At 65.3% G+C, this 227495-nt stretch carries 200 protein-coding genes and 6 pseudogenes (2 of these 206 cut by a window edge); 84 read left to right on the top strand and 122 right to left on the bottom strand.

Annotation, left to right across the window (positions count from 1 at the left end; genetic code table 11):
- From ACVINW_RS03195 to ACVINW_RS03170, 6 genes are all read left to right on the top strand, one after another.
- Positions 1 to 2340 carry the 3' portion of a M1 family metallopeptidase gene (locus ACVINW_RS03195; protein WP_456749966.1) on the top strand. The gene continues 327 nt to the left of window position 1, outside the view, so 2340 of the gene's 2667 nt are visible here — the last part of the coding sequence; its start codon lies beyond the left edge, outside the window; the stop codon is at positions 2338 to 2340.
- A gap of 78 nt (positions 2341 to 2418) precedes the next feature.
- Positions 2419 to 4071, top strand: a complete 1653-nt coding sequence (locus ACVINW_RS03190; protein ID WP_456749965.1) for an acetolactate synthase large subunit — start codon at positions 2419 to 2421, stop codon at positions 4069 to 4071.
- 124 nt (positions 4072 to 4195) lie between these two features.
- Positions 4196 to 5836 carry a phosphoglucomutase (alpha-D-glucose-1,6-bisphosphate-dependent) gene (pgm, locus tag ACVINW_RS03185; RefSeq protein ID WP_456749964.1) on the top strand — a complete coding sequence of 547 codons (1641 nt, stop codon included), beginning with the start codon at positions 4196 to 4198 and terminating at the stop codon, positions 5834 to 5836.
- A 23-nt stretch (positions 5837 to 5859) separates the two neighbouring features.
- On the top strand, positions 5860 to 6816 hold the full coding sequence (locus ACVINW_RS03180) for an NAD-dependent epimerase/dehydratase family protein (RefSeq protein ID WP_456749963.1): 957 nt from the start codon (positions 5860 to 5862) through the stop codon (positions 6814 to 6816).
- A complete protein-coding gene (locus ACVINW_RS03175) occupies positions 6809 to 7684 on the top strand; it encodes a dihydrodipicolinate synthase family protein (RefSeq protein WP_456749962.1) in 876 nt (291 codons plus the stop codon). The genes ACVINW_RS03180 and ACVINW_RS03175 overlap by 8 nt, the downstream gene beginning before the upstream one ends.
- Positions 7685 to 7914: 230 nt before the next feature.
- Positions 7915 to 10242 (top strand): xanthine dehydrogenase family protein molybdopterin-binding subunit, encoded by a 2328-nt coding sequence (locus tag ACVINW_RS03170; protein ID WP_456749961.1) that lies wholly within the window; start codon positions 7915 to 7917, stop codon positions 10240 to 10242.
- Positions 10243 to 10375: 133 nt separating this feature from the next.
- Here the strand turns inward: ACVINW_RS03170 and ACVINW_RS03165 are convergent, their stop codons facing one another.
- Genes ACVINW_RS03165 through ACVINW_RS03155 form a run of 3 tightly spaced genes read right to left on the bottom strand, consistent with a single transcriptional unit; the run spans position 10376 to position 13593 of the window.
- Positions 10376 to 11572, bottom strand: a complete 1197-nt coding sequence (locus ACVINW_RS03165) for an acyl-CoA dehydrogenase family protein (RefSeq protein WP_456749960.1) — start codon at positions 11570 to 11572, stop codon at positions 10376 to 10378.
- Positions 11573 to 11584: 12 nt separating this feature from the next.
- Positions 11585 to 12730, bottom strand: coding sequence for an acyl-CoA dehydrogenase family protein (locus tag ACVINW_RS03160; RefSeq protein ID WP_456749959.1), 1146 nt, complete (start codon positions 12728 to 12730; stop codon positions 11585 to 11587).
- 8 nt (positions 12731 to 12738) lie between these two features.
- A complete protein-coding gene (locus tag ACVINW_RS03155) occupies positions 12739 to 13593 on the bottom strand; it encodes an enoyl-CoA hydratase (RefSeq protein ID WP_456749958.1) in 855 nt (284 codons plus the stop codon).
- 159 nt (positions 13594 to 13752) lie between these two features.
- Between ACVINW_RS03155 and ACVINW_RS03150 the strand changes: the two genes are divergently transcribed.
- From ACVINW_RS03150 to ACVINW_RS03140, 3 genes are read left to right on the top strand one after another with little or no spacing between them, the layout of a single operon-like run.
- Positions 13753 to 14373: a LemA family protein gene (locus ACVINW_RS03150; protein WP_456749957.1), complete on the top strand. Its 621-nt coding sequence runs from the start codon at positions 13753 to 13755 to the stop codon at positions 14371 to 14373.
- Between the two features lie 20 nt (positions 14374 to 14393).
- Entirely contained in the window at positions 14394 to 15290 is an 897-nt protein-coding gene (locus tag ACVINW_RS03145) for a TPM domain-containing protein (RefSeq protein ID WP_456749956.1), read from the top strand.
- Between the two features lie 4 nt (positions 15291 to 15294).
- Positions 15295 to 15792, top strand: a complete 498-nt coding sequence (locus ACVINW_RS03140; RefSeq protein ID WP_456749955.1) for a TPM domain-containing protein — start codon at positions 15295 to 15297, stop codon at positions 15790 to 15792.
- A 224-nt stretch (positions 15793 to 16016) separates the two neighbouring features.
- Here ACVINW_RS03140 and ACVINW_RS03135 read toward each other — a convergent pair whose 3' ends face one another.
- The 3 genes from ACVINW_RS03135 to ACVINW_RS03125 all read right to left on the bottom strand — a co-directional run bounded on the left by ACVINW_RS03135 (position 16017) and on the right by ACVINW_RS03125 (position 17900).
- Entirely contained in the window at positions 16017 to 16631 is a 615-nt protein-coding gene (locus ACVINW_RS03135; protein ID WP_456749954.1) for a glutathione S-transferase family protein, read from the bottom strand.
- An 88-nt stretch (positions 16632 to 16719) separates the two neighbouring features.
- Positions 16720 to 17529 (bottom strand): MBL fold metallo-hydrolase, encoded by an 810-nt coding sequence (locus ACVINW_RS03130; RefSeq protein WP_456749953.1) that lies wholly within the window; start codon positions 17527 to 17529, stop codon positions 16720 to 16722.
- Entirely contained in the window at positions 17526 to 17900 is a 375-nt protein-coding gene (locus tag ACVINW_RS03125; RefSeq protein WP_456749952.1) for a Crp/Fnr family transcriptional regulator, read from the bottom strand. The genes ACVINW_RS03130 and ACVINW_RS03125 overlap by 4 nt, the downstream gene beginning before the upstream one ends.
- A gap of 204 nt (positions 17901 to 18104) precedes the next feature.
- On the opposite strand from ACVINW_RS03125, the gene ACVINW_RS03120 reads away from it, so the two are divergent.
- From ACVINW_RS03120 to ACVINW_RS03110, 3 genes are all read left to right on the top strand, one after another.
- Positions 18105 to 19160: a hypothetical protein gene (locus ACVINW_RS03120; RefSeq protein WP_456749951.1), complete on the top strand. Its 1056-nt coding sequence runs from the start codon at positions 18105 to 18107 to the stop codon at positions 19158 to 19160.
- Between the two features lie 91 nt (positions 19161 to 19251).
- Positions 19252 to 20799 carry a hypothetical protein gene (locus tag ACVINW_RS03115; protein ID WP_456749950.1) on the top strand — a complete coding sequence of 516 codons (1548 nt, stop codon included), beginning with the start codon at positions 19252 to 19254 and terminating at the stop codon, positions 20797 to 20799.
- A 90-nt stretch (positions 20800 to 20889) separates the two neighbouring features.
- Positions 20890 to 21054: a hypothetical protein gene (locus ACVINW_RS03110; protein WP_456749949.1), complete on the top strand. Its 165-nt coding sequence runs from the start codon at positions 20890 to 20892 to the stop codon at positions 21052 to 21054.
- Between the two features lie 144 nt (positions 21055 to 21198).
- On the opposite strand, the gene ACVINW_RS03105 is transcribed toward ACVINW_RS03110, so the two are convergent.
- Together ACVINW_RS03105 and putA are read right to left on the bottom strand one after the other, a co-directional pair.
- A complete protein-coding gene (locus ACVINW_RS03105; RefSeq protein ID WP_456749948.1) occupies positions 21199 to 22404 on the bottom strand; it encodes a CaiB/BaiF CoA transferase family protein in 1206 nt (401 codons plus the stop codon).
- 213 nt (positions 22405 to 22617) lie between these two features.
- Positions 22618 to 25629 (bottom strand): bifunctional proline dehydrogenase/L-glutamate gamma-semialdehyde dehydrogenase PutA, encoded by a 3012-nt coding sequence (putA, locus tag ACVINW_RS03100; protein WP_456749947.1) that lies wholly within the window; start codon positions 25627 to 25629, stop codon positions 22618 to 22620.
- A gap of 117 nt (positions 25630 to 25746) precedes the next feature.
- On the opposite strand from putA, the gene ACVINW_RS03095 reads away from it, so the two are divergent.
- From ACVINW_RS03095 to ACVINW_RS03080, 4 genes and pseudogenes are all read left to right on the top strand, one after another.
- The gene (locus ACVINW_RS03095; protein ID WP_024583796.1) at positions 25747 to 26211 is read left to right on the top strand and encodes an Lrp/AsnC ligand binding domain-containing protein; all 465 of its coding nucleotides are present in this window, start codon (positions 25747 to 25749) and stop codon (positions 26209 to 26211) included.
- Between the two features lie 94 nt (positions 26212 to 26305).
- Complete coding sequence (locus ACVINW_RS03090; RefSeq protein ID WP_456749946.1) at positions 26306 to 26956, top strand: hypothetical protein; 651 nt, start codon at positions 26306 to 26308, stop codon at positions 26954 to 26956.
- Between the two features lie 178 nt (positions 26957 to 27134).
- Positions 27135 to 27803 (top strand): annotated as a pseudogene (locus ACVINW_RS03085) (tetratricopeptide repeat protein); the annotation flags it as partial.
- A 359-nt stretch (positions 27804 to 28162) separates the two neighbouring features.
- A complete protein-coding gene (locus ACVINW_RS03080) occupies positions 28163 to 29203 on the top strand; it encodes a tetratricopeptide repeat protein (protein WP_456749945.1) in 1041 nt (346 codons plus the stop codon).
- A gap of 193 nt (positions 29204 to 29396) precedes the next feature.
- On the opposite strand, the gene ACVINW_RS03075 is transcribed toward ACVINW_RS03080, so the two are convergent.
- The 5 genes from ACVINW_RS03075 to ACVINW_RS03055 all read right to left on the bottom strand — a co-directional run bounded on the left by ACVINW_RS03075 (position 29397) and on the right by ACVINW_RS03055 (position 33762).
- Complete coding sequence (locus ACVINW_RS03075; RefSeq protein ID WP_163149424.1) at positions 29397 to 29597, bottom strand: cold-shock protein; 201 nt, start codon at positions 29595 to 29597, stop codon at positions 29397 to 29399.
- Positions 29598 to 29883: 286 nt separating this feature from the next.
- The gene (gene sorB, locus ACVINW_RS03070; RefSeq protein ID WP_456749944.1) at positions 29884 to 30195 is read right to left on the bottom strand and encodes a SorB family sulfite dehydrogenase c-type cytochrome subunit; all 312 of its coding nucleotides are present in this window, start codon (positions 30193 to 30195) and stop codon (positions 29884 to 29886) included.
- Positions 30196 to 30206: 11 nt separating this feature from the next.
- A complete protein-coding gene (gene sorA, locus ACVINW_RS03065) occupies positions 30207 to 31406 on the bottom strand; it encodes a SorA family sulfite dehydrogenase catalytic subunit (protein ID WP_456749943.1) in 1200 nt (399 codons plus the stop codon).
- A 221-nt stretch (positions 31407 to 31627) separates the two neighbouring features.
- Positions 31628 to 31855, bottom strand: a complete 228-nt coding sequence (locus tag ACVINW_RS03060) for a hypothetical protein (RefSeq protein WP_194459279.1) — start codon at positions 31853 to 31855, stop codon at positions 31628 to 31630.
- A 161-nt stretch (positions 31856 to 32016) separates the two neighbouring features.
- Positions 32017 to 33762, bottom strand: coding sequence for an adenylate/guanylate cyclase domain-containing protein (locus tag ACVINW_RS03055; protein WP_456749942.1), 1746 nt, complete (start codon positions 33760 to 33762; stop codon positions 32017 to 32019).
- A 216-nt stretch (positions 33763 to 33978) separates the two neighbouring features.
- Here ACVINW_RS03055 and ACVINW_RS03050 point away from each other — a divergent pair, with 216 nt between their 5' ends.
- Positions 33979 to 35529 carry a glycosyltransferase family 39 protein gene (locus ACVINW_RS03050; RefSeq protein ID WP_456756282.1) on the top strand — a complete coding sequence of 517 codons (1551 nt, stop codon included), beginning with the start codon at positions 33979 to 33981 and terminating at the stop codon, positions 35527 to 35529.
- A 219-nt stretch (positions 35530 to 35748) separates the two neighbouring features.
- On the opposite strand, the gene ACVINW_RS03045 is transcribed toward ACVINW_RS03050, so the two are convergent.
- Positions 35749 to 36780: a YcjF family protein gene (locus tag ACVINW_RS03045; protein ID WP_456749941.1), complete on the bottom strand. Its 1032-nt coding sequence runs from the start codon at positions 36778 to 36780 to the stop codon at positions 35749 to 35751.
- Entirely contained in the window at positions 36777 to 38240 is a 1464-nt protein-coding gene (locus ACVINW_RS03040) for a YcjX family protein (protein ID WP_456749940.1), read from the bottom strand. Before ACVINW_RS03040 ends, ACVINW_RS03045 begins: the two co-directional genes overlap by 4 nt.
- A gap of 183 nt (positions 38241 to 38423) precedes the next feature.
- Between ACVINW_RS03040 and trhA the strand changes: the two genes are divergently transcribed.
- Positions 38424 to 39119 carry a PAQR family membrane homeostasis protein TrhA gene (trhA, locus tag ACVINW_RS03035; protein ID WP_456749939.1) on the top strand — a complete coding sequence of 232 codons (696 nt, stop codon included), beginning with the start codon at positions 38424 to 38426 and terminating at the stop codon, positions 39117 to 39119.
- Positions 39120 to 39340: 221 nt separating this feature from the next.
- Positions 39341 to 40135 carry an SDR family oxidoreductase gene (locus ACVINW_RS03030; RefSeq protein ID WP_456749938.1) on the top strand — a complete coding sequence of 265 codons (795 nt, stop codon included), beginning with the start codon at positions 39341 to 39343 and terminating at the stop codon, positions 40133 to 40135.
- Between the two features lie 282 nt (positions 40136 to 40417).
- On the opposite strand, the gene ACVINW_RS03025 is transcribed toward ACVINW_RS03030, so the two are convergent.
- Positions 40418 to 41032, bottom strand: a complete 615-nt coding sequence (locus ACVINW_RS03025; RefSeq protein WP_456749937.1) for a TetR family transcriptional regulator — start codon at positions 41030 to 41032, stop codon at positions 40418 to 40420.
- 91 nt (positions 41033 to 41123) lie between these two features.
- Here ACVINW_RS03025 and ACVINW_RS03020 point away from each other — a divergent pair, with 91 nt between their 5' ends.
- On the top strand, positions 41124 to 42665 hold the full coding sequence (locus ACVINW_RS03020) for a 4-hydroxyphenylacetate 3-hydroxylase family protein (RefSeq protein WP_456749936.1): 1542 nt from the start codon (positions 41124 to 41126) through the stop codon (positions 42663 to 42665).
- A gap of 302 nt (positions 42666 to 42967) precedes the next feature.
- Here ACVINW_RS03020 and mdlC read toward each other — a convergent pair whose 3' ends face one another.
- From mdlC to ACVINW_RS02985, 7 genes are all read right to left on the bottom strand, one after another.
- Entirely contained in the window at positions 42968 to 44593 is a 1626-nt protein-coding gene (gene mdlC, locus ACVINW_RS03015; protein ID WP_456749935.1) for a benzoylformate decarboxylase, read from the bottom strand.
- Between the two features lie 286 nt (positions 44594 to 44879).
- A complete protein-coding gene (blaBJP, locus tag ACVINW_RS03010) occupies positions 44880 to 45767 on the bottom strand; it encodes a BJP family subclass B3 metallo-beta-lactamase (RefSeq protein WP_456749934.1) in 888 nt (295 codons plus the stop codon).
- Between the two features lie 376 nt (positions 45768 to 46143).
- A complete protein-coding gene (locus ACVINW_RS03005) occupies positions 46144 to 46335 on the bottom strand; it encodes a hypothetical protein (protein ID WP_456749933.1) in 192 nt (63 codons plus the stop codon).
- Between the two features lie 68 nt (positions 46336 to 46403).
- Positions 46404 to 47456: a histidinol-phosphate transaminase gene (hisC, locus tag ACVINW_RS03000; RefSeq protein WP_456749932.1), complete on the bottom strand. Its 1053-nt coding sequence runs from the start codon at positions 47454 to 47456 to the stop codon at positions 46404 to 46406.
- A 90-nt stretch (positions 47457 to 47546) separates the two neighbouring features.
- Complete coding sequence (locus ACVINW_RS02995) at positions 47547 to 48398, bottom strand: FAS1-like dehydratase domain-containing protein (RefSeq protein WP_456749931.1); 852 nt, start codon at positions 48396 to 48398, stop codon at positions 47547 to 47549.
- A gap of 27 nt (positions 48399 to 48425) precedes the next feature.
- Positions 48426 to 49526, bottom strand: a complete 1101-nt coding sequence (locus tag ACVINW_RS02990; protein WP_456749930.1) for a CaiB/BaiF CoA transferase family protein — start codon at positions 49524 to 49526, stop codon at positions 48426 to 48428.
- Between the two features lie 11 nt (positions 49527 to 49537).
- Positions 49538 to 50707 (bottom strand): acyl-CoA dehydrogenase family protein, encoded by a 1170-nt coding sequence (locus tag ACVINW_RS02985; RefSeq protein WP_456749929.1) that lies wholly within the window; start codon positions 50705 to 50707, stop codon positions 49538 to 49540.
- Between the two features lie 125 nt (positions 50708 to 50832).
- Between ACVINW_RS02985 and ACVINW_RS02980 the strand changes: the two genes are divergently transcribed.
- Positions 50833 to 51756, top strand: coding sequence for a LysR family transcriptional regulator (locus tag ACVINW_RS02980; RefSeq protein WP_456749928.1), 924 nt, complete (start codon positions 50833 to 50835; stop codon positions 51754 to 51756).
- A gap of 125 nt (positions 51757 to 51881) precedes the next feature.
- On the opposite strand, the gene ACVINW_RS02975 is transcribed toward ACVINW_RS02980, so the two are convergent.
- The 4 genes from ACVINW_RS02975 to ACVINW_RS02960 all read right to left on the bottom strand — a co-directional run bounded on the left by ACVINW_RS02975 (position 51882) and on the right by ACVINW_RS02960 (position 54943).
- On the bottom strand, positions 51882 to 52475 hold the full coding sequence (locus ACVINW_RS02975; RefSeq protein ID WP_456749927.1) for a thiamine pyrophosphate-dependent enzyme: 594 nt from the start codon (positions 52473 to 52475) through the stop codon (positions 51882 to 51884).
- Complete coding sequence (locus ACVINW_RS02970; protein WP_456749926.1) at positions 52475 to 53035, bottom strand: thiamine pyrophosphate-binding protein; 561 nt, start codon at positions 53033 to 53035, stop codon at positions 52475 to 52477. Before ACVINW_RS02970 ends, ACVINW_RS02975 begins: the two co-directional genes overlap by 1 nt.
- A gap of 138 nt (positions 53036 to 53173) precedes the next feature.
- The gene (locus tag ACVINW_RS02965; protein ID WP_456749925.1) at positions 53174 to 53977 is read right to left on the bottom strand and encodes an isocitrate lyase/PEP mutase family protein; all 804 of its coding nucleotides are present in this window, start codon (positions 53975 to 53977) and stop codon (positions 53174 to 53176) included.
- A gap of 69 nt (positions 53978 to 54046) precedes the next feature.
- Positions 54047 to 54943 carry an alpha/beta fold hydrolase gene (locus ACVINW_RS02960; RefSeq protein ID WP_456749924.1) on the bottom strand — a complete coding sequence of 299 codons (897 nt, stop codon included), beginning with the start codon at positions 54941 to 54943 and terminating at the stop codon, positions 54047 to 54049.
- Between the two features lie 80 nt (positions 54944 to 55023).
- On the opposite strand from ACVINW_RS02960, the gene ACVINW_RS02955 reads away from it, so the two are divergent.
- Positions 55024 to 55560: a MarR family winged helix-turn-helix transcriptional regulator gene (locus ACVINW_RS02955; RefSeq protein WP_456749923.1), complete on the top strand. Its 537-nt coding sequence runs from the start codon at positions 55024 to 55026 to the stop codon at positions 55558 to 55560.
- A 10-nt stretch (positions 55561 to 55570) separates the two neighbouring features.
- Here ACVINW_RS02955 and ACVINW_RS02950 read toward each other — a convergent pair whose 3' ends face one another.
- The 5 genes from ACVINW_RS02950 to ACVINW_RS02930 all read right to left on the bottom strand — a co-directional run bounded on the left by ACVINW_RS02950 (position 55571) and on the right by ACVINW_RS02930 (position 65106).
- Positions 55571 to 57406 (bottom strand): methyltransferase domain-containing protein, encoded by a 1836-nt coding sequence (locus tag ACVINW_RS02950; RefSeq protein WP_456749922.1) that lies wholly within the window; start codon positions 57404 to 57406, stop codon positions 55571 to 55573.
- A gap of 89 nt (positions 57407 to 57495) precedes the next feature.
- Complete coding sequence (locus tag ACVINW_RS02945; RefSeq protein WP_456749921.1) at positions 57496 to 61404, bottom strand: autotransporter domain-containing protein; 3909 nt, start codon at positions 61402 to 61404, stop codon at positions 57496 to 57498.
- A 363-nt stretch (positions 61405 to 61767) separates the two neighbouring features.
- The gene (locus tag ACVINW_RS02940) at positions 61768 to 63042 is read right to left on the bottom strand and encodes a cytochrome P450 (protein ID WP_456749920.1); all 1275 of its coding nucleotides are present in this window, start codon (positions 63040 to 63042) and stop codon (positions 61768 to 61770) included.
- Between the two features lie 185 nt (positions 63043 to 63227).
- Positions 63228 to 64499: a cytochrome P450 gene (locus tag ACVINW_RS02935; protein ID WP_456749919.1), complete on the bottom strand. Its 1272-nt coding sequence runs from the start codon at positions 64497 to 64499 to the stop codon at positions 63228 to 63230.
- Positions 64500 to 64719: 220 nt separating this feature from the next.
- A complete protein-coding gene (locus tag ACVINW_RS02930; RefSeq protein WP_456749918.1) occupies positions 64720 to 65106 on the bottom strand; it encodes a hypothetical protein in 387 nt (128 codons plus the stop codon).
- 304 nt (positions 65107 to 65410) lie between these two features.
- Here ACVINW_RS02930 and ACVINW_RS02925 point away from each other — a divergent pair, with 304 nt between their 5' ends.
- Positions 65411 to 66556, top strand: coding sequence for a DUF898 family protein (locus tag ACVINW_RS02925; RefSeq protein WP_456756281.1), 1146 nt, complete (start codon positions 65411 to 65413; stop codon positions 66554 to 66556).
- A gap of 4 nt (positions 66557 to 66560) precedes the next feature.
- Positions 66561 to 67685 (top strand): M48 family metallopeptidase, encoded by a 1125-nt coding sequence (locus ACVINW_RS02920; protein ID WP_456749917.1) that lies wholly within the window; start codon positions 66561 to 66563, stop codon positions 67683 to 67685.
- Between the two features lie 105 nt (positions 67686 to 67790).
- Here the strand turns inward: ACVINW_RS02920 and ACVINW_RS02915 are convergent, their stop codons facing one another.
- Positions 67791 to 68939, bottom strand: coding sequence for an ABC transporter substrate-binding protein (locus ACVINW_RS02915; RefSeq protein ID WP_456749916.1), 1149 nt, complete (start codon positions 68937 to 68939; stop codon positions 67791 to 67793).
- Between the two features lie 359 nt (positions 68940 to 69298).
- On the opposite strand from ACVINW_RS02915, the gene ACVINW_RS02910 reads away from it, so the two are divergent.
- On the top strand, positions 69299 to 69511 hold the full coding sequence (locus tag ACVINW_RS02910; protein ID WP_456749915.1) for a hypothetical protein: 213 nt from the start codon (positions 69299 to 69301) through the stop codon (positions 69509 to 69511).
- An 18-nt stretch (positions 69512 to 69529) separates the two neighbouring features.
- On the opposite strand, the gene ACVINW_RS02905 is transcribed toward ACVINW_RS02910, so the two are convergent.
- The 4 genes from ACVINW_RS02905 to ACVINW_RS02890 all read right to left on the bottom strand — a co-directional run bounded on the left by ACVINW_RS02905 (position 69530) and on the right by ACVINW_RS02890 (position 73693).
- Positions 69530 to 70525: a LysR family transcriptional regulator gene (locus ACVINW_RS02905; protein WP_456749914.1), complete on the bottom strand. Its 996-nt coding sequence runs from the start codon at positions 70523 to 70525 to the stop codon at positions 69530 to 69532.
- An 87-nt stretch (positions 70526 to 70612) separates the two neighbouring features.
- Positions 70613 to 71644: a MerR family transcriptional regulator gene (locus ACVINW_RS02900; protein WP_456749913.1), complete on the bottom strand. Its 1032-nt coding sequence runs from the start codon at positions 71642 to 71644 to the stop codon at positions 70613 to 70615.
- 559 nt (positions 71645 to 72203) lie between these two features.
- A complete protein-coding gene (locus tag ACVINW_RS02895) occupies positions 72204 to 73004 on the bottom strand; it encodes a DUF2927 domain-containing protein (RefSeq protein ID WP_456749912.1) in 801 nt (266 codons plus the stop codon).
- A gap of 107 nt (positions 73005 to 73111) precedes the next feature.
- Positions 73112 to 73693 (bottom strand): L,D-transpeptidase, encoded by a 582-nt coding sequence (locus ACVINW_RS02890; RefSeq protein WP_456749911.1) that lies wholly within the window; start codon positions 73691 to 73693, stop codon positions 73112 to 73114.
- 326 nt (positions 73694 to 74019) lie between these two features.
- Between ACVINW_RS02890 and ACVINW_RS02885 the strand changes: the two genes are divergently transcribed.
- Together ACVINW_RS02885 and ACVINW_RS02880 are read left to right on the top strand one after the other, a co-directional pair.
- A complete protein-coding gene (locus ACVINW_RS02885) occupies positions 74020 to 75567 on the top strand; it encodes an acetolactate synthase large subunit (protein WP_456749910.1) in 1548 nt (515 codons plus the stop codon).
- A 52-nt stretch (positions 75568 to 75619) separates the two neighbouring features.
- Complete coding sequence (locus ACVINW_RS02880; RefSeq protein ID WP_456749909.1) at positions 75620 to 76156, top strand: hypothetical protein; 537 nt, start codon at positions 75620 to 75622, stop codon at positions 76154 to 76156.
- Between the two features lie 386 nt (positions 76157 to 76542).
- Here ACVINW_RS02880 and ACVINW_RS02875 read toward each other — a convergent pair whose 3' ends face one another.
- Positions 76543 to 76770, bottom strand: a complete 228-nt coding sequence (locus tag ACVINW_RS02875) for a hypothetical protein (RefSeq protein WP_456749908.1) — start codon at positions 76768 to 76770, stop codon at positions 76543 to 76545.
- A gap of 182 nt (positions 76771 to 76952) precedes the next feature.
- On the opposite strand from ACVINW_RS02875, the gene ACVINW_RS02870 reads away from it, so the two are divergent.
- Positions 76953 to 77093, top strand: a complete 141-nt coding sequence (locus ACVINW_RS02870; protein WP_456749907.1) for a hypothetical protein — start codon at positions 76953 to 76955, stop codon at positions 77091 to 77093.
- 67 nt (positions 77094 to 77160) lie between these two features.
- Here the strand turns inward: ACVINW_RS02870 and ACVINW_RS02865 are convergent, their stop codons facing one another.
- Entirely contained in the window at positions 77161 to 77532 is a 372-nt protein-coding gene (locus ACVINW_RS02865; protein ID WP_456749906.1) for a DUF4118 domain-containing protein, read from the bottom strand.
- A 182-nt stretch (positions 77533 to 77714) separates the two neighbouring features.
- On the opposite strand from ACVINW_RS02865, the gene ACVINW_RS02860 reads away from it, so the two are divergent.
- Positions 77715 to 78014 (top strand): hypothetical protein, encoded by a 300-nt coding sequence (locus ACVINW_RS02860; RefSeq protein ID WP_456749905.1) that lies wholly within the window; start codon positions 77715 to 77717, stop codon positions 78012 to 78014.
- A 515-nt stretch (positions 78015 to 78529) separates the two neighbouring features.
- Positions 78530 to 79861, top strand: a complete 1332-nt coding sequence (locus ACVINW_RS02855; protein WP_456749904.1) for a tyrosine-type recombinase/integrase — start codon at positions 78530 to 78532, stop codon at positions 79859 to 79861.
- 691 nt (positions 79862 to 80552) lie between these two features.
- Here the strand turns inward: ACVINW_RS02855 and ACVINW_RS02850 are convergent.
- From ACVINW_RS02850 to ACVINW_RS02835, 4 genes and pseudogenes are all read right to left on the bottom strand, one after another.
- Positions 80553 to 80729 carry a hypothetical protein gene (locus tag ACVINW_RS02850; protein ID WP_456749903.1) on the bottom strand — a complete coding sequence of 59 codons (177 nt, stop codon included), beginning with the start codon at positions 80727 to 80729 and terminating at the stop codon, positions 80553 to 80555.
- A 382-nt stretch (positions 80730 to 81111) separates the two neighbouring features.
- On the bottom strand, positions 81112 to 82629 hold the full coding sequence (gene tnpC, locus ACVINW_RS02845; protein WP_456749902.1) for an IS66 family transposase: 1518 nt from the start codon (positions 82627 to 82629) through the stop codon (positions 81112 to 81114).
- Between the two features lie 35 nt (positions 82630 to 82664).
- A pseudogene (gene tnpB, locus ACVINW_RS02840) lies at positions 82665 to 82988 on the bottom strand (IS66 family insertion sequence element accessory protein TnpB).
- Between the two features lie 255 nt (positions 82989 to 83243).
- Entirely contained in the window at positions 83244 to 83498 is a 255-nt protein-coding gene (locus ACVINW_RS02835) for a transposase (protein ID WP_456749901.1), read from the bottom strand.
- 1106 nt (positions 83499 to 84604) lie between these two features.
- Between ACVINW_RS02835 and ACVINW_RS02830 the strand changes: the two genes are divergently transcribed.
- The 3 genes and pseudogenes from ACVINW_RS02830 to ACVINW_RS02820 all read left to right on the top strand — a co-directional run bounded on the left by ACVINW_RS02830 (position 84605) and on the right by ACVINW_RS02820 (position 87536).
- Positions 84605 to 84811 carry a hypothetical protein gene (locus tag ACVINW_RS02830; RefSeq protein WP_456749900.1) on the top strand — a complete coding sequence of 69 codons (207 nt, stop codon included), beginning with the start codon at positions 84605 to 84607 and terminating at the stop codon, positions 84809 to 84811.
- A 378-nt stretch (positions 84812 to 85189) separates the two neighbouring features.
- Positions 85190 to 86247, top strand: a pseudogene (locus ACVINW_RS02825) (IS3 family transposase).
- Between the two features lie 49 nt (positions 86248 to 86296).
- Positions 86297 to 87536: pseudogene (locus ACVINW_RS02820) on the top strand (IS701 family transposase).
- A gap of 173 nt (positions 87537 to 87709) precedes the next feature.
- Here ACVINW_RS02820 and ACVINW_RS02815 read toward each other — a convergent pair.
- Positions 87710 to 89419 (bottom strand): outer membrane beta-barrel protein, encoded by a 1710-nt coding sequence (locus tag ACVINW_RS02815; protein WP_456749899.1) that lies wholly within the window; start codon positions 89417 to 89419, stop codon positions 87710 to 87712.
- Positions 89420 to 89834: 415 nt separating this feature from the next.
- On the opposite strand from ACVINW_RS02815, the gene ACVINW_RS02810 reads away from it, so the two are divergent.
- Positions 89835 to 90341 (top strand): GNAT family N-acetyltransferase, encoded by a 507-nt coding sequence (locus ACVINW_RS02810; protein ID WP_456749898.1) that lies wholly within the window; start codon positions 89835 to 89837, stop codon positions 90339 to 90341.
- A gap of 61 nt (positions 90342 to 90402) precedes the next feature.
- Here the strand turns inward: ACVINW_RS02810 and ACVINW_RS02805 are convergent, their stop codons facing one another.
- Together ACVINW_RS02805 and ACVINW_RS02800 are read right to left on the bottom strand one after the other, a co-directional pair.
- The gene (locus ACVINW_RS02805; protein WP_456749897.1) at positions 90403 to 90732 is read right to left on the bottom strand and encodes a hypothetical protein; all 330 of its coding nucleotides are present in this window, start codon (positions 90730 to 90732) and stop codon (positions 90403 to 90405) included.
- A gap of 1632 nt (positions 90733 to 92364) precedes the next feature.
- Positions 92365 to 92739 (bottom strand): hypothetical protein, encoded by a 375-nt coding sequence (locus tag ACVINW_RS02800; RefSeq protein WP_456749896.1) that lies wholly within the window; start codon positions 92737 to 92739, stop codon positions 92365 to 92367.
- Between the two features lie 20 nt (positions 92740 to 92759).
- Here ACVINW_RS02800 and ACVINW_RS02795 point away from each other — a divergent pair, with 20 nt between their 5' ends.
- From ACVINW_RS02795 to eutC, 11 genes are all read left to right on the top strand, one after another.
- Positions 92760 to 94343 (top strand): ABC transporter substrate-binding protein, encoded by a 1584-nt coding sequence (locus ACVINW_RS02795; protein WP_456749895.1) that lies wholly within the window; start codon positions 92760 to 92762, stop codon positions 94341 to 94343.
- A gap of 69 nt (positions 94344 to 94412) precedes the next feature.
- Complete coding sequence (locus ACVINW_RS02790; RefSeq protein ID WP_456749894.1) at positions 94413 to 95393, top strand: ABC transporter permease; 981 nt, start codon at positions 94413 to 94415, stop codon at positions 95391 to 95393.
- A gap of 13 nt (positions 95394 to 95406) precedes the next feature.
- Positions 95407 to 96327: an ABC transporter permease gene (locus tag ACVINW_RS02785; RefSeq protein WP_456749893.1), complete on the top strand. Its 921-nt coding sequence runs from the start codon at positions 95407 to 95409 to the stop codon at positions 96325 to 96327.
- Positions 96324 to 98165, top strand: a complete 1842-nt coding sequence (locus tag ACVINW_RS02780) for an ABC transporter ATP-binding protein (RefSeq protein WP_456749892.1) — start codon at positions 96324 to 96326, stop codon at positions 98163 to 98165. The genes ACVINW_RS02785 and ACVINW_RS02780 overlap by 4 nt, the downstream gene beginning before the upstream one ends.
- Before the next feature lie 67 nt (positions 98166 to 98232).
- On the top strand, positions 98233 to 98994 hold the full coding sequence (locus ACVINW_RS02775; RefSeq protein ID WP_456749891.1) for a DeoR/GlpR family DNA-binding transcription regulator: 762 nt from the start codon (positions 98233 to 98235) through the stop codon (positions 98992 to 98994).
- Complete coding sequence (locus ACVINW_RS02770; protein WP_456749890.1) at positions 98987 to 100276, top strand: allantoate amidohydrolase; 1290 nt, start codon at positions 98987 to 98989, stop codon at positions 100274 to 100276. The genes ACVINW_RS02775 and ACVINW_RS02770 overlap by 8 nt, the downstream gene beginning before the upstream one ends.
- A complete protein-coding gene (locus ACVINW_RS02765) occupies positions 100273 to 101238 on the top strand; it encodes a phosphotransferase (RefSeq protein ID WP_456749889.1) in 966 nt (321 codons plus the stop codon). The genes ACVINW_RS02770 and ACVINW_RS02765 overlap by 4 nt, the downstream gene beginning before the upstream one ends.
- A gap of 18 nt (positions 101239 to 101256) precedes the next feature.
- Positions 101257 to 102192, top strand: coding sequence for a phosphotransferase (locus ACVINW_RS02760; RefSeq protein WP_456749888.1), 936 nt, complete (start codon positions 101257 to 101259; stop codon positions 102190 to 102192).
- Complete coding sequence (gene hisN / locus ACVINW_RS02755; protein WP_456749887.1) at positions 102192 to 102980, top strand: histidinol-phosphatase; 789 nt, start codon at positions 102192 to 102194, stop codon at positions 102978 to 102980. The genes ACVINW_RS02760 and hisN overlap by 1 nt, the downstream gene beginning before the upstream one ends.
- Before the next feature lie 5 nt (positions 102981 to 102985).
- Positions 102986 to 104377: an ethanolamine ammonia-lyase subunit EutB gene (locus ACVINW_RS02750; protein ID WP_456749886.1), complete on the top strand. Its 1392-nt coding sequence runs from the start codon at positions 102986 to 102988 to the stop codon at positions 104375 to 104377.
- Position 104378: 1 nt separating this feature from the next.
- Positions 104379 to 105170: an ethanolamine ammonia-lyase subunit EutC gene (gene eutC / locus ACVINW_RS02745; protein WP_456749885.1), complete on the top strand. Its 792-nt coding sequence runs from the start codon at positions 104379 to 104381 to the stop codon at positions 105168 to 105170.
- 93 nt (positions 105171 to 105263) lie between these two features.
- Here eutC and ACVINW_RS02740 read toward each other — a convergent pair.
- From ACVINW_RS02740 to ACVINW_RS02710, 7 genes and pseudogenes are all read right to left on the bottom strand, one after another.
- A pseudogene (locus ACVINW_RS02740) lies at positions 105264 to 106195 on the bottom strand (sugar-binding protein).
- 96 nt (positions 106196 to 106291) lie between these two features.
- Positions 106292 to 107374: an ABC transporter permease gene (locus tag ACVINW_RS02735; protein WP_456749884.1), complete on the bottom strand. Its 1083-nt coding sequence runs from the start codon at positions 107372 to 107374 to the stop codon at positions 106292 to 106294.
- Positions 107374 to 108138, bottom strand: a complete 765-nt coding sequence (locus ACVINW_RS02730; protein WP_456749883.1) for an ATP-binding cassette domain-containing protein — start codon at positions 108136 to 108138, stop codon at positions 107374 to 107376. Before ACVINW_RS02730 ends, ACVINW_RS02735 begins: the two co-directional genes overlap by 1 nt.
- A gap of 31 nt (positions 108139 to 108169) precedes the next feature.
- Complete coding sequence (locus ACVINW_RS02725) at positions 108170 to 109516, bottom strand: carbohydrate porin (protein ID WP_456749882.1); 1347 nt, start codon at positions 109514 to 109516, stop codon at positions 108170 to 108172.
- Between the two features lie 207 nt (positions 109517 to 109723).
- Positions 109724 to 110785, bottom strand: a complete 1062-nt coding sequence (locus ACVINW_RS02720; protein WP_456749881.1) for an ABC transporter permease — start codon at positions 110783 to 110785, stop codon at positions 109724 to 109726.
- Entirely contained in the window at positions 110782 to 112308 is a 1527-nt protein-coding gene (locus ACVINW_RS02715) for a sugar ABC transporter ATP-binding protein (RefSeq protein WP_456749880.1), read from the bottom strand. The genes ACVINW_RS02720 and ACVINW_RS02715 overlap by 4 nt, the downstream gene beginning before the upstream one ends.
- Before the next feature lie 63 nt (positions 112309 to 112371).
- Positions 112372 to 113337 (bottom strand): sugar-binding protein, encoded by a 966-nt coding sequence (locus tag ACVINW_RS02710; RefSeq protein ID WP_456749879.1) that lies wholly within the window; start codon positions 113335 to 113337, stop codon positions 112372 to 112374.
- 241 nt (positions 113338 to 113578) lie between these two features.
- Here ACVINW_RS02710 and ACVINW_RS02705 point away from each other — a divergent pair, with 241 nt between their 5' ends.
- A complete protein-coding gene (locus ACVINW_RS02705; RefSeq protein ID WP_456749878.1) occupies positions 113579 to 114850 on the top strand; it encodes an ROK family protein in 1272 nt (423 codons plus the stop codon).
- Positions 114851 to 114933: 83 nt separating this feature from the next.
- Complete coding sequence (locus ACVINW_RS02700; protein ID WP_456749877.1) at positions 114934 to 115692, top strand: SDR family NAD(P)-dependent oxidoreductase; 759 nt, start codon at positions 114934 to 114936, stop codon at positions 115690 to 115692.
- 5 nt (positions 115693 to 115697) lie between these two features.
- Here the strand turns inward: ACVINW_RS02700 and ACVINW_RS02695 are convergent, their stop codons facing one another.
- From ACVINW_RS02695 to ACVINW_RS02595, 21 genes are all read right to left on the bottom strand, one after another.
- The gene (locus ACVINW_RS02695) at positions 115698 to 118049 is read right to left on the bottom strand and encodes a xanthine dehydrogenase family protein molybdopterin-binding subunit (protein WP_456749876.1); all 2352 of its coding nucleotides are present in this window, start codon (positions 118047 to 118049) and stop codon (positions 115698 to 115700) included.
- A gap of 15 nt (positions 118050 to 118064) precedes the next feature.
- Complete coding sequence (locus tag ACVINW_RS02690; RefSeq protein ID WP_456749875.1) at positions 118065 to 118523, bottom strand: (2Fe-2S)-binding protein; 459 nt, start codon at positions 118521 to 118523, stop codon at positions 118065 to 118067.
- Between the two features lie 16 nt (positions 118524 to 118539).
- On the bottom strand, positions 118540 to 119433 hold the full coding sequence (locus tag ACVINW_RS02685; RefSeq protein ID WP_456749874.1) for an FAD binding domain-containing protein: 894 nt from the start codon (positions 119431 to 119433) through the stop codon (positions 118540 to 118542).
- Entirely contained in the window at positions 119430 to 120443 is a 1014-nt protein-coding gene (locus ACVINW_RS02680) for an ABC transporter permease (RefSeq protein WP_456749873.1), read from the bottom strand. Before ACVINW_RS02680 ends, ACVINW_RS02685 begins: the two co-directional genes overlap by 4 nt.
- A complete protein-coding gene (locus ACVINW_RS02675) occupies positions 120436 to 121452 on the bottom strand; it encodes an ABC transporter permease (RefSeq protein WP_456749872.1) in 1017 nt (338 codons plus the stop codon). The genes ACVINW_RS02680 and ACVINW_RS02675 overlap by 8 nt, the downstream gene beginning before the upstream one ends.
- Positions 121449 to 122987 carry a sugar ABC transporter ATP-binding protein gene (locus ACVINW_RS02670; protein WP_456749871.1) on the bottom strand — a complete coding sequence of 513 codons (1539 nt, stop codon included), beginning with the start codon at positions 122985 to 122987 and terminating at the stop codon, positions 121449 to 121451. Before ACVINW_RS02670 ends, ACVINW_RS02675 begins: the two co-directional genes overlap by 4 nt.
- A 72-nt stretch (positions 122988 to 123059) precedes the next feature.
- Positions 123060 to 124169: a TMAO reductase system periplasmic protein TorT gene (gene torT / locus ACVINW_RS02665; protein ID WP_456749870.1), complete on the bottom strand. Its 1110-nt coding sequence runs from the start codon at positions 124167 to 124169 to the stop codon at positions 123060 to 123062.
- Positions 124170 to 124274: 105 nt separating this feature from the next.
- Positions 124275 to 126236 (bottom strand): hydantoinase B/oxoprolinase family protein, encoded by a 1962-nt coding sequence (locus tag ACVINW_RS02660; RefSeq protein WP_456749869.1) that lies wholly within the window; start codon positions 126234 to 126236, stop codon positions 124275 to 124277.
- 3 nt (positions 126237 to 126239) lie between these two features.
- The gene (locus tag ACVINW_RS02655; protein WP_456749868.1) at positions 126240 to 128264 is read right to left on the bottom strand and encodes a hydantoinase/oxoprolinase family protein; all 2025 of its coding nucleotides are present in this window, start codon (positions 128262 to 128264) and stop codon (positions 126240 to 126242) included.
- A 172-nt stretch (positions 128265 to 128436) separates the two neighbouring features.
- Positions 128437 to 129396 (bottom strand): AraC-like ligand-binding domain-containing protein, encoded by a 960-nt coding sequence (locus ACVINW_RS02650; RefSeq protein ID WP_456749867.1) that lies wholly within the window; start codon positions 129394 to 129396, stop codon positions 128437 to 128439.
- Between the two features lie 107 nt (positions 129397 to 129503).
- Positions 129504 to 130469 carry a LysR family transcriptional regulator gene (locus ACVINW_RS02645; protein ID WP_456749866.1) on the bottom strand — a complete coding sequence of 322 codons (966 nt, stop codon included), beginning with the start codon at positions 130467 to 130469 and terminating at the stop codon, positions 129504 to 129506.
- A gap of 210 nt (positions 130470 to 130679) precedes the next feature.
- Positions 130680 to 131657 carry a 5-oxoprolinase subunit C family protein gene (locus tag ACVINW_RS02640; protein ID WP_456749865.1) on the bottom strand — a complete coding sequence of 326 codons (978 nt, stop codon included), beginning with the start codon at positions 131655 to 131657 and terminating at the stop codon, positions 130680 to 130682.
- Positions 131647 to 132522: a 5-oxoprolinase subunit B family protein gene (locus ACVINW_RS02635; RefSeq protein ID WP_456749864.1), complete on the bottom strand. Its 876-nt coding sequence runs from the start codon at positions 132520 to 132522 to the stop codon at positions 131647 to 131649. Before ACVINW_RS02635 ends, ACVINW_RS02640 begins: the two co-directional genes overlap by 11 nt.
- Positions 132523 to 132565: 43 nt before the next feature.
- Positions 132566 to 133966 carry an acetyl-CoA carboxylase biotin carboxylase subunit gene (locus ACVINW_RS02630; RefSeq protein ID WP_456749863.1) on the bottom strand — a complete coding sequence of 467 codons (1401 nt, stop codon included), beginning with the start codon at positions 133964 to 133966 and terminating at the stop codon, positions 132566 to 132568.
- A gap of 6 nt (positions 133967 to 133972) precedes the next feature.
- Entirely contained in the window at positions 133973 to 134215 is a 243-nt protein-coding gene (locus ACVINW_RS02625) for an acetyl-CoA carboxylase (protein ID WP_456749862.1), read from the bottom strand.
- 41 nt (positions 134216 to 134256) lie between these two features.
- Complete coding sequence (locus tag ACVINW_RS02620) at positions 134257 to 134985, bottom strand: LamB/YcsF family protein (protein WP_456749861.1); 729 nt, start codon at positions 134983 to 134985, stop codon at positions 134257 to 134259.
- Between the two features lie 93 nt (positions 134986 to 135078).
- A complete protein-coding gene (locus tag ACVINW_RS02615) occupies positions 135079 to 136266 on the bottom strand; it encodes an ABC transporter substrate-binding protein (protein WP_456749860.1) in 1188 nt (395 codons plus the stop codon).
- Between the two features lie 30 nt (positions 136267 to 136296).
- A complete protein-coding gene (locus ACVINW_RS02610; protein ID WP_456749859.1) occupies positions 136297 to 137370 on the bottom strand; it encodes a branched-chain amino acid ABC transporter permease in 1074 nt (357 codons plus the stop codon).
- A gap of 3 nt (positions 137371 to 137373) precedes the next feature.
- A complete protein-coding gene (locus ACVINW_RS02605) occupies positions 137374 to 138288 on the bottom strand; it encodes a branched-chain amino acid ABC transporter permease (protein WP_456749858.1) in 915 nt (304 codons plus the stop codon).
- Position 138289: 1 nt separating this feature from the next.
- Positions 138290 to 139012, bottom strand: a complete 723-nt coding sequence (locus ACVINW_RS02600) for an ABC transporter ATP-binding protein (RefSeq protein ID WP_456749857.1) — start codon at positions 139010 to 139012, stop codon at positions 138290 to 138292.
- Entirely contained in the window at positions 139009 to 139782 is a 774-nt protein-coding gene (locus tag ACVINW_RS02595; protein ID WP_456749856.1) for an ABC transporter ATP-binding protein, read from the bottom strand. The genes ACVINW_RS02600 and ACVINW_RS02595 overlap by 4 nt, the downstream gene beginning before the upstream one ends.
- A gap of 100 nt (positions 139783 to 139882) precedes the next feature.
- Between ACVINW_RS02595 and ACVINW_RS02590 the strand changes: the two genes are divergently transcribed.
- Complete coding sequence (locus ACVINW_RS02590) at positions 139883 to 140803, top strand: LysR substrate-binding domain-containing protein (protein ID WP_456749855.1); 921 nt, start codon at positions 139883 to 139885, stop codon at positions 140801 to 140803.
- Positions 140804 to 140860: 57 nt separating this feature from the next.
- Here ACVINW_RS02590 and ACVINW_RS02585 read toward each other — a convergent pair whose 3' ends face one another.
- From ACVINW_RS02585 to ACVINW_RS02570, 4 genes are all read right to left on the bottom strand, one after another.
- Positions 140861 to 141679, bottom strand: coding sequence for a MetQ/NlpA family ABC transporter substrate-binding protein (locus ACVINW_RS02585; protein WP_456749854.1), 819 nt, complete (start codon positions 141677 to 141679; stop codon positions 140861 to 140863).
- 54 nt (positions 141680 to 141733) lie between these two features.
- Entirely contained in the window at positions 141734 to 143074 is a 1341-nt protein-coding gene (locus ACVINW_RS02580) for an LLM class flavin-dependent oxidoreductase (protein ID WP_456749853.1), read from the bottom strand.
- A 27-nt stretch (positions 143075 to 143101) separates the two neighbouring features.
- Positions 143102 to 143974: a class I SAM-dependent methyltransferase gene (locus ACVINW_RS02575; protein WP_456749852.1), complete on the bottom strand. Its 873-nt coding sequence runs from the start codon at positions 143972 to 143974 to the stop codon at positions 143102 to 143104.
- Positions 143975 to 144097: 123 nt separating this feature from the next.
- On the bottom strand, positions 144098 to 144310 hold the full coding sequence (locus ACVINW_RS02570) for a hypothetical protein (protein WP_456749851.1): 213 nt from the start codon (positions 144308 to 144310) through the stop codon (positions 144098 to 144100).
- Between ACVINW_RS02570 and ACVINW_RS02565 the strand changes: the two genes are divergently transcribed.
- The 5 genes from ACVINW_RS02565 (at position 144309) to ACVINW_RS02545 (ending at position 149566) form a co-directional block, all read left to right on the top strand.
- Positions 144309 to 145745: an FAD-dependent oxidoreductase gene (locus tag ACVINW_RS02565; protein ID WP_456749850.1), complete on the top strand. Its 1437-nt coding sequence runs from the start codon at positions 144309 to 144311 to the stop codon at positions 145743 to 145745. The two genes, ACVINW_RS02570 and ACVINW_RS02565, sit on opposite strands and share 2 nt — an antisense overlap.
- 97 nt (positions 145746 to 145842) lie before the next feature.
- Positions 145843 to 146772, top strand: a complete 930-nt coding sequence (locus tag ACVINW_RS02560) for a TauD/TfdA dioxygenase family protein (RefSeq protein WP_456749849.1) — start codon at positions 145843 to 145845, stop codon at positions 146770 to 146772.
- Between the two features lie 16 nt (positions 146773 to 146788).
- Positions 146789 to 147844 carry an ABC transporter substrate-binding protein gene (locus ACVINW_RS02555; RefSeq protein ID WP_456749848.1) on the top strand — a complete coding sequence of 352 codons (1056 nt, stop codon included), beginning with the start codon at positions 146789 to 146791 and terminating at the stop codon, positions 147842 to 147844.
- Positions 147841 to 148707: an ABC transporter ATP-binding protein gene (locus ACVINW_RS02550; protein ID WP_456749847.1), complete on the top strand. Its 867-nt coding sequence runs from the start codon at positions 147841 to 147843 to the stop codon at positions 148705 to 148707. Before ACVINW_RS02555 ends, ACVINW_RS02550 begins: the two co-directional genes overlap by 4 nt.
- A complete protein-coding gene (locus ACVINW_RS02545) occupies positions 148694 to 149566 on the top strand; it encodes an ABC transporter permease (RefSeq protein ID WP_456749846.1) in 873 nt (290 codons plus the stop codon). Before ACVINW_RS02550 ends, ACVINW_RS02545 begins: the two co-directional genes overlap by 14 nt.
- On the opposite strand, the gene epsC is transcribed toward ACVINW_RS02545, so the two are convergent.
- Genes epsC through ACVINW_RS02515 form a run of 6 tightly spaced genes read right to left on the bottom strand, consistent with a single transcriptional unit; the run spans position 149502 to position 154940 of the window.
- On the bottom strand, positions 149502 to 150530 hold the full coding sequence (gene epsC, locus ACVINW_RS02540; RefSeq protein WP_456749845.1) for a serine O-acetyltransferase EpsC: 1029 nt from the start codon (positions 150528 to 150530) through the stop codon (positions 149502 to 149504). The two genes, ACVINW_RS02545 and epsC, sit on opposite strands and share 65 nt — an antisense overlap.
- 17 nt (positions 150531 to 150547) lie before the next feature.
- Complete coding sequence (locus tag ACVINW_RS02535) at positions 150548 to 151120, bottom strand: flavin reductase family protein (protein ID WP_456749844.1); 573 nt, start codon at positions 151118 to 151120, stop codon at positions 150548 to 150550.
- Between the two features lie 40 nt (positions 151121 to 151160).
- A complete protein-coding gene (locus ACVINW_RS02530) occupies positions 151161 to 152390 on the bottom strand; it encodes an acyl-CoA dehydrogenase family protein (protein WP_456749843.1) in 1230 nt (409 codons plus the stop codon).
- 42 nt (positions 152391 to 152432) lie between these two features.
- Positions 152433 to 153437, bottom strand: coding sequence for an NrtA/SsuA/CpmA family ABC transporter substrate-binding protein (locus tag ACVINW_RS02525; RefSeq protein ID WP_456749842.1), 1005 nt, complete (start codon positions 153435 to 153437; stop codon positions 152433 to 152435).
- Between the two features lie 10 nt (positions 153438 to 153447).
- Positions 153448 to 154173, bottom strand: coding sequence for an ABC transporter ATP-binding protein (locus ACVINW_RS02520; protein ID WP_456749841.1), 726 nt, complete (start codon positions 154171 to 154173; stop codon positions 153448 to 153450).
- Positions 154170 to 154940, bottom strand: coding sequence for an ABC transporter permease subunit (locus ACVINW_RS02515; protein ID WP_456756280.1), 771 nt, complete (start codon positions 154938 to 154940; stop codon positions 154170 to 154172). The genes ACVINW_RS02520 and ACVINW_RS02515 overlap by 4 nt, the downstream gene beginning before the upstream one ends.
- Positions 154941 to 155330: 390 nt before the next feature.
- Between ACVINW_RS02515 and ACVINW_RS02510 the strand changes: the two genes are divergently transcribed.
- Entirely contained in the window at positions 155331 to 156425 is a 1095-nt protein-coding gene (locus tag ACVINW_RS02510; RefSeq protein WP_456749840.1) for an LLM class flavin-dependent oxidoreductase, read from the top strand.
- 5 nt (positions 156426 to 156430) lie between these two features.
- Here the strand turns inward: ACVINW_RS02510 and ACVINW_RS02505 are convergent, their stop codons facing one another.
- On the bottom strand, positions 156431 to 157759 hold the full coding sequence (locus tag ACVINW_RS02505; RefSeq protein ID WP_456749839.1) for an LLM class flavin-dependent oxidoreductase: 1329 nt from the start codon (positions 157757 to 157759) through the stop codon (positions 156431 to 156433).
- Positions 157760 to 158074: 315 nt separating this feature from the next.
- Here ACVINW_RS02505 and ACVINW_RS02500 point away from each other — a divergent pair, with 315 nt between their 5' ends.
- The 6 genes from ACVINW_RS02500 to ACVINW_RS02475 are packed head-to-tail and all read left to right on the top strand — an operon-like array spanning position 158075 to position 163471.
- Complete coding sequence (locus ACVINW_RS02500; protein WP_456749838.1) at positions 158075 to 159703, top strand: FAD-dependent oxidoreductase; 1629 nt, start codon at positions 158075 to 158077, stop codon at positions 159701 to 159703.
- Positions 159700 to 160020 carry a 4Fe-4S binding protein gene (locus tag ACVINW_RS02495; RefSeq protein ID WP_456749837.1) on the top strand — a complete coding sequence of 107 codons (321 nt, stop codon included), beginning with the start codon at positions 159700 to 159702 and terminating at the stop codon, positions 160018 to 160020. Before ACVINW_RS02500 ends, ACVINW_RS02495 begins: the two co-directional genes overlap by 4 nt.
- Before the next feature lie 49 nt (positions 160021 to 160069).
- The gene (locus ACVINW_RS02490; RefSeq protein WP_456749836.1) at positions 160070 to 161194 is read left to right on the top strand and encodes a methionine ABC transporter ATP-binding protein; all 1125 of its coding nucleotides are present in this window, start codon (positions 160070 to 160072) and stop codon (positions 161192 to 161194) included.
- On the top strand, positions 161184 to 161849 hold the full coding sequence (locus ACVINW_RS02485) for a methionine ABC transporter permease (RefSeq protein ID WP_456749835.1): 666 nt from the start codon (positions 161184 to 161186) through the stop codon (positions 161847 to 161849). Before ACVINW_RS02490 ends, ACVINW_RS02485 begins: the two co-directional genes overlap by 11 nt.
- Positions 161850 to 161870: 21 nt before the next feature.
- Complete coding sequence (locus ACVINW_RS02480; RefSeq protein WP_456749834.1) at positions 161871 to 162665, top strand: MetQ/NlpA family ABC transporter substrate-binding protein; 795 nt, start codon at positions 161871 to 161873, stop codon at positions 162663 to 162665.
- Positions 162666 to 162694: 29 nt separating this feature from the next.
- Positions 162695 to 163471: a MetQ/NlpA family ABC transporter substrate-binding protein gene (locus tag ACVINW_RS02475; RefSeq protein ID WP_456749833.1), complete on the top strand. Its 777-nt coding sequence runs from the start codon at positions 162695 to 162697 to the stop codon at positions 163469 to 163471.
- 42 nt (positions 163472 to 163513) lie between these two features.
- On the opposite strand, the gene ACVINW_RS02470 is transcribed toward ACVINW_RS02475, so the two are convergent.
- Complete coding sequence (locus tag ACVINW_RS02470; protein WP_456749832.1) at positions 163514 to 164914, bottom strand: LLM class flavin-dependent oxidoreductase; 1401 nt, start codon at positions 164912 to 164914, stop codon at positions 163514 to 163516.
- A gap of 31 nt (positions 164915 to 164945) precedes the next feature.
- Between ACVINW_RS02470 and ACVINW_RS02465 the strand changes: the two genes are divergently transcribed.
- From ACVINW_RS02465 to ACVINW_RS02450, 4 genes are all read left to right on the top strand, one after another.
- Positions 164946 to 165098, top strand: a complete 153-nt coding sequence (locus ACVINW_RS02465; protein WP_456749831.1) for a hypothetical protein — start codon at positions 164946 to 164948, stop codon at positions 165096 to 165098.
- A 231-nt stretch (positions 165099 to 165329) separates the two neighbouring features.
- Entirely contained in the window at positions 165330 to 166655 is a 1326-nt protein-coding gene (locus tag ACVINW_RS02460; protein WP_456749830.1) for an O-acetylhomoserine aminocarboxypropyltransferase/cysteine synthase family protein, read from the top strand.
- 33 nt (positions 166656 to 166688) lie between these two features.
- The gene (locus ACVINW_RS02455) at positions 166689 to 167486 is read left to right on the top strand and encodes a MetQ/NlpA family ABC transporter substrate-binding protein (protein WP_456749829.1); all 798 of its coding nucleotides are present in this window, start codon (positions 166689 to 166691) and stop codon (positions 167484 to 167486) included.
- 273 nt (positions 167487 to 167759) lie between these two features.
- Positions 167760 to 168413, top strand: coding sequence for a TetR family transcriptional regulator (locus ACVINW_RS02450; protein WP_456756279.1), 654 nt, complete (start codon positions 167760 to 167762; stop codon positions 168411 to 168413).
- A gap of 4 nt (positions 168414 to 168417) precedes the next feature.
- On the opposite strand, the gene paaZ is transcribed toward ACVINW_RS02450, so the two are convergent.
- Entirely contained in the window at positions 168418 to 170445 is a 2028-nt protein-coding gene (gene paaZ, locus ACVINW_RS02445; RefSeq protein WP_456756278.1) for a phenylacetic acid degradation bifunctional protein PaaZ, read from the bottom strand.
- A 99-nt stretch (positions 170446 to 170544) separates the two neighbouring features.
- Complete coding sequence (locus ACVINW_RS02440; RefSeq protein ID WP_456749828.1) at positions 170545 to 170703, bottom strand: hypothetical protein; 159 nt, start codon at positions 170701 to 170703, stop codon at positions 170545 to 170547.
- A 387-nt stretch (positions 170704 to 171090) separates the two neighbouring features.
- Here ACVINW_RS02440 and ACVINW_RS02435 point away from each other — a divergent pair, with 387 nt between their 5' ends.
- A complete protein-coding gene (locus tag ACVINW_RS02435; RefSeq protein WP_456749827.1) occupies positions 171091 to 172071 on the top strand; it encodes an AraC family transcriptional regulator in 981 nt (326 codons plus the stop codon).
- Between the two features lie 42 nt (positions 172072 to 172113).
- Here the strand turns inward: ACVINW_RS02435 and ACVINW_RS02430 are convergent, their stop codons facing one another.
- Positions 172114 to 172401 carry a hypothetical protein gene (locus ACVINW_RS02430; RefSeq protein WP_456749826.1) on the bottom strand — a complete coding sequence of 96 codons (288 nt, stop codon included), beginning with the start codon at positions 172399 to 172401 and terminating at the stop codon, positions 172114 to 172116.
- A 240-nt stretch (positions 172402 to 172641) separates the two neighbouring features.
- On the opposite strand from ACVINW_RS02430, the gene ACVINW_RS02425 reads away from it, so the two are divergent.
- The 8 genes and pseudogenes from ACVINW_RS02425 to ACVINW_RS02390 all read left to right on the top strand — a co-directional run bounded on the left by ACVINW_RS02425 (position 172642) and on the right by ACVINW_RS02390 (position 179633).
- A complete protein-coding gene (locus tag ACVINW_RS02425; protein ID WP_456749825.1) occupies positions 172642 to 173655 on the top strand; it encodes a DUF4424 domain-containing protein in 1014 nt (337 codons plus the stop codon).
- A 130-nt stretch (positions 173656 to 173785) separates the two neighbouring features.
- A pseudogene (locus tag ACVINW_RS02420) lies at positions 173786 to 174040 on the top strand (acyl-CoA dehydrogenase family protein); the annotation flags it as partial.
- Between the two features lie 10 nt (positions 174041 to 174050).
- Positions 174051 to 175001 carry an acyl-CoA dehydrogenase family protein gene (locus tag ACVINW_RS02415; RefSeq protein ID WP_456749824.1) on the top strand — a complete coding sequence of 317 codons (951 nt, stop codon included), beginning with the start codon at positions 174051 to 174053 and terminating at the stop codon, positions 174999 to 175001.
- A gap of 62 nt (positions 175002 to 175063) precedes the next feature.
- The gene (locus tag ACVINW_RS02410) at positions 175064 to 175225 is read left to right on the top strand and encodes a hypothetical protein (protein ID WP_456749823.1); all 162 of its coding nucleotides are present in this window, start codon (positions 175064 to 175066) and stop codon (positions 175223 to 175225) included.
- 234 nt (positions 175226 to 175459) lie between these two features.
- A complete protein-coding gene (locus ACVINW_RS02405; protein ID WP_456749822.1) occupies positions 175460 to 176581 on the top strand; it encodes a branched-chain amino acid ABC transporter substrate-binding protein in 1122 nt (373 codons plus the stop codon).
- A gap of 192 nt (positions 176582 to 176773) precedes the next feature.
- On the top strand, positions 176774 to 177823 hold the full coding sequence (locus tag ACVINW_RS02400; protein WP_456749821.1) for a hypothetical protein: 1050 nt from the start codon (positions 176774 to 176776) through the stop codon (positions 177821 to 177823).
- Positions 177824 to 177884: 61 nt separating this feature from the next.
- Entirely contained in the window at positions 177885 to 178742 is an 858-nt protein-coding gene (locus tag ACVINW_RS02395) for an alpha/beta fold hydrolase (RefSeq protein ID WP_456749820.1), read from the top strand.
- A gap of 51 nt (positions 178743 to 178793) precedes the next feature.
- The gene (locus ACVINW_RS02390; protein ID WP_456749819.1) at positions 178794 to 179633 is read left to right on the top strand and encodes a class I SAM-dependent methyltransferase; all 840 of its coding nucleotides are present in this window, start codon (positions 178794 to 178796) and stop codon (positions 179631 to 179633) included.
- An 8-nt stretch (positions 179634 to 179641) separates the two neighbouring features.
- Here ACVINW_RS02390 and ACVINW_RS02385 read toward each other — a convergent pair whose 3' ends face one another.
- Complete coding sequence (locus tag ACVINW_RS02385; protein WP_456749818.1) at positions 179642 to 180220, bottom strand: TetR/AcrR family transcriptional regulator; 579 nt, start codon at positions 180218 to 180220, stop codon at positions 179642 to 179644.
- Between the two features lie 82 nt (positions 180221 to 180302).
- Between ACVINW_RS02385 and ACVINW_RS02380 the strand changes: the two genes are divergently transcribed.
- From ACVINW_RS02380 to ACVINW_RS02365, 4 genes are all read left to right on the top strand, one after another.
- Entirely contained in the window at positions 180303 to 180617 is a 315-nt protein-coding gene (locus ACVINW_RS02380) for a monooxygenase (protein WP_456749817.1), read from the top strand.
- A 155-nt stretch (positions 180618 to 180772) separates the two neighbouring features.
- Positions 180773 to 181819: an aldo/keto reductase gene (locus ACVINW_RS02375; protein WP_456749816.1), complete on the top strand. Its 1047-nt coding sequence runs from the start codon at positions 180773 to 180775 to the stop codon at positions 181817 to 181819.
- On the top strand, positions 181816 to 182670 hold the full coding sequence (locus tag ACVINW_RS02370; protein ID WP_456749815.1) for an amidohydrolase family protein: 855 nt from the start codon (positions 181816 to 181818) through the stop codon (positions 182668 to 182670). Before ACVINW_RS02375 ends, ACVINW_RS02370 begins: the two co-directional genes overlap by 4 nt.
- A 110-nt stretch (positions 182671 to 182780) precedes the next feature.
- Positions 182781 to 185120 carry a Tex family protein gene (locus tag ACVINW_RS02365; protein ID WP_456749814.1) on the top strand — a complete coding sequence of 780 codons (2340 nt, stop codon included), beginning with the start codon at positions 182781 to 182783 and terminating at the stop codon, positions 185118 to 185120.
- Positions 185121 to 185221: 101 nt separating this feature from the next.
- Here the strand turns inward: ACVINW_RS02365 and ACVINW_RS02360 are convergent, their stop codons facing one another.
- A complete protein-coding gene (locus ACVINW_RS02360; protein WP_456749813.1) occupies positions 185222 to 185626 on the bottom strand; it encodes a DUF1127 domain-containing protein in 405 nt (134 codons plus the stop codon).
- Between the two features lie 452 nt (positions 185627 to 186078).
- On the opposite strand from ACVINW_RS02360, the gene ACVINW_RS02355 reads away from it, so the two are divergent.
- The 3 genes from ACVINW_RS02355 to ACVINW_RS02345 all read left to right on the top strand — a co-directional run bounded on the left by ACVINW_RS02355 (position 186079) and on the right by ACVINW_RS02345 (position 188790).
- On the top strand, positions 186079 to 186567 hold the full coding sequence (locus tag ACVINW_RS02355) for a hypothetical protein (RefSeq protein ID WP_456749812.1): 489 nt from the start codon (positions 186079 to 186081) through the stop codon (positions 186565 to 186567).
- A 170-nt stretch (positions 186568 to 186737) separates the two neighbouring features.
- Positions 186738 to 187430 (top strand): response regulator transcription factor, encoded by a 693-nt coding sequence (locus ACVINW_RS02350; protein ID WP_456749811.1) that lies wholly within the window; start codon positions 186738 to 186740, stop codon positions 187428 to 187430.
- A gap of 340 nt (positions 187431 to 187770) precedes the next feature.
- The gene (locus tag ACVINW_RS02345) at positions 187771 to 188790 is read left to right on the top strand and encodes a sensor histidine kinase (RefSeq protein WP_456756277.1); all 1020 of its coding nucleotides are present in this window, start codon (positions 187771 to 187773) and stop codon (positions 188788 to 188790) included.
- Between the two features lie 42 nt (positions 188791 to 188832).
- On the opposite strand, the gene ACVINW_RS02340 is transcribed toward ACVINW_RS02345, so the two are convergent.
- Positions 188833 to 190053: an FAD-binding oxidoreductase gene (locus ACVINW_RS02340; RefSeq protein WP_456756276.1), complete on the bottom strand. Its 1221-nt coding sequence runs from the start codon at positions 190051 to 190053 to the stop codon at positions 188833 to 188835.
- Between ACVINW_RS02340 and ACVINW_RS02335 the strand changes: the two genes are divergently transcribed.
- Both ACVINW_RS02335 and ACVINW_RS02330 read left to right on the top strand, forming a co-directional pair.
- Complete coding sequence (locus ACVINW_RS02335) at positions 189934 to 190326, top strand: hypothetical protein (RefSeq protein ID WP_456756601.1); 393 nt, start codon at positions 189934 to 189936, stop codon at positions 190324 to 190326. The genes ACVINW_RS02340 and ACVINW_RS02335 overlap by 120 nt on opposite strands.
- Positions 190327 to 190345: 19 nt before the next feature.
- On the top strand, positions 190346 to 191254 hold the full coding sequence (locus ACVINW_RS02330) for a LysR substrate-binding domain-containing protein (RefSeq protein ID WP_456749810.1): 909 nt from the start codon (positions 190346 to 190348) through the stop codon (positions 191252 to 191254).
- Between the two features lie 229 nt (positions 191255 to 191483).
- Here ACVINW_RS02330 and ACVINW_RS02325 read toward each other — a convergent pair whose 3' ends face one another.
- From ACVINW_RS02325 to ACVINW_RS02210, 24 genes are all read right to left on the bottom strand, one after another.
- A complete protein-coding gene (locus ACVINW_RS02325) occupies positions 191484 to 192110 on the bottom strand; it encodes an FMN-dependent NADH-azoreductase (protein ID WP_456749809.1) in 627 nt (208 codons plus the stop codon).
- Between the two features lie 10 nt (positions 192111 to 192120).
- Complete coding sequence (locus ACVINW_RS02320) at positions 192121 to 193695, bottom strand: isochorismatase family protein (protein WP_456749808.1); 1575 nt, start codon at positions 193693 to 193695, stop codon at positions 192121 to 192123.
- Between the two features lie 12 nt (positions 193696 to 193707).
- On the bottom strand, positions 193708 to 194556 hold the full coding sequence (locus ACVINW_RS02315) for an MBL fold metallo-hydrolase (protein WP_456749807.1): 849 nt from the start codon (positions 194554 to 194556) through the stop codon (positions 193708 to 193710).
- Positions 194557 to 194607: 51 nt separating this feature from the next.
- Positions 194608 to 195498: an amidohydrolase family protein gene (locus ACVINW_RS02310; RefSeq protein ID WP_456749806.1), complete on the bottom strand. Its 891-nt coding sequence runs from the start codon at positions 195496 to 195498 to the stop codon at positions 194608 to 194610.
- Positions 195495 to 196613: a vWA domain-containing protein gene (locus ACVINW_RS02305; protein ID WP_456749805.1), complete on the bottom strand. Its 1119-nt coding sequence runs from the start codon at positions 196611 to 196613 to the stop codon at positions 195495 to 195497. Before ACVINW_RS02305 ends, ACVINW_RS02310 begins: the two co-directional genes overlap by 4 nt.
- Positions 196610 to 197491 (bottom strand): AAA family ATPase, encoded by an 882-nt coding sequence (locus ACVINW_RS02300; RefSeq protein ID WP_021075857.1) that lies wholly within the window; start codon positions 197489 to 197491, stop codon positions 196610 to 196612. Before ACVINW_RS02300 ends, ACVINW_RS02305 begins: the two co-directional genes overlap by 4 nt.
- Before the next feature lie 8 nt (positions 197492 to 197499).
- On the bottom strand, positions 197500 to 198522 hold the full coding sequence (locus ACVINW_RS02295) for a xanthine dehydrogenase family protein molybdopterin-binding subunit (RefSeq protein WP_021075858.1): 1023 nt from the start codon (positions 198520 to 198522) through the stop codon (positions 197500 to 197502).
- A gap of 2 nt (positions 198523 to 198524) precedes the next feature.
- Positions 198525 to 200102 carry a xanthine dehydrogenase family protein molybdopterin-binding subunit gene (locus tag ACVINW_RS02290; RefSeq protein WP_456749804.1) on the bottom strand — a complete coding sequence of 526 codons (1578 nt, stop codon included), beginning with the start codon at positions 200100 to 200102 and terminating at the stop codon, positions 198525 to 198527.
- A 12-nt stretch (positions 200103 to 200114) separates the two neighbouring features.
- Positions 200115 to 200594 (bottom strand): (2Fe-2S)-binding protein, encoded by a 480-nt coding sequence (locus tag ACVINW_RS02285; protein WP_456749803.1) that lies wholly within the window; start codon positions 200592 to 200594, stop codon positions 200115 to 200117.
- A 3-nt stretch (positions 200595 to 200597) separates the two neighbouring features.
- Positions 200598 to 201416, bottom strand: coding sequence for an FAD binding domain-containing protein (locus ACVINW_RS02280; RefSeq protein ID WP_456749802.1), 819 nt, complete (start codon positions 201414 to 201416; stop codon positions 200598 to 200600).
- Between the two features lie 15 nt (positions 201417 to 201431).
- Positions 201432 to 201875 (bottom strand): SRPBCC family protein, encoded by a 444-nt coding sequence (locus tag ACVINW_RS02275; RefSeq protein ID WP_456749801.1) that lies wholly within the window; start codon positions 201873 to 201875, stop codon positions 201432 to 201434.
- Between the two features lie 255 nt (positions 201876 to 202130).
- Positions 202131 to 202568: an SRPBCC family protein gene (locus ACVINW_RS02270; protein WP_456749800.1), complete on the bottom strand. Its 438-nt coding sequence runs from the start codon at positions 202566 to 202568 to the stop codon at positions 202131 to 202133.
- Between the two features lie 9 nt (positions 202569 to 202577).
- A complete protein-coding gene (locus tag ACVINW_RS02265; RefSeq protein ID WP_456749799.1) occupies positions 202578 to 205472 on the bottom strand; it encodes a flotillin domain-containing protein in 2895 nt (964 codons plus the stop codon).
- A gap of 26 nt (positions 205473 to 205498) precedes the next feature.
- Positions 205499 to 206332 carry a phosphoenolpyruvate hydrolase family protein gene (locus tag ACVINW_RS02260; protein ID WP_456749798.1) on the bottom strand — a complete coding sequence of 278 codons (834 nt, stop codon included), beginning with the start codon at positions 206330 to 206332 and terminating at the stop codon, positions 205499 to 205501.
- A 3-nt stretch (positions 206333 to 206335) separates the two neighbouring features.
- A complete protein-coding gene (locus tag ACVINW_RS02255) occupies positions 206336 to 208549 on the bottom strand; it encodes a Tm-1-like ATP-binding domain-containing protein (protein ID WP_456749797.1) in 2214 nt (737 codons plus the stop codon).
- Positions 208542 to 209324 (bottom strand): ABC transporter ATP-binding protein, encoded by a 783-nt coding sequence (locus ACVINW_RS02250; protein ID WP_021075866.1) that lies wholly within the window; start codon positions 209322 to 209324, stop codon positions 208542 to 208544. Before ACVINW_RS02250 ends, ACVINW_RS02255 begins: the two co-directional genes overlap by 8 nt.
- Complete coding sequence (locus ACVINW_RS02245) at positions 209317 to 210402, bottom strand: branched-chain amino acid ABC transporter permease (RefSeq protein ID WP_456749796.1); 1086 nt, start codon at positions 210400 to 210402, stop codon at positions 209317 to 209319. The genes ACVINW_RS02250 and ACVINW_RS02245 overlap by 8 nt, the downstream gene beginning before the upstream one ends.
- A gap of 1 nt (position 210403) precedes the next feature.
- Positions 210404 to 211414: a branched-chain amino acid ABC transporter permease gene (locus ACVINW_RS02240; RefSeq protein WP_456749795.1), complete on the bottom strand. Its 1011-nt coding sequence runs from the start codon at positions 211412 to 211414 to the stop codon at positions 210404 to 210406.
- A gap of 121 nt (positions 211415 to 211535) precedes the next feature.
- Complete coding sequence (locus ACVINW_RS02235) at positions 211536 to 212354, bottom strand: helix-turn-helix transcriptional regulator (protein ID WP_456749794.1); 819 nt, start codon at positions 212352 to 212354, stop codon at positions 211536 to 211538.
- A gap of 138 nt (positions 212355 to 212492) precedes the next feature.
- Complete coding sequence (locus tag ACVINW_RS02230) at positions 212493 to 213743, bottom strand: ABC transporter substrate-binding protein (RefSeq protein ID WP_456749793.1); 1251 nt, start codon at positions 213741 to 213743, stop codon at positions 212493 to 212495.
- Between the two features lie 1232 nt (positions 213744 to 214975).
- Positions 214976 to 215173, bottom strand: coding sequence for a hypothetical protein (locus tag ACVINW_RS02225; RefSeq protein ID WP_456749792.1), 198 nt, complete (start codon positions 215171 to 215173; stop codon positions 214976 to 214978).
- Between the two features lie 149 nt (positions 215174 to 215322).
- Positions 215323 to 215640 carry a DUF6894 family protein gene (locus ACVINW_RS02220; RefSeq protein ID WP_456749791.1) on the bottom strand — a complete coding sequence of 106 codons (318 nt, stop codon included), beginning with the start codon at positions 215638 to 215640 and terminating at the stop codon, positions 215323 to 215325.
- Positions 215641 to 215648: 8 nt separating this feature from the next.
- Positions 215649 to 216368: an SDR family NAD(P)-dependent oxidoreductase gene (locus ACVINW_RS02215; RefSeq protein ID WP_456749790.1), complete on the bottom strand. Its 720-nt coding sequence runs from the start codon at positions 216366 to 216368 to the stop codon at positions 215649 to 215651.
- Between the two features lie 25 nt (positions 216369 to 216393).
- Entirely contained in the window at positions 216394 to 217638 is a 1245-nt protein-coding gene (locus tag ACVINW_RS02210) for an acyl-CoA dehydrogenase family protein (protein ID WP_456749789.1), read from the bottom strand.
- Between the two features lie 333 nt (positions 217639 to 217971).
- Here ACVINW_RS02210 and ACVINW_RS02205 point away from each other — a divergent pair, with 333 nt between their 5' ends.
- The gene (locus tag ACVINW_RS02205; RefSeq protein ID WP_456749788.1) at positions 217972 to 218349 is read left to right on the top strand and encodes a carboxymuconolactone decarboxylase family protein; all 378 of its coding nucleotides are present in this window, start codon (positions 217972 to 217974) and stop codon (positions 218347 to 218349) included.
- A gap of 102 nt (positions 218350 to 218451) precedes the next feature.
- Here the strand turns inward: ACVINW_RS02205 and ACVINW_RS02200 are convergent, their stop codons facing one another.
- The 4 genes from ACVINW_RS02200 to ACVINW_RS02185 all read right to left on the bottom strand — a co-directional run bounded on the left by ACVINW_RS02200 (position 218452) and on the right by ACVINW_RS02185 (position 223550).
- Positions 218452 to 219387, bottom strand: a complete 936-nt coding sequence (locus tag ACVINW_RS02200; protein ID WP_456749787.1) for a helix-turn-helix domain-containing protein — start codon at positions 219385 to 219387, stop codon at positions 218452 to 218454.
- Between the two features lie 827 nt (positions 219388 to 220214).
- On the bottom strand, positions 220215 to 220352 hold the full coding sequence (locus tag ACVINW_RS02195; protein WP_456749786.1) for a hypothetical protein: 138 nt from the start codon (positions 220350 to 220352) through the stop codon (positions 220215 to 220217).
- A 405-nt stretch (positions 220353 to 220757) separates the two neighbouring features.
- The gene (locus tag ACVINW_RS02190) at positions 220758 to 222581 is read right to left on the bottom strand and encodes a TonB-dependent receptor (protein WP_456749785.1); all 1824 of its coding nucleotides are present in this window, start codon (positions 222579 to 222581) and stop codon (positions 220758 to 220760) included.
- A gap of 597 nt (positions 222582 to 223178) precedes the next feature.
- Positions 223179 to 223550 carry a DUF2946 family protein gene (locus ACVINW_RS02185; RefSeq protein ID WP_456749784.1) on the bottom strand — a complete coding sequence of 124 codons (372 nt, stop codon included), beginning with the start codon at positions 223548 to 223550 and terminating at the stop codon, positions 223179 to 223181.
- Positions 223551 to 223862: 312 nt separating this feature from the next.
- Between ACVINW_RS02185 and ACVINW_RS02180 the strand changes: the two genes are divergently transcribed.
- Positions 223863 to 224477 carry a hypothetical protein gene (locus tag ACVINW_RS02180; RefSeq protein WP_456749783.1) on the top strand — a complete coding sequence of 205 codons (615 nt, stop codon included), beginning with the start codon at positions 223863 to 223865 and terminating at the stop codon, positions 224475 to 224477.
- An 8-nt stretch (positions 224478 to 224485) separates the two neighbouring features.
- On the opposite strand, the gene ACVINW_RS02175 is transcribed toward ACVINW_RS02180, so the two are convergent.
- Together ACVINW_RS02175 and ACVINW_RS02170 are read right to left on the bottom strand one after the other, a co-directional pair.
- Positions 224486 to 226981, bottom strand: coding sequence for a TonB-dependent receptor (locus ACVINW_RS02175; protein ID WP_456749782.1), 2496 nt, complete (start codon positions 226979 to 226981; stop codon positions 224486 to 224488).
- Between the two features lie 250 nt (positions 226982 to 227231).
- Positions 227232 to 227495: the 3' portion of a TonB-dependent receptor domain-containing protein gene (locus ACVINW_RS02170; protein WP_456749781.1), read on the bottom strand. Its footprint extends 2283 nt past the window's final position; 264 of the gene's 2547 nt are visible here — the last part of the coding sequence; its start codon lies beyond the right edge, outside the window — the gene reads right to left on this strand; its stop codon occupies positions 227232 to 227234.

Raw genomic sequence — 227495 nt, 5'->3', positions numbered from 1 at the left:
GACGCTGCTGCGCAGACCGCGACGCTGACCTTCGCCAAGCCGCTTGCGGTCGGGCTGCACAGGCTGCGAGTTGGCTTTACGGCACAGATCAACAAATTCGGTACCGGCCTGTTCTCGGTGGACTATCCGACCCCGACTGGAATCAAGCGGCTGATCTCCAGCAAGCTGGAGCCGGCCGACGCGAGGCGGATCTTTCCGTGCTGGGACGAGCCGTCGTTCAAGGCGAGCTTCGCGCTGACGGTGGTAATCCCGCGCAATCTGCTCGCGGTCGGCAACATGCCGGTCACGAGCGAGCAGCCGATCGGTGGCGATCTCAAGAAGGTCGTGTTCGCCCCGACGCCGAAGATGTCGAGCTATCTGTTCGTGCTCACGGTCGGCGAGCTTGAGCGGATCACGGCGGATGCCGGCGGCGTCACGGTCGGCGTGGTGACGACTGAGGGCAAGAGCGGGCAGGGCCGCTTTGCGCTCGACAGCGCAGTGAAGCTGCTCGGCTATTACAACGACTATTTCGGCGTGACATATCCGCTGCCGAAGCTCGACCTGATCGCGGTTCCCGGCGGGTTCGGCGGGGCGATGGAGAACTGGGGCGGTATCACTTTCTTCGAGAGCCGGCTGCTGTTCGATCCCGCGACCAATGCGGAGACCGCGCGGCGCGGCATCTTCGCCATCATCGCGCACGAGATGGCGCATATGTGGTTCGGCGATCTCGTCACCATGGCGTGGTGGGACAATCTCTGGCTCAACGAGGGCTTTGCCAGCTGGATGGCGACCAAGGCCTCGGAGCAGTTCTACCCGCAATGGCAGAACTGGCTGAACGGCTACGGTGCCAAGCAGTTCGCCATGGCGCTCGATGCGCGCCGCACCTCGCATCCGGTGCAGCAGCCGATCGCCGATCACAGCGAGGCGGTGACGGCGTTCGACGCCATCACCTACAACAAGGGACAGGCGCTGATCCGGATGCTCGAGACCTATCTCGGCGAACGGCCGTTCCGCGACGGAATCCGCAAATACATGGCCGCGCATGCCTACAGCAATTCCACCACGGCCGATCTCTGGCAGGCGCTGGAAAGCGCCGGCGGCAAGCCGATCACCGGCATCGCCGCCTCCTTCACCGAGCAGAATGGCGTGCCGCTGATCCTGGCCGAGACGGCCTGCGATGGCGCGGCACAGCGCCTGATCTTGCAGCAGGATCGTTTCGTGATCGCCCCGGCCAACGATCCGCCGCTGCCGGCACACAGCTGGCAGATTCCGGTTGCGGTGGGCCCGGCCCACGGCAAGCCGTTCGACGAGATATTGCTGAAGGGCAGCGCCGAGATTCCGGCCGGTGCCTGTGGCGATGCGATCAAGGTCAACCTCGGCGACGTCGGCTATTTCAGGGTTGAATACGGCCCGAAGAACCGTGCGGCGTTGCTCAACGCCTTTCCGCAGATGCAGGTCGCCGACCGGCTCAATGTCGTCACCGACAGCTGGGCGCTGGTGCAGACCGGCCGCGCCGAGGCGCCGTCCTATCTCGCGCTGCTCGACGCGCTTGATGTCGGTGACCATCGCGCGGTGTGGGACCAGGTGATCTCGACATTCGCCACGCTCAACCGCCTGTCGCGCGACCGCGCCGAGCGGCCGGTGATCGAGGCCTATGCCCGCGCCAAGCTGCGCCCGGTGTTCGATCGGATCGGATGGGACGGGCGCGGTCCCGCTGACGACGACACCGCACTGTTGCGTGCAAGCCTGATTTCGACGCTTGGCGATCTCGGTGACGCGGATATTGTGGCCGAGGCGAAGCGGCGCTTTGCGGCGTTCCTCGACGATCCCGAATCGCTGCCGACCACGCTGCGCGATGCCGTCACCCACGTCGTCGGCATCACCGCCGATCGGAAAACCTATGATCGGCTGCTGGCGCTCGCGCGCAAGAGCGCGGCGACCAATGAGCGGCTGCGCTACTATTTCGCCGCGGCGAGCGCCCGTGATGCCGAGCTGGCCCGCGCGACGCTGGCCCTGACGCTGACCGGCGAACTGCCCGACACGATCGTCGCCGGGATGATCAACGCGGTGGCGGGCGCCGGCGAGCAGCCGCAGCTCGCCTGGGACTTCGTACGGACCAATTTCGATGCGTTGCTGGCAAGGCAGGGACCGAACTTCCGCGACCAGTTCGTTCCCAGTTTCATGACCAATTTTACCGATCAGGCCCACGCCGCGGAGCTCGCCGCGTTCGCTCCGTCGCAGTCCACCAGCGGCGGGCGGGTGATGGTGGCGCGCGCCTTGCAGGCCATCGCGATCTCGGCCGACCTCTCCGCGCGCGTGCTGCCCGCCGCCGACGCCTGGATCAGGGCGCACAAGCCGTGAGCTCGCGAAGGAGTTTCCGGCGGCGCGCGATGCGGCTATGCTCGGCGCGCGGCATGCAATCAACGAGGCGAGGCTGATATGGTCAAAGGTTCCGATTTGCTGGTCGCGGCCCTCGAGAATGAGGGCGTGGAACGGGTGTTCGGCGTTCCCGGCGAGGAGAATCTCGACGTCGTCGAGAGCCTGCGCAAATCCTCGATCAAGCTGATCGTGACCCGCCACGAGCAGGCCGCGGCCTTCATGGCGGCGACCTATGGCCGCCTGACCGGCAAGCCTGGCGTCTGCATCACGACGCTCGGCCCGGGCGCGCTCAATCTGACCACCGGTGCCGCTTATGCGCTGCTCGGCGCGATGCCGATGGTGATGCTGACGGGCCAGAAGGGCATCCTGAGCAGCCGGCAGGCCAAGTTCCAGATCGTCGACATCGTCAACACGTTCCGGCCGCTGACCAAGCTGTCGTTGCAGATCGTCAGCGGCGCGACCATCCCGACGCTGGTCCGCGACGCGTTCCGGATCGCAACCCAGGAACGGCCGGGCCCGGTGCTGCTCGAACTGCCGGAAGACATCGCGGGCGAGGAGACCGCACCGGTCGAGCTGGTGCATCCGCATCCGATCGAGATTCCGATCGCGCATGCCGCGGCCCTCGACCGCGCCGCCGACATGATCCTGAAGGCGCAGCGTCCGCTGATCATGCTGGGTGCTGCGGCGTCGCGCCCGCGTTCGACCGCCGGGATCGGCGACTTCGTGCGGCGCACGAAAATTCCGTTCTTCACCACGCAGATGGGCAAGGGCACGGTCTCCGGCGGCACCAACCAGTACATGGGGACCGCCGCGCTCAGCGAGCGCGACTATGTGCACGAGGCGATCGACCGCGCCGATCTGATCATCGCGATCGGCCACGACACGATCGAGAAGCCGCCCTTCATCATGGGCCCGAAGGGGCCGCAGGTGATCCATGTCAGCTACACGCCGGCCAATGTCGAGCAGGTCTACTTCCCGCAAGTCGAGGTGATCGGCGATGTCGGGCCGAGCCTCGAACTGCTCGCTGACCGGGTCGAGGGCAAGCTGCCGCATGCCAGCGCGCTGCTCAGCCTGCGCGCGGGCATTTTGGCCAGGATCACCGATCGCGCCACCGAAGGCCGCTGGCCGCCGACGCCGCAGCGCATCGTGCACGATGTGCGGCAGGTCATTCCCGAGGACGGCATCGTCGCGCTCGACAACGGCATGTACAAGATCTGGTTCGCGCGCAACTACCGCACGTTGCTGGCGAACTCGCTGCTGCTCGACAATGCGCTCGCCACCATGGGCGCCGGCCTGCCGTCGGCGATGATGGCGGCGATGCTGTATCCGAAGAGCCGCGTGCTCGCGGTGTGCGGCGACGGCGGCTTCATGATGAACTCGCAGGAGATGGAGACCGCGGTCCGGCTCAAGCTCAATCTGGTGATCCTGATTTTGGAAGACTCCGCCTACGGCATGATCCGCTGGAAGCAGGCAGTCGACAATTTCCCGGATTTCGGCCTGACCTTCGGCAATCCGGATTTCGTCAAATATGCCGAAAGCTATGGCGCCAAGGGCTCGCGGATCGAGAGCACGGAGGCGATCGTCCCAACGCTGGAGCGGGCGTTCTCCGGTGGCGGCGTGCATCTCGTCGTGGTGCCGATCGACTATACCGAGAACAAGCGCGTGCTGGTCGACGAACTGCGCGAGAGGGTGCAGCAGATCGACGTCGAATAGCGGATTGCCACCGGCCGCACGGAACGAAAAGCCCCCGGCTTGATTGAACGTAAGCCGCCATGGTAGCACGCCGCATCATCACCCGTTGTGCTGATGGTCGGCGATACCAGATCTGAGAGGTCACGTGACTGCACCAAATCCCGCCGCCGGCAAACCCGTCGATCCGTCCCAGCTCGCCAATGTGCCGCGGCTGGTCACGGCCTATTTCGCCGGCAAGCCCGACCCCGGCGATCCCGGCCAGCGAGTTGCGTTCGGCACCTCGGGCCATCGCGGCTCGTCGCTGAAGAATTCCTTCAACGAGGACCACATCCTCGCCACCACGCAGGCGATCTGCGATTACCGGCGCGAGAAGGACCTCACCGGTCCGCTGTTCATCGGCATCGATACCCATGCGCTGGCCGAGCCGGCGCTGGCCAGCGCGGTCGAGGTGTTCGCGGCCAACGGCGTCGAGATCATGATCGACGCGCAGGGCGGTTACACCCCGACGCCTGTGATCTCGCACGCGATCCTGAGCTACAACAAGGGCCGCAGCACCGGCCTTGCCGACGGCGTCGTCATCACGCCGTCACACAATCCGCCGGAGGACGGCGGCTACAAATACAATCCGCCGCATGGCGGCCCGGCCGACACCGACGTCACCGCCGTGGTCGAGAAGAACGCCAATCGCACTATCGAGGCCGGCCTCAAGGGCGTCGCGCGGATGCCGTATGACCGCGCGCGCAAGGCCGCGACCACGCATCTGCACGACTACGTCACGCCCTACGTCGCCGATCTCGGCAACACCGTCGATCTCGCGCTGATCAAATCGGCCGGCGTCAGGATTGGCATCGATCCGCTCGGCGGCGCGGCGGTGCATTACTGGCAGCCGATCATCGCGCGCTACGGCATCAACGCGTCAATCGTCAACACTGCGGTCGATCCGACCTTCCGCTTCATGACCGCGGATTGGGACGGCAAGATCCGGATGGACTGCTCGTCGCCCTACGCGATGGCAAGCCTGATCGGGATGCGCGACCGCTTCGACGTCGCCTTTGCCAACGATACCGACGCCGACCGCCACGGCATCGTGACGCGTTCGAAGGGCTTGATGAACCCGAACCATTTCCTCGCCACCGCGATCGCCTACCTGTTCACGCACCGGCCGCAATGGAGCGGGGATGCCGCGATCGGCAAGACCATCGTGTCGAGCTCGATCATCGATCGCGTGGCCAAGAAGCTTAACCGCAGACTGGTCGAGACGCCGGTCGGCTTCAAATGGTTCGTCGACGGGCTCGGCAGCGGCGGCTTCGGCTTTGCCGGCGAGGAAAGCGCCGGCGCGTCGTTCCTCAAGCGCGACGGCTCGGCCTGGACCACGGACAAGGACGGCATCATCCTCGGCCTGCTGGCGGCGGAGATCATCGCCAGGACCGGCCGCGATCCGAGTGAACTGTTCAACGAGTTGACTGCCGAGCTCGGCGTGCCCTCTTACGAGCGCATCGACGTCGCGGCGACGCCGAAGCAGAAGAGCGCTTTGAAAGCACTCGGGCCCGAGCAGCTCAACATGACCCAGCTCGCCGGCGACCCGGTGCGTGCGGTCCGGACCAAGGCACCGGGCAACGATCAGCCGTTCGGCGGCATCAAGGTCGAGAGCGAGGCGGGCTGGTTTGCCGCGCGTCCCTCCGGCACGGAAGACGTCTACAAGATCTACGCCGAAAGCTTCCGCGGACCGGATCATCTGAAAAGAATCCAGGGCGACGCGCAGGCCGCGATCGCCAAGGTGTTCTGAAGGCGCGGGGCGGGGCGGAATTCATGCGTGTCTTGTTGACCGGCTCCTCCGGCTGGCTCGGCCGGTTCCTCGCGCCACGGCTGCGCCAGGCCGGCCATGACGTGACGGGCCTCGACATCGTCCCGGGCGAGGCGACCGATGTGGTCGGCTCGGTGGCCGACCGGTCGGCGATCGATCGTGTGTTCGGCGATCACGGCATCGAGGCCGTGATCCATGGCGGCGCGCTGCACAAGCCCGATATCGCGCGGTTCGCGCCGCAGGCTTTTGTCGACGTCAATATCACGGGCACGCACAATCTGCTGCAGGCGGCTGTTGCCGCCGGGCACAAGCAGTTCGTCTTCACCTCGACCACGTCATTGATGATCTCGCAGGCGATCCGCGACGAGGAAGGCCATGCGGCGGTCTGGCTCGACGAGACGACGGGGCCGCTGGAGCCGCGCAACATCTACGGCGTGACAAAACTCGCCGCCGAAGGCCTGTGCCGGCTCTACAGCCGCGAGCATGGCCTGAATTGCGCGGTCCTGCGCACCAGCCGTTTCTTCCCCGAGGACGACGACACGATCGTCGACATCCACGGCGAGAACCTGAAGGCGACCGAGCTCCTGTATCGCCGGCTCACGGTCGAGGACGCCGCTGAGGCCCACGTCGTGGCGCTGGAGAGGATCCGAGGCTTCGAAGTCTTTGTGATCAGCGCGCCGACACCGTTTGCGCGCAGCGACGTCGCTGAGCTGAAGGCGGATGCGGCAGGCCTCATCGCACGAACTTTCCCCGATGCGCCGGCGCTGTTCGCCCGGCGCGGCTGGCACCTGCCGACATCGATCGGCCGAATCTACGATGCCGGTAAGGCCGAACGGCTGCTCGGTTTCCGCGCGGTAACCGACTTTGCCGCGGTGCTCGGGGCGCTCCGCCGCGGCGAACCGCTTCCCTTTGCGCACGATCCCGATTATGTCTCGCCGTCGACGAGGCTCGCAAATGGCTGATTTCCACGGCGTCTTCCCGTATCTGGTGTCCCCGGTCGATCCGGCCGGCCATGTCCGCACCGAGGTGCTGGGCCGGCTCTGTGACGATCTGGTCAAGGCCGGTGTGCATGGGCTGACGCCGCTCGGCTCGACCGGCGAGTTCGCCTATCTCAACAATGCGCAGCGCATGCAGGTGGTGGCGACCACGATCGAGGCCGCGCAGGGCCGTGTGCCCGTGGTGGCCGGCGTCGCCTCGACCTCGACGGCCGACGCGGTGGCCCAGGCCAAGGCCTGTCAGAAGCGCGGTGCCGCCGGCATTCTCGCGATCCTGGAGGCGTATTTTCCGCTCAGTGACGCCCAGGTGGAATCCTATTTCCGCGCGATCGCCGACGCCGTCGATATTCCGGTCGTGATCTACACCAACCCGAATTTCCAGCGCTCCGACCTGACGCTCGACGTCATCGCGCGGCTCGCCGAGCATCCGCGCATCGGCTACATCAAGGACGCCTCGACCAACACCGGGCGGCTGCTGTCGATCATGAACCGCTGCGGCGACAGCCTCAAAGTGTTTTCGGCATCAGCCCATATTCCAGCCGCGGTGATGCTGATCGGCGGCCATGGCTGGATGGCGGGGCCCGCCTGCATCATTCCACGGCAGAGCGTCGAGCTCTACGATCTCTGCCGCCGTGCCCGCTGGGACGAGGCGATGGTGCTGCAGCGCAAGCTCTGGCGCATCAACGAGGCGTTCGCCCGCTTCAATCTCGCCGCCTGCATCAAGGCCGGGCTTGCGAGCCAGGGCTATGATGTCGGCGACCCCGTGCCGCCGCAGGCGCCGCTGACGGCCGAGCAGCGCAAGGTGGTCGAGGCCGCGTTGCGCGATCTGGCCTGAACCTGGCTTGTGGGTTGCAGGCGTTTTCACCACCTCGTCATTCCGGGGCGAGGCGAAGCCTCGAGCCCGGAATCCATCTATGCGCATACTCCGTGGCGAAATGGATTCCGGGCTCGCGACTACGTCGCGCCCTCAGATGCGCAATTGCGCATCGGGGAATGACGGTCAGTTGTCTAAAATCCAAAATCCGCTAAAACCCGCCGAAATTTCTGAACTCAAGGACTCTTCTGATGAACATTCTTCCCGGCAATATGCGTTTTGGTGCGGGCCAGCCGGTCAAGCGTCTGGAAGACCAGCGGCTGGTCACCGGGAAGGGGCATTTCATCGACGACAAGCCGCAGGACGGTGCGCTCTGGCTGCACGTGCTGCGCTCGCCGCATGCCCACGCCAACATCAGGTCGATCGACGCCAAAGCGGCGCTGGCGATGGCGGGCGTCAAGGCGGTCTATACCGGCGCCGACCTCGTCAAGGACGATATCGGCACGCTGCCGACGCTTGCGATCTTCAAGCGGCCTGACGGCTCGCCGATGACGGTGCCGCCGCGGCGCCTGCTGGCGCATGAGGTGGTGCGCTACGCCGGCGAGGGTGTCGCGGCCGTGGTCGCGACCTCGCGCGAGCTGGCACAGACTGCTGCCGAAGCGATCGAGATCGATTACGAGGTGCTGCCCTCGGTGGTCGATCCGGTCGAGGCGGTCAAGCCCGGTGCACCCGCGGTCTGGCCGGAGGCGCCCGACAACATCGTCGCCGCGATGAGCTATGGCGATGCCGCCAAGGTCGAAGAAGCTTTCGCCAATGCTGCGCATAAAGTGTCGCTCGACCTCGTCAGCCAGCGCCTGGTGCCGTCGGCGATGGAGCCGCGCTCGACCATTGCCGAGATCGAGAAGAAGACCGGGCGGCTGATCCTCCACGTGCAGTCGCAAACCCCGGGCTCGACCCGCGACCTCTTGGCAGAATCGATCCTGAAGCGGCCGAAGGACAGCGTGCGCGTGCTGGTCGGCGACATCGGCGGCGGCTTCGGGCAGAAGACCAGCCTCTATCCGGAAGACGGCATCGTCGCCTATGCCGCGACCAAGCTGAACGAGAAAATCCGCTGGCGCGGCGACCGCACCGACGAGTTCGTCGGCGGCACCCACGGCCGCGACCTGACCTCGACCGGCGAGTTCGCGCTCGACGCCAAGGGCCGCGTGCTGGCCTATCGGGTGCGCTCGATCGGCGGCACCGGCGCCTATTCGTCGGGCACCGCCAACATCATCCCGCTGGTGCTCGGCCCGTTCGTGCAGACCGGCGTCTACGATCTGCCGCTGGTGCATTTCGAGGTGAAGTCGGTGATGACCCACACCGCGCCGGTCGGCGCCTATCGCGGCGCCGGCAGGCCCGAGGCGGTGTTCATCGTCGAGCGGCTGTTCGATGCCGCCGCGCGCCAGATCGGCATGGACCCGCGCAGCATTCGCAAGGTCAACTACATCAAGCCGGCGCAGCTGCCTTACACCAACGCGGTCGGGCAGGTGTACGATTCCGGCGCCTTCGCCCACATGCTGGAGCGCGCCTCCGATCTCGCCGACTGGAACGGCTTTGCCGCGCGCAAGAAGGCGGCGAAGAAGAAGGGCCTGCTCTACGGCCGCGGCCTCACCAGCTACATCGAATGGACCGGCGGCCGCGCCCACACCGAGAACGTCTCGCTGCATGCGACCGCTGAAGGCCGCGTCATCCTGCATTCCGGCACCATGGCGATGGGCCAGGGTCTCGCCACCACCTACACCCAGATGATATCGGATACGCTCGGCATTGCGATGGACAAGATCGACGTGATCCAGGGCGACACCGATCTCGCCACCGGCTTCGGCAGCGTCGGCTCGCGCTCGCTGTTCGTCGGCGGCACCGCGGTTGCGGTCTCCAGCAACGACATGATCAACAAGGCGCGCAACAAGGCCTCCAATCTGCTGGAAGCCTCGGTCGAAGACATCGAGTATCGCGACGGCTTCCTCACCGTGGTCGGCACCGACAAGCGCATCAGCCTGTTCGAGATCGCGGCCAAGGAAAAAGGCGCAAAGCTCTCGGTCGAAAGCGAGGGCAATGTCGACGGGCCGAGCTGGCCGAACGGCACCCATATCTGCGAGGTCGAGATCGATCCCGAGACCGGCGTCACCCGCGTGGTGCGCTACACCACGGTCGACGACGTCGGCGTCGCGGTCAATCCGATGCTGGTGACCGGGCAGGTGCATGGCGGCGTCGTCCAGGGTATCGGCCAGGCGCTGTACGAAGGCGTGGCCTACAGCGAGGAAGGCCAGCTCTTGACCGCGAGCTATCAGGATTATTGCATCCCGCGCGCCTCGGATATTCCGCCGATCACGGTGACGCTCGATCCCTCCGCGCCCTGCAAGACCAATCCGCTCGGCGCCAAGGGCTGCGGCGAGTCCGGTGCGATCGGCGGTCCACCCTGCATCACCAACGGCGTGATGGATGCGCTGAGCGAGATCGGCATCACCCAGCTCAACACGCCGCTGACGCCGGTGAAGATCTGGCAGGCGATCCGCGACGCGAAGGCTGGGGCTGCGTGAGGCCGCGCTCTCTCCACCGTCATTCCGGGGCATCGCGAAGCGATGGGCCCGGAATCCATTGGGCCTCAGAACATGCGGCCTGATGGATTCCGGGCTCGGGCTGCGCGCGCCCCGGAATGACGGGGAGAGAGCGTTACAACCCCAGCACCATCTTCGCGATGATATCCCGCTGGATCTCCGACGATCCGCCGAAGATCGTATACGCCCGCCCGTTGAGATATTCCGGCACCACCGGCAATAGCTGCTCCGGGATCGCCGGCTCGTGATTGAGCCGGTAGAACGGCCGCGCCGGCTCCACGGCCAGGCCGTCCTGGCCGATCACGTCGACGCCAAGCCGCGTCACCGCCTGGCGAATCTCGCTGACCCTGAGCTTGATCAGCGACGACACCGCGCCGGGATTTTGGCCGGTCTGCAACGCCGACAGCACGCGCAGTTCGGTCATCTCGAGCGCGTCGATATCGACCTCGGCTTCCGACATCCGGATCGCGATGTCGGGATCGTCGATGGCGCGGCCGGTGACATCGGACGCCGCGAGATCGGAGATCGTCTTCAGCGCCTCGCGCAGTTTTGCCGATGCGATGCCGGAGCCGCGCTCGAATTCAAGCAGATACTTGCCGTAGGTCCAGCCCTTGCCCTCCTCGCCGACGCGGTTGGCGACGGGCACGCGAACGTCGTCGAAGAACACCTGGTTGACCTCATGGTCGCCGCCGATGGTCAGGATTGGCCTCGTGGTGATGCCTGGCGTCTTCATGTCGATGAGAATAAAGCTGATGCCGTCCTGCTGCCGCTCGCCGTCGCTGGTGCGCACCAGCGCGAACATCCGGTTGGCGTGGTGCGCATGCGTGGTCCAGATCTTGGTGCCGTTGATGACGTAGTCGTCGCCGTCGCGCACCGCGCGGGTCTTCAGTGACGACAGATCGGAGCCCGAACCCGGCTCGGAATAACCCTGGCACCAATAGTCTTCACCCGAGAGGATTCGCGGCAGGTAAAAGTTCTGCTGCTCGGGCGAGCCGAAGCCGATGATGACCGGGCCGACCATCTTCACGCCCATCACATTGACATTGGGCACGCCGGCGCGGGCGCATTCGGCCTCGAAGATCCAGCGCTGCGCCGGTGTCCAGTCCGGCCCGCCATGCTCGACCGGCCAGCCCGGCGCACCCCAACCCTTCCGGTGCAGCGCGCGCTGCCAGGCCATGCCGATATCGGGGTCGGAGAACACCGACGGCGTCAGCGCGGTGGCGCGCTTCATCTCCGGCGTCAAATTCTCGGCGATGAAGTCGCGGACTTCCTGTTCGAAGGCGCGTTCCTCGGCATTGAAGGTGAGATCCATCTGCGCTCTCCGTCAGGCGTGGACGCGGCCGCTCAACGCGGCGTGGCGGCGATAATGATGGGCGCTGCCGCCGAACAGCGTGTCGAAGGCGAGCAGCCGCTTGAAATAGGCACCGATGTCGAGCTCCTCGGTGACGCCCATGGCGCCATGCAGCTGCACCGCCTGCTCGGCGACAAAGCGCGCGCATTTGCCGATTTTTGCCTTGGCGCCGGACGCCGCGCGGCCGCGGGCCACTGGCTCGGCATTCGCCATCAGCGCGGCGCGCAGCGCCATCGAGCGCGCCTCGTCGACCTGCATCGCGACATCGGCGAGGCGATGGCGGATCACCTGATTGGCCGACAGCGGCCGTCCGAACTGTTTTCGAATCTTGGTGTATGCGAGCGTGGTGTCGAGCAGCGTCTGCATGATGCCGACCGCCTCGGCGCCGAGCGCAGCCATCGCGCGGTCGACCACGGTCTCGATCGCCGGCAGGGCATCGCGGCCGTCGCCGAGCAAAGCGTCGGCGGGCACTTGTACATCCCTGAGATCGAGATTGCAGCCGCGCCCGCCGCCGAGCCGCGCGTAGTCGCGAAGCGTGAGGCCCGCCGTTGCAGCCGGCACCAGGAACAGCGCCACCCTGCCGGATGCACCATTGGCGTTGGCGATGCGGGCGGAGACGATGATCTGGTTGGCGGCGGCGCCGTCGAGCACCGCGATCTTGCTGCCGTTCAGCCGCCAGCCATCGGCAGTTTTGGTGGCGGTCGTGTCGACATGCGCGACGTCGAAGCGCGCGGCGCGCTCCGAATGCGCGAAGGCGAGCGTCAGCGCTCCCTCCGCCACCTTGGGCAGGATTGCCTGCCGCTGTGCCTCGGTGCCGCATTCGGCGACCAGCGCGGCGCCGATCACGACGGTGGAGAGGAATGGTTCCGACACGAGGCCACGGCCGAATGCCTCCATCAACAGCCCGATCTCGATCGCGCCGCCGCCGAGCCCGCCATGGGCTTCGGCGATCGGCAGCGCCAGCCAGCCGAGCTCGGCGAATTGTTTCCAGATCGCCGGCGAATAGCCCAGCGGATCGTTCGCCGCCTTCTTGCGATGCTCCGATGTGAAGGTCTCCGCCACGAAGCGGTCGGCACTTTCGCGCAGCAGGCGCTGCTCGTCGCTGAGGGTGAGGTCCATCTGGCTTTCTACACGTTGGCGGTTTTCTTGACGGAGGGATGCAGGCCCGCGGGGTCCACCACCATGCCGAATTCCTGCAGATTGTGGGCGTGGCAGAGCTGGTGCAGCGCGAAAGCCTGATCGATCGCAGCCGGCTGCCCCATGATGTCGATCGAGCGGTTCACCGCCTCCTTGCTGAGCTTCAGCGCAAAGGCGGGCTTGGCCGCGATCCGCCGCGCCAGCGCCAGCGCGAAGGAGGTGAGATCGCCGCGCGGCACCACGTGGTTGACCATGCCGAGGCGATGCGCCTCGTCGGCGCTCCAGACGTCGGCAGTGAACAGCATCTCCTTGGCCTTGCGCGCGCCGAGCTCCCAGGGATGCACGAACCACTCGACGCCGCAGACCCCCATCGTCACCACGGGATCGCAGAACTCGGCATCACTGCTCGCGACGATCAGGTCGCAGGCCCAGGCCAGCATCAACCCGCCGGCGATGCACTTGCCGTGCACCTCGGCGATCGTCGGCTTTGCCAGATTGCGCCAGCGCCGTGTGATCTGCAGGTAGATCTCTTGCTCGCGCGCGAAGCGGCCATGGGCATTGGGTTCGGCAAAGCCGCCCCAATTTCCGAGTGGCGGGAAATCGACGCCGGCCTGATTCTTGGCCCCTGGCCTGAGATCGTGACCGGCCGAGAAATGCGGGCCGTTGCCGGCGAGGATGATGACCTTGACCGCGTCGTCCTGCACCGCCTGGTCGAAGGCGCCGTTGAGGTCGTAGGTCATTTGCAGGTTCTGGGCGTTGCGAGCCTCCGGGCGGTTCATCACGATCCGCGCGATCGCGGGCTCGGGCCGCTCGACAACAATCGTCTCGAATTGTTCAGACGCCATGGATCCCTCCCAGGATCGATTTTTTCGCCATGATGAACGGCGCGGGGAGGGAGTGGCAAGGGCTATCGCCTGCAAAAGCGAGCGCGAAATCCGCCGTGCGGGATTATCGCGCCGAAATCTGTTAACCTGACGAGAGAATCCACCGGGAGGACCATCTTTATGCGCAAGCTTTGGACCGTGCTGGCAGCGCTGGCGACCTTGAGCCTGACCAACTGCGGCTACAACGCGATCCAGACCAATGACGAGCAGGTCAAGTCGAACTGGTCGGAGGTGGTGAACCAGTACCAGCGGCGCGCCGATCTGGTGCCGAACCTGGTCAACTCGGTGAAGGGTTTTGCGCAGCAGGAGAAGGACGTGCTGCTCGGCGTCACCAACGCGCGCGCCAAGGTCGGCAGCATCCAGGCAACGCCCGAGGTGCTCAACGATCCCGCCGCGTTCCAGAAGTTCACGCAGGCGCAGGGCGAATTGACCAGCGCGCTGTCGCGGCTCCTGGTCGTCACCGAAAATTATCCGCAGCTGAAATCCGATGCGCTGTTCCGTGATCTGATGGCCCAGCTCGAGGGCACCGAGAACCGCATCACGGTGGCGCGCAACCGCTACATCAAGTCGGTGCAGGACTATAACGTCGGCATCCGCACCTTCCCGAACAGTCTGACGGCGATGGTGTTCGGCTACAAGGAGAAGCCCAACTTCACGGTCGACAATGAGAAGGAGATCTCGACCGCGCCGAAGGTCGATTTCAATCCGGCGCCGTCGCCATCACCCGCGCCGTCGAAGTAACGCCGGCTGCGCCTGTCGCGATGACCGCCGCACGCGTCATCCTGCTCGCCTTCCTGCTGGGCTTCATGTGCCCGGCGTGGGCCGAGGTCGCAGTGCCTCCGCTCACCGGCCGCGTCGTCGACCAGACCGGGACGCTGTCGGCTGGCGACGTCGCATCGCTCTCCGACCGGCTGCAGGATCTTCAGACCCGCAAGGGCAGCCAGATCGCCGTCCTGATCGTGCCGACCACGGGCGAGGAGACCATCGAGCAATTCTCGATCCGCGTCGCCGAGGCCTGGAAGATCGGGCGTAAGAAAGTCGACGACGGCGCGCTGCTGGTGGTCGCCAAGAACGACCGGCATCTGCGCATCGAGGTCGGCTACGGCCTCGAAGGCGTGCTGAGCGATGTCGTCACCCACCGCATCATCGACGAGGACATCACGCCAAAATTCAAGGCCGGCGATTTCGCCGGCGGCATTTCGGCCGGCGTCGACCGGATGATCCGGCTGATCAATGGCGAGCAATTGCCGGCGCCGGAGCCCGAGCATTGGCAGGCGCCCAATCTCGTCGACTTCGCCAATCCGGTGGTGATCTTCGGCGTCATCATCGTGGCGGGATTCCTGCGCGGCCTGCTCGGACGGCTGTTGGGCTCTGCCGCGACCGGCGGCATCGTCGGCGTCTTCACCTGGATGCTGGCCGGCTCGCTCGCCACCGCGCTGGTGGTCGGGTTGTTCGCCGGTGTTGCGGCGTTGATCTTCGGCGGTTTGAATTTTGGCGGTCCGGCGGCTGGCTCCGGACCGTACCGGCGCGGCGGCGGTTATTCCGGGGGCTGGTCCGGCGGCGGGGGCTGGAGCAGCGGCTCGAGCTCGGGCGACAGCGGCGGCTTCAGCGGCGGAGGCGGCAGCTTCGGCGGCGGCGGCGCCTCGGGGAGCTGGTAGGCACATGAGCATCAAGCGCATCGGCAAGCATCTGCTCGAACACCGCTGGCGGGTGCGGCGTGAATTTCCGCCGCGCGTGCTCGACGCCATCGAGCAGGCGATCAAGGCCGGCGAGGCGACGCATTCGGGCCAGATCCGCTTCGTCGTCGAGGGCGCGCTCGACGGCGTGCCGCTGTTCCGCAACCAGCCGGCGCGGGAGCGGGCGCTCGACGTGTTCTCGCATCTGCGGATTTGGGACACCCATCACAACAATGGTGTTCTGATCTATCTGTTGCTCGCCGACCGCGACGTCGAGATCGTCGCCGACCGCGGCATCGACGCCAAAGTCGGCCACGAGGGCTGGGAGGCGATCTGCCGTGCGATGGAAACGGATTTCCGGGCAGGCCGGTTCGAGCAGGGCGTGATCAACGGCATCGCGGCGGTGTCGCGCGAGCTGGCGAAATATTTCCCGCGTGCCGACGGTGGCCCGAACGAGCTGCCGGACAAGCCGGTGGTGATGTAGCTTGAGGCTCTTCACCCCGTCCCGGAGCGACAGCGCAATTTCCGAATAATAGAATTATCCTGCTGATTTGCCCGACGTGTCAAGCTGCCGCGTCGAATGTGTCGCCCCGGTCGAAGGTCCCTAGCTACCGCCGGCTCCTTTGCATGGGGTTGTTTTCCATGTTTTGGCAGGGCGCCCCTGCGGAGGCAGGCGATAGCCCTGCCCCCAGGACGGTGAAACTTGACCTACGCCTTCACCGATGGCCGCTCGGCGACACGGTTGAACCAGGCGACGATGTTGGCGTTCGAGGGGTCCAGCGGCTGGCCGACCTGGTTGCCGAAATCGATCCAGCAATACAGCAGCATGTCGGCGAGGGTGAAGCGCTGGCCGCAGATGTAGTCGCGGCCGTCGGCCATCTGGTCGTTGAGCCATTTGATGCGATTGGCGGCGATCATCTTCAAGCCTGGCGAGGCCTCCGGCGCGACCGGAATGCGCTTCTCGAAGAACTTCAGCGCCTCGCCGAAGCGGTAGCCATTGGCGAGCGGCTCGGCGATGTTGAGGTCGACGCGGCGGGTCCACATCCGGCATTCCGCGCGTTCTTCCGGCGTGCTGCCGATCATCGCGGGCGAGGGGTGCTTCTCCTCGAGATATTCGCAGATCGCGGTGATTTCCGAGAGGTAGTTGCCGCAGTCGAGTTCGAGCGCCGGCATCTGGCCGTGCGGATTGCGCTTCAGATGGTCCGCCTCGCGGTTTTCGCCCTTGCGCAGGTCGACGGTCTGTTTGGGGATCTCGATGCCCTTCTCGGCCATGAACATCCGCACAATGCGCGGATTGGGGCCGATCGAGTCGTAAAGCTTCATGGTCCTCGCTCCCTGTTGTTTTAAGCGTTGTTTTGCCGCTGTTGAACAGGCCGCGTACGGATTTGTCAAATGCGACGGCGAGCGAAGCTCAATCGTCGAGCTTGTTGAGGTCGCGCACCGACTGCATGATCGGCTCGAAATTCGAGCGCGCGTCGAGCGCATCGAACAGCTGCGCGGTGTCCTCGAGCAGGCCATGCGAGCGTTGCAGCGCGATCCGCACATCGTCCTGCGGCGTGTCGGAAAGCCGGCCATGGCCGGACAGCAGGATCTTCGAATTGAGCCCCTTGATCCGCTCCAGCGACTGGATGTAGTCGGCAATCGAGCCGGAGCCGAACACGCCGCCCATCACGCCGCCGGGCATCAGCGTGTCGGCGGCGAACAACAGGCCCTTGTCCTGGTCGAACAGCGAGATGCAGGCCGAGGTATGGCCCGGCGTGTACATCACGTTGAGACGGAAATTGCCGAGGTCGATCAGGTTGCCCTCCTCGAGCCAGATGTCGATGTCGATCGGCACGTTCGGCTCGTTGAACATCTTGCGCAGCATCGAGAAGTCGTCGCGCAGCATGATCTTGTTGGCGGCGAGCCGGTGCGCGGCGATATAGGCCGAGCCGTGGAAATGATAGGCCGCGCCGATGTGATCGAGATGCTCGTGGCTCAACACCACCATGTCGATCATCTCGGGCGTTACGCCAAGATGATCGAGGCAGGCGACCAGCGACGGATAGTTGCTCGACAGCCCGACGTCGATCATGATCGTGCGCTTGCTGCCGCGCACCAGATAGGCGTTGGCGGCGCGGTTCTTGAAGCGGATCTGGTAGACGTCGTCGGCGGCCTGGATCAGCGTCGCGACGTCGGCGTCGAACAGCGTCTTGAACGGGCTCGGCTTGCGGTCGCTCATGGTGCGCCTGCGGTTCGGTAAGTGACGGCGTTGGAGGCGCGCAGGCGTTTCGAGAGCGCATCCATCACCATCAGCGCGAAGGCCGGCTGCTGGCTGACCAGATAGACGAAGCGGGCGTGGTTGATCCGCATCACCCGCGTCGCCGGCGCCGAGGCGATCGCAGTTGCCGAGCGCGCCGAGCCGTCGATCACGGCCATCTCGCCGAAGAACTCGCCCTTGCCGAGGCGGACGATGACGGTCTTGTTTCGGCCATCGATCTTGGCGATGTCGACCTTGCCGTCGAGCACGACGAACAGCTCACGGCCGGTCGAGCCTTCCTCAAAAATGACGTCATCGACACCAAATTCATTGATGCATTTCTCGATCGTCATAGCACTCCCCTGCCTTCTGGCTGGAAGATGGCGGTATGTTAATCGGGAAAGCGCCGCGCGCAAACGGAGCTGACGCAGATTGCCGCAGCGCCGCATCGCCCAAATCCGGCCCGGAAAACTCCCTAAAATTTAGGTAATGGCGGAGCGGGGTAACCATTTCGCAAGCAATAAAAGTTACCGAATTCTCAACCCAGTCTGGAGACTTTGAACGTGAGTGAGCAGCAGAGCGAGCCGGTCAGCGGTCAAACCGGCGCCGAAATGGCGGCGAAAGGCGAGCCCGCGATGGCCGCGGCCGGTGTCGAGGCTCCGCGGCTCGCGCCCGAGCAGGAAGAGACCTCGCCAAAGGCCGATGCGCCCAGGATCGACGCGCCGAAGGTTGATGCCCCGAAGGTCGAGCCGTCCCGCCTTGATCCCGCGATCGAGGCCAGGATTGATGCCAAGATCGACGGCAAGATCGACCCGACCAAGATGGACGTGCCTGAGGTCGAGACCGGCAAGCGCGAAGAGCCGCGTTTCCCGGGCAAGCTGATGATCATGGCGCCCGGTGAGCGGACCTGGGACCACGAGGCGACCGCATCCAAGCCCGGTGCCGAGCAGACCGCCAAACCGGCCGGCACGCGCCGGCTCGGGGCGATGGCCGCGGTGATCGCGCTGGCGACCGTGGCTGGCGCCATCGGCGGTGCGCTTGCGACCGCAGGCCTTGGCCATCTCGCCGCCCCCGCGGCTGCTTCCGTCAGGGACGTGGCTGCCAACGACGCTGCCGCCAAGGAAGCGGCCGATGCCGCGATCGCCCGGATCGACTCCGAGATCGCCGCCCTGAAGGCCAGTGTCGAGCAGACCGCAAAGGCCGGCCAGGCCCAGTTCAGCAAGGCGACCGACCGGATCGAGAAGGTCGAGAAGGCCCAGGCCGAGCCGATCGCCAAGCTCAACAAGCTCAGCGAGACCGTCGAGAAGCTGCGCGCCCCGCAGACGACCGTCGCCGCTGTGACGCCCGCCCGCGAGGTCACGGGTTCGGTCCCGCCGGCAACCACGGCGGCTGCACCGGTTGCCCCCAAGCCCGAAATCGGCCGCCTGCCGGTGATCGACGGCTGGGCGCTGCGCGACGTCGGCAATGGCGGCGCGCTGATCGAGGGCCGCGGCGGCATCTACGAGGTCTATGCCGGCGATCCCGTCCCCGGCCTCGGCCGCGTCGACGCCATCCGCAAGCAGGACGGCCGCTGGGTCGTCGTCACCAGCAAGGGCCTGATCGTCTCGCGCTGATCCACGAAACCTGACAACAGCAAGGCGCTTCACCGCGATGTGAAGCGCCATTTTTCTTGAATAGCGTTTGCCGCGCGGTGTTAGTGGGGGCATGGGCCGCGTACTGAAATGCCTCCTGCTGATGTCCGTCCTGCTTGGCGGTGCCGTGCCGGCACATGCCGCCGAGGATCGCGCGCTCGAGCGCGGCACGGCGGTGATCGATCCCGCGATCCTGCGCGAACTCGATCACAGCAGGTTCAGTCTCGGCCGGATGCTCGCGCCGGAACGCTCCGCCCATACGCCGCTGTCCAACCGCGACCTGTTCGCCTTGTCTGCATTGGTGCCGGTGCGCGAGGCGCTCGACCGTGAATTCGATCGCTATGTCGCAAGGCACAGAGCAAGCCTGCCGAACGAGAGCATCGGCGTCGGCGACGGCTTTGCGTTTCAGCTGTTCGATCGCGCGCTGTTCGAATCCCCTGACGTTCGCTTCGTACTGGCCGGCATCGTCAATCGCATGGACCGCGCCTATGTGGCGCCGAACGACTGCGGCGAGATCCGGCTGATCTATCGATTGACCCGCACCGACGTGGCGCTGATCGGCGAGAACGCGGTGTCGCAGCGGCTGCCGATGACGCTGAACCTGGTGTTGAAGGCGAAGGGCGACGGCAACGACGCATCACTGTCCTGTCGCGAGATCGCGCGGCGCTGGCTGGCGACCGGCGGCACTCAGCTTGCGCTGGAGAAATTGTTCGGCCAGGACGGCCCGCTCGAACTGATCGATGCCCGCAATATCGACCGGATCGAGACCAATCTGCAGATCGCCCACGCGCCGAAATCCGCGGCGCGCGATTTCCGTACCGACTATCTGCTGAAGGTGTTCGACTATGATGGCGCGGCGAAACGCTTTGCCGAAGCACCGCTGGAGAACCAGATCGATCGCGATCGCATCCTCGCCGACGAGGCGCTGAAGCGCGACTTCAAGGCGTGGCTGCTCGATCCCGAGCATTTCGCCGCGCTCGATCGCGGCACCTTGCTGATCCCCGATCGCTTCCTCGCGACCTCAGCGGTCGCGCCGACGCCGGCCGGCTTTGATGTCAGCGAGCTGGAGCCCGAATTCGGCATGGTGCAGGGCGAGGGGACGGCCGGCACTGCGGTGTTCTCGGATGACGATATCGTCGGAGCCTTGAAGAAGGCCGCCGCTGACGGGACCAAGCTGCAGAACATCCAGTCGCTGGCCGGCTTCGAGCGGCGGCTCAACGACGTCACCTGCGTCGGCTGCCACCAGACCCGCGGCATCGGCGGCTTCCATTTCCCCGGTGTCGACTGGATGGCGGCAAGGCCGTCGAACTCCACTGTCGTGCCGGCCTCGCCGCATTTCTTCGGCGACCAGCCGCGCCGCCGCGACATCCTGACAAGCTTCCGCGACGGCAAGGCGCCGGATTTCTCGCGCGGCTTCTCCAACCGGCCGCAGGCGCGCGGCAGCATCGAGCTTGCCGGCACCGAATACAGCGACGGCTGGGGCGCGCATTGCTATCTGCCCGGCACGAGGCCGGCCGCGACCGACCGCAGTTTCCGCGGCTGGACCTGCGCCGAGGGGCTCGCCTGCCAGGTTGCCGGGAAGACCTCCCGCATGGGCATGTGCTTCGTGAAGGGGCGGTGATCGGCCGGAACCGAAGCGTCTCCGCGTCATTAATTGATGCTACAGTCGAGCTTGCCCAGGATCTGACAGCTCTTGACCGGAGACGGCCCGATGAGTGCTTCCGAGGACAACAAGCAGCGTGACCGCGAGATCGCGGCCAACGAGGCCGAACGTCAGGCGGTGAGTGCCGTCCGCGTCTCTAGCTGGGCGATCGGGCTCGCGGTCATCATCGGCATCATCGTGGTGGCCATCGTCTGGGCCTGGATGAAACGTTGAGCTTCCTTTGTAGCCCGGATGGAGCGAAGCGAAATCCGGGAACGGAGGCATTCGCGGACGCAGCCGCCCCGGATTGCGCGGAGCCTGTCATCGGGCGCGCATTCGCGCGACCCGTTGGCTCCATCGGGGCTACGTGTAGCGTGACTACGCCACCGCGCCGGATGCGCGCAGCTTCCGGATCGTGGCCTCGTCATAGCCGGCCTGGCGCAGGATCTCGTCGGAGTGCTCGCCGACCTCGGGCGGCTTACGCGGCTGCACCTTCTTGGTGCCGTCGATGAAGATCGGGCTGTTGACCGTCAGCATGGTGTCGTTCTCGAAACGCACTAGCACCTCGTTCTCGATCATCTGCTTGTCGTTCGGAATGTCGTCGAGGATGCCGACGACGCCGAACACCAGGCCGTTGCCGTCGAGGATCTTGCGCCATTCGGCGAGATCCTTGCTGGCGAACACCTCGTCAAAAATCTTGATCAGCTCGACCGAGCGCGCATGGCGGTCCGCCTTGGTGGCGAAGCGGGCGTCGGCGACGAGGTCCTCACGGTCCATGCAGCGCGCCAAGGTCGGCCATTGCCGGTCTTCATTGAGCAGCGACAGGATCAGCCAGCGGCCGTCTCTGCACTTGTAGTGGTTGGTGACGGCGTTGAGCGCCTCTTCGCGCGGCTTGCGCTTCTTGAACTTGGCGCCGGCAAGCTTGGCCTGCGCCAGCACGCCATTGGCCCAGACGCCGTTGGCCATCAGATTGGTCGAGACGTGCGAGCCCTTGCCGGTCTTCTCGCGCTGGAACAGCGCGGTGACGATCGCGCCGTAGAATGCCATCGCGCAGGGATGGTCACCCATGCCGGCGACCGAACGGGCCGGCGTGGTGTCCTCGTCGGCACGCACCAGGTCCATCAGGCCGGAGCGGGCCCAATAGGCGTTGGAATCGAAGCCGGGCTTGTTGGCCTCCTCGCCCTTCTCGCCATAGCCGGTGAACGACGCGTAGATCAGCCGGTCGTTGAGATGGGCGAGATGATCATGGGTGATGCCGAGCTTTTCGCGCACCTGCGGCGGCATGTTGGTGATGAACACGTCGGCCTCGGCGACCAGCTTGTAGAGCACCTCGCGGGCCTCGGGCTTGGTGAGATCGAGCGCCAGGCTCTTCTTGTTGCGCGCCTCCAGCATCCACGCGAAATTGTGCTCGCTCGCGGGATAGCCGGGCAGATTGGGCAGGTTGCGGTAGGGGTCGCCGGCGCCGGGCGGCTCGATCTTGATGACGTCGGCGCCGAAGTCGGACAGCACGGTGGCGGCCGCGGGCGCTGCGATGAAGCTCGCGCAGTCCAGGACCTTGAGCCCGTCAAAAATGCCTTTTTCCATCGTGCCGTCGCTCCCGTGGCGCTTGTTGGTGTTTTTCCGGTAGCTGGAATTATCGCGTGCGATGATCCCGATCGGAGTGCCATTTGAACCATCTCGGGGGCACGATGCAACGGGTTGTTGGCCGTCATTGCGAGGAGCGTAGCGACGAAGCAATCCATGCCTCAACAAGTGGAGGTGTGGATTGCTTCGCTTCGCTCGCAATGACGGTGCCTGTTACTCCACCCCCGCCATCAGTGCCGCGTTGCCGCCCGCAGCCGCCGTGTTGATCGTGATCGTCTGCTCGGTGGCGAAGCGTGTGAGGTAATGCGGGCCGCCCGCCTTGGGGCCGGTGCCGGAGAGGCCGCTGCCGCCGAACGGCTGCACGCCGACCACGGCGCCGATCATGTTGCGGTTGACATAGATGTTGCCAACCTGGAGGCGGTCGATCACATGCTCGATGGTGTCGTCGATGCGGGAATGGATGCCGAGCGTCAGGCCGAAGCCGGTGGCCTCGATCGCGGCCAGCACGTCGCCGAGCCGCTCCGCACGGTAGCGCACGACATGCAGGATCGGGCCGAACACCTCCTCGGTGAGCTGGCTCGCCGCCGACAGTTCGAAGATATGCGGCGCGACGAAATTGCCTGATGGCGCCTCGCCGGCGAGATGCACCCGCCCTTGCTGTTTCATCCGCGCGATATGGGCATCCAGCCGCTGCTTCGCCTCGGCATCGATCACCGGACCGATATGCGTCGACGGCTCGGAGGGATCGCCGATCTTCAATTGGCGCGCGGCGCCGGCGATCATCTCGATCATGCGATCGGCGACATCATCCTGCACGAACAACAGCCGCAGCGCCGAGCAGCGCTGGCCGGCGGAGCGGAACGCCGAGGTCACGACATCGTCGGCGACCTGCTCGGGCAGCGCGGTGGCATCGACGATCATCGCATTGATGCCGCCGGTCTCGGCGATCAGCGGCACGATCGGGCCATCCTTGGCGGCAAGCGTGCGGTTGATCGACCGCGCCACTTCCGTCGAGCCGGTGAAGACGACACCGGCGATCGCAGGATGCGCCACCAACGCGGCGCCGACCGCTCCGTCGCCCTGGACCAGATGCAGCGCCGAGGTCGGCACGCCGGCCTGATGCAGCAGGGTGATCGCCTCGGCCGCGATGCGCGGGGTCTGCTCGGCCGGCTTTGCGATCACCGCATTGCCGGCCATCAGCGCCGCCGTCACCTGGCCGAGGAAGATCGCGAGCGGGAAATTCCATGGCGAGATCGCGACGAACGCGCCGCGACCGTGCAGCTCCAGCACGTTGCTCTCGCCGGTCGGCCCCGGCATCGTCTCGCCACTGCCGAACAGTTTTTGGCCGAGCGCGGCATAGTAGCGGCAGAAGTCGATCGCCTCGCGCACTTCGGAGAGCGCATCGTCGAGGGTCTTGCCGCCTTCGCTTTGCAGCAGGGCGAGGAAATGTGCGCGACGCTGCTCGAGCAGGTCGGCGGCCTTGTCGAGGATCGCTGCACGTTGTGTGGCCGGCGTGGCATTCCAGGCCTTGAAGCCACGGCGTGCCGTGGCGACCGCTGCATTCGCCTGCTCGGTCGTCGACGTCGCGACTGGGTTGGGCGCAGCCTTGCGCTCGGCTGCGATCGCCGAGGTCAGCGCGTCCAGCGCCTTTCGTTCCCCGAACTCGATGCCGTGCGAATTCGAACGCTGCGGCCGATAGAGATCGGCCGGCAACGGAATTCCGGAATGCGTGGCCTTGTTGTCAGCGCCGATGATGTCGGCAGGGCGGCGCAGCAGGTCGACGATCGACACGCGATTGTCCGCGGCCAGCGCCACAAAAGACGAGTTGGCGCCGTTCTCGAGCAAGCGCCGCACCAGATAGGCAAGCAGGTCGCGGTGGCTGCCGACCGGCGCATAGGTGCGGTGGGCGATCTCGGGTCTGTCTTCGCCGAGCTGCGCGTAGAGCGCCTCGCCCATGCCGTGCAGCCGCTGGAATTCGAAGCTGTTGGGATCGTCCGATAGTTCGAGGATAGTCGCGACCGTCAGCGCGTTGTGGGTGGCGAATTGCGGAAACAGCCGCGGCCGCAATGCCAGCAGCTTGCGCGCGCAGGCGACGTAGTTCAGGTCGGTCATCGCCTTGCGGGTGAACACCGGATAGCCGTCGAGCCCGCGCTCCTGCGCGCGCTTGATCTCAGTGTCCCAATAGGCGCCCTTGACCAGCCGCACCATCATCCGGCGGTCGAGCGCGCGTGTCAGTGCATCGATATAGTCGATCACGTCTGCGGCGCGCTTCTGATAGGCCTGGATGGCGAGGCCAAAGCCGCTCCATCCGGCGAGCGACGGGTCGGCGAAGGCCGCTGCGATGACGTCAAGCGACAGCTCCAGCCGATCGGCTTCCTCCGCATCGACGGTGAAGTTGAGGTCGAACGCTTTGGCGCGACGCGCCAGATCGATCAGCTGAGGCACCAGCTCGCTCATCACCCGCATATGGCTGACCGCCTCGAAGCGCGGATGCAGCGCGGAGAGTTTCACCGAGATGCCGGGCCGGTCGGGCAGGGGCTGATCGCCGGCCGCCTTGCCGATCGCGTCGATCGCGCGGGCGTAGGATTCGAAATAGCGGTGGGCGTCGTCGGCGGTGCGCGCGCCTTCGCCGAGCATGTCGAAGGAATAGCGCGAGCCGCGGGCGGTGTGCGATTGTGCCCGCGCCAGCGCCGCCTCGATGGTCTCGCCGAGCACGAAATGGCTGCCCATCAGCCGCATCGCCTGCCGCGTCGCGGCGCGCACCGCCGGTGCGCCGAGCCGCTTGGTCAGCCGGCCGATCGTTCCCTGCGGTGTCTCGCCGGGCTGGATCACGCGCGCCGACATGCCGAGGGCCCAGGCTGAGGCGTTGACCAGGAACGCGCTGGATTTGGTCTCGTGGTTGACGAAGTCGCCCTGGCCGAGCTTGTCCTCGATGAACTGGTCGGCGGTGCGCGCGTCAGGCACCCGCAGCAGCGCCTCCGCCAGCACCATCAGTGCCAGCCCCTCTTTGGTCGACAGCGCGAACTCCCGCAGCATGTCCTCGACCCCGCCGAGCGGATCGTCGTTCGCCCTGATCGCCTCGATCAGGCGGGTCGCGGTGCGGTCGATGCGGGCCTCTGCCTCCGCACCGAGCCTGGAGTCCCGGCGCAGGCGGCCGGCGATGGCGCCGTCGTCGGGGGCATAGGGCGGGCTGAACGGCGGCGGGAGCGGGGACGGGTCTGGCATGGTGGTGGTTCCCTGGGGTTGCACGGGAACACCTACGCGCCCGTGGACCGTAGTTCGATAGACAAATTAGCAGATTTACCTTAGAAAATCAGGACAGACTATCTTGTTGCCGTAGATATGACAGAGATTGACAAGACAGACCGCAAAATCCTCTCGATCCTGCAAGGGGATGGGAGGATTGCCAATGTGGAGCTGGCCGAACGGATCGGCCTGTCGCCGACCTCGGTCGGCGAACGGCTGAAGCGGTTGCAGCGCGACGGCTTTGTCGAGGGCTATGGCGCAAGGCTCAACCCGCACCGGCTCGGGCTCGGCCTGCTGGTGTTTGTCGAGGTGCTGCTCGACAAGACCACGCCGGATGTATTCGAGAAGTTTGCGAAGGCGGTCCAGACCGCGCCGGAGGTGCTGGAGTGTCACATGGTGGCCGGCGGCTTCGATTATCTGGTCAAGGCCCGCGTCGCCAACATGACCGCCTATCGCCGTTTCCTCGGCGAGACCCTGCTGGCGCTGCCGGGCGTGCGCGAGACGCGAACCTACGCGGTGATGGAGGAAGTCAAGCGCGATGCGCCGCTGCCGGTCGGTTGACGGCCGTTCGATGTGATCCACAGCCATGCGCCGGATGTATTGGCATCGTGACGCGCCCGCGATAATCCTGTCGTGCAGGGTAGGGCAGTGGTTCATGGAAGACGCCGATCAGCCGATACGGATCAAGCGAGCCGGGTTTGCCGGTGCGCTTGCCGCGCTCATGCTTGCGCTGCCCTCAGCGGCGCCGGTCCGCGCGGCCGAGCTCAGCTCCGGCATTATGCAACTCTATACCTCGGTCTCGATCTATCCGCCGTCGGCCTCGACGATGACCGTGTGCTACGGCTTCGTCTGCCGGCGCCGCGAGATGCTCGACTTCAACGCAGCCGACAGGGCGGCGCTGAGCAGAATCATGGCCACCGGCCGCGCCAACGCGGCCGCCGAACGCGCGGCCGTGCAAAAGGCGGTGATCTGGTTCGACCGCCGCATGGGGCCGATCCTCGGCACCGACAAGCGCGTGGCGAAGGCGGACTTCCGCGCCAACGACGACAAGCACAATTACGATTGCTGGGACACGACGCGCAACACGACCAGCCTGATGCTGGTGATGCAGTCATGGAATCTGTTCAAGTTCCACGACGTCGGCGATCCCCACTACCGCGGGTTCTCGCTGGGGCAGACGCCGCACAATACCGCCGTTCTGCTCGAACGCGCCACCAAGGTGGAATGGGCCGTCGATCTGTGGCCCCGCGGCTATCTGCAGCCGCCAGACGTCATGACCGTCGCCGAATGGGTGACGGAAGATTGAACGGCCGAGTGTTGCCGCCGCGTGTTCCGTGGTGTTCCACTCCCGTTGATTTTAGGAGTCTGCGTCATCGGTGCTGGAACCGAACCCCAAAGTTCGACACGACGTTCTGCGCCCATCACTTTTCGAGCCAAGTGACGCGGTAAGATTAGCAGCATTCGGTCAAACCCGAGGCTACGATATGCGTCTGCGTCCGACTAGCACCGATGCCGCGACCCGTGGTGTTCGTTTCCAATTGTTGCTGGGGCTTGTGCTGCTGTGGCCGGTGCTTGCCGGCCCGGCTCGCGCCGGCGACGTCGAGGACTGCAACGGGCCGCCGACCGACAAGGCCGAGGCGGCCTGCTCGGCCATCATCGACGATGCCGCGCGCTCCACGGAGGATCGCACCAAGGCTTTCGCGGGCCGCGCGCGGGTCTATATCGGCCGCAACAAGTTCGATCAGGCCTTGAGCGATACCGAGGCTGCGCTGCAGCTGAACCCGCAATTCGTTTCGGCGCTGATCGCGCATGGCTATGTGCAGCAGCGCAAAGGCAAGGCGGATCAGGCCCGCGCCGATTTCGATCGTGCGATCGAGCTCGAGCCGAAGAACCCGTTCGGCTTCCTCGCGCGTGGTAATCTGCGCGCCGATCAGCACGCCTGGAGCGATGCGATCTCGGACTACGACCAGGCGATCACGCTGCGACAGGATCTGCCCGCGGCCCATGTCGGACGGGCGCGGGCCTATGTCGAATCCGGGCTGCCCGATGCGGCGCTGGCCGACGCCAACACCGCGATTGCCGTCAATGCGAACACGCCGAACGCGTTCTACTGGCGCGGCCAGGCCTACCGGCGCAAGGGCGACATCGATCACGCGATCGAGGATTTCTCCCGCGCGATCGCGCAGGCACCGCAGACCGAGCGCAACGCCTATTTCGCCCGCGCCCAGCTCTACAGCGCCAAGGGCGACTACGTCCGCGCCATTGGCGACTTCGATTGGCTGTTGAAGGTTCTTCCCGACAACAAGGAGATCCAGCAGCAGCGCCAGCAGGCGCTCGCGATGCAGGCCGAGCTGGCGAAGGCCGGTGCGGCTCCGCAATCGCCGGCGGCGTCGGCTCCGGCGGCGCGCGGCCGTCCGCTCCAGCCGCGGCCGCGAGCAATCAGCAGATCGAGCAGGCAAAGCAGTTCATCGCGCAGGGCAATTTCGCCGGTGCCATCGGCAGTCTCAGCCAGGTGCTCAGCGGTGAACCGCGCAACGAGACGGCGCTGCGGCTGCGCGCAATGGCCTATTCACGGCTCAGCCGGCTGGCGGAGGCGCGCAACGACTTCAACGATCTGCTCAAGCTCAAGCCGAACGATCCCCAGTTGCTCGCCTTCCGCGCGCTCAATGCCGCAGGCTTGCGGCAGTTCGACGAAGCCACCGCCGACGCCAGCCGCGCCATCACGCTCGACCAGAACAACTCGCTGGCTTACCTGGCGCGGGGCCTCGTCAAGGCGAGCACCGGCAAGGTGCAGGATGCGCTCGCCGATTACGATCATTCGATCTCGCTCAATCCCAAGGAGACGCTCGCCTACACCGAACGCGGCCTCGCTTATTTCGGCCTCAACCAGCTCGACAAGGCGCTGTTGGATTTCGATCAGGCCCTGGCGCTGGTGCCGACCAATCTGGTCGCCAAATCGTGGCGCGGACTTGCGCTGATGCTCAAGGGCCGCGCCGACGAAGGACTGGTCGACATCAACGGGGTACTGGAGCGAAGTCCCAACAATCCGACGGCGCAGCTCGGCCGCGCGCTCGCGATGCTGACCTCGGCGCAATATGACCGCGCCGTCGCCGCCTTCGACCAGATCGTTGCCAGGGCGCCCAACGATCCCTTCGCGCATGTGCTGCGCGCGCGGGCCTATCTCGGGCTGAAGAAGCCGGATGATGCGATGAAGGATCTCAATCTGATCCTGAGCACGCGGCCCGATTATCTGGCCGCGCTGACGCTGCGCGGCATCACCTGGTCGGCGCTGCGCAACTACGACAAGGCGGTCGAGGATCTCGATCGGGCGATTGCGCAGAAGGAGACCGTTGAGGGCCTGTTCGCACGCGCCAAGGCGCACGAGGCGCTCAACCATGCCGACAAGGCGACCGAGGATTTCCGCAAGGCCACCCAGCTCGCGCCGTCGAGCGTGTTCGACGTGCTTGCGCAGGCCGAGTCGAAGCGGAAAATCCAGGAGCTGTCGAAGCGGGTGCCGTGCGGCAGCAGCGGCCAGGGTGGCACCTGCCTGTGACGCGGCGGCCCGGTAGCCGCGACGTCCGCAACGGGAAACAGCAAAGCGCGCGATCGATCGCGGCCGAAAAGTTCAACGTCGTGGCGCGCGGGCATCGTGCCCGCCCCGCCGAACGTCACGTTGTGTAATGTTGGATCGGCCCCCACTCCCGGATGGCGTCCGAGAGTGCGCCGCCGGATCTGGCGCTGACGCGCTAGACCTTCAGGTTTTCGGCGGACGTCTTGCCGCGATTTGCAATTTCTTCGTATTCAACCGACTGGCCTTCATTGAGGCTCTGAAGGCCGGCCTTCTGAACTGCTGAAATATGCACGAAAATGTCCTTGCCGCCCGATGCGGGCTGGATGAATCCGTAGCCTTTGGTCGGGTTGAACCACTTCACTGTACCTTTGGGCATTCCAGTCGTCTCCGCGGAATCAATCGAAAACAGACCAGCCGGTCCCCGCACAAACCGGCTTGTCCGTACCGCACAGGATAGCAGTTTGAAAAAAGCTGGGTAGATCAAACCACGGTGTGTTTTTGCCCGGAAACAACCCGCTTTGCGGGGGTTTGGTGCCGGATTGCCTGTTTCGTGGTCAATTGATGCGCTGCAAAATGGTCGGTTCCGCCGAACCCGAATTGACCAAGCGGCCCCGCGCGCGGGCCGTTCAGCTGCCGCGCGCGGGGGATCGATCGACCGCCTCTCAATAGGTCGCGGAGAGATACTCGACGATCTTGCCGACGTCCGCCTGATCGATCGGCGCACCGTAGACCTTGATCATCTTGGTCACCTCGGCCTGCCAGAAGTCCTTCTTGAACTTCTCGCCCTGCGGCTGGGTCTTGATGTAGTCGGCCGAGTGGCAGCCGGTGCAATTGCTCTGCACCACGTCGAGGTTGGGCCCTGGCTTGAGCGCCGCAGTCTCCTCGGGAAGCGTGTAGTTGACGGGCGCGGCCATCGCAGCTCCGATCGACAGCACGGCGATCGCGGCGAAGGTGAGAAGCAGCTTGCTGGTCATGATGCTTCTCCTCACGCCGCGGTGACGCGCACGGTTTCGACGACGTTGCGCAGATAGCCGGCCGGATTCCACAACGGATCCATCGGCTGGGTATCGCCGGCATTGTTGGTGGCGCGCACTTTCAGTTCCGAGGGTCCGGCCGCGAGTTTCGCCGGCAGCTTCCATTCACGGAACGCGTATTTGCCGAGGTCCTTGCCGAGCTTGGCCGGTGTCCAGCTGTTGCCGCCGTCGGTCGAGACCGTGACCTCCTTGATGCCCTTGCCGCCGTCGAAGGCGATGCCGCGCAGCATGGTGCGGCCTGCTTTGACCTTGGCGCCGTCGGCAACGCTGGTGATGAACGAGCGCACCGTGAAGCGGTTGATCGGAATTGTCGCCTTCGGCGCGGTGCCGGGCTCGACCGCGTTGTTCGGCGTGTCCGGTATCCGGTAGGCGGACTTCATCCAGAAGCCGTCGAACACGCTGTCGATCACGGTGATCTCGTTGAGGTGCTTGACCCAATAGGTGCCGTAATAGCCGGGCACCACGAGGCGGAGCGGGAAGCCGTTGAGGAACGGCAGGTCCTCGCCGTTCATGCCCCAGGCCAGCATCACCTCGCCGTCGCGCGCGTGGTCAATTTCGAGCGCCTTCACGAAGTCCGGCGTCGTCTCCATCACAGGTCCATCCATGCCGTTGAAGGTGACCTGCCTGGCGCCGGCCTGCACGCCGGCCATGTCGAGCACGGTCTTCAGCGGCACGCCGTGCCAGCGCGCGCAGCCCATCGCGCCGTTGCCGAGCTGGCCGCCGGCAACGCGCGGATTGAAGAAGCCGCGGCTGTTGCCCGAGCACTGGTTGACGGCGACGAGTTCAGTGGCCTTCAGCTTGCGGATATCCTTCAGCGACAGCTTCAGCGGCTTGTCGACCTTGCCCTTGATCTCGAGCGTGAACTTGTCCGGATCGAGGTCATAGGGGATGCCGGCGAGGTGATAGCGCACGAAGAACGCATTGTTCGGCGTCAGCGGGCCGTCATTGAAGATCGCAAACGGCGTTTCCAGCTGCGGCGGCCGGCTGGTCAGACCGATCATCGGGCGCTTCTGCGGGTAGCGCACCAGCGGCCGTTCGCCATTGCCGAACGGCAGCGTCACGGTGTCGAGGGCGAAGGCGCCCCTTGATCCCAGCCCCGCCGCCAGCGCGCCCAATCCGGCGCGCTTCATCAAGTCTCGTCGATCGAGCATTCCGCTTCCTCCGAAGCTGTTCTGTCCCGGGCTGGTCATCACCAGGCCCGGATTGCCTTGCGCGCCGTCGCATCATCGACTGCGCGCGGTCACAAATGTCGCACCTGACAACTGCAAGTCAATTGAGCTTTCGCAGCGCTTACCGGCGTTGCATTGCAGTAACGAAAAGCCCCGATCGCATCAGGCGACCGGGGCATTTCGATTCCAGGTAATTGGTTCGATCAGTAGCAGACGTTCACGGTGCGATAGCGATAACCGTAGGGCGTCAGCACCAGGCGGGTGACGTAGCAGCCGGAATCGACGAAGCCGACGGAGATGCCCGGGCCACCCCAGAAGTGATGATGGTACGGATGCCAGAAGAACGGCTTGGCGGAGGCTGCGGTCGGCGCCAACGCGGCGGCAGCAAGCGTTGCGGCAGTCGCGAGGGCAAGCGTGACTTTGCGAAGCATGGTCGTCTCCTTCAGATGCGCGTTGAACGCTGTCGCGGCGCGGTTGCAGTGTTACCCATCGTCCGTCAGTCGCATCCGGGATGGGACGCGTTCGAGCATCGCTGCCGAACGCGCGTTCGGATGTGCGGAAGATCACACTCGAGGTGGGGTGGGGATTCCGGTCAGGCGGCGACGGCGCGGCGGTCGTCGACCAGCGTCGACAGCAGGCGCGTGGTCTCGACCGTGCGCACGGCCATCGGCTCGTTGCGGCCGCGGATCGCAACCTCCTGCGCCGGCAGGGCATCGTCGGCGAGGCCCGCGGTGGCGCGCACCTCGTCGGAGATGACAGCCTCGCAGGCCAGCGCTTTCGTCATGTCCTGCAGCCTTGCCGCGACGTTGACGGCATCGCCGAGCGCGGTGAACACCATGTGGTCGCGATAGCCGATATCGCCGACGATCACCTCGCCGCCATGGATGCCGATGCCGAAGCGGATCGGCTCGCGCAGATCGTGGCTGAGGAACTGGTTCAGCTCGTCGATATTGGCCGAGATCAGCGCCGCTGCGCGCAGCGCCTGGCGGCAGGCATCATGCCGCTCGGTGGTGAGTCCGAACAGCGCCAGCATGCCGTCGCCGATGAACTGGTTCGGCCGCCCGCCGGCTTCCAGCACCGCCTGCGACACCGCGCCGAGGAAACGGTTGACGATGAACACGGTGTCGAACGGCAGCCGCTTCTCGGCAAGCTGGGTCGAGCCGCGCATGTCGACGAACATGCTGACCAGATAACGCTCCTGGCCGACCCGCGCCGGATTGGCGGCGTGCGCGTTCGCCGACATCGTGCTCGGCAGGAACAGCTGGAAGAAGGTCAGGTCGCCGGTCGGGCGCAGCTGGCAGGCGAGCCGGATCGACGGATCGTCGGTGCCGACCCGGTGCAGCACGAAGGCCTCGCGCGGCGACGGCTCGGGCAAGGCGGCGTGATCGCCGATGATGCGGATGCGGCAGGTCGAGCAGCGCGCCCGGCCGCCGCAGACGCTGGCATGCGGAACGTTGTAGCGCAGGCTCGCTTCCAGCACGCTCAGCCCTTTCGGCACCCGCAGCGTGCGGCCGTTGCCATAGGACAGCGCGATCATGCCGCCGCGGCGCTCCAGCAGCGCACGCGCGCCGCGTGCGAGCAGCACGAGGCCGAGCAGGCCGAGATAGCCGATCGACAGCCCGTCGGTGATCTTCTCGAGCATGGCGCCCTGTGCTGCCGTGCCGAGCTTCTGCACCGACAGCTCCTCGCGCCGCCAGTCGGGATCCTGATAGTCCGCCACCGTGGCGCGGCCGGCCTGATAGACGCCGAGCATGGCCAGGGTCGGGATCAGCACGGCCGTCGCGAGCAGGAACGGCGCGGCCCGCTGGAAGAACGCGCGCAGCCGCAGCCAGAAATACAGGCCGATGCAGCCATGCACCCAGGCGATCACCAGCACCGCCAGCATCACCCACAGCCGGTCGGGCGAGGCGATGAAGAAGGTGTACAGCTCCTGCGGGTAGAGCTTCTCGTGCCCGTACAGGGTCTGACCGAGCCGCACGCCGACGACGTGCGCGACGATCAGCATCGGGACGCTGAGGCCGAGCGTGAGCTGCAGCGGCTCGATCGCCTTCCAGTGGAACTCGCGGCGCGAAAAAAGCGCCCAGATGCCGAGCCCGGTGTGCACCAGGCAGGCGGTGTAGAACACGATCGCGACCGGCAGGAACTGCCAGAACTCGGTGTGGTAGTGCACCCCGATCGCCATCGCCTCGGTCGAGATATTGCCGAGCGCGTGGTTGAGGAAATGGCTGATCAGGTAGGCGAACATGATCGCCCCCGTGACGAGGCGCACCTGCCGCAGGCCGACGCCGCGGGCCAAACCTTGGAGATCCTGCAGGTGCTCGCGCGAGGGGGAGGCCATGTGATTCATGATCGGCAAGTCTAGTGCTTAATTCCCGCGCTGAACACCATCGCGGGTCCGGACGGCCGCATTGGCGGGCCGTGCCGAACGTTGACACTCCGTTAAGAGTCGAACAAAAAGCGCGCCGTGACGATAGCCCCTCCCGATAACATCCGCGTTAAGCCGGCCCGTGCGCGCGCGGCGGACTGGCGCGGCGTCATCGCCGTGATCGTTGCGATGACCGCGATGCGGCTGGTCTATGCCCACGCGCTCGATCTGCGCACCGACGAGGCCTATTACTGGACCTGGTCGAAGGAGAACGTGCTGTCCTTCCTCGACCATCCGCCGATGGTCGCCTGGTTCATCCGCTTCGGCACGGCGATCCTCGGCGACACCAATCTCGGCGTCCGGCTCGGCGGCATCGTGGCGATGCTGGCGACCCAGCTGCTGCTTGCCGACATCGTCCGCCGCGCCACATCGGACAATGTCCGCGCCGTGATGCTGGCACTGCTGCTGCCGGAGGCGGCGCTGTATTACGGGCTGCTGATGGCCAAGGTCGCGCCCGACACCGCGCTGATCCCGTTTTCGGTGGCGATGCTGTGGTCGCTGGTGCGGCTCGCGCAGAGCAATGACGGGCGCTGGTGGCTCGCCGCAGGGCTGTTCGCCGGACTGGCGCTGCTGTCGAAATTCACCGCGATCATGTTCGCGCCGGCGGTGCTCGCCTTCGCGCTGGTGCCTGACTGGCGCTGGCGCTGGCTGCGCAGTCCATACCCCTATCTCGCCGCGCTGGTCGCGATCATCGTGTTCTCGCCGGTCTTGATCTGGAACGCGGAGCACGACTGGGCCTCGTTCCGCTTCCAGGCGGTGCGCGCCACCGCCGAGCGCGACCTGACCTTCCGCACACTGGGCGAGTTCATCGGCATGCAGTTCGGCCTGGTCGGCTTCGTGCTGCTGCCGGTGACGCTGTTCGCAACAGTGCTGATGGCATGGCGCGGCTATCTCAGGCGCGAGCCGGTCGCGATCCTGCTGGCGACCGCGGTGCTGGTGCCGTTGATCTACTTCCTCTGGAAGTCCCTGACCTTGCGGGTTGGCGACACCTGGCCGATGTTCCTGTGGCCGGCGGGCTTTGCCGCGGTTGCCATCAATGTCACGCGAATGCCGTTCGAGGGCTGGTCGATCGAGCTCATCAAGTCGACGGTGTATTGGGCAAGGACTGCGATTTCGACCGGCATCCTGTTCGTCGTCTGCGTCTTCCTCTATTACATGTTCGCGCCGTGGAATCTGATCGGCCGCACCGACCCGATCGGCACCGAGGCCGGCTACGACGCCGTGGCCGCGCGCGTGCTGGCGCAGGTGCAGTCGACCGGCGCGACCTGGGTCGCGACCACGGACTATCGCACCTATGCGATGCTGCGCTGGATGCTGCGCGGGAAGCTGCCGGTGATCGAGGTCAACGAGCGCGGACGCTTCCAGGGCTTTGCCGATCCCGGCATGGACAAGATCCGCGATCACACAGGCATCTATGTCGGACGCGAGCCCGAGAACAATCTGCCGCTATGGAGCGAGACATCAGCGGTCCGCCAGCCGCTGGAGCGCGTGACGCGGAGCTGGCGCGGCATGGCGATGGACACCTATGCGCTGGAGATGATCACTGGCTGGACCCCAAATCTGTCGCCGCCGCCCGACACCACCTTCTTCCGCTGGCGCGTGCTGGCGATGCATCTGGAGCCTTGCGAGATCACCTTCTCCCCTTGTGGGCGAAGGTGGCAGCCGAAGGCTGCCGGATGAGGGGTATGTCTCCGCGGGCACAGTGCATGTGGATGGATACCCCTCACCCAAGCGAGTTCGTGATGAGCACTTGAGCCGCCCTCTCCCACAAGGGGAGAGGGCGCAGCAACTGACATCGCGTGATCGTCGCATTCGTAGGGGCGGGCAAAGCGCAGCGTGCCCACCACATCTTGCGTTACTGTTGATGGTGCGCACGCTGCGCTTTGCCCACCCTACACGCTACTCCGCTTCCTCGCGCTTGCGGATCAGGTCCTTCGCCAGATCGGTCAGCGCCGGGCGCGGCAAAGCATTGAAGGGCAGCGGGCGGGTGACGTCGATCGCGGCGAGGCCGAGGCGGGCGGTCAAGAGGCCGTTGAGCATGCCTTCACCGAGCCGCTGCGAGAGTTTTGCCGCGATACCGTGGCCGAGCATCTGCTGGATCAGGCTATCGCTCGCGGCCATGCCGCCGGTGATCGCCAGATGCGCGATGACGTGGCGCAGCAGCCGGATCATGCCGAGCGCGCCGGGCCGGCCGCCATAGAGCCGCGCCAGCTGGCGGATCATCCGCAAGCTCGCCACGAACACGAACAGCACGTCGAACAGCGCGCGCGGGCTGACCGCAGTGACGACCGAGACGCGCTGCGCGGCAGATGACACCAGCCGCCGCGCCTCCTCGTCGAGCGGCGTCATCAGCTCGCGCTCGGCGAGGCGGATCATGTCGGCGCCGTCGATGATGTCATCGGTGTGGCTCTGCAGCGCGCTGCGGGCGCGGGCGAGCTGCGGGGTCTGGTGCGCGAGCTTGAGCAGATCGACAACGATCGCGCGGCTCGCGGCGCGGTCGTCGCTGATCAGCACCTCTCTAGCGCGCCGATGCAGCTTCTCGATGGTCGCAAGCCGCGCCAGGCCGACCAGTTCGCGGGTGGTGACGACGGCCAGCGCCACTGCGGCGATGACGGCGAGCGCCAGCCCGAGCACGCCGAGACCTTCGTTGCGCGCGAACAGATCCTCGACCAGATTGAGCACGCCAAGCCCGGTCCCGAGCACCACGAGGCCGGCGACCGCGCTCCAGAACAGCGTGCCCCAGCGGAAGCCGCGCCGTGCCGGCAGCAGCGGCGTATCTGTTGGCACCGGCAGCTGTGCCGGCTCGGCCTCGCGCACGATCTGGATCGTGCCGCGGGTGAGGCGGCCGGCCTCGTCCGGATCCATCACGACCACGCCGGGATCGTCGAGCTTGAACGTCGCCGGCCGCCGCGGGGGCGTCTTCTCGTTCATTGCAGTCTGTCTCCGATCAGGAACTGGAGGGCGCGGTCAAGGCGGATGTGGGGCAGCGCCGGCTCCGCGTCGCCGTTTCGTTCCAGCTTCGGTGGGCGGAAGCGCAGGAAACGATAATCGGCCGCCTCGGCGTCCGAACTGGAGAGGCCGCGGAAGCCGCCGTTGAACAGCTCCTCCGGATTGTCGGGCAGGTCGCCGGGAAAGGTCGCGACTTCGGTCTCGCCGTCGAGCCGCTCGCCGTTGGCGACCTCGCCGGGGGCCGGGGTGCCGAGGATCGACGGCAGCCGATCGCGGCCGCGTGCGACCTGCGCTTCGCGGGTGGCGCGCACCGCAGCGAGCGCCACCACGTCGATGCCGGCGCCGGCATATTCGGCACGCTCGGCGGCTTTCGCCACGATCCGCCGCAGCACGGCTTCGAGGCGGTCGTGGCTCTGATGGTGCAGATGGTCGGCCTTGGTCGCCGCGAACAGGACGCGGTCGATGCGCGGCCGGAACAGCGCGCTCAGGATCGTGCTGCGGCCGATCCGGAAGCAGTCGAGGATGCCGGCGAGCGCGGCCTCGAGGTCGTGCAGCGCCTCGGGGCCGGCGTTGAATGCGGCGGGCGCATCGGCTAGCACGATCTGGCGATCGAGCCGCGCGAAGTGATCGCGGAAGAACGGCCGCACCACGACGTCCTTGTAGGCCTCGTAGCGCCGTCGCATCATGGCCCACAGGGAGCCGTCCGGCGCGCTGCCGTCGATGGGCATGTCGAGCGGTGCAAAGGTCAGCGCCGGCGTGTTGGCGAGGTTGCCCGGCATCAGGAAGCGGCCGGGCGGCAGCAGGCTCATCGCAAAGCGTTCGTCGCGGCAGGCGCGCAGATAGTCGGTGAACAGCTTTGCTTCGGCGAGCGCGGCCTGCTCGTCCTCCTTGCCCTCGGGCTTCAGCGTCGCGAGATGCGCGTGCCATGGCGCGGCGAGCTTGGCGCGCAGCGGCTCGCGCGACAGCGCAAGGCTCTCCGCCGACCATTGCTCATAGCTCTTGTTGAGCAGCGGCAGGTCGAGCAGCCATTCCCCGGGATAGTCGACGATATCGAGGGTGAGTTTGCGGTCCGCGCCATTTTGCCGCTGATACTCGATCACCAGGCGGAGCTCGGAGATGTCGCTGGTCGAGCTCGGCCATGTCCGCTCCTCGATCAGGGTGCGGACATGGTTCTCATAGGCAAAGCGCGGCACCGCATCGTCCGGCTGCGGGGCGAGATAGGCGCGCGCGATCCGCCCAGAGGCGTAGGCCTCGAACACCGGGAAGCGGCCGCCGCGGGTCAGCCCGTGCACCAGCGCGGTGATGAACACGGTCTTGCCGGCGCGCGACAGGCCGGTGACGCCGAGCCGCAGCGTCGGGTTGAACAAACCCCCGCCATAGTCGCGCAGCGCCCGCGCCGAGAGACGGGCTTCCTCGACGATATCTCGAAACCTGGGGGGCATGGAGGGTTGACGAAGACCCGGCAAGAGGAGCCAAAGGGCGGAGATCACCCGCAAGGTGGCGATTATCGGGCCGAAATCAAGCTTCACATTTCCGGCGCCTTTGCAGGCCAGGGGATTGCAACAGGATTGAACGCGCCGCGGCGCTCGCGCTACCCATATCTATCGGCACACAGGAAAGCCTGCATGACGGTCTTCCGCCTGAAGCAACTCGCCTCGAGCTCGATCCACGCGGCCGGCGCCGCATTGTGGAACTACGACCGCGCCGAGCTGATCGCCGACGGCGTCGTTCACCTCGTCGGCATCGCTTTCGGGCTGGTGGCCGCCACTGCGCTGATCGTGCTGACCGCGGTCTATGCCGGCCCGTTCGATGTTGCCGTGGTGTCGGTCTATGTCGCCGGCCTGCTCGCGATGCTGACGCTGTCGGCGACCTATAATCTCTGGCCGGTGTCGCGCGCCAAATGGGTGCTGCGGCGCTTCGATCACTCCGCGATCTATCTCTTGATCGCCGCGACCTATACGCCGTTCATCGTGGAACTAAAGGAAAGCTATTTTGCGATTGCGCTCTTGGTCGGTGTGTGGTGCGTCGCGATCGTCGGGATCTGGCTCAAGCTCCGTTATCCCGGCCGTTTCGACCGGCTCTCGGTCGGGCTTTACCTTGCGATGGGCTGGAGCGGCATCATGCTCTACGACCGCGTCGTCAAGGCGCTGCCGACGATGGCGCTCGGCTTCGTGCTGGCCGGCGGCATTCTCTACAGCCTCGGCGTGATCTTCCACTCCTGGCGGCGGCTGCGCTTCCAGAACGCGATCTGGCACTGCTTCGTGCTGTGTGGCGCCGCCTGCCACTACACGGCGGTATTCGACGTCATGCTGGCGAGCTGAAGGTCTCGCCATCCGCCGCGGATGGGCTATCATGTTTCGTGATAGGCCCGTTCAGCCCCTCACCGTCACCCTGAGGAGCCGCGTAGCGGCGTCTCGAAGGGTCGACGGCCACCAGCCGGGCCGTCCTTCGAGACGCGCTCCGCGCTCATCAGGATGACGGGAGGCGCAGGGTTGGGTGAGCAAATCGACAGCGAGCAAGCAAAGATATCGGGAGGACGGCCATGCAGGTGGCAGGTAAAGTGGTGGTGGTCACCGGCGGTGGCAATGGCATCGGCAAGGCGCTGTGCGAGGCGTTCCATGCCGCGGGCGCAGCCAAGGTCGTGGTGGTCGACCTCGATCATGCCGCGGCCGAAAAGGTCGCAGGCTCGGTCGGCGGCGCCGCTTTCAAATGCGATGTCGGGCAGGAGAAGAACGTCCTGCATGTGATCGAGGAGACCGAGCGCATGTTCGGCCCGATCGCGCTGTTCTGCTCCAATGCCGGCATCGGCGGCGGCTTCGATCCGCTGTCGAAAAACGCCGGCGGCACCTCGGACGAGCCGTGGTCGCGAAGCTGGGCGATCCATGTGATGGCGCATGTCTATGCCGCGCGGCATCTGGTGCCGCGGATGAAGGCGCGCGGCGAGGGTTATTTCCTCAACACGATCTCCGCCGCGGGCCTGCTGTCGCAGGTCGGCAGTCCCGCTTACTCGACCACCAAGCACGCCGCAGTCGGCTTTGCCGAAAACCTCGCGATCTCGCACCGCGCCGACAACATCAAGGTTTCGATCCTCTGCCCGCAAGGCGTCGACACCAACATGCTGCGCTCGATCCCGAAGGGGCCGCAATCCGGCGACGGCGATCTCACCGCCGAGCAGGTCGCGCAGGACGCGCTGAAGGGCATCGAGCAGGAGAGCTTCCTGATCCTGCCGCACCCGCAGGTGCTCGGCTACATGCGCAAGAAGACCGAGAACTACGACCGCTGGATCGGCGGCATGGCCAAGATCCAGGCCAAGATGCGCGAGGCTTACGGGAAGTGAGACCCGTAGCCCGGATGGAGCGCAGCGCAATCCGGGGCGGGCGTCGTCGCGTGAATCCCGGATTTCGCTGCGCTCCATCCGGGCTACAATACTGATTGCGCAACTCGCTGCGACGTGGGGTGAGCACATTGGTCAGGCTCCCTCCCCCGCATCCGCCAAGAGGCTTCGGCGGACAAGAGGGGGGAGGGAACCCTTCCGCCGGTGCCATTCTCATTTGTGCGGGTGTCCATCGCGTGATCAGCGCAATTGGCTCGCGAAATCGGATTGATCGTCAGCCTAGCCTCACTCCTTGCCGAGCTGCGCAATCTTTTCGCGCAGATAAGCGTCCATCAGATCGGGCGCGGAGGCGCCGAACATCCTGATGCGGCCGGTGTGCAGCAACAGCAGCAGGCCGGTGGCGTGGGCGAAGCAATCGACCATCACGGTGTTCGCCTTCTGCTTCGACGCACCGAGTGCTTCGGCCGCCTCGGCGATCGGATGCAGCGCGGCCTCCAGCGCGGCGTTGAGCACGTAGTCGCGGTCGTGGCCGAGCCCGGCCGGCTTCATGCCGCCGCGGAACAGATAGAAGCCGAGATCGAGGTCGCGCGGGTTCTCAGCATAATAGCGGAAGAAGCCCATTCCCGCGGCGTGCAGCCTCTGCTTGGCGCCGCGCGTGGTCGCGACCGCCGTGCTGACGGCTTGCCCGAGCGAGGCCAGCGATTGCCGCAGCACCTCGGCATAGATTGCTTCCTTGGAATCGAAATGGAAATACAGCGCCGCCGGCGTGTAGCCGGCGCGCGTCGCGATCGCCCGCAGGCTCGCGCCCTCGAGGCCTTCTTCGGCGAACACGCTGCGCGCCGCATCCAGGATCAGCTCCCGCTTGTGGCGGCTGACCGCCTCCTTCCTGCTCTCGCGCATCTGCATGTCCGGTTCGATTCCGTTCTTGACTCAATTCTAACAGTGTTCAATAATTTAACAACATTCAAATAAATGAGCAAGGGAGAGCGCCATGCTGATGACGGCTGCGGACTACCGGGACTCCCTGCGCCGCTACAAGCCACGGGTTTTCGTCAATGGCCAGGCCGTGGCGAGCGTCGCGGACGAGCCGTTGCTGGCGCCGGGCGTCGCCGGCGTCGGCGTGACCTACGATTTCGCGCACCGGCCTGAACACGTGCCGATCATGACGGCGCGGCAGGGCACGTCGGGCAAGACCGTCAACCGCATGCTCCACATCAATGAGCGCTCGCAGGACCTGCTCGACAAGCTCGAGGCGGTGCGGCTGGTGTGCCGGACATCGGGCTGCGCCCAGCGCTATCTCACCCATGATGCGCTGAACGGTCTCTATCAGGCGACCAGGCTGACCGACGATCGCCATGGCACCGACTACAGCCAGCGCTTCCTCAACTATCTGCACCAGGTGCAGGACCAGGACCTCACGCTCGGCGTCGCCATGACCGATGCCAAGGGCGATCGCTCCAAGCGGCCAGGCCTGCAGGCCAATCCGGACGTCTATGTCCACATCAAGGAGCGCCGCCGCGACGGCATCGTGATCCGCGGCACCAAGGCGATCGTCACCGGCGCGCCGTACATGCACGAATTCCTGGTCATGCCGTGCCGCACCCACGCGCCCGACGACAAGGATTTTGCGGTGTGCTGCGCCGTGCCGGTCGATGCACCCGGCGTCACCATCGTCGCGCGTCCCGCCGGCCGGCCCGGCGACGCCTCGGCAAAGTTCTCGGCGAAGTATGGCCAGTCGGTCGGCGTCGTGATGTTCGACGATGTGTTCGTGCCGCACGACCGCGTGTTCCTCGCCGGCGAGACCGAGGAGGGCGGTTTCCTCACTACCTCCTATGCTACGCATCACCGCCACTCCTGCATCGGTGCGCGCGCCGGCTTCGGCGATCTCCTGATCGGCGCCGGTGCTCTGATGATCGAGGCCAACGGGCTCGATGCCGAGAAGCACGCCCATATCCGCGAGGCGATGGTCGAGCTCATCACCATCACCGAGAGCTTTTACGCCTGCGGCGTCGCGTCATCGGTCTACTGCACCAAGGACCCGGCCGGCTCGGTGATGCCGGATGCGGTGTTCTCCAACATCGGCAAACTCTTGTTGGCGACCAAGATCTACGACATGCACCGCGTGGCGCATTACGTTTCGGGCGGCCTGATCGTGGCGCTCCCGGGTCCCGACGAGGACCACAATCCCGAGACGCGCGCCTCGCTCGCCGCCGTGATGGGCGGGCGTCCGGATATTCCCGCCGAGCAGCGCGCCGAGGTGGCGCGGCTGATCGAGGACCTCACCGTCTCGCACGAAGCCGGCTGGTATTCGGTGATCTCGCTGCACGGCGGCGGCTCGCCGGAGGCGATGAAGCGCGAGATCTGGCGCAACTATCCCGTGATGGAGAAGGCCGAGCTGGTCGAGAATCTGCTCGGCCGCGGCCTGGTCGACGACGGACAGCAGGTGTCGAAACAACCCGGCCGCTGCTGCGCCACCGGCTGCGAAGTGCCGGCGCCGCCGGCGGTGGAGCACGAACCCGCCCTCGTAAGGTGAGCAACTGGACGGGCTCCCTCCCCCCTTGCGGGACCGCAAGGGGGAGAGAGGGGTAAGCCCCGGGCGAGACGATTGCCGCAAGTTTTCCGTTCGCAATCTCAATCGCGCGCGTAGAGACTCATATCGAGAGTGTGCCGTGTGGCACCCCTCTCCCTAACCCTCCCCCCGCATCCGCCTTCGCCAAGAGGCTTCGGCGGACAAGAGGGGGGACCCAGCCGCAAGTGCCTCCCTAACGAGTGGGTGAAGCCAGAGTGCTTGCGCAGCTGACTGCTTCGCAAGCGATGACGGAGCCGCGTTCGCCTTCAGCTTTTCTGCGTATAAAGCAGCGGCACTGCGGAATCGACCATCACCTCGATCAGGCTGGCGCCTTGATGTGACAGTGCACGCTTATAGGCGCCCGGCAGCTCCGCCGATTTCGTCACCCGCATTGCGTCGCAGCCCATGCCTTCGGCGAGCTTGACGAAATCGATGCCGGGTAGATCGAGGCCCGGCACGTTGCGCACCTGCATCACCTGGCTGAACGAGCGCATCGCGCCGTAGCCGGAATTGTTCATCACGACGACGGTCAGCGGCAGCTTGCGCTGCGCTGCGGTCCACAGCGCCTGGATCGAATACATCGCCGAGCCGTCGCCGATCAGGCAGACCGTGCGCCCCGTGCTGCGGCCGAGCGCCATGCCGACCGCGGCCGGCAGGCTGTAGCCGAGGCCGCCGCTCGCCATGGTGTAGAAGCTGTCCTGGCCGCGCATCGGCATCGCCTTCTGCATCAGCGGGCGATGCGACGGCACCTCCTCGACCAGCGCATCATGCGGACCCATCGCGGCCGAGAGCGCGTGCAGCGCGTATTCGGCGGGGATCGGATCGCCGGCCGCGGGCCCCGGCGGCAGGATGCGGCCCGCCGGTGCGGTGCGCCTGGTCTCGGGCAGCAGCGCGAGCAGCGCCGACAGTGCCGGCTTCATCGTCGCGACGATGCTGTGGCCGGTCGGCGTCATTGCGGCGGCATCGGGATCGTCGGTGATCTGGAAGATCGAGGTCGCACCGTCGAAGATCGCGGCGTGGCCCTCGACATGGAAGGTGAACACGGGTGCGCCGACCACGACGACAAGATCGTGCTCGCGCAACGCATCGGAGAGCTGGCCAGGGGCGGCATGCAGGAAGCCGGCAAACTGCGGATGGCGTTCCGGAAACGAGCAGCGCGCCGAGAACGGGCTGGCCCAGACCGCAGCCTTGGTCTTCTCGGCGACGTCAACCATGAGATCGACGGCTTGCGCGCGATCGACGGCGGGGCCGACGACGAGGGCAGGGCGCTTCGCCTCGCCGAGCGCTGCCACGAGCGCCTGCATCGCCGCTGCATCCGGGCCGATTTCGCGGCTGACCTGGCGCGCGTCGAGCGCCTGCGTCGCGTGCGCCCAGTCGTCGATCGGCACCGAGACAAAGGTCGGCCCGCAGGGCGGCTGCATCGCGACGTAATAGGCGCGCGCGATCGCGGCCGGCACGTCCTCGGCGCGCGCCGGCTCGACCGCGAACTTGACGTAGGGCCTGGGAAATTCCGAGGCGCGCTCGGCATAGAGGAAGGCCTGCAGCGGCATGATCGAGCGCGCCTGCTGACCGGCGGTGATCACCAGCGGGGTCTGGTTGCGATAGGCGTTGTAGATATTGCCGAGCGCATTGCCGACGCCGGCCGCCGAATGCAGATTGACGAAGCCGGCATTGCGGGTCGCCAGCGCATAGCCGTCGGCCATGCCGACGACGGACGCCTCCTGCAGGCCGAGCACGTAATCGATGTCCTCGGGCCAGTCGCTCAGGAACGGCAGCTCGGTCGAGCCGGGATTGCCGAACACCTTCCTGATGCCCCACGCGCGCAGCAGGCCGAAGGTGGCGTCCTTGACGGTGACGGTCTTGCCTTTGGCGGCGGGTTTGCGCGACGACATCGGGCGGCTCCCATTTCTGTCTTGTTCGGTTCCGTCATTGCGGACAGCAAGAGCGGACAGGCAATCCACCTGTCGATGGATTGCCTGGCGATGTCAAGCCGCCGCACCCATGGTTGCCGCGGCAACGGCCTGAAATGTTCAGTTCACGTCGTTCCGCGCAAAGCCTGCGCCTTTGGTGCGAGCGGAGCGAGCCTCGAAGGATGCGTGGCCCGAGTGGGGCCGTGCATCCTTCGAGACGCCGCTTCGCGGTTCCTCAGGATGACGGGATGACGTTTCGCGATGGCCCCTAATTGGCCTTCTGCAACGCCGCGGTCTGCTTGGCGAGCTGCTTGTCGAAATCCTGCTCCAGCCCCGCGACATAGCTGGCGTTTTCGCCCGGCTTAACGAACGGGTTCGGCGCGCCGTCCTTCATCTGCGCGCGCTTGGCCTGCATGTCGTAGACTTCGGGATGCGGCCCGAGCAGCACGTCGACCTTCATCGCCTTGACCTTGGCGAAGGTCGCGCGATAGTCGTCGACGATGCCGGGATAGGTCGGGCGGCCGATCAGCCGGTTCAGCGCCACCGTTCCGCTGCAGAAGAACAGCACATTGCGGGTTTGGTTGCCGTCCTTGACCGTCATCTCCCAGCTCGTGCAGCCGGGCGAATGGCCGGGCGTCGCATGCGCGGTCAGCGTTACGTCGCCGAGCGTCACCTTGTCGCCTTCCTTGACGGTGCGGTCGACCTTGACCGGCGTAAAGGCAAGATCGGCGTTGCTCTCGTCACCCGGATAATAGCCGCCCTCGAGCAGCGGCTTGTCACGCTCGCCGGCGATCATTTGCGCGCCGGTCTCCTGCTTGATCTCGGCAAAGCCGCCGGTGTGGTCGAGATGGGCGTGGCTGTTGAGGATGATCTTGATGTCGCCTTCCTTGAAGCCGAGCTTGGCGATGTTGTCCTTGATCATGCCGGTCGACTGCTGCATCGCCGTATCCATCAGGATCAGTCCTTGCGACGTCCTGATGATGTAGACGGCGATGCCGTCGGTACCGACGTAATAGATATTGTCGATCAGCTGGAATGGCTCGAACGGCGCCGTCCATTTCTTCATGACCGTGGCCATGAAATCCTTCAACGTCTGTGCTTGCGCACCGGTTGCGATCAGCGCGAGCGCGCACAGCGCGGCTGCGATCGTCCTCATGGTTGCCTCCCTGCCTGTTGTTGTTCGTGCACGGGCCGCACTATGCGTGCGGGCAACGCGGATCGCAAGCGCCGGAGGCACCCGGCCGGACAGGCGGATCGCCGTCCTGTGCGACGCGCGGTGCGGCTCCGCTTGCGTCGGGCAGCCACAATCCATGGGGGGCATGAGATTCGGATCGGCGGACACGATGCCAATGGGCCGGACTGGGACGCCGACTATATCGTTCGCGAGCAGCCGGCAAGCCAGTGCCGGAGTGACGGGAATGCGCGACGCGCGATCGGTCGCACAGCTTGGTGAAGAAACATGGCTCTCGGCATCAAATTCAGCGCGGCACGGTGCGCGCCGGGCGCGTAGGTGGTGCCGGAAGCGGCGTCATTTATGCCCGGTTGAAGCTGGCGCCGCGCTCGGACAACACCTTCTCGGCTTTCGGCGTCAACTCGTAGAGGTCGCCGTCCTTGGCGACGTAGCCTTCCTTGATGAGCCGGTCGACCTCGCCCTGCACGTCGTCGGCAAAGGCAATGGATTGCGCGATGTCGCGGAGAACCGCGACCTGTTCGTCTCTAAGCATGGCGTCCTCCGTCAGGGCGGGGAAACGCGCAGGCCGGCTTTCGGTTCCAGCGGACAGCCGAAACGGGGTCAGACCATCTGGCGCAGCAGGGCGAGCAGGCGGCCGCACTCGTCGTCAGTGCCGACGGTGATGCGCAGGAAATCCTCGATCCGCGGCTTCTGGAAGTGCCGAACCAAAACTCCGCGCTCGCGCAGCTTGGCGGCGAGATCGGCGCCGCGATGGCCGCCATGGCGGGCGAACACGAAATTCGCATGCGATGGCAAAACCTCGAAGCCCAGCTCAGCGAGGCCGCGGGTGAGCGCCTCGCGGCTTCGGATGATGCGTTGCCGCGTCTCGTCGAACCATGCCTCGTCATCGATGGAGGCGACTGCGCCTGCGATCGCAAAGCAATCCAGCGGATAGGAGTTGAAGCTGTCCTTGACCCGCTCCAGCGCCTCGATCAGCGGGCGCTGGCCGATGGCGAAGCCGACGCGCAGGCCCGCCAGCGCGCGCGACTTCGACAGCGTCTGGATCACCAAGAGATTGTCGTGGCGCGCGACCAGCGGCACGGCGCTCTCGGCGCCGAAGTCGACATAAGCCTCGTCGACCACCACCAGCCGGTCCGGCTGCTCGGTGACCAGCGCCTCGATCGCCGCGCGCGGCAGCGCGATGCCGGTCGGCGCGTTGGGATTGCACAGCAGGATGGCGCTGCCCGGGCGCCGGTAGTCGGCAAGGTTGATCCGCATCGCGGCATCGAGCGGCACCACCTCGTAGTTGATGCCATAGAGGCGGCAATAGACCGGGTAGAAGCTGTAGGTGATGTCGGGGAACAGCAGCGGCTTGTCGTGCTTCAGCAGCGCCGGAAAGGCGTGCGCCAGCACCTCGTCCGAGCCGTTGCCGACGAACACCTCGTCCGCCGTCACGCCGTAGCGCGCCGCGATCGCCTCGCGCAGCGCGGTTGCGCGCGGGTCCGGATAGAGCCGCAGGCGATCGGTGGTCGCGGTGATCGCTGCCACCGCGCGCGGTGACGGCGGGTAGGGGTTCTCGTTGGTGTTGAGCTTGACGAGGCCGTCGATCTTCGGCTGCTCGCCGGGCACGTAGGGCGACAGATTGTGGACGACCGAACTCCAGAAGCGACTCATGATTCCGTGATCCGTGGCTGAATGCGATCACAGTAAAGGATAGGAGACGCCGGCGAAAGCCGGCGCTTCATCTCGTGCCGCAATCAGGCGTTACCAGGTCGCCGTGCCCTTCATGGTCGGCTGGCCCTCGGCATTGGCGGTCCATAGCTCCATGCCGCTGTCCTTCTCGTTGGCATTGATCGAGAACTCGCTGCCCTCGAACAGCGGCTGCACGCCGCGATAGGTGAGCTTCTTCGGTGGCTTGCCGCCGCGGAGTTTCGCGGCGAGCTCGACGATGAAGGAGGCCTGTAGCGGACCGTGGAAGATCAGGCCCGGATAGCCCTCGACCTTGGTGACGTAGTCGCGATCATAATGGATGCGGTGGCCGTTGAAGGTCAGCGCCGAATAACGGAACAGCAGCACCGGGTCGGAGACATGGCTCTCGCGATGCTGGGCGACTGGCGGTGGCGGCGCCTTGGCGGGCGCAGCCGTCGATGTGCTCGTCATCTCGCGATAGACGATGTCCTGCCGCTCGCGCACCGCAAGTCCGCGTGGCGTCGTCACCTCGTGATTGACCGAGACGAAGCACAGCGTGCCTGTCGAGCCCGACTTCACGGTGACGTCGGCAATCCTGGAAGTCCGCTTGGCGTCGTCGCCGATCCGCAAGCTGTCGAAGAATTCGAGCTCGCCGCCGGCCCACATCCGGCGCGGCAGCGGGACCGGCGGCAGGAAGCCGCCGCGGGTCGGATGGCCGTCGGGGCCGAGTTGCGACATCGGGAACACCGGCTGCGCCAGGCACCAATGCGTGGTCCACGGCGCGGCATCGCCGGCCTTCGGCTCGCCGATCTCCTGGAACAGCGTCGCGCGCAACCCCATCACGAGATATTTGGTGACGACGTCGGAGGCCTCCGTGGTCTTGCCGATCCACTGGCGGAGATGATCGAGGTCGAGTTTATCGGTCATGACTGTCTTGCCCGGGCAGGAGGGATTTCAAGGACGTTTGGTGCGCTCGCCGATCGCGGGCACCTTGCCGTAATGCCTGTCCTCGCCGACCACGATCGCGGCCGGCGCCGGATAGCTGACCTTGCCGTTCGGGGTGTCGACCTCGATGCGGCGCAGATGCGGATGCCTGGCCAGATCGTCCATGCTGTTGACCTCGGCGAAGGCGATGTCGGCCTCGGCGAGCTTGGCCAGCAACTCCTCGCGCGTCAGCCTGCCGAAGCTGTCGCTGACGATTCCGTCGGTCAGCGTGCGGTTGCGCACGCGCTCGACCATGTTGGCGAAGCGCGGGTCGTCGGGCAGGCCCGGCTGTCCCAGCACCTTGGCGCACAGCGTCTTCCACTCGCGCTCGCTCTGGATCGAGATCAGGATCTCCTTGCCGTCCTTGGAGCGGAATACGCCATAGGGCGCGATCGAGGGATGGGCGAGGCCGATGCGTTTCGGCGACTTGCCGTCCTCGGCATTGAGCAGCGGCACGGTGAGCCAGTCGGCCATCACGTCGAACATCGAGATCCGGATATCGGCGCCCTGACCGGTGCGGCCGCGGCCGATCAGCGCCTCGAGGATCGCGGCATGCGCGGTGGCGCCGGTCGCGACGTCGACGATCGACATGCCGACCCGCGAGGCGCCCTCGGGGCCGCCGGTGATCGAGGCAAGGCCGCTCTCGGCCTGGATCAGGAGATCATAGGCCTTGCGGTCGGCGTACGGGCCGGTGTCGCCATAGCCCGTGATCGTGCACATGATCAGCTTTGGATAATCCTTGCGCAGCCGCTCGCGCGAGAAGCCGAGCTTGTCCATCGAGCCCGGCTTCAGGTTCTGCAGCAGCACGTCGGCGCCTGCGATCAGCTGTTCCAGCTGCGCGCGGCCTTCCTTGGTGGCGAGATCGACCACGGCGGAATCCTTGCCGCGGTTGAGCCAGACGAAATAGCTGCTCTGGCCCTTCGCCGCGGCGTCGTAGCCGCGGGCGAAGTCGCCCTCGGGCCGCTCGATCTTGATGACATGGGCGCCGGCATCGGCCAGGCGTGACGAGCAGAACGGCGCGGCAACCGCCTGTTCGACGGCGATGACGGTCAATCCCTCAAGCGGCAGCATGATCGGAGAACTCAATAGGAGCGGGGCATGCCGAGCACATGCTCGGCGACGAAGGACAGGATCAGATTGGTCGAGATCGGCGCCACCTGGTAGAGCCGGGTCTCACGGAATTTGCGCTCGACGTCGTATTCCTCGGCGAAGCCGAAGCCGCCGTGGGTCTGCACGCAGGCATTGGCCGCTTCCCAGGAGGCATCCGCCGCCAGCATCTTGGCCATGTTGGCCTCGGCGCCGCAGTCGAGCCCTGCTTCGTATTTGCGGGTCGCTTCCTTCACCATCAATTCCGCCGCGCGCATCGAGGCGTAGGCCTTGGCGATCGGGAACTGGATGCCTTGATTTTGGCCGATCGGCCGGCCGAACACGCTGCGCTCCTTGGCGTAGTTGGTGGCCTTGGCGATGAACCATTTGGCATCGCCGACGCATTCGGCGGCGATCAGGATGCGCTCGGCATTCATGCCGGAGAGGATGTAGCGGAAACCCTTGCCTTCCTCGCCGATCAGGTTCTCCGCCGGCACCTTCATGTCGGTGAAGAACACTTCGGTCGTGGCGTGGTTCATCATGGTGCGGATTGGGCGGATTTCGAGGCCCTTGCCCTTCACCTCGCGCATGTCGACGATGAACACCGAGAGCCCGTCGGTGCGCTTTCGCGATTGCTCCTTCGGCGTGGTGCGCGCCAAGAGGATCATCAGGTCGGAATATTCGGCGCGGCTGGTCCAGATCTTCTGGCCGTTGACGACGTAATGATCGCCGTCGCGGCGCGCGAAGGTCTTCAGCGACGAGGTGTCGGTGCCGCTGGTCGGCTCGGTGACGCCGAACGCCTGCAACCGCAACTCGCCGGTCGCGACCTTCGGCAGATATTTGGCCTTCTGCGCGTCATTGCCGTGCCGCAGCACGGTGCCCATCGTGTACATCTGGGCGTGGCAGCCGCCGCCATTGCAGCCGGCGCGCTGGATCTCTTCCAGGATCGCCGCCGCTGCGGACAGCTTCAGGCCCGCGCCGCCATATTCCTCGGGGATCAGCACCGAGAGATAGCCGGCTTCCGTCAGCGCATCGACGAATTCCTTCGGATAGGCCATCTGGCGGTCGAGCTTGCGCCAGTATTCGCCGGGAAACTGCGCGCAGAGTTTTGCCACCGCGTCGCGGATGTCGGTGTAGTCGTCGGTGTGTTGATCGTGTGCGGTCATTGTTTCTGTCTTGCCGAGAGGTTGCGCTTGACGCGGACAAAGCGCGCCCGCTGTTGTGGGGGCCCGGTAAACTCCCTATGCTGTTTTGTTATAGCGTATGAACCTGCCTTCCAGGATTGGCAAGTATGGATTTCCGCCAGCTTAGGACCTTTGCGTGCGTCGCGGAACTCGGGAGTCTGAGCAAGGCATCCGATACCTTGCGGGTCGCGCAGCCGGCGCTGAGCCGGCAGATCAAGCTCCTGGAGCACGAGCTGCGCACCGAACTGTTCACGCGCAACGGACGCGGCATGGTGCTGACCGACGCCGGCCGGCTGCTGCTGGCGCGCACCAGCGGTATCGTGCGGCAGATCGACCAGATCCGCGCCGACATCCAGTCCTCCGGCGGCGCGCCGTCCGGGCGCGTCGTGCTCGGCCTCGTGCCGACGGTGAGCTGCGTGCTGTCGGCGCGGCTGGCGCGGCGCACGGTGGAGCGCTATCCCGGCATCTCGCTCTGCATCGTCGAGAGCTACAGCGGCCATCTGATCGAGTGGCTGCACCGCGGCGAGATGGACCTTGCGGTGATCTACGGCCCCTCGGTCGACCTGCATCTGGCGGTGCAGAGCCTCGGCCGCGACTCGATCGTCGCGGTCGGCCCGCGCGGCAGCGGGCTGAAGCAGAAGAAGCAGGTGGATTTCGGCTGGCTGATGCGCCAGCGCCTGGTGCTGCCCAGTCATTCGCACGGCCTGCGTGCGCTGCTCGAGCATGCCGCGGCTCGAAAGAAGATCGATCTCGACGTCAAGCTCGAGGCGGATTCGTTTCGCGTCCTGACCAGCCTGGTCGAGGAGGGGCTCGGATACACCATGCTGCCGCCGTCCTCGGTGCGCGCCGAGGTGGCGGAGGACCGACTCGAGACGGCCGCCATCGCGCGCCCGGCGCCGCGGCGCGAGCTGACTTTGGCCTCGCCGGTCGAGCATCCCGGCTCCAATGCGATGACCCTGATCGCGAAGCTGTTGCGCGACGAGGTCGCCGCGCTGCGCGCCGAGGGTCTCTGGGACATCCAGCTCGCCTGAGCGCGGCTGCAGTTACTTCCGTCATTGCGAGCGAAGCGAAGCAATCCATCGTGCGGCGTGCGCGGAGGCATGGATTGCTTCGTCGCTGTCGCTCCTCGCAATGACGGCGGTGTGTGCATTAGATCTCAGCTCACCTTGAAGCCGAGATGGCCGCGGAAGCGGTTCTTGAGATAAGTGCCGTCGCGCGGCGGCAGCGCGCGCTCGACCTCGCCGGCGGCGATCCGGATCCGTGCCAGCCGCGGGCCGCCACCGAGGTCGCGCAGGCCGTTGCGCAAGCTCTCGATGCCCGCCATGTCGGCGATCTCCGAGACACTGCGGTTGCCGGCGCCATCAGCGATCACCTCGAGCTTCGCGCCGAGCCCGGAATGGCTGAGCTGCATGCCGGTCTCGCCGAAATGGCCGTTGTCGAGCACCGCGATCGAGAGATTGCCGGGCTGCTTGGTCGCGATGGTCAAGAGGCTGCCGATCCCCATCAGCTGCTCGCCGTCGCCGGTGATCACAAGCACCGGCCGCTTCGGCTGCGCCAGCGCCAGCCCGAGCCCGACCATCGCGGCGCCGCCCATCGCGCCCCAGAGATAGAAATTGCCGGGATGCTCGCCGGCATCGAACACGTCGTAGGAGGAGGAGCCGAGCCCGGAGATCACGAGCAAATCGCCGCGGTCGGCAAGCAGCGCCTTCACGGCGGCGCGGCGGTCGAGGGTGCCTGTTGCTGCGGACATCAATGCGTCTCCCTGGTCCACTTCTTGCGGCCGATCATCCGCTGCGCGATCAGCACGGCGACCTGCTGGTCGCCGTCATAGGCGAGCGAGGCGGCGGCCGAGATCACGTCCTCGGCGTCGTCGGGGTTCTCCAGCCGCAGCACGGTCGTGCCCATGATCTCGAAGGCCTGCCGCGTCGCCCGGCCCATCGGGATCTGCCAGGGATTGAACTCGGCCCATTCGCCGCGCATCGTCACCAAGGTCAGCAGCGGAAAGCGGCAGCTCGCCATCAGCGACAGCATGTTGATGCAATTGCCGACGCCGCTCGATTGCATCAGCAGCACCGCGCGGTCGCCGCCGAGCCAGGCGCCGGCGGCCAGCGCCACGCCTTCCTCTTCGGTCGTCAGCACCGTGGTCTTGATGTCGGCGTCTGCGTGCGACAGCTTGATCAGCTTGGAATGTCCCGCGTCGGGGACGTAGGACACCTGCGCCACGCCAAAGCTCTTCAGCGTGCGGTAGATCGCAACCGGCCAGTCGGTGCTGGTGGCGCTGTCCTGGTGAACGGCAATCTGGTCCATCATGGCCTCGGTACGGGGCGCGCAGCGGCGCGTCCTCGCCGAAGCCTTACTGCGCGAGCAGCTTTAATTCCCTTCGCATCTGGCTCGCGCAGCTATACCGGATTTGTATACCCGCGTCGCCGCGGCCGGCGACCTTCGAACTCAGGCGCTCGGCTGCAGGAACGCACCGTACTGCCTGCTCGCGATGACCGCGGCGGCGGCCTCTCCGATGACGCGCATCGCGGCCATCATCGGCCAAGGCCCAAGGCTGATCCTGCGAACACCGACCCGGGTGAGCTCCGGGATTTCGGGAACGCCCCGCGTCACCATGATGTTGACCGGCAGCGGCGTGAGCTGAACGAATTCCTCGATCAGCGCGAGGTCGGTGAGTCCGGGTACGAAAATGCCGTCGGCGCCGGCATCGGCATAGACCTTCGCACGCCACGCCGCCTCATTCAGGCATTCTTCCGGCGAGCCGAACTTCAGCAGAAACGGGTCGGTGCGCGCATTGATGAAGAGATGGATTCCGAACTGTTGCGCGGCGGTCCGCACCGCCCTGATCTTTGCGGCATGCTGCTCCGGGCTGACGAGTTGCCGTTTTCCGTCCAAAAGCCCGTCCTCGATGTTGATGCCGATGGCGCCGGCCTTCAGGATTCTGATCGCCGAATGTGCGGCCGCCTCTGCCGTGTCGCCATATCCTGCCTCCAGATCGATCGATACCGGAATCGAGACAGACGCGGTCATGCGCGAGACCAAGCCTTCCACCATGTCGAGGGGCGCATTTTCCCCGTCCGCATAGCCCAGCGCGGCTGCAACCGCGCCGCTGCTGGTCGCCACCGCCGGCGCGCTCTTTGCGATGGCCTTCGCGGTGGCGACGTCCCAGGCGTTGAACAGGACGAGCGGATCGCCCTGCCTGTGTAGAGCATGAAACGCTTCGGCGTATTGCTGCTGTGTGGTGGCGTCCATTGCGCGCACTCCTTTTGAGGGAAGCGAAAAGATATCGGCTGACGTGGCCGCTGCTCGCGGCGCGCCGGTTCAATCGTCGTGGCTCTTGAACCAGTCCATGATCAGACTGGTGACTTCGGCCTCGCGCTCGAGGTGCGGGAAGTGCCCGACGTCGGGCAGGACGATGCGCCGATGTGGCCCCTTGAAGAGCGGCTCTTCCTTGATCGAATAGCGCGCCGTCGGGTCGTTGCCGCCATAGATCGTCAGCGTCGGCGTATGCATGTCGGTGATCGGCAGCAGGCCCGCAACTCCCGCATCGATCAGGCCGTTATAGTATTTCAATGCCGCCTTCATGGTACCGGGCGAGCTGAGCGTCTGCTTGACCGAGCGGATATGCTCGTCGTTCTCCAGGGCTGGCGACCACAATTTCCAAAGGTAGTCGACGAAGGGAAGTCCCTCGATGTTGACCGCCGCGTGAGCGCCGGGCACCGTGAAGAAATAGACATGGAAGACCGATCGAACCGCATCGGGATCGCTCCTGAGGCTCGGGATTGTGATCGGATGCGCGGTATTCATCACCACCGCGGCCTTGATTGCCGACGGCGCGGTGGCCAGCGCCTGGAAGGTCGATGTGCCGCCCCAATCCATGCCGACGACGCAGGCTCGTCCGTCGTCGCTCAGCGTTTCGATCAGCGCTACGAGATCACGGCCCAGCGCGATCGGATCGAAAACGCCATCCGCCGGAATCTCGGTCGGCGCGTAGCCGCGCAGGAACGGCGCGACTGCGTGATAGCCGGCATCGGCGAACACCTGCAGTTGCTTGCGATACGACCAGGCGTTGTCGGGAAAGCCGTGCATGAACATCACGAGCGGTCCGCTGCCCTGTTCGAGATAGGCAAACCGCACGCCGTTGGCCTGCACGTATTTCAGCATGGGCTCGCTGACGGTCTTGTCAGGCGTTGCCAGCACGGTGCTTCGGATCGTCATCGCGGATCTCCATTTTTCGTCATCATTGCTCTCACGGGCAAATATGTGCGCAGCGCACATATAGGGTCAAGTTGTTTTTTGTGCGCAACGCACATATTATTTCCGGCATGGAGAACGGAATCGCCAATCTGCTGGGCGCGCTGTCGCTCGCCGTCATGGATCGCATTGAGCAGAGTGCACGCGAGGTGGTCGGCCGCGGCGGCGAGACGCCCGCGGCGCTCATCGTCATCGGCTACGGCCAGGGCATGACCAACGACAAGCTGAGGCGGATCCTCGGCCTGTCGCATTCCGGAACGGTCCGGCTGGTCGATCGGCTGGTGTCGGATCGGTTGGTCGAGCGCCGGGCGGGTAAGGACGGCCGTGAAGTCGCTTTGCACCTGACGGCTACCGGCGCTGCATCGCGCAACGAATTGCTGGCGTCGCGGATTTCAGCCGTGACGTCACTTCTCGACGTGCTGTCGGCGGCCGAACGGAAGCAACTCGCGACCTTGATCCGCGAGTTGCTGGCAAGGCAGGACACCTCTGAGATGGATCGCTTTACGATCTGCCGGATGTGCGACGACCGGGTCTGCACGAATTGCCCGTTGCCGACCAATAAAGGCCAGCACGCGCGCTAGCGTCCTGCTGTTAAGGTGCGCTCTTTCGCGCCGTGAATACGTACATGTCCCAGAACGTCTCGGGATGCTCGATCTCGAAGCGGTGCCATTGATCCAGGTTGGTCTCGTCGGCCGCGCCCGGAAACTGCTTGCGGAATTGGTCGAGCACTGACGGGTCGTCAAACGGCTCAAAGCCCCGGAACGTCAGGCCGTGCTCGCTGAGGAAGGCCGCGATCTCGGGGATCGTGAGGCGATGTTCCATGACGTTGAACAGGAGGTCGCGGCAGCCGCTCATGCTGTAGAAATCGCTGGCGCCGATCAGCGGTTTCCATTGCTCCGCCTCGCGGAAGATCTCCTGGCGGCACCGTCGGATGTCGTCGGCGGTGGCGCGATAGCCGCGCGCGGCGATGCGGGCGCGGGCTTCGACGATGACGCGACGCGCCAGCTCGCTGTACAGGCCGATGCGCATCGTGCCGCCCGGCCGCAGCAGCGAGACCAGCACGCGCCAGCCGGCAAACGGCTCGGCGAGATGATGCAGCACGCCGACCGATTCGATGCTGTCGAAGCTGCGATCGATCGCGCCCAATTCCAGGATATCCCCTTGCGCGTATTCGATGTTGCGCAAGCCCAGCTCGCGGGTCTTGCGTCCCGCATAGGCGAGGCTGGTCATGCTGATGTCGACTGCGAGCAGGCGGGCGTTCGGATAGACCTGCGCGATCTGGATCGCGTGCGAGCCGGTGCCGCAACCGGCGATCAGGATATCCCGTTCGGCTTGCTGTTCCGCGGTCGCGACGGTCCGCCCCCGCGCCCGATCGGCCGCGAATGCCGTCAGCGGATTGACGGTCCAGCGCGGATAGGGATTTTCCTCGTATTGTCGCATCACCTCGACGGAGACGTCGTTCTTGATCGGGGTGAGCGCCGCAATGGCGCTGCGTTCGGCGATCTCCTCGCGCGGCTCGCGAAGCTGCACCCGGAGCAGGCCGGCGATGGTCGCAGGCCAGTCCCGGTGCAGCAGCGCGTCCGCCGCGGGCAGGTCGTGAAGCGGGCAGTAGGCCGCAACGACCGCCAGCGTCAATGGCGCGACCGCAGCGCCTGACGCAAGGTCCCGCAGCAATCGATCACGCAATGCACCTGCGCGATCGCTGTCCGCCGCGGTCTGTCCATAGACATATTCGTTGATGAAGCATTGCCGGGCGAGCGCGCAGGCAAAGCCGACGATGTCGTCATCGACGTCGTCTGCGTTGGTCGCGAGCCGCAGCAGCTCGGCCCGTGCATGTCCCAGCAGCAGCTCGAGCTGCATGCTGGCCAGCGTCGTCGCTTCCATCGCCGAGCGCAGGAACAGATCGCTCGCAAGCGGGGCGATCCCCTCGCTGCCGAACAATTCGGCGTTCGCGATCGGCAGCGGCCACTTGCCCGCGATCCGTTCGACATAGCGGGTGACGGTCGGGCTCTGCAGGATGAAGCCGATCGCCTTCGTATCCATGCCGAGCGCCAGCGCCTTGCCGAAAAGCGCCGCCGCCTTGGTCCGATTGCCAAGCGCCTGGTAGGAGTTACCGGCGTTGTAGTGGCAGGCGGCGTTCACCTCGTCTGACGCAATCGCCTTGGTGAACAGCTTCGCCGCGGCCCGGTGATCGCCGGCTGCCTGGGCCATCAGGCCGAGCAGGTTCAGGCTCTGCACATGGCCAGGTTCGCGCGCAAGGATTTGCCGGCAAATCTCCTGCGCGTCGCCAAAGCGGCGCATCGCGTAGAAGCGGCTGGCCTCGGCGGCAAGGCCGGCAATGCTGACGGCCGTGGAGCCGAAAACAGGTGCGTTCCTGGCGGAGGCGTCCCGTCGCTTACCGGCCGCACGCCGTTCTTTTCGGTTCATGTTTCGTCACCGGCCAAATCATGGAGCGCCGCAGCGCGCGGCTGACGGTGTCTACCACATTGCGGGCCGGATGGCGGAGCAGCAGGCGCTTACCACCGATAGCGCACCGTGCCCCTGCCGGCGTAGGAGGTCGTCACGCTGGAGAATTCGCCGTCGAAGACGGCGGCGGCCGACCAGCCGTTCAGCCAGTTCATCTCGATCGAGGCCGTCGTCAGCGCGGCATCGCTGGCCTGCGCAGCGCCGTTGACGACGAAGCTCGCGCCCGGCAGCGACTGGAAGGTCGCCCCGATCGAGCGATCGGGATCGAAATCATGGGCCCAGGCGAGGCGGCCGCGCAGCGTCAGGACGCCATCCGGCATCGCAAAGGACTTGTCGGTGCGAACGCCCAATTCGCTGCGGACGTCGGTGACGTTCTTGGCAGCGTAGGCCAGCGCAAAGGCGGGCGAGCCGACCGCTGTCTGCTCGGCATAGGCCGGCAAGATGAAAGTGGTGAACTGTCCCGCCGCATAGGGCGTGATGCCGACGCCGCCGACAACGGGCGCAACGAACCGGTAGCCGCCTTCGAGACGGCCGGACCACGCATTGGCGTTGAACTCGGCGCGCAGCTGATCGAGACCCGCGATCGTGACGCTGCGGTTGGTGGTGATGTCCTGCCAGCCATAGGCCAGCGCGGCTGAGAGGTAAGCGGCACCGTCATTGTGACGGAGATAGGCACCCGCCTGGAACAGGTCGGAGCGGCCGTAGCCTGCGCCGTTCACGCTGAAATTGGTGCCGCCGCCGGCCACTGCAAAGCCCGCGACGGTGTTCGGCGAGAACAGATAGTCGGCGCCGACGGCCGTGCCGACGATGCTGCTGCTGGTGTTGTTCGATCCCGTCGCCGCGTTGCCGTCAGTGGTTTGCGAGCCGCCGAAACCGGTCGCCCACACGCTCCAGCGCTGCGTGAACGTCGCCGGGGGCGCCTTGGTGAGCATTGCATAGGCATCGCGATGGCTCGCCGCGTAGCCCAGTGACGGATCGGCATAGCCGTTCCCGGACGGCATGGAGGACGACGCGCCGTTCCGGTTCTTGAAGGGGCCGGTCAGGATGCCCATGAACTGGTTCATCGCGCTGAACGTCGCCTGTTGCGCACCGCTGCCGAGCTCACCTGAGGCCTGCGAAAGGCCCGACGGCGTCAACGTGCCGTACACCAACGGAATGCCGCCCGTCCTGTTGAAGAAATTGACCAGCGCATTGCCGACGGCCTGCTGATTGCCGGACAGCCCGCTGCCGAAATCCGGAGCGGACGGTGGCGGGGTGTAGTTGAGCGTCAGGTCGAGATAGGCGTGACTGGCGTCGTAGCTCAGCCCGGCTGCAAAATTCGACGGCAGGTTGCTGTTGACCAGAGAGCCGAATGTGCCGGAGACGCCGCTGCTTGCCGTGACGATGGTGTACTGCTTGGAGACGTAGCTGCCGTTGGCGAAGATCGCGCCGACCGTCGCGCCGCCGAGTGTCGCGACACCGTTCACGCTGATCGAGGCGGATGCCGACGGCGTCACGTGCACCAGGTAGGATGCGCCTGATTGCAGCACGAGATTGCCGTCGATTGCCAGCGCTCCGGTCGGATTGGACGCATTGCCCGGGGCGAGTGTGCCGCCGTTCATGATCGTGGTCGACACCGGATCGACGGTGCCGATGCCCGACAATGTGCCGCCGGAGCCGACGGCGACGCTCGCGACATTGAGGCTGCCGTTCACGTCGACCGTGCCATTGTTGATCGTCAGGGCAACCGGACTGGCGCTATTGCCCGTCAGCGTCCAGACGCCGCCGACCACGCCGAAGCTCGCAAAGCCCTGGTATTGCCGGCCGCTGCCGAAGGAAGCGAGATTGAAGTTGGCGGTGCCGCTGCCGCCGAGCTGGAACGCGTCGTTGCCGGTGCCGACCACATTGCCGACGATGGTGGAGCCGGACTGAAGCTGCAGTGTGTTGCTGCCGCCGGTGAACTGGATCGCGTTGGCGCGCGTGACGCCGTCGCCGCCGAGGCCGCCGGAGATCGAGCCGCTGTTGATGATTGTGAGATTGGCGCCGCTGACGCCGACGCCGCCGAGACCGGCCGCCGCCGACGCGCCGGCTGTGCCGGTCGCAGTCCCTGACGTGCCGTTCGTGCCGGCCAGGCCGTTGCCTCCGGAGGTGCCGTTCTGGCCTGTGGCGCCGTCCGCGCCGGGCGGGAGGCCCGGCCCGGGACTTGCTCCTCCCGCGCCGCCCGCACCACCTGCGCCTCCGGCGCCGCCGATGCCGCCGATTCCTCCGCTGCCTGCGCCGCCCGCTTGGCCTGCGCTGCCCGCCGCACCGGCGGCGCCGCCATTGCCGCCGGTGATACTGCCGCGATTGATCAGCGTGCCGCCATTGGCGAACGTCGCACCGGCGCCGCCATTGCCGCCATTGCCGGCGTTGCCGCCGTTGCCCGAGGCCGTGCCGCCGTTACCGGCATTGCCGCCGGCCCCGCCGGGGCCGCCGAAGCCGCCAAGACCGCCCGCGCCGCCGGTGCCGCCGGGCACTCCAGAGGAACCGCCAGCCCCGCCATCGCTGCCGCTGCTGCCGCTTCCGCCTGCTCCGCCGTTGCCGCCGCTGCCGGCATTGCCGGCGTTGCCGCCATTACCGCCGTGACCACCCGCGCCGCCGGTGATCATCCCCAGATTGGTCAGCAGGCCGCCGTTCGAGATCGTCGCGCCGTTGCCGCCGTTGGCGCCGCTGCCGCCATTGCCGCCATTGCCCGAGGCGTTGCCGCCGTTGCTTCCGGCGCCGCCGCCGGCGCCAAAGCCGCCGCCGTTGCCGATGCCACCGGGCACGCCGCTGAGGGGAGTGCCGGCGGTACCCGGCGCGGATGTGGCGCCGGCGCCGCCCACGCCACCATTGCCGCCATTGCCGGCGCTACCGGCGTTGCCGCCATTGCCGCCGTTGCCGCCTGCGCCGCCGATAATCGCGATCGAGCTTGTCGCGTTGCCGCCGCTCTCGAGCCGAAGGCCGTCGCCGCCCTTGGCACCGTTGCCGCCGACGCCGCCATTGCTGGTCGCGTCGCCGCCGTTTCCGCTGCCGCCGCCATTTCCGCCTGAGCCGCCAGTGAATATGGATCCAGAGCTGACGCCGCCTGCGCCACCTGCGCCACCATTGGCGCCGGCGCCGCCGTTTCCGCCATTCCCGCCATTGCCGCCGGCACCGCCATTACCGCCGGTCACGGTTTGCGAAATCGCGAGTGTGGCGGCGCTGATTGCCTGCAGGCCGATCGCACCAGCGCCGCCATCGGCGCCGCGTGCGCCGTCGCCCGACGAGACGCCGCCGGCGCCGCCGCTGCCGCCTGATCCACCCAACCCGCCGATCGCTCCTGGCAAGCCAGCAAGTCCGGGGGGGCCGCTGCCGCCGTTCCCGCCATTGCCGCCGGCGCCGCCGCTACCACCGATTCCGCCAGCGCCGCCGCTGACGGCTTGCGAGACGGTCGTGGTGCCTGTGGTCGTGACCTGCAGGCCGGTGCCGCCGGAAGCTCCGCTGCCGCCGGCGCCGCCTTGAGCGATTCCAATGCCGCCGATTCCGCCCGGAATACTGAAGATGCCGGGCGCTCCCGGAAAACCATCAGTCCCGGCGCCACCGTTACCGCCCGCGCCGCCGGAGCCGCCCGTGCCGGCACCGGCTGCGCCTTCACCGCCACCACCGCCGCCGCCGCCGTTCAGGGAGGATGATGTGCCTGTTCCGCCGTTCGCACCATTCGTGCCGTTGCCGCCGATGCCGCTGCCGCCATCGCCGCCATTTCCGCCATTGCCGGCGTTTCCGGAATCTATGCCGCCAAGGCCGCCGGCGCCGCCTGCGGCGCCGCCACCGCCACCACCCGCGCCCTGGCCGGTTGAATTTCCACCAACCCCGCCGTTCGGCGAGACACTGGTACCTGCCGTACCTCCGCTACCGCCTGCGCCGCCACCGCCGGCTCCGCCGACGCCTCCATCGGCGTATGCCGCGGCGACCGCCGCCATCAGGGCAACGGCCGTGCTCGTCAGGAGTGCAAGGCGATGGGTAGCGCGATGACTTCGTGCAATGGGCTTGGGCGAACGGTTCATGACCGGCAGTTTTCTTGGCCGACTGGACTTGGACGTATCCTCGCCGGCGAATTTTAGTTCGGATCGTGGTGACGATAATTCATCGAAAGTCTCAAACACGCGATTTTTGTCGCTCCGGCTCTGCAATCTTATCGTGTGATGCGCAACGGCCACAGCCAGGACGCCACATGCGTGGGATGAGAAGCGAGCGGCCTCGTCGCATCACCGCAACGGTGCGATCAAGCAGTCCGAGCTGATCGCCGTCATGGCGGGAGCGCGAGGTCGAGCTGGCGTTGTTCCTCAGCCCGGGATCCGGACCGGCAGGGTCTCGATGCCGCGGACGAAGCTGGAATAGACCCGCTTCGGTTCGCCGACCACCTCGATGCGGTCGAATCGCTTCAGCATCTCCTGCCAGACGATCTTGAGCTGCAGCTCGGCGAGCCGCATGCCGACGCAGCGGTGGATGCCGAAGCCGAACGACAGATGGATGCGCGGCCGGGCGCGGTCGATGATGAATTCGTTCGGGCGCTCGATCACCTCGTCGTCGCGGTTGCCCGAGACGTACCACATCACGACGCGGTCGCCCTTCCTGATCGTCTTGCCGCCGAGCTCGGTGTCGACAAGGGCGGTGCGCCGCATATGCGCCAGCGGCGTCTGCCAGCGAATCACTTCCGGCACCATGGTGTCGATCAGGTCGGGGTTCTCCTTCAGTTTCTGGAATTGGTCGGGATGCTCGTGCAGCGCCAGCACCGAGCCGCTCATGGTGTTGCGCGTGGTGTCGTTGCCGCCGACGATGAGCAGGATGATGTTGCCCATCAGATTGTCGGGGTCCATGTGCCGGGTGGCGTCGCTATGCGCCATCATCGACAGCAAATCGTTGCGCGGTGCCGAGTTGACGCGTTCGTTCCACAGCTTGGAGAAATAGCCGTAGCACTCGTCCATCTCCTGCCGGCGCTGTTCCGGCGACTCGACGATGCCGCCCTTCGGCAGCGCGGTGGAGACGTCGGACCAGCGCGTCAGCTTGCGCCGTTCCTCCCAGGGGAAGTCGAACAGCGTCGCCAGCATCTGGGTGGTCAATTCGATCGAGACGCGCTCGACGAAGTTGAAGGTCTCGTTGCGCGGCAGATTGTCGAGCACGCTGGCCGAGCGCTGGCGGATCAGCTTGGCGAGTTCGTCGAGGTGCGTCGGCGTGAACATCGGCGACACGGTTTTGCGCTGATGGGCGTGCTTCGGCTGATCCATCGCGATGAAGCTCGGATAGTCGTAGCCGGGCGGCACGTCGCGGATCGAGATGCCGCCGAGCGTGGAGTCCGAGGAGAAGATGCCGTGGCTGGTGTCGACATGCATGATGTCGTTGTATTTCACGACAGACCAGTAGGGCTCGATCGGCGCATTGGTGCAGTAGTGCACCGGCTCTTCCTTGCGCAGCCGCTCGAACCACGGCCACAGCGTGTCGTTCTGGAACAGTTTTGGCGCGCCGGGATGAAAATCCTTCAGCGGCGTCGCGTAGGCTTCCTCGCGCGCCTGGCGCTCCAGTTCGGCCCGGTCGGCACGGATGGCGGTCTGGACGTTCATTGATCTCTCTCTTCGCAATTTTCCAAAGCCGCACGGGACGTGGTCGGGCTCTCTCCCCCCTTGCGGGGGAGAGTTGGAGAGAGGGGTGAGCCACGAGAGCTGTCTGCGCGGCTTACCCCTCTCCCTAACCCATCCGATTCTGCCTTCCTGAACGCAAATGTATCAACACGACAGCGAATGCACCCTCACGCGGCAATGCGCACGGGCAGCGTCTCGTAGCCCTTGATGAAGCTGGAATACACCCGTTGCGGCTCCTCCACCACCTCGATGGTGTCGAAGCGCTTGAGGATCTCTTCCCAGATGATCTTAAGCTGCAACTCGGCGAGCCGCAGGCCGACGCAGCGGTGGATGCCGAAGCCGAACGAGATGTGGGTACGCGGCCGGGCGCGATCGATCAGGAACTCGTAGGGCTTCTCGATCGCCTCCTCGTCGCGGTTGCCCGAGACGTACCACATCACGACCTTGTCGCCCTTCCTGATCTGGCGGCCGCGGAATTCGAAGTCGGAGAGCGCGGTGCGCCGCATATGGGCGAGCGGGGTCTGCCAGCGGATCACCTCGGGCACGAAGCTGTCGATCAAGGCCGGGTTGTCGCGCAGCTTGCGGTACTGCTCCGGATGCTTGGCCAGCGCATAGATGCTGCCGGACAGCGTGTTGCGCGTGGTGTCGTTGCCGCCGACGATCAGCAGGATCAGATTGCCGAGGAAGTTCTTCGGGTCCATGTTCCGCGTGGCGTCGCTGTGCGCCATCATCGAAAGCAGGTCGCTCTTCGGCGGCTGGCTCGATCGCTCCTTCCAGAGCCGCGCGAAATAGCTCGCGCATTCCATCAGCTCGGCCTGCCGCTCGTCCTCGGTGGCGACGAGGCCGCCGGCGCCGGGCAGGGTGGTCGCGACATCTGACCAGCGCGTCAGCTTGCGGCGGTCCTCCCAGGGGAAGTCGAACAGCACCGCGAGCATCTGCGTCGTCAGCTCGATCGAGACCTTGTCGACCCAGTCGAACACCTCGCCGCGCGGCAAATTGTCGAGGCACTCGGTCGAGCGCTTGCGGATGTTGATGGCGAGCTCGTCGAGATGCGTCGGCGTGAACATCGGCGCCACGGTCTTGCGCTGCGCCGAATGGCGCGGCTGATCCATCGCGATGAAGCTTTCGCGGCGCAGATCCGGCGGCACGTCGCGGATGGTGATGCCGCCGAGCGAAGCAGCCGAGGAGAACACCGAATGGTTGGTCTCGATGTCCATGATGTCGTTGTAGCGGGTGATCGACCAGTACGGACCGAACATCGAGTTCTTGCAGTAGTGCACCGGATCCTCGCGGCGCAGCCGGTCGAAATACGGCCAGAACGTATCGGTCTTGAACAGCTCGGGATTGCCGGGATCGTAGTCTGCGAGCGGCAGCGTGTTGGCGCGTTCGCGCGCGGCGTCCAGATTCCTGTCGTCGACGAGATCGATGGTCCCGTGCATGAGCGGCTCCTCAACCGTTGCCGCGCGCGGGGCATCGCCGGCGCGGCATGTTTTACGGAATTACATTCCCATTCCGGCGTTCGCGCAAGGGCTGTCGACGCGCATTTGGCCGCATTGATGTCAGGCCAAAGCGGCCGAATCCGGACCTTTCCGGTCGTGGAGGCGACGATGCGTGTTTGAAACGGCGTTTGATTCGGCTGGACGGCGTCGGTGCTGGTCTCTATTGGCTGTCGCTTTTTTCGCCGCCGGCTTTTTCGCACGGATAGGTGTCCTGCATGCCCCACAGCAGCAGGAGAGCGATCGCCATGTCGCCTTTCGCGGATCGCTTGTCGGCGGACTTGAGCATGATCTCTTCGACTTGCTCGCTGCTCAGTGCAAGGTCGCCGGGCATGCAGAACAGCATTTGGCCGCCATGCCGCTTCAGCCAGGCATTGGAGGCCATCAGGCCGCCCCTGACGCCGTCCAGGTACATATGATTGAAGATACGAAAGTTCTCGTTCTTCGGATTGCGATAGGACTCCAGCCGCACATCGACGGCGGCAGCGGGAGCTGCCGTCAGCGCAATGAAGAACGTCGAGAAGCATGCCGACATGATCCACTTGTTCATCGCGACTTTCCTCGGTTGCGGCGACGTCTTGCTTGCAGCGCCTCATCCATAAGTCATCTGGTTCCCTCCTTGGGTTCGACGCTCACGCACGACGGGGTGCAGGCGGCGCCCTTGCCCGACGGGGGATACCGGCACCGGGGATCGCCCTGTTCCGGCAATCCCGTTAAGGCATGGCCAACCGCATCAGGCCAAAAATCGCCCGGCGATCTCGACCTTGTGTGAAACCTGGATCACACTCGGAGCGACAAACCTGTGCTTTTGATGCGCAGAGATTGTCCCGTCCTGGAGTGACGCCGTGAACGATATGAGCTGGACCCCGCTGGGGCCGCCGCAGCCGCCCCCGCAACCGCCGCCGATGCCGGTGGCGTTTTCAGGGAAGCGGAAGGAGTTCTTCCGCCTGGTGGCGCGTGGCGCCGGGCTCGAACTGATCACCGTCGGCTTCTACCGGTTCTGGCTCACCACCGACATCCGCCGTCACCTCTGGTCGAACACCCAGATCGACGGCGACGCGCCGGAATATACCGGCCGCGGCAAGGAGCTGTTGATCGGCTTCCTGGTTGCGTTGGCGATCCTGGTGCCGATCTATCTCGGCTACTTCCTGATCGGCATCGAGGCCGAGCATCTCAAAGCGTTCGCCTCGCTGCCGCTGGTTGCCTTCTTCTACCTGTTCGGCCAGTTCGCGATCTATCGCGCGCGGCGCTACCGGCTGACCCGCACGGTGTGGCGCGGCGTTCGCTTCTGGATGAGCGGCTCGGGCTGGATCTATGCGCTCAAGGCCTCGCTCTGGGGCCTTCTGGTCATGATCACGCTCGGCCTGGCGCTGCCCTGGCGCGAGGCGGCGCTCGAGCGCTACAAGATGCGGCATTCCTATTACGGCGACCTGCAAGGTTCGTTCGAGGGCCGCGGCTGGGAGTTCTTCAAGCGCGGCTGGTGGCTGTGGCTGTTGATGCCGTTCGCGCTGTCGTCCTACGTCTTCGCGCCGTTCGCCTATGCCGCGTTCAAGGCGGTCGAGTGGCGCTGGTGGTTGTCGGGCATCCGCTTCGGCGAGGTGCGGCTCGAATCGACGCTGAGCCGCGGCGCGCTGGTCGGCCTCTACTGGAAGGTGATCGGCTGGATCTTGCTGCTCGTCGTGGTATTTGCGGTCTACGTTATGCTCTGCGTCTTCCTGGCCGCCAGCATCAACGGCTCTTCGATCGATGCGTTCTTCAAGACCGAAGCGTTCGCCAAGAGCATTCCCCTGATCGTCCTGCTCGGTATCGGCTATCTCGCCTTTGCGCTGACGATGAACGTGGTGATGCGGGTCTATCTGATGCGCGATCTCTGGGTCCGGGTGCTGTCCTCGACCATCGTGCACAACATCGCTGCGGCGGCCAACGTCACCGCGCGCGGCGATCTCGCCAATGCGCTCGGCGAAGGTTTTGCCGACGGCCTCGATGTCGGCGGATTCTAGCATCATGGAGTCCGATGCCGGCGCGGCCAACTCCGCAGCGCCGCCGGATCCCGGCGGCGTCTTCTTCGACGGCCTCTCGAACCGGCGGCGCGTCGTCGGGCTCAAGCTGACCGATGCGCTGGAGATCAGGCAGGATGCTGAGCTGCTCGCGCGCTGGGCGTTCCACGATATCCGCCGCGCCGACAGCCCATCCGGATTGTTGCGGCTGAGCTGCCAGAGCGCGCCATCTTTGGCGCGGCTCGAGATCCGCGATCTCCAGCTGATCGCCGAGCTTGTCGCGCGCTGCGATACGCTCGAGGCCGACCTGCCGAACCGCAGGGGCGTCGCCGCGATCGTCGGCTGGTCGCTCGCGGCCGCGGTGTCGATCGTGCTGGTGGTGCTGTTCGGCGTGCCGCTCGCCGCCGAGCGGTTGACGCCGCTGGTGCCGGAGTCCTTCGAGCGCCGGCTCGGCGATGTCGCGGAGGCGCAGGTCAAGGTGGTGTTCGACGGCAAGCCGTGCAGCAACGCGGCGGGACAGGCGGCCTTCGCGAAGCTGGTCGGCAAATTGCGGGACAGCGCAGGCCTCGACAATTCGGTGCATTCGGGCGTGCTGGCGACGTCGGTGCCGAATGCCTTCGCGCTGCCGGGCGGCAAGGTCTATCTGTTCGACGGGCTGCTGGAGAAGGCGGAAAACCCCGACGAGATCGCAGGCGTCCTGGCGCATGAGCTCGGCCATCTCCGGCATCGCGACAGCATGCGCGAGCTGATCCACAATGGCGGCACCTCGTTCCTGATCGGGCTGCTGTTCGGCGACGTCACGGGCTCCGGTGCGCTGATCTTCGCCTCGCGCTCGCTGGTCACGTCGTCCTATTCGCGCGACGCCGAGACCAATGCCGACACCTTTGCGATCGAAACCATGCACAAGCTAGGCCGTCCGGCGAAGCCGATGGGCGAACTGATGTTCCGTGTCACCGGCAAGGAAGGCGGCAAGGGCCTCTCGCTGGTCTCCAGCCATCCGCTGACCGAGGACCGCCTTGCGCGCATGGACAAGGCCGATGCCGGCATCCGGCCGAGCGGCCCGCCGCTGCTGTCACCGGCCGAATGGCAGGCACTGAAGGGCATCTGCGGATCGGGCAAGGGCAAGGTGTGAGGTAGGGATTTCGAGACCGGTAGCCCGGATGAAGCGCAGCGAAATCCGGGGCCGGTGCTCCCGAATTGCGCTTCGCTTCATCCGGGCTACGTCTTGTTGGACGTCCTACTTCACCAGCCGGAACTTGCCGCCGTCGACCTTGATCACGAATGCTGACCGCTCGTCATAGCCGTTGTGGTCGGTCGGGCTCATGGTGGAGAGGCCGTTGTTCAGATAGACGTCCTTGCCGCGTTCGAGCTCGTCGCGCAGCGCGGCGCGGAATTCCGGCGTTCCGGGCTTCGCCGTCTTCAGCGCGATGGCCGCCGCGCGCTGGAACAGCGTCACGGCGTCCCACAGATGCGCGCCGAAGATATTCGGCTTGTGCCCGTTGACCTTTTCGTAGGACGACACGAATGCGTCGCGCACCTGGCGGAACGGATCGTTCGCCGGCAGGTCGTCGGCGATGGTGAAGGCCTCGCCGGTGAACACCGCGCCCTCGACATTGGCGCCGCCGAGCTTGATGAATTCCTCCGACGCCACGCCATGGGTCTGGAAGATCTTGCCGGCATAGCCGCGGCTGCGCAGCGCTTCCTGCGGCAGCACGGCCGGCGTGCCGGCGGAGGCGATGAACACCGCCTCCGGGTTGGTCGCGATCACCTTCAGCGCCTGGCCCATCGCGCTGGTGTCGGCGCGGGCATAGACCTCATGGGTCGTGACTGTCAGGCCGAGGGTCGGCGCCAGCCGCGACACCTCGTTGTAGTAGCCTTCGCCGTAGCCGTCGGAGACGCCGATATAGCCCAGCGTCTTGACGCCGGACTTGGCGATGTATTTCAGGATCGCGGCCGCCATCAGATCGTCATTGGGCACCACCTTGAAGGCCCAGCGGCGGCGCTCGTCGATCGGTCGCACGATCGCAGTCGCCGCCGCGAGCGAGATGATCGGCGTCCTGGATTCGAAGGCGACGTCGAGCATCGGCATGGTCACGGGGGTGAGCGAGGAGCCGATCAGGATGTCGACGCCGTCCTGGATCACCAGGCGCCGCGCATTCTGCGTGCCCTTGGTGGGATCGGATTCGTCGTCGAGCGCGATATAGCTGACCTTCTCGCCGCCGATCTCCTTCGGCAGCGCCGCGATGGTGCGCATCTGCGGCTGGCCGAGCGCCGAGCCCGGTCCGGATGCCGACACCACGACGCCGACCTTGATGTCGGCCCGCGCGTCCGGCGCAATCAGGACGGCACCCGCGAGCACCCAGATTCCGGCCATCGCCAGCTTCATCGCAAATCCTCCCAGCAGGTTGCTTTTGTGCGACCGGATAGCCGGCCGCCGTCCCGCTCCGCATCATATTGATTCCGCAGGCTGTGTCTGTCCCCTTCGCGGGGGACATGATCGGCTGCCGCGGGGTCGCGAAACTTCGCGTTTACCACGTCCTTAAAGGCCGCGCGAACCAGTTTCCCTAAGCGGACGGCAACGACCTGCTGCTATCGATGGAGGAGAAGAGGGAGTACGAACCATGTTCAGCATTGTTCGGATCCTGGTTTTGATCGCATGTACGCATGCGGGATCCGCGTTCGCGGAAATGCCGTCTGACGGCTCGCGGCCTTTGCAAGCAATTGACGTCCAACTGGTCCACGTCGATGCGTGAGCCTCATCTGATCGCGCCCGAGCACGCACGCGCCATCTGCGAAGAGATCGGCGAGCGGCTGCGCCACGCCTTGCGCGGCGATTACGCCGATCTGCCGCCACGGCTGCAAGAACTCCTGGACGAGCTTGCTCTGCAGGATTGCGAGGCGCCGTCGCTGGTGCCGGCAATGGCTGATATGACGAGACCGGTGGTCGTGGCTGCCTAGGTCGTAGCCCTGCGCCGCTCACACGTTCTTCGCGACCTTGCGCGTCCGCGTCGGCCCGGCGCCGGCGATCGCCGGCTTGATATTCCACACCGCGCGCACCGCGGCGTAGGCGTGGGCGATCACCGGCTCCTGGCGGCGGGCGGCGAGGCTCGCGAAGGAGAGATCGCAGGTCAGCTTCACCCTATCGGCGATCACGAATTGATGCGGGCGCGCCATCCGCGGCGCCAGCACGCTGTCGCGCGCGAGGCTGAGGCAGAGGCCGGATTCGACAAAGTCGATCATCGCCTCCTCCTGGTCGGTGTAGCCGACGCGCTTCGGCAATGCGCCGAGCGGGCGGAAGACGTCGTCGAGCAGCCGCCGGTGACCGGAATGCGGCGGTGTCGCAAGCCAGGGCAGCTCGGCGAGCTCTGCCCAGCCTTTGCCGATCACCCGGTCCCGCCAGGCGATCGGCGCGATCACGCGGTAGTCGTAGCAGAGCAGCGGCGCCAGCTGGTAGCGGCCGTCGGCGATGGTCCGCTCGGTGAAGCTGTGATGGACCAGCTGCTCCGGCGGCGTGGCGTCGACATAGTAGCCGACGTCGAGTTCGCCCCTGCCGATCTGCGCCAGCACGTCGTCGCTCACGCCATGGCGCAGGAACACTTCGGTGCGTTGCGAGGACATCGCAAGGCTGCGCACGAACGGTCCGAGCCGGGTGAATTCGGGGTCGAGGATGGTGCCGACGCGCAAGGTGCCGCGCTGCGCCTCGTTCAGCTGATCCGCCATCGCCTTGAAGTCGGATGCCGCCGCCACCGCGCGGTGCGCCAGCGGCAGCAATGCGGCGCCGGCCTCGGTCAGCGTGAATCCGGCAGGCGTGCGGTTGAACAGCAGCAGCCCGGTGCTTTCCTCGAGCGCCTTCAGTTGCAGGCTGACCGCCGGCTGGGTCAGTTTCAGCATCGCGGCGGCGCGCGATACAGTGCCCTCACGGGCGACCGTGATGAAGCAACGCAAGGCCTGGGTACGGGGAAGCTCGCTCATTGTGCGAGCTTATAGCACAGTTTTTTGCCGCGCATCCGACCTGAGTCGTGCATTGTTGTATGATTATAATACAACTCATGCGAGAAGTCATGACGGCCGCCACGCGACCATGCCCGCAGTCCGCGCGCGCACCTCCGGCGCGGCGAGGCAGGTCGCGACCGCTTCATAGCCCAGCGCGCCCGGAATCGGCGCGACGCGGATCGGCGGGCTGTGGTTGGCAGGGCACAGGATGATCGCGTCGTCGTCACCGACCGCGTCGAGATCCAGGATCGCGTTGGAGCGCGTCAGGAAGAACAGCGGCCGCGCCTCCGGCCCACGCCGGCGCAGATGCGCGATCACGGCTTCCTGGCTCGACGCATCGAGCCCGTGCTCAAGCATGTCGATCACCGGGATCGCGCCGTCGCAGGCCTCGAGCGCCGCGAGCAGGGTGAGCAGCGCCGGCGAGTCCGTTGCGCCGTCGGCGAGCAGGACGGCAAGGCTCGCCTCGACCCTCGCTTTGTGCGCCGGGTCGGCATCGAGCCGCGCACGAACCGCCGCGCCGCCGTCGGCAGTGCGGTCGAGCCCCATGAAGCTGGCGCCCGGCAGCGCGTCCGCGAGCCGCTGCGCGAGGCGCGTCTTGCCGCTGCCGAGCGGGCCGACGATGTAATTCAGCCGCTTGATCTCGCGCAGCTCGAAGCGCTCACCGCCCCACGGCCACGGCAGATCGAACGCGACGCCGGTCGCCGGCCGCGCTCTGACGGCACCGATCAGGTCGCGCGTCGCGGGCAGCTTGCCGCCGCCGAGGTCGGTGCGCAGCCGGCGTATTCTGGCGATGCTGTCGCCGCATTGGCGGATGCGCGCTTCGAGCGTGGCCTCGTGCGCGGCCAGCACGCGGCCGAGCACGACGGCGTCGCCGTCCAGGATCCGCGCGACTTCGCTGACGCCGAGGCCGAGCGCGCGCAGCTCGACGATCTCGGCACCGCGCGCCATCTCGGCCGGGCCATAGGCGCGCCATCCCGCCGGCGTGCGGCCGGGTGCAATCAGGCCGCGTTCCTCATAGAGGCGGAGCGCCTTCGCGGAAATGCCGAGCTGCCTTGCAGCTTCGGACGGACTGAGGAAACGGGCGGCAGCAGCATTCATCGAATCACCTCGCGTCATCTGACCGCGTCTCTATGGAGGCGGCCGCAGGGGCAGGGTCAAGCGGGGAGGTCGGTGATTCCGCATCCTGCGGAGTGAACAGTAAGGTGAGCACGCTGCACAGGCTCCCTCTCCCACGCAACCGGGGTCTACCCCGGTTGCGCATCATAAATTCGCGCAAGTCGGGCAAGCCCGACTTGCCGGCGGGAGAGGGCGGGGAGAGGGGGTGGCCCCGGGCGAACTGATCGATCAGCGCATCGCTTTGGCAACTTGTTGGCTTGTCGTCGAGTCGAATCCGGAGAGTGCACGTCGTGTGGCGCCCCTCTCCCTAACCCTCTCCCGCAAGGGGAGAGGGAACCCTACTGCCGGTGCTCGCCTCACGCGCGCGTGAGCGCGAAGCTGCGTCCGCATCCTCAGCCGTCATCGCCCGGCTCGACCGGGCGATCCAGTACGCCGCGGCTTCTCGGTTCAAGCACTGCTGCCTCTGGAATACTGGATCACCCGCTTTCGCGGGTGATGACATCTTCATGTGTTGCGAGCGTTGGCGTCTGTCACAGTACCCTCACTCCAGATGGTTCACCTTCGCCACCCAGGCGCGGACGTCGGTGAGCACGGCGGGCAGCACGGCCTTGACCTCCTGCACGGTCATGCCGGGCTTGATGCGGGGGTCGTAGAGCAGGTTGAGCAGATATTGGTCGTAGACGTCGAAGAAGCCCATCGAGACGCTGTCGTTGAACATGGTCCACGGCACGGTCGCGGTGTCGTTGATCGGGCCGAGCGACTGCAACAGCTCTTCATAGGCGCAGTCGAGGAAGACGAAATCGCCATTGTCGACGGTGAGGATCACGTCGGAATGCTCGATCTCGTAATTCTCGTTCTTGCGGAAGCCGGACAGGCATTGCGGATCGAGCGAGGAGCGGATCTCCCTGGCGCGCTCCTGGCCGTAGAAGGTCGCGATGGTGCGGTAGAGCTCGCGGTCGCGCACCAGCTTGACCACGACATTGGCGGCGTCCTGGTCGTCGGTCATCGCGATGTCGAGATGCTGCACCCGGGCGCGGATGTCGGCGACGACCTTGCCGAGCTGCGCCTTGCGGTCGGCGCGGCTGCCGTCGGCGAACACGCGCACCGGTCGGTCGTATTTGCGGATGCGATCGACCCGTCCGGCAAGATGATACTCGGCGCCGAACGCGGTCTTCAGGAAGCCTTCGACGATCTCGGCGTCGGTGAAGACCTTCTTCTCGTTGCGCTGGCGCGCCGCGATCGCCGGCACCTCGGTCGCGGCTGCGGGCACTGTGGTGTCGACGAGGCACGCAGCGAGCACTGCGGCGAGAAGGAACAGGATCGAGAGGCGGGGCTGGGACATCGTGACAACGCTGCCGCAAGCTCTGCGGCAGCGCAAGCCGTGATCAAGGCGGCGCCATCAGTTGGAGTGCCGGATCGCCGCGCCGGATTCCGGCGAAATCGGCGCGATCAGTTCTTCACCACCACAGTGGTGCCGACCGAGACCCGATCATAGAGGTCCTGGACGTCCTCGTTGGTCATGCGGAAGCAGCCCGACGAGACCGCCTGGCCGATCGTCTCCGGCTCGTTCGAGCCGTGGATGCGGTAGAGCGTCGAGCCGAGATACATCGCGCGCGCGCCGAGCGGGTTCTCGATGCCGCCGTTCATGTGGCGCGGCAGATCGGGGCGGCGGCGCAGCATCTGCGAGGGCGGCGTCCAGGACGGCCATTCCTTCTTCGCGGAGATGCGGTGGACACCGCTCCAGCGGAAGCCGTCGCGGCCGACGCCGATGCCGTAGCGCAGCGCCATGCCGTTGCCCTGCACCAGATAGAGCCGGCGTTCGGCGGTATTCACCACGATGGTGCCGGGAGCGTAATTGGTCGGGTAGTTGACGGTGGTGCGCGGGATCGGACTTGCGCCGCCTCCGCCGCTACCGCCGAAGAAGGGCGAGTTGTCACCGTTGTAGCCCCGGGAGTCGAAGAACTGGGCCTGGGCCTGGCCGGCAGCTGCCAGGATCGTGAGCGCGGCAAACATCAAGGCAATCGGGCGCATGGTCGTCGTCCTCGCGAACAATCAAATATCTCTCAGAGAGGCCACAATTGCCGGCGTTTCGCAAGCGACGAAGCGGTGACATCAGGCACTTTCCGGCAACACGGTTTAAAAAGGCAACAGACCGCAGGCGATACCTGCATTGTCCGGTCAAGCCTTTGACGAAGCGGATGAAGAATGGTTGATCTGGAGCGATTTCAAACGAAGTGGGTACCGGTTCGCGTAAAGAAAACGCGACCAAACAAAAGGATAAGACCATGATCTGATTCAACCGGATCAGCTCATGGTCTGGAGTGACCTCAAGAACACCGCGGAACGGGAGCGAGAGTATGAATGGTGCGGAAAGTCTGGTGCGGACATTGGTCGCAGGCGGCGTGGATGTCTGTTTTACCAACCCGGGCACCTCGGAGATGCATTTCGTCGCGGCGCTGGACAAGGTTCCGGGCATGCGCTGCGTGCTCGGCCTGTTCGAAGGCGTGGTGACGGGGGCTGCCGACGGCTATTTCCGCATGAAGGGAACGCCGGCCTCGACGCTGCTGCATCTCGGGCCCGGCCTCGCCAACGGCCTTGCCAATCTGCACAACGCCAAGAAGGCGCATTCCGGCATCGTCAACATCGTCGGCCAGCATGCCACCTACCATATCGGTTACAACGCACCGCTGACCTCGGACATCGAGGGCCTGGCACGGCCGATGTCGTCCTGGGTCCGCACCTCGCCGGATGCCAGGTCGGTCGCCGCCGACGGCGCGGCCGCGATCGCCGCCGCCAAGAGCGCGCCGCCGCAGATCGCAACCCTGATCCTGCCGGCCGATACCGCCTGGAACGAGGCCGACGGTATCGCCGACGTGCCGGTGGACACGCAGCGCCCAAGCTACTCGCCGCAGGCGGTCGACACCGCAGCAAAGATCCTGCACGGCGATGCCGCGCACACGCTGCTGCTCGTCACCGGCAGCGCGCTGAGCGAGCACGGACTGGCGCTCGCCGAGCGCATCGCCGGCAAGACCGGCTGCACCGTGATGGGCCAGACCTATCACCCGCGCATGGCGCGCGGCCGCGGCCGCTTCTCGATCAACCGGATTCCCTATGTGATCGAGCAGGCGCTGCCGATCCTGAAGAATTTCCGTCACATCGTGCTGGTCGAGGCCAACGATCCGGTGGCGTTCTTCGCCTATCCGAACAAGCCGAGCATGCTGAAGGCGGAAGGCTGCGAGGTGCATCGCATGACCGCCTGGGGCGAGAATTCGGTCGCCGCCCTCGAGGCGCTGGCCAATGCGCTGCATGCGACGGCAAAGGACGTCAAGCCGCAGCAGCATCCGGAGCTGGTCAAGCCGACCGGCGCGCTCAACCACGGCTCGATCGCGCAGGCGATCGCCTGTGCCATCCCCGACAACGCCATCATGGTGGACGAGTCCGTCACCACCGGCCGCGGCTTCTTCCCGCCGACGGCGGGGGCCGCGCCGCACGACTGGTTGCAGAACATGGGCGGCTCGATCGGCTTCTCGACTCCGGTCGCGACCGGCGCGGCGGTCGCCTGTCCGGACCGCAAGGTGATCTGCATGGTCGGCGACGGCAGCGCGATGTACACGATCCAGTCGCTGTGGACGCAGGCGCGCGAAGGGCTCAACGTCGTGACCATCGTGTTCGCCAACCGGATCTACCAGATCCTGCGCGGCGAGTTCGACGGCGTCGGCGCCGGCGAGCCGGGCAAGCGGGCGCAGGACATGCTGAAGATCGACCGGCCGACGCTCGACTTCGTCGCGCTCGCCAGGGGCATGGGTGTGCCGGCGGTGGCGGTCACATCAGCGGACGAGTTCAACAAGGCGCTCGCGGACGTGGTCGCCGAACCGGGGCCGCGGTTGATCGAAGTGCAGATGTAGCAGCGCAATCTCAAACGGCCGTGGCGGCGGTCCAGTCCAGTCGGAGGCGCCAATGCAGACCGAGCTGAACAAGGTGATCGCCGCCGTCGCGGAGTTCTATGCGCAGGAGACGTTCCTGCTGGAGCGCGATCTCGGCGAGCGAACGCTTACTCACCGCCTGGCGGTCTATGTCGAGCGGCAGTTTCCGGGCTGGCAGGTCGATTGCAACTACGACCGGCTCGGCGAGCGCACGCTGCGGCTGCCGCGGGGCTCGGGGAGCTCGACCGATGACCATCTCGGCAAGTCGATCTACCCTGATATCGTCGTGCACCAGCGCGACATCCCGAACAATCTGCTCGCCATCGAGCTGCGCAAGGACAGCAATCACCAACCGCTCGAGCACGATCAGCGCAAGCTGCAGGCGCTGACCGACCCGAATGTCTGGTTTGCCTATGCGATGGGTGTTCTCGTGATCGTCGGGCCGAACGGCGTGAGCTCGTCCGAGGTCTATGCCGGCGGCATCATCGACAGCGCCGCGTCGCGCTGGTTTGCGGAGCGGCTGCGAGAGAGCGGGGTTGGGCAGAAGCGCGACGACGGCGCGCAGCGTTAAGTCTGTCGCATGATTCCTTCCGCGCATCGCGGTGATAGCCCGTTTGGATCATGCGCCACCCCTGCACGCGCGGCAGAACAGAAGGCGCGGGAGGTGGAGCAATTCCTGGAGCCGGTGGTCATTTTTCAGAACGATCCAATGGCGGTGCGGATTATCGGCTCTGCGCCTCTTTCGCTCCCTCTCCCGCACTTCAATTTCGCTGGTCCAGCTCTCGACTGGGCCAGGCTTCACTGTTTCAAGCCGGCGGCGCAGTTGAATGCGACGTCACAGGCCGAGGCAGCATCCGCACCGGGACAGTGAAAAGGCCGCCTGCGGGCGGCCTTTCCTTCAGGTGTCGATTTCCTTAGGCGGCAATGTCCGGCATCGCCGCGGACGATTGTTTCTGTTTATTGCTTGGCCGCATCGTCGCCGGTCGTTGCGGCGCCGGCCTTGGTGCTCGATTTCTTGGCGGCCTTCCTGGCTTTCTTCTTCGGCGCCATCTTGGTCGCCTCGCCCTTGGTTGCCGTGTCTCCGCTCTGCGCGGCCGGGGCCGCGCTGCCGCCCGCCTTGTCCTGCGCGAGCGCGGTGGACGAGACGAAGGCAAGCGCCGTGGCGGCGAGGATCAATGTTCGCATCGGATGGTTCTCCCAAGTTGGTTCCTATCGGGCCCTCAACGGGACAGAATGTCGCAGGGTTCCGCGGCACCGATCAGCAGTCCGTGAGCCGGGCGTGAACGGCGCGGCGCGCCGCACAAGCGCGGAACCCGGGAACCATGATGCGCGTTGTGTTGCGGGCAGGAGTTCCGAGGAGAGACGCCATGCGCTGGCGGTCAATGACGGAAACCACCAACATTGTGCTCGACACCACCCCGGAGAACACATTCTACGCGGTGGGCTGGACGGTCAGCGGCGTGGCGACGCTCGCCACCATCGTCGCGGTCTGGATGTTCGGCATCTGAAGGCAGGCGGTCCGTCCGTGCAAACAATCGGCGCGCCGGTACCGGCGGGCCGACGCGCGGTGACCGCTTACTTCCGCAGGATGGCCAGCGCTTCCCGGTAGAGCTGCGAGAAACTGACCAGGAGCGCGCTCGACAGCAGGAACATCGCCATGCTGTCGTAGTCGTCGGCGGTCGGCCAGGAGAACTCGAAATAAGGCGGCATGAACGCCCACCAGACGATCGGAACCGTAATGATCGTTGCAAAGGCGCCGGCCGGTGCGCCGCCCGCCAGTCCGGCGATCAGGATCGCCGGCACGAAGCCCGCGAAATAGAGCTGCATGCCGAAGCTTGCGAACATCTCCTGCGTGGCGGTAGCCAGCACCACGGCCAGCAATGCGACGACGAAGGTCGACAGCGACCACGGTCGCAGCTTCAGAATGTAATCATTGCCCTTGCGCATCGAGACGTCCCGGCCCCCTCGCGAGTTCCGGGAAGGTAGCCGAGGAGGCCTGCAAACAAAACCCCGTATGACTCCGTGGGGCAGGATTGTGTGCGATACAGTGAAAAGGAACCGGCCCGGTCAAGCCGCTGCCGCATTGTCGCGCTTATTGCATTGCGGCAGGGTGATGGTGGGACAACACGATGCTCGAGCTCCTGATTGTCGTTCTCGTCGCCGGGATCGGGTTCGTATCGGGGTATGGCGTCCGCGCGCTGATCTCGTTCCGCAAACGCCGGTCACCGCCGCGCGGACGCGCGCCGCGGCTTCGGGCCGCGAATGACGACATCTCCGCGCGCGGCTGGTCCCGGTCGACCGGCATCCAAGGCGCCGATCAAGCCGCCCCGCCATCCGACGAACTCGACGGCGCCGTGCGCGACCTGCTCGGCGAGCTCAGCCGGCGCACAGCCAACCCGTCACCCACGCCGCAGCGCCGCCGGCAGTGAGCCGGGAATGCCGGCCGCTCCTTTGCATGGGGTTGTTTTCGACATTTTTGATGAGGCGGTGCCGACGGGGCACCGGCACCGGAATGTCGACCATCGTCCGACCTGACGGTTCGGGAAGGGATCAGGCGGTTCAGGCAGGGGAATGGTGGACGCACAAGGGATCGAACCTTGGACCTCTCCCGTGTGAACCACAATCTGTAGATCCAGGTTGACCCAACGCGGCCATAGTGTTGTCGCAATAATTCATTATAATGCAGTAGCTTATGGCCGTTTGAGCCTCACGGGGCCATAAGCGGCCATACCGCATTTTGTGTGCCCCCGTTGTGCCCGCCGCAGATTTTCCCTTGGGGCACACAAATCGGGGAGGGATCTGTGCTCCCTCTGTTCTTCAAGGCGCCGTTCTTCCGCGCTGGTGTGCCCCGGGGCGGAAAAGCGAAGGAAAGTCAACGCAAGCTTCCCGTCGCTTGGATGATCCGGGCGTCTTCGGGGCACACCTCGATAGGAGCGCAAGGGCCATGCCGGAGCCTACCAACCAGCTGACACTCACCGATGCAGTAATCCGTAGCGCCACGGTGCCGCCGGGCAAGGCACAGCATTATCTCCACGACGACAAGCTGCCCGGCCTCGCCCTGCGCATGCGCATCACCGGCGGCCGGACTTGGGTCTACCTCTTCACCAAGCCGGGGGTGAGAGGAACCCAGCGCAAGACCCTCGGACCATGGCCCAAGTACAACGAGAAGGCCGCGCGCAAGGCCGCCACCATTGCCGCAGGCGAGGTGTTCAAGGGCATGGACCCAAACGACGCGAAACGCGAGGCGAGGCGACAACAGGCGGTTGAAAAGCAGCGCACGATGCTGGCCGACCTCATCGTTGAAGATGGTCCTTACCAGATGTCATTGACGGGACGGCAGGTCGTCAACTGGAAGCCGGCAATGTCGGCGCTGCGGCGCGGGCTCAAGGAGCACGCCGAGAATGGCGTGGGGGACCTGACGCGCCGGCAAATCATGGCGGCAGTCGACCGGGTCGCCAAAACCGGCAAGCGGGGCGCGGCCAAGGACCTGCGCAAGCACACCCACACCTTCCTCGAATGGTGCGTTGGCGAGGGCTACGTCGACCACAATGTGCTTGCCGGTTATCGCGAGCCTAAGGAAACCCGTGCGCAAAGGATTGGGCGCCGAACGAAGGGCCGTGCTTTGACCGATGAAGAAATCATCAAATTCTGGCACGCATCCGGCAAGCTCGGGACCTTCGGGCTTCTGGCAAGGACGTGCCTGCTCGGTGGTCCGCGCCGGAGCGAGCCAACCATGATCGAGTGGTCGAAGCACGTCATGGAGGATCGCATTACGTTCGATGCGGCATGGACTAAGATGGGCCTACACCACGATGTACCGCGTACTCACCTCGTTGATGAGGTGCTCGCGGCCGCGAAACATTTTCAGCGCGCCACGTCCGACTACGTCTTCCCGTCACCAAAAACCGGTGGGCAGATGTCCGGCTTCACCAAGATGGTCAACCGCCTGGTCAAGGAGGCGGGTGTCGCAAAATTCACCATGCATGACTTACGGCGCAGTCTGCGCACCATCATGTCCCGCTGTGGCTACGACAATGAGATCCAGCGGCTGTGTGTCGGGCAAAAGCCAAGTGGAATCGATCAGGTCTACAATCACGACGAACAGTGGATCATTCGCAAGATGGCATTCGAAGCGGCTCATGATTACATCGCGGAGCTGGTCGGCGCGATACGGGTTGGCAAGGCCGTGCGCCTGCGGAGAACAAACCCGCTCGATCCTATCAAGGCCGAGCTACTCGGCCGTCTCCGGGAACACTATGCGGCTGAGATGGCTTAGTGGTTTTGTCGCATCCGGCCAGATAGTTGCGCACCGCGTCTGCTCGATAGAGCGGGCGGCCGTCGACATAGCGCCATTTCAGCGGGTGGTTCGGATCGCGCCGCCACTGCTCCAGCGCTCCGGGAGTGCGACGGACGACTGCTGCCGTCTCCAAGGCGGTCAAATTGGAGCTGCCCGGGAGGGTATCGATATCGAAAGTTGCGGGTGGCGGCATGCCACGATTTTTGCGCGGGCGCTTCTCGGCGGGCGATATTTTCCAGTGGTCTGGCGATCCAAACGCCGGGGGGAGAGCCTCTTCGTTTTTCTCGCGCATGCCTCAACCCCGAGCTCCGACCAGTCTTTGATCAACTAAGATCGGGGCTTCTCAAGCAAGAAAGAGATCTAAACGGCAGGTGCGGCAGTTGAGTAGCTGTAGCGTACAAAAAGAACGAATGGTCTGCGGGTTCGAACTGATATGATTTTCAGTCGTGGATCGCGTTTTTCGATTAACATCTAACGGATCAGAGTTTAGCCCCAATAGTGCGTACATGGCACCCGTACCGAGGGTTGTCGACACTCATTTCCGCAATTTCATAGACTCGATTTGTCGCTGTTGGGCTCGTTGGACCGAGGGCTATTCGTCGCGCATGTCGGCTGTTGCGCAGGTTGTCGACGCGATGTCCCACTGCGGAATGTTTACGGTGGCGGGGCTTCACGCCACATCAGAGGTTTGAGCCAGCTTAAGTTCCAGGATCTCGGCATGGCCGAGCTGGGTGGAAAGGTCTCGCTCGATGAGCGGCTTGAGCCAACCAATGTTGGACGACCCTCCCGACAGCAATACGATGGTGATCGGACGGCCTCCGAGCTCCTGCTCTGCCCGCTTGAGCACTGACCGCAGTCTTGTCCACCGAGCGGTCGATCCCGCGAAACAGCAATTCTCGCGCGATGGCGTGGTTTATCATGAACCCACGCGCGCAGCCGCGGCGCGCGCGCCGACTTCGCAGCGCGGCAGTTTGCGAATTTCGCGCTGCGCCGTTTGTGGCTAGGTCGCCATAGGCGCGCGCCTCATTGGCCGGTGCGTGTCCCTGGATGATGTTCTGGATGCGCTCGTCCATGAACGAGAACCGCCCTGCCCGTGGTCGAAGCGCTTCGCTCAGCGGATCATCATGTCCGGCGCCGGCTCGTGCAGCTCGGAATGGAAAGCTCGCCTCATCAAGAGTCGGGCAAAGGTTATTGATCGTAACCGGTATGAGCTCCCACGTCCGCGATGATTAGCGGTCGCGTGCGTAGCGGATGGGCATCCAGTGCTGGCGCAGCGCCTCAACGACGGCTGGGATATCGAGATAGGCGCTACGGAGGAAATCCTCGGTTTTGCGACCGTTTCGTGGCGGTCCGAGCAGCGGACGGGCCTGATCGTCGCGACAAAATGAGTTGCGTCTTCCCATCGCAATCGGGCGCATGGAACGCTCGACTGTGTTGCTGTCAACTTCGACACGGCCGTCGCGGAGAAACAGCGTCAACCCGTCACAGTGATTGAGCGCATAGTTGATCGCCTCCGCCAGCTTCGATTGGGAGAAGAGTTGGCTGACCATTGCGGTCAGGCGCGTCCTGAGCGCCTCCATCAATGGAGCGGACCTGGTGCCGCGGGTGGCCAGCCGCTGCTCGGCACTGCTGCCACGGATCTCTGCTTCGATGGCATAGACCGCCTGCAGGCGCTCGATCACTTCGCGCGCGAACGGCGACGCGGTCGTCTTGAACACCTCAATGAATTTGCGGCGGGCATGGGCGAGACAAAAGGCGAGTTGGATCGCGCCGCCATGATCGCGGGCGAGCGCTTTGTAGGCGGCATAACCGTCGACCTGCAGAATGCCGGAAAAGCCCGTTAACTGTCTGGCGATCTCCGCCGTGCCACGGCCGTCGGCGAACACGTAGGCCACCGCCGGCGGCGAGGGGCCGCCCCATGGCCGGTCATCCATGGCATGCGCCCAGAACTGGCAGATGCGCGGGCGATGTCGTCCGGGATCGAGCACCGGCATCGGCGTCTCGTCGCAGAACAGGCGCGGCGCGGCATGGATCGTGCGCAGCTGGAGCGCATAGAGGCTCCTGAGCCACCAGGCCGCACGCACCCAGCCGGCGAGCGTCGCCCGGTCGAGACGGACACCCTGGCCGGCCAGAATTTGCGCCTGTCGGTACAGCGGCAGATACCAGGCGAACTTCGAGACTACCACGTGGCTCACGAGTGCGGTCGAAGCCATGCCGCTCTCGATCAGGCGCGGCAGCACCTTCGCCTGGATCACACCATCGGTGCAGCGGCGGCAGCCGTACTTGGGACGGACCGTCCGCAGCACCCGCAGGATCGCCGGGATGATGTCCAGCACCTCGCTGACGTCCTCGCTGATCTTGTGAAGCTGGCCCTGGCAACAGGGGCATGCGGTCGCCTCCGGCTCCAGCACATGCTCGCAGCGCGGCAGGTGCTTTGGAAGCGCGCCGATGTTGCGGCGCGCCTTCTTCCGCAGTGGCTTGCCGGGCGGCTTTGCCGCAGCCGCATCGTCGTTGGCAGCTGCAGGCGGCGTGACGTCGGTCTCAAGATCGCCAAGCTCAAGCGCGAGCTGCTCGGCCACGAGCGCGGCAAGCCGCTCCGAGCGCTTCCCGAAGATCATGTCCTTGAACGTCTGCATTGCTACGCGCAGCGTCTCGTTCTCAGTGCCAAGCGCGAGCACCATCTCGGTGAGAGCTGCCGGATCGGTCGGGAGAGCGTCGGGGCGAATCGCCATGACCAGACGATACATCCGTGCGACCCATGCTCCAGTGAAATCCTCACTTCTCAGCCGACAATGGCCGGCTGCTTCACAGGCTTGGGCGACACACGCGTCCACTCGAGCCCGTCGAGTAGCATCGCAAACTGCGTCGCGCTGAGATGCACAACGCCGTCGCGGATCGGCGGCCAGGTGAAACGCCCCTGGTGCAACCACTTCGTTACCAACACCATGCCGCTGCCGTCCCACGCCAGAAGCTTCACTCCGTCGCTGCAATATGGGTTCGCGCGCAGTGCTTAGCTCGCCAGCGCCGACAGCGTATGCACCGACTTACGAAAGTCGACCGGCTGGGCCGCCAGCACCACCTTGATGTCTGACCGTAGAGCAATCACCGGATGCCCCGAAGCGCCGATAGCACCACCGAAAGCGTCGCCAGTTCCACGCCCGGCTCGACCCGGATGCGCCCCCCTTCACCTCAATCTCGACCACTCCACAGACCTTGGCCGGCGGCGCAATCTCCACAGCTTCATCTGTACCTGCGAAATACACTCGGACTTGCCAACCCTCCCGCCACCGCTCTCGGCGCCAATTTGGATAGGCACGAAGTTCTGGGCTTTGCCGGCGAGCGCCGCCGCCACCTGGCGTCGCTACACCGTGAGCAGTCCGCGAGAAACGCCATTGCGCCGCGCCACCTCGGAGATGTTCGTTCCCTCCTCAAAGCTCTCCGCCGCGATCCGGGCCTTCTCCTCGCTCGTCCACCGTCGTCGCCGGCGCTCCCCAGTGGTCACCTCAACGCGGCTATAAGAGTCACCTTCCTGCCTGGCAGCAAGCATGGCATTTGCCATCGCGCCACCTCCACCGATCAGCTCTTGCCAGCCGGTATCGCAGACAAGCTTCGTCACTGCGAGGTGAGGCCCTCATGCCGGTTACTCTTGGATGGCAATTGCAGATCGAGGAAATCAGCAGGCGTGGTGAACCTGCCCAGCATCGGTGACGCAGTCGTGCTCAAGTCTGCCGGTGTAACCTGATCTTCTCGCCGCCTTTCCGGGCCGGGTCGATCCGACGGCTCTGCAAAATAGTCAAGCGTTTCCATCGACGGCAATTGCCGCAAACGATCAACTACCAATGCTCGCAGTTGACCATGTTGATGGAGGCATGACCAAGTTAGATAATGATCGTCATTGAAAACCTCCGGCTGCATCGTATGCGTTGGGGCATAAAGTTATCATCGGCCGATGCGCACGAGAAGGATAGGGCTACAACACACTTGGTATGTTTCCTTCAACCATTCGAAGGGGCCAAATCGATACCCCATTCGAGAAACCAGAACCTTTGCAAGTGAGGCTGACGCGAAGAGTTTCGCGGACGAACTGCTGAACAGCCCGCCGGCGAGTTCGCCTACCATACTGGCAGGCACGATAAACCCACAAAATCCAAGGCGCGCAATTGGGTCGAGCGACATAGTACTTTGGATACGTGGTCGCAACTGACATAATTGACAGCGTGTACGAAAAGCGTGTGTTGGCGTCAGTCAGTCGACCCATCAGAAAATTATCTCGAGCGCTTCAGATTTCTGTGGGACGCCGATCGTGAGACTACGATCCACGACCATCTCTGAACCGGTAATCTAAGAGGATGCTCGCAGGAGTGGGAACACAGCTGCTCGCCGAACTACCTCGATATCGCCCGCAGCACGCAAACACCGTCGCGTGCGGGCGTCAGCTTTCCTTAGCTCTTTCCAGCCTTCGCTGCGCAGGCGACCTTCGCGGATTGACTGTTTGTTTCCAGCACGAACAACTTCGTCGAGTGCGCGGCTGACCATGCCGCACTCCTCTTCAAGTACTTTCACCGACTTCTTTAGCTCGGCCGCCCGAGGATGAACAGAGGATGAGTGGCCAGGGAGCGACGCCCCCCCAGAGCAGGTAGGAGCCCGATCCAATGTTGATGCTGTACCGTCAAGCGTCGTTAGCCTTTCGGGCTGGAATTCGTGGAGCATCAGGATCCGACGATGTCTAAAACGACCGCCAACTTGCGCCCAGAAGTTAAGAAGCGCATTGCCCAGATCGAAAGTATGACGCTGGTCCAGATTCAAGAGGTCATGATGGATTGTGTGTCCGAGCGGTCTGCTGGCAGGATGACGAAATGTGAGGGCAATGCGTTGCGCCGAGCACTGAACAAGCGGGTCAGCATCCTCAGACGAGACCTTGTCGCATAAGAGTTCGCGAGCTGGTCAGGCGAAGCACTGATGTCGCACAGCCATAGGACACGCATTTAGCTGGGGAGAGCCTAGATAAATGAGGGCTTCTAGGTGGGACTTGCCAGGCAAGCGATTTACCCGATGGTCTAAGCTGGACGACCAGCGGGTAATCGAACTGTGGGAAGCCGGGCGAGCTGCGAAAGAGATCGCGAGTGAGCTAAAGCGCAGTGAGTCGGCGATCAGGGCCCGGGTCGCCACCCTTGCACGCCTAAAAAGAGAACCCACGGTGAGCTGCTGCCGGTTTGATGGACACCGAGATTAGGTGTTTCATGAAGCCGGAGGTGGGCGACGAAGAGATGAAAGTTCAGTCGCGAATTCAAGACCGAGGCGGTCAAGCTGGTTAGGGAGCGTGGGGTTTCGGTGGCGCGCAAGCCGGCCGCGACCTGGATGTTCATGAGAACGTTCTGCGCAAATGGGTGAAAGAATTCGGCTCCAATCCGGTGCAGGCCTTTCCCGGCCACGGGCAGATGAAGCCAGAGCAGTAGGAGATCGGGCGGTTGCGCCGTGAGGTCGCCAAGTTGAAGGCCGAGCGGGATATCCTAAAAAAGGCCGTAGCCTTCTTCGCGAAGGAAGCGACATCAAGTTCGTCGTCATCGCGAAGCACCGGCTAATCTGGCCGGGTGGCATGGCTATGCGATGCGAATCGCTCGCCCAGCGCCAGATCCCGCAGCGACGAAGAGCTCAGCGGCAAGGTAAAGGCCAGCTTCATGGCGAGCGACCGCACCTATGGTGCGCCCCGTGTGTGGCGTGATCTGCTCGCCGATGGGGCGGGCTGTGGCCTGCACCAAATCGAACGGCTGATGCGCCTGCAAGGCTTGCGGGCGCGGCCGCGACGCCGGCGCTTGCTTAAGGACAGCGGCGATCGACAACTCGAGACTGTGCCGGCGAACCTCCTTGACCGGCAGTTCGCCGCCGAGCGACCGAACCAGAAGTGGATCGCCGACTTTACGTATCTCTGGACGGCCGAGGGCTGGCTCTACGTCGTAGCAGTGATCGACCTGTTCTCACGCCGGGTGGTGGGTTGGTCGATGAGCGCCGCGATGACAGCTCTGTTGGTAACCGATGCCCTGCTGATGGCTGTCTGGCGACGCGGCAAGCCGGACGCCCTGTTGCACCACTCCGACCAGGGCAGTCAGGGCGGACAAGGCTTACGACGCCAACAGCCTGCGTCAGCTTCTCGCCGCCACGCAGGCCAAAGCCGTCATTCCCTCACGACGAGCCGTAGTCAGCCAATCCCTTATGACAAGCGGCTCTACCGTCAGCGCAACCTGATCGAGCGCATGTTCGCTCGCCTCAAGGACTTCCGCCGCATCGCCACTCGCTACGACAAGCTTGCCAGAAACTTCCTCTCAGGAGCCTTCATCGCCGCCGCCGTCGTCTGGTGGCTCAATTGAGTCCGGACCTTAGCACTACTTTGGCAGATCGTTGATTTTGCCGTGCTTTATGGGACTCCCGAATCAATTTTTCAATGAGGTCGGCTCTTGGCTAACCATGGCGGGATGGCAAGACGAACTCGAACGCTGGCTGATGCCGTTCTTGGACCGGTTGGGTCATAAGACTCGGCAGCGGATGTGTCCTCTGTACGTTGCGGGATTGATCGGTCCTGGCGATCGCAAGAGCGTTCAGCCGATGGCAGAACGCGTTGCCACGGGCAACTACGACCAGCTGCACCATTTCATTGCGGACGGTGTCTGGGACGCGACACCGCTGGAGACAGAGTTGCTCAACCCGGCGGACCGACTTGTCGGCGGCAGGGATGCGGTGCTGGTTATTGATGACACCTCACTGCCGACGAAGGGTGAACGCTCGGTTGGTGTTGCGGCTCAATACGCGTCGGCTCTCGGCAAAACGGCAAATTGCCAAACGCTGGTGTCTTTAACGCTTGCGCGCGGCGAAGTGCCAGTGATGGTCGCGTTACGTCTCTTTCTGTGGCAGCCAACATGCGCTTTGGATGTGTGCTGGCGGATGCAGGATACGGCCTCAGCGCACCGTTTCGACAAGGGTTGACGGAGCGCGGGCTGACCTGGGCTGTCGGTATCCCTCGGCACCAGAAAGTGTATCCGGTCGATGTGAAGCTCATTTGGCCGATCACCAAAGGCAAACCACGAAAGCACCACGTGCCCGATATCTTGTCGATTGCGGCAGAACAAATGCTGGCCAGCGCCAAATGGAAAACCGTGAGTTGGCGTAGCGGGACGAGAGGTCGGCTTAAAGCCCAATTTGCTGCTCTCCGTGTCCGGACCGCCGACGGCCCTCCGCAACGGATATGGGATAAAGGTCAGCAGCATCTCCCAGGCGACGAAGCCTGGCTCATTGGCGAGCAACGTGCGTCCGGGGAGAAGAAATACTATCTGGCCAACCTTCCGGCGGCGACGGATCTGCGCACGTTGGCCGCCACCATCAAGGCAAGATGGATTTGTGAGCAGGCGCATCAGCAGTTGAAGGAGGAGCTTGGACTTGATCACTTCGAGGGGCGATCATGGCCGGGTCTTCATGGCCACGCCCTGATAACAATGATTGCCTACGCCTTCCTGCAACATCGTCGCCTCGCACACGCGGGGCGGAAAAAAATCAACGGGCCTCCGCCTCAGCCAACCATGCCCGCCGTACGTCACGCCATCGTCGATCTCATCCTTCGGCCGCCGTCTCAACGGTGTCCATACTGCCGAAAACAAGTCCCTGAAAAACACTAACGCAAACAATTCTGCCAAAGTTGTACTAGGTCGTTCTGATCCGCGCGTCGCACGAGATAAGTCGGTCGATCGGCGCGACCCGCCTACCTCGCACACTGGCGCGCGTACTATCGCAATATCACGGAGCCGAAGAGGCCTGAAGCTGGCTACACGCGTGATCTTCTCATTCGAACCTATAGGACGCCTGAAAGAACGTACCCCAGCGCTCCATGCTGAACTTCGAAAACTGAATACCGCTGATGTTTCCCGGACCACCACAGCCTGTGCATTTCTCTTCGCTGTCCCTTTGGGTCCACATTGCCCAATAGCGCCCGCCGACGCCGACGCTGAAGTTATTGGTGATGAAGTAGGACAGCACGCCTTCAACCTGTACACCCCCGCCTCCGTGCCCGCGTTGATCAATGAAGGTGGTCGTCGGGCGCAAGAGATGATTGTCGCGGCCTTTGAAATCGGTCCAGGGCAGGTAGGCGACGTCAGCGTTCAAGCGCCAGCGCTCGGTCAGCATGTTTTCGGCGCTCAGGCCGACGCGAGGTGCATTCCACTGCGTGTTCTGGCTGCCAATTATCCTGTCGTCGCCGGGCGATAAGCATGCAAACACTGGGTTGGCGATCTGGGCGCATCCCGTCGAATCGGAGCTCTGGCCGTAATAGGTCCAGCCGATGAATGCGCCGATCTTGTAGTTGGCGCCGCGCAGGAAATCGTATCCGGCATCAGCCGTATAGTACGTGAATGTTCCGTTTGCCTGGCCTGATACGTTGTTGATGTAGGGAAAACTGCGTTCGATGCCCCAGTCTTCATTGTTGATGTTTCCTGCGTTGAAGCGTCCGGTGCCAATATTGCTTTTCAGGAATACTCCCCACGGGCTGTCAAGACGGCCAAATAATTCCCCGGAAAGTCCGTCCAATCCGTGATAGGTGAGCCTCGATATGAGAATGCTTGGGTCTAGAGGGCTGCCATCGGGCACTGCGCTACTGTCCCATTGGAAGCGTCCCCGGCTGAGCCAGAGCCGCGATCCGCCTTCGAACGACCAACCGGCCGTGTAAGCAATTGGCGCGCCGGCGGGTGCTTTCGTGTACAGCCGCGCATCGGACCATTTCGCCGTCCATGAGGCGGCGCCAAAATGGTAGTTCAATCCGATCATTCCGACGTGATAGTTGCTGGACAGGCTGGTTGTGTTCGCCGGAAGAATTGCGAACGGCGGATTCTGCACCGTCGGAGGAGTCGTGACACTCGGTCCGCCGAAATGCAGATAGTCATACTCAACTTTGACCGACCATGCAGGTGTAAGCGCTTGCTCGACGCCCAGCCCTATGACGCCCCCGACCCGACCATAGTCGAAATGGGTTTTGTGCTGTGGCCAGTCGCCATAGAACTCGTTGTTATTGAGGACGTCGCCCCGATTGTTTTGCCAAGCCACGCCTCCCTTGAGATAGGCCTGCGTGCGGCCCAGCACGCCAAACGCGTAACCGACGCGGCCGGTCCCGGTGGCAAAGACGTTGGGACCTGCCTTGCAGTTTGCGCTCACGACGAAGCCGGACGCCGCTAGGCAAGTATTTGTGCCGTCGGAGACAGCACCGCTGGCATCAAGTTCGACGCCAAACACCCAGCCGTCCTTCTGCCAATTGTAGCCGATCTGGCCACCTGCGAGGAACACTGGGGTGTCGACGACATCGCCATAGATTGACGGACCGTAGGGATTTCTAAAGGAAGTCCGGCCGTAGCCGCCGCCGAGGTGGCCGCCAATATAGCCGCCGGACCAGTCCCACGCCGCCGGTGGCAATTTCAGTTCTGGCTCAAGGTTTGCCGCATTCGTTGCACCGGTTGCGACGAGCGCAATTGTCGTAGCTCCCAAAAGAAGAACTCCAGATCGCATCCAACACGTCCCTGTATTTTCTCGGTCCACGACCGAGCGTCCTTAACTTATCGCGCAGCAAACCGTCGGGGCGGACCAGACGCTAACAGCGACGCACGCCGCATCCGTCCCGAAGACCATCGCACTCGATTGGTGATGATGCCGTGAACAGTGCAAACCACGTGCCGAAGTGAATTCGTAGGCTCTGCAGGCACTTCGTCGCGGGGTGTGGCGTAAAGTTGCTGACAATGGTCCGAATACCGACAGCGCGCAGCCTGTGCAATACGTTGGCTCCGCGCGATATCATGCGCCTACGTCCACAACGCCCTGTTTTCCTTGGCTAGCGAAAGACGCGTGTAGGATATAAACATGGCGTAGCATTGCTGCGACGGCGGCTTCTGCTGAGCGCATCGACAAGATCGAGCAACGGACCGGTATGAGCAAGCCGCATTGGCGTCCCGCCCGCGCGTGTGACCTTGCTGCGATCAGCGCCATCGCCGCGCGCATCCATCCTGATCTGTTCGAGCGCCCCGAGGCGTTCGCGGAAAAGATTCGGCTTTGTCCTGATGGCGCCCGCGTGCTCGCCGCGGAGGAGGCGATCGTCGGCTACGGGCTCGCTTATCCCTGGAAGCAGCATCAGTTTCCGCCGCTCGACGGCTTTCTCGAACGATTGCCTGACGATGCGGATTGCCTTTATGTACATGACATCGCTGTGCTGCCCGACGCCCGCGGGGGTATGGCACGCGCTTATGTCGCGACGATCGAGAAACTCGCGCGCTCGTCGGGCATTGCGGCTCTCGCGCTGGTCTCAATCTACGCCGCGCGACCGCTATGGGAACGTCTCGGCTTTCGGCCCGTCACGACGAATGCGGAGTTGAGCGCAAAGATCGCGTCCTACGGCAAAGGCGCGACCTACATGCTCCGCAATCTCGGTGCGGGGTAGTGCCCGCCGCCTACTGCGTGAAGCGAAGCCACGTGCTCGAACCGGTCTCGGACAGCCTCCGTCAAACAATCGCGTGTGCCGTTCCAGTCGCGCCTAATCGCGACTCGCAAATGTCCATGAAGCTCACATCCGCATAGCCATCGGGAAAGGTCACGGTCGCTGGACTGTCGAGGTGATCGTTGAGCTGCTTGCGGGCATCCTCGAAACATTCGCGCGCCCGCGGCGGCATCCACTCCTTTTCATAGATGCCGGCGAGCGAGGCGATCGAGAGCCTGTCATTGCGCTGGCTGAAGATCCGGTGACGTGTGCGAGTTGCCGCGGCCGTCAGGTTGGGACCTCGATCGGGTCTTTGGTCGAGCTCTTGCCGGCAGTCGAATCCTTGCGACCGCAAGGCAGGGGCCTCGGGAGGGCGGAAGGCTCGAGGCTGCCCGGATCATCCCGATGTGGGATATGGCTGCGGCTTCCGCCACGATAGTCGAATCCTTGCTGGCACGTCTGCGCAACCGGCGACCGACCCGCGACGCGCAAGCCCCGATCGCGGGGCGATGACGGCGGGCGGCCCTCGATGTCCCCCAAGGATTCAAACGCAACCAAATTTGGCGCAGGTTATGCGCCGCGCAGTTCGCCGGCCGTGGCGCACGGTCGAAGAGAGCGCTGGGTTTGACTGCAACGTCCCCGGGCAATTGAAACGGGCGGTTCAGGTGGCGCGCCCCGAGCGGGCCGAACTGGTCACGCGGCGATCACGGTCATGTGAATGACCAGGGGCACGATTGTCGGATGGGTGGTGTTTTTGGCTGACCGGTCGGGCACGGTGCGGACGTTGGGGCGCGGTCTCGAGCGGCAAGACTCAAGTCTAGGCGCGTGCGGATTGGGCCGCAAGGTCGGTGGTTGGCTCGACTGCTTTCGAGGGAGTGCGTATCGACGAAGGTGCTCGCACGCCGTGCCCGCGGCGTCGAAATCGTAGGACGAAATATTAGTATGAAATACAACCAGAGATCATTTTCGCGTGCTGCTTTTTCCGGTTGCTGTCCGGTTGCAGGATGGAACCAGAGCGGAGCCGATATGGGCCATGAAACGCCCGGCAAAGCGGGCGCGAGCGAGCAAAACCGGCGAGAACCGATGCAACTTGGGAGGCGGTCAGACAGGCAGCCAACGTGATTGCCGCAAACGATGACGGCGGACAGATGCGACGATGGCGTTGCTCTCTCGACATCGCGCCGGCGTTGGTCTCTAGACCTGACGCGCGCGGCGACGACACACCTGACGTTGCGGACTGGCGCCCGCGCACAGGCCTGTCCGGTTCGGCTGTCTGGCTTGCCGGGCGGATTGGCTCGGGTACGCGGCCTGGATAAGCGGCTCGGCTAAGCAGCTTTGCTGTTCGGCCTGATCGTGGGCCGTTCGGTCGTTGCGCGCTTGCGCGGACGGTCCGGCGGCTGGGCCTCAAGGCCAAGCTTGTAGAGGGGGATGGTCTGGCACCGGCCATACTGTGCCCACAGGCGCCGCCAGAACTGGGCGCAGGTTTCGCCATCGGGGCGCGCGTGCCAGCTTTGAACGAGGATGCTCCGCCATGCCTTCCAGCCCGCGATGCGGGATAGGATTTCAGGCCGAACTTCTTGGTCGCGCTGCGGACGAGGGTCTGCGTGGTCCTGAACAGGAAGGCGATCTCGATCGGCCTGATCCTGCCGCTCCGGTGCAACGCAAGCAGTTAGGAAACCGTTCCTCCCGGTCGACCGGCGAAGCGAGTTTCCGCTCAAAAGCGTACCTCTCGGGGTGGGTCGGCTTGCTGGCCGCCCATTTCCGACGGATGCAAATGCGCGCCTTCGATTTCCCGCGACGGAGGGCGCCTTCATGCGACCAAGACCCGAGTGTCTTTCAATGTTCCTCCGCATGAGCGTACACCTGTGCTGCTCGCGGGGCTTGCCGAATGACTTTATGCGTAAGATTGGATGAGGTATCGTAGGTTTGGTCGCTGTGGGGAAAGGCGGTAGCGCTCTCCCGCTACCAATCATTCGATCCTTTCAGGTCAAACGGCGATCTCCTGCGGGTTCCGCGTGCCCGAACGGCAGGCGGTGCGCGGCCGGATCGCCATGATCGTTCGGCCAAAGGTGTCGAACGCCGCAGCCGCAAATGCCGGCCAGTCGGGCGCGGCGCCATCAGGGACCAGCAAATCACCAGCTGCATCGGCTTTGTGCGTCGGCGCGCCCGACCGCTGATCAATGAACTGCATCTGTCGGAGGCGGATTGCGCGCCGAGGGGCAGTTTCAGGGCAGGTCTTGGACATCCCGCAGGAGCGTCTGCCGCAAAATCGGTCAAAAGCCACATTCATCGGCCCAAAATTTCCGATAAATTCGGACTGGCACACCTCCTGCATGACCGTTTTGACCGATTCTCTGGTCATTGCAAAAAAGGGGAATGTCGATGCATCCGAAATTTGACCGCCGCCACTTTCTCAAGGGCATGGCGGGAGCCGCGGTTGCTGCGGGCTACACGCAGATCAATCCAGACTTCTTCATCCGGCAAGCCCATGCGCAGGCCGGCAAGACCATGACCTTCCTGTCGGCCGAGAACATCACCGGCAATTGGGATCCGACCGCCCACACGACGCTGTCGCAGAAGAACATCGAAGGCTTCGTGATGGGTTTCCTCACCCGCACGCCGATGAAGCTCGAGAACCCCGGTGAGGTGGTCTATGAGCTCGCCACCGACATCAAGTTGCTCGATCCCAATCGCCTGCAGATCAGGCTACGTCAGGGCGTGGTCTTCCACGACGGCAAGCCGTTCAAGGCCGAGGACGTCAAGGCCACGTTCGAATACGGCTCAAAGCCCGATCGCCCGGCGCAATGGTACCCCGGGCCGTCCGACACGCTGAAGATCGAGACGCCCGACGACTACACCGTCATCGTCGACACGTCGAAGGGCGGCTATCCGGCGCATCTCTTCATGTTCCTCGCGGCGTTCCTGCCGATCATGTCGGCGAAGGATATCGCGGGCGGCCCGGGCGGCGTGCTGTCGCAGCGGCTCAATGGCACCGGTCCCTTCAAGTTCGTCGAGCAGCGCGGCAACGATACCGTGATGAAGGCCTTCGACGGCTACTTCAAGGGCAAGCCGGCGATCGCAGGCATCAATTTCACTTTTACCGGCGACTCCACGACGCGCATGCTGTCGTTGATGAACGGCCAGGCTTCGATCGTCGAGCGCCTCGAGCCTGAGCAGGTCGATACCGTCAAGGGCAATCCCAACATCCACATCAATCGCGTGGTGTCCGTCGAGAACAAATATCTCTGGTTCCGCTGCTCAAAACCGCCCTTCAACGATCCGCGCATCCGGCTTGCCGCCTGTCACGCCATCAATCGCGACCTCATTCTCGAGGTGCTCGGCTCGGCAGGGCATGCGTCGTCCAACTTCGTGTCGCCGGTCAAGTTCGGCTACATCGATCTCGAGAACTACCCGAAGTTCGACCCGAAGAAGAGCCAGGCGTTGCTCGCCGAGGCCGGCTTTCCGAACGGCAAGGGCCTGCCGCCGCTCGAATACATCACCTCCGTAGGCTTCTATCCGAAGACCAAGGAGTATGGCGAGATCATCACCGCGATGCTCAACGAGCAGGGCTTCAATGTCAGCCTGACCGTGCTCGAGCCTGCCGCCTGGAACGAGCGGCTGTACCATCGCCCCGGTGGTGGCCCCGGCCACATGGTCGACTGCGGCTGGTCGACCGGCTCGCCCGAGCCCGACCTGGTGCTCCGTACCCATTTCCATTCCTCCTCGCATCGCATCTGCGGCATCGAGGATCCGGCGATCGATGCCAGCCTCGACAAGGAACGCAGCGCGCCGACGCTCGAGGAGCGCAAGAAGATCCTCCAGACCGAGACGATGCCTTTGCTGGCTTCGAAGATGCCGGCGCTCGCGCTGTTCACGTCGGTGATGATCCACGCGATGCAGAAGGATTTCGAAGGCCTGTACATCTATCCGGACGGATCGATGGATGCCTCCAGGCCCGTCGCCTGATCACGGATGCTCGCCGCGTGCCGCGCTTGGCCGGCACGCGGTTTGCCATGTCTCTTCCGGAGCTTGCGAATGTTCGTCCTGAATTTCCTGCTGCGGCGTCTGGCTCAGGGCGTCCTCATCATATTCCTGGTGTCGCTGTTGATCTTCACGCTGCTGCGAATCGTGCCGGGCGATCCGGTGCGCCTGATGGCGGGCGGCATGGCGCCGGAGGCGCTGATCGAGAAGATCGCGACCGACATGGGCCTGCGCGACCCGATCGTCGTCCAGTTCGGGCGCTACATGGGGGGCGTCGTGCGCGGCGATCTCGGCCAGTCCTTTGTGCGGCCCGCCAACGGCGCCGCGACGGGCGGGGCGACCTTCAACGACACCACGCGCGGTGAGCGGGCAAAGGTCATGAGCCTGATCCTGGAAGCGCTGCCCATGACGCTGCAGCTCGCCGCCGTGACGCTGGTGATCGCGCTGATCTTCTCGGGCATCATCGGGATTGCCGGCGGTCTCGCGATCGGACGATGGCCGGACAAGCTCGCATTCTACATTTCGTCGATCTTCATCTCGCTGCCGAACTTCTGGCTCGGAATCGTCCTCGCCTTGCTGTTCTCGGTCAAGCTCGGATGGCTGCCTGCGATCGGCTACAAGGGATTTGCCTACACGATCCTGCCGGCCATCGTGCTCGCCGTCGAATTGTCGCCGGTCCTGATCCGGACGCTTGTGAGCTCGGTATCGGCGCAGATGACGGAGCCCTATGTGGCGGTGGGGCACGTCCGCGGCCTTGGCCGCAGCCGCATCATCGCAAACCATGCGCTGCGCAATGCGTCCGTGCCGCTGCTCAATCTGCTCGGGATTCAGTTCTCGAGCCTGCTCGGCGGGGTGATCATCGTCGAGTACATCTTCGACTATCCGGGGCTTGGCCTGTTGACCATCAACGCGGTGCTGCAGCGCGACTTTCCGCTGATCCAGGGCATCGCCATCGTCACCAGTGCGATCTTCGTGCTGATCAACATCGTCGTCGATCTCGTCGCCACCACCATGGACCCGCGGCTCGAATATTGAGGTTCGGATATTGATGTCAGTCGCAACTGCTGCCGATGCGCCGATCATGCGCAAACAGGCCCCCCGCTCCATCGCCCGACGCATCCTGGACAGAGCGGCATCGACGCCGGGCTTCCGCGTCGGCCTTGGCATCTTCGTCGTGCTTGCGCTGGCGACAGCACTCTATCCGGAACTGAGCAGCCTCGATCCGACCAAGATGGACATCAAGGCCCGTCTGCTGCCGCCGCTGTTCCTCGGCAATAACTGGAGCTGGGCGCATCCGCTCGGCACCGATCAGATCGGCCGCGACATGCTGGTGCGCTCGCTGGTGGGCTTGCGCTACTCGTTCCTGATCGGCGTCGCGTCCGTCATCGTCATGCTGGTGATCGGCTGCGCGCTCGGCACGGTCGCCGGCTATTTCGGCGGCCGAACCGACGCCGTCATCATGCGGTTGACCGACGCCCAGCTCTCGATCCCGATGATCATCCTCGCGATCTCGGTGCTTGGCGTCTCCCGGCCGACCATCCCGGCGATCATCCTGGTCCTCGGCGTGTCCAACTGGCCGGTCTATGCGCGCATCATGCGCAGCATCGTGATGACGGAACGACAGCGCGAATATGTCCGCGCCGCGAAGATCGGCGGCTCGACCGATCTTCGCATCATCCTCAGTCTGCTGCTTCCCCTGCTGCTGCCGCCGGTGCTGTTCACCTCGGTGCTCGACGTCGCCCGCATGATGATCTTCGAATCGACGCTCGGCTTTCTCGGGCTCGGCGTGCAGCCGCCGACCCCGACGTTCGGCAATATCATCGCGGATGGGCGCAAATACCTGCTGAACGCATGGTGGATCGCCACGATGCCCGGCCTGTTCCTCGGATTGACCCTCACCAGCATCAACCTGATCGGGGCCTCGCTCGAGCGTGCGCGCAACACGGTTCATGGAGGGGCGGAAGGATGACCCAGCCGCTGCTCGCACTCAGGAACGTCACGGTGGCCGCCGGCCGCACCGGATCGGCGAAGATCATCCTCGACAGCGTGTCGCTGAGCCTCGCGCCGCGCGAGATCGTCGGCGTCGTCGGCGCCAGCGGATCGGGCAAGACCGTGCTGTCCAAGGCCGTGGTCAACTGGCTCGAGCCGCCGCTGACCAAACGGTCCGGCGAGGTGCGGTTCGAGGGGCAGGACATCTACGCGATGCACGGCAGCGACATGCGCCTGCTGCGCCAGCGGGTGTCCTATGTCGGCGCCAACCCGATGGGGGCGCTCGATCCGACCCTGCCGGTCGGCGCCCAGATCGTCGAGAAGATGCGCGCGGTCGTGCCCGGGGTGTCGCGGCGAGTGGCCGAAACCCGCGTCGTCGAGCTGCTCGATGCCGTGCGGATTCCATCGGCGCGCAATCGTTTTCACGACTATCCCTCGCAATTCTCCGGCGGGATGATGCAGCGGGCGCTCATCGTGGACGCGCTGGTGACCAATCCCGCGCTGCTGGTGGCCGACAACGTCACGCAGCCGCTCGATGTCACCGTCGCGGCCCAGGTGATCCGGCTGATGAAGGAACTGACGGCGACGTTCAACACCGCCGTGCTGTTCGTGTCGTCTTCGCTGCCGGTGGCGCGCGAGGCCTGCTCGCGCATCCTGGTGATGGATGCAGGCCGCATCGTCGAGGAGCAGTCCAGCGAAGACCTGATCGACCGGCCGGTCTATCCCTACACCCGCGAGCTGGTCCGGCAGACGCCGAAAATATGGGGTGAACCGGCGGCAACGCCGCGTCTCGACGCGCAGCGCGAGGTGGTGCTCAGTCTCCGCGACGCTTCGCAGATCTACAAGGTCAGGAAGAAGACCGGCTTCGGCGGGGTCAATCTGGTGCGCGCGGTGCGCAACGTCACTTTCGACATCCGCCGCGGCGACAGCTTCGCCATCGTCGGTGAATCCGGCTGCGGAAAGTCGACCCTGATGCGGCTGCTCAGCAGGCTCGAGCTGCCGAGCTCGGGGCAGATTCTCTGTGCGGACAAGGATATCGCGACGCTGAAGGGCCGGGCGCTGCTCGAATTCCGCGGCAAGCTGCAGATGGTGTTGCAGGACCCCTTCGGTTCGTTGCCGCCACGGACCGCGGTCGGAACGATGCTGGAGGACCCGCTGCGGACGCACGGATGGCGCGACAAGGCCAGGATCCGCGAGCGCGTGTTGAAGGTGATGGGAGAGGTGGGGCTGCCGGCCGAGTTCTACGAGGAGCTGCCGCTGGGCTTGAGCGCGGGGCAGCGGCAACGCGTCAACGTTGCCCGCGCGCTCGTTCTCGAGCCGGAAATCCTGATCATGGACGAGACGCTGTCGGCGCTCGACCAGTCCGAGCAGTTCAAGCTGCTCGACCTGTTGCAGAAGCTCCAGAAGGAATACGACCTCACCTACATCTTCATCTCGCATGACCTCGCCATGGTGCGGAAGGCCTGCAATCGCGTGGCCGTGATGTATCTCGGCGAGGTCTTCGAACTGGCTGACAATGAGCGTCTGTTCTTCGATCCGGCGCACCCCTATACGAAGGCGCTGCTGAGCGCGATGCCGACACTCGAGCAGCGGCGCTATCGACCGGAGGAATGCCTGCTGGAGGGGGAGCCGCCGAGCCCGCTCGACATTCCCGTCGGCTGCAGCTTCAGGTCGCGCTGCCCGCAGGCCATGAACAAATGCGGCCGCCTTCAGCCCAGCCTGACGGTGCGGGAGCGGCAGGATTTCGCGGCCTGCCATCTGGTGGTGCCGTCGACGGCGTCCGGCAGCTTTGCCGAAGCGGGTGCCGCTGTGCCATGAGATGGGTCGGGAACGAAAACATGCATCGTGAAACGGCCGGTAGTGCCGTGACAACCGGGGAGCGGCCATGAGCTTTACGGAGCATCGCCTGGAGCTGATCCGCGATCTGCTGCGTCAGAAGCAGCGGGTCCACGTCAAGGATCTCGTCGATCAGTTCAAGGTCAGCGAGGAATCGATCCGGCGCGATCTCAGGGAGCTCGAGACCCAGGGCTTTGCCCGTCGCGTTTATGGCGGCGCCGTGCTCGACCGGCAGGAGAGCGACCAGCCGTTTGCCGAGCGTTTGCGCGTCGGCGCGAGGGAAAAGGCGCGGATCGGCGAGGCCGCGGCGGCGCTGGTCAAGGACGGCATGAAGATCTTCGTCGACGAGGGCACCACGGCGCTGGCGTGCCTGAAGCATCTCGAAACCCGCAGGGATCTGACGATCGTGAGCAACTCGCTCGCGGTCGCAGCTCACTTCTACTATTCGTCGACGCCGAGCGTCCGCGTGCTCGGCGGGCGGTTGCGACCGGACTATCAGGCGACCTTCGGGCCGGAGACGGTGGCCGCCATGAAGGAGCACTTCTTCGATCTTGCGATCATCGCGATCAGCGCGGTTCATGCCGAGCGCGGCTTCATGGACTATGGCGAGGACGAGGCGATCATCCGACGCGTGGCGCGCGGGCAGGCCAAGCGTTCGGTCATCGTTGCCGACAACTCCAAATTCGGCCGTCTCGGCTCGATTCATACCTTCGGCCTGCACGACGTCGATGGGGTCATCACGGGCGGCACCCTGACCAAAGACTTCTCCGAGCAATTCCTCAAATCCAACGTGGAAATCATCTATGCCTGACATCGCCCCAAGCCGCGCTCCCATCAATCCATCGCGTCTCCAGGCGATGATGGACGAATTGTCGACGATCGGCGGCGGGCCGGACGGATCCATGACGCGGCTCGCGTTGTCGAAGGAAGACGGGGCGGCGCGCGACTGGCTCGGCCGCTGGTTCGCCCGCAACGGCTTTGCCGAGGCGGTGGATGCGATCGGCAACCAGTTCGGCAGCCTGTCGATGGCGGGCGCCAACGCGCCGGTCGTCATGGTCGGATCGCATATCGACAGCCAGCCCAATGGCGGCCGCTTCGACGGCGCGCTTGGCGTGGTCTCGGCCTGCGAAGCGGTGCTCGCCGTGTCCGAGAGATTGAAGGCGGAGAACAAGCTGCCGATCTGCAATTTCCAGGTCGTGAACTGGACCAACGAGGAAGGCGCACGGTTTCAGCCGAGCCTGCTGGGCAGCAGCGTGTTCGTCGGCGCGATGGAGCTCGAATGGGCGCTCGACCGCAGGGATGGCGACGGCGTGACCGTGCGCCAATCGCTTGCCGAGATCGGCTATGCCGGCAAGGACAAGGTGGCGATTCCCGGCGCGCTGATCGAACTGCACATTGAAGGCGACAAGGCGCTGTTCGAGGCGGGTGAAAGCTTCGGAATCTTCACCCGCTTCTGGGGTGCAACCAAATATCGTCTCGCCTTTCTCGGCCGGCAGGCCCACACCGGCGCCACGCCGATGGCGGAGCGCAAGGACGCGGTGCTCGCCGCCGCCTATCTCATTGCGGATCTGAAGCAGATCGCCGGCGAGCACGGCCTCGATCTGCATACGTCCGTCGGCCGCCTCGAAGTGTTTCCGAATTCGCCCAATACAGTGCCGTCAGAGGCGGTTCTGTTCATCGAATTGCGCTCGGGATCGCCCCAGGTTCTCGCCGAAGCCGAACGCAAGATGAAGCTCCGGATCGAGGCCGCGGCGGACAAGGCCGGCGTGACCTATCAGGTCAGGGCGGTCGACCGCCGCAAGGCCGGCGGATTTGCGCAAGGGCTGATCTCGCTGGCCGAGCGGACGGCGGCCGCACACGGCGAGACGGCGCGCCATCTCGATACGATCGGCGGCCATGATGCCGTGGCGATGTCCGATGTCTGTCACTCGGTGGTGATGGCCGTGCGCTCGCGCGACGGCGTCATCCATCATCCGACCGAGTTCACTGACGCCTCCGACCAGGCGACCGGAACGCAGATCCTGGCGGACATGCTCTACGCGATTGCCAGCGAAGGCCTGCGGGCAATCGACCCGATCGGGACGGCGGCATGAAAGCGCTCGGCGATCCCAACACAGCCCTTGAGCAACGCGCCGAGCGCGCGATCGCAAGCTTGCCGGTCATCGATGCCGCGCGCGCGGCCTATGCTGCGGCCACGTTCCCGGTGGCCTCGCCATCCTACCATGCCGTCGAGTCGACCTCGTTCAACGTCGCCCCCGAGGGCGGCGATGCGACGCTGTTCCTGCGGCTGGCAAACGACGAGGTGGCCGAGCTGGTCGACGACGACGTGGCCTTTGCGGCGGCGCGCCGGCTTTACAGCCTCAATCTGTCGCCGCAGCCGATCGCCTGCTCGCCGGCGGAGAGAGCCGTGCTGTTCGCGCGGCTGGGCGACGGCTGGCGCACGGCGAAGATCGACGATCTGATGCAGCAGGACGCGCTTGTCCGGCTCGTCGAGATGCAGACGTCGATCGCCGCGGGCGAGCCGTTCGGACGGCCCTGGTCGGTTTTCGACGGCATCGATCGGCTGCGGTCGCTGGTCACCGCGGCGGGAGCCGTGCTTCCGGCCGATGCTGAGTGGATGCAGGCGTGGATGACGGCGATCCGCGAAGCGATCGCTGCGACCGGAGTCGAACTGAAGCCCGCGCACGGCGATCCGCATTCCTCCAACGTGATGCTCGGTCCGGATGGAGCGATGATGCTGGTGGATTTCGACATGGCCGGCGATCTCGATCCCTACTACCAGCTCGGTGTCCAGATGAACGAGCTGTTCCAGTTCGAGAGCCAGATGAAGCCGCTGCTGGAAATCCATGATGGGCGCTTCAGCGATCAGGCGTTCAGTCGATGCAGGCTCTATGCCGCGGCGGACGATCTCTATTGGGCGTTGCGCAGCCTGCTGCAGCACGCGCGATCGCCGCTGCGTGGCGTCGAGTTCCTGAAATATGCGGAATGGCGGTTCTTGCGTTGCCGGATGCTGCTCGGACATCCGGCGTTCGAGCAGCGGCTGCGATCGCTCTAGCGGAGGCAAGACAGCAATATGATCGAAGTTGGCATGGGCCGGTCGGATTCGGAGCGGGCGCTCGAGGCCGCGATCGTTCAGGTCGGCGCCTGGAAGGGGCGCCGTTTGTCGTATCAGCCGGTGTCGGGCGGCATCAGCAACACCAATTTCCGGGTCGCGGTCGAGCATGATCCGGTCGGATATTTCGTGAAGATCCCGGGGCGCGGCACCGAGATGTTCATCGATCGGGGCGCGGCGCGGGCCGCCAGCAGACAGGCCGAGGCGATCGATGTCGGTCCCCGCACCTTCGACTTCCTCGACCATCTCGACATCGAGGTCTCCGAGTTTCTCGATGAGCGGCGGCCATCGACCCACCGCGATTTCGTCGATCCGGCGTTTCGCGCCAATGTGGTGCAGATCTATCGCCGCTTCCACGAGGCGCCGCCGCTGCCGCTGACCAAGACCGTGTTCGACATGATCGAGGAACATTATGAGCAGGTGAGGCAACTCGGCGGTTACTGGCCCGAGGACCATGCCTGGCTCTACCGCCAGTATCAGCAGGCGCGCGCGGCGCTCGAGGCGGCCGGGCTCGACCTCGTTCCCTGCTTCAACGATCCCATGCCGGGAAACTTCCTGGTCGGCGCGGACGGGTCGGTCAAGCTGATCGACTTCGAATATGCGTCCAACAATGAGCGGCTCTACGACCTCGCGATCTGGAGCAGCGAGCATTTCTTCCCCGAAGACGTCGAGAAGGAGATCATCGAGGCGTATTTCGGCCGCTACGACAAGCGCTGGCATGCGCGCTTCGTCGTCCACAAGGCGCTCGCCGATATCAAGTGGAGCACCTGGGCGATGGTGCAGAACCGGATCTCGACGCTGGATTTCGATTTCTACAAATACGGCATCTGGAAGCACATGCGGGCGCGCTCCATCATCCACGATCCGCGATGGCCGCTGTTCCTGAAGGCGTTGTAATGGCCCAGCACGCCGTCACGGCAGACGATGCCGACGTCTATCTCTCATTCGCTGCCGAGCTCGCGGATTCGGTCAGGCCCATCGTGCTGTCCTATTTCCGCACGCCGCTGGACGTTGCCGCCAAGTCCGATGCCAGCCCGGTGACGATTGCCGATCGGGCCGTCGAGCTGCGGCTCCGGGAAAGGATCCAGGCGCGCTTTCCGGAGCATGGCATCATCGGCGAGGAGATCGGAGCCAAGCCGGGCGGCGCGTTCACCTGGATCGTCGATCCGATCGACGGCACGAAGAGCTTCATCAGCGGCTTCCCGTTGTTCGGCACGCTGATCGCCCTGACCTATCGGCAGCAACCGTTCTGCGGCCTGATCGACGTTCCCTTTACCGGCGAACGATGGACGGCAAAGCCCGGCTTGACGCGGTTCGGCGGTGGATTGGCACGGACCAGCGCGTGCGCGAGCGTCGCGGATGCGCGTTTCTACACTACGTCACCCGATATGTTCGTCAAAGGCGAAGCGGAGGCGTTCGAGCGGTTGTCGCGCGCTGCGCGGATGCGCCGTTTCGGCGGCGATTGCTACATCTATGGCCTGCTCGCGTCGGGACATTGCGACATCGTTCTCGAAACCGGGCTTCAGCCCTATGACTACATGGCGCTGGTACCGATCGTGCACGGCGCCGGCGGCTGCATCACCGATTGGGAAGGATGCCCGCTCTCGATTCATTCGCAAGGGCGCGTCCTGGCGACGGCAACGCAGCGGCTTCACGCTGAAGCGCTCGCTTTGATCCAGCGGTAGCTATCATGTCCTACAAGACGACCATCGAAGGAACGGTCTACGACTTTGCCGACCTCAGGGACCTGCTGGCCAAGGCGACGCCGGAGCGGTCGGGCGATCAGCTCGCCGGCATCGCCGCGGACGGTCCGGTCGAGCGGCTTGCGGCGCAGATGGCGCTCGCCGATCTGCCGCTCAAGGCCTTCCTGGCCGAGGAGCTGATTCCAGCCGAGATCGACGATGTCTCGCGCCTGATCATGGATCGCCACGATCCGGCGGCCTTCGCGGTGGTCTCGTCGCTGACGGTCGGCGAATTCCGCGAATGGCTGCTCAAGCCGGAGACCGGCCAGCGGCAGCTTGAGGCGGTGGCGGGTGGCCTGACGCCCGAAATGGTCGCTGCGGTCTCGAAGATCATGCGGTTGCAGGATCTGATCTCGGTGGCGTCGAAGCGGGAAGTGGTGACGACATTCCGTTCGACGATCGGGCTCAGCGGACGGCTCTCGACGCGCAATCAGCCAAATCATCCGACCGATGATTCCTATGGCATTGCGGCTTCGGCGATCGATGGGCTGTTGATGGGATCGGGCGACGCGGTGATCGGGGTCAATCCGGCGACCGATACGGTGGACGACTATATCCGGATCGTCTCCCTGCTCGACGAACTGCGCAGCCGGCTGTCGATCCCGACGCAAACCTGCTGTCTGGGGCATGTGACGACGGCTTTGAAAGCCGTCGCGGCGAACGCACCGGTCGATCTCGTGTTCCAGTCGATCGCCGGCTCGCAGAAGGCCAATGAAGGGTTCGGCGTCAGCCTCGCTCTGTTGAAGGAGGCCCATGAGGCGGTGCGCGGGCTGGGGCGTGGCGCGACCGGCGCCAATCTGATGTATTTCGAGACCGGGCAGGGCGCAGCCCTGTCGGCCGAGGCGAATTTCGGCGTCGATCAGCAGACCATGGAGGCCCGCGCCTACGCGGTCGCGCGCGAGTTCAGCCCGCTGCTCGTCAACACCGTGGTCGGGTTCATCGGGCCGGAATATCTGTTCAACGGCAAGCAGATCATTCGCGCGGGGCTCGAGGATCATTTCTGCGGCAAGCTGCTCGGCCTGCCGATGGGCGTCGACGTTTGCTACACCAACCACGCGGATGCCGACCAGGAGGACATGGACGCGCTGCTGACGTTGCTCTGCGCGGCCAATGTCAATTTCGTCATCACGGTGCCCGGCGCTGACGATGTGATGCTGAACTACCAGTCGCTCGCGCATCACGATGCCGTCTATTGCCGTGAAACGCTGAAGCGGCCGCCGGCGCCGGAGTTCGAACGCTGGCTCGTCGAGATCGGGCTGACCGATCGGGCCGGCCGCCTGCTGGAGACGCCGCCGCGGCTCGCGGACTACATGGCGAACGCGCAATTGCCCGGTGCCTGACATGACCGACGACCACGAACGGGCAGTTCCGGTATCATTCGACTTGCGCCAGATGACCGACGCGCGGGTGCTGCTCGGCCGGTTCGGCGCGGGGTTGCCGACGCGGGCGGCGCAATCCTTCCTGCTCGATCATGCGCGCGCGCGGCAGGCGGTCTGGTCTATGGTCGATTGGGCTTCGCTGCGGCGCGCGTTCGACGGACTGAAGCTCGGCGTCGTCGAGGTCGAAAGCCAGGCCGTCGACCGTGCCAGCTATGTCCGCCGTCCGGATCTCGGCCGCAAGCTCTCGACCGGCGCGGCGCAGCGCCTTGCCGGCGTCGGATCGGGTGGCGCGATCGTGATCGTGGTGGCGGACGGATTGTCCGCCAGTGCCATCGAGGTCAACGCCGTGCCGCTGGTGCGGACGATCGTCGAGCACCTCACGGCACGTCGGCTCGCCCTCGCGCCGCTTGTGCTGGCATCGCAGGCGCGGGTGGCGCTCGGCGATCCCGTTGCGGAAGCGCTTGGCGCGCAGATCTGCATCACCCTGATCGGTGAGCGTCCCGGCCTCTCCGCGGCCGACAGCGCCGGGATCTACGTCACCTGCTGGCCGAAGCCCGGTACGCCGGATTCGCGGCGCAATTGCATCTCCAACATCCGTGACGGCGGGCTCGCAATCGACGACGCGGCGAACGCTGTCGCGTCACTGGTGGCGGATATGCTCAAGACCGGCATCAGCGGAGTTGGATTGAAGGCTGCCCTGGAGGCGCACGGCCGAGCAGCGGTCGCGGATGGCACAAGGCAGCCAAAATCCTGACCGTACCTGTCGGGTTGTTCAGGCCCAGGCGGTGACGATCGGCGAAGCAAGATCGCATCGCCGATCGCCGTCCTATCGAGCCATTGCGCGCGGCTACTTCAACATCGCCGCGACGTTGTCCTTTGTCACGATGTCGAGACCGGTGTGGATGATCTGCGGCACCTTCTGCCCCTTCTTGATGGCGAGCAGCGTATCCATCGCCTTCTCGCCCATCTCGAACGGACGCTGGCCGATCAGCGCATTGGCGTAACCCTCATTCAGCAATTCGAGCTGCATCCGGAGGGTGTCGGCGACGACAAGCGTGAACTTGCCGGCGTCGATGTCCTTCTTGCTTTTGCTGGCGAAGGCCTTGAAGCCTTCCGGAGCGAACATCGGCCAGCCGCCGACCGGGATGATCGCCGCAAGGTCGGGGGTCGCGGTGCGCAGATCGGTCATCTGCTGGACGCCGAGCGCGGGTCATCGTTGCAGAAGGTCGGCGAGCCACCGACTTCGGTCCATTTTGAGCCCTTGAGGGCTTCCCGGACGCCGTCGACCCGTTCGGCCAGGTTCTCCGCACCTGGCCCGCCGGAGATCATCGCGTACTTGCCGCCATCGGGCCGCAGCTTCAGCAATTGCTTGCCGAGCGCGATGCCGAACTCCTTGTTGTCGGTGCCGATATAGCTGATCCGCTTCGAGCCAGGTGCGTCCGAGTCGAACGTGATGACGGGAATGCCGGCTGCCGTTGCCGCCTCGATCGACTTGGTCATCGCCGCGACATCGGCGACCGAGATGGCGAGACCGTCCACCTTCTGGGTGATGAAGTCCTGGATGATCTGCGCCTGCGTCGCAGGCTCATGCTCGACCGGCCCCTTGTAGATGCATTCGATGTTGCCGAGCTCCTTGGCGCGCTTCTGACATCCGTCGCGCGCGAAATCGAAGAACGGATTGTTCATCGCCTTGGGCACGATCACGAATTTGTAGCTCTGGGCAAAGCCGGGCGTCGCCATCATGGCGAAGACCGCGGCGGCAAGAAGTGCCTTCCTCATTGCGTCCCTCCACATTGTTTTTGTGCCCGTCCGTTGCAATCAGCGGCTCCCGGAGGCGGACAGGCGGACATTCGCGATCCTCCGGGACGAGCTCTTTCAGGCCATGCGCGAGCGCAGGCGGTCGACCAGCACCGCGGCGATGATGATCACGCCCACCAAGGTCTGCTGCCAATAGGAGTTGACCTGCGCGAGCACGAGGCCGTTGCGGATCACCTCGAGCAGCACGCAGCCGACGATGGCGCCGAGCGGGCCGCCGGCACCGCCGGCGAGATTGGCGCCGCCGATCACCGCGGCGGCAATGACGTTGAGCTCGTAGGACGTCGCCATGTTCGCCGGCGCCGATCCCAGCCAGCCGCAGATGATGATGCCCTGCAAACCCGCGGCAAGCGCGCAGATTACATAGATTTCGATCTTGACGCGCACCACCGGAATGCCGGTGAGCGCGGCCGCCTTCTCATTGCCGCCGACGGCAAACACGTGGCGGCCGAAACCGGTGTGGTGCAGCACGACCGCCATCGCGACCGCGAGCACCACGAGATAGATGAACGGCGCCGGCATGCCGAACACGACACCCGATGTCAGCGTGTAGAAATAGCTGGCTTCGGGACCGCTCGGAAAACTGCCGCGGCCGTTGGAGACGACGTAGCCGAGACCGCGCACGATCGACAGCATGCCGAGCGTGGTGACGAAAGGCGACAGCCCAAGCACCGCGATGCAGAAGCCGTTGACGAGGCCGACGATCAGCGCGACGCCGAGTCCGGCCAGCACCGAGACGAGCAGGATCAAGCCCGGCAAATTGGCGACCGCAGTCTTGCCGTCAGCGCCCAGATGCACGAACCAGTCAGCGCCGGGCAGACCCGGTGTCGAGATCTGCGTCATGACCATCGAGGTGATCATCGCGGAGAAGCACATCACCGAGCCGACCGAGAGATCGATGCCGCCGGTAATGATGACGAAGGTCATGCCGAGCGTGGCGATGGCGATGAAGGAGAAGTTCTTCGCAACGTTCTGGATGTTGCCTTCGGTGAGGAAATAGGGGCTGGCGAAGTTCATCACCACGAACAGCACGAGCAGCGCCAGCAGGACGTAGCCGGTCTGCGAGGCGAAGAAGCCGCTCTGCCACCATCTGGCCTTGCCGACATTGGTGAAGCTGATCGGAGAGTCCAGGGGCGTGGCCATCACGCAGCCTCCTTCGCTCCGGTGATGAGGGACGTGACCTCCTCGGGGCTGGTGTCGCCGATTGCCTTGTCGGCGCGCTTCTCGCCGCGGCGCATCACGATGACGCGGTCGCAGACCGCGAACACGTCGGGCATGCGGTGCGAGATCAACATGACCGCGACGCCCTGTTCCTTCAGGCGATGGATCAGGCCCAGCACCTGCTCGACCTGGCGGACCGAGATCGCGGCCGTCGGCTCGTCCATCATCACGAGCTTGGCATTGGAGAGGCGCGTCCGGGCGATCGCGACCGCCTGACGCTGGCCGCCCGACATCTGCTTGACGAGGTCATGCGGACGGGTCTCCGAGCGCAGTTCGCCGAACAGCTCCAGCGCACGCGCCGCCATCGCCTTGTGGTCGAGCAAGGCGAACGGACCAAGCTTGCGCTTGAGTTCACGGCCAAGGAAGACATTGGCCGCGGCCGTGAGGTTGTCGGCGAGCGCAAGGTCCTGGTAGACCACTTCGATACCGACCGCACGGGCATCGATCGGACGGGCGAAGTGGACCGACTTGCCGTCAAAGCGGATCTCGCCGTGACTTGGCGGGAAGTTGCCGGCAATGATCTTGACGAGCGTCGACTTGCCGGCGCCGTTGTCGCCCATCAGGCCGACCACTTCGCCGGGAGAGATGCGCAGGTCGACGCCATGCAACGCGCGAATGGCGCCGAACTCCTTGCCGATGCCCTTCAACTCCAGGACCGCCAGCCCGGCGTCGTGAGGGGTTACCATGGCTGGCCTCGTTCGAACATATGCCGGCAGCTCAGAAGTGCACCAGCGTGCGCAGGCCGAGAATCCAGGCGTTGTCGGTCTTCACGCCGGCGGCGTTGTAGCCGCGTCCGCCCGGATTGATCACGTACTGGGCGTCGAACTTGAGGTTCATCCAGCCGGTCGCCTGCCAGCCGTACCAGGCTTCGATCGGAACTTCGTTGCCGCCGGCATTGGGTGTGAGCGCGGCCGTGTTCACGTGGGTCGTGCCCACCGCAAAGCCGACCTCGTCGTCCGGACGCCAGGAGAACGTGCCGGTGTGCCTGAAGCCGAGGGCGATCTGGTAATCCTGGTACGACGTCCGGTGATCGGCGACGGTCGTGTTGAGGAAGGTGTACCAGCCCTGTGCCTTGGGGCCGTCGACGGTCAAGCGCTGCAGGATCGATTCATAGACGCCATAGCGACCGCGTGAATCGCCGAGGTTCTGGTCCGAGACACCACCGATGCCCGGCGAGATCGCGATGATGCCCGGCAGGCCGCCGTCGATGGTCGAGGCGTTGTCATACCAGCCGCCGAAACGCCAGGTCCCGTTCAGCGGACCGCTCGGCGCCCAGACCACCTCGACCGGCACCAGCACGCCGGAGGCGGGGCTCGATCCGGGAGCGCCGGGCAGGAAGTAGACGCTGGAGTCCGACGTCGTCAGATAATTCGGATTGGCGTCGTAGACGCCGACCGACAGCTGCCATTCCTTGGTGAAGTTGTAGTGAACGACACCGCCCCACTGGCTCACCGGCCAGTTGTAGATGTAGCCACCCTGGATGTTGCCGGGCTGACCGCCGCAGAATGTCAGGTTGATGAACTCGCACAGGCCGAAGAAGAAGTCGGAACCGACCGGGAGACGGCCGCCCTTGAGTTCGAGGCGATCATCGAACAGCTTCTGCGACCAGTAGAGTTCGGTGAGGCGCAGAATGTTGCCGCGGCCGAACACTTCGTTGGTCAGCTGCAAGGCCGGAATGCCTGCCTCGTCATTCAGATTGTGGCCGAAGCGGTCGACCAGCGTGAGGCCGACGGTGGCGCCCTGGATGCCGGCGAGCTTTGCCATGTCGAACTTGGCCTGGAAGAACAGCTGACCGGCCTGGGTCGCGGTGTTCCTGTTGCCGCCCGACAAGTTACCGACGGCTTCGTCACCCAGCGTCAGGGCCAGCGAGATGCCGCGCTCCTTCAACTGCGTTCTGCCGAGATCGCCGAACAGATACGGCCTCGTCCAGAAATCGTCGGTCTCCGTGTAAGGCACAGGCGGAGCCTTCGTTAGCAGATCGGCAGCACGCGCGCCGCCGAACAGAGATAACAGGGCGATCCCCACGCCGCACGCCCGCGCGGTGCTCACAGACCAAGATGACATTTTCTGCACTCCCAGCGTCCCCGGCTTTGTCTGTTTGTGTCGCGTTCCGGCCCAAAGCCCCTCAGCCGAAACGCGCCCCGTGTATCGATCCATCAACTTGAGATAGAAACGGCGCGCACAGCAAAAGCGACCTTGCGCGTCGAGCTCCCCTCAAGCTCCTCTTCTCAAGTCGCCGCGACCATGCTGCTCCCCGGTCGCGCCGTACCGTCATGCCTGCTCGCCCGTGCCCGTCCGCACCGCGGCCGCGCTGAGCGTCGATGTGCTCTGCTTTCCCTGCCCCGATGGCGCCTTCGGCGTCGTGCGGGCGAGGCCAGCCAGCGCGGCCTTGCGTCGCCGCCGCGCCTGCAATTGCTGATCCGCCAGCACGCCGATCAGGATCACGGTTCCCATCACCGCGAAGTTCAGGGAGTTCGGGATGCCGAGGATGTTCACCAGGTTCTGCAGCACCTGCAGCAACGCCGTGCCCAGCACGATGCCGAGAATCGAGCCCTCGCCGCCGCGCAGGCTGCAGCCGCCGAGAACCGCCGCCGCGATCGCATAGAGCTCATAAAAATTGCCGAACGAGCTCGGCGAGACCGAGTTGGTATAGAACACGAACATCACGGTCGACACGCCGGCGAGCACGCCGCTGATGACATAGGCGGTCGCGATTACGAGGTTGGTGTTGATGCCGGAGAAGCGTGCCGCTTCCTCGTTCTTGCCCACGGCGTAGAGCCAGCGCCCGTAGACCGAACGATGCAGCAGCACGCCGAGGATCAACGCAAGCACGATCAGGAAGATGAAGGTGTTCGGAATGCCAGCGACGTTGCCTGAGGCGATGCTGCTCAGCGTGCTGGCCTCGTCGCCGTAGCCGAAGCCGCGGGTCGAATCGCTGGTGTAGTAGCGCGCCGCGCCGCGATAGATCAAAAGCCCGCACAGCGTCACGATGAAGGGCTGCATCTTCAGCCGCGTGATCAGGAAGCCCTGGATGCCGCCGAGTGCCAGCCCGCCCATCAGCACCAGCAGCAGCGCGAACGGCCAGGGCACTTGATAGGTCGTCAGCAGATCGATGAAGACGACGCCGAGCAGCGCGAACATCGAGCCGAGCGAGAGATCGATGCCGCCGGTGATGATGACGAGCCCTTCGCCCAGGGCGAACACGCCGAACAGGCCGATCAGATTGGCCATGTTCAGCAGGTTCACGAACGACAGAAAGGCCGGATTGATCACACCGGTGATGGCCGAGATCACCGCCAGCAGCAAGAACAGGCCGAGTTCCTTCTTCATCATGACGCCGCGGCCTCCTGAATTTCGAGCGCTTGGCCGACCGCCAGCCTCAACACGTTGTATTCGCTGAACTGGTCGCGCTCGAGCACGCCGCTGACACTGCCTTCATGCATCACCGCCACCCGGTCGGAGACGCCGATGACCTCCTCCATGTCCGAGGAGATCATCACGATCGCGACGCCCTGGTCGGCGAGGCTGCGCATCAGCGCGTAGATCTCGCTCTTGGCGCCGACGTCGATGCCGCGGGTCGGCTCGTCGAAGAACATCACGCGCGGCTGCATCGAGAGCCACTTGCCCAGCACGACTTTCTGCTGGTTGCCGCCGGACAGCGTCACGGCTTCAATGTCGACGCTCGGCGCCTTGATCGACAGCCGCCGGGCCTGGTCCTTGGCGATCTTGCGCTCAGCCGTACCGTTGACCAGCCACATCCGCGCGTGATCCAGCAGGCTCGCGAGCGTGACGTTTTCGCGGATCGGCAATTCGAGCACCAGTCCGGATTTCTTGCGATCCTCCGGCACCAGGTAGATCCCTTGCCTGATCGCATCGCGCGGCGAGCCGACGCCGACCGGCATGTTGTCGACCCTGATTTCGCCACCCAGCAGTGCGTCGACACCGAACACGGCGCGGGCCAGCGAGGTGCGGCCGGCGCCGACCAGGCCGGCGAGGCCGAGGATTTCGCCGCGACGTACCGACAGGTTGACCTGCCGGTCGGGAAAAGCCGATGTCACGACGCCTTCGATATCGCAGCCGCCTGGCTGCGGCGCGTGGGCCGGCGGCGTATACAGCGCCTTGAGGTCGCGGCCGATCATCAGCCGGATCATCGCTGCGTGGCTGAGCTCGTCTCGCGCCAGCTCGCCGACCGTGCGCCCGTCGCGCAGCACCACGACGCGATCGGCGCAGCTCATGATCTCGCCGAGCCGGTGGGAGATGTAGATCACCGAGATGCCGTGCGCCTTCAGGTCGGCGATCACCTCGAGCAGCCGCTCGGTTTCGGAAATCGTCAGGCTGGAGGTCGGCTCGTCCATGATGATCACGCGGGCGTCGATCGAGAGCGCCTTGGCGATCTCCACCATCTGACGCTCCGCGATCGACAGATTGTCGACCAGCGTGTTCGGCGTGAAATCGGCGCCCAGACGTTCCAGCAACGGCGTCACCCGGGCACGCATCTCGGCATTGTCCACCAGCTTCAGCGGGCCGCCGGCAAGCTTCTCGCGCCCGATGAAGACGTTGGCCGCGACGTCGAGGTTCTCGAACAGATTCAGCTCCTGGTGCACGAAGGCGATGCCGCATTGCGTGGCCTCGGTCACCGTCATCCGGGCGTGCTCGTTGCCCCCGATCCGGATCACGCCCGCGCTCGGTTCAATCACGCCGGCCAGCACGCGCATCAGCGTCGATTTGCCGGCGCCGTTCTCGCCGATCAGGCCAAGCACCTCGCCGCGGCAGACGCGCAAATTGACGTCGTCCAGCGCCCGCACGCCGGGATAGGTCTTGCTGATTCCGCTGAGTTCGAGCAGCGTCTCCGCCATTCGGCATATCCTCCTGCATCCGCCCGGCTGCCTGCGGCGGCCGGGCGGTGATGCCGACTGAAGTTATTTCTTCAGCAGTTCCTTCATCTGTCCGGCGAACTCCGCGACATTGGTCTTGCTGATGACCTTGGTCGGAACGATCAGTTTGCTGTCCTTCGGAATCCAGGACTTGTCGCCGTTCAGCGTCTTGATGATGTTGGTGGCCGAGAGATAACCGAACTCGTAGGGCTGCTGCACGACCGTGGATTCGATCGTGCCGTCGGAAATGCCGCGCAGCGTGCGCTGGTCCTCGTCGAAGCCGACGATCTTCACCTTGCCGGCCTTGCCCGCGGCCTTCACCGCGTCATAGATCAGCGGCGTTTCGTAGCTCCACAGCCCCGACAGCAATGCGATGTCGGGATATTTGACGAGCACGTTCTCCATGTTCGCCTTGGCCTTGGCGAAGTCCACCTGGTCGGTGAAGACGTCGACCAGCTCGACCTTGGTGCCGGCGATCGCTTCCTTGATGCCCTGTACGCGCTCGCGGGCGTTGTCGGCATCCATCGTGCCGACGAACAGTGCGATCTTGCCGCCGTTCGGCAGCGCCTTTTTGATCTCCTCGCCGGCCTGCCGTCCCGCTGCGACATTGTCGGTGCCGATATAGGCCAGGCGGTTGCTCTGCGGCGCGTCGCTGTCGGTCGTGATCAGCACGGTCTTGGCTGCGACCTTGTTGAGCTCCTCGGTCGCATGCGGCGCATCGTCGACCGAGATCGAGATGCCGGCGACGCCACGCACCAGCAGATCGTCCAGTTCGCGGCGCTGGCCGGCCGCCGTCCCTTCATTGGTGACGATCAGCTCGATATTGTATTCCGGGTGCTCCTTCTGCGCCTTCTCGAGCCCGCGGCCCGCGATGGTCCAGAAGTCGGCGGCGACATTGGTCACCAGGGCGATGGTCTTTTTTTGCTGCGCCTGTGCTACCCCTGTCGCCATCGCGAGCGCGGCTGCGCCCGCGAGCAGCGGCACGATCAATCTTTTCATCGAGTCATTCATATGCACCTCCCTGACGACGCCCCCGGTGAGGGGATTTCACGCTCGGCGCTTTTCACGCCTTATTTTATTCACGCAACTAATAAATTATCGCGACAAAATGTCCAGTCAAGGGTGTTCATTCCGACGTCTTCAAGCAATAATAGTATGTTGGTGATGTATTTTCGCCGCTATCCGCCATTTTTGACCAACTTCTGAGCCGCATACGTTGAATAATTTTATCAAGCGAATTAAAAAAGTCGGCATGAACGAGCAGTCTGAACCGCTGAGACGTGCTTCAAGTGTGGCTCGCGGGTCGAGCCGCGGTCGTCTCGTCGAGGTCCTGCGGCGTCAGGGGCCATTGCCGCGCGTCGAGCTCGCACGCAGCACGGGGCTGAGCTTCCCGGCGATTTCGGCAATCACCTCGAAACTGATGGCGGAAGACCTGCTCTGCGAAGCCGAGCCGGATGCGGCGGCGCTGTGGACCGACGATACCGACGAGGACGACGCGGACGGGCTGAACGGCCGCCGCCGCGGCCGGCCGGCGGTGCTGCTCACCCTCAATCCCGAGTTCGGCCGGATCATCGCGGTCTCGCTGCGCATGAACCTGATCGAGACATTGATCGCCGATTTCAGCGGCTCGGCCCTGGCGCAATCGCGGCTTGAACTGACGACGCGCGGCCTCGATGCCGGTGCGTTGTGCGATCTCGTGATCGCCCAGATCGAAGCCATGCTCGATGAGACGGCCACGCCGCGCGATCGGCTGCTCGGAATCGGGATCGCCTTGCAGGGGATCGTCGACGCCGACAGCGGCCGGCATTTGTGGAGTCCGGCACTGTCGATCACTGACGTCGATCTGGCGAAGCCCGTGCGCGAGGCATTCGGCGTCGACGTCGTGATGGCGAACGACGCGGTGGCCGTTGCGCTGGCGCTTGTGGCCGCCGAACCCGCATTGGCACAGGGCCTCACCGCCACGATCATGGTGGGCCATGGTGTCGGCATGGGTATCATTGTCGATGGCGAAGCGAGCTGGAGAGCCGGTGCGGGCAGTGAGATCGGCCATGTCAAGTTGGCGATGAACGGTCCGCAATGCCGCTGCGGGCAACGCGGCTGCATCGAGGCCCATCTTGCCGATTATGCGCTCTACCGCGACGCGCGCACCTTTCTCGACCTGCCGCCGGCGGTGTCGCAGCAGCCGTCCGAGGCTCAGATGGCGCTGTTGCGGGCGCGGGCACGCGCCGGCGACCCCCGTCTCGAGCAGCTATTCCGGCAGGCCGGCCTTGCGCTTGCCGAGGCGGTCGCCACGACGATTTCGGTGCTGCGCCCGGATCATCTCATCCTCGCAGGCCCCGGCCTGGAAGCGTTCGACATGATGCGCAGCGCCTACGAGGAGCGGCTCGACCGGGCGGTGTTGCCGTCGCTGCTCAAATCCACGACGGTCCATGTGCGTCCCAGCGAGTCGGCGACGATTGTCGACGGCATGGTGCGGCGGACGCTGCGGGTCGTGGATCGAAGCCACATGGAGACAACCGAGTGAAATCTCGGGAGCTGCGGCCCCAGGTTTGAGCCGCGGCAACAACGCAACCGACGCGCTTCAGGCGTCCAATCGAGAGTATGCCAATGCAGGGTGCCATCTATCCAAGCCTCAAGGACCGGACCGTCCTGGTGACCGGTGGCGGTTCCGGCATCGGCGAGGCGATCGTCCGGCAGTTCGTCAACCAGGGCGCACGGGTCGGCTTCATCGATATCGACGAGACGGCCTCGAAACGGTTGCTTGCCGACCTGCCGGCGCAATCCCGCGTCCATTTCGAGCACGCCGATCTGCGCGACATCGCGGCCCTGCGGCGCGCGATTGCCGGCATCCGCGAGGCGCTCGGGCCGATCACCATCCTGGTCAACAACGCAGCGCGCGACGACCGCCACGCGATCGAGGACGTCACGCCGGAATATTGGGACGAGCGGTTCGCCACCAATCTGAAGCATCAGTTCTTTGCCGCCCAGGCCGTTGCACCCGACATGAAACAGGCCGGCGGCGGTTCGATCATCAACATGGGCTCGGTGAGCTGGGTGATCGGCCAGGGCAACATGCCCTGCTACACGACTGCCAAGTCGGCGGTGCAGGGCCTTACCCGTGCATTGGCCCGCGATCTCGGGCCGAACAATGTGCGGGTCAATTCCATCCTGCCCGGATGGATCATGACGCAGCGGCAGCAGGACAATTGGTTGACGCCCGAAGGCGTCGCCGAACTGATGCAGCGGCAATGCCTCAAGCGCAAGCTGGTGCCGGATGACATCGCCCGCGTCGTGCTGTTCTTCGCCGCCGACGACAGCGGCGCCTGCACCAACCAGAACTACATCGTCGACGGCGGCTGGGTCTGACGACCTCAGTGTGGGCGGATCAGATTATCCGTCCATTTGTCGGCAATGTGGGGAAGGGTCAGCTCCGGCTTTCGATCGAGCAGGAGCTCGAGCACCCGCGGCGGGGTCAATGGTAGCGTCTGGACGCGCTTGCCTGTGGCGTTCGCAACAGCGCAGGCGACGACCGCGCCGACATTGAGGATCGGCACCTCGCCGGCGCCCTTGGTGCCGAGCGGTCCGATCGACGGCGCCCCTTCGTAAAGACTGATCTCGACCGGCACGACGTCGAGCGCCAGCGGCACCCGATAGGTCTCGAAGCCGTTCTGGCAGACGCGGCCGTTGTCGCCGATCATGACCTCCTCGTGCAGTGCATAACCCAGCCCCTGCACGACACCGCCCTGGATCTGGCCATGGATGGCGCGCGGATTTAGCGCACGGCCGACATCCTGCACCACGCGATAGCTGAGCACCTCGACATGTCCGGTTTCCGGATCGACCGCGACCTCGCAGTCGTGGACTGCGAATACGGGGATGTCGATCGCGTCGATGAAATGACCGGCGACGCAGCCCGGCATCGCCGGCACGCCCGCGCCGGTGAAGGCGCCGGTGCCTGAAACCGGACCACCTAGCGTCTGGGCCCGGGTCGCGACCTCGGCGACGGTGCGGCCGGAGCCCGGCGCGCCCGCGATCTCGATCCGCCCGTCGCGCATCACGAGATCATCGGGTGCGGCCTCGATCATGTCGGCGGCGACCTTCAGGAGCTTGGTGCGCACCTCCTGCGCGGCCGACAGGCTGGCGGCGCCGAGCGAAACCGTGGTGCGGCCGCCGCCGACGCCGACATCATAGCCGGCCGCATCGGTATCGGCGGCCCGGACGATGACGTGCTCGGGCGCGATGCCGAGCGTGCTGGCGACGATCTGCGGCAGGCTCTGCATCATCGAGCCCGACCCGATCTCGACGCCCGACGTGACCAGCGTCGCCGTGCCGTCGGCATTCATGTTGACGGTTGCCGCCGACGGGCCGACGAAGACGAACCAGGTGCCGACGGTGGTCGCGCGTCCATGGAGCCGGCCGTCGACACGTGGGAGACTTGGCGTTGCCGCATCGCGCAGCGTATCCATTCGTGCGAGCATCGGGCCGAGCACGTTGCCTTCGAACACCTGGCCGGTGGCGCCGAGATCCTTGTCGCCGAGCACGTTGCGGCGGCGGAAGGCCAGTGGATCCATGCCGATCCGCGCCGCGATCTCGTCGGTGTGCCGCTCCAGCGCAAAGGTGTTGTAGACGCCGTTGCAGCAACGAAAGGCACCGTTCGGCGTCGTGTTGGTATAGACCGCGCGTGAAACCATGCGCACGCTGCCGAGCTTGTAGTTGCCGCCCAGCGTGTGCGCGGTCATGGTGGTCAGGAAGATCTGTTCGCCGCCATAGGCGCCGCAATCCATCAGCACGACCGCTTCGCGGCCCACGATGTCGCCCTCGCGCGTCACCGCCGAGCGGATCCGGATATCGGCGTTCTCGCGGAACAGGCAGGTCAGCATCTCCTCCTCGCGCGAATTGACCAGGCGCACCGGCCGACCGCTGGCGCGGGCGAGCAGAGCAGCAAAGGGCTCAACCGCCAGATCGAACTTGAGACCGAAGCCGCCGCCGACCGGCGGCACGGTGACGCGGACCTGCGATGCCGGCACCCCCAGCAGGCGCGCGGTCGCGTTGCGGATGCTCCAGGGAACCTGCGTCGACGTCTCGATATGGAAGCGGCCGTCCTCGTAGCTCGCGACCACCGCGCGCGGCTCGAACGCCACATGGTTCTGCCGGCCGACGCGAAAGCAGCTCTCGACGATCTCGACGTCAGGCCGGGCAAAGGCGGCATCGACATCGCCGCGCACGACGGTCGCCTCCCAGGCGACGTTGCCGCCACGCGCGCCGCCTTCGAGCAGGACCTCGTAGCTCCGCCAGTCCGGATGAACCAGCGGCGCATCGGGTGCCAGTGCATCCGCCATGGTCAATATTGCCGGCAGCGGTTCGATCTCCACGTCAATCGCCGCCAGCGCGGCCTGTGCCTGCGCCAACGTGACGGCTGCGACCGCGGCGAGCGGTTCGCCATCGTAGCGAATGACGTCGCGGGCGAAGAGCGGGTGATCGGCGATGCCGATCCCGATCATGCCGGGCGCATCGGCTGCCGTGACGATCGCGCGCACCCCCGGCATGCGGGCAGCCCGCGACGTATCGAGACGAACGATCCGCCCCGACGGCACGGTAGCGCGCAGCACCGCGGCATGCAGCATGCCCGGCAGATACCGATCGATGGTGTAGCGCGTGCGGCCGCGCAGCTTGTCGGCGGCGTCGCGCCGGCGCAAATCCATCGTCGCGGAAACATCGGACATCCCTGCGCCTCCCGATCATCTCGTGGCCAAGGCGAGCAGTGTCGCCTCGACAATGCGTTCATATCCGGTGCAGCGACAGATATTTCCGGTCAGCGCCGCCCGGATCTCGTCACGGGTCGCGTCAGGCCGGGTCGTCAGGAGATGTGCCAAACTCACCACCATGCCGGGAAAGCACATGCCGCACTGGACGGCGTCGCTGGCCTCGAGCGCTATCTGGATACGGTTCAGTGCGCCGTGCGGCGCGAGGCCTTCCACCGTGTGGATCGCGCGGCCATCGGCCAACGCGGCCGGCAGCAGGCAGGATGGCGTGGGCTCGCCGTCGACCAGCACCATGCAGGCACCGCAAAAGCCTTCGCGACAGACCGGTTTCGCGCCGGTCAGATGCAGCTCCTCGCGCAGGATGTCGACCAGCGGCGTGGCAGGGTCCGCCGTGCAGGAGAGGCGATCGCCGTTGACGGTGAGGCTAAATCCCATGTCGATCCCCGCGGGTTCAGGAGCCGAGCGCTGCGATCGCAGCGCGGCGGACGAGGCCAGGCAGCACGCTGACGCGATACCAGCCGGGCGCATCGACGCTGTCGCGGCCGGTGAACTCGTCCGTCAACTCGGTCGCGCTCCTTGCTGCTTCTGCGGCGTCGAGCGGCCGTCCGAGCAGCGCCGCTTCCAGCTGCGGCCATCGCCGTGCGCTCGCTTCGACCGAACCGACGGCGATCCGCGCGGCCTGGACACGGCTCGCCGCATCGAGGCTGACCGAAAGGCTGACGATGGCGACCGGATAGTCGCCCGCTCTGCGCAGCGGCAGCCGGACATGGACCGTCTTGCGCTCGGTCCGGGGCAGGATGATCCGTGTCACCAAGCGGCCGGGTGCGAGCGTTGACCTGATCTTGAGGAAATCCGCCAGGCTGAGGTGCTCGCGACCGCTGCGGTCCGCGATCTCGACATCGGCATCGAGACAGAGCAGCGCCGGCACGCAATCCGCCGCGGCGAAATCAGACGTCGCGAGATTGCCGCCGATCGTTGCCATGGCACGGATCGCGGGGTTGGCGGAGTGTCCGGCAGCCGCTGCGAGGCCGGCAAACTCCGGATGACCGGCCAGGGCCGCCGTCAGCTCCGCATGCGTGACCGCCGCGCCGATCTCGATGGCATCGCTGCCGATCCGGACCGCATTCAGCTCGGCTATTCGTCCGATCGCGACGTAATGGGTCTTGAGCGGCTGGTGCCGGATCGGCGATCGCATGATCCAGGTGCCGCCGGCGAAGGGAGCGCCGGCCGCACCGACTTCGCCCAGGGCATCGAGCGCGGCGGCGAGCGAGAGCGCAACGTAGATCGATGCCGGTGCGTTCTGCGCCGCGACCGCGCTGTCCCGGATGGGTGAGCCCGACGTCATTGGCGTCGCTCCTGCCGCAGGCGATCCAGCAGGACGCCGATGATGACGATCGCGCCGAGCACGACCATCTGGACGTATCCGTCGATCCGGGTGAGGTTCATGCCGTTGGACAGAATGGTGATGAACAGCGCGCCGAGGATGGCGGTGCCGACCCCGCCGCGCCCGCCTGCCAGGCTGGTTCCGCCGACCACGGCGCCGGCGATCGCCTGCAGCGAAAGCGCGCCGCCGAGGTTCGGTTCGCCCGAGCCGGTCCGCGCCGTCATCATGATCGCACCCAGCGCGGCAAGCCCCGAGCACAGCACGTAGGTCGCGACCAGGATGCGCCTGACCGGCAGGCCGGCGACCGCCGCGGCGCGCGGGTTGGTGCCGATCAAATAGAGCGACCGGCCGAACACGGTGCGTGCCAGCAGCAGATGAAGCAAGACGCCGATCGCGACGGTGATCGCGATCGCCGCCGGCACGCCGAACAGGCTGCCGCCGTAGAATATCTGCGAGAACAGCGGCGGCACGCCCTGCACCGGCCGTCCGGACGAAAGGGTGGTCGCGATCCCGATCGCGATATTGTAGCTGCCCAGCGTCGCGACGAACGGATTGACGCCGAGCAGCGCGATGACCACGCCGTTGAACAGGCCGCACGCGATGCCGAGCGCGAAACCGGCCGCGAGCCCGGCGAGCAGCACGGCGGCCGTGCCATGGCCCGACGCGGTGGCGCCGGCCATCGCCAGCGCAGTGCCGACGCTGACCATCGACACGGTCGGGCCAAGGGCGAGGTCGAAGCCGCGGGTGAGGATGACGACGGTCTGCGCCATGGCGAACAGGGCGAGGTAGCTGGTCTGCTGCGCGATGTTGAGCAGGTTGGCCGATGACAGCACGCCGTGGTCGACCATGGCAAAGCCGAGCAGCAGCACGACCAGGGCAGCCGGCAGGACCGCGCTCCAGAGCCGGCGGCTTACCGTCAGTTGCGGGCGATCGGGGTCCTTGGCACCGACAGATAATTCGAGATCAGACACGCGGCTTGCTCCGTCGGCTGAGTTCGTCGAGCGCCACGGCTGCGACCATGATGACGCCGAGGAAGACCGGCTGAAGGCGGGAATCGACATGCAGCAGGTTGAGTGCGTTGCCGAGGATGGTCAGGAACAGCGCACTGACGGCGACAATCTCGACGCGCCCGACGCCGCCGCGCAGGCTGACGCCGCCGATCACGGCGGCAGCGATCGATTGCAGCATCATCCGGTCGCCGCCGAAGCTGGCCTGGCCCGAGCCGACCTGCGCGGTCAGCAGGATGCCGGTCAATGCCGCCAGCACGCTCGAGACGACATAGGTGCCGACGATATGGCGCTGGATCGTCACACCCGACACCACGGCGGCATCGACATTGCCGCCGATCGCGTAGACGTAACGGCCGAACAGCGTGCGCCGCTGCGCAAACACCATCACGAGGATTACGATCAGCGCGACATGAACCGCGGTCGGCAGCCCGAGTGCCTGGGCGCGGCCAAAGCCTTTCACGAAGCTCTCCGGCATGCCGTAAACCGGGATGCCGTTGGTGATCATCAAGCCGACGCCCGCCGTCGCCGACATCGTGCCGAGCGTCACAACGAAGCCGGAGACCTTGAGCTTGGCCACGCAGAAGCCGTTGACGAGCCCGACCACGGCTCCGGAGCCGAGCCCGGCCGCGACGCCGCTTGCGATGATAAGGGCATTGTTGCCGGGAAACGCGGCGGCGGTCGCCGCCATGGTTTTTGCGGTGACGACGCTCGCCAGCGCGACGACCGCGCCGACCGAAAGGTCGAAGCCGCCGGCGATGATGACCAGTGCCTGGCCGCAGGCGACGATCGCGAGCAGCGAGGCGTTACGCAGGATGTTGAGGACGTTGATGATACCATAGAACTGCGGATCGACCGCCGACATGCCGGCCACGAGCATCACCAGCAAAGCCGGCAAGAATCCGATCCGGCCGGCCATCGATCGCAGGCTGAGCGTGCCGTGCGGGTTGGTGGTGACCAGCGCCGTAGTCATGCGACCTCCGCGGCGAGGTGATCGCGGAAGAAGCTCGACAGCACGTTCTGCTCGGTCTTCTCGGCGCCCTTCAGCTCGGCGGCGATGCGGCCGTGGTGCATCACGTAGAGCCGGTTCGACAGCGCCAGCACCTCCGGCAATTCCGACGACACCACGATAACGGCGGCGCCGGCCTCGATCAGGCGTTTCATGAACTCGTAGACTTCGAGCTTGGCGCCGACGTCGATCCCGACGCTCGGCTCGTCGAAGAGGAATACGGTCAGTTCACGCGTCAGCGCGCGTCCCAGCATCACCTTCTGGCGGTTGCCGCCGGACAATGTGCCGGCGCTGCGTTCGATGTTCAGCGGCCGTAGCTGCAGCTGCTCCATGATGCCTGTAATCGTCATGCGCTCGGCAGCCTGCCGCAAGACGCCTAAGCGGGCGAAGGCGGGTAGGTCGAGCCCGGTCATCGACGCGTTCTCGCGGATCGGCCGCGACAGCGCGAGACCCTCGGCGATGCGGTTGGCAGGAAAATAGGCGATACCGCGCTTGAGACTTCGCCTGGGCGTCGGAAATTCGCAAGGCAGACCATCGATACGGATCACGCCGGACGTCGCGGGTTCGATGCCGTAGATCGCGCGGATCAGCTCCGACTTGCCGCAGCCGACGAGGCCGGCGATTCCGGTGATCTCGCCGGCGCAGGCATGGAAATTCACCCCCTGAACGCTGCCGTCGGCGAGCGTCAGGCTTTCGATGTCGACCATCACCTTGTCGGGGCGATGCGCGATGGTCGGAAACAGCAGGTCGATCTTGCGGCCGGTCATCAATTCCACCAGTTCGCCATCCGTCGAGCCGGCGGCATCGAGGGTCTGGATATGACGGCCGTCGCGCAGCACCGTGACGCGGTCGGCAAGCGCGCGGATCTCGCGCATGCGGTGCGAGACATAGATCAGCCCGACATTCTGGCTTTTCAGGCGCGCGATCAGCTCGAACAGTCGTCCGGTCTCGCGTTCGGTCAAAGAGGCGGTCGGCTCGTCGAGGATCAAAAGGCGGACGCGACCGAGCAGGGCTTTTGCGATCTCGGCCATCTGCTGATGTGCGCGGGAGAGGTCATCGATCCGTTGTGACGGATCGAGATCGAAGCCGAGCTCGTCGATCAGTGCGCTGGCGCGCTTGCGCATCTCGCGCGAGCGCAGCACCCCGCCATGGGTAATCTCGCGGCCAAGGAACAGGTTCTCTTCGACGGTGAGACTCGGGATCAGCGAGAATTCCTGGAACACCGGGCTGATGCCGATCTCGCGGGCCCGTTGCGGTGTCAGATGCTGGATCTGCTCGCCGCCGAAATGGAAGGTGCCTTCGTCGGCTGGAAAAGTACCCGATATGACATTGATCAGGGTCGACTTGCCGGCACCGTTCTCGCCGAACAGCACGTGAAGCTCGCCGGCGTGGACATCGAGGTCGACGCGGTCGAGCGCGCGGACGCCGGTGAATCGCTTCGATATCCCCCGCAATCGCAGCAGAGGTTCGGCCGGCTTGGGGGCGATCTCGACGTCCATCCGCTGCTCCGTGGGGTGGGTCGTGGGCGAAGGCGAGAGCGTTGCTCCCGCCTTACGCCGGCTCTTGATCAGTTACTTGGCCTTGACCGAGTAGACCGGCGTCCAGCTTGCCGGCGCCAGCACGAGATCCATCTGCAATTTCGGCACGGTGGTCTTGTCGATCACCGCGGCCACCGGCTGGACCAGGCTCATGACCGGCTTCTTCTCGATGAGACGCACCGCCTGGTCGATCGCGATGGCGCCTTCGCCGACCGGATATTGGGTCGCAAAGGCGAGGATGTCGCCGCGGTTCAGCGCGTCGAGCATGGCCTGGTTCTCGTAGGACGACACGATCTTCAGATCGCTTCGGCCGGCCTCGGCCACCGCGCCGATGGCGGCCTCGGCGGTGGGGGCGGTGCCCCAGATCACGTTCATGCCGGGATAGGCCTGCAACGCATCCTGGATCAGCTGAAGCTGCACGGCGACGCCGGAGTCGCCGAACTTCTCAGCCAGGATCTTGGCGTTCGGGTTCTTGGCGACGGCCTTCTTGAAGCCCTCATTGAACGACTCCGCCCAGCCCGAGCCGGCCGGACCGGGGAACGTCACGATGTTGAGCTTGTCGCCGGGCTTGGTCTGCGCCAGCAGGCCGTCGCCGGTGACCTCGCCCATGGCGACGAAGTCGACATAGTTGGCCGCGGGCAGCGCATTGGGCGGCAGCGGGTTGGTGACGCCGACCACCGGCACGCCCTTGGCCTTGGCTTCCTCGAACTTCTTGCTGAGGCCCGCACCGGAGATGGCGCCGACGATGATCGCGTCCGGCCCGCTCGCCATGCAGTCATCGAATTGCGACAGCTGCTTGGGCAGGTTCTCGTAACCTCCGGCCTCGTAGAGGTTCATGTTGACGTTCATCGTCTCGGCCTGCTTCACGATGCCGTAGGCGACGGCGACCCAGAAACTGTCCTTCATGTGCGGAAACAGCACACAGAGCTTGTAGGGCTTCTCGGCTTTCGGCAGCGGCGTGTATTCGGCAGGCTTCGGCGTGCCGGATGACGCATCGTATACCTTCATGGGAAACCACGGCGTCTCGGCCGCTGCCAGTGCCGGAGTGACGGCGCTGGCAAGCGCGAGGCCGGCGGCGATGCCGAGCACGGAGCGGATCGGCCATTGTCGGTTGGGAGCAAGGCACGTCGTGATCGTCGTCATAGCGCAATCCTCATGGTTCGAATGAAACTGCAGGGGGCGGTGATTTCGAATCCTCTCTGGATAGACAGTCCGCGCCGCTGACGGCGGCGCCGACGTCGATGGCAATCAGCCCGGTTTCCACATCGCGACCGAGCGCCGCTCGAATGCCTCGCGGAATTGACGGGTGGACTCGGGAAGCAAGGCGCCGGTGCCCCAGTCGAGGATCACCGCGTGGCTGCGGATCACGTCGAGCGCGTCGATCTCGCCGCTCCGGTAGCGCTGCGCCACCTTCTCGGGATCGAGCCGCACATTGGCAACGCGCTCGGCGCGGATTTTTGCGCGCAGCGCCTCGGTCGCAACCTTGTCGACCTCGTAGCTGCAGAGCTCGGCGTCGATGGTGTGCACCACGACGCCATAGTCCTTGGCGGCGCGCGCGACCGACACATAGTCGTCTTTGATGTCCTCGATCACGAGGTTCGGATCGCGCTCCAGCGGGTCGCCAAAGCCGCCGCCGCCGGCGGTCGGACGCGAGAAGATGTCGCCTTCGCCGATCGGGACATCCGAGAAGATCGAGCCGAGCCGTTCCTCGGCCGTGCTGCCGGCGCGCTTCAGGGTCAGGCCATGCGGCATCGACGGCAGGCCGCCCTCGATGCCCCACACGATGGCGCGTTCGCGGTCGCAGATATAGGAAATCACGGTCTTCTCGGCCTGCAGCATCCGCGACGTCTTCATGACGCCGGCGCCGCCGCGCCATTTGCCGGGACCGGGCGAATCCCTGAGGATCTCGCATTCGGTGGTCAGGATCGGGTTGGCGCGCTCCTGGCCCTCGACCGGCTGCGACATCAACCCGGTGCCGAAGCAGGCAGTCGTGACGTTGCTGCCGTCCTTGCCGTTGCGTCCGCCCCAGCCGCCGGGCAGCCAGTCGTAGAACATGAAGATCGGCTTGTCGGAACTGCGGGCGTCGAGGCCGCCGGTCAGCAGATATTCGAGATTGAAGGCGCAGGCGAGCGCGCGCTCCGGCATCAGCTTCGACCACATCTCGTAGATCGAGTTCATGATCTTTTCGAACGGCATCAGGAAGCCGGTGACCGCAATCGGCCATTTGGCGTCGACGATCGAGCCTTCGGGGGCGATGATCTCGAAGCAGCGATAGAAGCCCGAATTGAGCGGCAGATCCGGGAAGAAGGTCTTCATGCCGGCGGCAACGGCGGAGAAGGTCGCGCCGAACGCCGAGTTGTAGATCGAGCCGATCGTCGGGTGGCTGCCGGTGAAGTCGTAGATCGCGCGGTCGCCCTTGATCGTCAGCTTGATGCGGATCGGGATCATGCCTTCGCCGCCGGCCGGATCGCGGTCGATGAAGTCGACTGTCTCCCATTCGCCGTCGGGGAGCGCTGCGATGCGCTGGCGTGCCGAGCGCTCGACGTAATCCTGCACGGCGGCAAGCCCGGTCTCGACCGTATCGCGGCCGTATTTGCCGACCAGGCGCAGGATCTCGCGTTCGCACACCGCGGTGGCTTCGGCCTGGGCCTGGATGTCGCCGATGATCGAGGCCGGGTCGCGCGTGTTGGACGCGATCAGATGCGCGACGTCCTTGCGCAAGCCATTCTTGTCGAACAGGCGGACCGGCGTGATGCGCAGGCCCTCGCGGAACATCTCGCGGGCGGCGACGTCGAACGATCCCGGCACGCTGCCGCCGACATCAGACCAGTGTCCGTTGGACTGGCTGAAGGCGATGATCTTGCCGTCGGCGAAGATCGGACGGATCAGCCGCACGTCGGAGAAATGGGTGCCGCCGGCATAAGGATCGTTGATGGCGAAGACGTCGCCCTCATGCATGTCGCCTTCGAAATGGCGCATGACGTCCTTGCAGGTGAAATGCAGCGTGCCGACGTGAACCGCGATGTCCTGGTTGCCTTGCGCGGCGCATTCGCCATTGGCGTCATGCAGCGCGCTTGAGAAATCGCGATTGTAAATCACGAAGGAGTAGCAGGTTCGCAACACCTGCTCGCCCATCTGGTCGACGCTGGTGATGAAGGAGTTCTTCAGAACCTCGAAGGTCACGGGGTCGAGCGGGAGAGCTCCGGTCATGGCTCACTCCTTCACGCGGATGATGATGTTGAGATATTTGTCGACCTCGGCGCTGGCGCCGGGCGGCACGACGGTGGTCGCATCGACCTGCTCGATGATCGCGGGGCCTTGAAAGGAGAAGCCGCAGGGCAGGTCGTCGCGCTGATAGACGGGCGTATCGAGCCCGCTGCCCTCGAACCAGACCCTGCGGCGGCTGACCGGCCCGGGGCTAGCGCCAGTCGGCGTGTGAATGGCGAACTCGGCCTTGGGAACCACGCCCACGGCCTTCAGATTGAGACGGAAGAAGGAGACCGGCGCGCTGTCGCGGCGGAAATTGTATTCGCGCTGGTGTTCGGCGTGGAAACTCTGCACCAGGTCGGAAATCGCTGCGATCGGACGCGGCGCGCTCACCGCGAGCGAACGCCACTGGCCGCGATACATCATGTCGATCGAGCGCTGCAACACGATGTCCTGCTGCGCGACGCCCTCATGGGTCAGCCGTGCCAGCGCCGCCTTCTCGAGCTCCGCGAATTGCGCCTCGATCTCGGCGGCGTCGGCGTCGGCCGCATCGACCATGCAGCTCTGCGAGAAATCGTGCTGCACGTCGACGAGCAGGCAGCCGAGCGCGGAGGTCACGCCGGGATTGGGCGGCACGATCACAACAGGAATCGAAAGATCGCGCGCGACGTCGACGCCATGCAGGGCGCCGGCGCCCCCGAATGCGACCAGGGCAAAGTCGCGCGGATCGTAGCCGCGGCTGATCGAGATCAGCCGCACCGCGTCCGACATGTTGGCATTGGCGACCTTGACGATCGCGTCGGCGGCTTCGTGCAGGCCGAGGCCGAACGGCTTTGCAACGCCGTCTTCGACCGCCTGCTCAGCCAATGCGGGGTCGAGCTTGACCTTGCCGCCGGCGAGGTCGGTGCCGAGCCGGCCCAGCGTCACATTGGCGTCGGTGTTGGTCGGCTGCGTATTGCCGTTGCCATAGCAGGCCGGTCCCGGGTGCGCGCCGGCCGATTGCGGTCCGTTGCGCAGCGAGCCGGCCGGGTCCGTCCACGCCAGCGAGCCGCCGCCGGCGCCGATGGTGAGCACTTCGATCGAGGCAAAGCGGATCGGATAGCCGAATTCGATGTGCCAATCCTTGGTGATGCGCGACTGCCCCTCATAGGCCAGCGACACGTCGGTGGAGGTGCCGCCCATGTCGAGGCCGATCGAGTTGGGGAAGCCGCAGAGGCCGGCGATATAGCGGCTGGCGATGGCGCCGGCGGCGATGCCGGAGCCAGCCAGGCGCGCCGCGAAATCCTTCACGCTCGCCGGCGTCATCACGCCGCCGCCGGTGTGCAGCAGCAGCAGATCGCGGCTGTAGCCTTCCTGCGCCAAGCGTTCGCCGAGCCGGCTCGTGTAGTTGACGACGACCGGGCTCACCACCGCATTGGCGACCGTGGTCGAGAACCGCTCATGCTCGAAGATCTCGGGAAGCACCTGCGAGGAGATCGAGACCGGAATATCAGGCATCTCCGCCAGCAGGATGTCGCGCATGGCGCGCTCATTGGCGCCGTTGAGATAGGCGTTCATGAAACAGACGGCGACGGCGGCGACGCCGCGACGCTTGAGGATGCGCGCGACGTTGCGCGCGGCGTCGAGGTCGAGCGGCTCGATCACGGTGCCTGCAGCATCCACGCGCTCGGGGACGGTCAGGCGGTCGCGCCGCGGCACATAGGGCCGGACCACGTCCTTGTAGGTGTCCCAGAGGTCTTCCTTGTTGGCGCGGCGGATCTCGATGACGTCGCGGAACCCCTTGGTAGTGACGACGGCGGTGCGCGGCAGGCGGCGCGTGATCAGCGCGTTGGTGGCAACCGTCGTGCCGTGCGAGAACAGCGCCACCCTGGACAGGTCGATACCGGCCTTGGACACGCCGCCCATGATCCCGTCGATCGGATCGCGCGTGGAGGAGGTCTTTTCGATGCGGATGAGACCGGTGGTCTCGTCCATAATGCAGATGTCGGTGAACGTGCCCCCGACATCGACAGCCACACGAAGGTCCTGCACCATGCGTCTTCCTTTCGAACAAGCGTTTCGCCGATCTTAGGCAGAGCGGCGGCTTGCCTTCTTGACGCTGAGCGCAGGAAGATTTGTGCGAGAGAGCGCAGCCGCAGGGGGGCACACGTGCCCGGACCGGCGGCGGGATGCCTAGGAAACGATCAGGCGGCTGATGCCGCCGTCAGGCGTTGGCGGCGCGCGAGGTGGCACGCGCCTCACTGGGGGTGCAGCCGAACCGGCCGCGATAATTGCGGCTGAACTGCGCCTGGTCGGCAAAGCCCCATTGATAGGCGATCTCCGAAATGCTCTTGCGGCAGCTTGCATCGCGCAGCAGGGCGTCGCACATCGACAGTCGCTGGTTGCGGATATAGGCGCAGACGGTCAGGCCTTCGCCTTCGAAGATCTGGTGCAGATAGCGCAGCGAAATGCCGCAGCCATCGGCGATCATCTGCGGCGTCAGCCGCATGTCGTCGAGGCGGGTGCGAATGAACTGCTCGCAGCGCAGCAGATGGCCGTTGCGCACCGAGGACGAATGGCCGGTCAGCACGCGGTCGTCGGATTCGATGGCCATCGCAAGCAGCTCGATCAGGTGCTTGCCCACCATCGCGCGCGCCGTCTCGTCCATTTCCTCGATCCGCTCGGCGGAGAGCCGCAGCGTGTCGACGAACAGCGCGCCGACGCTGCGGCTGGCGTCGAACTGCAGCGTCGCGAGTCGCTCGGGGCGGGTGATGCGCCCGCGCAGCACCGCGCTCGGGATCTTCAAACACCACAGCGCCGTCGGATCCTGATGGCTGAACTCGTAGGGCAGATGGCTGCGCTCGATCAGGAACGCGCCGGGCCGGCAGTGCACCACCTTGCCGTCCTGCTCGAAGCGGATTTCGGCAAGCTCCGGCACCGTGATCAGGAAGGATTCCTCCCGCTCGCTCAGCAGATGCCGCTCATGCCGCTTGTAAAGCAGGCCGTTTGCAATGTTGCGCGAGACCGAGAGGGGACCCATCGACCAGGCACCGAGGCGCGCATTGAAGTCGCGCGTGCTCGGGAAGCGCAGGTCGAGCGAGTAATAGGTTCGGGAGACCACCTCCTGCCAGTACTGGCGGCGGCTCTGCAACGGGATGTCGTTGGTCGTGTAGGTGACTTGCATGTCTCACTCCCCGCCGCCGGCTGTGCCTCCGGTCATCGCGTCCCCTGCTCAAAGTTTGGCGAGGACTGCCGGACGGCGTCAAGTCGAATAAAACGGAAACAGATATTCTAGATTTCGATCGCCTCCTGGGCCTGGTGCCGGTGGTCCATGCTGACTGGCGGTCGGCCCGGCCCCACGCCGGCAACCGCAAAGCGCATGAAATCGCGGAATGCCGTCGCGGCGTCCGACGGCTTGGTGTCGCGACGCCAGGCCAGGCCGATGTCCATGCTGGGCACCTCGTCCTCGACGACGCGGGTCTCGATCCGCTGCCCTTCCAGCGACCAGGGCCGGTAGATCAGGTCGGAGAGGATGGCGATCCCCATGCCGCCTGCGACCATCGAGCGCACGGCTTCGACCGAGGACGTGCGGAAGATCGTCTTCGGCTCGAGCGAGGCGTTGCTCCAGTAGCGCATCGAGGTGTGCTTGGCCTCGTCGACGGTGAGCATGACGTAGGGATAGGTCGCGATCTCGGCGAGATGAACCCGCTCGGCGCGGGTCAGCGGATGCTCCGGCGCCAGCCACAGCCGGCGCGGCGATCGCAGCAACGTCTCGCTGGTGAGTTTGGCGTTGTCGCGCAAATTGGAAACCAGCATCACCGCGAGATCGAGCGCGCCGTCGACCAGCGCGCGTTCGAGCACGTCGCGCGGTGCCTCGAACAGCTCGATCGTGATGCCGGGGAAGCTCGCCTGGAAGCGCATCTGATGGCGCGGCAGGAAGTAGCCCGACACGGTATAGGTGACGCCGATGCGGATCGTCCCGAACAAGGGCCCGGCGGCCATCTGCGTGCTGCGCACCGCTTCCGCGACAGTGGCGAGGATTTGACGGCCCTGGGACAGGAACCGGCTGCCCTCCATGGTGACGGTCACACCGTTCGGCGTGCGTTCCAGCAGGCGCGCGCAGACGGTTGCTTCGAGCTGCTGAATGGCCGCAGTGACCGCGGATTGCGAAACATTGAGGTCGATCGCCGCCTGGCTGATCCGACCGGTCTCGGCGGCGGCGACAAAGTAGCGGATTTGTTTCAGAGAAACGGACATCGCGGTTGCTCCGATGTTGCCTAACCCATGAGCGGCGCCCCTCAGCCCGGCGGTATTCATTGCAACTCTCGTGCCGACAGGCCGGGACGTCGCCGTGATGCCGATTTCAGACATGAGAGGCCGCAACCGACGGCCGAAGCGCAGGACATGATCATGCGCGGTCACCAATCGATGACCGCGGACTTGGCGAACAGGGCAGGTGACTGGCAATTATGCCAGTGCGCTGTGCAGCCTGCCGAGCAACTCCGAGCGGCTTTTGCGGGCCGCGAGCGCCTCGTTCATGTCGACCTTGACGAACTTCACCGGCGTGTTGGGTTGCAGCTGGCCGATCAGATCCATATCGGCGGCGATCACGGTGCCGACCATGAAGTAGCCGCCGCCGGAGACGGCGTCACGATGCAGCACGATCGGCTCGGTGCCGCCGGGAACCTGGATCGAGCCGTAGGGATAGCAGGCGTCGGTGATGTTGGACGGATCGGAGCCGGCGCCGAACGGCGGTTCGCGCGGCACGAATTCGAGCGGCTTGCCGCCCTTGAAGCGGTAGCCGATCCGGTCCGCTTCCGGCGCGACCTTCCAGGTGTCGGAGAAGAACCCCGTGCCGGCCGCCTCGGTGATGCGGTGCCAATAGAGGCCGGGCATTGCGCGCAGTTCCGTCGGCATACCCGCCGGTTGCCCGCGCAATTCCCTGGCAACGGCGCGGCCGTCCTTGACGGTCACGGCGGCCTTGCCGACCGGCAGTTCGTCGCCGGCCTCGAGCTTGCGGCCCTTGAAGCCGCCGAGCGCGCCGAGCGCATAGGTCGAGCGCGAGCCGAGCACCACGGGCACATCGATGCCGCCGGCGACGGCGATGTAGCCGCGCGCGCCCTGCTTGAGGAAGTCGAAGGAAAGGATCTGGCCGCGTTTCACCTTGAAGCTGGTCCAGGTCTCGCGCGGCTCGCCGTCGAGCTTCGGCGGCAGCTCCGCGCCGGTGATTGCGACGATCGCGTCCTCGGTGAACTCGAGCTCGGGTCCCATGAACACGGCTTCAAGCACGGCCGCGCCCGCCTCGTTGCCGACCAGGAGGTTGGCGGCGACCAGTGCGTGACGGTCCATGCCGCCGGAGAGCGGGATGCCGATGTGATAATAGCCGGGACGTCCGAGGTCCTGCACGGTGGTCGCAAGACCCGGCTTCAAAACCTTAACGGCCATGGAGAACTCCATCGAGCTTGCTGTTATAGCCATCGATGTCGCGGTTGAACTCGGTCAGCGAGAACGAGACATCACGGATGATTGGAGCAAAACGCCCGGCGTCGACATCGGCGACCGCGGCGTCATAGGCCGCCCGGTCGATGGGCTTCCACTTCACGATGTCGCCCGGCTTGAACAGGCACATGAAGTCGCGCAGATAGCTGATGCTCTGGTTGGGATCATAGATCGGCATCGGCGTGATGCCGAACATCTGATAGCCGCCGGCCCCACGCACCGAGTAGATGCAGCTGAAGCATCCGCCATGCCCGACGGTGAGTTTCGGCGTGTCGGTGCGCGGGCGCAGATATTTCGGCGCCTGCAGCTGCCGCTTTCGCTCGACCATCTGGTAGAGGAAGGGCAGTCCGGCGACGAAGCCGACCATCGAGACGAACCAGGGCGCACTGGAATGCGCCTTGATGAAGGCGTCGACGCTGTCGAGGCCGTTGATGCGGGCGGCGTATTCGAGGTCGGTGCCTTCAGGATTCTGATGCCGCTCGCGGAAGCGCATCAGTGTCTCGTGGGTCCAGGGATCGTTGTAGAGCACGGGGATCTCGATGATCCGCGTCTTGATCACCGGCTCCGACTTCTCGGATGCGGAATCCAGCCGCTTCAGCTCGGTGAGCAGATCGTCGGGCTTGATCTGGTCGGGATCGAACTTGACCTGATAGGAGGCGTTGGCCGGACAGATCTCGGTGACGCCCTTGATCCTGGCGTCGCGTACCGCATTGGTGATGAAGAGGCTCTTGAAAAAGGCCTCGAGCGACATTGCCTCGCCGACCTCGGCGAAGATGTGCTCGTCGCCGCCGAAGGAAAATCGGGTTTGCATGACTAGCGGCCTCCTGTTGCTGACGGGGCGGATCGTCTCATGATCATGACGCGGCCTTTGCAGCCGATGGCGGTGAGGTGGTGGCAAGGGCCGCGGCGTGGGACTCCAGCCACGGCTCGAGCCATGCGGTATGGAAGCGTCCGGCCTTGACGTCGGCGTCGCGCGCCAGCGCCTGGTGCAGCGGCTTGGTCGTGAAGATGCCGTCGACATTGAGCTCGGCGAGCGCGCGCTCGAGCTTGGCGATGGCGCTCGGCCGGTCCTTGTCGTGCACGATCAGCTTGCCGAGCAGGCTGTCGTAGAACGGCGGCACCGTGTAGCCCTGATAGAGCATGCTGTCGAAGCGCACACCGTCGCCGCCGGGTACGCCGAGCCCGCTCACCGTTCCCGGATTGGGCAGGAAATTCCTGGCCGGGTCCTCGGCATTGATGCGGACCTCGATCGAATGGCCGCTGACGCGCACCTCCTCCTGGCGGATGCGCAACGGCTCGCCGCCGGCGATCCGGATCATCTCGCGCACGAGGTCGATGCCGGTGATCATTTCGGTGACGGGATGCTCGACCTGGATGCGGGTGTTCATCTCGAGGAAGTAGAACTCGCCGGTTCTATCGTCGTAGAGATATTCGAGCGTCCCGGCGCCGCGGTAGTTCACCGCCTTGGCCAGTGCCACCGCGGAGGTGCAGAGCTTTTCGCGCACGGCCTGGGTCAGTGACGGCGAGGGGGCTTCTTCCCAGACCTTCTGGCGGCGGCGCTGCAACGAGCATTCCCGCTCGAAGCAATGGATCACGTCGTGGCCGTCGCCGAGGACCTGCACTTCGATATGCCGCGCGCCTTCGATCAGCTTTTCGACGTAGAGCCCACCATCGCCGAAGGCCGCAAGCGCCTCGGCCTGCGCCTGCGGCATCAGATGATGGAATTCTTCCGCGGATCGTGCGATGCGAATGCCGCGTCCGCCACCGCCGGCGGCGGCCTTGATCATCACGGGGAAACCGGTTGTCTCGACCAGCGCGAAGGCTGCGTCCGCCGACTCCAGCCGCCCCTGGCTGCCGGGAACGGTCGGCACGCCCGCCGAGGCCGCAGCCTCGCGTGCCGCGACCTTGTCGCCCATCAGCCGGATCGATTGCGCGGTCGGGCCGACGAAGACCAGTCCGGCTGCTTCGACCGCGGCCGCGAACTCGGCATTCTCGGCCAGGAAGCCGTAGCCGGGATGGATGGCATCGGCGCCGGTGCTCTGCGCCGCCGCCAGGATGGTCGCCTGGTTGAGATAGGATTTCGACGCCTGCGGCGGACCGATATCGATCGCCTCATCGGCGAGCCGGACCGCGAGCGAGTCCTTGTCGGCCTTGCTGTAGACCTGAACGGTCGCAATGCCGAGATCGCGCGCCGCGCGGATGATGCGCACCGCGATCTCGCCGCGATTGGCTATGAGGAGCTTCTTGATCGCCATGGCTTGTCAGACGTCGACTTCGGCGATCGGCTGGCCGGCCATCACGGCGTCCTCGTTCTCGACCAGGAATCCAATGATCTTGCCGGTGACGCCGGCCTTCACCTCATTGAACGATTTCATCACCTCGATGAGCCCGATCGTGTCGCTCTCGGCGACGACGTCGCCGTCGCTCTTGTAGACCGGCTTGTCGGGCGCGGGCTTGCGATAAAAGATGCCCGGGAGCGGCGAGAAGATCTGCTGGGTGGCCATGGTTTCCTCTTTGAGAATCTTTGCTTCGTTGCCGCGACCGTTCAGCGGGCGGTGAGATAGGGGCGGACCGCTTCGCGGACGGCCTCGGCGATGGCGACCGCATTCGGCGTGTCGGAGTGGATGCAGATCGAATCGGCGCCGACCACGATATCGTTTCCCGCCACCGTGCGCGTCTTGCCCTCATTGACCGCTCTTGCGCACCTTGTGGCAGCGTCGGCCGGATCCTTGGCCTCGTGCTCGCGGGTGATGATCAGGCTGCCGTCGCCATTGTAGTCGAGGTCGGCGTAATATTCGGCGACGAAAGCGTGGCCGCGCCGCTCGTAGACCTGCTGGTGCAGCGTTCCCTTCATGCCGAGCAGCGGAACCTTGTAGACGTCGGCGGCGTCCGCGATGGCGTCGGCGATCTCCTCGTTGCGCGAGGCCATGCCGTAGAGCGCACCGTGCGGCTTGATGTGATTGAGCGGCATGCCTTCGGCATCGAGGAACGCCTTGAGCGCGCCGATCTGGTAGAGCAGGCAGTTGGCCAGCTCCTCGCGGTCGATCTTCATCTCGCGGCGGCCAAAGCCCTGCAGATCCGGCAGCGAGGGGTGCGCGCCGACCTTGACGCCGAACTGCCTGGCGAGTTGCACCGTCTTGCGCATGTGATTGAAGTCGGAGGCATGAAAGCCGCAAGCGACGTTCGCGACGTCGATATGGGGCATCAATGCCTTGTCGTCGCCCATCTTGTAGAGGCCGTAGGCCTCGCCCATGTCGCAGTTGATCACGACCATCTCCTTGGTTCCTTCCAGCAGCATTGCAAAAGTACGAAGGCTGCGCCGCCCCGGTCCGCAGCAGGTGCGGCCGCGGTGCGGCGCGTTGCCGGCTTATTTCGACACCAGATAATCCAGTGGAATCTTCTCCGAGATCGTCCACTGGTCGATCACCTTCGGCTTGCCGGCCTCGGTGTCGACGATCAGGTAACGGCCCTGGTTCTGGTGGTGGATGTCCTTGGTGAAGGTGCGCGGCCCGAACAGTGTGGCCTCGTTGTTCATCTTCTCGAGCTCGGCCACGACCGCCACCGCATCGGTCGACTTGGCGCGTTCGACCGCCTTGGCCCAGACGTCGATCAGGACGTAGCCCGGATAGACGTACTGGCTGGACGGGTCGCCGCCGGTGACCTCCTTGTACTTCTTGTTGAACTCGTTGACCTTCGGGTTGGGATCGTCGCCATAGACCGAGCCCTGCACCGGCACATAGAAGTTCGAGAGGTCCGGAACGGCGTTCATCCAGTAGCTGCCGTCGACGCCCGAGCCGTTGAGGATCATCGACTTGATGCCGGCGGCGCGGATCTGCTTGATGGCGGAGACGGCGCCCGGCATCATCGTGCACAGCATGATGGCGTCAGGTTCTGCCGGCAGGCTCTTGATCCGCGTGATCTGCGAAGCGATCGAGGCATCGTCGTTCTTGAAGGTGTCGCTGCCGACCAGCTTGGCCTCCTTCAGGCGCGGCAGCATCCAGTCGAAGCCGTCGCAAATGCCCTTGTTGTAGACCGTCCAGCTGTCGAGCAGCCGGTAGAAGCTGCGCGCGTTCTTCTTGGTGTAGGCCCATTCCGACATCGTCGCGCCCTGCACCGGCGCCAGCACCGAGGCCGAGAACGAGAACGGGCCGACGCCGGGGATTCCGGCCTTGATCGATTCGGCACAGAGGAAGAAGGACACCTTGCCGGCGGCTTGCGCCTGTAGCGCCGCGGGCGCGCCGAAATCATAGTCGCAGGAGACGATCACGAGGTCGGCGCCCTGGTCGAGCACCGCAAGACCGGCCTTGGCGCCTTCGGCCTGGTCGGTCTTGGTGTCGGCAAACACCGGCTTGATCTTCTTGCCGAGCAGGCCGCCGGCCTTGTTGATCTCATCGATCCGGATCAGCGCCGCGTCCTGCGCCGGCTTGTCGTAGGCCTGCATGAAGCCGGATGCCGCGGTGGCAAATCCGACCACGATCTCGTCGGCTGCCCGTGCCGGCGTGAACCAGAGCGTGGCTGCTCCGGCCAAGATGCTGAGTAATGTCGTAACGCGCATAACCCACTCCTCCAATTGTACAAACAAGCGTCAGTGCAGTTCCTTCAGTGCGGTCTGGACCGGCCGTGTCAGGCGCCGCTGCAGCGGCCATCGACGCCAGGAGAACTCCCGGTTGCGGGTCAATCCCATCGGGAGGTACATCAGGATCGCGATGGTGATGATGCCGATCGCGATCTCCTGGACGCCGTTCGGCAGGCCGATGGTGTGCCCGCCGAGGCTGACGCCCTTCTCGAGATCGCGGAACAGCTCGATCAGCACCGATATCGCGACCACGCCCGACACGGCTCCGCTGAGGCTGTACATGCCACCGACCACCAGCATCGACAGCGTGATGAAGGTGGTCCGCAGATAGAACGCGCCGGGATTGACGATGCTCAGGAAATGCGCGTAGAGCGCGCCGGCGAGCCCGATGATGAAGGCGCTGACGACGAAGGCGATCAGCCGCTCGCGGACGATATCGATGCCGGAGGCACTGGCTGCGACCGCTTCATCGCGGGTGGCGCGCAGTGCGAGGCCCGAGCGCGAGATCGAATAGAGATAGGCGATCGCGATCGCCACCGCGCCGCCGATCCAACCGGTCCAGACGTTCATGGTGGGCGGAATGCCGACGATCGAACCTTGCCCGCCCGTCACCGAGTCCCAGTTCGAATAGACATTGTTGATGACGCCGAGCAGGCCGAAGGTCGCGATCGAGGCGGCAATACCCGACAGGCGCATGATGACGCGCCCGACGATCAGCGCGAACAATGCCGCAAACAGGCCCGAGATTGGCGTTGCCACCCACATCGGCAGTTGGGTGTGGAGCAGCCATCCCGGCAGGCCCTTGAGCGTGATCGACTTCATGACCGGCGGAATGGTGAGCCAGGCGGTCATATAGGCGCCGAGGCACATGAAGCTGATATGGCCGAACGACAGCAGGCCGGAATTCCCGACGAAGACGTAGAGCCCGACCACCACCATGATGTTGATGAACATCTCGACCACGGTGCGGTTGAAGGCCCGGCTGCCGAATTGATAGGACAGGGCGGCCATGATGAGCAGCGCCACGATCAGCACGATCGGCGTGATGATCGTTTGCCGGATGACGGACGGCCGCTGCGACATCGATCAGACCCTCTGCTTGGCGGATTTCGGTGCGAACAGGCCCTGCGGCCGCACCAGAAGGACGACGATGACGGCGCCGTAGACGAAGGCGTCGCGGAACACCCGGGCGTCATGCGGCAGGGTCGCCTGGAACACGACGCTGGCCGCACCGATCAGGAAGCCGGCGGCAACGGCGCCGGGAATGCTGCCGAGGCCGCCGATCACGGTCGCGATGAACGCGATCAGCATCACATTGGCGCCCATGCCGATGTCAGCGGTGCCGGAATTGGTCGCCAGGATCAGGCCGATCGCCGCCGCCAGCATGCCGCTGATGGCGAAAGCCAGCAGGATCACGCCGTTGGCGCGAACCCCGAGCATGCGCGCCATGGTGAAATTGTCGGCGGCTGCGCGCATCTCGAGCCCGTAGCGCGTGCGCTTGAGGAACAGCACGAGGATCACCAGCACGGCCAGCGTGATGATGATGGTCACGACCTGGAGCATCGGGATGTGGGCGCCGAGGAACTCGACCGGGAGGCCGAGGCTCGGCCACAGCGTGATCGACTTCGGCCGGCTGGAAAACAGCATCAGCAGCAGATGGCGGATGACGAAACCGAGCGCGAAGGATGCGATCATCATCGTCGCCGGATTGGCGTTGCGGAAGCGGCGGAATACGACGATCTCCGACAGGATCGACAGCGCGGCGCCGATCAAGAGCAGAAGCGGGATTAACACGTAGAACGGCAGCTGGCCGGCAAACACGATCGCCGCCGCGTCGATCGACGGCCACAGCATCGCGAAGACGCAAAAGGCGATGAAATCGCCGTGGGCAAAATTCACGAGCCGCATCACGCCGAAGATCAGCGCGATGCCGAGCGCGCCGAGGGCATAGAGGCTGCCGAGGCTCAGCGCGTCGAAGATGATCTGGAGCAGCTCGCGCATCTCAGTGATCTCCGAAGCCGAAATAGGTCTGCTTCAGGCGATCGTCCCTGACCATCTCGGCCGCGGGGCCCTCCAGCACGATGCGTCCGCCGCGGATCAGGACCATCCGCCCGCCCGTCATCATGGCGCGTGTCGAGCTCTGTTCGACGATCAGCAGCGTGAGCCTGCGATGGGCCCGCAACCGCAGCAGGATCTCGTAGACCTGGTCGATGATCTTCGGCGCGAGGCCCAACGATGGTTCGTCGATCGCCATGATGCGCGGCGCGGCCATCAGCGCGCGGCCGATCACCAGCATCTGCTGCTGGCCGCCGGAGAGCATGCCCGCCGGGGTGTGGCGGCGCTCCGCCAGCATCGGGAATTCCTGGTAGACCTGATCAAGGTCGCCTGCGATTGTCTTGCGGTCGGCCCGCATGCCGGTGCCGACCTTCAGATTTTCCTCGATCGTCAGCGCGCCGAAGACGTTGCGTCCCTCCGGCACCAGCGAAAATCCACGCCGGGCAATGTCCTCGGGTGCGGCACCCGTGATCTCCGTGCCATCGATCTTGATCGAGCCGGAACCGGGCGGTACGACGCCCGCGATGGCGTTGAGCAGCGTCGACTTGCCGGCGCCGTTCGGGCCGGTCACGAACAGGATCTCGCCCTCGTCGACCGTCAATGTCACGCCGCGGAGCGCCGTGAGGCGCCCATAGCTGACCGTGATGTCATTGACGGCGAGTGCGGTCATGATGCGACAGCCACGTCGGCGGTCACCTGCGCAATCAACTCGTCGCGCTGCGTGCCCATATAGGCATGCCGCACCGCGTCGCTGTCGCGGATCTGTGCGGGCGGGCCGACTTCGATGACCTCGCCGGAGTCGAGCACGAAGATGCGCTCGCACAGCTCGAGCACCAGGCCGATATTGTGCTCGATCAGCAGCACGCCGACATTGAGCTCGCTTGCGATCCGCCGGATGATGGCGGCGAGCTCGTGGCTCTCGAGTTCCGACATTCCCGCCGCCGGTTCGTCGAGCAACAGATATCGCGGCGTGCACATGATGGCGCGGCCGATCGCAACACGGCGCTCGTCCGTATAGGGCAGCGCGCCCGCAATGGTGTTGGCGAGATGCGAGATGCCGAGCCAGGCCATGACCCGCTCGGCTTCGCTGATCGCGTCGGGCCGGCCCTGGCCGAGACCGACGCCGGTCACTTCCAGGTTGTCCATGACCGGCAGATCGCGGAAAAGTCGACCCGACTGGAACGTCCGCGCCACGCCTTTGCGCCGCAATTTGTGCGCCGCAATGCCGTTGAGCGTCTCGCCCTCGAGCTCCACGGTGCCGGCGCCGACCGGCTGGAAGCCGGTCAACACATTAATAAGGGTGGTTTTGCCGGCGCCATTGGGGCCGATCAGTCCGGTGATGCGCCCGCGCGGGATGGCCAATGTCACGTCGGACAGCGCTTTCAGGCCTTCGAATTGGACGCTGACACCGCGCGCGACCAATTCCAAACCGTCCGCCATCATCGCAACGCCTTTTCGCCCGCACCCAACGGATTGATTTTTCCGTTCCGTCGCGGGATTGTAAAATTCGAAATATCGTTCGCTGATATCGGAAAATTTTATGTCTCTGACGTTCCGTCAGGTTCGGCATTTTATCGCGACGGCGGAGAGCGGACGCGTTTCGGCGGCCGCGGCCGCGTTGAGCGTGACGCAGTCGGCGGTCACCTCATCGATCAAGGCCCTCGAGGCCGAGCTCGGCCGCAAGCTGTTCGACCGCCATTCCAATGGCGTGACGCTGACCTTTGACGGCCACGAATTCCTGCAGCGCGCCCGCGCCATCGAGGCGAGCGTGTCAGACGCGATCCGGGGACCGCATCGCTGGGGAACACAGGTTGACGGCACCGTCGACGTCGCCGTGAGTTACACCGTCGCCGGATATTTCCTGCCGCCGCTGCTGTCGCGGTTCTGGCGGTCCTTTCCGGGCATCACGGTCCGGCTGCACGAGTTTCAACGCGACGCGATCGAGCAGAGCCTGATCAGCGGCAGCGTCGATGCGGCGATCATGCTGATCGCGAACCTGCACGACCGCAACTCGATCCGCTCGCGGCTGCTGCTGCGCTCGCCGCGCCGGCTGTGGACATGCGTCAATCATCCGCTGCTGCGCAAGGACAGCGTCAAGCTGACCGACCTGTCGAGCGAGCCCTATCTGATGCTGACCGTCGATGAAGCCGAGCGTTCGGCGATGCGTTATTGGCAACATACGGCGCATGTGCCGAACGTCATCTTCCGCACCCTGTCGGTCGAAGCGGTGCGCAGCATGGTCGCGACCGGCATGGGGATCACCATCCTTTCTGACATGGTCTACCGTCCCTGGTCGCTGGAGGGACATCGCATCGATCTCAAGACCCTCGACGACGATGTCCACACCATGGATGTCGGGTTGGCCTGGAAGAACGAGGCGAAGCTGTCTCCGGCGGCGCGCGCGTTCTGCGAGTTCGTCGCCCATTCCTATCCCGGCGCCGAGCCGGTCGAGTTCGACTGACCTCCGCGGAAGCGGCGGGGCAGCGGCTGCTCGCAAGCCGCCGCAACTTTCGGACGCTCATTTCAGGTAATCGGGCAAGGTAAACCCGTCATAGAATCGATCCGACAGGATCGCGGTCTTGAAGGTCTGCGATTTGTAGCCGGCGACGATATCCTGCGCCCACGCAGAATCCGCATTGGCCTTCTTCACCGCGACCACGTTGATATAGGGCGTCGTCATCTTCTCCAGCGCGAAGGCATTGGTCAGCTTCAAGCCGCTGTAGATCGCGAAGTTGCCCTGGATGGCGGCGAAATCGACGTCGTCGAGCGCGCGTGGCGCCTGTGCCGCTTCCAGCGGCACGATCTTGATGCCGCCGGGATTCTTGATGACGTCGAGTTCGCTGACATCGACCGGTTTGGAGTCGCGGATCTCGACGAGGCCGAGATCGCGCAGGATCCAGAGCGCGCGCTGCAGGTTGACGGGATCGTTGGGCACGGCCACGGTCGAGCCCGGCTTGATCGGCGAACCCACCGCGTGCTTCTTCGAGTAGAGCCCCATCGGCGGCGTCGGAACGTGAACGATGCCGACCAGGTCGGTCTGCTGCCGCTCGTTGTACGAGTTCAGGAAGATCGTGTGCTGCATGACATTGGCGTCGATCTCGCCCTTGAACACGGCATTGTTCGCCTCCAACCCGGTCGAGAACTCGACATAGCGGATATGGTAGCCCTTCTTCTCCAGCTCCGGCGCGACGCCGACCTTGAACTCGTCGATGTAAGGGCCTGGCACAAAGCCGACCTTCAAGTCTGGCCGGGCTGATGTCTCAGCGTCCAAGGCTGCGCCGGACAGCACGACGAAGGTGGCGAGGGCCGACAGGAAGCGGATACGCGCGGTGGTCATTGGAATCGTCAAATCCTTGGTTTCTGGGCAAATGTCACTGGACTCGCGGACGCGTCAGGCGATCGCCTTGATCGATCCGGAGAACAGGCTTTCCGGCCGGTTCAGGCCGTAATGGTCGCGCAGCGTCGTGCCGGTGTACTCGTCGCGGAACAGGCCGCGCTTGCGCAGGATCGGCACCACCTGCTCGGCGAACAGATCGAAGCCGCCGGGCAGCCAGGGCGGCATCACGTTGAAGCCGTCGGCCGCGCCGTTCTCGAACCAGGCCTGGATGTTGTCGGCGATCTTCTCCGGCGGACCCGCGATCACCCAGTGACCGCGCGCGCCCGCCAGCCGCTGCACCAGTTGACGGATGGTCGGCTTCTCGCGATCGACGATGTCGACCACGAGCTTGAAGCGGCTCGCCACCCCGCGGGCGCTGCCGGTGTCGATCAGGTGGCGCGGGAAGGGGCCGTCGAGATCGAAGCCGGAGAGGTCGAGCCCGATCATCTGGCGCAGCTGGGTCAGGGAATATTCCGGCTGGATCAGCTCGTTGAACTCGTCCTGCAGCCGGTCGGCTTCGACCTGGTTGCTGGCGATGAACGGGCTGATGCCGGGCAGGATCTTGACCTGATCGGGGTTGCGGTCGAAGGCGCGGGCCTGTCGCTTGATGTCGGCATAGAATTCCTGGGCGCTGGCCAGCGTCTGATGCGCGGTGAAGATCGCTTCGGCAAAGCGCGCGGCAAAGGCGCGTCCATCATCGGACGAGCCGGCCTGGACATAGACCGGCCGTCCTTGCGGCGTCCGTGAGATGTTGAGCGGACCGCGCACCCGGAAATGCTTTCCGATGTGATCGATCGCGTGAATCTTGCCGGTGTCGGCGAATACGCCCGACGCGGGATCGTTCACCACGGCGTCGTCTTCCCAGCTGTCCCACAGCCGGGTGATGACATCGAGATATTCCCGCGCCCGCTCGTAGCGTTCGTGGTGCGGCGGATGCTCGGGCAGGCCGAAGTTCTGCGCCGCCTGGGCGGTGCTTGTGGTGACGATGTTCCAGCCGGCGCGGCCGCCGCTGAGATGATCGAGCGACGCGAACAGGCGCGCAAGGTTGTACGGCTCGGTGTAGGTCGTCGATGCCGTCGCGATCAGGCCGATGCGCTTGGTCGCGACCGCGATCGCGGCCAGCCAGGTGATCGGCTCGAAGCGGAAGCGCTGCGCATAGCGGACATTGTCGGCGAGCGCCGGTCCGTCGGCGAAGAAGATCGCGTCGAATTTCTGGGCCTCGGCGCGCTGCGCCAGCTCCTGGTAGTAGGTGACATCGAGGATTCGATCCGCGGCAGACCCCTTGTAGCGCCATGCCGCCTCGTGATGGCCGCCGGGATAGATGAAGAGATTGAGGGAAAGCTGCCGTTTGTTCATGTCGAGGCTCGCGAGTTGTGCTCGTTGTTACTGGGGCGGCGCCTTGTGCGCGAACGCGAAGCGCAAATAGCGCTCCAGCCTCAGGCCCTCCGGCGTGCGCTTCTCCTCGACGAGGCGCGCAAAGGCGCGACGAACCTGCTCACGCTCGTGCGGCGTGAACGATTCGAGGAAGTTGCCGAACGCGCTCGCTTCGGACCATTGCAGCAGCGATGCGGCATCGTCGTGGATGTCGACCAGCGCCCGCAGCTCGCTGCGGTACCCGATAAAGCCGTGTGCGGCGAACGACGATTTGAGCTCCTCGTCCGTCGACCCGAGCACCGGGTTGGAATCGCGGCGATCGCCGGCAAGACCGGCTTCGACGATGGCACGACGGAGCAGCAGACGCGACTGGTGCGGGTGGGACGGATCCTGCACATTCAATCCAAGGCGGCCCCCGGGCTTGAGCACCCGCCGGATCTCGCGCAGGGCGCGGTCCTTGTCGGAAATCCAGTGGAAGACGCTGTTGAGGTAGACCGCGTCGAACTGCCCGTCGTCGAAGCCTGAGAGGTCCTCGGCCCGCCCGGTCGCGAACTGGAGGTTATTCCCCTGCCGAAGGCGCGCGATTTCGATCCGTCCGGCGAGCGGATCGATTCCGATCACGTGGCCGTTCGGGCCGACCAGTCCGGCCACGAACTCCGCAAGCCGGCCCGTTCCTGTCCCGATGTCGAGCACGCGCTCGCCCGACTTGATGGCGAGCGGTCCGATCAGGAACTTGCCGTGGCGGAATTGAACAAGCCCCGCCTCGTCATAGGAGCGGGCGAGCTCCGGCGTGTCGTGGTCAAGGCTGATGTCGCCACCGGTTCGAGGCATGACGAGGGACCCATCGTTTCGCGGCGCCACGTCCGGCGCGATGCGTTGCATCGAACCTTATGTCGGCAACGGTGAAATGAATTTGCGTTGTTTCGTGGCGGGCGAGCATGAACGTGACGAGTTCGTCGCCGATCGGAGACGACTGCGGTCGACTTGATCGCGCAAGCCGAGGATTCAAGCGGAGTTGCCGGCAGGCCGCTTCGATTTCGGCTGCTGCAATGCACGTGGGATGCACGGGCGAGCGATGATCACTTCAAATATTTCGTTGCCTGCATCTCCAACGACGCGAACATTGCCCGGCGTGGAAAACAAAGCTGGTTTCGTTTCATTGACTGAACGTCGATCGCTTTTACGATTTGCGGTGTCAAAGCGAGGTTGTCCCTGCATGCCGCAATCCGATCCTGACAGCGTCGCCCGTGAAGCCCTGCGGCTGATCGGGCCCGACCCGCAGAACTGGGTCCCCGATCGCGACGGACTGGATCATAACGTCGTTGTGGTCGGCGGCGGTCAGTCCGGCTCGACCTTCGCATTCGCGCTTCGGCGGGCAGGGATCGGCAAGGTCTCCGTCATCGATGCCGCGGCCGATGCCGGCAAGGCCGGCGTGTGGTTGACGAGCGCGCGCATGCACAAGCTTCGCACGCCAAAGACGCTTCCGGGTCCGGAGCTCGGTCTGCCCGGTCTTGGCTTCCAGGCGTGGTATGAGGCGCGTCATGGCGCCGCCGCCTTCGATGCGCTCGATCGGATTCCACGGCTCGACTGGACGGCCTATCTCGACTGGTATCGTCGGGCGACCGGCGTCACCATTCGGTACGGCACGCGACTGCTCCGCATCGAGCCCGCGACCGATCATTTGCGGCTGCACCTGGAGCGCAACGGCGCCGCGGTCGTCGAAACCACACGCAAGCTCGTGCTTGCAACCGGCTTCGCCGGCAGCGGCGGCGCTTACGTTCCTGATGTGCTGCAGGCGCTGCCGAAGCGTTTCCATGCGCACACGTCGGAGAAGATCGATTTCAGGACGCTGCGCGGCCTTGCCGTTGCGGTGATCGGGAGTGCGGCGTCGGCCTTCGATGCAGCAGCTGTGGCGCTTGAGGCCGGAGCACGGGAGGTTCGTCTGTTTGCCCGCCGCGAGGTGCTGGCCTCGCTGCCGGTCATCCGGATCCGTGGCTATCCCGGTGCTTACGACAACTATGCCAGTCTGCCCGACGCAGTGCGCTGGCGTCAGGCGATCCGGTTCCGGCAGGCCGGCTCGACCCCGCCGCCGGACGCGATCTCGCGCGCGGTGGCATTCCCCAACTTCCACCTGCATCTCGGCGCGCCCCTGCTCTCGGCGCGGTTGAAGGGTGTGCGGCCGGCCGTGACGACCCCGCACGGCGAGTTCGCGTTCGATTTCGCGATTGCGGGGACAGGCTATTCGGTCGATCTCGGCGCGCAGCTCGAGTTGCGCGACTTCGCCGATGAAATCCTGCTGTGGCGGGATCGCCTCGCGCCGCAGGATGGCGAGACCGACGATACGCTTGCAGCCTATCCTTATCTCGGCGCCGGGCACGAATATCTGGAGAAGGTGCCGGGCCGCGCGCCCTATCTGAAGGACATCCACGTCTTCAACCCGGCGGCGTTTGTCAGCTTCGGCCTGCCGATCGGCGACGTTCCAAGCTTCAAGCGGGACATTCCGGGAATCACGGCCAGGATCAGCCGCGATCTGTTTCTGGCCGACCTTGCATCTCACGAAGCCCGCATCAACGGGGAAATTGCGGAAGACTTTGCCGCCGAGCTCTATGCGCCGGCCGTCTGGCGGCCGCCGCGGCCGGTCGCGGCGGAATAGCGACGCTTACGGTACATCATTCATCTCCGCCGTCGCTTCCGCGACCGGCGTATGGCGGAGCCTTGTCCTCGGGATCGCGGCGACGAGAGCAAAAACCATGAGCAGCACGACCACCATCGACAACGTCATTCCACGCGCCGATATCGTCAAGCGCGCCGCCCGGCTTGGTGCCGAGATCAGGAATGTGAAGCTGTCGGGCGATCTTCCTGACCCCGTCGTCCGTGCGATCAACCAGGTGCTGCTCGAGCACAAGGTCATCTTCTTTCACGATCAGGGGCATCTCGACGATGCCGAACAGGAGCGTTTTGCGGTCCGGCTCGGCAAATTGGTGCCGCATCCGACCATCGGCGCCAGCAAGGGCACGTCGTCGATCCTCGAGCTCGACTCGGGGCGGGGCGGTGGCCGCGCGGATCAGTGGCACACCGACGTCACATTCGTCGATGCCTATCCGAAGATCTCCGTGCTGCGCGGCGTGGTGATCCCGCCCTATGGTGGCGACACGGTCTGGTCGAACACGGCGGCCGCCTATCTCGACCTGCCTGCACCGCTGCGCAAGCTCGCCGACGAACTCTGGGCGGTTCACAGCAATGCCTATGACTACGCCGTGAAGTCGCGCGCCACCGACGCCGACAGAAAGCATTTCGACGAGGTGTTCACCGGAACGATCTATGAGACCGAGCATCCGGTCGTGCGGGTGCATCCCGAGACCGGCGAGCGTACGCTCGTGCTGGGAAATTTCGTGCAGCGCTTCGTCGGTCTGCCGAAATATGACGGCCAGAAGCTGTTCGACCTGTTCCAGTCCCACATCACGTCCCCGGAAAACACCGTGCGCTGGAGCTGGCGGGCCGGAGACGTTGCGATCTGGGACAATCGCGCGACTCAGCATTACGCCGTCAACGACTACGGCGATCAGCATCGCGTGGTGCGGCGCGCGACCATCGATGGCGAGGTACCGGTCAGCGTCGACGGCCGCCATAGTGTGACGCGCATCAAATCGCCGAAGCCGCAGGCCGCGCAGGCGGCCTGACGATCGGAGCAACACGATGAACGCCATCATTCGAATCCTTCGCGCGCGGCGAGCGGCCGCGCGCCGCGCTGCGCGACTGCTGCTGGCCGGCGCTCTTGCATTCGGTCTGACCGCTCCGGCCTTCGCCGAGCTGCCGCTTGAGAAGACCGAGATCCGCTATCAGGGTTGGGCCGGGCAGGTGACATTCACCGAGCTTGCCGAGGATCTCGGCTATCTGGCACCGCTCAAGCTGAAATGGGTCGGCAACACCATCAGCGGACCCCAGGACATCCAGACCGTCGTCACCGGCGACATCGACATCGGCGGTGCTTTCTATGGCGCCATCATCAAGTTGATCGCAGCGAAAGCACCGATCAAGGCGGTGGTCGGCTATTACGGCTCCGACGCCAACACCTATTACGGCTACTTCGTGAAGGACGACCGTCCGATCAAGGCGGCTCGCGACCTGATCGGCAAGAAGGTCGCGGTCAATACGTTGGGCGCCCATCTGGAGTTCGTGCTGCGCGAGTATCTGGCGCGAAACGGCCTCAGCGCCGGCGAGGCCAAGCAGGTGACATTGGTGGCGGTCCCGCCCGTCACCGGCGAGCAGGCGCTGCGCCAGGGGCAGGTCGAGGTGAGCGCGCTGAGCGGCGTGTTGCGTGACAAGGCGCTGGAACGCGGCGGCATCCGCTCGCTGTTCAACGATACCGACCTGTTTGGTCAATTCACCGGCGGAGCCTATGTGCTGCGGGAGAAGTTCATCAAGGACAATCCGAACACCGCTCGCAAGCTGGTGGAGGGTATCTCGCGCGCCATCCAGTGGGCGCAAACGACACCGCCGGACGAGGTGCGGGCCCGGTTCGACCGGATCATCGCCGAGCGCAAGCGCAACGAGGATGCCTCCTCGATCAAATACTGGAAGAGCACCGGCGTTGCGTCCAAGGGCGGCGTGATCTCGGATGCCGAGCTCCAGGTCTGGATCGACTGGCTGGTCAAGGATGGGTTGCTCAAGCCGGGCCAGATCAAAGCCTCGGACGCCTATACCAACGAGTTCAACTATTTCCGCCCCGGAAAGACGGCGGAGGCGCGATGACTTCGGTCAAGATCAGCTTTGACAAGGTCCGCAAGGAGTTCGTCACGCGAGGCGAAGGTGGCCGCCCGGCGGGCCGCTTCACCGCGCTCGAGGACATCACGTTCGATGTGCACGCAGGCGAATTCCTTGCCCTGGTCGGTCCAAGCGGTTGCGGCAAATCGACCTTGCTTGATCTTTTGGGCGGGCTTGCAACGCCGACCAGCGGACGCATCCTGCTCGATGGGCGGCCGATCGTCGGGCCGGGACGCGACCGCGGCGTCGTATTCCAGCAATACGCGCTGTTTCCCTGGCGCACGGCCGCGCAGAATGTCGAGTTCGGGCTTGATATCGCCGGACTCAAGTCGAAACAGCGCGGAGATATCGCGCGGCACTTTCTCGACTTGGTCGGCCTGTCCGGTTTTGCCGACCGTTATCCGCACGAGCTTTCCGGCGGCATGAAGCAGCGCGTCGCGATCGCGCGGAGCCTTGCCTATGATCCGGAAGTGCTGCTGATGGACGAGCCGTTCGCCGCGCTCGACGCCCAGACCCGCGAAACGTTGCAGGGCGAGTTGTTGCGGATCTGGCGTGCCACCGGCAAGACGATCATCTTCATCACCCATGGCATCGACGAGGCGGTCGTGCTCGGCCAGCGCGTCGCGGTCATGACGTCGCGTCCGGGGCGGATCAAGCAGATCGTCGATATCCCGGAGCCGTTGCGCAGCGAGGCTGAGGACGTGCGTTCGCTGCCGGAATTCGGCCGTGTGCGTCATGAGATCTGGAGCCTGCTCCGCGAGGAAGTGCAGAAGGCGCAGCAGGGACAATCGGCGGGGAGCGCGGGCCGTGTCGACCGCGACGTGAAGGAGCTTGCTCATGTCCAGCCTTGAAATGCTGCCATTGCTGGAGCTCGCGCATGGGCGGCGAGAGGCGCTCACGGGAGCGGAGCGTCGGCCGTTACCGTGGTTGAGCGCGCGCGTCGCGATCCGCGGCCTGGCTGCTTTGCGGCGCCGCTCCCTGTTGCTGATCGCACTGTTGGCCATCTGGGAAGCGGCTCCGCGGCTTGGCTTGATCGACGCGGTGTTTCTGCCGCCATTCTCCGATGTCATCGCCGCAGGCTGGCAGCTCGCGCAAAGCGGTGAGCTCTATGATGATGCCTCCGCGAGCCTGCTCCGCGCCCTCAGTGGGTTTCTGGTATCGGTCGGGTTGTTCGTCCCGCTGGGGCTGGCCGTCGGCTGGTACACAAGGCTCGGCGACCTCCTGAACCAGTTCATCGAGATCTGTCGGAATACCGCGCCGCTCGCGCTGCTACCGGTGTTCATCCTGCTGCTTGGAATCGGCGAGCTCTCGAAGATCACGATGGTGGTCTATAGCTGTGCCTGGCCGCTGCTGCTCAACACCATCGCCGCGGTGAAACAGGTCGATCCGCTCTTGATCAAATCGGCGCGGACGATGGGTGCGACGCCGCAGCAGCTGTTCCGCAAGGTGATCTTTCCGGCGGCGCTGCCAACGATCTTTGTCGGCATACGTCTCGCCAGCGCTTCGGCGATGCTGGTGCTGGTCGCATCCGAGATGGTCGGCGCCAAGGCCGGTCTCGGCTATCTCATCATCAACAGTCAGTACAGCTTCCTGATCCCGCAGATGTATTTCGGCATCATCGGGATCACCGTCATCGGGCTGGCGTTCAACGCGATCCTGGAGGCATTTGAGCGCCGCTTGATGCGATGGAAGGCGCCGGTTGCGGCGTGAGATCGCCGTTCCAGGGTCCGCTCGGGCTGTTTCGTGCGGCGGCCTGCGTCACGATGCTGTTCGGCGGCACGTCCTTGGTCAGCCAGACGTTGCCGCCGATGGTCGAGCCGCGGCCGATCGTGATCCGGCCAAGAATGGTTGCGCCGGCATAGATCACGACGTCGTCCTCGACGATCGGGTGACGGGCGTCGCCCTTGATCACATGGCCCGCGTCGTCGGTCGGGAAGTGGCGCGCGCCGAGTGTGACCGCCTGATAGACCCGGACGTTGTTGCCGATGATGGCGGTCTCGCCGATCACGACGCCGGTGCCGTGATCGATGAAGAAGCCGGAGCCGATCCGGGCGCCGGGATGAATATCGATGCCGGTCCTGGTGTGGGCGATCTCCGACATCAACCGCGCCACCAGCCGCGCGCCGATCTGGTAGAGCAGGTGGGCAAGGCGATGGTGGATGATGGCGGTCATTCCGGGATAGCCGATCAGGATCTCGGGAAAATTCCGCGCCGCCGGGTCGCCGACGAACGCCGCCCGCAGATCGTTGATCAGAAGCCCGCGGACCAGCGGCAGCTGGGCGGCGAAGCCGCGCGTCAGCTCGATCGCCTCCTCATGCACAAAGCCCGGCTCAAGCTCATCGCCGACGAACAATGCGCCGCGATGAATCTGCGCGCTGAGCGAATCCAGCGCCGTGGTCAGCGTGTTGCCGACGAAATAGTCGATGTTCTCGCCGTCGAGATCCGATTGGCCGTAGTGGCGCGGAAACAGCGCCTCGGTGAGGCCGTCGAGGATCGCCTCCAGCGCATCGCGCGAGGGCGCACGGCGAGGCTCGCCGTCGCGCCGGATACTGTGGGTCTCCTCGCGCGACGTGCGCAACTCGGCCACGATCCGGTCGAGCTGCCAGCGGCCCGGCGCTCTGCCGACCCTGCCGGCTGACGATGGAGAAGACGGCGGTGGCGTTTCGCGCTTCATGCTGGACCTTCCGTGTCCTAACGGACATGCGCCAGGGGAATGCTGACTTCGGCCAACAGGTCGAGATCGGCTTCGTGATCGATCTGAACATACTGTCCGTTCCAGTAGGTGAGGCCGGATAGCCGATGCGACAGTTCCATGCTGGAGAGGCGGCCGACGATGATGCCGTGGGAATGCCGCTCGATGATCTCCTCGACCTGGCATTCGACGACGGCAAGCGACTGCCGCAGCAGCGGCACGCCGGAAGCTCCATGCGTCCAGTCGGTGCCGTCGAAGCGCTCTCGGCCTCTCAGCTGGCTGTTGCTGAAGCGCTCGGCCAGGGCCTGCTGGTCCGAGCCGAGGATGTTGACGCCAAACAGCCGATGGCGGGCAATCGGTGCGAACGAGGATGCCTGCCGGTTGATGCTGACCAGGAGCCGGGGCGGGCTGGCGCTGAGCGAGGTCAGCGAGGTCACCGTCATGCCGGTGATGTCCTCGCCCTGTCCGGCGGTGATGATGCAGACGCCGCCGGGGAGCCGGCGCATGACAAGGCGGAATTGACGCTCGATCTCGTGGTCGGCGTCGACGAGATGGATATCCGGCCTGCTCATCGAGTGACTCCCTTGTCTTGCCGCGCCGGATCGGGCTCCGCTAGAAGAAGCCCTTGGCGGGCAGCGGCGTGCCGCTGATCTCGTATTGTCCGATCGAGCGTGTCTTGAAGGTGTTCGGATTGTGCGACGCCAGCGTGCGCGCGTTGCGCCAGTGGCGGTCGAAATTGGTCGCCTTCTTGGTGGCGGATGCGCCGCCGACGTCGAACAGCAGGCTGCCGCTTCGGATCGCGAATTCGTCCGCGACGATCTTGGCCTTGGCCGACAGCAGCGCGGCCTTGTGCGCCGCGTCGACGGCGTTCGCATCGCCCGCATCGAAAGCGTCGGTGGCGGCATCGAGCGCTTCGGCGGCTGCGAGCACGACCGTCTCGGCCGCGAATGCGCCGCTTGCGATCTGGCCGACGGTCTGTTGCAGCAGTGGATCGTCCGCCGGAACCTCGCTCGGCGCGTAGTAGAACGTCCGCTTGCGGGTTCGCACCAGGTCGGTGGCATCCCGCAGCACGGCGCGCGCGATGCCGGCATTGATCGCGGTCAGGAACAGCTGGGCAAACGTGTTGGAGTAGGGAATGCCGTAACCGACATCCGGCGCATCGAACACGACTTCCTGCCGCTTGACGCGCACATTGCGGAAATGCGTGGTGCCGGTCGCCGTCAGCCGCTGCCCGAGGCCGTCCCAGTCGTCGACCAGCTCGATGCCGTCGCGCTTGACCGGAATCAGCACGGCCGCGTTGGTCGCGGATGCATCGGCGGTGCGGACCAGCACGTAGTCCGAATACAGCGTCCCGGTGCTGTAATATTTGGAGCCGTTGAGCAGGTAATCGTCGCCGTCCGCGGTGAGTGTCGTGTTCGGCGTGACATTGCCGACCTTCGGCGTGTCGAGCTCGGTCGCCGCAAGGCCAATGATCGCGCCTTCGGCGACCGCCTTCTGCCACTGTCTGTGCTGCTCGTCCTTCGGCCGGCGCACCAGCCGCTCGACGACGCTGAAATGGTTGCGCAGGATATGCGCGACATTGGCGTCGGCTTCGCCGAGGCGGATGACGATCTCGAACAGGGCGCGGATCGACAGGCCGGCGCCGCCGGCCTCGAGCGGAAGCCGCAATGCGCCAAGCCGGGCCTTGCGAATGAGATCGATCTCCGCAAACGGCAGCACGCGCTCGCGTTCGCGCTCGCTGGCTCCTTCCGCGATATGGCCGAGCAACGCGTCGATGTCGAGCGCATGATTGCCGAGGCGGTCGGAGGCCTCCAGCGAGGTGGCGGTGACGGGCTTGTTCATGGATGTGTTCCGAATGGCGGTGATTGAATTGACGGTTGTTGATCAGACCTGGGCCAGGTGGTCGGTGACCTTGATCGGCTCCGGGAGCACCTTGCGTGCGACCAGCCAGTCGGCGGCGCGTTGCAGCTCGGCAAGGAAGCCCTCGTCATTGGCGGCGAAGTAGCGATACTGCCGGTTCAGCGCGATGAACTGGTCGCGGACCTGGTCGCTGTACTTGCCGGCCTTCTGCGCGATGTATTCGGCGTCCCTGCTGTTCTCGGAGATCCATTTGCCTTCGGCGCGGAAGGCATCATTGACGGCGCGGACCAGCGCGGGATTCTCGGTCGCGAATTTCCTTGTGGTCAGATAGGACGTGTAGTCGATCTGGAACTCGAGATCGCGGCCTTCCAGGAAGATATCGTGCGCCTTGTATTCGAGCCGGGCGATGTCGACGCCGGGGCTCCACATCGACCAGGCGTCGACCTTGCCGGAGGCGAGCGCCGGCGCGGCGTCCGGCGGATTGAGATAGACGAATTTCACATTGGAGCGGTCGACGTTGTGCTTCTCGAGCGCTGCGACCAGCAGGAACTCGCCGAGACCGGAGCGGTTCACCGCCACCGACTTGCCGACCAGGTCGTCGACCTTGGTGATGCCGGAGTCATCCCGCGCGATGATCGCGGTGGTACGCGGCTCGTAGACCACGAACTGGGTGAACACCAGCGGCGAGCCGGCAATGATTGCGGCGAGCGCCGGCGTCGTGCTGCCGCCGAAGCTGAAATCGGCGCTGCCGCCGGTCACGGCCTGCAGCGTCGGGGCATGATTCGGGAACGGTCCCAGCCACTCGACCTTGATGCCGTCCTTGGCCAGCAGCTTCTCGAACTCGCCGCGTTCCTTGGCGATCAGATTGAGCCCGCTCAGGCCCCAGGTCAGCCGAACCGTGTCGGTGACGCGGCCGCTCGCCGCCTGCGCGGGCTCGCAGAAGTCGAAACCGGCGAGCGCGCCGATGCCGAAGGCCGCGCCGCCGAGGAAGCTGCGACGGGTGGGCTTGGTGAGATGGGAGGGAGACATCGGATGGTCCTCAAGCAGGGATGGGGTGAGCGGCGCCGACGCCGAGCTCTGCGAGCAGGTCGCTGCGTGCGATCGGCGCTGCGCCGTTGCGTTTCATGCGGTGCTCGAACGCGATGCGGCCTGCGCGCATCACCAGGATGCGGTCGGCAAGCGCGATTGCCTCGTCGACGTCGTGGGTGACCAGGAGAACGCCGGGCCGATGCGCGTCGACCAACTCACGCACCAGGTCGTGCATGCGAATCCGGGTCAGCGCGTCGAGCGCGGCAAAGGGCTCGTCGAGCAGGAGCAGCTCGGGCTCCTGTACCAGCGCGCGTGCCAGCGCCACGCGCTGCGCCTGCCCGCCGGAGAGATTGCGCGGCCAGTCATCGAGCCGGTCGCCGAGCCCGACCTCGGTGAGCGCGCTCGCGGCACGCTGCCGGGCGTCGGTGGCGTTGAGGCCGAGCGAGACGTTGCGCCACAGGCTGTCCCACGGCAGCAGCCGGTGCTCCTGGAACACGACGGCCGGCCGCCGCGGCGCCGTGATGCGCCCGCCGTCGATCGGATCGAGGCCGGCCAGCGCCCGCAGCAGCGTGGTCTTGCCGCAACCGCTTTCGCCGAGCAGGACGACGAACTCGCCGCGCTCGATGCGCAGATTGAGGTTCTCGATCACGACGCGGTTGCCGTAGGCGCGCTGCAGGCCCGTCACCACGACGGCCGGTGCAGCCGCACTCAATGCGGGCACGGCGTGCACGGTCATCGCGTGCCCCCATAGTTCGGATGCCAGGCCAGCAGCCGTCGCTCGAGGGCGCGCGCGATGCCGTCGGCGGCAACGCCGATCAACGCGTAGATCACGATCGTCAGCACGATCACGTCGGTGCGCAGGAATTCGCGCGCATCCATCGCGAGGAAGCCGATGCCGGATTGGGCGCCGATGGTCTCCGCGACCACCAGGGCCAGCCATGCGGTCGCCAGCGCATAGCGGACGCCGGTCAGGATCGAGGGCAGGGCACCGGGCAGGACGACGCGCCGGATCAGCTCAAATGTGCCGAGGCCCTGGACGCGGCCGAGCTCGACCAGTTTTGGGTCGACCTGCCGGATTCCAAGTGTGGTGTTGATGTAGATCGGGAAGGCGACGCCGAGCGCGACCAGAAAGATCTTCTGCGCTTCGCCGACGCCGAGCCAGACGATCACCAGCGGCAGAGCGGCGAGGAACGGGATCGCGCGGATCATCTGAATGCTGCGATCGATCGCAGCCTCCGCGATCCGCGAGAAGCCAACCAGGATGCCGAGCGCAAACCCGATGCTGCCGCCGATCGCAAGCCCGGACGCCGCCCGCAGCAGGCTGACGCCGAGATCGTTCAGCAGGCTCCCCGATGTCGCGAGCTTGAATGCCGTCCGGACCACCTTGCTCGGGGCCGGCAGCACCTGCGGCGAGAGCCAGCCGGCGTGCGCCAGCGATTCCCAGACGATGAGAAGCACGAGCGGAGCAAGCCACGACAGCAGCAGCAGGCCGCGCCGACCGATCTCGAATCGCGCCTTCGGCGCGGTGCGATCGCTGCGCTGTGCGGAATCGAACGCGATCGATGGTGCGGCCTGTTCGAGGTTGCTCAAGTCTGTTCCGTCCTCGTTCAACACGCGCGAACATCATCGATCGCGCGCGGCGCGGCTCATCGTTCTCCCGCTCGACGGTTTGCCGTCATTCGAAAGAGAGCGCCGTTCATGCGGCGCAAACTGTCCCACGATTTTTCGCGGACAGAAATAGAGCCGTTTTCCAATTGTCGTTGCCTTCGGAGTTTTCTCGTTTCCCGGTGCGCGCGGCGCGGCAAGGAAAATCTTTTGATGCGCCGCTGCTTGATCTGCCGGCGTGCTTCTTCGAAAACACGGCGGTGTAACTGGAGATATCGGAGAGACGGCATGTCGGCACGACCGCTTCGCTTTGGCATCTGGGCGCTGGTTCATGGTTCGCGCGGTGCCTATCAGGATCCGGAGGAGCCGTATGACGCATCATGGGAGCGCAATCGCGATCTCGTGCTTGCGGCTGAGGCGCTGGGCTATGATTCCACGCTGATCGCGCAGCACACGATCAATCCGCATCAGGAGGATCTCGATCAGCTCGAGGCCTGGAGCGCCGCAGCGGCCGTCGCCGCATTGACGAGCCGGATCGAGATCATTGCGGCGATCAAGCCCTATCTCTATCACCCGGTGGTGCTCGCCAAGCTTGCGCTCGGGATCGAGAACATCAGCCGCGGACGCTTTGCGATCAACCTGGTCAATGCCTGGAACCGGCCCGAGCTCGACAAGGCCGGCATCGGCTTTGCCGAGCATGATGCCCGTTACGCCTATGGACGGGAGTGGATCACGATCGTCTCGCGCCTGATGCAGGGCGAAAGGCTGACCTACAAGGGCGAGCATTTCGACGTCCGTGACTATCTTTTGCGGCCGACGAGCCGCTATCGGCCGCGGCCGTTGATCTATGTCGGCGGCGAGTCGGAGCCGGCGCGCGCGTTGGTCGCCGACCATGGCGACGTCTGGTTCATCAATGGGCAACCGCTCGAGGATGTGGCTGGCCTGATTGCTGACGTTGCGGCGCGGCCACGGACGTCAGCGCCGCTCCGTTTCGGGCTGTCCGCGTTCGTCGTCGCACGCCAGACGCAGGCCGAGGCGCAGGCTGCCTATCAGCGGCTGCTCGAGCTGTCGCGGCAGGACGCGCCGGTGAAGGCGATCCAGCGTCAGAACACCGATCCGAAGGTCGTGATGATGCAAACCATGCAGAAATCGGAACGGGTCGGCAGCAATGGCGGCACCGCGGCGGGGCTGGTCGGCAGCTATGACGAGGTGGCGGCCCGGATCGGGGCGTTCCATGCCGCCGGGATCGAGCTGTTCATGCTCCAATTCCAGCCTTTCGAGGCCGAGATGGAGCGCTTTGCGAAGGAGATCATCCCGCGCGTTCGCGCTGCGTCATCTGCTGCCGCGACCGACACTCCGCCGCTGCTGGCCGGATCGCGCTAGCTGCGTCACGCGGTGGCCACAGTCCCGATCCGCCGCGCAAAGCGGCTGACCGGCCGCGGCAAGCCGAAATGCTCGCGCAGGGTGGCGCCTGCATAATCGGTTCGGAACAGGCCGCGCCGCCGCAGGATCGGCACCACGCTGTCGACGAAGACCTCGAGCCCGGTCGGCAGCACGTCCGGCATCAGATTGAAGCCGTCCGCCGCGCCCGCCCTGAACCAGGATTCGATATCATCGGCGATCTGTTCGGGCGTGCCGACGATGATGCGGTGTCCGACCCCGCCGCCGAGTGCGCGCAGCAGCTGGCGGACCGTGAGGTTGCCGCGCCGCGCGATGTTCACGGTACCCTGGAACATGGTGTGGTTGGCGTTCGCGGGCAGCGGCAGCGGATCGGGCAGCGGCTTGTCGAGATCGAGGATGTCCGGATCGACCTGCAATGTGCCGGCGAGACGCGCGACACTGTATTCGATCGGAACCAGCTCCCACAGCTCATCCTGCCGCCGCTTCGCTTCGGCTTCGGTGCTGCCGATCACGGTGGCAAGTCCCGGCAGGATGATGATGGAGTCGCCGGTGCGGCCGTAAGCTGCGGCGCGGGCACGCAGATCACGCGCATAGGCGACGCCTTCGTCGATCGTCTGCGCCAGCGTGAACACGGCTTCGGCCTGCTCGCGACCGTCGCTCGAGCCGCCGGCCTGCACGGTCACCGGACGGCCCTGCGGCGAACGCGGCACATTGAGCGGGCCGGCCACGGCGTAATGGGCGCCGCGATGCGCGATCGGATGCACCTTCGACGTATCGACAAACCGGGCGGCGGTCTTGTCGCCGACAAAGGCGTCGTCCTCCCAGCTGTCCCACAGCGCATGGACCACTTCGGCGAACTCCTTGGCGCGCTCGTAGCGGGCCTTGTGCTCGAGCACGTTGTTGAGGCCGAAATTGCGGCCGGCCGCCGCGTCGGCGGTGGTCACCGCGTTCCAGCCGGCGCGGCCGCCGCTTGCGAGGTCCAGCGTCGCGAAGCGGCGCGCGATGTTGTAGGGCTCGTTATAGGTGGTCGAGGCGGTCGCGATCAGCCCGATATGGCTGGTCGCCGCGGCGACCGTTGCCAGCACGATGGTCGGCTCCATCGACATGAAGGATCGATAGTCGATGCGGTCGGTGATCGCCGGCGTGTCGGCCAGGAAGATCGCGTCGAGCTTGCCGCGCTCGGCGATCTCTGCGACGCGCACGTAATGACCGACGTCGAAGCAGGCGCGCGGATCGCTTTCCGGCAGCCGCCAGGCCGACGCGTAGACGCCGGAGTGCAGCAGATTGACGTTGAGATGAAGCTGACGATCGGACATGGCTGCCACGCAGTGAAATGAGATGTTTTCCGACATATCGCCTGTCGCGCGACAAGGGAACGAACGGCTGGCGCGTGCATGCAAAAAGAAATATCCGCCTCCGCCGCGTGGTTTGCGGACAAAACTCGTTTTCCTCTCTGGCATTGGACGAAACGTCCGCCGCGCCGGTGCATGATTATTCTTCGCTGAGCGGCGGCAGGGGAAGCTTCGTCCAAGTCCGTTCAAATATCTGAAATTGCCAGGGGCGCACGCGCGCGTAAGCATGTTGCTGCGGCGCATCTGCAAGCGATTGGTGTCGCGTGGAGAAGCTGGACGATGACAACCAACGATCGACGCGCCGAACGGCGGGCCGGAACGGACGGCTCGGTTGAATTCGACGCCGATGTCCTGGTGATCGGCGGCGGACCGGCGGGCGCCTGGGCTGCGGTGAGCGCTGCAGAGCGCGGCGCCCGCGTTGTGCTCGCCGACAAGGGGTTTTGCGGCACGTCGGGCGCGACCGCGGCCGCCGGCACGGGTGTCTGGTATGTCGATCCCGATCCGGCGTTGCGTGAAGCCGCCATGGCCAACCGCGAGAAGATGGGCGCGTATCTGCAAGACCGCGGCTGGATGGCGCGCGTGCTCGACCAGACCTATGAGGCCAGCAATCGTTTGGCAGCGTGGGGCTACCCTTATCCGGTCGATGACAGCGGCAAGTCGCAACGCAATTCGCTGCAAGGACCGGAATACATGCGCCTGATGCGCAAACGTACCAAGCAGGCCGGCGTCACCATCCTGGATCACAGCCCCGCGCTCGAGTTGCTAGTCGACGATGACGGCGCGGTTGCCGGCGCCAGCGGCGTGCGCCGGCAGAAGCACGACCGCTGGATCGTGCGCGCCAAGGCTGTCGTGATCGCGACCGGTGGGTGCGCGTTCCTGAGCAAGACGCTGGGCTCGAACGTGCTGACCGGCGACGGCTATCTGATGGCCGCGGAGGTCGGTGCCGAATTCAGCAGCATGGAGTTCTCTAATCCTTATGCGATTTCGCCGGCGTTCGGCTCGGTGACTAAGACGCTGTTCTATGGCTGGGCGACCTTCAGCTACGAGGACGGCAGCGTGGTTCCCGGCGCGGCATCCAAGGGCGGCCGATCGGCGATCGCGCGCGCATTGCTGCAAGGGCCGGTCTACGCCCGCCTCGACAAGGCCGATGACGAGGTGCAGCGCGACATGCGCGCATCGCAGCCGAATTTCTTCCTGCCGTTCGATCGCACCGGCATCGATCCGTTCAGCGAGCGGTTTCCGGTGACGTTGCGGCTCGAAGGCACCGTGCGCGGCACCGGCGGCCTTCGCATTGTCGACGACAGCTGCGCCACCAGCGTGCCGGGGCTCTATGCCGCCGGCGATGCGGCGACGCGCGAATTGGTCTGCGGCGGCTTCACCGGCGGCGGCAGCCACAACGCCGCCTGGGCGATGTCGTCGGGGACCTGGGCCGGCTGGGGCGCTGCCGGCTACGCCCGGCAGCTTGGCCCGGCGCGGCAGCGCCGCCTGGCCTCCGCGGGAACAGTTGCGTTCCGAAGCCGATCGCGCCGCCCGTTTGAGCCGGCCGCACTGGCGCGGGCAGTTCAGGATGAGGTCTATCCGTATGAGCTGAACTACTTCCGGCACGCGTCGCGGCTCGAGGGCGCGCTGGCGCGGCTCGATGCGGCGTGGGCCGATGCGTCGGCGGCCGACGCCGCGAGCAAGGATGATCTGCTGCGCGCCCGCGAGAGCGCGGCCATGCTGGCGACGTCGCGCTGGATGTATCGCAGCGCGCTGGCGCGTACCGAAAGCCGCGGCATGCATCGCCGCGACGATTATCCCGATCAGGACGATCGGCAACGCCATTATGTGACGAGTGGCGGCCTGGATCAGGTCTGGACCGCGGTCCGGCCGCATGCCGACGCCACTTACGCCGAGGCTGCGGAATGATCGAGGTGATCGACGCCGAACGCTGCACGTCGTGTGACATCTGCGTGAATGTCTGCCCGACCAATGTGTTCGATAAGACGGATGGAATTCCGGTCATCGCCCGCCAGGGCGATTGCCAGACCTGCTTTCTCTGCGAACTCTATTGTCCCGAGGACGCACTTTACGTCTCGCCCTATGCGGATACCCCTTGCCCGACCGACGTAGTCGCGCTACGGCAGACCGCCGCATTGGGCAGTTACCGCCGCGCGGTCGGCTGGACCGACGAGACGCGCGATCTCCGCGGCATCGACCGCAGCTATCTGCTCTTTGGTCATTGAGTCCGGGCTGGCCCGGCGATCGAAGCCATCTGCCAATTGGACCGATTGAATGAATGTACATCAATCCCTGACGACGGCGCAGCCCGTTGCGCCGCTGCCGTCGATATCGCCGGCATCGGGCGCGGACGATGCGATGATCCGCTTCGAGGGCGTATCGAAAGTCTATCCGGCCTATCGCGACAAGCCGAGCGTGCATGCGTTGCAGGCGATCGATTTCGCGATCGCGCGCGGCTCGATCACCGGCGTGATCGGTCGTTCCGGTGCCGGCAAGTCGAGCCTGGTTCGCCTCATCAACGGGCTCGAGAAGCCGTCGACCGGCCGCGTCGTCGTCGATGGCAGCGAGATCTCCGCGCTGGCCGGCCGCGAGCTGCGCCTGGCGCAGCGCTCGATCGGCATGATCTTCCAGCATTTCAACCTGCTGTCGTCGCGGACGGCGGCGGATAATATCGCGCTGCCGCTCGAGATCGCCGGCTGGTCCAGGGCCGACATCGCGGTTCGCGTGGAAGAACTGCTCGCGCTCGTCGGCATCGCCGACAAATCCGACCGCTATCCCTCCGAACTGTCCGGCGGCCAGAAGCAGCGCATCGGGATCGCGCGCGCACTGGCGACGCGGCCGAAGGTGCTGCTGTCCGACGAGGCAACCTCGGCGCTCGACCCGCAGACGACGCGCGCGATCCTGGATCTGCTTGCCAATATCAATCGCGAGCTCGGTGTCACGATCGTGCTGATCACTCACGAGATGTCGGTTGTCCGCCAGCTCGCCAAGGAGGTCGCGGTGATCGACGGCGGCCATGTCGTCGAACGCGGCCATGTCGCCGACATCTTCACGCATCCCCGGCATCCGGTGACGCAGGCGTTCCTGTCCGAGGCGATCGGAGACAGCGTTCCGGTCTCGCTGACGAGCCGGCTATCGCCACAGCCGATTGTCGGCGGCAAGGCGGTTCTGCGCGTACAGGTGCGCGGCAGTGAGGCCGGCGACACGGTGGTGGCGCGTCTGTCGCGCGAGCTGGCTCATGACGTGGCACTGCTGTCGGCCAGGATCGACGAGATCGGCGGCCAGCACGTCGGCTCGCTGATCCTGGGCATTCCCGGCGGTGAAGCCGCCGCGAAGCAGGCCCTGGCCTATCTGTCTCAGCATGACCTTCTGGTGGAGCGTCTCGGCTATGTCGCGTGAACTCTTCAACCTGATCGTTCAGGCCACTGGCGAGAGCCTGTTCATGGTCTCGGTCGCGGCCCTGGTCGCGACCATATTGGGCCTGCCGCTCGGGATCTTCCTCGCCACCAGCAGGAAGGGCGAGTTGTTCGCGGCGCCGCCCGCCAACGGCATTCTCGGCGTGATCGTCAATGCTACGCGCTCGACCCCGTTCATCATCCTGGTGGTCGCGATCATTCCGTTCACGCGCCTGATCGCCGGCACTTCGATCGGCTCGGGTGCGGCGATCGTGCCGCTCACCATCGCGGCGACGCCGTTCATCGCCCGCCTGGTCGAGGCGGCGATCCGCGAGGTCGACGCCGGCCTGATCGAGACGGCATCTTCATTTGGTGCAAGCCCATTGCAGATCGTGTTCAAGGTCCTGATTCCGGAGGCGTTGCCGGGCCTGGTGCTGGCCCTGACGCTCGCCGTCGTCAGCCTGCTCGGCTACTCCGCGATGGTCGGGGCGGTCGGCGGCGGCGGTCTTGGCGACCTCGGCATTCGCTACGGCTATCAGCGCTTCATGCCTGAGATGATGCTGGCGGTCGTCGTCGTCCTGATCGCGCTGGTGCAGACCGTGCAGACCGCCGGGGACTATCTGGCGCGCCGCGTCAACCGCCGGCTGCGCAATCGCTGATCCCAAAGCCATTCCTGTTCCATGGAGACCAAGATGTTGTTTCGATCCTTTGTCGCGCTCACGAGCGCGATTGCGGTCTGGTCGACCGCGGCTGCGGCTGAAACGATCAAGATCGGCGTGACGCCGGGGCCGCATGCGCAGATCCTCGAGGCCGTGAAGCCGATTGCGGCCAAGAGCGGGCTCGATCTCCAGCTCATCGAGTTCTCCGACTATGTCGTGCCCAACGCCGCGCTCGACGCCGGCGACATCCAGGCCAATTCGTTTCAGAACCAGCCTTATCTCGACAACCAGAAAGCCGATCGCGGCTACAAGATCGAGCAGGTCGGGCTGACGGTCAATTTTCCGATCGGCATCTATTCACGCAAGCACAAGAGCTGGGCCGACCTGCCTGAGGGAGCCAAGGTCTCGATTCCGAACGATCCCACCAATGGCGGCCGCGCGCTGCTGCTGCTGCGCGACAAGGGTGCGATCAAGCTGAAGAGCGATGTCGGGTTCAAGCCGACCGTCATCGACATCATCGACAATCCCAAGAAGCTGAAATTCATCGAGGTCGACGCCGCCCAGGCGCCGCGCGCGCTCGACGACGTCGATGCGGCCGTCATCAACACCAACTATGCGACACAGGCCGGCCTCGATCCGGTCAAGGATCCGATCCTGCGCGAGGACCCGAAGGGACCCTATGTCAATCTGATCGCGGTCCGCTCCGCCGACAAGGACAAGCCGTGGGTCAAGATCCTGGTCGATAGCTATCACACGCCGGAGATCAAGGAGTTCGTCCTGACCAAGTTCAAGGGCGCGGTGTTGCCGAGCTGGTAATCGCCGATTCAGCTATCGAGGACAGACTGATGCGTATCCTGATGACCGCGCTCGCCGTTGCAGCGCTGTTGACCGGCGCGGCCAGGGCCGACACCATCCGGGTCGGCGTCACGGCCGGGCCCCACGCGGAAATCCTGGATGTCGTGAAGAAGGTGGCCGCCAGCCGCGGGCTCGACATCAAGGCGGTCGAATTCACCGACTATGTGATCCCGAACCAGGCGCTCGCGCTCGGGGACCTCGAGGCCAATTCATTCCAGCATGAGCCCTATCTGAAGAACCAGCTCTCCAAGACCGGCTGGAAGATCGTCAAGGTCGCCAACACCATCGCCTCCCCGCAGGGCGTCTACTCCCTGAAGTACAAGAAGCTTTCCGATCTGCCGGATGGCGCCCGGGTGGCGATCGCCAACGATCCGTCCAACGGCGCGCGCGGCTTGATGATCCTGGCGCTGCACGGCGTGATCAAGCTGAAGGAGCCGAACAACGTCGCCTCGACCATTGCCGATATCACCGACAATCCGAAGCAACTGCGCTTCGTCGAATTGGATGCCGCGCAGCTGCCGCGCGCGTTGCAGGACGTCGACCTGGTCTCGATCAACAACAACTATGCGGTTCAGGCCGGGCTCAATCCCGCCACCGACGCGATTGCGCGTGAGGCGGCGGATGGCCCCTGGGTCAACATCCTCGCCGTGCGTGAAGAGGACAAGGACAAGCCCTGGGTCAAGCAGCTGACCGACGCCTATCATTCCGACGAGGTGAAGGCATTCCTCGAGACGCGCTTCAAGGGCACCTATATCGCAACCTGGTGACGGGCGTTTGATTGCCGGTCACCGAGAGGTTCGCAAGTCACTCTATTCGGCGGCGTCAGCGCGCGTGGCCGAGGGCGAGCGACGGAAGCCGGCGCCGGGATGCGTGGCGTCAAGGTAGGGCCCGCGTCCGGGAAACAGCTTCTCGCGCAGCGTGCCTTCGCGATAGGCCGTCTTGTAGACCCCGCGCGATTGCAGTTCCGGCACCACCAGATCGACGAATGATGTCAGCGATTCCGGCGCGACCAGGCGGAACAGGTTGAAGCCGTCGACATCGGTTTCATCGACCCAGGCGATCAACTCGTCCGCCACGTCCTGCGGCGAGCCGACCACGAACGGTGAGCGCGCGCCGACCCGGCTCAGCGTTGCGAGATCGCCGACCTTGACCGGCTGGTCGCTGCGCACCGTGAAATTCTCGACCATCGAATGGATCGCGTTGCTCTCGACATATTGCACGGCCTGGTCCGGGCGATATTTCGAGAAATCGATGCCGGTCCATCCCGAGAGCAAGGCGAGCTGGCCGGCCTGATCGACATGCTCGGCGTAGTCCGCGAGCAGATCGTTGGCCTCGGCGCGCGTCGGTGCGACGATCACGGTCGCGCCAGCGAACAGGCGGATGTCATAGGGATCGCGTCCGAACTCCCCGGCGGCCTCCCTGATCTCGCGCGCGGCGCGGGCCAGGATCGGCTTGGTCTGGCCGTTGAGGAAGATCGCCTCCGCATGCCGGGCCGCGAAGGCGCGCCCGCGCTTTGAGGTTCCGGCCTGATACAGCAGCGGCGTGCGCTGTGGCGACGGTTCGGCGAGGTGGATGCCGTCGATCTGATAGTGACGCCCCTGGTGCCGCACCGGATGGATCTTTGCCGGATCGGTGAAGATCCGCGCCGCGCGGTCGCGGCGGACGGCGCCGTCCTCCCAGCTGCCTTCCCACAGCTTGTAGCTCGCCGTGAGAAATTCTTCGGCCGCCTCGTAACGCTCGTCATGCACGCGATTGGCCGCAAGGCCCATGCCGCGGGCACCGCTGTCGAGATAGCCGGTGACGATGTTCCAGCCGATCCGGCCGCGCGAGAGGTGATCGAGCGTCGAGAAGCGGCGGGCGAGCTGGTAGGGATGCTCGTAGGTGAGATTGGACGTGATGCCGAAGCCGAGATGCTTTGTCGCGTGTGCCATGGCGGAGACAAGCAAGGTCGGCTCGGCGTTCGGTAGTTGAACGGCGTGGCGCAGAGCGGTTTCGGGGCTGTTGCCGTAGACGTCGTAGATGCCGAACACGTCGGCCAGGAAGATGCCGTCGAGCAGGCCGCGTTCAGCCGTCCGGGCGTAGTCCACCCAATAGTCCAGTGTGTTGTAGTCGAGCGAGGTGTCGCGCGGATGCGACCACAGGCCCGCCCAGTTGTGGCTCGGCGCCATCATGTTGAACGCGTTGAAGCGAAGCTCTTTCGGTCTGGTCATCGCGCAGTTTCCGGCAATTGAGGACAGAGAGGTGATTTATCACGTCACCAGCGTGGCTTTATTTTCTATTCGGCGAAGCAGGATCAAAATCGTGCTCCGTCCCTGGTCCGGCGCAGCAGGGATTGGTCCGCTCGACGTCGTTGCATCGTTCAGGGTGACCGGCACGTCCGGCATGGCGCGCTGATTTGCCAACGCGATCGACGGGAAGATCAATGTGCCGGTGATCTGCTGAACGCGTGGGCGCAGCGAAACAAATGCAACGCGGCGGGGGCTCGAGCTGAAAAATTCGCGACGCCATCCGACGTGCGGCCAGCACGCGCATCGCTATTTTCGCCGACGTCTCGACAGCCGCGGCGTCGCTGCGCATCATCCGCTGCCTTTGATGCTGGGTCCATGGATTTCGGGAGATTTGGAAATGCCGATCGAAACCAAGAATGTCGAGACGCTCGCCCTGCACGGCGGTTCGTACCGGTCGGACCCGGCGACGGGCGCGGTGGCGGTTCCGATCTATCAGACGACATCCTATCAATTCGAGAGCACCGATCACGCATCGCGGCTGTTCGCGCTGGAGGCGCTCGGGCAGATTTACACCCGGATCAAGAACCCGACGGCCGACGCGTTCGAGGAACGGCTGGCGGCGCTGGAGGGCGGCGTGGCCGCGCTCGCCGTGGCGTCAGGCCAGTCAGCGACGGCTTACGCGATCTTCAACATCGCCCAGGCCGGCGACAACATCGTCTCGTCGACCGATCTCTATGGCGGCACCTGGACGCTGCTGTCGCAGACGCTGAAGCAGTTCGGCATCGAGGTTCGCTTCGTCGATCCGGCCGATCCGGAGAATTTCCGCCGCGCCACCGATGCGAAGACCCGGGCCTACTTTGCCGAGACCCTGCCGAACCCCAAGCTCAACGTATTTCCGATCCGGGAGGTTGCGGATATCGGGCGTTCGCTCGGCGTGCCGCTCATTCTCGACAATACGGCCGTGCCGCTGATCGCGCGCCCGTTCGATCATGGAGCGGCGATCGTGGTCTATTCCACCACGAAATATATCGGCGGCCATGGCACCTCGATCGGCGGCGCGATCATCGACGGCGGCAATTTCGATTGGGCGGCGCATGCGGAGCGCTTCCCGCTGCTGACGCAGCCGGACGATGCCTATCACGGCGCGATCTGGACCGAAGCCGCCAAGCCGCTCGGTCCGATCGCCTATATTCTCCGCGCGCGCGTCAAACTGCTGCGCGATCTCGGTGCCGCGATCGCGCCCCAGAATGCATTCCAGTTCATCCAGGGGCTGGAGACGCTGCCGCTGCGACTGCGCCAGCACAATGAGAACGCGATCAAGGTCGCGAACTTCCTGGCACGGCATCCCTCCGTCTCGCATGTGATCTTCCCCGGCCTGCAAAGCGGGGAGAACCGGCGCCGCGCCGATCTCTATCTCAACGGCGGCTATGGTGCGCTGGTCGGGTTCGAGCTGAAGGGCGGCGTCGAGGCCGGCCGTCGCTTCATCGATGCGCTGAAACTGTTCTATCACGTCGCCAATATCGGCGATGCGCGGTCGCTGGCGATCCACCCGGCGTCGACCACCCATCAGCAGCTCAGCGCGGAGGAGCAGCTCGCGGCCGGCGTGACGCCCGGCTACATCCGGCTGTCGGTCGGCATCGAGCACCCCGACGACATCCTCGCCGACCTCACCCAGGCATTGGCCCAGGCCGAGGCCGGCGGCAGCAGCCGCAAGGCGGCCTGATCGATCCCTGACAACGGAGTTGAAACCGAGACCATGAAGACATTGTTGCGCCTGGCGCAGGCGGCCGGCGTGCTGCTTGCCATGACTGCGGCAGCTGTTGCCGACGAACCGCTCAAGATCGCGACCAGCGCGGGGCCGGTCGGTCAGCTGGCGGCGTTTGCCGCCAAGCTCGCCAAGGACAAGGGCCAGGACGTCAAGATCGTCGAGCTGTCGGACTGGGTCGCGCTGAACGAGGTGGTGAACAGCGGCGATGTCGACGCCAACCTGTTCCAGCACGCGACGTATCTCGCGATCCAGAACAAGCAGCGCGGCTTCAATTTGATCCAGGTCGACAAGGTCGGCGTGATCGCGCCGGTCGGACTGTTCTCGAAGAAGATCAAATCGCTCGACGAGATCAAGTCCGGCGACAGCGTCGCGATCCCGAACGAGCCGCTCAACGGCGCGCGCGGCCTGATCCTGCTCGAACGTGCCGGGCTGATCAAGCTGGCGCCGGGCAAGGGCTTTTCTGTCAGCCGGTTCGACATCATCGACAACCCGAAGAACCTGAAGATCGTCGAGCTCGATCCGGCGCAGACCTACCGGTCGCTCGACGACGTCACGCTGGCGCTGGTCAACATCACCTATCTGATCCCGGCCGGCGGCGATCCGAAGTCGGCGCTGGTGATCGACCGTACGGTGGACGAGGGCCTCGTGCTGCGCTTCACCGCGCGACCGGACAAGAAGGACGATCCGCGCCTGAAGGCCTTCATCCAGGTCTTCAACTCGCCGGAGGTCAAGCACTTCATCGAGGAGAAGCTGCCGGCGTTCATTCCGGCGGGCTTCAGCAGTTAGAGCCGTGTGAGGCGGGGGGACGCGGCCAGGCCCTCAATGCGTTTTGCATTGGGGGCCTTCGCTCGTCTGGAGCGTTTTCAAGCGAAGTGAGTACCGGTTCGCGTAACGAAAGCGCGTCAAACAGGAATTTGGGACCGCGAGACAGAGACGCTATTCCAACTCAGCCATGGAATTGTCCGACCGGATGGTCAATAAATGATGGTTCGAATGCGGCCCGGTGCAAGCTGGACCGTGGCTCCCAACTTTCACGGCCGGCTGGTGGAACGGAACGACATGGCCCGATCGCGCGCCAAGGACTATGACGACAAGCGCCTCTCGATGCTGCATCGCGCAGCCGAGCTGTTCGCCGCCTCGGGATATGTCGGCACCTCGATGAACACCATCGCCGATGCCTGCGGGGTCTCGAAGGCGCTGCTGTATCACTATTATCCCGATAAGGAAGCGATCCTGTTCGATCTTCTGTCCTCGCATCTCGAAAAGCTGGTGGCGGCGGTTCGCAAGGCGAGTGCGTCGGCCGGCGATCCGATCGAGCGTTTCAGGGCGATCGTTGCGACCCTGCTCGAGCTCTACCGGCATGCCGACGCCGAGCATCAGGTACAGATCGCAAGCCTCCGGCTGCTGCCGACGGAGAAGCAGCAGCCGCTGCTTGCGAGCGAGCGGATCCTGGTCGGGATCATGTCGGATGCGCTCGCCGCGGCAGTGCCGGCGGCGAAGCAGAAGCGCGTCCTCAAGCCGCTGACGATGAGCGTCTTCGGCATGCTGAACTGGCATTACATGTGGTTTCGCGAGGGCGGGCCGATGACCCGCGCGGAATATGCCGACTTCGTCGCGCAGCTGGTGCTGGCTGGTACGGAGGAGGCGGCCGCGACCCGGCCGCGCGGCAAAGCGAAACCGGCCGGCCGCAGCCGGCAGGTCGAGTTTCGCTGAAGATTTAAGCGCGCATCGCGTTCATCGTCAGCAGTTCGTAGGTCGCCGCGGTCTCGCCGGTGCCGGTGGTGATCTCGACGTCCCAGCGCACCTCGCCATACTGCTTGTTGCGCGGCGTCTTCTCCTTTGCGGTCAGCCGGACCTGGATTGATTCTCCCGGCTGGACCGGTTTCACGAAGCGCAGCGTATCGAGACCGTAATTCGCCAGCACCGGGCCGTAGTCGGGATCGACGAACAGGCCGGCGGCAAACGACAGCAGCAGATAGCCATGCGCGACCCGGCCAGGGAAGAACGGGTGCCCCTTGGTCGCCTCCTCGTCCATATGGGCGTAGAAGGTGTCGCCGGTGAAATGCGCGAAGTGTTCGATGTCGTCGAGCGTGATCTGCCGCGCTTTCGAGACCAGCGTGCGGCCGATCTCGAGATCATCGTAGTGATAGCGGAACGGGTGCAGGTCGCCTTCGAGCACCGGACTGCCCTTGAACCAGCGGCCGGTGGCGCCGCTCAGCATGCGAGGCGAGCCCTGTAATGCGGTGCGCTGCATGTAGTGCTGCAGGCTGCGGATGCCGCCGAGCTCCTCGCCGCCGCCGGCGCGGCCCGGGCCGCCGTGAACCATCTGCGGCATCGGTGAGCCGTGTCCGGTGTGCTCGCTCGCGCAATCGCGGTCGATGATCGCGACGCGGCCGTGGAAACTGCCGATGCCGAACGCAAGCTCGGTCGCGGTCGGGATGTCGTGCGTGTAGACCGACGCGACCAGGCTGCCGCCGCCGCGATTGGTCAGCGCGACGGCCTGGTCGAGATCGTCATAGCCCATCACGGTGCTAACCGGCCCGAACGCCTCGATCTCGTGCACCGCGGTCGCAGCGAGCGGCTTCGCGCAGTGCAGCAGCAGCGGCGGAACGAAGGCGCCGCGCGTCGCGTCGGCGTCGACCAGCGGGAAATTATCGGGATCGCCGGCCACCAGTTCAGCCTCGGCGCGCAGCCGGGCCACATGGGCAAGCACATCGCTGCGCTGGGCGAGACCGACCAGCGGCCCCATCCTGACCTTGTCGTTTGCGGGATTGCCGATCGTGACCTTTGCGAGGCGCTCGCGCAACGCGGTGATGACGGCATCGAGCTGCGCTGCCGGCGCCAGCGCGCGGCGGATCGCGGTGCATTTCTGCCCGGCCTTGACCGTCATCTCCTTCGCCACTTGCTTGATGAAGAGGTCGAACTCCGGACTTCCCGGCACTGCGTCCGGCGCGAGGATCGCTGCATTGAGCGAATCCCGCTCGGCGATGAACCGGACAGCTTCGCGCGCGATCACCGGATGGCGTTGCAGCCTCTGTGACGTGTCGGCCGAGCCCGTGAACGACACCACGTCCTGGCAGGTGAGGTGGTCGAACAGATCGCCGGTCGATCCGACGATGAATTGCAGCACGCCTTCCGGCAGCACGCCGGATTCGGTGATCATCCGCACCAGCTCGTAGGCGACATAGGAAGTGACTGTCGCCGGCTTGGTGACGACGGGAACGCCGGCGAGCAGCGCGGGCGCCAGCTTCTCCAGCATGCCCCAGCACGGGAAGTTGAACGCGTTGATATGAACGGCAACGCCGTGCAATGGCGTCACGATATGCTGGCCGGCGAACGCGCCGCCCTTGGAGAGCCCCTCGACATTGCCGTCGAGCAGGAATTTGCTGTTCGGCAGCTCGCGGCGTCCCTTGCTGGCATAGGCGAACAAGGTGCCGATGCCGCCATCGACGTCGATCATCGCGTCGGTGCGGGTCGCGCCCGCATGCAGCGACAGTTTGTAGAGCCGGTCCTTGTGCTGGCTCAGCGTGTCGGCCAGCGCCTTCAGCAGGCCGGCACGCTGGTGGAACGACAGTTTCCGGAGATTCTTGCCGCCGACCGTGCGGCCATAGGCCAGGATCTCGCGCATGTCGAGATCGCTCCGCGTCGCGAGCGCCACCACGTCGCCGGTCACGGCACTGTGAATCTCGGCGGCGGGTTCGCCTGCGCCGGACCACTTTCCGCGAACGAAGCTGTCGAGCTTCATGACGCTGTCCGCGTCGCTGGATTGAGGCTGTGTCATCGAACTGGACCCCTCTGACTCATGATCAATGTTGCGTCTTGCCTTGCCGGCGGAACGTTCAATCTAGACTCTTCCGGTGAAACCAGGTGCGCGCCTTTCAAGAACGGCAGGAACGCCTTCGGTGTCGTCAACCGGGCGGCCCGCACGTCCTTGCAGGTCGCGCTCGCGTTCGAGTTGAGCGTGTTGGTCGCGGATATCGGTCAACACCAGCTCGCTGACCATGATGGCCTCCCGTTGCGCCTTCTATGAGCGAAGGTCGCATGACCTGCGACCGGATTACTATTGACCGTCCGGTCAGTCAATTATAATTATCCTCGTGCTGCAGTGTGGAGAGCCTCTTCGGGCTTATCGGAGCGAGGACAATTTTAGTCCCGATCACGAATCCGGGCGCGACAAACCCACATCAAGATCGACGCGATGTCGCTCGCTGCACCAGGCCGCGTATTTGAGACGCTTATGCGCACGCTTGACAGTTGTCCGATGAGCTATCGGCGAAACCCGGAAAAGGTTCACGTCTACGGCCGCGCTGCATGGTCGCCATGATCGGCGTGTACTGCCACAAATCGGCCTTATATGACCGGCGACTTCCGCCGCCATGAGGGCGAGCCGATGACAATGCAGTCGGGCGATATGACGGGGTTCCGGTTCTCGACCGCGCATTTCGGCGTGCGCGACCGCTTGCCGATCTTCCGTGAGCAGATCGGGCGGATGATCGTGAAGCTCGATCCGGAGCCGCTCGATGACGGCGCGTTCCATGCCGAAGCGAATGTGCGCGAGTTGCCGGGGCTCGGCGTCGGATCCTGGGCGTGCAGCAATCTCAGGATTGCGCGACCGCGCGAATTGCTCGACGGCAATGACGACCTCGTGCTGACGATCATCACAAGCGGCAACGTGCGCGCGTCCCAGCGGGGCCGCGACATCGAGCTCAGCCCGGGTCAGGCCGTGCTGCAGTCGAGCGCGGAAGCCGGCAACATGGTGGTCCCGGTGGCACCGAGCCGCTTCGTCGGCCTCCGGCTGCCGCGCAAGGTGCTTGCCTCGCTGGTTCGCGACCCCGAAGACATGCTGATCCGCCCGCTGCCGGCGAACATCGAAGCGATGCGGCTGCTTGCGCTCTACATCAGGGAGCTCGACGACAGCTACCAGTTGTCGACGCCCGAACTGCGGCATGCGGTCGTCAAGCATCTGACCGATCTCGGTGCGTTGATCATCGGCGCCAATCGCGATGCGGCGGGGGGCGCGGAAGATGGCGGGCTGGCGGCCGCGCGGCTGGCCGCGGTCAAGGCCGACATCAATGCCAATCTCGGCTATGGCGACCTCACGCTGCCGGCGGTGGCGGCGCGGCTGAAGCTGACGCCGCGCCATATCCAGCGGCTGTTCGAAAACGCAGGCTCGACATTCTCGGAATTCGTGCTCGGCCAGCGGCTGGCGCGCGCGCATCATTTGCTGACCGATCCGCGCCACAGCCGCAGCACCATCGGCACGATTGCGTTCGAAGTCGGGTTCGGCGATCTCTCCTACTTCAACCGCACCTTCCGCCGGCACTACGGCGCGACGCCATCGGATATCCGCGCGGTGCCGCGGCGTCCCTGACCGGGCGTCGCGCCTCTTGGCCGAGGTCGCGCGGTGTGTGGCCTACGGCTCGCCGCAACCAGGCACCCGCCGGATCCATTCGATCAGCCGCCCGTGACGCTCCGCGGACAGCGTCCGCTCATTCGCGCACATCAACATGGCGGCGCACGCGGCCTCCGGTTCGGCAGGCCAGGCGATGCTGCCGTCGATCGCGCCGTCGCATTTGAGATAGGCGTTCTTCGCATCCCAGCGGATCGCGCTTTCGGGCGCGGCTGTCGCAGCAGCCGTCGCGATCAGCGCAGCTCCGATCAACAGCAACAATCGGGGTGTCCGCCGATATGTTCCGCGCATGCCGCTTCTCCATCGTGATGAAGGTCGTCGACGATACAATAGCGTCCAACGCGAGCGATCATTAGCGGGCAGCCCGTCGGCATACAACTTTGTCGCCGGGCAGCCACGCGACGAATTCGATTCACATCAGCAATCGATGTCGCATATGTCCAAATCAGTGTCGCATTCGTCCGTGCGGCATATCCGCTGAGTCCATAAAAGGCAGCTTTCGTCTTCGCGACAGGAAGAGGATTTGTCACCATGCCTCCGATCGCCAAACGGGCTTTTCTGGTCCTGCTTGCCGGGCTGATGCCCTGGTGTGTGCGGGCGAACGACACGTCCGCCGCGCTGGAAACCGGCGGCCTGCGCTTCAAGCAGGACCCCGATATCGTGATGCGCTCGGAGGATCTGTTCATCTCCGAAAAGCAGATCCGGATCGTCTACCGCTTCTTCAATACCTCGACCGCCGACAAGACCATCATGATCGCGTTCCCGATGCCCGATATTGTCAGCAAGGAAGCCGATGAGAATATCGGGCTCCCGACCGACGATCCCGAGAACATCTTTGATTTCCGCGTCACTGTCGACGGCAAGCCGGCCGCGCCGCATCTCGAGCAGACCGCGCTGGCGAACGACGTCGACCAGACGGCGCTGCTGCGGAAGCTCGGGATTCCGTTAATGCCGATCAGGGGTCCCGCGGGCCAACTGCTCGACAAACTGCCGAAATCGAATTGGCCGGAACTGGTCAAGCTCGGTGTCGGTGCCATCGAAACCTACGGATCGGGCGGCCCGATGCAGGATCATCTGGTGCCGACCTGGACGTTGCGCTCGGCCTATACCTGGACTCAGACTTTCCCCGCGGGCCGGGAGATCACCTTCGAGCAAACCTACCGTCCGAGCGTCGGTGGCTCCGTGCAGACCATCATCGGCGCCGACAACTGGCGCGGCAATCCGGAAGCGCCGGCGTTGCTTGCTTCATACTGCATCGACGATGACCTGATCCGCACCATCGAGCGGGCGCGTGTGACGAGGCGGGCGCCCTATCCGCCGTTCAGCGAGCGGTCGATCGCCTATGTGCTCTCGACCGGTGCCAACTGGGCGGCACCGATCGGCGACTTCCATCTCACCATCGACAAGGGTGAGCCGAATAATTTAGTCAGCTTCTGTGCCGATGGCGTCAAGAAGACCGGGCCGACCCGCTTCGAGGTCCGCCATTCGAACTTCAGGCCGTCGCGAGACCTGAAGATTGTCATCTTCGTTCCGAATCCGAATTAGCGCGCGCAGGCAATGCAGTGGTCGCGTGATGTCGCATGCGTCCCATTCCCCGTCGCATCCGTCCGAGCCGCGCATCATTGCCGCGCCTAAGCGCGGGGCGGTTCACCGATAGCAATCCGCGAGGCCAGCAATGACTGACACCATCACGTCACCGTTCGTCGATGCTGCCGCGGCGCTCGCACCGCTGGTTCTGGCATCGGCGCAGGAGAGTGAGCGGTCGCGGCGGCTGCCTGTTCCGCTTGTTGAGGCGATAGCGCAGGCCGGGCTGTTCCGGCTCTGGATTCCACGCGCCATCGGCGGCGAGGAGGCCGACCCGATGACCCTCGTTCGGGTGGTCGAGGAGATCGCGCGCGCCGACGGTGCCGCGGGCTGGTGCATGGCCATCGGCGGCATCTATGGCGGTGTTCGGCGGCTATCTCGCAAAGGACGCCGCGCGCGATATCTATGGCAGCGATCCGCTGGTCCGAACCGCGGGCGCCTTGCGGCCGTTTGGCACGGCGACCGTCGTCGATGGCGGTTATCGCGTTTCAGGCCGCTGGCCGCTTGGAAGCGGCTGTCAGCACTCCGGCTGGATGATCGGCAACTGCCGGATCTTCGACGGGGATCAACCGCGCTTGCATCCCGACGGCACCCCGGTGATGCGCTTCATGCTGTTTCCGACCGCGCAATTCGAGATCATCGACACCTGGAACAGCATCGGGCTGCGCGGCACGGGCAGTCATGACTATGCGATCGCGGATGCCTTCGTGCCGTCCGCACGGTCGCTCTCGTTTCGCGAACCGCCGGTCGAGCAGGGGCCGCTCTACGCGCTTCCGACCATCGCATTGTTCGGGGCGGCGCTCGCGGCCGTGCCGCTCGGCATCGCCCGCCACGCGATCGACATCCTGGTCGAGCTTGTCGGGCGAAAGATCGCATCGCGCACGCGCAAGCTGCTCGGCGAGGACGCGCTGGTCCAGGCCGACCTCGGACGGGCCGAGGCCTTGCTGGGCTCGGGACGGGCTTTCCTCTACGGCACGCTGGCCGAGGCGTGGCAGGCCGTCAGTGCCGGCAAGCCGCTCAGCACTGCCGAGCGCGCCACGCTGTGGCTGGCATCGACCCATGCAGCGAATACGGCCAAGCAGGCGACCGAGCTGATGTTCGGTGCCGGCGGCTCGGCATCGGTGGACGTGAGCTGCGGGCTCGAACGCTGCGTGCGCGACGTCCATGCTGCCGTCCAGCATCTCGCTTTGATGCCGGCCAACTATCAGATGGCCGGCGCGGCGTATCTCGGCGCGGATATGCGGTCGACGCCCCTGCTGTTCTCGGATGATCGCGGCGATGCAGGTCGCTTACCCCTCGTTCAGTGAGCGATCGATTGCCTATGTGCTCTCGAACCAGCGCCGTTGCTCACCGCCACACCGATGCCGATTTGCCGACGCGACAGAGGATCAACCTCGCGGTCTCGACGCAATGGGGCGCGATCAAGGTCGGCGGCTCCTATGAGATCGAGCTGAAGGGCGCGGTCGAGGCGGCGGCACCGGTCGGCGCCGGCGTCAAGCCGGCAGAGCCCGAGCCGCTGGTGCGGCCATGATCGAACGACCATCAGCTCTGTGCGGTCGCGCACGCAGGATGATTCCAGGCGCCAATGCACGGCAACGTGTTTCACATTGTTGCCCGATGTCGCATATGTCCAATCCCCCGTCGCCCCAGTCCGAGCCTGCTTGCCATCGCGCGCATAAAAGGCAGCCCCCGGTGATCGTCGCAGCCGGCGACCTGAGTCGATTGCGATGCATTGAGGCGACTTGAGACCATCGAGGAGAATGTGATGACGTTTGTACTTCGAGAATATTGTCTTGCGCTCGGCGTGAGCCTGGCCTTGTCGGGCGCGGCCATGGCACAGGATATCAGTGTCGCCGTGGTCGGACCGATGACCGGCTCGGAGGCGAGCTTCGGCCAGCAGTTCAAGAACGGCGCCGACCTCGCTATTGCCGACATCAATGCGGCGGGCGGCGTGCTCGGCAAGAAGCTGAAGCTGGAAGTCGGCGACGATGCCTGCGATCCGAAGCAGGCGGTGTCGGTTGCCGAGAAGATGGCAGGCGCGAAGATTCCGTTCGTCGTCGGGCACTTCTGCTCGTCGACCTCGATCCCCGCCTCGGACGCGTATGCCGAGGGCAACGTGCTCGAGATCACGCCCGGCTCGACCAACCCGCTGTTCACCGAGCGCGGGCTCTGGAACACGTTCCGCGTCTGCGGCCGGGACGACCAGCAGGGCATGGTCGCGGCCGCCTATATCATCAAGAACTACAAGACCAAGAACGTCGCGATCATCCACGACAAGACGACCTACGGCAAAGGCCTGGCCGACGAGACCAAGAACGCCATCAACGCGGCGGGCGTGAAGGAAAAGCTCTATGAGGCCTACACCAAGGGCGACAAGGATTTCGCCGCGCTGGTGTCCCGCTTCAAGAAGGAATCGATCGATTTCGTCTATGTCGGCGGCTACTATGCCGAGGCCGCGCTGATCCTGCGCCAGATGCGCGAGCAGGGCGTCAATGCGGTGCTGATGGGCGGCGACGCCCTGGTCGACAAGCAGTTCGCCGCGATCGCGGGGCCGCTTGCCGAGGGCTCGTTGTTCACCTTCTCGCCGGATCCGCGCAAGAAGGTGACCGCGGCTGCGACCCTGAAGAAGTTCAAGGACAAGGGCATCGATCCCGACGGCTACACGCTCTACAGCTATGCCGCGTTCCAGATCTGGAGCCAGGCCGCCACCCGCGCCCAGACCACGGATGCCAAGAAGGTCGCTGCCGCCATCAAGGCCGGAAGCTGGGACACCGTGCTCGGCAACATCAGCTACACGCCGAAGGGTGACATCACGCTGATCGACTACGTCGTGTACCGCCGCGACAAGGACGGCAACTACGCCGAGCTGCCGGCTGCCGGCCAATGATCGCTGGCCGCGACATCGGCTCACCTCCCTGATCGATGTCGCGGCCGTGCCGGCTCACAGCGCCAACGGACCAACCCTCTGCCAGCCCCGGAGGTGTTGGCGCTGTGACGCCAGGCGGGTCCACCACCGATTGATTTCCCCAACGACTGCCAACGCCTGACGTCGTTCGACGGCAACGGAAGAGAGCAACACGTGTCTGACATGAGTCTCAGCAATGGCGGCGGTCGTTCTGGCGAATGGCGCGCCGCGGGGCAATACCAGGCATCTTCCCAGGGATCTCCTCAAGGCCCTTCCCATTCCTATCCGCTGCTGGTGCGCGATCACGGTCTTGGCACCGCGCTGAAGCTGCTGCTCGAGACTCTGCCTTATGCGCTGGCGCGATGGGGCGTGTTGCTGGGTTTTGCCGCGGCGTGCGCGGTCTGGGCCATCGTCGCGGTCGGCGGCGCGGTATGGCTCGGCACCCACGTTGCGAGCGTGTTCGGCTATTGCTGGCTGCTCGGCATCCTGCTGCTCGGCGGATGGATCTGGGGTGCCGTCCTGCGCTACACGCTGCACATGATCGCCTGCGGCCACGTCGCCGTGCTGACCGAGCTGATCACGCATGGCCGTGTCGGCAACGGCAGCGAAGGGCAGTTCGCCTATGGCCGGCGGATCGTGATGGACCGCTTCGGCGAGGTCGCGGTTCTGTTCGGGCTCAACGCGCTGATCCGCGCCGTGCTCCGCGCGTTTCACAATGCGCTCGATACGCTCGGCGAATGGCTGCCGGCGCCCGGCATGAAGGCGATCGTCGGTCTGCTCAACACCATCCTGTCGGCCGCGACGCGCTATCTGGACAAGGTGGTGCTGTCCTACGATCTGGCGCGCGGCGGCGACGATCCCAGGCGCAACATCCAGGATGGCCTGGTCTATTATTGTCAGAACGCCAAGCCGATCCTGACGACCTCGGTCTGGATGGTCATCGTCGAGCGGATCCTGAGCATCCTGCTTTGCATGCTGCTGCTGGTCCCGGCCGGCGTGCTGACGGTCTGGCTGCCGGAGGCGATCAGGGAATATGGCGCCCTGGTCACCGTGTTCATCGCGGCCCTGCTGGCGGTGACGGTGCGGGCGGCATTCATCCAGCCGCTGTTCCTGATCTGCATGATGATCCGCTTCCACGCGCTGATCGAGAACCAGCCGATCAATTCGACCTGGGTCGGTTATCTCGACGGCTTGTCCGACAAGTTCCGGCAGATCGCGCGCTGAGATCGGCCGGACCCGGGCGGGCCGAATTGATGCTGATTGAATTTCGCAATGGAGATTTCTGGTGACCGACATCACGCTCGACAATGCCGGCCTCAGGCTTGCTGCTTCGGTTGGCGGTCCCGTGGACGGTGAGCCGATCCTGTTCCTGCACGGCCTGTCGTTGAGCCGGGATACGTGGCAGGAGATCGGTGGCCGGCTCAGCGATCGATATCGGGTCTGGACGCTGGATTTCCGGGGCCATGGCCACTCGGACAGGGCTGCAAGCTACGCGCTCGCCGACTATTTGTCGGATGCGCGGACCGCGTTGGCCGCGATCGGGCGCCCGGCGGTGATCGTCGGGCACTCGCTCGGCGGCTGCGTTGCCGGCGTGCTGGCGCAGCGCGGCGATGCCAATGTCCGCGCCGTCTTCCTCGAGGATCCGCCGTGGTATCTCGGGCAACCCGGCGAGTGGGAGAAGTCCGCCTTCCCGAAGCTGTTCTCGATCGTCAGCGCGCGTCAGGCCGCGTGGCAGCAGGCACGCGCACCGCTCGGCACATACCTGGCGTTCCTTGCCGACTCGCCGACACCGATGGGCGGGATCGGCCGCGATCATTTCAGCTCCCGTCATTTGTTGAGCCATGCGTCGGCGCTGCAGCGGCAGGACGGGCGGTGCTGGGCCGACGGCAACGTCGCGGGCTCCGTCCTTGCGGCGATTCCGACCGAGCGGGAATTCCTGTGCCCGGTGAGGATTGTTCAGGCCGATCCCGGATGTGGGGCGGCCTTTCTGCCGGACCATGATGCTCGGCTCGCGCACGCCAATCCGCGTGCCGACATCGTTCGCTATGCGGGTTGCGGCCATTCACCCCATCGCGCCATCGCGTTCGAGCAGCGCTTTGCGGCGGATCTGCAAGGCTTCTTGTCGAGCCTGTCGTCGCAGTGAGCAGGGGGCGCGATCCTGCACGTGACAATCACAACCGAAGGCGGGTACGCCATGCAAGAGACGTCCGGCTACGATCCGAACTACGTGATGGGACGCTCGACCGCGGAGACCGACCGGCTCAAGCGACAGTCGCAGCTCTACGATGCGTCGACATGGCAGCTCCTGAGGGAGGCCGGGATCACGCACGGCATGAAGGTGCTCGATGTCGGCAGCGGAGCCGGCAACGTCTCCTTCATCGCCGCAGGTCTGGTCGGGAAGAGTGGGGCGGTCGTCGGCGTCGACAGCAATCCCGCCATCGTCGCGGAGGCCGCGAGCGCGGCGCGCGCGTTCGGCCTGAGCCAGGTCTCGTTTCGGATCGGCGACATCAGCACGATCGAATTGGAGCGCGATTTCGATGCGGTGGTCGGCCGACTGGTGCTGATCTATGTGAAGGATCCCGCGGCGCTGCTTCGGCAACTGCTCGGGCACGTCAAGCCCGGCGGCATCGTGGCGTTCCAGGACCTCGATTGGGGCGAGGGGCCGATCGCCAGCCCGCCGTCACCGCTGTTGTCGCAGTCCTGGGCCACTGTGAAGGAGATGTTCACCCGGGCCGGATTGAACAACCGGATGGGATTGTCGTTGCACCGTGCCCTGGTGGCGGCAGGACTTCCCGCGCCGCGCATGAGCCTGTTCGCGCCGGCCGGAGGCGGGGCGGATTTCGACGGCTACGACTACATGGCGAGCGGCCTGCGCAGCAACCTGCCGCACATCGTCAAGCTCGGCGTCGCCACCGAAGCCGAGCTGGCGCTGGACAGTTTTGCCGAACGCCTGCGCAGCGAAGTGGTTGCCATGGATGGCGTGTTTGCGTTGCCGACCTTCGTCGGCGCGTGGTCGCGCAAGCCGCGGGGTTGAACGCTGGCTCAGCGAGGGCTGGTCACCGCCTCGATGAACGTCGCGGCCAGATCCCGCAATTGCTTGCGGCTGTAGCCGGCGCGCTCCATCACTGCCAATCCGCGCGTGAACGTCACGATCACCCGCGCCAGCCGATTGGCGTCGGCCGCACTCCGCTTGTCCGGCGCCCGGCCGATCGCCTTGCCGATCAACTGTTCGAGCTGTGTGAGCACGCCCTGCACGCGCTGGCGCACATCTGCGCTTGAGATCGCCGCATCGAGCGCGGTGCGCGTGGTCAGGCAGCCGCGCGGCGGCGAGCCGTCGGTCATGTTGACGATGATCATGTCGAACAAGGCCTTGAGCCCGGTCGCCGCATCGCCCTGCGCCAGCGCGTTGCCGGCCGCGTCCAGGAACTGCCCGGCATAGCGATCGAAGGCGCGCAGGAAGATCGCTTCCTTGTCGCCATAGGCGTTGTAGAGGCTGCCGCGCTGCACCCCGGTGGCGGCGGCGAGATCCTGCATGGTCGCGTCGTGCAGGCCCTTGCGCCAGAACACGTCGAGCGCGGTCGCGACCACCTCGTCCTCGTTAAAGTGACGTACGCCGACCATGTCTGTTCGCTCCACTGATCATTCTTGACATAATCGTCAAGATTGACAAGAATGTCAAGGATGATGCCCCAGGGAGCTTCGAATGATCACCGCCGTCACGACCTTCAGATTGCCCAAGCCGATCACGCGCGAGGAAGCGCGCAGCATCTTCCTGAGCACCGCGCCGATCTATCGCGGCGTACAGGGGTTGTTTCGCAAGACCTATCTGCTGTCCGAGGACGGCATGACCGCCGGCGGGATCTACTTCTGGAACTCGAGGCAGGAGGCGGAAGCGCTGTACACCGATGCATGGCGCGCCCGCGCCCGCGAGAGGTACGGCGCCGATCCGACGGTCAGCTATTTCGAGAGTCCTGTCGTGGTCGACAACGTCGCCGAGCAGGTTCTTTCCGACGCGTAAGGCGCAGTGCCGCCGGACTTTCGGCCGTTGCGGAACCTTCGGCCCCTGACCTGATCACGAGCGTCGCTCATGGGAGGCGCCACGCGCTGCGGCTTGTGTGTGGCGTGCCGGCGAGGCTAGTCTCTCTGCAAGCAAGAAGACTGCAGGGAGCCACCATGGTCAACCAATACCAATCTTCAAATCCAGCACCGGCACTGCCACGCCGCAGGCTCGGGCGCACCGGGCTCGATGTTTCCATCCTCGGTTTCGGCACCGCGCCGCTCGGCGATCTCTTCGCGCGGCTCGACGACAATGCGGCGATCGCGGCAGCGGAGCGGGCGTTTGCGCTTGGGGTCAATCTGCTGGATTCCTCGCCGCTGTATGGCCACGGCCTCGCCGAGCACCGCAGCGGCACCGCGCTGCGCCGCATCGCGCGCGACGATATCGTCGTCTGCACCAAGGTCGGGCGCTGGATGGACCCGTTCCACGGCCGCGGCGACGGTTCGAATTTCGTCGGCGGCGCGCCGCATCGCGCGGTGGTCGATTATTCCTATAACGGCACCATGCGCTCGGTGGAGCAGTCGCTGCTACGGCTCGGCACCGATCGCATCGACCTGCTCCTGATCCACGACGTCGACGTCTGGACCCACGGCGCCGACGCGATCGAGGCGCGGTTTCGCGAAGCCATGGAGGGCGCCTATGTCGCGCTCGACAAGCTTCGCGCCGAGCGCGTGGTCAAGGGCATCGGGATCGGCGTCAACGAGGCCGACATGTGCGTGCGCTTCGCCAAGGCCGGAACATTCGACACCATGCTGCTTGCCGGCCGCTACTCATTGCTGGAGCAGCCGGCGCTGGCGGAATTCCTGCCGCTGGCGGAGCAGCAGGGCATCGGCATGATGCTGGGCGGCGTGTTCAATTCCGGCATCCTGGCGACCGGCGCGGTGGCCGGCGCCAAATATAACTACAAGGACGCGCCGCCGGACGTGATGCAGAAGGTCGCCGCGATCGAGCGCGTCTGCCGCGCCCATGGTGTGGCGCTGCCGACCGCCGCGCTGCATTTCGCGCTGGGCCATCCGGCGGTCGCAAGCCTCGTGCTCGGCGCGCAGACCCCGCAGGAGGTGGAGCGCAACGTCGCCGCCTTGTCGTCACCGGTGCCCGCGGCATTGTGGAGCGATTTGAAAGCCGAGGGGCTGCTCGACCAGCATGCGCCGGTGCCGGCATGATGCGGATCGACGCCCATCAGCATGTCTGGACCTTGGCACGCGCGGATTACGGCTGGTTGACGCCCGAGCGCGGTCCGATTTACCGCGACTTCGGCCTTGCCGATCTCGCGCCGCATCTTGCCGCCGCCGGGATCGACGGCACCATCCTGGTGCAGGCCGCGCCGACCGAAGCCGAGACGGCGTTCATGCTCGACGTCGCCAAGGGCGCCGAGCAGGTGCGCGGCGTGGTGGGCTGGATCGACTTCGACGCGCCCGATGCCGCGGCACGCGTCGACGCCGTCGCCGGGCGCGAGCTGCTCGTCGGCCTGCGGCCGATGGTGCAGGACATCGCCGATGACGACTGGCTGTTGCGGCCGGAGCTCGCCGCGCCGCTCGAGGCCATGGCGCGGCATGACCTGGTGTTCGACGCGCTGGTGCTGCCGCGCCATTTTCCGCGGCTGATCCAGCTGGTCGATCGGCATCCGGATCTGCAATTCGTGCTCGATCATTTCGGCAAGCCGCAGCTTGCCACCGGCGACATCGCGCCCTGGAAAGACGACATCGCAAAGCTTGCAACCCGATCCAACGTGGTCTGCAAGCTGTCGGGGCTGGCAACCGAGGCGGCGCCGAACTGGCAGGTCAGGGATTTGCGCGAGGCGGTCGATCATGCGCTGGCCTGCTTCGGGCCGCAGCGGATGCTGTGGGGCAGCGACTGGCCCGTGGTCAATCTCGCCGGCGGCTATGCGCAATGGTTCGCGGCCGCAGAGAGCCTGCTGGCTGATTTGTCAAGTGACGCGAAGGCTGCGATTTTCGGCGGCAATGCGGCGCGCATCTATTTGTCAAGCCGCGGCCGGCCGGCATCCCTGAAATAGATTGCCGGCCGCGCCTCATTTGATCCACAGCGCGCCTTGATGAATCAATCCGGGATGGTTCATAAGCGGCGTCCGCGCCATGTGCGGCGCGACGATTCAGAGAGACGAGCGTGGCAAAGATTCATCATCAGATTGCGCAGGAGCTTGGGGTTCGCGACGAGCAGGTCGAGGCGGCGGTGACGCTGCTCGACGGCGGCGCCACGGTGCCGTTCATCGCGCGCTACCGCAAGGAGCTCACCGGCGCGCTCGATGACGCGCAGCTGCGCACGCTGGAAGAGCGGCTGACCTATCTGCGCGAGCTCGAGGAGCGCCGCACTGCGGTGCTCAATTCGATTCGCGAGCAGGGTAAGCTCGATGCCGCGCTCGAAGCCCAGATCATGGCCGCCGACAGCAAAGGCCGTCTGGAAGACATTTATCTGCCGTACAAGCCGAAGCGTCGCACCAAGGCCGAGATCGCCAAGGAGGCCGGGCTCGAGCCGCTCGCCGATCAGCTGCTGACGCAGCCGCAAAACGATCCGAACGAGGCCGCCGCGCCCTTCGTCAACGCCGAGAAGCAGGTCGCCGACGTCGCCGCTGCGCTGGACGGTGCCCGCGCCATCCTGGTCGAGCGCTTCGCCGAGGATGCCGACCTGATCGGCGCGCTGCGCGAGGAGATGTGGTCGAACGGCATCATGGCCTCGACCGTCCGCACCGGCAAGAAGACCGAAGGCGAGAAGTTCAAGGACTATTTCGATTTCTCCGAGCCGCTGCCGAAGCTGCCGTCGCACCGCATCCTGGCGCTGTTCCGCGGCGAGAAGGAGGAGATCCTCGACCTCGCGATCAAGCCGGAAGCGCAAGAGCCCGTGGCCGGCGTGCCCGGCCGCTACGAGCTCCGGATCATGAACCGCTTTGCGATCTCCAACCAGGGCCGCAAGGGCGACAAATGGCTGACCGAGACGGTGCGCTGGGCCTGGCGCACCAAGATCCAGATCCATCTCAATATCGATCTGCGGCTGCGGCTGTGGACCGCGGCCGAGACCGAGGCGGTGCGCGTGTTCGCCTCCAACCTGCGCGATCTCTTGCTCGCGGCTCCGGCCGGTCCGCGCGCCACCATGGGGCTCGATCCCGGCTATCGTACCGGCGTCAAGGTCGCGGTGATCGATGCGACCGGCAAGGTGGTGGCGCACACCGCGATCTTCCCGCACGAGCCGCAGCGGCGCTGGGACGAGGCGCTCGCCATTCTCGGCAAGCTCGCGATCGAGCATGGCGTCGAGCTGATCGCGATCGGCAACGGCACCGCCTCGCGCGAGACCGACAAGCTCGCCGCCGAACTCGTGAAGCGGCTGCCCGAGCGCAAGATGACCAAGATCGTGGTCTCAGAGGCCGGCGCGTCGGTCTATTCGGCCTCCGCCTTCGCCTCGAACGAATTGCCCGACCTCGACGTCACCATTCGCGGCGCGGTCTCGATCGCGCGGCGCCTGCAGGATCCGCTCGCCGAGCTGGTCAAGATCGATCCGAAGGCGATCGGCGTCGGCCAGTACCAGCACGATCTCGGCGAGGCCAAGCTGGCGCGCTCGCTCGATGCGGTGGTGGAAGATTGCGTGAACGCGGTCGGCGTCGATGCCAATACCGCTTCGGTGCCGCTGCTCTCGCGGGTGTCGGGCATCGGCGCGGGACTGGCGCAGAGCATCGTGCAGCATCGCGACGCCAACGGTCCGTTCAAGTCGCGCAAGGCGCTGAAGGACGTGCCGCGGCTCGGGCCGAAGGCGTTCGAGCAGTGCGCCGGCTTCCTGCGCATCAGCAATGGCGAAGACCCGCTCGATTCGTCCGGCGTGCATCCGGAAGCCTATCCGGTGGTGCGCCGCATCCTCGAGGCGACCAAGAGCGACATCAAGGCGCTGATCGGCAATGCCGACGTGGTGCGTGGGCTGAAGCCGCAATCCTTCGTCGACGACACCTTCGGTCTGCCGACCGTCACCGACATTCTGCGCGAATTGGAAAAGCCCGGCCGCGACCCGCGTCCGGCGTTCAAGGCGGCGGTGTTCAAGGACGGCGTCGAGGAGGTCAAGGACCTCAAGAAGGGCATGATCCTCGAGGGCACCGTGACCAACGTCGCGGCGTTCGGCGCCTTCGTCGATATCGGCGTGCACCAGGACGGGCTGGTGCACATCTCGGCGATGTCGCGCAATTTCATTAAGGACCCGCGCGAGGTGGTGAAGCCTGGCGACATCGTCAAGGTCAAGGTTTTGGACGTCGAGGTCGCGCGCAAGCGCATCGCATTGACGCTCCGGCTTGACGACGAGATCGGGCCGAAGAAGGACAATGCGGGACCGTCGCGCGATTTGTCGCGCGGCTCGGCCAAGATGACATCGTCCGCGCCGCGCCGCCCGCAGGAGCAGGCCGGTGGCGGCGCGCTCGCCGACGCGCTGCGTCGCGCGGCCGAGAAGAGCGGGCGCGGCAAGCCGACCTGAGCCGCGGTGGTGCCATCGGCCATCTCGCGGCGATTGCAGAACAGGGCGGATGACGCTTCGCGGATCCGCCCCGGTCGTCTGCCATGGTGGCCTGCCATCAGTTACATCAAGCCACGCGAGAGCCATAGGTGCGCGGTACGATCCCTGAGCCGTTCGAGAGCTCGGTGGGCCGCGATGCAGTCGATCTCGCCGGGCGTCAGGCCGATATCCATCAGCTCCCTGTCGCTCAGGTCGCGCAAGCCCACGCGCAGTCTCTTGCGTTGCCGCCAGGTGCGGACCGCACGCCAGCACCGCCGAAGTAACCCCGGGGCGCTCTGCGTCGCTGCAACCGGTGGTCCGACCGCTTGCTTTTCCGAGACAGCGTCTCTCCGCGCTGCGATGGAGACATCCGGGCATGGCTCGGCCACAGCATCGCCCGTGGCGTCTTTCGCCAAGGCGATGGCGCGGCTGAGCCCGGCGGCATCGCGACCGGATTCGGATGTGAAGTTCGTCTGTTGCGGTGGCATCGCATGCTCCTGCTGGTATGCCGGCAGGAGTGTGGCCAAACAAAAGGCCCCGTCCGATGCCGGCGGGGCCTGGTGAAAGATCGCGTCGTCGAATTCCTAGCGCACGACTCCTTCCACGGCCCAGCAAGAGTGGGTCATGTTTTTACGGTTCGCGGTGCGCACGACGGTGATCATGCCGCTTGGCTATCACGGAGATCGCGCAAAATCAAGGGCTGCGCCTGCGCCACGCGCAGCCTGAAGACGAGTGCGCCGGACTGATGCGAAGATCGCGTGGGGGTTTGAACTGGACGCGCGTGGCCGCCGCAAGCAGCAGGCTTTGCGCCGATCCTAAATCCGCTGTCAGAATCTGGCGCATTTGTCAGTTGAAGTCGGCCTCACGCTTGCGTCTTCTGAGCATCCTCTGCTTGCGGCGATGAGAGTTCGCCGCGGTCCCAATCACGGAGGATGTCTCGATGACCAACAGGCTTCTCAAATGTCTCACGGCGGCGACGCTCGCGGTCAGCGTTGCGCTTGCACCCGCAGCCCTTGCCAGAGGCGGCGGTGGTGGGGGCGGCGGACATGGCGGTGGTGGTTTCGGCGGCGGCCATGGCGGTGGCTTTGCAGGCGCCATGGGTGGCGGAATGCATGGCGGCGGCTTCGGTGGCATGCGTGGTGGCGGAATGGCGTTCGCGGCGATGGGCGGCGGCGGCCATTTTGCCGGCGGGCATTTCGGCGGCGCGCGCCTCACCGGTGCTCCCGCGTTCGGCCCGCGCTTTGCCGGCGCCGGATTCCACGGCGCACGCTTCTTCCATCACGGCGGCTTCTTCCGCCATCACCGCTCCCATCGCTTCGCATTCTTCGGCGGGCCTTATGTCTATGCCGATTACTACGATGGCTGTTACCGCAGGGTATGGACGGCTTACGGGCTGCAATGGGTCAATGTGTGCGGGGACTATTGGTGATCGCCCAACCAACCGCACCGTTGTCGCGGTCGTCGCCGGGCGTTCCATCCAGCCCCGGAATGGGATAGTCTGGCGGCGGCTGTCGCGGGGCACGGGCGCTCGGAGAGTTTGCGAACTCGACAGGGTTCAAGACAACTCGGAGAGTTTTGCACCTCGGAGAGTTTTGCATAATGACCGGTGCTCACCGCCGCATTCTCGTCGTCGAGGACGATCCGGAAACCGCAGGCCAACTCGTCGAGGAGCTTACCACCAGCGGCTACGAGGTGGACCTGGCTGCGAACGGCCGCGAGGCGCTGAGCCAGGGCGCGGCGCGCGACTATGCGGTGATCACGATCGATCGCATGCTTCCCGATATTGACGGCATCGCGGTGATGCGCCAGATGCGCGACGACGGCATCGCGGTGCCGTTCCTGATCATCAGCGCGCTCGGCGAGGTCGACGACCGCGTGCGCGGCTTGCGCGCCGGCGGCGACGACTATCTGGTCAAGCCGTTCTCGTTTGTCGAATTGCTGGCGCGGCTGGAGGCGCTGGGCCGCCGCAGCGAGACCGTCGCCAAGGAGACCATCCTGCGGGTCGGCGATCTCGCGGTCGATCTGATCGCGCGGACGGCGAGCCGCCGCGGCCGCAAGATTCCGCTGCTGCCGAAGGAATTCCAGCTGCTCGAATATCTCGCGCGCAACGAGGGCCGCGTGGTGTCGCGCGCCATGCTGTTGCAGCACGTCTGGGATCTGCACTTCGATCCCTCGACCAACATCATCGACGTCTATGTCGGGCGGGTGCGCCGCAAGGTCGACGACCAGCAAGCCTATCCGCTGATCCACACCATCCGCGGCATCGGATACTGCCTCCGTGCTCCTGGCTAAGACCCTCGGGTCATCGACATTCCGCCTGGCCTTGATCGCCATCGGCGTCTTCGGCCTGATCGTGTCCGCGATCTTCGCCTACGTCTACTGGTCGACGGTGTCCTATGTGCGCGACCGGTCCGACCGAGCCATCATGACCGAGCAGGCGAGCCTCGATGAGGCCTATGCGCGGTCCGGCCGCGATGGCCTGACCGCGTTGATCGCGCAGCGCATCGCGGACAAGACCTTTGTCGACCATGTCTATCTGCTGGCCGGTCCCGGCTCCGTGGTCCTTGCCGGTAATCTCAGACAATGGCCGACGGTCAGCGTCGGGCAAGGATGGGCCGAATTTCGCGCCTCGCTGCCGGCGCTCTCTTCGGGAGCCGCGCTGGTGCGCGGCGTGACCGAGACCTTGTCAAACGGCGATCGGCTGCTGGTCGGCCGCGACATCAGCGATCTCGACGGCTTCATGACGCAGATCAGGGCGGCCGGCATCGCCGTCGTGCTGCTGATCATCGGCCTTGCGGCCGCCGCCAGCATCGGGGTCACGCGGCGAACGGTCGGCCGGATCGAGCAGATCAATGCGACCAGCCGCGCCATCATGCTCTCCGGTCTTGACCAGCGCATCCCGCTCCGCGGCAGTCACGACGAATGGGATCGCGTCGCCGAGAATCTCAATCTGATGCTGGATCGCATCCAGAGGCTGATGGGCGACGTCAAGCAGGTCGGCGAGAACATCGCCCACGACCTGCGCACGCCGTTGACCCGGATGCGCGGCCGGCTGGAGAAGGCCTATCACGCCCCGCGCAACCAGGAGGCCGATACGGCGCTGATCGGCGACACCATTGCGGATCTCGATGCGGTGCTCGGGATGTTCGCGTCGATCACGCGGATCTCCGAGATCGAGACGCGCGCCCGCAAAGGCGCGTTCCGCACCGTCAATCTGGTCGAGATCGCGGGCGAGGTGGTCGAGCTCTACGATGCCGCGGCCGAGGAGGTCACCACCCATCTCGATCTCGCCGGCGATCCGGCCGTGCTGGTCACCGGCGACCGCGACCTGTTGTTCGATGCGATCGCCAATCTCGTGGACAACGCCATCAAGCACGGCCGCCCGGGCGGACGGGTGATTGTGACCTGCGAGAATGACGAAAGCGGGCCATTGATTTCGATCGCCGATGACGGCCCCGGTATTCCGGCCGGGGAGCACGACCACGTTTTCAAGCGCTTCTATCGGCTCGAGCAGAGCCGCTACACGCCGGGCAACGGCCTCGGCCTCAGCCTGGTCGCGGCGGTCGCGAGCCTGCACGGCGCACGGATCGAACTGCGCGACAACGCGCCGGGGCTGTTATGCAGGCTCGTCTTTCCCGCGCCAGACGCGTAGGGATAGCGCAGAGGAACCATTCGGTGCGTCCCTGACCGCGCACTATGTCTGCGGCTTGATGTTCTGGTTCGAGCGGAAGAAATTGGTCGGATCGTATTTGGTCTTGAGCGAAAGCAGCCGCGCATAGTTCGCGCCGAAAGCCGCTTCGATGCGCTCGGTTCCTTCATCGCCGAGATTGTTGGCATAGACGCCACCGGTCGAAAAACCTCGCATGGCGTCCCACAAGTCCCGGGCCCAGCGAATGCGCGTCGCATCTTCCGCCGGATCATCCCAGATGGAAATGGGGAAGCAATCGTACAACGCGTCACGGTTTGCATAGGGCGTGGCGTCGACCGGTACGCGTGCGATCGCGCCGCCGACCTGCTGCAACACGAGCAACGAATCCGGAGGGGCGGTCGCATACGCCGCGAGCAAGGTATCGATCGCCGCGTCGGAAAGCTCGCGCAGGAACTGTGCCTTCCAGTAGTAGCGGCGGCCGCGCGGAAAAATCGCATCTCCGGCGGACTGGATGTCGAGATAGGAGCGCTGTGTGATCTGATCCTGGATCGGCGCGCCGTATGTGCGGAGCGGCTTGACGACCCGCTCGCCTTCCTCGATGGAGCCGATATAGCAGGCCGAAACGCTGAAAACCCGCTCACCCGTTGGGGTGGTCGCAAGCCCGGCATCCAGGCTCAACGCATCCGGAGCGCTCTTCGCGAAGCCGTGGTAGAAGCGCATCGCCTCGCGCGCCCGATCGTATGGATACACCACCGAGCCGGCCAGCAACATTGGGCCGACCGGAAAGAGTCGGTACTCAAAGGTCGTGACGATTCCGAAATTGCCGCCGCCGCCGCGGATGGCCCAGAACAAATCCGGATGCTCGGTGGCGCTTGCCCGCAACAGTCGGCCATCCGCCGTGACGAGTTCGGCTGAAACGAGGTTGTCGCAGGCGAGGCCGTGCTTGCGGCCGAGCTTGCCGAAGCCGCCGCCGAGCGTCAGTCCGGCAATACCGGTATCGGCGTTGACGCCCATCGTGGTCGCAAGGCCGTGCGTCTGGGTGGCCGTGTCAAATTCGCCGAGATTGAGCCCAGCCTCTGCGCGTGCGATCCGCCTGACCGGATCCACCGTGATCTGCTTCATGCGCGAGAGATCGATCACGAGGCCATGGTCGCAAACCGAGGCGCCGCCGATATTGTGGCCGCCGGCACGGACGGCAACCGGGACCGATCGCGACCGCGCGAAATTGACCGCCGCAACGACATCGTCGGCGCCGGCGCAATAGATGACCGCGGCCGGACGCCGGTCGATCATGCCGTTCCAGACCTTTCGCGCCTGGTGATAGGCCACATCGCCCGGAACGATCACTTCGCCGCGCACCGCTCGCCTCAGAACGGGGATGTCGGACGCTTGCAAGGCCAATTCGGCGTCGGATCGTTCGGTAAACCTAGCTGCGTCCATAGCAACCTCCTCGATCTGCCCGCAAGGTGGACCGGTGTAAGCGTCTCACGGTCGGTCATTGCCGGCAAAATCGAAATTCTCAGTCGCCAGATGAACTGAATTCATCTACGTTTGCGCCATGCGAAAGCTTCCGCCATTGGGATCACTTCGCGCCTTCGAGGCTGCCGCAAGGCATATGAGCTTTCGTGACGCCGCCGATGAACTCGGTGTGACGCCAACCGCGATCAGCCATCAGATCCGGATCCTCGAGGAGATTTGCGGTCAGCCGCTGTTTCGCCGCCGTCCGCGTCCCCTCGAACTGACCAGTGCCGGCGAGCGGCTGTTTCCGGTGATCAGGAGCGGCTTCGACATGTTCGCCAGCGCGATCGCGTCGGCGTCTCCGCGCGTCAGTCACCGGCGCTTGCGCGTGACAAGTCCGAATGCCTTTGCCAGCCGATGGCTGGTGCCGCGACTGCCGAAGTGGCGCGAGGCCCATCCGAAGATTCCATTGGAGATCATCGGCACCGATGCGGTGCTGGATTTACGGGCCGGAGAAGCCGACATCGCCATTCGTTACGCGCGGCGCATGCCGCTTGACCTGAGCGGCAAGGAGATCCTTCGCGACACGTTCTTTCCGGTCTGCAGTCCCGAATTGCTGGCGAGGGGAGGGCGCCGGATCGAGCGCGCCGCCGATCTGTTGCACTATCCGTTGATCCACTTCGACTGGATGAATCGCGACCGCGATGCGCCGACCTGGTCGCGCTGGCTTGCAGCCGCGCGCTCGATCGATCCGGGCATTCCCGAGACCAACAAGGCATGGGACTTGAGCTTCAAGGAAGAGCTGCATGCCATCGATGCGGTGGCCGCGGGCGAGGGCATTGCGATCTTCAGTGACGTTGTCGTCGGTCGCGAGCTCAAGAACGGCGTTTTCGTCAAGGCGCACGATCTGCCGTTGCAGGGCTATGGCTTCTACGTCGTTCACGTCCCCAACCATCCCGAGCAGTCCAGCATCGACGCGTTCTCCGCCTGGTCGCGGTCCGTCACATGATGGGTGCCCGTGGCCGCCGACGCCGCGTTGGCGTGTCCTCGGGCAGAACGTACCGCGCGAATGCCGATGCATGCTCACCGGTCGCGCAACACGCTCAGCGTCGTCCTGGCGAAAACCAGGACCCATTACCCCAAATCTCAAATGCCGCGCGACGCTGGGGCTCCAATCCCTTCAAGCAGATGCGGTGGTTATGGGTCACGGCTTTCGCCGCGACGACGATGCGGAGCAGTCAAAATCGCTCCGCCAGCTCCGCGAGCCTTCGGTGCGCGATTTCGCGCGCACTGCGGATCGGATCAGTGGGCCCGGTGGTCGGCCCGATCGGCACGAAGCGCACATCGTTGATGCCGATGAAGCGCAGCACCTCGCGCAAGTACGGCGTCGCCATGTCGATGCGGCCGCGGTTCATTCCGGTGACGAAGTCGCTGCCGCTCGCCAGGATCACGACCGTCGGACGGTCCTTGAGTAGCGGCAGGTAGCCCTGCGCCGGATCGAACCGGAAGGTCAGGCCGGGCTGGATGATGACGTCGAGCCACTGCTTCAGCCTGTAGGGAATCGAAAAATTCCACATCGGCGTCGATATCAGCACGCGGTCGGCCAGCGAGAGCCGCAGCGCGAGGCGCTCGGCGACGGCGAAGGCGTCATGCTGCGAATTGGTGAAGCTCTTGCCGCCGATCCGGGCGTACTTCGCCTCAAGCAGATACCCTTCGAATTCCGGCAGCGGCTCGCGCCACAGGTTCATCGCGTCGATCTCCCAGTCCGGCCGCGCCTCGCGGAAGCGATCGAGAAAGATCCGTGCGCCGGCCGCCGATTCCGAATCGGCGCGGGGAGAGCAGGCAAGATGCAGCAGCTTCGGCACCGCGCCTCCCTCAGCCGAGTGCCTTGATGACGGTGTCGGCGTTGGTCACGACCGAGACGTTCTGCAGCGCGAAATTGATCGCGGCGTTGTGCCAGTCGGCATTCATGGTCGAGCAGCAATCCTCCGGCACGATCATGAAATAGCCCTTGTCGGCGCCGGTGCGCGCGGTGTGCTCGACCGACATGTTGGTCCAGGCTCCGGTGTTGATGATCATGTCGCGGCCGGTCGCCTTCAGGATGGTCTCGAGCCTTGTGCCTTCCCAGGCGCTCATCCGCATCTTCTCGACCACGAAATCGCCCGGGCGCGGCTCGAGCCCGGAGACCGGCGCCGCGCCCCAGCTGCCGCGCACCATCGCCTTGCTGTCGACCAGCCCCTCGAACAGCGGTGCGTTCAAGGTGACGCCGGGCGCCCCCGGCTCGACGACGAACCAGACATGAATGATAGCGACGCCGCGTGCGCGGGCGGCCTCGGCGACACGGCGGACATTCTCGACGACATGCTGCTGGCGGGCATGTGCCGGCGCGCCGGACTCCGCGAACGCGCCGCCGTCCATGATGACGTCGTTCTGCATGTCCTGGATGATCATCGCGCAACGCTGCGGATCGATCTGCATCTCGCCGGCGGCAAGGTTGGGCGCGGACGCGGAGGACGATGCGGCACTCGCGCTGCCGCGCTTGCCGTTCATATAGGGTTCGTGGCGCGGCCCGACCTTGGTCGGGATCGCGTAGACCGAATGGGTCGCGGTGAGGTAGAGCGTGCGGAAATCGGCGCCGCCCCAGGCGAGGTTGGTGACGAGCTCTGGGAGGCGGACCTTGCCGAGCAGATGGCCATCAGGCGAATAGACCCAGACGCCGCCGGGTGCGGTGACCCAGACATTGCCGCGCTGGTCGCACTTCATGCCGTCGGGCACCCCGGGCTCGAGCTCGGAGCGGATGCCGGAGGCGAACACGCGCGGATTGCCGAGCGTACCGTCGGCGCCGACGTCGAAGGCGCGGATCAGCGCCTGTACGGTGTCGTTGACATAGAGGATGCGCTCGTCGGGCGAGAAGCACAGCCCGTTCGGCTGCTCGAACAGGTAGCGGTCGACCAGCAGTTTCGGTGCGCCGCCGCCGGGCGGGACGCGATAGACGCCCTGGAAGCCGAGCTGGCGCGGCCGCTCGACGCCATAGACCGGCATCCGGCCATACCAGGGATCGGAGAAATAGATCGCGCCCGAGGAATGGACGCAGACGTCGTTCGGGCTGTTGAGCTCCTGATTCTCGTAATGCGAAGCCACCACCTCGCGTCGCCCGTCGGGACGCTCGCGGATCAGCGACGATGTCGCATGCTCGCAGACGATCAAATTGAGGTCGGCGTCATAGGTCATGCCGTTGCATTTGTTCGACGGACGCTTGACCTCGACGACGCCGCGCCGCGCATCCCAGCGCCGGCGCACGTCGCCCGGCATGTCGGAGAACAGCAGGAAGTGATCGACCGGATGCCAGATCGGTCCTTCCGTGAAATCGAAGCCGGTGCCGACCTGGCCGACCGGCGCATAGGGATCGATCAGGTCTTCGAATTCGCTGCGCAGCGTGACATGCGTCATCGCCTCGATCCTCTACGCCGGGAACCAGTTGCGCTGCGGCAGGCTCTGCACGACAGGCCCGGGCACCTGGTCGTGCAGGCGGCCGACCACTGCGCCGCCTTCGATCTTGGCCGGGCGATCATGCACCGGCAGCAGATAACGCGAGCTACTCAGCAGCTTCTTGATCGCGGCCTTCTCGGCACGCTTGCTGGTGCCGTGATTGCCCGTCGTGCGCGGCTCGGCGTCGTGGATTTCGTTGAAGGGATTTACGATCTGGTCGTTGAAATCGTAGATCACGTCGCCGCAGATCGTCGCGATCCCGTCGGCGGTGTGGACGTGGATGTTCATCGAGCCTTCGGTATGGGCATTGGCGGCGTCGCAATAGACGCCCGGCATCAGCTCGACTGGTCCCGTGATCTCGAGGTCGAGGAAGCGCAGCGCGCTCTTGGTGTGCAGCCGGTCGATCAAATGCTTGATGTCGGGCGCGGGATATTGCGGATGCATCAGGCCGGAGACCGAATATTCCAGCTCCTTGCGGTTGAGGACGACGGTCGTGTTCATCGGGAACAGATCGTCCTTGCCGGCATGGTCGATGTGCAGATGGGTGTGGCAGACGAAGCGGACATCGCCCATCCGCACGCCGTGGCGGGCGAGCTGGTTCTCGATCATGTTCTCGTGGAACTGGAGGCCGCGCATGCCGAGCGTCTCCATGATCTGGTTGGAGCGATAGCCGGTATCGACCAGCACAGGGTAGGGGCCGCCGAGGATCAAGAAGCCGAGCGTCAGCACGCGGCGGGTGCGGCCGCAATTGTGCCCGAGCACGAGGAAGCTCGATTCCAGCTCGATATCGCCATAGTCCAGGATCTTGATCTCCAACGGCATCTCTCTCCCTCCCGATTCGTATTCGTTGTTGTGTTCGTGTCTGCGTCGCGTCTACGGCCCCAACCGATAGACCCGCGCCGCCGTGGTGCTGAAGATCGCCTCGCGTTGTTCCGCGCTGAGCCGCTCAGTGGCCGCCTTGAAAGCATCGATGAGATCGCGGTAGCTGGTCCACAGCTTCTCGATCGGAAAATTCGAGCCGAACAGGCAGCGCTCCGCGCCGAAGATCGCGACCGTGTCCATCACGACACCGGCGATATGCGCGGGATCGTTGCGATGGATGAAGGTGCCGAGCCCGGACAGTTTCGATACCACGTTGGGACATTGCGCGAGCCGTGCCATGCCGGGGCGCCAGGCGGCGCGGCCCTGCGGCGACAGATCCTCCAGCATGCCGGCATGCTGCAGGATGAAGGTCACGTTAGGGCAGGCCTCGGCGAGGCCTGCCGCGTCGGCCATCTGCGGCGCGAACACCTGCAGGTCGAAACTCCAGCCATAATCGGCGAGGTAGCCGATATTGCGCCGGATCACCGGATCGGTGCAGAGATCGGGACGCGCCGCGAAGCGATACAGCGGGTTGTCGTGCCAGTGCAGCTGCATGCGCACGCCGCGCACCAGCGGATAGCGCTGCAGGCGATCGAGCTGCGGGCGGACGTCGTCGACGGAGAAGTCGGCATAGGCGACGAGGGCATGCGGCCAGCCGTGCCGGTCGGCGGTCTGCTGCACCCAGGCGGCCTCGTCCTCGAAGCGGCCGTTCGGCCAGTTGGTCTGGACATAGACCGAGCGGGTGACGCCGGTGTCCTTGAGGTCGTCGAGATATTCCTGAATCGGATAGTCGCGGCGGATCGGCTCGTAGGGGCCGAAGATGCGCGGCTGCATCGGGCCGGACAGCCAGGCGAGATCGGCCTGCCGCCAGATGTGATGATGTCCGTCGACAATGCCGGTCACGCAGCTCTCCTTGTTGCAAGCGACAGCAGGTGCGCGACCACCGCCGCGCTCGATCCGCCGTCGACGAGATCATCGACGAAGCGCTGGATCGCGATCAGCGCCTCGGTTTGCGGCTTGAAGCCGGCCGCAACGGCGAGCGGCGTCAGCCAGCTCACCCGCCAGGCCCGGCGCGACAGTTTTGCGACGGCATCGCGCAGCGCGGCGGGATCGCCGCGTTCGAGGCCATCGGAGACGATCATGACCGCGGCGCCGCGGGCATAGCCGCCGAATCGCGGCACCGCGAGGAAGGCCTGCAAAGCGTCGCCAATCCGGGTGCCGCCGTCCCAGTCGCTGACCAGGAAGGATGCCGCATTCAGCGCCTGCTCGCGCCGCTTCAGCCGCAGCGCCGGCGTCACTCGCGTCAGCCTGGTGCCGAAGGTGAACACCTCGACATTGCCGGCCGCCTGCACCAGCGCGTGCGCGAGCCGCATGTTCTCCTCGGTGCGCGCCTTCATCGAGCCGGAGACGTCGATCAGGAACAGGATCTTGCGCGGGCGCCGGCGGCGGCGCATCCGGCCGAGCCGCAGCACCTCGCCGTCATTGCGCACGCTGTCACGCAGCGTGCGGCGCAGATCGGCGAACGGGCCGGAGCGCGCCCGGCGGCGGCGGTGGCCGCGCCGTCGCGGCAACCGGCGAGCGGCCTCGCGCGACAATTGGCGGAGCGGATCGCTGGTTGCACTCTGCGCAAAACGGCGCTCGACCAGCGCCTCGGCGCGCGCCGCGGCGAGACCGGATTCGTTGGCCTCATCGGCAAGCGGTGGCTCGTCCTCGCCGCGTCCTTCCTCTTGCAGGCGGACGGTCTCCTCGTCCTCGCCTTCGGTCTGCTCGATCGCCTCAGCGCCGCGGAAATGGATGTCGAACAGCCGGTCAAACGTCGCGCGGCGCTCCGGCGGTGGCGCCAATGTCGCGAGCCCGGCCCGGCGGATATGCTCCAGACTGCGCGGCCCGAGCAGCTCGATAGCGGCGAGGAAGCTCGCGGTCTGCTCCGGCGCGACCGAGAAGCTATTGGCGCGCAGCAGCGCGACAAAGGAGACGAAGATCCGCGCGGCGCGCGGCAGCTTAAGATCGTCGCTCACGCGGCGGCCTCCGCGATGATCGCATCGAGCCGCGGCGAGATGAAATGCAGATCCTCCTCGTCCTTCAGCGCGACGCCGATCGAGCGCTTGAACGCATCGGGCCAGCGCGCGCCGCCCTTGTTGAGCAGGGTCGCGGCCTCCGCCCAGTCGACCGCTTCGGCAATGCCAGGCGCCTTGCTCAGCGGCTCGCGGCGCAGCCGGCCGACGGCGGCGACCACGGCGCGAGCGGTGGCTTCCGCGACGCTGGAGGCGCGCATCATCACGATCCGCGCCTCGCGCTCGGCATTCGGATAGTCGATCCAGTGATAGACGCAGCGCCGCCGCAGCGCTTCGTGCAAATCGCGGGTCCGGTTCGAGGTCAGCACGACGACCGGATGCTCGGCGGCGCGGATCGTGCCGCGCTCCGGGATCGAGATCTGGAAGTCGGAGAGGAATTCGAGCAGGAAGGCCTCGAACTCCTGGTCGGCGCGATCGATCTCATCGATCAAGAGCACCGTCGCGTCGGGCGCGCGAAGTGCCGCCAGCATCGGCCGCTCGATCAGGAACGACTCGCCGTAGATGTCGATGCTCTCTTCGCCGGCCTGTCTAATCGCCAGCATCTGGCGCGGATAGTTCCACTCGTAGAGCGCAGCGGCCGCGTCGATGCCCTCGTAGCATTGCAGCCGGATCAGCCGGCGGCCGAGCACGGCGGCGATCGCCTTTGCCGCCTCGGTCTTGCCGACCCCCGGCGCGCCCTCGAGCAGCAGCGGTTTGCCGAGCGCGAGCGAGAGATAGGACGCGGTCGCGATGCCATCGTCGGCAAGGTAATAGGCCGCCCGCAGCGCCTTCTCCAGCGCCTCGGGGCTGTCGATGCCGACGATGTTGCTGCGGACCGGCATGGAAAACCTCAGCGCCGCGGCTGCGGCCGCGCGCCGCCCTGCGCGCGGATCGCGCGCAATACCTTTTCCGGCGTGATCGGCAGATCGTCGATCCGGACGCCCACCGCGTTGAAGATCGCGTTGGCGACAGCCGGCAGCACCGGATTGGCGCACATCTCGCCGGGTCCCTTGGCGCCGAACGGGCCGTCGGGCGCCGGGCGTTCCAGCACCGCGATGTCGTGCGGGCAGATGTCGCCCGGTCCCGGCATCAGGTATTCGACGAAATCACGCGGCCCGTGCACCGGCTCCGGATAATAAGGCTCCGGCGTCTCGTAGAGCGCGTGGCTGACCCCCATCCAGGCGCCGCCGACCAGCTGTTGCTCGACCAGCCGCGGATTGAGCGCGCGGCCGAGCTCGTAGGCGGAGTCCATCCTGACCATGTCGACCTCGCCGGTCTCGTCATCGACTTCGACCTCCGCGACCAGGCAGGCATGCGCGTAGCAGGTCGCCGGCGACATCTCGCCGGTTTCGGGATCGACATCGGACAGCGGCACCAGGAAAATGCCGCGGCCCGAGATGGTCTTGCCCTGCTTGAACTGGGCGGCGATCGCGACATCCTTGGTCGAGATCGAACGATGCGGTGCACCCTTGACATGGATGTTGCCGCGGCCGTCGGTCTCGAGATCGGCAGCGTTGACCTCGAGCTCCTCGGCGGCCGCCTCCATCATCACGCCGCGCGCCTCCCGCGCCGCCGCCATCACCGCGTTGCCGACCCGGTGCGTGCCGCGCGAGGCGAACGAGCCCATGCAGTGCGGCCCGGTATCGGAATCCGCCGTGTCGACATAGACGTCCTCGACCGGCACGCCGAGCGTTTCGGCGCAGATCTGCCGCGTCACCGACTTCATGCCCTGGCCGAGGTCGATCGACGACAGCGCCACGGTGAACTTGCCGCTGGGGTTGGAATGCACCAGCGCCTGGCTCGGATCGCCGCCGAGATTCATGCCGATGGGATAATTGACCGACGCGATGCCGCGTCCGCGATGCCTTGTCATGGTCAGCGCCTCCTGGTGCCGAAGACGGAAGAGAAGCGGGTGGCGCCATGCGACGGCGCGCTCGGCCGCGGCGGCGAGGGCGGTGCCGGCGGAGGCGGCGGCTCGCGGGTGGCGGCCGGCGCGCGATCATATGTCGTGCGCTGCTGCGACGCCGCGGGCGCTGGCGCATGCATCTCGCGCGGGGTCGGCGTCACGGCGGCGCGCGCGCCGCCTCCATCCCTGCGCGACGACATCCGCTTGAACTCCTCGCGGAGCGGCCATTTCGCCTTCTCGGCCGCGACCTGCACGCACTCGATCAGCGCCGTGTTCTTGGCCTCGCGGCGGTGCGCCTTCATGTCGCCGTCGCGATAGGCGTTGAGGATCCGGAACTCCATCGGGTCCATGCCGACGAGATGCGCGAGCTTGTCCATCTGGCATTCGATCGCGAAGTCCATCGCCGTGACGCCGAAGCCGCGCATCGCGGTCGCGGGCGTGCGGTTGGTGAAGACGCAATAGACGTCGCCATGCACGTTCGGGATCGTGTAGGGGCCGGGCAGATGCGCGGCGCATTTCACCGCGGCATAGCTCGACAGCCTTGTATAGGCGCCGCTGTCGAAATAGGCGCGCACCTTGCGGGCGACGACCCGGCCGTCGCGCATCACGCCGTCCTTGATGTAGATGCGCTCCGCGCCGCGCGGCGGGCCGTACTGCATCTCCTCCTCGCGCCCGAACACGTAGCGCACCGGGCGCCCGGTCAGCATCGCGCCGAGGATGCAGAGCGGCTCGGTCAACGTATCGACCTTGCCGCCGAACCCGCCGCCGACCGTGCCGCCGATGAAGTGGAAGGTGTTGGACGGCACGTCGAGGATCTTTGCGCAGGTGTCGACCGAGAAGAACAGCGCTTGCGTCGAAGTGTAGACGATGTAGCGGCCGTTGGTGTCGGGCGCCGCGATCGAGCCGTTGGTTTCGGTCGGCGCGTGCTCGATCGGCGACATCTGGTAGCGCTGCTCCAGCACGTGGTCGGCGGTAGCCAGCGCGCGATCCGCATCGCCGAATCGCAGTTGCTGGCGATCATAGGTTTCGTGATAGGTGAAGGTGTTCTTCGGATAGACCTCGTTGACGACGGGTGCGCCCGGTTTCAGCGCGTCCTCGACGTCGAACACCGCCGGCAGCGGTTCATAGTCGATCTTGACCTTGGCGATGGCCTCATAGGCCTCGCGCGGGCTGTCGGCGACGATGGCGACGATCGGCTCGCCCTTGTAACGCACCTTGTCGGCCGCCAGCGACGGCTCGTCATCCTTGCCGAAATTGATCAGCGAGAGCAGCGTGTTCAGATTGCGCGGCACATCGGAGGCACGGATCACGCGCCGCACGCCCTGCGACCGTTCGGCCTCGGAGGTGTCGATCCGGCGCAGCCTTGCGTGCGGATGCGCACTGCGAACCACCTTCAGATGCAGCATGCCTTGCAGCTTGTGGTCGTCGAAATAGGGCGAGGTGCCGGTGACATGGCCGAGCATGTCCTGGCGCTGCGTGCCCTTGCCGATTTCCTTCAGGTTGTCGTCGCGTTCGTCGGCGAAGATGTCCTTGCGCAATTCCAGCATGGCACTGTTCCCTTACGCGCGAGCCCGGCCGCCGGACGCGGCAGCCAGCACGGCGTTGATGATCGGCTCATAGCCGGTGCAGCGGCAGATATTGCCCGAGATCGCCTCGACCACTTCGGCGCGGCTCGGCTGCGGATTGCGGTCGAGCAGCGCTTTCGCGGCCATCAGCATGCCCGGCGTGCAATAGCCGCACTGCGCGGCGAAATTGTCGGCGAAGGCGCGCTGCAACGGGTGCAGATTGGGGCCGTCCTTGATGCCGTCGAGCGTCTCGACCGAGCGGCCGGCGACCGCCTCCGCCAGCGTCAGGCAGGAGAGGTGCAGTTCGCCGTCGATCAAGACGCTGCAGGTGCCGCAGCCGCCCTGGCCGCAGCCGAATTTCGGCGTCATGTCGCCGATCAGCTCGCGCAGCGCGACCAGCAGGTTGGTGCCGCCGTCGACGAAGATCGCGACGTCACGGCCGTTGTGGCGAAATTGGAGCGGGGTCTTGGCCATGAGCTATTCCTGACCGGACAACAGGCGGCGGAGATGCACGCCGACGATCTCGCGGCGATACCAGGCGCTGGCGAGCGCATTGTCGCCGGGCGATGTTCCCTCGACGGCTGCTGTTGCCGCTGCACCGATCGTCGAGGCGTCGAGCGACCGTCCTTCCAGCGCGCGTTCAGCGGCGCGGGCGCGGAGCGGCGTCGGCGCCATCGATCCGAGCGCGACGCGGGCGCCGACGATCCGGCCGCCGTTGAGGGGCAGATGCGCCGCCAGTGTGATCACCGCGCCGCCCTTGGGCTTGATGCGCGCGATCTTGCGGTAGCGGAACGCATCGGCGCTGCCAGGCCTGGCGAAGGAGATCGCCAGCACCAGCACGCCGGTCTGCCGGTCGCGCGATTGCAGGAATTCGTCGATCGGGATCTCGCGGCCGCCGAGCCCGCCCTGCACCGACACCATGGCGTCGAGCGCGAGCATCGCGACCGTGAAGTCGCCGTACGGCACCGGCGCGAACAGATTGCCGCCGACCGTGCCCATGTTGCGTACCGCCGGCCCGCCGATCGAGCGGGCAGGGCCGTGCAGGAAGGCGAGATCGCGTTCGGCCAGGATGCGGGCAAAGGTGACGCCGGCGCCAAGTGTGATGCGCGAGCCCGTGGCGTCGATCCGCGTCATCGCCTGGTCGCTGGCGCGCACCACGGTCGAGATCGAGATGTCGCCCTCGTTCAGCGCCCGCATCACCAGCGTGCCGCCGCCGAGATAGCGGGCGCTGCGATCCGACGACAGTGCTGCTGCGGCGTCGTGGGTGCTGGTGAAAGTCTTCACCGTGACTGGCATGATGTTTGTCCCCGCTTACGCGGCCTCCGTCAGATGCCGGCGGATGGCCTCGAAGCCGGCTTGGTAGATATCTTCTGAGACCATCTGCGTGATGCGATCCCTGTCCTCGGTGCGCGTCGTGAAGCGCGATTCCCAGTGCCAGAAGGTGCGGTCGCCGTCTGTGACCGGGAGCAGGCGGACATGCGCCACGTAGTTGAACATCGGGATCGGCGTATCGAGCAGGCAGTAGCTGAAGCTCTGTTCCAAGTCGGACAGCGCCAGCAGCTGCTCGCGCAGCTCGGCGCCGTCCTTCAGCTTGAAGCGCCTGACGCAGCCGATCTTGTCGGAGGGCTGCGCGCGCTCGATGCCGCTGCTCGCGACCGCCGGGTGCCAGCGGTCATGGCCATTGAAATCGCGCAGCACGGCCCACACCGCATCGGTCGGTGCATTCAGGATCGTGCTTTTGACGATATGCGGCACGGCTACTCCCCGAGAGATATAGTTCTAACGCGCAGCTCGTCGCGTTTTACCTCGCCGCGCAAGCGGGGCGAGGCCGGAATCTGCGCGACGCGCAGATTCCGGGTGAGGAGGACTCTCCACGAGTCCAACTGCGACCGTCTCCGCGGAGACTCCCCCTCACCCCAACCCTCTAAGAGCGAGCTTCGCTCGTCTCGACCCCGCAAGCGGGGCGAGGGGGTGGAAAGCGCATCGCTCGTAGCCGTTGCGATCACGTCTTCAACCCCCGAATGCCCGCTTCAGCGCGTCGAAGCCGCTCTGGAACACGCCGCCGCCGATATTGTTGACGAGCTCGGTCTCGCGCTCCGGCGCGCAGTCGAACTCGGCGGTCCACTCCATGAACGTCTGGTCGCCATCGGTGACCGGCGTCAGCCGCAAGGTTGCGACGTAGTTCTCGACGCCCATCGGCGATTCCAGGATCGAATAGGTGCAGAACATGTCGTAGTCGGAGAGGCCGAGCAGCTTCTCCCGGATCCGGTCACCGTTGCGGAGGCGAAAGTCCCTGACGCAGCCGATCTTGTCGGAGGGCTCGCCGCCCTCGATCCGGCTTTCCGCGATCGCGGGATGCCAGTTCGGCAGCCCGTTGAAATCGCGCACGCGAGCCCAGACCCGGTCATTGCGGGCATTGACGACGGTCGAGACGTAAACCCGTGCCATGGTGTCAGCTCAGTCCTTCTTGCGCGGCGTGCGCTCAGGGCGCGCCGGCTCGCCGCCGCCCTCGGTTGCTGCCGGCTTGGGATCGCCGCCGCCCTTGCGTGCGGAGTCCTTGATACCCTGCATGTCGCGGGCCTCGCGGATCAGGCCGGGCATTTTGGCGAGGCTGCCGCCCTCGACGCCGATGTCCGACAGGATCGAGTCGATCAGTGGCGCCTGCACGCGGTAGCGCAGTGCCGAATCGATCACCTCGTCGGTGGCGCTGCGCGAGGTGCCGTTGCCATGTCCGTTGCCGTTGAGGCCGTCGACCTGGAGGATGCGGATGCCCTCGATCTTCTCCATCGGCTTGACGCTCTCGCGCACGATGCCCTCGATGCGGTCGAGCAGCTTGCGGCGGAACAGCGAGTAGCGCGCCTGGTCGGTCAAGACATTCTCGGCCTCGTTGAGCAATCGCTGCGCCTCGGCCTCGACCGCGGCGCGGACGCGTTCGGCTTCGGCAGCGATCCTGGTCTCCTCGGCCTGCTTCTCGGCCAGCAGCACCTCGACCGTCTTGCGCCGCTTGGCGATCTCGCTTTCGCGCGCGGTGACGACGCGCTCGGCCGCTTCGGTGGCGCGGATCCGTGCGTCCTCTGCCGCAGCGCGCGCCGCGGATTCCTCCAGCGACTTCTGATGCAGCGCGATGGCTTTCTCCATCAGCGCGGTCTCGACGTCCTTCTCGCGGTTGACCTCGAGCTTGCGCAGCTCGCGTTCTCGGCCGATGCGGGCCTCGTCCAGACCCCGGTCCGATGCGATCCGGGCGCGTTCGACCTCCTCGCGCGCGGCGATCTCGGCCTCCTGCAGCGACTGGTTGCGGGCGACTTCGAGCTGCTCGATCGCGCGGCGCCGCGCGATCCGGGCTGCCTCGAGCGCCTGCTCGCGCGAGACGTCTGTCGTGTCGACCTCCTTGCGCGCCACAATCTCGGCCTGCCGCACCTGCCGGTCGGCATCGATCCGCTCCGAGCGCTTGGCGGCGAGCGCGATGACGCGCTCCTCGTCGGCGAGCTCGATCGTCTTCTTCTGGTCGATGTTGAGCACTTCGCGGGTACGCGAGGAGGCGATCCGCTCGCTTTCCAGCGCCAGCTCGACATCGATGCGCTGCCGCTCGATCGCGTCGCGGCGCTTCAGCTCGGCGGCCTCGATCGCTTCGGTGCGTTCGATCTCGAGCCCGCGGGTCTCGCGCTCGGCGCGGATGCGCTGCGCGGCGACCGACTTCTCCTGCGAGATCCGCGCGGCCTCGATCGCTTCGCGCGAGGCGATGTCGGCTTCCTCGATCGCGCGGGTGCGCGCGATTTCGAGCGCGCGGACGTGCTCTTCCTGGGCGATCCGCGACGCCTCGGTGGCCTCGCGGGCGCTGATGCCGGCGATCTCGACGGCCTGGTTGCGCTCGATCTCGAGCTTGCGGGTGGTGTGGTCGGCGGCGATGCGCTCGGCCGCCAGTGTCTTCTCGCGGGCAATGCGGGCGGCCTCAACCGCCTTCTGCGCCTCGATCTCGGCTTCCTGGATGGTGCGCACCTGCTGGATTTCCAGTGCGCGCGTGCGCTCATCCGAGGAGATGCGCTCGACATTGACCGTCATGGTCTGGGCGATGCGCGCCTTCTCGGTGGCCTCGCGGGCGGCGATCTCGGCCTCGTCGACGGCTCGGCTGCGCTCGATCTCGCGGCGGCGGGTCTCTTCCTCATTGGCGATGCGGGCGTCGGTGACGACGCGATCCTGCTGGATGCGCGCCTTCTCGATCGCTTCGCGGGCGGCGATCTCGGCCTCCTCGACCGTGCGCATCCGCTCGATCTCGCGCTGGCGGACTTCGCGCTCGGACGCGATGCGCGTGGTGTCGACCGAACGCTGGTTGGCGATCCGGACCTTCTCGATTTCCTCGCGGGCCAGCAGCTCCTTTTCCTCGACCGCGCGGGTCCGTTCGATCTCCTTGTGCCTGGTCTCGCGCTCCGAGGCGATCCGGGCTTCGGTGATCGCCTGCTCATTGGCGATGCGCGCCTTCTCGATGGCTTCGCGGGCGGCGATCTGGGCCTGCTCCGACTCGGTCTCGCGCAGCGCGCGCTCGCGGGCGACCTCGGTGCGCTGCAGGGCGCGGCGCATCTCGATGTCGCGCTCCTGCTCGAGGCGGGCGGTCTCGCTCTCGCGCTCGATCTCCAGCGCCTGCCGCTCGGCTTCCAGATTGCGGGAGCGGATCTTGATCATCGAGTCCTGCTCGATATCGTTGCGCAGCTTGCGCTTGGCCTCGATGTCCTCCATCAGGCGGGTCAAGCCTTCGGCGTCGAACCGGTTCGAGGGATTGAAATATTCGAGGTCGGTCTGGTCGAGATCGGTGATCGCGACCGACTCCAGCTCAAGGCCGTTCTGCGCCAGCGCCTCCGCGGCATTGGCCTTGACCCGCGCGACATAGTCGCCACGCTGCTCGTGCATCTGCTCCATCGTCATTTCCGAGGCGACCGAGCGGATCGCGGAGATGAACTTGCCGGAGAGCAGGGTGTGGAGCTGCCCGGGCTCCATGGTGCGGCGGCCGAGCGTAGCGGCGGCGATCGAGACCGCCTCGCGGGTCGGCTGGACCCGGACGTAGAAGTCGGCCTCGATGTCGACGCGCATGCGGTCGCGGGTGATCACCGCGTCCTGCCGCGAGCGCACGATCCCCATCGGCAGCACGTTCATGTTGACAGGCGTGTAGTCGTGGATGAACGGCAGCACGAAGGCGCCGCCATTGATCACCACGCGCTCGCCCATGAAACCGGTGCGGACGAAGGAGACCTCCTTCGACGAGCGATGGTACAGCCAGTTCACGACATAGACGATGATGACGATCGCGACGATTGCGACGATGAGCCAGAGGATCAATTCACCGACCAGCATCCCCGACATCTCTTCCTCCCTTGGTCACGGCGGCTCTAGCGCGCGCCGATCGCCTTGAATTTGCGAACCTGTTCCGTCAGCGCCCGTTCCACCGGGAGGCGCTCCATCGAGGAGGCTCCGTAGAAGCCGTGGCAGTTGCGGGTTTGCTTTATGATGAAATCGGCATCCGCCGGGTCCGCGATCGGACCGCCATGCGCGAGCACGATGATCTTGGAGTTGACGCTGAGCGCGGCCTCGGCCCAGGCCTCGATGCGGGCAGGGCAGTCCTCGAGCTTCAAGGCGGTCTGCGCGCCGATCGTGCCGCCGGTGGTCAGGCCCATGTGGCAGACGATGATGTCGGCGCCGGCGATCGCCATCGCGGTCGCCTCCTGCTCGCTGAACACATAGGGCGTGGTCAGCATGTTCTTGTCATGCGCCTTCGCGATCATGTCGATCTCGAGCGCGTAGGACATGCCGGTTTCTTCAAGGTTGGCGCGGAAGGTGCCGTCGATCAGGCCGACGGTCGGGAAGTTCTGCACGCCGGCGAAGCCGAGCGCCTTGAGCTGGTCGAGGAACACATCCATGTCGCGGAACGGGTCGGTGCCGTTGACGCCGGCGAGCACCGGCGTGTTGGTCACGACCGGCAAGACCTCGCCGGCCATTTCGACGACGATGGCGTTGGCATCGCCATAGGGCATGAGGCCGGCGAGCGAACCGCGGCCGGCCATGCGGTAACGGCCGGAATTGTAGATCACGATCAGGTCGACGCCGCCGGCCTCCTCGCATTTCGCCGACAGTCCGGTGCCGGCGCCACCGCCGACGATCGGCTCGCCGCGTGCGATCATGGCGTGAAACTTCTTCAACAGCGCCGCGCGTTCAAACCTGGCCATGGGTCACCTCGCCACTCTCCGCCGACCACCGGCGCGTCCGAGCAGCGGACGAAATGCGCTGACGACGGCGGCGGTGAACTCGGGATCGTTGATGTTGCGCTTGACGCGGATGATCTGCCGGTTGCCGGTCTGGCGCACGGTGCGCTCCAGCGCGCGGAACAGCGCAGCGTCCGCGTCCGGGTCCCAGAACGGCTGGCCCGGCGCATCGAGCGCCGAGACGCCGCCCTCGGCCAGGAAGAAGCGCACCGGTCCGTCCATCTGGTTGAGCCGCTCGCCGATCCAGCGGCCGATGCGCTCGTTCTCTTCCGGCGTGGTCCGCATCAACGTGACCTGCGGATTGTGGACATGGAATTTGCGCTGCCGGTAGCGCTCCGGGATCGTCTCGGGCGCGCCGAAGTTGACCATGTCCAGCGCGCCGACCGAGCCGACATAGGGAACGCGGCTGCGGATGATGGCGCCGAAACGATCCTCGGTCGCGGGGAACACGCCGCCCATCAGCAGGTCGCAGACCTCGGTCGTGGTGAGATCGATGACGCCGGCGAGCTGGCCGGACTCGACCAGCTTCTCCATCGAGCGGCCGCCGACACCGGTGGCGTGGAACACGAGGCACTCGAAATCCTCGCGCAGCTCGGCCGCGATCTTCTGCACCGCCGGCGTGGTGACGCCGAACATGGTGATGCCGATGGAGGGAAGCTGCGTGCCTGTGTCACGTTGCTTGCTCGTCTGTTCGTCGAGCCGCGCCCTGACCATGCCGACCAGCGCATGGGCGCCGTTACCGAGCACCGTGCGCGAGATCGAGTTGAGGCCCTGCACGTCGGTCACCGAATACATCATGGTGATGTCGGCAGGGCCGACATAGGGGCCGACGTCGCCTGATGCGACCGAGGAGATGATGAGTTTTGGCACGCCGACCGGAAGCGCGCGCATGCCCGGCGCGACCAGCGACGCGCCGCCGGAGCCGCCGGCGGAGATGATGCCGGCGATATTGCCCTGGCGCCGTAGCCAGCGCTCGAACGCGTCCGACATCGCCGTGACCGAAGCGCCGCGATCGGAGCCGAACACACCAGCGCCACCGCGGCCATGGTTCAGCGCGATCTCCTGCGCGGTGACGTCGCAACTCGCCGCCTTGCCGCTGGTCGAGACGTCGACCAGCCGGGTGCGCAGACCGCTGCCGGCAATGATGTCGCGGATGAAGCGCAGCTCCGCACTCTTGGTGTCGAGCGTGCCGACGACCAGCACGACGGGCGGCCCCGATGCTTTCGACGTTGCGGGTTCGCGCCGCGTGCGGGTGGCCTCTTCAAGCCGTGTCACTCCGGCGGACTGCGTCCGCGCGGCGGCCTCGATGCGGGCGATCGGCACCGGCTGCGACCAGCGCGTCGGCAGCACGGGATTGGAGACGTAGACTCGGACCGGCCCCTTGCGTTCCGGCTGCGGCGACGCACCGGCGGCTTCGGCTTTCGCCGGCGTCGCGTCGGCATCGGTCTCATCCGAGCCATGGGTGCCGACGCCGAGCAACCGCTGCTGCAACTCGCGGTCGGTCGCAAGACGCGCGGAGTCGATGATGCGATTGATGCGGCCATTGACCATGATGGCGACGTTGCGCGACACCGCCGTCGCGACGCCGATGTTCTGCTCGATGACCAGAACGGAGATGTCGCCTTCGTCGCCGAGGCGCAGCAGCATCTCCTCGACCTGGGCGACGATCACGGGCGCAAGACCCTCGGTCGGCTCGTCCATGATCAGGAGCTGCGGATTGGTCAGCAATGCGCGGGAGATCGCCAGCATCTGCTGCTCGCCGCCGGAGAGCTGGTTGCCGCCGTTGGTCTTGCGCTCGGCGAGGCGCGGAAAGGTGTCGTAGATGCGCTCGATGGTCCAGGCACCCCGGCGCAGGCCGCCGGCCAGCGCAAGATGTTCGTCGACCGTCAGCGATCGCCACAGGCGGCGGCCTTGCGGCACGTAGCCGACGCCGAGCCGGGCGATCCGCGCCGGATTCAGCCGCGTGACCTCCTCGCCGCGGATCCGGATCGAGCCGCCGCTGGCGCGGACCAGCCCCATGATCGCCTTGCACAGCGTGGTCTTGCCCATGCCGTTGCGGCCGACCACCGAGAACACGCCGGAGTCCAGCGTGAGATCGACGCCCTGCAGCGCGTGGGAATGGCCGTAATAGACGTCGAGGCCCTTGACCTCGAGCGCCGGCGCGGCGCGGCGGTCATTCATGGCCGCCTCCGAGATAAAGCTCCTGCACCTCGGGATCGGATTCGATCTCGCGCGGCAGGCCTTCCTTGAAGATGCGGCCATTGTGCATCATCGTCACGCTCTCGACGACGCGCAGCGCGACGTCCATGTCGTGCTCGATGATGATGTAGCCGATATGCGCCGGCAGCGAGGTCAGGATCTCGATCAGCTCGCGCCGCTCGGTCGGCGACAGCCCGGCCGCCGGCTCGTCGAACAGGATGAAGCGCGGCGCGCCGGCCAGCGCCAGCGCGATCTCGAGCTGGCGCTGCTGGCCGTGCGCGAGTTCGGCGACGCGCTGGTCCTTCACGCCGGCGAGATGCACGGCCTGCACCAGCGTTTCGGTCGCGTGCATCAGCGCGTCGTTCTGTCCCGGGCGCAGCAACGAGAAGCGGCCGCGCGAGACGCCGCGGCAGGCGAGGTAGACGTTGTCCTGCACGGTGAGGCCGGGGAACAGCGCCGAGATCTGGTAGGTGCGGCGCAAGCCGCGGCGGATGCGCTCATAGGGCGGGAACTGGGTGATGTCCTCGCCGAAGAAGCGGATGGTGCCGGAGGAGGGCGGGAAGTCGCCGGTGATGCAGTTGAACAGTGTGGTCTTGCCGGCGCCGTTCGAGCCGAGCACCGCGCGGCGTTCGCCGGGGCGCACGGTGATGGTGACGTCGGTCAACGCCGCCAGCGCGCCGAACAGCCGGGTCACGCCGCGCAGTTCCAGCGCGGCACCGGCGCCGACCACGGACAGCCGCTGCGCGACACTATCCATGGCGGCCTCCGCCCGAACGTTGCGTCGCGGATGCGTGGCGCCGCCGCCAGCGTTCCCACAGCCCGATCACGCCGTCGGACGACCAGAACACGATGGCGAGGAAGCCGAGTCCGATCAGCAGCCGGAAGCGGTTGCCGTCGAGGCCGAACTTGATCAGCACGTCGAGCGCGAAGGTGCGCAGCAGGACGAAGATCAGCGCGCCGATGAACGGGCCGATCGGCCGCGTGATGCCGCCGACCACGGCGATGATCAGCACATCGATGCAGGCGCCGACGCTGACCGAGCCAGGCGAGATCTGCCGGTAGTTCCAGACCTGCAGCACGCCGCCGAGCGCGGCGATGAAGGCGGCGAAGGCGTAGGCCGCGATGCGGTGCGCATTGGGATTGAAGCCGAGCGCAGCCATGCGGCGGGAATTGTCGCGCACGCCCTGCAGCGCGAGGCCGAACGGCGCGCGCGAGACATACTGGACCGCGAAATAGCAGATCGCAGCGACGCCGAGCGTCACATAGTAGAAGGCGATGTCGCTGCGCCAGTCGACGCCCCAGAAATGCGGCGTCGCGACCGTGTTGATGCCGGTGTGGCCGTTGAAGATCGCCCAGTTCTGGTTGGTGAAGTAGTAGAACGCCGCGCCGATCGCGAGCGTGATCATGATGGTGTAGATGCCCTCGGTGCGCACCGCGAGCGCGCCGCCGAGCGTGCCGAACAGCGTCGCCAGCGCCAGCGCCATCGGCGTTGCCAGCCACCACGGCCAGCCGAGGCTGATATTGGCGTTGCCGCTGATGCCGAACACCGCGACCATGTAGCCGGCGAAGCCCGCGATGGTGAGCTGCATCAGGCTGACCATGCCGCCATAGCCGGCGAGGAACATCAGGCTGAGCGCGATGATGCCGAGGATCAGCGTGGTGGCGAAGATCTCGATCAGGAAGAAGCCGTTGGCGACCAGCGGCATGATCACGAGGATCAGCGCCACCAGCCAGGCCGCAGGGTTCTGGAATTCCGGCCAGGCGCGGATCAGCGCGCGGCGGGCCGTGCTGGTGGACGGATCGGGGCGGAACTGGGTGCTCTGCAGCAACGACATCTCATCGCCTCGCCAGCAGGCCCTGCGGCCGCAGCGCCAGCACCAGCACCATGATCAGGAAGGTGACGACGATGGCGTAGGTCGGGATGTAGACCGAGCCGAGCTGCTCGGCGAGGCCGATGATGACGGCGCCGAGCGCGGCGCCCGGGATCGAGCCCATGCCGCCGACGATCACGACCACGAGCGAGGCGAGCAGGAAGCGGGTGTCCTCGCCAGGCGACAACGACTGGAAGGTGCCGCCGACCACGCCGGCGATGCCGGCAAGCCCCGCGCCGAGCGCGAACACCAGCACGAACACCAGCTGGATCCGCACCCCGGTCGCGGCCAGGATGTCGCGGTCGTCGACCCCGGCGCGCACGATCATGCCGATCCGCGTCCGATTCAGCGCCAGCCACATCGCGATCCCGATCGCGACGGAGGCCAGGAAGATCACCAGCCGCACCAGCGGGTATTGCAGATAGACCGGCTCGCCGGATGATTTGATCGCGGTGAGCAGCGGCAGTTGTACCGGGCCGATCAGCCAGCTCGGGGTCTGGACCTGGTAGAAGTCGCCGCCGAACACCCACAGCATCAGGTCGGCGAACACGATCGAGAGCCCGATCGTCACCATGGTCTGCCGGAGGTCCTGTCCCTCCATGCGGCGGAACACGACGAGCTGCAGGATCACGCCGACCAGCGCCACCGCGATGAAGGCGACGATGAAGGAGAGGATCCAGGAGCCGGTCCAGGTGCTGACCGCATAGCCGATATAGCCGCCGAACAGGTAGAGCGAGCCGTGCGCGAGGTTGACGTTGCGCATCAGGCCGAAGATCAGCGTGAAGCCGCTTGCGACCAGGAAATACAGCCCGCCGAGCGTGATGCCGTTCAGCACGGCATTGAGGAACACGCGCTTGCGGCCGATCGCGGCTTCCAGCCCCGGCGGCCAGATCGCGAACACCAGCCACGCGAGCACCGCGACCGCGATGATCACGATCAGCGCCCAGGCCGGATGGCGTTCGATGAACCTGGCCATCTCCGTCGCGTTCCCTCAACTGGTCGCGACCGTCTGCCGGGCCGCGTGTCCGATATCCTATCGAGGGCGAAGGCGCCGGATTTGATCGAGAGTATCTTTTATCGTCTGGCGGGAACTCCTTTCATGGCCGCAACACCTTGGCGGCGCGGCGATAGTCGGTCGGGGCCATGCCGACATTGGCGGCGAAGAAGCGGGTGAAGCCGCTCTGCGAGGAGAAGCCGAGATCGAAGCCGATGTCGGCGATCGGCGCCTCGGTCGCGACCAGCGCATCCAGCGCCTGCTCCATGATCAGCGTGTTCATGTAGAGGTGAGGGGTGACGCCGGTCTGCGTCCGGAACAGCCGATAGAAATGCGGCCGCGACAGCCCCGCCTCGCGCGCGATCGCGTCGAGCTCGATCTCGGCGCCCGGGCTTTCCGACATCAGCTTGATCGATTTGCGGACCCGGAAGTCGGTCACCGCGGCGGCGGCGGGCGCGCCCTCGGTCGCCTGCCAGCTTTCCTCGTAGCAGGAATCGATCAGCTGCCTGAGCTCGCAATCCAGGCTGCGCAGCGATGGCGCGCCGCACACCAGCGCTGCGGTGCGGCGGATCAGCCGGTCGAGCGCCTCGGTGCGCGGAAAGAAGGTGCGGCCGAACCGCATGGCCTGCGCATTCGCCCCCTGCGGCGCGAACCATTCGGCATTGACATAGAGCACGAAGAAGATCGCGCCATGGTCCATGTCGGTCGGCAGGAAATTGTGCGGTTCCCACGGGTTGACCGCGACCACGGTGTCGTCCTTGAGCAGCAGGCGCTGCTCGGCGACGTCGATCTGCGCCGGCGTGCCGCCGACATGAAAGATCAAATGCCCTTCGCGGTGCGCATGCACGTTGAAGGGACGGTTCAACTGATAGACCGTCGCGCGACCGAACCGGCCGTGGAAGACGGCAAGCGCCCTGCTCATGCCTCCACTCCCGCGGGATGTTCTTGTCTTTTCGACAAGCGTTCATCATCCGCCCGCGGAAAGCAAGGGCGAGCAGGGCTCTCGATGCAACCGCGCGCCCCGGTCACGGCTGGCTTGCTCGCACTTGCAACAAATACGTCAGTACTTCTTGCACTCCGGAACCGTGCGGCTCGGCAGGCCGATCTTGGCGAACACGGCCGGATCGTAGCCCAGCGTCTGGTTGACGTTCGGGATCACCTTCACGACCTTGGAGAACAGCGCGCCCTTGCCGTCATCGACCACCTCGGTGACGAAATTGGTGCCGATCGCCTGGCGGTTGGCATCGAGCTTGATCTTGCCGTTCGGCGCATCGATCTCGATCTTGGCCAGCGCGTCCTTCAGCTTGGCCTGGTTGTTGGAGAGATCGCCATTGACCTGTCGCAGCGCCAGGATCAGCGCCATGGTCGAGCCGTAATAGTTGGTGGCGAGGAGCGACGGGCTCGGGAAGCGTTTGCTCTCCGGGAACGAGTCCTGGTAGGCCTTCACGAATTTCTGCCAGTTCGGATCCTCCCAGGTATCGGCCTGGCCGCTGGCTGCGATGGTGCCGATCAGCGCGTTCTTGGCGCTGCCCTTTGACGACAGGATGGTCTGGTCGATCATGATCGAGCCGCCCATCAGATGCGCCTTGCCGCCGGCCTGCTGATACTGGTTGAGGAAGTTGACGGCGTCGGCGCCGCCGAGGCCGAGATAGATCGCATCGACATCGTCGGGCAGCGCCGCGATGACGGAAGCAAAATCCTTGGTGCCGAGCGGCACCCATTGCCGGTTGGTGACCTGGCCGCCGGCGGCGCAGAACTCCAGCACCAGGCCGAACACCTGGGTGTAGATGAAGGAGTAGTCCTCGCCGACGGTCGCGATCTTGCGATAGCCCTTGGTCTCATAGGCGTATTTGCCGAGGCCGACCTGCCATTGCGCGCCGTCCATGTTGTAGCGGAAGAAGTTCGGCGCCGGATCGACATAGGTCGTCTCCTGCGCGCCGGAGGCGGCGTTGACGAAGGTCAGTTCGGGGTGGGTTTTTGCAAAATTCTTCACCGCGATGCCTTCGTCGCCGGACAGCGGCGAGAGCAGAATCTGCACCTTGTCCTGCTCGATCAGCTTGCGCACCGCGCGCACCGCGGAGTCCGGCGTCGCGTCGGTCGAGGCGACGACGAAGTCGAGCTCCTTGTCTCCGATCTTCTTGCCGAGCACGTTGAGCGCGGTCTGGAAGCCGCGCATGCCGTCCTCGCCGAGCACCGTATAGGTGCCCTCGAGCGTGGCGGTGACGCCGACCTTGATCTTCTCCTGGGCGAACGCCGTGCCCGAAAGCAACAGGCTGCTCAACGCAATCAGTCCCAAACTGCCCTTCAACATCGCTTCCTCCCTCTGTGTTGTCGCCGGAATCCACCTGGCCTTGCATTTGGGGTACGAAGGCCGATCGGCGTCCGGTTGTTGCCCGCAAAGCTAGCCGAAGGCGGGCGCGGCGCGGATGTCGTCGCTGCCATGTGGCTTAACGGGCAGTCTCATTTTGATTGTTGCGCCGCAGCGCGGTTCGCGGCGCAATGTCGCGGTGGCGTGTTCGGTCTTGTTCGGTGTCATCACCCGCGAAAGCGGGTGATCCAGTATTCCAGGGGCAGTTGTTGTTGAGCCGATGGGCCGCGGCGTACTGGATCGCCCGGTCCCGTCTACGCCAAGGCTTCGACGAGGCAAGCAGTCCGTGGCGCGCCGAAGCTTTAGCGGAGGCGGCGAGCCGGGCGACGACAGTTGAGGATAAGGACGCAGCTTCGCATTCTCGCGACATGATTGCCCGAGCTTTGATCGTCGTTTCGCCGCCCTGAAATCAGAGGGCGCAGGGAAAGCCGGGTGCCGATCGCACCCATGGGTCCCGCGTAATAAAAAACGCGGGAGGTAGGACCACAGGTGTAACCGGAAACAACCCGGCTTTCCCTGCGCGATGGTTTTACGGCTTATACGTGCTCGCCCCGGTGAGACTGGGCTTGTTTGTCACCGTCGCCGCGAAACGCTGTCGCATCTCGCGGGAGACACCTGCCGCTAGGGCGTCAGGTCTGCACGACTTCGCCGTCCGCCGCATCGTGCACGTCGTCAGTGCGCAAGCAGCGTCCACCGCATCTCACCGCAACACTCCTGACGATGCGCAGCGCCCCTCGATCGGGTGAGATGCGCCTATTGAACATCTGAGTTGGGTGGCTTGTCAAGACAAATTCGGAAAAAACGAATAAATGGGATCGTGCGGTATATGTGTCGTACTCGCAACGTCACCAGAGTTTCGTCGATCGGTGGGCCCGTTCGTGCTTCACAGCCTGGCAAATTCCCGGTCTAATCATGGCGGACCTGAGATGACTATTTTTATCGCAGAGACGTTCATTTGAGACCAGGTTCAAGAGGTCGCTGACCAGCGCCAGCGGCCTCTTCGTGCTGCATCATTGATTGCGAAGGGCTGTCCGATGCCGGTGCAGGTATGGGCCGTTGCGGCGTCGATCGGTTGGACGGCCGTGGTGGGCGTGACGCTGCTCTACATTATCTTCGGGCCTGGCTAGCGCCAGGAGGGCGCGCCTTACTTCGCGCTTGCCTACTTCAGCGCTTGCCTACTTGGGCGCTTGCAGTCCTTTCGACGCGGCCCAGTCGTCCAGATGCGAGGCCGTATCGGCCCGCCGCGCCTTCTTCAGAAGCGCGTCACGTTCTGCGCCGGGAGAGAGCTTCGCCGCTTCCGCGCGCGCCGCTTCGGCGAACGCGGCGAGCCGTTGCTGAAGGGATTCTGTCTGCGTAAACCGCCGTCGTTTCATGTTTTGGACTCCCTGTGGAGTGGGCGGGAGCGCAACCGGCGTTCTCATCACCGATAGAAGCCAGGGTTGTGCGGTGATGGAACCATTATGGCGGGTCACCATGGAAAGGTATGTCCAATAGTGAACACAGCGCGAGGGTTCTTCGTCGGTTAGTTTCTGAACCGATCGTACCCGAAGACGCATTTCGCCCGGAAGATCGTGCCACGCTCGTCTCTGACGCTCACTGAAAGTTCGCGGTCCGATTTGGCGCCAACAGCGGCCAGCGTGTCTCTTGCGAAATCGGCGAGGGCAAGCGCTGCCTCTTCCTGCGCCTCCATGACGTTGCGCAGGTCTATCCCTTCCTGGTCCAGGGAAGCTGCCTCATCGTCTCGAAAATCGAAATAGTACCGGGGCATGAACCATAAACAGGTGATGTCGCGTACCGTTCCAATCGAAGTCAGGCTGGTGCCGAGACGTCGCGCCGACATCGCCGCCGCTACGGCATGTGGTGGCCGGCCGCCTGACCGCCGTCGACGTGCAGCACTTCGCCGGTGACGAACCCCGCGCCGTCGAGATAAAGCACCGCGTCGACGACGTCGGATATCTCGCCCATCCGGCCGACCGGGTGCAGCGCGGCCAGCGCCGGATGCGCCTCGCTCGGGTGCATCGGGGTCTTGATGATCCCGGGCGACACCGCGTTGACGCGAATGCCGCTGCTTGCATATTCGATGGCGAGCGCGCGGGTCGCGGCGTTCAGCCCGCCCTTGGTGAGCGAGGCGAGGGCGGCCGGCACGCTGCTCATCGGCTGGTCGACCAGGCTTGTCGTGATCGTGACGACGTGGCCGTGGCCCTGCTTGCTCATCAGTTCCAGCGCACGCTGGGTCATGTGGAAGAAGCCGGTCACGTTGGTCGAGATGTAGCTCGCATAGTCGTCCTGCGAGTAGGCCGTGAACGGCTTGGCCATGAAGATGCCGGCGTTGTTGACCAGCGTGTCGACGCGGCCGAAACGATCCAGCGCCGCCTTGAACACCTGCTCCGCCGTCTGGGGCGCGCCGACGTCGCCTGGCACCGCAACGAGATCCGCGTCGGCGCCCGGCTTGATCGAGCGCGATGTCGCGACGACCCGGCAGCCTCGATCCCTGAAGGCTTGAACGAGGCCGGCGCCGATCCCCTGCGATGCACCGGTGATGACCGCGACTTTGCGCTCCGTGCTCATGATCGCACTCCTCTTAAAATCCGGGCTACGCCGCGCCGCTCGCCGCGAGCGGGTTGTAGTCGTTGCTTCTCAACATCGTGTGCAGTTGCCGGCGCCGGATGCCGAGATTGCCGCCGTCGAAGATCGGCAGCGCGAGTGCGTCCTGGAGCAGCCGGCCGAACGGCGCTTCGTGGTCGTAGCTGTCGATGCCGACCACCCGCATCAGATCGGTGATGACCCGCACGGCAGCCTCCGAGCCGAAGATCTTGGCCTGCACCGAAAGCTCCTCGGCGGCCGGCGACTGGGTGTCGAGGGCGTGGCAGGCGCGCCAGCTGAGCGTGCGCGCCGCCTCGATCGTGGTCTTGGCATCGGCGAGCGCGTATCCGACCGCCTGATGCTCGATGATTGGGTGAACGCCGCCGCGCTTTTCGCTGCGGGCAAAATCAAGTGCAAACGAAAAGGCCGCGCGCATCAGCGCGACGCCGAAGATCCCGACCAGCGCCGCGGTGCCGGTGAACGCGGCTGCGGTCAGCGCGAGACCTGCACCCTGCTGGCCGAGCAGATTGTGCTGCGGCGTCGTGACATTGTTGAGCCCGAACTGCGGGACCAGATGCGCCCGATGCCCGATACTGTCGATCGCGCGTTCGAACACCAGCCCGCTCACCGGTCCCTGCACGGCAATGATCGAGATCGCGGCGTCCGGCGCGGCTGCCGGATCGGTCCGGCACACGATGGTCAAGAGATCGGCGCCCTCGCGATTCCAGCCGGTGGCCGAGGACACCCATTTCTTGCGGCCGTTGATCAGCCAGTTGGCGCCCTCGCGCCGCGCCGTGGTGCGGACGCCCTCGCCGGGCGGCGGCGAGGCGGCGTTGGCGCTGCCGCCGGGCTCGCTGGAGCAGAATGCGGCCAGCGGCGCGCCGCTGGTCTTCAGGAACGGGGCCAGCAGCCGCTGGGATTGCTCCGGCGTGCCGCCGAGCAGCAGCGGCAGCAGGCCGAGCACGCTGCCGAGCATGGTGAGCGTCACGCTCGGGTTCACGCTGTAGAATTCTTCGGCGAGGATCGCCATGTCAATCATGCCGGCATTGTCGCCGCCGGCCGGCGCCGGAATGCACTTGCGCAAATAGCCGGCCGCCACCATCGCCTCGTAGGTCGGTTTGGTCGCGAGAAACCGCTGCTCCGGCGTTGCCAGCAACTCGGCCGACCTGGCCTCGGCCAGCACCTCCCGGGCGAATTTGCGGGAGGTGAGTTGCAGCTCGCGCTGCTGCGCCGTGAGCGTGAAATCGATCGCCATGCCAATGCCCTCCGTGTCGGCAACTTGGGCAATGGCTATCGTGGTGAGGTCGGGAAATCTTGGACCGCAGCGCCAGATTTCTTGGCGCGGAGTGAACCGGAGTGATGTGGCAGAGCTGCTGCGCGGCAACACGGATCGGTTGGTGCCTGTCGGAACAGACGTCTTTCCATAGCCAGGGATGTCGCGTAATTTTGCGGCGAGCTACCGAGACGAGAGTGCCGAAGCCCCGTTTGGACGAACCGGTAGCGCGCATGCCGTCGGCAGGCATCGGCAGCCTTTCAGCAGGCCTCGCTTTTTCTGGTCTGACGCAGCTTTATTTTAGGGAGATTGGCCATGAGAGCTCTATTTGCGAGCGCAGGTTTGGCGCTGTCGTTGGCTTTGGCGGCACCGGGTGCCAGTGCTCAGGAGGCGCCCGAATGGATGAAGCAGACACTTCCTGACCAGGCATTCAAGGCGCACTGGGACGAACAGCAGGCCGTGATGAATCCAACCGGTGCCTTGGATGGGAAAACCAAGCACCTCATTGGCCTCGCTGTGGCGGCACAGATTCCGTGTGAATATTGCGTCAACGGTCACACCAAAGCGGCAAAAGCCGCTGGTGCGACCGATGACCAAATCAAGGAGGCCATTGCGACCGCCGCGCTCGTCCGTTTCAACAGCACGATGCTGAATGGCTCGGACGGCGGCCGCGAGTGGTCTTCGCGGAAATAGGCTTGGTGCTGTAGGGAGTGAACCTACGAGCCTTCCAGGTCGCGAGATTCGCATCAAAATTTCGGATGCGCGCGGCGATGCATCGAGTACGTTCGTCGCGCTTCAGTGCGCGGCGGCGCGGCGGAATTCGCGCGGCGCGAGGCCGTTGCAGCGCTTGAACAGCCGGTTGAAATGCGAGATGTCGCGGAAGCCTGCGGCAAAGGCGATCTCGGCAATGGTCTTGCGGGCAGAGCTGCGGTCGAGCAGGGCACGCGTGCAGGCGGCGATCCGCTGCTCGTTGACGTGTTCGCCGACGGAGCGGCCGGTGGCTGCAAACAGGCGATGCACGTAGCGCTCGGAGCAGCGGAATTTTCTCGCCAGCGCGAGTGCGCCGAGCTCGGGGTCGTCGCTGTGGCGGGCGATATGGTCGAGCATGACAGACAGCAGCACCGGCACATGCACGCGCTCGGCCGATAGATCGGCGAGGATATCGGGGGCGTGCGCGATCAGCTCGGCGATGTGCGTGCCGAGCATCGCCGAGGTTGTCGCGGGTTGGCGGCCGCTCAGGCAGAGCTCGGCATAGCTCGCCAGCGTCCGCGACAGCGCGCGGCCGGTTTCGGTCGCGGACAGGCCGAGCCGGGGGCGATCGAACAGCGCCTCCGGCAACAGGCGCCGCGGCACCGCAAAGCAGAACAGCTCGAAGTGATACCGGTGCGCGATCTCGAACGGCTGCGTCGTATCGGCAACCGCAAGATCGCCGGGGGCAGAGATCTGCTCATGGCCGCGCTGCGAGGTGCGCCCCAGGCCTTCGAGCTGGAGGTTGACGAAGCAGACGTCGTCGCTGCTCGCAGCGATATGCGAGGCGAGCCGGTGCACGATGTGTCCGCTCGCCGTGACCCGCGATATCTGCAGCGGCGCGGCATCGACCTTGCAGATCGCGCCCGCAAAGGATTCTTCGGCAATCCTGCGCGGCTCCAGTCGCACGAAGGCGGCCGCGAGGTCGTCTGCCCAGCTGCCGAAGGGCTGATCCGGACGGACCGGCCTGGTCGACCATTCCATGTGCGCCTCGAACAGATCGTCACTGCGAAGGGCCCAGCCGGCGAAAGATATCGCCGGCCAAACCGGCGGTCAAATGCCGCCGGTGGTCTGATCCCCCTGCAATGAATGGCGCGTGCATGCCGGGAACGGCGACGTCACTTCGTGGTGTAGCCGCCGTTGACCGGGATGGTCTGGCCGGCCGCGCATCCACAACTAGGGCAATCGCATATGACCCTTCGGCGGCTGCGGAGGTAACTTGGCCTCGTGGTTCGAGACGCGCCGCAAGCGGCGCTCCTCACCATGAGGGTCTACTATTGTGCAGCAAAACAAGCCGTCGTCCTGAGAGGATGTGAAGCTTTGTCCTCATCCACTGTTGTCGTCGCCCGGCTCGACCGGGCGACCCAGTACGCCGCGACTTATCGGCTCAAGCACAGCCGTCTCTGGAATACTGGATCACCCGCATGCGCGGGTGATGACGCTGAGCAAGCCAATTCCGTCACCCTGTGAGGAGCCCGCCAGAGGCGGGCGTCTCGAAGGATGGCCGCAGGATGCTTCTCGGCAGCTCTGTCCGCACTGCCAGCATTTGTCGCGGCGGCCGCAAGTGTTTGCCGATTGGCTCACCGCGCTGCTGAAAGAGAAACTGCTCGCTGCAAGCGAGGGCGCGTACTCAAACCGGGATGTCAGCTTTCTATGGGCAAAGCGGACCCGCGCCCCCGAGCCTGGCGCTGTCGGCTTTTGATCCGGACCTCGCGATCCCCCCGCGCACGCGGGAAACGGATTTATGAGTACACGCCCCAGAACCTCTGCATGATGCCGGCGCAGGAGCCGCGGCGCATCATCGCTCGCTGTTAGCGGCGGGTCGGGATTGTCCTCGTTGCGCGCTTGCGCTCGACCTTGGGCTGAAAGAACAGGCGGGGTGCCACCGAGACCAGTCCGATGGTCATTCCGAGGAATGCCAGGAACGTATCGAGGTAATTGAACTCCATTTCAGTTGTCTCCATTCGTCTTGCACCGGGCTCGGCTTGATATTTGGCCCGGTGCAATGCGTTCGATGAGCTAGATATGGTGCGGTGCAAGGCTCGGTACAATGGTAAATATTGCTCTCGGAGCAATACTCTCAATGCTCCGCATCCAGACAGCAGGCCTTACTAGTCCTACTGCGTCACAAGCGCTGTTTCGGCCGATCCCGAGAGGCCGTGAACGAATCTGGCCGTCATTGCGAGCCAACGGGTCGCGCGAATGCGCGCCCGATGACAGGCTCCGCGAAGCAATCCATCGGCCCGCAAACGCGGTTGGATGGATTGCTTCGTCGCTTCAGCGCAAAATTGCTTTGCAATTTTGTCGCGAGCTCCTCGCAATGACGGCGGAGGCAGGATTATGACGCAGTAAGGCTAGAACTTCTGCGTGATGCCGGCGTAGAAGCCGCGGCGCGGGCCGTATTGCGGGGCGAACACGCCGATGCCGGAGCCGTCGCGGATCTGGTAGACGGTGTCGAACAGATTGACGACGTCGAAGCGCAGCGTGGTCGGCTTGTTCGGCGCGACGATGGTGAAGTCGTGCGAGACGCCGAGATTGACCTGCGTATAGGCCGGCACCGTGCCGGTGTTGGCGAAGCCGTCGCGCAGGCCCGAGCCGTAGATCATCGAGGCGCTGAACTTGGTGTCGTGCCATTGATACCAGCCGCCGACCGATGCGGTCAGCGTCTGGGCGTGGTCGGTGTTGACGTAATTGTTGGCGATATAGGCGAGCTCGTCCGGATCGAACAGATATTGGTTCGACACGACCTGGGTGGCGACTTGCCGTGCGATTGCGACATTGCCGTAGAGATGCAGATTGTCGTGGTCGTAGCGCGCTTTCAGCTCGACGCCTTCATTGGTGCCCTTGGCATAGTTGAAGGCGGTCAGGACATAGGCCTGGCCGAACTGACCGTCGTCGAGCAGGTCGGTCGCGATCTTGTAATAGGCGTCCATGCCGACCTCGAGGCCGGGGATCGCAGCAACTTTTTGCGTGACGCCGATGTCGAACACGTGCGAGCGCTCCGGTAGCACCGGATCATTGGCGGTGACGCCCGGTTGCGCCGTGGTGTTCTGCACCAGCGCGAGGTTGGTCGGCGCCGCCAGCACCTGCTCGGGCGGCGTGAAGTTGCGCGCATAGCCGGCATGGAAGGTTGTGCCATCGAAAGGCTTCCAGGTCAGGCTGATCCTGGGGCTCAGCTGGTTGGCATCGACATATTGCCACATCTGGTCGAAGCGCAGGCCCGCGTTGAGCGTCAGCTGGTTGGTGATCTTCCACTCGTCGGCGATGTAGGTGGAGAACAGGTATCCGGTCTTGGCGCTGGAATCGAACACCGAGAGCGGCGCATCGATCGGATTGCCGGAATCGTCGAGCGGCAGCACGGTCGAGCCGTTGTTGACCAGCGTGCGTTCGGCGCTGAACGACATGCCGAATTTCAGCGTGTGCGCGAAGCCGAGCCGGTAGGACGTGTCCTCCTGGATGCCGTTGACGAAGCTCTGGCGATAGACGTCGGAGGCGACGCCGTTGAAGACGAGGTCGCCGACCGGGTCGGGCATGAAGTGCAGCTGGCTGTAGCGGTTGAAATAGGCGACCTGGTAGTCGAAGCCGTCGCCGGATTTTTGATAGGCCACGACGTTGAACTGGTTGAACTCCCGCTGCCGCTCGTTGAGCAGTGCGGAATCGAAGTTGGAGACGCCGTAGGCGGTGAAGGCCGGCGGCTGCCCGGGATTGTTGGGGATCTGATAGTTGCCGTTGGAGACGCCGCCGATATAGGTCAGCCGGCTGGTCGAGTCGATCGCGGTCGAGACATAGGCAAAGCCTTTCTCCTGATCGGTGCGGTCGTGGATGGCGCTGTAGGCCGGCGTCGGGTTCTCGATGCCGACGTCGCTGCCGAAATAGCGGCCGGAGACGTAGTACTGCGTCTGTCCGACCGTGCCGCCATAGTCGACGCTGGTGGTGAAATTGCCGTGGCTGCCGCCATAGACGCTCACGCTGCCGGAATTGTTGAAGGCGTCGGTCTTGGTCTGGATGTCGAGCACGCCGGCGGTGCGCAGGCCGTATTGCGCGGGCAGCGCGCCGGTGATGAGCGCCATGCTGCCGACGATCCCGGTGTCGATGATCTGGCCGAAGGCGCCGACGCCGTCCGGCAGCATGATTCCGTTGATGCGGTATTGCATGGTTGGCGTGCTCGTTGCGGACATGCAGTTCGCCGCTGGCGGCCGAATCCTGCGATACGCCCGGCGCCTGCAGCAGCGCCTTGTCGAGCGTGGTGTTGGTGCCCTGCGGCAGTGACTGAAGGAACTGCTGGCTCATCTGATAGCTGCCGGCGCCGGTCGGCGCGAGCAGCGCGGCGCGCGCCTGGTCGAGCCGTTCGTTCTGGCCTGCGATGGCCTGCGCCTGGGTCTGCTCTGGAGATTCCGGCGTCGCCGAGACCGTGCCGGCTCGTCGCGCGCGGTGGCCGCCGCCGGCAGCTACGCGGGTGTTCGGCTTTTTTGGCCCTGATGGCGCGTTGTGGTGCTGCGGCGCCGTCACCGTGATGTCGGGCAGGGTGGTGGTCGGCGCCGTCGTCTGCGCGAATGCGGTGCCATTGATCCCGCAGGCGATCAGCGAAGCCGCACCGGCGGCCGCGTGTCGTCGGATAGTGCCTGACATATTGGTTCCCGATCTCATGAGGCCGCGATCCGATCCGTCCGAACAGGACGCGGTCGAGCCCGCCGTCGCTTTACGACGGCCCAATTCCGATTGATCAAACGCCAGCCGATCCATGGCCGCGTTCGACGTTCAGTCGTGCGGGGAATTCAGGCGACCGGAGGCGCGCGCGGCTGATAGTGGTGCCGGCCGATCTCGACCGGGGCCGCATAATTGTCGATCTGCCAACAGAGCAGACCGGCAGCATTCGGCAGTTGCAGCGGCGGCAATGCCGGTGCCGGTACGGCCGAATTGACCATCGCCACGACGGCGCAGATCGCGCAAAGATCCGCGGCCTGGTCGGAATCCGGATTCGAAGCTGGTGCGTTGCGCGAGGCGCGCTCGACATGCGCCGCGAACGACGTCGGCGCCAGCGCCGCTGCAATGGCGTGGAAATGCCCGAACGACAGCACGAACTGGATCGACAGCGCCAGCAGCGCGAGCCGAGCCCCATGCCTGATGTTCGAACGAAACCACTTCATGTCGACGCCATTCCCGCGTCGGGAGGTCACAAGACCTACGGATGGCAGCTGCGACGCGGTGTCGCACAGTTTCGAAAACGTGCTGGGCTGTCAATCCGCATTGCTGGGCGAGGTGATCAATTTCCAGGCGATCGGACGATTTTGCCACATCGCGGCCGGCACGGGACGCCGGTCCCCGACAGCAATGTTTCCGCGAGCGATCGCTCCATGGCGAGGGGCGCCAGCACTAGTCTGTTGCGTCCTGCTGGAGGTCGTGCGCTGGCATTCTCGACCTCAGAAGGGTATGATCGACAACCACATGACGGTAAGCTGATGTCCGCTTTCGTAAGCAAACTTGGCCTCGCAATTCCACTATTGGTGCTGTGCCTCGGCGGCCAGCAGGCCCATGCGCAGGCCGGCCCGGTGCGCTACTGGACGCCGGGCTCGCTGTTCGGCTTCGGCGGCAGCCTGGCGGACGGCCAGAAGGCGGACACCTACGGCAATTTTCCGGGTTTTGACGCGACCAGCGCGCAGGGCGGCGCCGCGTATCTGAACGGGCGGCCGGACGGCTGGTTCGTCGGCAGCGAAGGCGGTCGTGCCGGCTGGAGCGCGCTCGGCCAATCGGCGGCGTTCGGTTCGCTGGACTATCAGGGCGCGCAGGTCGGCTACAATTTCAAGGGTGTCGGCAACACGCCCGTGACCTTCTTCGCCGGCTTCGACAGCCTGAAATACAATCCGCCCGGCGCCGGCGGACCGGCGGCGCCGTTCAGCGGCAATCCCGGCGTCAACGCCGGCTATTCGGCGCGGGCGGGTGTCGAGTTCCGCCCGACCTCGAATGTCACCCTGTCGCTTGGGGCCAGCTTCACCCAGCAGGGGGCGGAGCGGATGGACAGCGACATTCATTCGCAATTGTTGCCCGGCCAGTCGGTCCTGTTCGGCGGCCGCTAGCTTCAAGCCTAGAACTTCGCCCTGATGCCGGCATAGGCGGCGAGCGGCATGCCGGGCACGAACGTGCGGGGATCGCTGAGCTGGGCCATCAGGTTGGTGACGCCGCGCGTCGTGCTGGCGAAGCCGCCGGTCTCGTAGAACGCGCCGCTCAGATAATAACGCTGGTTGAAAACGTTGTTGATCAGACCGAACACCTCGATGTTCGGGGTGATCTGATACGAGGTGTGCAGATTGACGACGGAATAGGCCGGGATCTTCGGGCTCTGGTTGGTGTCGTCATGGATGATCCACTGGCTGCCGACGACGTTGACGTCGGCGCCGACCTTCCACGCATCGGTGACGTTGTAGTCGACACCGGCCTTGACGCGGTGCGCGGGAATGCCCGGGATCTGGTCGCCCGGCTTGACGTTGACATAGGAGACATCCGAATTGTTCGGATCGGTTACCGCGTTCGGATTGTTCGGCGAGAACAGCGTGATCGCGCTTTGATAGGTCGCGTTGACATAGGTGTAGCTGGCGTAGGCGTTCCAGCGATTGACGCGGTAGTCGAGCTTGGCCTCGATGCCCTGCCGCAAGGTCTGCCCGGCATTCTGGAAGAAGCCGAAATTGTTGACGCCAAGCGGGCTCGCCACCTGGATGATGTCGTCGTCGGACAAGGTGCGGAACGCGCCCAGCCCCCAGCTCAGCATGCCGGTTCTGGCGTCGCGGCCCCAGCTGCCGCGCAGGCCGGCCTCGACGGTATGCGACACCACCTGCTTGAGCGGCGGATCGGCCACCAGGAAGCTGTCGATCATGCAGGGATGGTTGGGATCGGAGCAGCCGAGCTCGAGCGGCGTCGGTGCGCGGTTGGCTTCCGAATAGCCGGCATAGGCGGTGAGGTTCGGCGTGATTTTGTAGGTGCCGCCGATCACCGGGTTGAAGCGCTGGAAGTGGTTGCTGCTGTTGAGCAGGTCGTTGGTCCCGGTCTGGTCCTGCAGATCGATCTGGGCGAAGTTGAACCGTCCGCCGGCGGTGATCGAGAATTTGTCGGTCACGTCGAAGGTGTTGGTGAGATAGACGCCGGCATAGGTGTTGCTGGCGTGCAGGTCGACCGGGCTGAGGCCGGCGTCGGGCTGGTTGATGAAGATGCCGGTGCCGGTCACGAACAGGTTCTGGTCGACCGTGCCCAATTCGCTGCTGGCATTGAACTTGGTGAAGCCGTGGTCGACGCTGACGCCCATCACCACGTGGTTGTCGTGGCCGAACAGCTGGTCGGTGTTGGTGAGCTGCGCCGTGCCGCCGAAGCTCTTGGTGTCGACCCGGTTGCGGTCGAGCTCGCCAAGGAAGACGGTGCCGAGCGTATTGGGGACCGGCGGACCGCCGACCGGACCGTAGATCGGGTCATTGTCGTTGTTGCCGTCGATGCACAGGTTGCGCCCCCTGTTGCATCCTTCGACGTCGGTGCCGTTGCCGTCGACATGGGACTGCCAGAAGCCGCGGAAATAGGCGTTGCCCTGGAACGACCAGGTGTCCGAAATCGTATGGTTCAGCGTCGCGTTGACGAAGGCGAGCTGCAGCAGTGTCGATTGCGGCCAGGTGTAGACGCTCGACCAGCGCTGGTTGAGCATCTCGACCGGCGTCGCCGCGACATTGCCGAGCAGATTGTCGGCGCCGGTGAAGTTGATGTGGAATTCGGTCTGGTCGTTACGCGCGCCGATGTCGACATACATGCGGTTGACGTGCGAGGAATTGGCATAGTCGCGCCAGCCGCGGTCATAGGCGGATTCGAATGCTGCATAGGCCGAGATGTTGTCCTTCTGGCCGCCGGCCTGCACGCTGCCCTGCACGCGGCCGTAGGAGCCGCCGAACGTTTCAGCCTCGATACCTTGATAGGTAAAGCCGTTCTTCATCTGAATGCTGAGCGCGCCGCCGATTGCGTTGAGGCCGAACACCGGGTTGTTGGGAACCAGCGAAACCTGGTCGATGGCCTTCTCCGGGATGAAGTCCCAGTTGACCACGTCGCCCCAGGACTCGTTGATGCGCACACCGTTCTGATAGACCGCGATGCCCTGCGGCGTGCCCTGCACCGGCGAGGCGGTGAAGCCGCGATAGTCGAGACTGCGCTGAAACGGATTGCCGGTCTGATCGGTGAGCGTGACGCCGGGCAGCTTGCGGTTCACCGAGTCCAAAAAGTTGGTCGAATAGTTGCGGCTGAAATCCGCCGAGGTCAGCACTTCGGTGTTGGACGGGATCTTGTCGCGGTCGAGCAGGCTGGAGTCGCGGTCGGAGGGGCCGGGCATTCCGGTGCTGCCTTCCGGCGCCGCCGCGGTCTGCGCCGGCGCGGCGCGGATTCGCGCGGTTCGCGATGTCCGCGCCACCGGCCGAGACGCGGGCTTGATGCTGCGGGTGCCTGACAACGGCGAGGTGGCGATCACGGTGACGGGCGGCAGCTCGGTTGCGGCCGGCGCGGCCGCCGTTTGGGCGTGCAGGATCGTTGGCGGCGCGACTGCAAGGACGGCCAGCACGGCTGCCGTTCCGCCGGTATGAGATGAAGACAACAAATATCGTGTTGCCGTACGCAACAACGTACCAGCCATGACGCTCCGCCCCTAAACCTTCGGTTCGCAGTTGTCCCCGTCGAACCCTGCATCTGAAGACTGCGGGAGCGGCACAGGCTTGGCAAACAAGATTTGTCCCGAGCGTCCGGGATTGTTTTCAGCAGCTGTCGGGAAGATTTCCAGCTTCGCGATCGGGAAAAATTCCCGCTCGCCGGCCTCAGAACTTCGCCCTGATGCCGGCGTAAGCCGCGAGCGGCATGCCGGGTACGAAGGTGCGGGGATCGCTCAGTTGCGCCATCAGGTTCGGAGCCGAGCCGGCACTGGCAAAGCCGCCGGTCTGATAGAACGCGCCGCTCAGATAATAGTGCTGGTTGAACACGTTGTTGATCAGGCCGAACACCTCGATGTTCGGCGTGATCTGATACGAGGTGTGCAGATTGACGACCGAGTAGGCCGGCACCTTCGGACTCTGGTTGGTGTC

The sequence above is a fragment of the Bradyrhizobium sp. USDA 4461 genome, assembly GCF_054055655.1.
Note: the sequence above shows the minus strand (reverse complement) of the source record. Positions and strands in the feature narration are given on the sequence as shown.

What these genes read in the sequence shown, in the direction of transcription:
- ACVINW_RS03130 (WP_456749953.1), bottom strand. Translation starts at nt 17,529, where the DNA reads ATGAGCGACCGCAAGCCGAGCCCGTTCAAGACGCTGTTCGACGCCGAC.
- ACVINW_RS02555 (WP_456749848.1), top strand. Translation starts at nt 146,789, where the DNA reads ATGAACGCCATCATTCGAATCCTTCGCGCGCGGCGAGCGGCCGCGCGC.
- ACVINW_RS02190 (WP_456749785.1), bottom strand. Translation starts at nt 222,581, where the DNA reads ATGTCCGCAACGAGCACGCCAACCATGCAATACCGCATCAACGGAATC.
- ACVINW_RS02185 (WP_456749784.1), bottom strand. Translation starts at nt 223,550, where the DNA reads ATGAAGTGGTTTCGTTCGAACATCAGGCATGGGGCTCGGCTCGCGCTG.
- ACVINW_RS02905 (WP_456749914.1), bottom strand. Translation starts at nt 70,525, where the DNA reads ATGAGCGAGCTTCCCCGTACCCAGGCCTTGCGTTGCTTCATCACGGTC.
- ACVINW_RS02545 (WP_456749846.1), top strand. Translation starts at nt 148,694, where the DNA reads ATGTCCAGCCTTGAAATGCTGCCATTGCTGGAGCTCGCGCATGGGCGG.
- ACVINW_RS02430 (WP_456749826.1), bottom strand. Translation starts at nt 172,401, where the DNA reads ATGCGCGGAACATATCGGCGGACACCCCGATTGTTGCTGTTGATCGGA.
- ACVINW_RS02565 (WP_456749850.1), top strand. Translation starts at nt 144,309, where the DNA reads ATGCCGCAATCCGATCCTGACAGCGTCGCCCGTGAAGCCCTGCGGCTG.
- ACVINW_RS02290 (WP_456749804.1), bottom strand. Translation starts at nt 200,102, where the DNA reads ATGCTGGAATTGCGCAAGGACATCTTCGCCGACGAACGCGACGACAAC.
- ACVINW_RS02860 (WP_456749905.1), top strand. Translation starts at nt 77,715, where the DNA reads ATGCTCGAGCTCCTGATTGTCGTTCTCGTCGCCGGGATCGGGTTCGTA.
- ACVINW_RS03160 (WP_456749959.1), bottom strand. Translation starts at nt 12,730, where the DNA reads ATGGACCTCACCCTCAGCGACGAGCAGCGCCTGCTGCGCGAAAGTGCC.
- ACVINW_RS03175 (WP_456749962.1), top strand. Translation starts at nt 6,809, where the DNA reads ATGGCTGATTTCCACGGCGTCTTCCCGTATCTGGTGTCCCCGGTCGAT.
- ACVINW_RS02700 (WP_456749877.1), top strand. Translation starts at nt 114,934, where the DNA reads ATGCAGGGTGCCATCTATCCAAGCCTCAAGGACCGGACCGTCCTGGTG.
- ACVINW_RS02425 (WP_456749825.1), top strand. Translation starts at nt 172,642, where the DNA reads ATGCCTCCGATCGCCAAACGGGCTTTTCTGGTCCTGCTTGCCGGGCTG.
- ACVINW_RS02525 (WP_456749842.1), bottom strand. Translation starts at nt 153,437, where the DNA reads ATGTCTCCCTCCCATCTCACCAAGCCCACCCGTCGCAGCTTCCTCGGC.
- ACVINW_RS02705 (WP_456749878.1), top strand. Translation starts at nt 113,579, where the DNA reads ATGAACGAGCAGTCTGAACCGCTGAGACGTGCTTCAAGTGTGGCTCGC.
- ACVINW_RS03030 (WP_456749938.1), top strand. Translation starts at nt 39,341, where the DNA reads ATGCAGGTGGCAGGTAAAGTGGTGGTGGTCACCGGCGGTGGCAATGGC.
- ACVINW_RS02470 (WP_456749832.1), bottom strand. Translation starts at nt 164,914, where the DNA reads ATGACCAGACCGAAAGAGCTTCGCTTCAACGCGTTCAACATGATGGCG.
- ACVINW_RS02940 (WP_456749920.1), bottom strand. Translation starts at nt 63,042, where the DNA reads ATGAACGTCCAGACCGCCATCCGTGCCGACCGGGCCGAACTGGAGCGC.
- epsC (WP_456749845.1), bottom strand. Translation starts at nt 150,530, where the DNA reads ATGAAGCGCGAAACGCCACCGCCGTCTTCTCCATCGTCAGCCGGCAGG.
- ACVINW_RS02870 (WP_456749907.1), top strand. Translation starts at nt 76,953, where the DNA reads ATGCGCTGGCGGTCAATGACGGAAACCACCAACATTGTGCTCGACACC.
- ACVINW_RS02765 (WP_456749889.1), top strand. Translation starts at nt 100,273, where the DNA reads ATGAAAGCGCTCGGCGATCCCAACACAGCCCTTGAGCAACGCGCCGAG.
- ACVINW_RS02570 (WP_456749851.1), bottom strand. Translation starts at nt 144,310, where the DNA reads ATGCAGGGACAACCTCGCTTTGACACCGCAAATCGTAAAAGCGATCGA.
- ACVINW_RS03150 (WP_456749957.1), top strand. Translation starts at nt 13,753, where the DNA reads ATGCGCAAGCTTTGGACCGTGCTGGCAGCGCTGGCGACCTTGAGCCTG.
- ACVINW_RS02485 (WP_456749835.1), top strand. Translation starts at nt 161,184, where the DNA reads ATGTCGCGTGAACTCTTCAACCTGATCGTTCAGGCCACTGGCGAGAGC.
- ACVINW_RS02235 (WP_456749794.1), bottom strand. Translation starts at nt 212,354, where the DNA reads ATGAGCAGGGCGCTTGCCGTCTTCCACGGCCGGTTCGGTCGCGCGACG.
- ACVINW_RS03095 (WP_024583796.1), top strand. Translation starts at nt 25,747, where the DNA reads ATGACAGAGATTGACAAGACAGACCGCAAAATCCTCTCGATCCTGCAA.
- ACVINW_RS02390 (WP_456749819.1), top strand. Translation starts at nt 178,794, where the DNA reads ATGCAAGAGACGTCCGGCTACGATCCGAACTACGTGATGGGACGCTCG.
- ACVINW_RS03190 (WP_456749965.1), top strand. Translation starts at nt 2,419, where the DNA reads ATGGTCAAAGGTTCCGATTTGCTGGTCGCGGCCCTCGAGAATGAGGGC.
- ACVINW_RS02180 (WP_456749783.1), top strand. Translation starts at nt 223,863, where the DNA reads ATGTCCGCTTTCGTAAGCAAACTTGGCCTCGCAATTCCACTATTGGTG.
- ACVINW_RS02775 (WP_456749891.1), top strand. Translation starts at nt 98,233, where the DNA reads ATGAGCTTTACGGAGCATCGCCTGGAGCTGATCCGCGATCTGCTGCGT.
- ACVINW_RS02200 (WP_456749787.1), bottom strand. Translation starts at nt 219,387, where the DNA reads ATGGAATGGTCGACCAGGCCGGTCCGTCCGGATCAGCCCTTCGGCAGC.
- ACVINW_RS02260 (WP_456749798.1), bottom strand. Translation starts at nt 206,332, where the DNA reads ATGGCCAGGTTTGAACGCGCGGCGCTGTTGAAGAAGTTTCACGCCATG.
- ACVINW_RS03140 (WP_456749955.1), top strand. Translation starts at nt 15,295, where the DNA reads ATGAGCATCAAGCGCATCGGCAAGCATCTGCTCGAACACCGCTGGCGG.
- ACVINW_RS02500 (WP_456749838.1), top strand. Translation starts at nt 158,075, where the DNA reads ATGACAACCAACGATCGACGCGCCGAACGGCGGGCCGGAACGGACGGC.
- eutC (WP_456749885.1), top strand. Translation starts at nt 104,379, where the DNA reads ATGACCGACGACCACGAACGGGCAGTTCCGGTATCATTCGACTTGCGC.
- ACVINW_RS03170 (WP_456749961.1), top strand. Translation starts at nt 7,915, where the DNA reads ATGAACATTCTTCCCGGCAATATGCGTTTTGGTGCGGGCCAGCCGGTC.
- ACVINW_RS02585 (WP_456749854.1), bottom strand. Translation starts at nt 141,679, where the DNA reads ATGACCACCGCGCGTATCCGCTTCCTGTCGGCCCTCGCCACCTTCGTC.
- ACVINW_RS02625 (WP_456749862.1), bottom strand. Translation starts at nt 134,215, where the DNA reads ATGGCCACCCAGCAGATCTTCTCGCCGCTCCCGGGCATCTTTTATCGC.
- ACVINW_RS02965 (WP_456749925.1), bottom strand. Translation starts at nt 53,977, where the DNA reads ATGGACGCCACCACACAGCAGCAATACGCCGAAGCGTTTCATGCTCTA.
- ACVINW_RS02380 (WP_456749817.1), top strand. Translation starts at nt 180,303, where the DNA reads ATGATCACCGCCGTCACGACCTTCAGATTGCCCAAGCCGATCACGCGC.
- paaZ (WP_456756278.1), bottom strand. Translation starts at nt 170,445, where the DNA reads ATGAAGCTCGACAGCTTCGTTCGCGGAAAGTGGTCCGGCGCAGGCGAA.
- ACVINW_RS03105 (WP_456749948.1), bottom strand. Translation starts at nt 22,404, where the DNA reads ATGGAAAAAGGCATTTTTGACGGGCTCAAGGTCCTGGACTGCGCGAGC.
- ACVINW_RS02810 (WP_456749898.1), top strand. Translation starts at nt 89,835, where the DNA reads ATGAGCAAGCCGCATTGGCGTCCCGCCCGCGCGTGTGACCTTGCTGCG.
- ACVINW_RS02615 (WP_456749860.1), bottom strand. Translation starts at nt 136,266, where the DNA reads ATGCGCGTTACGACATTACTCAGCATCTTGGCCGGAGCAGCCACGCTC.
- ACVINW_RS02560 (WP_456749849.1), top strand. Translation starts at nt 145,843, where the DNA reads ATGAGCAGCACGACCACCATCGACAACGTCATTCCACGCGCCGATATC.
- ACVINW_RS03040 (WP_456749940.1), bottom strand. Translation starts at nt 38,240, where the DNA reads ATGCCCCCCAGGTTTCGAGATATCGTCGAGGAAGCCCGTCTCTCGGCG.
- ACVINW_RS02685 (WP_456749874.1), bottom strand. Translation starts at nt 119,433, where the DNA reads ATGACGTCGGGCTCACCCATCCGGGACAGCGCGGTCGCGGCGCAGAAC.
- sorB (WP_456749944.1), bottom strand. Translation starts at nt 30,195, where the DNA reads ATGACCAGCAAGCTGCTTCTCACCTTCGCCGCGATCGCCGTGCTGTCG.
- ACVINW_RS02920 (WP_456749917.1), top strand. Translation starts at nt 66,561, where the DNA reads ATGGAGTCCGATGCCGGCGCGGCCAACTCCGCAGCGCCGCCGGATCCC.
- sorA (WP_456749943.1), bottom strand. Translation starts at nt 31,406, where the DNA reads ATGCTCGATCGACGAGACTTGATGAAGCGCGCCGGATTGGGCGCGCTG.
- ACVINW_RS02785 (WP_456749893.1), top strand. Translation starts at nt 95,407, where the DNA reads ATGTCAGTCGCAACTGCTGCCGATGCGCCGATCATGCGCAAACAGGCC.
- ACVINW_RS02460 (WP_456749830.1), top strand. Translation starts at nt 165,330, where the DNA reads ATGCCGATCGAAACCAAGAATGTCGAGACGCTCGCCCTGCACGGCGGT.
- ACVINW_RS02550 (WP_456749847.1), top strand. Translation starts at nt 147,841, where the DNA reads ATGACTTCGGTCAAGATCAGCTTTGACAAGGTCCGCAAGGAGTTCGTC.
- ACVINW_RS02195 (WP_456749786.1), bottom strand. Translation starts at nt 220,352, where the DNA reads ATGGAGTTCAATTACCTCGATACGTTCCTGGCATTCCTCGGAATGACC.
- ACVINW_RS02490 (WP_456749836.1), top strand. Translation starts at nt 160,070, where the DNA reads ATGAATGTACATCAATCCCTGACGACGGCGCAGCCCGTTGCGCCGCTG.
- ACVINW_RS03145 (WP_456749956.1), top strand. Translation starts at nt 14,394, where the DNA reads ATGACCGCCGCACGCGTCATCCTGCTCGCCTTCCTGCTGGGCTTCATG.
- ACVINW_RS02375 (WP_456749816.1), top strand. Translation starts at nt 180,773, where the DNA reads ATGGTCAACCAATACCAATCTTCAAATCCAGCACCGGCACTGCCACGC.
- ACVINW_RS02735 (WP_456749884.1), bottom strand. Translation starts at nt 107,374, where the DNA reads ATGGCCACGCCCCTGGACTCTCCGATCAGCTTCACCAATGTCGGCAAG.
- ACVINW_RS02405 (WP_456749822.1), top strand. Translation starts at nt 175,460, where the DNA reads ATGACGTTTGTACTTCGAGAATATTGTCTTGCGCTCGGCGTGAGCCTG.
- ACVINW_RS02650 (WP_456749867.1), bottom strand. Translation starts at nt 129,396, where the DNA reads ATGCAAGTCACCTACACGACCAACGACATCCCGTTGCAGAGCCGCCGC.
- ACVINW_RS02925 (WP_456756281.1), top strand. Translation starts at nt 65,411, where the DNA reads ATGAGCTGGACCCCGCTGGGGCCGCCGCAGCCGCCCCCGCAACCGCCG.
- ACVINW_RS02250 (WP_021075866.1), bottom strand. Translation starts at nt 209,324, where the DNA reads ATGGATAGTGTCGCGCAGCGGCTGTCCGTGGTCGGCGCCGGTGCCGCG.
- ACVINW_RS02335 (WP_456756601.1), top strand. Translation starts at nt 189,934, where the DNA reads ATGGTCGCAAACCGAGGCGCCGCCGATATTGTGGCCGCCGGCACGGAC.
- ACVINW_RS03060 (WP_194459279.1), bottom strand. Translation starts at nt 31,855, where the DNA reads ATGCTTCGCAAAGTCACGCTTGCCCTCGCGACTGCCGCAACGCTTGCT.
- ACVINW_RS02600 (WP_456749857.1), bottom strand. Translation starts at nt 139,012, where the DNA reads ATGACCGCACTCGCCGTCAATGACATCACGGTCAGCTATGGGCGCCTC.
- ACVINW_RS03045 (WP_456749941.1), bottom strand. Translation starts at nt 36,780, where the DNA reads ATGAACGAGAAGACGCCCCCGCGGCGGCCGGCGACGTTCAAGCTCGAC.
- ACVINW_RS02435 (WP_456749827.1), top strand. Translation starts at nt 171,091, where the DNA reads ATGACAATGCAGTCGGGCGATATGACGGGGTTCCGGTTCTCGACCGCG.
- ACVINW_RS02875 (WP_456749908.1), bottom strand. Translation starts at nt 76,770, where the DNA reads ATGCGAACATTGATCCTCGCCGCCACGGCGCTTGCCTTCGTCTCGTCC.
- ACVINW_RS02660 (WP_456749869.1), bottom strand. Translation starts at nt 126,236, where the DNA reads ATGACCGGAGCTCTCCCGCTCGACCCCGTGACCTTCGAGGTTCTGAAG.
- torT (WP_456749870.1), bottom strand. Translation starts at nt 124,169, where the DNA reads ATGACGACGATCACGACGTGCCTTGCTCCCAACCGACAATGGCCGATC.
- ACVINW_RS02295 (WP_021075858.1), bottom strand. Translation starts at nt 198,522, where the DNA reads ATGACAAGGCATCGCGGACGCGGCATCGCGTCGGTCAATTATCCCATC.
- ACVINW_RS03025 (WP_456749937.1), bottom strand. Translation starts at nt 41,032, where the DNA reads ATGCGCGAGAGCAGGAAGGAGGCGGTCAGCCGCCACAAGCGGGAGCTG.
- ACVINW_RS02635 (WP_456749864.1), bottom strand. Translation starts at nt 132,522, where the DNA reads ATGCAAACCCGATTTTCCTTCGGCGGCGACGAGCACATCTTCGCCGAG.
- ACVINW_RS02415 (WP_456749824.1), top strand. Translation starts at nt 174,051, where the DNA reads ATGGCGGTGTTCGGCGGCTATCTCGCAAAGGACGCCGCGCGCGATATC.
- ACVINW_RS02595 (WP_456749856.1), bottom strand. Translation starts at nt 139,782, where the DNA reads ATGGCGGACGGTTTGGAATTGGTCGCGCGCGGTGTCAGCGTCCAATTC.
- ACVINW_RS02790 (WP_456749894.1), top strand. Translation starts at nt 94,413, where the DNA reads ATGTTCGTCCTGAATTTCCTGCTGCGGCGTCTGGCTCAGGGCGTCCTC.
- ACVINW_RS02300 (WP_021075857.1), bottom strand. Translation starts at nt 197,491, where the DNA reads ATGCCGGTCCGCAGCAACATCGTCGGCATCGACAGCCCCGAGGCGCTG.
- ACVINW_RS02535 (WP_456749844.1), bottom strand. Translation starts at nt 151,120, where the DNA reads ATGAGCAGGCCGGATATCCATCTCGTCGACGCCGACCACGAGATCGAG.
- ACVINW_RS02605 (WP_456749858.1), bottom strand. Translation starts at nt 138,288, where the DNA reads ATGCGCGAGCTGCTCCAGATCATCTTCGACGCGCTGAGCCTCGGCAGC.
- ACVINW_RS02355 (WP_456749812.1), top strand. Translation starts at nt 186,079, where the DNA reads ATGACCAACAGGCTTCTCAAATGTCTCACGGCGGCGACGCTCGCGGTC.
- ACVINW_RS02995 (WP_456749931.1), bottom strand. Translation starts at nt 48,398, where the DNA reads ATGACCGATAAACTCGACCTCGATCATCTCCGCCAGTGGATCGGCAAG.
- ACVINW_RS03115 (WP_456749950.1), top strand. Translation starts at nt 19,252, where the DNA reads ATGGGCCGCGTACTGAAATGCCTCCTGCTGATGTCCGTCCTGCTTGGC.
- ACVINW_RS02220 (WP_456749791.1), bottom strand. Translation starts at nt 215,640, where the DNA reads ATGTCGGCGCGACGTCTCGGCACCAGCCTGACTTCGATTGGAACGGTA.
- ACVINW_RS02945 (WP_456749921.1), bottom strand. Translation starts at nt 61,404, where the DNA reads ATGGCGGCGGTCGCCGCGGCATACGCCGATGGAGGCGTCGGCGGAGCC.
- ACVINW_RS02780 (WP_456749892.1), top strand. Translation starts at nt 96,324, where the DNA reads ATGACCCAGCCGCTGCTCGCACTCAGGAACGTCACGGTGGCCGCCGGC.
- blaBJP (WP_456749934.1), bottom strand. Translation starts at nt 45,767, where the DNA reads ATGAGGACGATCGCAGCCGCGCTGTGCGCGCTCGCGCTGATCGCAACC.
- ACVINW_RS02360 (WP_456749813.1), bottom strand. Translation starts at nt 185,626, where the DNA reads ATGCCACCGCAACAGACGAACTTCACATCCGAATCCGGTCGCGATGCC.
- ACVINW_RS02495 (WP_456749837.1), top strand. Translation starts at nt 159,700, where the DNA reads ATGATCGAGGTGATCGACGCCGAACGCTGCACGTCGTGTGACATCTGC.
- ACVINW_RS02270 (WP_456749800.1), bottom strand. Translation starts at nt 202,568, where the DNA reads ATGGCACGGGTTTACGTCTCGACCGTCGTCAATGCCCGCAATGACCGG.
- ACVINW_RS02715 (WP_456749880.1), bottom strand. Translation starts at nt 112,308, where the DNA reads ATGGCGGAGACGCTGCTCGAACTCAGCGGAATCAGCAAGACCTATCCC.
- ACVINW_RS02640 (WP_456749865.1), bottom strand. Translation starts at nt 131,657, where the DNA reads ATGGCCGTTAAGGTTTTGAAGCCGGGTCTTGCGACCACCGTGCAGGAC.
- ACVINW_RS02450 (WP_456756279.1), top strand. Translation starts at nt 167,760, where the DNA reads ATGGCCCGATCGCGCGCCAAGGACTATGACGACAAGCGCCTCTCGATG.
- ACVINW_RS02915 (WP_456749916.1), bottom strand. Translation starts at nt 68,939, where the DNA reads ATGAAGCTGGCGATGGCCGGAATCTGGGTGCTCGCGGGTGCCGTCCTG.
- ACVINW_RS02950 (WP_456749922.1), bottom strand. Translation starts at nt 57,406, where the DNA reads ATGAACCGAAAAGAACGGCGTGCGGCCGGTAAGCGACGGGACGCCTCC.
- ACVINW_RS02760 (WP_456749888.1), top strand. Translation starts at nt 101,257, where the DNA reads ATGATCGAAGTTGGCATGGGCCGGTCGGATTCGGAGCGGGCGCTCGAG.
- ACVINW_RS02630 (WP_456749863.1), bottom strand. Translation starts at nt 133,966, where the DNA reads ATGGCGATCAAGAAGCTCCTCATAGCCAATCGCGGCGAGATCGCGGTG.
- ACVINW_RS02855 (WP_456749904.1), top strand. Translation starts at nt 78,530, where the DNA reads ATGCCGGAGCCTACCAACCAGCTGACACTCACCGATGCAGTAATCCGT.
- ACVINW_RS02720 (WP_456749881.1), bottom strand. Translation starts at nt 110,785, where the DNA reads ATGATGAAGAAGGAACTCGGCCTGTTCTTGCTGCTGGCGGTGATCTCG.
- ACVINW_RS02975 (WP_456749927.1), bottom strand. Translation starts at nt 52,475, where the DNA reads ATGTCCGCAGCAACAGGCACCCTCGACCGCCGCGCCGCCGTGAAGGCG.
- ACVINW_RS02530 (WP_456749843.1), bottom strand. Translation starts at nt 152,390, where the DNA reads ATGAACAAGCCCGTCACCGCCACCTCGCTGGAGGCCTCCGACCGCCTC.
- ACVINW_RS02440 (WP_456749828.1), bottom strand. Translation starts at nt 170,703, where the DNA reads ATGGTCAGCGAGCTGGTGTTGACCGATATCCGCGACCAACACGCTCAA.
- ACVINW_RS02455 (WP_456749829.1), top strand. Translation starts at nt 166,689, where the DNA reads ATGAAGACATTGTTGCGCCTGGCGCAGGCGGCCGGCGTGCTGCTTGCC.
- ACVINW_RS02280 (WP_456749802.1), bottom strand. Translation starts at nt 201,416, where the DNA reads ATGCCAGTCACGGTGAAGACTTTCACCAGCACCCACGACGCCGCAGCA.
- ACVINW_RS02880 (WP_456749909.1), top strand. Translation starts at nt 75,620, where the DNA reads ATGCAGACCGAGCTGAACAAGGTGATCGCCGCCGTCGCGGAGTTCTAT.
- ACVINW_RS02725 (WP_456749882.1), bottom strand. Translation starts at nt 109,516, where the DNA reads ATGTCATCTTGGTCTGTGAGCACCGCGCGGGCGTGCGGCGTGGGGATC.
- ACVINW_RS02240 (WP_456749795.1), bottom strand. Translation starts at nt 211,414, where the DNA reads ATGGCCAGGTTCATCGAACGCCATCCGGCCTGGGCGCTGATCGTGATC.
- ACVINW_RS02370 (WP_456749815.1), top strand. Translation starts at nt 181,816, where the DNA reads ATGATGCGGATCGACGCCCATCAGCATGTCTGGACCTTGGCACGCGCG.
- ACVINW_RS02230 (WP_456749793.1), bottom strand. Translation starts at nt 213,743, where the DNA reads ATGTTGAAGGGCAGTTTGGGACTGATTGCGTTGAGCAGCCTGTTGCTT.
- ACVINW_RS02670 (WP_456749871.1), bottom strand. Translation starts at nt 122,987, where the DNA reads ATGGACGTCGAGATCGCCCCCAAGCCGGCCGAACCTCTGCTGCGATTG.
- ACVINW_RS02315 (WP_456749807.1), bottom strand. Translation starts at nt 194,556, where the DNA reads ATGCCGTTGGAGATCAAGATCCTGGACTATGGCGATATCGAGCTGGAA.
- ACVINW_RS02350 (WP_456749811.1), top strand. Translation starts at nt 186,738, where the DNA reads ATGACCGGTGCTCACCGCCGCATTCTCGTCGTCGAGGACGATCCGGAA.
- putA (WP_456749947.1), bottom strand. Translation starts at nt 25,629, where the DNA reads ATGCCAGACCCGTCCCCGCTCCCGCCGCCGTTCAGCCCGCCCTATGCC.
- ACVINW_RS02285 (WP_456749803.1), bottom strand. Translation starts at nt 200,594, where the DNA reads ATGGCCAAGACCCCGCTCCAATTTCGCCACAACGGCCGTGACGTCGCG.
- ACVINW_RS02935 (WP_456749919.1), bottom strand. Translation starts at nt 64,499, where the DNA reads ATGCACGGGACCATCGATCTCGTCGACGACAGGAATCTGGACGCCGCG.
- ACVINW_RS02215 (WP_456749790.1), bottom strand. Translation starts at nt 216,368, where the DNA reads ATGAGCACGGAGCGCAAAGTCGCGGTCATCACCGGTGCATCGCAGGGG.
- ACVINW_RS02385 (WP_456749818.1), bottom strand. Translation starts at nt 180,220, where the DNA reads ATGGTCGGCGTACGTCACTTTAACGAGGACGAGGTGGTCGCGACCGCG.
- ACVINW_RS02510 (WP_456749840.1), top strand. Translation starts at nt 155,331, where the DNA reads ATGTCGGCACGACCGCTTCGCTTTGGCATCTGGGCGCTGGTTCATGGT.
- ACVINW_RS02505 (WP_456749839.1), bottom strand. Translation starts at nt 157,759, where the DNA reads ATGTCCGATCGTCAGCTTCATCTCAACGTCAATCTGCTGCACTCCGGC.
- ACVINW_RS02210 (WP_456749789.1), bottom strand. Translation starts at nt 217,638, where the DNA reads ATGGCGATCGATTTCACGCTCACGGCGCAGCAGCGCGAGCTGCAACTC.
- ACVINW_RS02645 (WP_456749866.1), bottom strand. Translation starts at nt 130,469, where the DNA reads ATGTCCGTTTCTCTGAAACAAATCCGCTACTTTGTCGCCGCCGCCGAG.
- ACVINW_RS02620 (WP_456749861.1), bottom strand. Translation starts at nt 134,985, where the DNA reads ATGGTCGTGATCAACTGCGACATGGGCGAGGCCTACGGCCTCTACAAG.
- ACVINW_RS02985 (WP_456749929.1), bottom strand. Translation starts at nt 50,707, where the DNA reads ATGACCGCACACGATCAACACACCGACGACTACACCGACATCCGCGAC.
- ACVINW_RS02960 (WP_456749924.1), bottom strand. Translation starts at nt 54,943, where the DNA reads ATGACGATCCGAAGCACCGTGCTGGCAACGCCTGACAAGACCGTCAGC.
- ACVINW_RS03155 (WP_456749958.1), bottom strand. Translation starts at nt 13,593, where the DNA reads ATGGCGTCTGAACAATTCGAGACGATTGTTGTCGAGCGGCCCGAGCCC.
- ACVINW_RS02800 (WP_456749896.1), bottom strand. Translation starts at nt 92,739, where the DNA reads ATGACCAGAGAATCGGTCAAAACGGTCATGCAGGAGGTGTGCCAGTCC.
- ACVINW_RS03005 (WP_456749933.1), bottom strand. Translation starts at nt 46,335, where the DNA reads ATGCTTAGAGACGAACAGGTCGCGGTTCTCCGCGACATCGCGCAATCC.
- ACVINW_RS02330 (WP_456749810.1), top strand. Translation starts at nt 190,346, where the DNA reads ATGCGAAAGCTTCCGCCATTGGGATCACTTCGCGCCTTCGAGGCTGCC.
- ACVINW_RS03075 (WP_163149424.1), bottom strand. Translation starts at nt 29,597, where the DNA reads ATGCCCAAAGGTACAGTGAAGTGGTTCAACCCGACCAAAGGCTACGGA.
- ACVINW_RS02575 (WP_456749852.1), bottom strand. Translation starts at nt 143,974, where the DNA reads ATGCAACGCATCGCGCCGGACGTGGCGCCGCGAAACGATGGGTCCCTC.
- ACVINW_RS03180 (WP_456749963.1), top strand. Translation starts at nt 5,860, where the DNA reads ATGCGTGTCTTGTTGACCGGCTCCTCCGGCTGGCTCGGCCGGTTCCTC.
- ACVINW_RS02695 (WP_456749876.1), bottom strand. Translation starts at nt 118,049, where the DNA reads ATGTCCGATGTTTCCGCGACGATGGATTTGCGCCGGCGCGACGCCGCC.
- ACVINW_RS02255 (WP_456749797.1), bottom strand. Translation starts at nt 208,549, where the DNA reads ATGAATGACCGCCGCGCCGCGCCGGCGCTCGAGGTCAAGGGCCTCGAC.
- ACVINW_RS02865 (WP_456749906.1), bottom strand. Translation starts at nt 77,532, where the DNA reads ATGCGCAAGGGCAATGATTACATTCTGAAGCTGCGACCGTGGTCGCTG.
- ACVINW_RS02610 (WP_456749859.1), bottom strand. Translation starts at nt 137,370, where the DNA reads ATGTCGCAGCGGCCGTCCGTCATCCGGCAAACGATCATCACGCCGATC.
- ACVINW_RS03110 (WP_456749949.1), top strand. Translation starts at nt 20,890, where the DNA reads ATGAGTGCTTCCGAGGACAACAAGCAGCGTGACCGCGAGATCGCGGCC.
- ACVINW_RS02895 (WP_456749912.1), bottom strand. Translation starts at nt 73,004, where the DNA reads ATGTCCCAGCCCCGCCTCTCGATCCTGTTCCTTCTCGCCGCAGTGCTC.
- ACVINW_RS02930 (WP_456749918.1), bottom strand. Translation starts at nt 65,106, where the DNA reads ATGAACAAGTGGATCATGTCGGCATGCTTCTCGACGTTCTTCATTGCG.
- ACVINW_RS02710 (WP_456749879.1), bottom strand. Translation starts at nt 113,337, where the DNA reads ATGAATGACTCGATGAAAAGATTGATCGTGCCGCTGCTCGCGGGCGCA.
- ACVINW_RS02910 (WP_456749915.1), top strand. Translation starts at nt 69,299, where the DNA reads ATGCGTGAGCCTCATCTGATCGCGCCCGAGCACGCACGCGCCATCTGC.
- ACVINW_RS02730 (WP_456749883.1), bottom strand. Translation starts at nt 108,138, where the DNA reads ATGGTAACCCCTCACGACGCCGGGCTGGCGGTCCTGGAGTTGAAGGGC.
- ACVINW_RS02675 (WP_456749872.1), bottom strand. Translation starts at nt 121,452, where the DNA reads ATGACTACGGCGCTGGTCACCACCAACCCGCACGGCACGCTCAGCCTG.
- tnpC (WP_456749902.1), bottom strand. Translation starts at nt 82,629, where the DNA reads ATGTATCGTCTGGTCATGGCGATTCGCCCCGACGCTCTCCCGACCGAT.
- ACVINW_RS02245 (WP_456749796.1), bottom strand. Translation starts at nt 210,402, where the DNA reads ATGTCGTTGCTGCAGAGCACCCAGTTCCGCCCCGATCCGTCCACCAGC.
- ACVINW_RS02750 (WP_456749886.1), top strand. Translation starts at nt 102,986, where the DNA reads ATGTCCTACAAGACGACCATCGAAGGAACGGTCTACGACTTTGCCGAC.
- ACVINW_RS02475 (WP_456749833.1), top strand. Translation starts at nt 162,695, where the DNA reads ATGCGTATCCTGATGACCGCGCTCGCCGTTGCAGCGCTGTTGACCGGC.
- hisC (WP_456749932.1), bottom strand. Translation starts at nt 47,456, where the DNA reads ATGAGTCGCTTCTGGAGTTCGGTCGTCCACAATCTGTCGCCCTACGTG.
- ACVINW_RS02590 (WP_456749855.1), top strand. Translation starts at nt 139,883, where the DNA reads ATGTCTCTGACGTTCCGTCAGGTTCGGCATTTTATCGCGACGGCGGAG.
- ACVINW_RS02970 (WP_456749926.1), bottom strand. Translation starts at nt 53,035, where the DNA reads ATGATGGACCAGATTGCCGTTCACCAGGACAGCGCCACCAGCACCGAC.
- ACVINW_RS02795 (WP_456749895.1), top strand. Translation starts at nt 92,760, where the DNA reads ATGCATCCGAAATTTGACCGCCGCCACTTTCTCAAGGGCATGGCGGGA.
- ACVINW_RS02265 (WP_456749799.1), bottom strand. Translation starts at nt 205,472, where the DNA reads ATGTCGGGGATGCTGGTCGGTGAATTGATCCTCTGGCTCATCGTCGCA.
- ACVINW_RS03020 (WP_456749936.1), top strand. Translation starts at nt 41,124, where the DNA reads ATGCTGATGACGGCTGCGGACTACCGGGACTCCCTGCGCCGCTACAAG.
- hisN (WP_456749887.1), top strand. Translation starts at nt 102,192, where the DNA reads ATGGCCCAGCACGCCGTCACGGCAGACGATGCCGACGTCTATCTCTCA.
- ACVINW_RS02580 (WP_456749853.1), bottom strand. Translation starts at nt 143,074, where the DNA reads ATGAACAAACGGCAGCTTTCCCTCAATCTCTTCATCTATCCCGGCGGC.
- ACVINW_RS02225 (WP_456749792.1), bottom strand. Translation starts at nt 215,173, where the DNA reads ATGAAACGACGGCGGTTTACGCAGACAGAATCCCTTCAGCAACGGCTC.
- ACVINW_RS03165 (WP_456749960.1), bottom strand. Translation starts at nt 11,572, where the DNA reads ATGGATCTCACCTTCAATGCCGAGGAACGCGCCTTCGAACAGGAAGTC.
- ACVINW_RS03055 (WP_456749942.1), bottom strand. Translation starts at nt 33,762, where the DNA reads ATGGCCTCCCCCTCGCGCGAGCACCTGCAGGATCTCCAAGGTTTGGCC.
- ACVINW_RS02690 (WP_456749875.1), bottom strand. Translation starts at nt 118,523, where the DNA reads ATGGGATTTAGCCTCACCGTCAACGGCGATCGCCTCTCCTGCACGGCG.
- ACVINW_RS02770 (WP_456749890.1), top strand. Translation starts at nt 98,987, where the DNA reads ATGCCTGACATCGCCCCAAGCCGCGCTCCCATCAATCCATCGCGTCTC.
- ACVINW_RS03050 (WP_456756282.1), top strand. Translation starts at nt 33,979, where the DNA reads ATGACCGCGATGCGGCTGGTCTATGCCCACGCGCTCGATCTGCGCACC.
- ACVINW_RS02890 (WP_456749911.1), bottom strand. Translation starts at nt 73,693, where the DNA reads ATGCGCCCGATTGCCTTGATGTTTGCCGCGCTCACGATCCTGGCAGCT.
- ACVINW_RS02830 (WP_456749900.1), top strand. Translation starts at nt 84,605, where the DNA reads ATGTCTAAAACGACCGCCAACTTGCGCCCAGAAGTTAAGAAGCGCATT.
- ACVINW_RS02815 (WP_456749899.1), bottom strand. Translation starts at nt 89,419, where the DNA reads ATGCGATCTGGAGTTCTTCTTTTGGGAGCTACGACAATTGCGCTCGTC.
- ACVINW_RS02980 (WP_456749928.1), top strand. Translation starts at nt 50,833, where the DNA reads ATGGATTTCCGCCAGCTTAGGACCTTTGCGTGCGTCGCGGAACTCGGG.
- ACVINW_RS03090 (WP_456749946.1), top strand. Translation starts at nt 26,306, where the DNA reads ATGGAAGACGCCGATCAGCCGATACGGATCAAGCGAGCCGGGTTTGCC.
- trhA (WP_456749939.1), top strand. Translation starts at nt 38,424, where the DNA reads ATGACGGTCTTCCGCCTGAAGCAACTCGCCTCGAGCTCGATCCACGCG.
- ACVINW_RS02480 (WP_456749834.1), top strand. Translation starts at nt 161,871, where the DNA reads ATGGAGACCAAGATGTTGTTTCGATCCTTTGTCGCGCTCACGAGCGCG.
- ACVINW_RS02900 (WP_456749913.1), bottom strand. Translation starts at nt 71,644, where the DNA reads ATGAATGCTGCTGCCGCCCGTTTCCTCAGTCCGTCCGAAGCTGCAAGG.
- ACVINW_RS02885 (WP_456749910.1), top strand. Translation starts at nt 74,020, where the DNA reads ATGAATGGTGCGGAAAGTCTGGTGCGGACATTGGTCGCAGGCGGCGTG.
- ACVINW_RS02205 (WP_456749788.1), top strand. Translation starts at nt 217,972, where the DNA reads ATGAGAGCTCTATTTGCGAGCGCAGGTTTGGCGCTGTCGTTGGCTTTG.
- ACVINW_RS02320 (WP_456749808.1), bottom strand. Translation starts at nt 193,695, where the DNA reads ATGACGCATGTCACGCTGCGCAGCGAATTCGAAGACCTGATCGATCCC.
- ACVINW_RS02990 (WP_456749930.1), bottom strand. Translation starts at nt 49,526, where the DNA reads ATGCTGCCGCTTGAGGGATTGACCGTCATCGCCGTCGAACAGGCGGTT.
- ACVINW_RS03135 (WP_456749954.1), bottom strand. Translation starts at nt 16,631, where the DNA reads ATGAAGCTTTACGACTCGATCGGCCCCAATCCGCGCATTGTGCGGATG.
- mdlC (WP_456749935.1), bottom strand. Translation starts at nt 44,593, where the DNA reads ATGTCGTCGCGCAAACCCGCCGCCAAAGGCAAGACCGTCACCGTCAAG.
- ACVINW_RS02520 (WP_456749841.1), bottom strand. Translation starts at nt 154,173, where the DNA reads ATGACCGTGCACGCCGTGCCCGCATTGAGTGCGGCTGCACCGGCCGTC.
- ACVINW_RS03125 (WP_456749952.1), bottom strand. Translation starts at nt 17,900, where the DNA reads ATGACGATCGAGAAATGCATCAATGAATTTGGTGTCGATGACGTCATT.